Source organism: Bifidobacterium sp. LH_558 (assembly GCF_056356295.1).
In genome coordinates, this window is sequence record NZ_JBKETZ010000004.1 from 115344 (window position 1) to 288144 (window position 172801).

Consider the following 172801-nt stretch of genomic DNA (forward strand, 5'->3'; position numbering starts at 1 on the left):
CGGAGTCGCCGCGGTGCGCGCCGCCCTCGAATCCAATCGGAATCGCCGAACGGATGACGCGGACGCGGCCGAGCGGTATGGCGAAGGCACGTTGGCCGAACGCGCGCGCATGCTGGTATCCGACCCCGATCTGATGGCCAACCTGTTGGACGGCGAGGCGTTCGACAGGGAAAACAAAGCCAAAGCGTTGCGCATCAGCGCAGCAGGCCGCCAGAACGTCACCGGTCTGCAGGCGCGGGCCGGAGGCATGAGCGAACGCGAGGAACGCGCGTATTGGCGCGGCATCATCCGCCCGATTCCCCGCGTCGCCTCGCCCGCCGCCGAAGCGGGCACACGACTGCATGACTGGGCCGAACGCTTCGTGAACGCCGGACTCCCCGGTGCCGAGGAGGCGCTCGCCTTCCGCTCCGGTATCGGCGGTGCCGGAATCGGCGACGCGAGTCTCGGCGTATGCGATGTGATCGGAGGAAACGCGGCTGGTGGTGGAGAATCCCGCGAATCGCTGATCGCCGCCGCGGCTCGGGAATCCGACGAAAGAATCCGCGTATGGGCCGAACGATTGGCCTCGTCGCGTTGGGCGCAACGCACGCCAGCTTGGGCGGAACGACAGATCGTCGTGGACATTCCCGGCATCGGCATCGTCAACGGCAAACTCGACGCCGTGTTCCACGGCAAACTGGACGACGACGGCGATACGGCCCACGACCCGGACCGCCCGACCTATACGGTGGTCGACTGGAAAACCGGCAAACGCCCCACCAATCCGGAGGACATCGAACGCAAACTCGCGCAGTTGGACATGTATCGTCTGCTGCTCGCCGCCGTCGAAGGCATCGAGTTGGACAGTATCGACGCGTCTCTCTACTATGTGAGTGAGCCCGATGAGGGCCGGCGCGAGCTGCATGCCCGCGCGAAAACAGAACAGGACATCCTTGCCGAGTTGAGCTCCGGCATCCCCGAACAATCGGACAACGACTAGATCGGTCTATTGACGCCGATCCCGCGAGAGGAACGCATCGCGAACGTCGTGGGTCCGGGGAGCCGCTACCCTTGGTGCGACGTGTGGGCGGGCACACGCGCAACAGACGATAGTAAGGAGAATGCCGTGGCGACGACAAGCCCCACGACCAACCCGAGCGACCAGACCGCATCGACCATGCCGACCATGCCGGACACGGACACGGATACAGGAAACATGCGGGACGTGCCCGCGCACGACGGCGACGGCCGCGCCCCCGCTTCCAAGCAGTCGCCGTACGCCAGACTGTTCCGCATACCCGGAGCGAAGGCCTTCTGCGTATCCGGCGCGGTGGCGCGATTGCCGATCTCCATGATGAGCCTCGGCATCGTGCTCGCGCTCAACCATCTGTACGACAATTGGACCGTCGCCGGCACCATGAGCGCGGCCTACGTGTTCGCGCTCTCCTGCGTGACCCCGTTCTACGCGCGCGCCTTCGACCGTTTCGGCCAGGCTCGCGTGGGGCGGCTCGCGCTCGCCGTACAGGTCGTGGCCATGCTGAGCTTCGCGTTCGGCGCATTGGTGCGCGTGCCGATTCCGCTGCTGTTCGTGCTCGCCGTGATCATGGGCCTGACCCAGTTCTCCTTCGGCGCGTTGGTGCGCACCCGTTGGGCGTACGCGCTGCGCGGCGTCGACGGCGGCGAACAGCTGCTCAACACCGCCTATGCGATGGAGGCCGCTATCGACGAGGTCGTGTTCATTCTGGGGCCGATTCTTGCCGCATGGCTGGCCACTTCCGTGCATCCGGTCAGCCAGTTGTTCGTGCCGACGCTGGCCTGCGGCATCGGCGGCGCCATATTCTTCACGCTCAAATCCACGCAGCCCAAGCCGATGGTCGAACAGGTCCAGGCAACCGCGCTACCCGCCGCCGAATCCGCGCCCGTGCCCGCCGACGGCGCGACGGACACGCTGTCGCTGAACCAGCTGCGCCATCAGGGCACCAAGCCGAAGAACGTGCTGCTGTACGCCGGCGTGCTGCCGCTGCTGGTGGTGTTCATCGTGTTCAACATGAGCTTCACCTCCTTCGACGTGTCCATCACCGCCGCCATGCAGGAGGCCGGCGTCGAGAAGTTCCTTGGACTGCAGCTCGCCATGTTCGCGGTCGGCTCGTGCGTGGGTGCGGTGGTGTTCGGCTCCCGCCAGTTCAAAGGCTCGCATTGGTCGCATATGGTGGTCTTCCTTGGTCTGCTCACCATCGGATTCGTGCTGTTCCGCCTGACGATGGATAACTTCTTCCTGCTGGGCGCGATGGAGATTCTCGCGGGTCTGTGCGTCTCGCCGCTGTTCACCACCGGCAACCTCATCGTCAAAAGCCTGGTGCCGGCCGAATCCCTCACCGAAGGGCTGTCGTGGCTGTCCACCGCAGGCACGGTGGGCACCTCCATCGGCTCGTCGGTCGGCGGCATCGTGCTCGACGCCTCCGGCGTGCACTCCGGCATGATGCTGCCCTGGATTTTCACCGCCGCCGCCCTGCCCCTCGCCTTCCTCGGCTGGCGTCTTTCCCATCGCAGGGGATGACGGAGACTTCCCGCGACAAGCATGTGGACGCGGGGGTGTGTTCCGTCGCGGCTCGCGCTACGCTTTTGGGAAGACTGACAGGGCCTTATCCGTGGGGATGGGCCACGAACGCAAGGAGCGAATATGATCAAGGTTTCCGTGGTTGGCGCGAAGGGCCGTATGGGCCAGCATGTGGTGGATGCGGTGAACGGCGCGGCCGACATGCAGCTGGCGCTCACACTTGACGCGGGCGACGACCTGACCCAGATCACCCCGGACAACACCGACGTGGTGGTGGAGTTCACCGTGCCGTCCGTCACGCTCGACAATGTGCTCACGTTGATCGCGCAGGGCGTCGACGTGGTGGTGGGCACCACCGGCTGGACCGACGAAAGGCTTGACCAGGTGCGTGAGGCGCTCGCCAAGGCCCCGCGCGAAGGGCAGAAGGCGTTCATCGCGCCGAACTTCGCCATCTCCGCCGTGCTGGCCGACCACTTCTCCACGCAGGCTGCGAAGTATTTCGAATCCGTCGAGGTGATCGAACTGCATCACCCGAACAAGGTGGACGCCCCCTCCGGCACCGCGATCCACACGGCGCAGGGCATCGCCGCGGCCCGCAAGGCCGCCGGACTGCCGGCCGTGCCGGATGCCACCGAAACCGACGGCGGCTCGCGAGGCCAGTCGGTCGACGGCATCCGGGTGCACGCCGTGCGTCTGCGTGGCCTCAACGCCCACGAGGAGGTGCTGTTCGGCAACGCGGGTGAGCAACTGACGATCCGCGCCGACAGCTTCGACCGAGGCTCCTTCATGCCGGGCGTGCTGCTCGCCGCGCGCAAGCTCGCCTCCGATGCCCCCGCCGGCCTCACCATCGGCCTAGCCAACTTCCTCGACCTATAGCCCCAAGCGTCCATAACGAGAAGTACGGTGAATAGTATGAGTGAGCATGACATCCATCTTCTGAATCCAGCCCCGTTCGGCCGCATCCTCCCCGCGATGGTCACTCCGATGAAGGCCGACGGCAGCGTCGATTTCGATGCCGCGCAGAAGCTGGCCAAGGCGCTGGTCGCCGATGGCGCGGACGGCATCGTGGTCAACGGCACCACCGGCGAATCGCCCGTCACTCATATCGACGAGAAGGTCGACCTCGTGCGCGCGGTCAAGGATGTTGTGGATGTGCCCGTTATTTCGGGCGCCGGATCTAACGACACCGCGCATACCGTGCGTATGGTCGAGCAGACCCAGGAGGCGGGCGCCGACGCGGTGCTCGTCGTCATGCCCTACTATTCCCGTCCTTCCCAGGACGGCGTCGTCGGCCACTACAAGGCCGTCAACGATTCCACCGACAAGCCGATCATCGTCTACGACGTGCCCGGCCGCACCGGTCTGAAGGTCGCGGTCGACACGTATGACCGTCTGGCCGCACTCGACCATGTCGTGGCCGTCAAGGACGCCACCGGCGATCTCGCCGCGGCGGTCGAGAAGCAGCAGCGCACCGGACTCGCCTGGTATTCGGGCGATGACGGTCTGTTCCTGCCGTTCCTGTCCATCGGCGCGGTGGGCATCATCTCCGTGATCGCGCATGTCGCCTCAGCGCCGATGCGCGAACTGGCCGAGGCTTTCGACCGCGGCGACATCCACGAGGCGCAGCGCCTCGCCAACCAGCTCGCGCCGCTGGTGCACGCCCTGAACGGCGACGGCTATCAGGCCGTGATGGCCAAGGCCGCCTGCCGTGTCAACGGCACGCTTGAATCCACCGAAATGCGTCTGCCGAACATCGGCCCGGACGCGCTCCAGCTCGACAAGGCCGAGGAGGGCATGCGCGCCTCCGGCCTGCTCTGAGCGGGCATTCCACGTCGCCTTCGTGAGAGCACGAAGGCATAACCATAAGAAACCAACGAAAGTACATGGCACAAGAAAACAACACCAACGATTCCAACAACTCATCATCGACCCGCGGCACCCGCCGCCGCGGCTCCGCCAAAACCGCCAACACCAAGGCCGCGGCGAACACCGGCGCGAAATCCAACGCGAAAGCGAAGAACGCGCCCGCGAACAAGTCCGGCCAGCGCGGCGGCAGGGGCGGCAGCCGTCCCCGTCATCAGAACAACTCCACCCAGGCCACCGCACCCCAGCAGGGCGCGACCCTGATCGCACCTCCGAAGTACCGCAAGGGCTCGATGCGCATCACCCCGCTCGGCGGCCTCGGCGAAATCGGCCGCAATATGAACGTGGTCGAATACAACGGCCACCTGCTGCTCATCGACTGCGGCGTGCTCTTCCCCGAAGAGGAACAGCCGGGCGTGGACCTGATTCTGCCTGACTTCAGCTATATCAAGGACCGTCTCGACCAGGTCGACGCGCTCGTGCTCACCCACGGCCATGAGGACCATATCGGCGGCGTGCCCTACCTGCTCAAGCTGCGCCCGGACATCCCGCTGATCGGCTCCAAGCTCACCCTCGCCTTCGTGGAAGCCAAGTGCAAGGAGCACCGCATCAACCCCACCAAGGTGGAGGTCTCCGGCCGCGACAAGCTCAAGGTGGGGCCGTTCAACCTCGAATTCGTGAACGTGACCCATTCGATTCCGGACGCGCTCGCCGTCTACGTGAAGACCCCGGCCGGAAGCCTGATCGACACCGGCGACATCAAGCTGGACCAGCTGCCGCTCGACCACCGCGTCACCGATCTGGTGGAGTTCGGCAAGCTCGGCGAGCAGGGCGTGGATCTGCTCATGATGGATTCCACCAACGCCGAGGTGCCGGGCTTCGTCAAGCCCGAGACCACGATCGGCCCCGCGCTCGACCAGGCGTTCGCGCAGGCGACCCGCAAGATCATCGTCGCGAGCTTCTCCTCGCATGTGCACCGCGTGCAGCAGGTGGTGGACGCCGCCCACAAGTACGGCCGCAAGGTCGTGTTCGTCGGCCGCTCCATGGTGCGCAACATGTCCATCGCCGCCGATCTGGGCTTCCTGCACATCCCCGAAGGCACGGTCGTCGACCTGAAGAAGGCCAACGACATCGAAGACAAGAACCTGGTGTACATGTGCACCGGCTCCCAGGGCGAGCCGATGGCCGCGCTGGGCCGCATCGCCGACGGCAACCACCGCGACATCTCAATCAACGAGTTCGACACGGTGATTCTGGCCAGCTCCCTGATTCCCGGCAACGAGCACGGCGTGTACAAGATCATCAACAAGCTCGTGCAGATGGGCGCGCGCGTGGTCAACCGCGACAACGCGGCCGTGCACGTCTCCGGCCACTGCAACGAGGGCGAGCTGCTGTACATGTACAACATCGTCAAGCCCAAGTGCGCCATGCCGATCCACGGCGAGAACCGCCATCTGGTGGCCAACGGCCTGATCGCCGTGAAAACCGGCGTGGACCCGCAGAACGTGGTGCTCGCCGAGGACGGCGACGTGGTGGACCTCTACCACGGCAAGGCCGCGGTCGTCGGCTCCGTGCCGTGCGGCTACGTGTATGTGGATGGCGATTCGGTGGGCGAGCTGACCGAGGAGGAGCTGGAGAAGCGCCGCATCCTCGGCACCGAAGGCTTCGTCTCCGCGTTCGTGGTGGTCGACACCGAGGCGCGCGAGGTGGTCTCCGGTCCGAAGATCTACCTGAACGCCGTGGCCGAGGACGAAAGCGAATTCAACAAGGTGCGTCATCAGATCGTCGAACAGCTCAACGACGCGATGATGAGCGGCACGAAGGACACCTATAAGCTGCAGCAGCTCATGCGCCGCACGCTGGGTGGTTGGATCGCCCGTCAGCTCAGGCGCAAGCCGATGATCGTGCCCGTGGTGGCCGATCTGGCCACCGACGTGGACGAGCTGGTCGGCTAGGGGCGATAATTGGCCCAGCACCGGTAAAGGGTATACAGTTGTTCCTATCGGAATAGCAAAGCGGCGTAACCGAAAAGGTTGCGCCGTTTTCATATGGCGCGCAGAGAACGCGCCAGCTTGTGGCAAAGGAGTAGCATGCCCGGTTCTAACCTGACCCGAGTCGAGGCTGAGGAACGCAAAGGCGTCGTGGAGGCGCCGATCACCTATCATGTCGATCTGGATCTGACGCGAGGGGAGCGCACCTTCGGTTCGGTCTCCCACATCACGTTCGACGCCGTGGCCGGCGCGAGCACCTTCCTGGATCTCATCGCCGACGAGGTGACCGCGGTCACGCTCAACGGCGAGGCCCTGGATCCGGCCGAAGTGTTCGCCGACGACCGCATCGCGCTGAACGATCTGAAGGAAAGCAACGACGTGGTGGTGGAGGCGCTGTGCCGCTACTCCAACACCGGCGAGGGCCTGCACCGTTCGGTCGACCCCACCGACGGCAACGTCTACCTGTACTCCCAGTTCGAGGTGCCGGACGCCCGCCGCGTCTACGCCGTGTTTGACCAGCCCGATCTGAAGGCCGTGTTCAACTTCTCCGTGCTGGCGCCCCAAAGCTGGATCGTCACCTCGAATATGCCGGTCGCCTCCGTTGAGGAGAGCGAGATCGAAACCGCCGACGGTACCCTCGCCGACAAGCCGAACGAGACGACCAAGCGCTGGTCGTTCGAGCCCACCCCGGTGATGAGCTCCTATCTGACCGCCATCTGCGCCGGCCCGTACGCCGAGTGGCACACCGAATACCACAACGAGGACGGCCGCGTCGTGCCGATGGCGCAGTACTGCCGTCAGTCCCTGGCCGAAGCCTTCGCGAAGGACGTCGACTACCTGTTCGACATCACCAAGAAGGGCTTCGCCTTCTACGCCAAGACGTGGGGCGTGCCCTACCCGTACGCCAAGTATGATCAAATCTACGTGCCCGAATACAACGCGGGCGCCATGGAGAACATCGGCATGGTCACCATCCGCGACCAGTACGTGTTCGAATCGAAGGTCACCGACGCGCTCGCCGAGCGCCGCGTGGTGACCGTGCTGCACGAGCTGGCCCACATGTGGTTCGGCGACTACGTGACCATGAAGTGGTGGAACGACCTGTGGCTCAACGAATCCTTCGCCGAGTTCACCTCCACCCTCGCCACCGCCGAGGCCACCGAATGGCATGACGCCTGGGCCACGTTCTGCTCCGGCGAGAAGAGCTGGGCGCTGCGTCAGGACCAGCTGCCCACCACGCATCCGATCGTCGCGCCGATCAACGACCTCAACGACACCTACGTGAACTTCGACGGCATCACCTATGCCAAGGGCGCGTCCGTGCTGAAGCAGCTGGTGTTCTACGTGGGCCGCGAACGCTTCTTCGAGGGCATCCACAACTATCTCGACAAGCACGCCTACTCCAACGCCACCCTCGCCGATCTGCTGGGCGAGCTGGAGGCCACCTCCGGCCGCGACCTGAAGGCGTGGAGCGCGAAGTGGCTGGAGGAGTCCGGCATCAACACCATCACCCCGCAGGTCGAGACCGACGCGGATGGCACGCTGCGTTCGCTCACCCTGCGTCAGACCGCTCCGGCCGACCATGCCGTGCTGCGCCCGCACCGTCTGGCCCTTGGCTTCTACGACGAGGATCCCGCCAGCGGCAAGATCGTGCGCACCGAACGTCTGGAGCTGGATGTGGACGGCGAGACGACCGTGGCCGCCGAGGCCGCCGGCAAGACCCGCCCCGCGCTGATTCTGGTCAACGACGAGGACCTGGCCTACACGAAGATCCGTTTCGACGAGGAGTCCCTCGCCTTCGCCGAGGCCAATCTGCACCGTTTCGACGACGCGCTCGCCCGCGCCGTCATTTGGCTCGCCTTCTGGGATATGACCCGCGACGGCGAGTTCCCGGCCGCGCGTTTCGTCGACATGACGCTGCGTCTGCTGTCCACGGAAACCGAATCCACCACCTTCCGCTACGCGCTCAGCTGCATGACCACCGCCGTGCACCACTACGTGCCCGCCGCCTCCCGCGACGAGATGCTGCGCCATGTGGCCGCCGAGCTGTGGACGCTGGCCAATGCGGCCGACGCCGGCTCCGACAACCAGTTCCAGCTGGCCACCGCCTACCTGGGCTACGGCGAGGAGGGCGACGCCGCGTTCGCCGCGAACGCGCACGGTCTGCTCGACGGCACGGTCGCCCTGCCCGGTCTTGAGATCGACAACAACTTCCGTTGGACGATCATCACCGCGCTCACCTCGGTCAACGAGATGGACGAGGACGATGTGCAGGCCGAGCTGGCCAAGAAGGAGACCACGGAGAACCGCGAGTTCGCGCTGGGCGCCCGCGCCTCCCGCGCCACCGCCGACGCGAAGCGTTGGGCTTGGAACGAGGCGCTGCACAACAGCGAGCTGACGAATTCGCAGTTGGGAGCCGTGGTCCGCGGATTCGCAGGCACGCCGCGCGCCGACCTGGCCGAGCCGTACGCGAAGCAGTACTTCGACACGGTCGACTGGGTGTGGGCGAACAAAACCTACCACATGGCCGAAGCGCTGCTGACCGGCCTGTATCCCTCCTACGCCGATCCGGCCGATCTGACGGAGCTGGGCGACGCATGGCTCGAATCGCACGCGGACGCGGACAACGCGCTTAAGCGTCTGATCGTCGAGAATGTGGATTCCTCGCGCCGCACGCTGAAAGTCCGTCAGTACAACGAATCCCTCTGAGAATCTCTCTGATCGCACCGGCGGAGCCAACGCCGATAACGAGAATGGTGACCCATGAGCATCAACGATGAAGACAACGAACGGATCGACTTCGCGTCGGTGTTCCCATCCAAGGGGGACGCGCGCCGGCCTCCGGAATGGTTCGGACGCGCCCTGCTGTACACGGCCATAGCCGTGTTCCTGGCGTATTTCGTCTGGAGGTCGTGGGGCAAAATCGATTACATCGTGCTCGATGCGGTCATCTCCATCTTCATCGCGTTGGCGGTGGAGCCGATGGTCGTCGCTCTGGTGCGGCATGGGTGGAAGCGGGGCGTCGCCTCGGCTTCCGCCCTGCTGCTGCTGTGCGCGGCGATCGTCGGCTTGCTGGCCCTGTTCGGCAACATGTTCGTGCAGCAGGTCGTCGGCATGGTGCGGGGGATGCCCGCGCTCTACCAGCAGATCGCCGACCTGGTGGCCCAGTACACCACGTTCCGACTGCCGGAGATCGACAGCCTGGGCACGGAGATCATTAAGAACCTGCAGACCTCGTGGGTCACCGACTTCGCCGGACAGGCGCTCAACACCACGATGGGCGTGTTCAGCGTGCTGATCGACCTACTCACCGTGCTCATGGTGACCTTCTACGTGTCGGCAGCCGGCCCCAAAATGCGCCGTTCGCTGTGCCAGTGGATGGGCCCCTCCCAGCAGCGTCGTTTCCTGCTGGTGTGGACGATCGTGCAGGAGCAGATCTCCGGATTCCTGTTCTCCCGTTCGATTCTTGCGCTGATCAACGCCACCTGCACCGGCATCTTCCTCGAAGTCATCCACGTGCCGTACTGGCTGCCGCTGGCGCTCTTCTGCGGCTTGGTCTCGCAGTTCATCCCCGTGGTCGGCACCTATGTCGGCGGCGCGCTGCCGGTGCTGTTCGCATGGAGCAACAACGGCGTGCCCGCCGCTCTTGCCGTGCTGGCGTTCATCGTCATCTACCAGCAGATCGAGAACATGATTCTCTCTCCGAAGATCTCGCAGCGCACGATGGACCTCAACGAGGCCGTGGCCTTCCTGGCCGTGCTGCTGTTCGGCTCCCTGTTCGGCGCGCTCGGCGCGTTCCTGGCGCTGCCGGTCACCGCCAGCCTGCAGGCCGTGTTCCGCGCCTACACCAAACGCTACGAGCTGGTCGACTCTCCGCTGATGAACGATCCCGATCCGGTGAAGAAGTCCAAGGTGGTGGAAGCCAGCGAGGCGATCGCCGATCATGTGATCAAACCGGTCGCCGAGCATATGCCGCGCGCCGCCAAAAGCACGGCCGGCCGCGTGCCGATCAACGACGAGCTGCGCCGCCTGCAGGAGCAGATCTACAACATCAGGTCGTCCGACGACGGGGATGATGAGGATTCCGCCACGGTGGCGATTCCGAAGAACGTGCTCTCCGGGCAGAGCCGACGTCCGCTTGCGGGCGCGGGCGAGGACGAGAGCGAGAATAAGGACGGGAGCGGCGCGCCTTCGTCCGATGACAATCCTCGTGCGGGGTGGCGCTGATGATGCTGCTGAACGTGTTGGACATCCTGCTGGTCATTCTGGGCGCGGCGGGCATCCTCTACCAGGCCGCCTGCATCGTCATGTCGTTGCTGGCCAAGCCGGCGCGCTTTCCCGACGCGCCCGAAGACAAGCATTTCGCCGTGCTGATCTCCGCGCGCAACGAGGAGAACGTGATCGGCAACCTCATCGCCTCGATTCGTGAGCAGACCTATCCCGGAGAGCTCATCGACATCTGGCTGGTGGCCGACAACTGCACCGACACGACCGCCCAGGTGGGGCGCGATTTGGGCTGCCATGTGGTCGAACGGCACAACACCGAGCAGATCGGCAAAGGCTACGCGCTCAGCTACCTGCTCAACCATATGATTGACTCCGGCGCGGCCGAACGGTACGACGCGTATTTCGTGTTCGACGCGGACAACAAGCTCGACCGCCGGTACATCGCGGAGATGAACAAGGCCTACCAGTCGGGCTTCCGTATTCTGACCAGCTACCGCAATTCGGTGAACCTCGCCGACAATTGGGTGTCGTCCGGTTCGGCGCTGTGGTTCATCCGCGAATCGCGATTCCTCAACAGCTCGCGTATGATCTTCGGCTCCAGCTGCCACGTGGGCGGCACCGGATTCATGTTCTCGCGCGAGGTGATGCAGCGCAACAAGGGATGGAAATTCCATCTGCTCACCGAGGATCTCGAATTCACGATGGATTCGATTCTGCACGGCGACCGCATCGGATACTGCGGCACCGCCATTCTCTATGACGAGCAGCCGGTCACCTTCGCGCAGAGCTGGAGGCAGCGCCTGCGGTGGAGCAAGGGATTCCTGCAGGTGTTCCGCTACTACGGCGAGGCGCTGATCAAACGCGCCGTGCGGGAACGCGACTTCTCCTGCATCGACTTCACCCTGCTGCTGTGCCCGTTCACCGTGCTCGGCGTGATACGCGTGGTGATGGGATGTCTGTTCGCTGCGTTCGGTTTCGTGACCTGGCCCAGCCAGTTGCAGTCGCTGACCGGATGGTCGAGCGGCATCATCACCAGCATCCTCGGCATGATGGCGCTGGCTGCCCTGACGATTCTTGTGGAACGCGATCAGATCTGCGCCACCAACAAGGAGCTGTTCGCCTACGTGCTCAGCTTCCCGATCTACATGCTCAGCTACGTGCCGATCTCCTTCCAAGCCATCTTCGCCAAAGCCCAATGGAAACCCATACAGCATAAAGGCTGAGCCGTAATGAACGGCCCAGTGGGCCGTTCATAGGCTCAGCCTGAGCGAGGAGAGAGCCGAGCTCCCCTGCAACAGGTGTTGACAATTCCTTCTTATGCGACAAACCATGGTCTAGTGTGGGAGGCATGACATTCGACACTTTCGCCAATGCTGTTGGTTATGCTCCGATTCCGCCCGATCCCTCCGCCGCCGTGTCGATTCGCGGCCTGTTCAAACGCTTTGATGACAAGGTTGCCGTCAACGGTCTGGCGCTCGACATTCCGGTCGGTTCCTTCTACGGCCTGGTTGGCCCCAACGGCGCGGGCAAAACCACCACGCTGAACATGCTCACCGGCCTGTTGGTTCCGGATGCGGGCACGGCGATGATCCTCGGCAACGATGTGTGGAGCGACGTCAACCGCGTCAAACGCGAGATCGGCGTGATGCCGCAGGCCGGCCAGATTTTCGACCGGCTCACCGGCCTGCAGCTGCTGGTCTATTCGGGCATGTTGCGCGGCATGCGTCGCGAGGAGGTGCTGCGCCGCGCCAACGATCTGCTTAACGCCTTCGATTTGGCGCAGTCGGCGAACACGATGGTGGTCGACTATTCCTCCGGTATGACCAAGAAGATCTGTCTTGCTGCCGCGATGATCCACAGTCCGCGCATCCTCGTGCTTGACGAGCCGTTCGAATCGGTTGATCCGGTTTCCAGCGCGAATCTGCGCGATATCCTGATCGAATACGCGGCCACCGGCGGTACGGTGATCATCTCCTCGCATGTGATGGCGCTGGTCGAGAAGATGTGCACGCATGTGGCCGTCATCAACCGCGGCCAGGTGTGCGCGGCCGGCACCGTCGAACAGGTGGCGGCTGGCGGCGACCTGGAGGAGCGGTTCCTCGCGCTTGTCGGCGGACGCCACGGCGCGGCCAAACTCGACTGGCTCGACGGCGGCGCGAACGATGCTCCCACGCCCGTTCCCCAAGCCCCATTCGCTGGCGCGACGGACGGCAATGGAGGCGTGCGATGACCATCGCGTTGAATATCGTCCGCCTGCGTTGGGCGCTGACCTTCGCAGCCATGCGCAAATCCGTGTGGCAAACCGTCGGATACGTCGTCTGCTTGGCGATGGGTGCCTCGGGCATCATCGGCGTGGCGGTGGGCGCGTTCGTTCTCGGTTCCGGCCCTGATCTGATGGGTTTGCAGACCGGTCAGGCTTCGGCCGCGGCTCACGATTATGCGTCGGTGACCCGCTGCGTGGTCGTCATTGTCGCGGCCTGCCTGCTGCTGTTCGTCGCGGCCATCCAACTCATGCTGATCGGCGAGGGATCCTCGCTGAGCCCGAAGAAGTTCGAACTCTACGGCATCGAGGACCGCACGCTGCAATTCGGTCTGCTGCTCGCCGGGCTTTCCGGCGCGCCGGCCATCGGCGGCACGCTCGCCTTCACGTTGTGGGCCATGGCCTACCGTTGGATGGGGCCGGTGCCCGCGCTGGTGGCGGTGGTCGCCGCGCCGCTGGCCGTCATCACGATGATCAGCATCTCGCGCATGATCATCTCGTTGGCCACCTCGCTGGTCACCTCCGCCAGCGGCCGAGGCGTGTTCTATATCGTCACGATGGTGGTGTTCATTTTGTTGTGCCAGATGCCGAGCATCGTGCTCAACACCAGTGTGGGAAACGAAGGCTTCGATACGGCCGCGCTGATGGCCGGCGGCACGATACTCGCAGACGTTCTGGCCTGGACGCCGCTCTCGGCCGCCTTCCAACTGCCGTTCGACGCGTTCGCTGGCGCGTGGTTGCCATTGCTTGGCCGCCTCGCCGTGCTCGCGCTCACTTGGGTGGTGTGCTTCATGGTCTGCACGTGGTGTCTGCGTCGTGAGCGCTTGGTCGCCGGGCGTGACGTCGCGACGGCCAAAATCAAAGGCATCGGCGCGTTCTCCTGGATGCCCGACTCGCCCTCCGGCGCGATTTCCGCCCGCTTGCTTATTTCGATGCGCCGCGATCCGCGCCTGTCGGTGATGTTCCTCATGCCGCTGATCCTCGTGGTGATTTTCGGCTTGCAGTCGCATGGTCTTTCCGTAATGCTTTGGCAGTCGCTCACCTGGATGGGTCTGTTCATGATGATGATCGAAGGCAACGGTCTGGCTTATGATGGCGGCGGCTTCACCATGCAGGTGCTCGCCGGCGTGCGTGGCCGTGACGACCGTTTCGGCCGCGTGCGCGTCTATGCGACGTTTTCGGTGGCCTACATCATTCTCCTCGCCTTGGGTATTTTCGCGTTTACGGGGGATTGGCGCACCGGCGACGGGCTGGCGCTCGGACTGACCTGCACGAGCATTGGCATCAGCGTCGTTCTTGCCGGTCTTGGCTTGGCCGAAGTGCTGTCCTGCGTGCTCATGTACCCGGTTCCCTCGATCGAGAAGCCGTTCTCGTCCCCGCAGGGGCGTATGGCCGCGCAGGGATTCTTCCCCTTCGCCCACCTGTTCGGCTCCATCATCCTTATGCTGCCGACCGGCATCGTGGCGTTGGTGCTTGGCCTGACCGTGCATGACGCCATGATCGTGTTGACGGGCGTCGGTGTGGCCGCGTTGGTCAACGGCGTTGCGGCGTTGCTTGTGGGTTCATGGCTTGGCGGTAAGCTGATGGATGCGCGAATGGTCAAGATCGTCCAAACGCTCGAATCGTTCGCCAGCCTGCAGAAGTGACGCGCTTCGGTGGGCTTGAGGCCCATCGGTTGGAAGACAAGGAGTGCGGCAGTTGGTTTTCGAGACGGCGGATCAGCGGCCAGATCGACCTGAAGCCCAAACCGTGCGAGACGTGCGGCGGCGTCGGTGGACCGTTCTAGTTTCTGCGACGCTCACCGTGGCGCTATGCGTGGGATACGCCGTGGCCGACGTGTTCGACGTGGTTCCCGGCCTGCTGACGCTGCAGCCCGTCGTTGTGCGCGACTATCCCTCCCCATCCGTCGTGCGCGCCGGCGACGGCATCGTGAGCGACCTCGACACAGCCAAAGCCGTCGACCCGCAGGCGGCCGCCGAGCTTATCAACGCACTGGCCTCCACCGAGGGCATCGGCAATGGCTTTTCGGTGATCATCGTCGACGCCCAAGGCAACGCCGTGGCGCAATACGAAGCGGACACTCCGCGTGAGCCGGCCTCCACCATGAAGACGCTGACCGCGCTCGCCGCCTCCGCCACCCTCGACATGGCCTCGACGCTCGACACCGAAACCTATCTCATCCAACACGACGACGGCACCGCCACACTGGTGCTCACCGGCAACGGCGACATGCTGCTCGGCGAGGGCGAAAGCGATCCCGAACACGTCAACGGCCGCGCGGGATTGGGCACGTTGGCGAAGGCGACGGCCGCCGCGTTGGCGCAGCGCGGCATCACCGCCGTCACACTGGTCTACGACGATACCTTGTTCGGCGATCTGCGCTCGCCGGCAGGCATCGAAGAGAACAACGGCGACTACCTCTACTACACACCCGTCTCCTCCATGGCCGTGGATGGCGGCCGCCAATGGTCGGACGCCCTGCCCAAACCCTCCAATCCCGACGATTCCTCGGCGTATCCGCCCCTATCGCAGACCACCGCCGCCGACACGGCCGCCATCTTCGCCACACGATTGGCCGAGCAAGGCATCACCGTGAACGGCGAGCCCAGCGCGGGCACCACTCCGGAGAATCTTTCGCCTCTGGCCAGCGTCTCGTCGGCCACTTTGGCCGAAGTGCTCGCCTTCATGCTGCGCCATTCGGACAACACGCTCGCCGAGGAGTTCGGCAGACTGACCGCCATCGCGCGCGGATCCGAGAATTCACCCACCGGCGCCGCCACCGCGGTCGGGGAGGCGTTGCGGGAATTAGGCATCGACACCACCGGACTGACGATGGCCGACTGTTCGGGACTGACTCCCGGATCGAGACTGACCGTGCGCACCCTGGCCGCCGTGCAGACGCACAACCTCGCCGCGGGCAACGGAGCCGCCGCGGCCGAAGGACTGTCCATCGCGGGACTGGTCGGCACCGCGCGCACCCGATACACCGACGAATCGGCGGCCGGATTGCTGCGGGTGAAAACCGGCAGCCTCGGCACGGTCACCTCGATGGCAGGCAACGTCTCGCGCACGGAGGGCGGCGCGCTCTCCTTCGCCGTGGTCGTCAACGATCCCGCGGACTACGCGGCCGCGCGCTCCGCGATCGACGAATTCGTAACCGCTTTGGCGGGGTTGTGATCGCATGGTGTACTCGGCACGTCTGCGCGGCGCGATCGGCCTGCTGCGCTCATCGCTGGAACAGGCCGGACTAGGCATGCAATCGCCCCGCTTCGCCGAACACGGCGAACACGAGCCGGATCCGGACGCGCCCATGGTACTGGTCGCCTGCTCGGGAGGTCGGGATTCGATGGCCCTGGCCGCGGTGGCGCGGCAGGTGTGCGCCTCGCTCGGGCTGCGCTGCGGCGCTGTGATCGTCGACCATGGATTGCAGGACGATTCGACGCGGGTGGCGCGAGAGACGGCCGACCGCTGCCGCGCGTTGGGCATCGGCGAGATAGCCGTGCGCCAGGTCGAGGTGAGACCAGAAGGCGAAGGGGTGGAATCCGCGGCCCGAGAGGCTCGCTATGCCGCGCTGGTCGATGAGGCTCTGGCGCATGGCCCGCGCTGTGTGGTGCTGCTTGCCCACACGCGCGACGACCAGGGGGAAACCGTACTGATGGGATTGCTGCGTTCCGGTGGTGTGGACGCGCTCGCCGGCATGCCCCCGCGGTTCGAACGCGGCGGCGTCACCTTCCTGCGTCCGTGGCTGGGTCTGTCCCGTGCGGACACCACCGGCATCTGCGCGGATTTGGGACTGGAGTATTGGGATGATCCGACCAACGGCGACGCTGCGGCGGAACGGGGGAGCGGCGGCGAGGGGCTGCCGCGTGAGTTTCCGTTGCGTTCGCGCGTGCGTCACGACCTCATCCCCTATATCGAACACTTCGCCGACGCCGACATCGTAAGCCACTTGGCTGTGGGCGCGGATCAGGCGCGGCTGGACAAGGATTTTCTGGACGGACAGGCCGAGCTGTTGGCGGGCCGGAGCGTGCTGCACCATGCCGCAGAAGGCGAGGCGGTGCGCTTCGACGCGCGCGTGCTCGCCGAAGCGCATCCGGCGATCCGCAGACGTGTGATCGCGCACGCGTTGTCGCGGGCCGGCATCGTCTGCTCCATGAAACAGGTCGAGGCCATCGACGCGCTGATCGGCGACTGGCACGGCCAGAGGGGTGTGTCTCTTCCCAGAGGATATTCAGCGAACCGCAAGAAACACGTCATTCGTATATGCCAAGATGGAGCGCATGCGAATCGCTGATGTGGAGGAATGCATTGACCACGAACTGGTCAGTGCGGAGCAAATTGATACCATAATCCGACAGGCCGCGGCACGCGTGAGCGAAGACTACCGTGGCAAGGATCCGTTGCTGGTGGCGGTGTTGAAGGGGGCCGTGAACACGCTGGTCGCGTTCTCCCAAGCCATGACCATCCCGGCTGAGATGGACTTCATGAGTCTGTCGAGCTACGGTGCGGGGACCGTATCGAGCGGAACCGTCACCGTGCGTCAGGATCTGTCCGCCGATGTTCGCGGCCGGCACATTCTGATTGTCGAGGATATTGTGGATTCAGGACGCACGCTCGCCTGGCTGGTCGATGAGCTTAAATCGCGCGGCGCCGCCTCGGTTGAGGTGTTCGCGCTGCTGAGCAAGCCCTCGCGCCGCGAAGTGGACGTGGACGTGAAATACAGCGGCTATGAGATTCCGGATGAATTCGTGGTCGGATTCGGTCTCGACTATGACGAGCGATTCCGCAACCTCGACTCGATCGCGGTGCTCAAGCCGTCCGTATACCAAGGAGAATAAGCATGACCTTCCCTCAAGGACCCGGCCAGTCGGGTAACGGGAACTCGCCCGACGGCGGCAACAACCGCAATAACGGCAACCCGTTCACCAATCCGTTCAATCGTGGCGGCGACGGCAACAAGCGGGGCAATTCGAACGAGCCCAAGCCTTTCTGGCAGTCCCCGTGGCTGTGGGGCGTGGTGCTGGTGATGCTCAGCGTGCTCATGTTCCAGCTATTCGCCGGATCCAGCACCCGCACCATCGACACCAAGGACGGCTTCGAACTGATCCAAAGCGGGCAGGCAACCTACGCCGAGATCACCGACAACCGGCAGCAGGTGCGGTTGGAGCTGAGCGACGACTTCACCAAAACCGATCCCGACACCGGCCGTGTGGTGAACTACGGCAAGGAAGTGCAGTTCTACTACACCTTCGCGCAAGGCGGCCAGCTGGCGCAGATGGTGGAGGAGGCCAGCCTGTCGAAGGGCTGGACCTCGAATATCGCGCAGACCAGCATGCTCAGCTATCTGGCGTCCTCGCTGCTGCCGTTCCTCATCATCTTCGGCCTGTTCTGGTTCCTGATGAGCCGTATGGGCGGAGCCTCCGGCATGTTCGGCATGGGCGGCAAGAAGAACGCCGGCAAGCTGCTCGAAGGCCAGACCCCCACCACCAAGTTCGCCGACGTGGCCGGCGAGGACGAAGCCGTGGCCGAGGTCGAGGAGATCAAGGACTTTTTGAAGGACCCGTCCAAGTACAAGGCGCTGGGCGCACGCATCCCGCGCGGCGTGCTGCTGTACGGCCCTCCCGGCACCGGTAAGACGTTGCTCGCGCGAGCCATCGCCGGCGAGGCTGGCGTGCCGTTCTATTCGATGGCAGGCTCCGACTTCGTGGAGATGTTCGTCGGCCTGGGTGCCTCCCGTGTGCGCGACCTGTTCGAAGAGGCCAAGAAGAACGCTCCGGCCATCATCTTCATCGACGAGATCGACGCCGTCGGCCGCAAGCGCGGCTCCGGCATGGGCGGCGGCCACGACGAGCGCGAGCAGACGCTCAACCAGCTGCTCGTCGAGATGGACGGTTTCAACAACGACACCAACCTCATCATCATCGCCGCGACCAACCGCCCCGATGTGCTCGATCCCGCCCTGCTGCGTCCGGGCCGATTCGACCGCCAGGTGGGCGTCGCAGCCCCCGATCTGGAAGGCCGCGAGGCGATTCTGAAGGTGCATGCCAAGGGCAAGCCTTTCGTGCCGGACGTCGACCTGCATATGATCGCCGTGCGCACGCCGGGCTTCACCGGCGCCGATCTGGCCAACGTGCTCAACGAGGCCGCGCTGCTGTGCGCCCGCGCCGGCGCCCAGCTCATCGACAACCGCGCCATCGACGAGGCCATCGACCGCGTGCAGGCCGGCCCCAAGAAGCAGTCGAAGGGCATGGCGCTCGAGGAGCTGCGCAACACCGCCTACCATGAGGGCGGCCATGCGCTCGTCGCGGCGGCGCTTAACGACACCGATCCGGTGACCAAGGTGACGATTCTGCCGCGAGGCCGCGCGCTCGGCTACACGGCCGTGATGCCCACCGCCGACCGTTATTCGCAGTCGCGCAACCAGCTGCTCGACCAGATGGCCTACGCGATGGGCGGACGCACCGCCGAGGAGATCGTCTTCCACGATCCGACCACCGGCGCGTCGAACGACATCGAAAAGGCCACCAAAATCGCCCGCACCATGGTCGTCGAATACGGCTTCTCCGCGAAGCTCGGCGCGATCAAGTGGGCGGATGACGACGATCAGACCACGGTGATGGACGGACTCGCCCCGCGCAAGTACTCCGACCGCACCGCCGAGATCATCGACGACGAGGTGCTGAAGCTGGTGGAGACCGCGCACACCGAGGCATGGAACATCATCAACGAGAACCGCGACGTGCTCGATGAACTCGTGCGTCAGCTGCTCGTCAAGGAGACCCTGAACGAGAAGGAACTGGCCGAGATCTTCGCGAATATCAAGAAGGCTCCGAAGCGTGAGGTGTGGCTCTCCGACGAGCGCCGACCCGATTCGGACAAGCCGCCGGTCGAAATCCCTGAGTCCCTGAAGCGCTCGGTGGGTATGAAGCCGGGCGAGTGACCGCAAGCGACAAACCAAGGGGGCGTGCCGGAAGGCAGGCCCCCTGCCATATGGGAGAGAAGGCGGAGAAGACCGTGACGAATACCGAACATCAGGAGCTCGACGCCGAGGTGACGCTGCGTCTGACGCAGGATCAGGCGCAGCGTCTCGCCTCGGGCGCGCATGTGGACGTTATCGTGCGTGACGCCGACGGCGAATTCGTGGCCTTCGCGCATGACGTCGATGTGCGGGTCGACGTCGTCGACGGTGCTGACGGCATCGATGGTGTTGACGGACTCAACGATGCCGGCAGTGTCGGTCGTATCGATGGCGGTGACGCGGCCCGGAATGTGCGCAGCTTCGATACCCATGCCGCGGCTGCCCCCGCCGAAAGCGGCCTTCCGAACGATGGCGCGGCTGTCGTCTCCCGCAGGGCCGTCATCTCCTTGGACAGTGTGTCGCAACGGGCCGAGGCGATATTCTGCGCGGCGATCGTCGCGATCGACGGCATCCCCGGCAATCAGGTGGAGGGTATTTCGCCGCTCTACCATGTCAGCAGCGTCACCGGACCGGACGCGATGGCCGCCGTCATCCAAATCACCACCCGAATGAGCGCGCGCGAACTCATCAGCGTGCTTGGCGCGGTGGAAGCCTCCCATGAAGGGGCGGTGGACCTGGATCTGGTGGATATGGAAGGCGTGCGCGCCGACGAACCGGACTGCCGGGTGCCGTGGCCCTCGGCCCGCAAGCATGCGGGCGTGCTGGCACCGTGGCTCGATATGGATCCCGACGCCGAATTGGGAGGCGACCCGGTTTCGTTCCTGCTGGCGATGGCCCCCGATGCGGGATTCGTGGGCATGCTGAGCGACAATTGGATTCTCGGAGCGCAGGGACTGATCGACTGAACGCATGCCCGCGGGGCTCCCGCTCGGCAGCCCCTCTTCACGGACAGGCGAGGCGTTGAATTTTAAGGAGAACACATGAACGCACGACGCACCTCATGGTGGTATTACCTCATCGCCATCGTGCTCGGCCTGTTGGGCGGCGCAGGCATCGCCGTCTACGACGAGCGGAGCGGAACGTCGATGCTCGGCGCGCCCTGGTTCGTCTCCGTACTGCTGGCCATATTGGGGGTTATCGTGCTCGTGCTGGCCCTGCAGGTGCACAAATACGCCACCACCGACCCCCGCAAGCGCCCGAACACCTTCGTCAACCCCACCTTGGCCGTGTACACGCTGGTGCTGGCCAAGGCCTTGGGGCTTGCCGGCGCGGCGCTCGCCGGATGGTACGGCGGCCAGGCGCTGCTGTCCATCTCGCATATGGAGGCGGATTACTATTCGCAGGTCGTGCTCGAATGCGCGATCGCAGTGGTGGTCTGCCTGGCCGATATGGTGGTCGGCATCATAGGGGAGTGGCTGTGCCAACTGCCGCCCAGCGAAGGCGCGGAGCACCCCAAAATGAAGAAGGCCGCCAGAAGCCGCCAAATGGCCGGCGCCGTCTCCAAATCCGCCGAATAACCCCTCGCGTTACTTGTGCGGGACGCGGATCATGGCTTCTTGGGTCATCACCGCCACGAGTTCGCCGTCCTGCGAATAGACCTTCGCCGTGCCCAAGCCGCGGCCGTGCGCGGCGGTCGGCGTGTCCTGCACGTACAGATGCCACTGGTTGATGTCGATGTCGCGGTACCACCACATCGAATGGTCGATCGACGCGTAGGAGATGCCCGGCGTGGAGATGCTCAGTCCGGCGCGGCGCAGCACCGGCTCCATCATCACCTGGTCGCATTCCATCGCGAGGATCGCGCGGTGCATCACCTGCGGCGCGTCCACCGTGCCGTCCACCTTCATCCACACCATCTGCTTGCCGGAATCACGTTTGGCGGACTCATTATCAGCACCCAGCATAATCGTGGGCGTCACATGGCGAATATCGAATGGTGACTTCTGCGCGTAATAGTTCGCGAACGGGGAACGCTCGGCGTACGGGGTCATCAGCTCCTTGGCGCTGGTCAGGGTTTCGGGCGCGGGCACGTCATCGGGCATGGGGTCGGAGAATTCGACGCCGGACTGACCGCTCTCCTGGAAGCTGGCGATCGCGGTGAGGATGGGCCCCTCGGCCTGCGTCACATTCACCCGCCTCGCGGAGAACGAGCGGCCGTCGCGCAACGTTTCGACGTCGAACAGCAGATCCTGGCGGATGTCGCCGGCCGCGATGAAATAGCCGTGGATGGAATGCGGCAGGCGGCTGGGCGGGGCGGTTTTCGCCGCGGCCATCATCGCCTGCGCGATCACCTGCCCGCCGTAGACGCGTCCGGTGGGGAAGTAGAGGCTTTCGCCGTTGATATACGTGTGGTTGCGGTAATCGGAAGGCCTTCCCAACCGCAGCACGTTCACCAGATGATCCAGAGGGGTGGTCGCGGCGGCGTCGGTCATAATTCCTCGATTCTCGGCTCGCTTCGGGAGCGCCGGTGGTGTTCTGATCCTGCAGAGCAGTTTAGCGCCCGTAAGTAACCGTATTCGTCAGGGAATGTAACGAATTGTCATCATCCGTCATTTCTTCGCCTGCTGTGCGCTGCCGGTTCGGCGAGATTTTCTCGGCGTGCGTACTCGGCCGGGGAAGAGGATACGAAAAGGCCGTCGGAAGATGGTTCCGACGGCCTTCTCTAGCGTGTGATCGCCAGGCTTGGGGCCATCCGACTGTTGGGGCGGGCGGCCCGGTCAGCCGAACGCTCAGACGCGGGTCAGCTTGCGGTGCAGGCGGTGCGGGCGGGAGGCCTCCTCACCCAGACGCTCCACCTTGTTCTCCTGATAGGACTGGAAGTTGCCCTCGAACCAGTACCAACGGGCCGGGTTCTCGTCATCGCCCTCCCAAGCGAGAATATGCGTGGCGACGCGGTCGAGGAACCAACGGTCGTGGGAGACGACCACGGCGCAGCCGGGGAACTGCATCAGCGCGTTCTCCAGGCTTTCCAGCGTCTCGACGTCCAAATCGTTGGTGGGCTCGTCGAGCAGCAGCAGGTTGCCGCCCTGCTTCAGGGTGAGCGCCAGATTCAGACGGTTGCGCTCGCCGCCGGAGAGCACGCCCGTGAGCTTCTGCTGATCGGAACCCTTGAAGCCGAAGCTCGCCACATAGGCGCGGGTCGGCACTTCGACGCCGGCCACCTCGATGAAGTCAAGACCGTCGGAGACAGCCTCCCACAGGTTCTTGTTCGGGTCGAGGCCGGCGCGGTTCTGATCCACATAGCTGATCTTCACGGTTTCGCCGACCTTCAGCTCGCCGCCGGTCAGTGGCTCCAGGCCGACGATCGTCTTGAACAGCGTGGACTTGCCCACGCCGTTGGGGCCGATCACACCCACGATGCCGTTGCGCGGCAGCGTGAAGCTCAGATCGTCGATCAGCACGCGGTCGCCGAAGGCCTTGTGGATATGGTTGGCCTCGAGCACCATGGAGCCCAGACGCGGGCCAGCCGGAATCTGAATCTCGGAGAAGTCGAGCTTCTTGTTGTTGCGAGCCTCCTGCTCCATCTGGTCGTAACGCTCCAGACGGGCCTTGTTCTTGGCCTGACGGGCCTTGGGGGAGGAACGCACCCAGTCGAGCTCGTCCTTGAGGCGCTTGGCGAGCTTGGCGTCCTTGGCGCCCTGCACCTCCATACGCTTCGCCTTGGTCTCCAAATAAGTGGTGTAGTTGCCCTTATAGGGGTAGAGGTGGCCGCGGTCGACCTCGCAGATCCACTCGGCCACATTGTCCATGAAGTAGCGGTCGTGGGTGACGGCGATGACGGCGCCCTTGTACTGGTGCAGGAACTGCTCCAGCCACAGGATCGACTCGGCGTCGAGGTGGTTGGTGGGCTCGTCGAGCAGCAGCAGGTCGGGGGCTTCGAGCAGCAGCTTGCACAGGGCCACACGGCGGCGCTCGCCACCGGAGCACACGTTCACCGGAGTATCCGGGTCGGGGCACTGCAGCGCGTCCATCGCCTGCTCGAGCTGGGAGTCGAGATCCCAGCCGTCGGCCGCGTCGATATCGTTCTGCAGCTTGCCCATCTCGTCCATCAGCGCGTCGAAGTCGGCGTCAGGATTCGCCATCTCCTCGCCGATCTCGTTGAAACGCGCGACCTTCTGGGCGATCTCGCCGAAGGCCATCTTGATGTTCTCGCCCACGGTTTTGGTGTCGTCCAGCGGCGGCTCCTGCTGCAGGATGCCGACCGTGAAGCCGGGGGTGAGGGAGGCCTCGCCGTTGCTCACGGTTTCGATGCCGGCCATGATCTTGAGCAGGGTGGACTTGCCCATGCCGTTGGGGCCCACCACGCCGATCTTCGCGCCCGGCAGGAAGCTCAGGGTCACGTCGTCGAGGATCACGCGGTCGCCGAAGGCCTTGCGCGCCTTGATCATCTGATACACAAATTCAGCCAACGTTGTTCCGTTCTCTTGGAATGGGTTTCGGTCATAAAACATCACCCATTATTCCTTGAGGGGTCTACGTGCGCGGCCACGCTTCGCTCAGCGGCGAAGCGCGATGCGCAGGCAAGGGCGACACACCAATGTCGAGCGGTACTGAAAGAGTGAAGTGTCTGTTACGAAGCCGCAGGTGAAAAGAAGATACAAGTAATCGGCTTCGAAGTCTGAAAGGCTATTGTGCCGAATTACCAATCCAAATCCAAGTCGTTTTCGCATGCCGGTTCACGTTCCGGCTCACGGTACGGATCGCGCTCCAGGGGAGCGAATTCCCGTTCGTATTCCAAGGATTTCTCCCGCGACCGTTCGCGCTCGCCGAAGGTGCGTGAGGATTTCTCCGCCGACTTCTCCAACAATGCCGCGACCGTGTCCGGCAATCTGAACTCCGCCGACGCTCCCGCGAAGACCTTCGCCGAGCTGGGCGTTCCCCAGCCGCTGGTGCGCGTGCTCGCGACGGACGGCAAAACCACCGCGTTCCCGATTCAGGCCGACACTTTGGCCGATTCGCTGGCCGGCCGCGATCTGCTCGGCCGCGGCCGCACCGGCTCCGGCAAGACGCTCGCCTTCGCGATTCCGCTGGTCGCCCGCCTGAACGACGAGACCAGCGTGACCGAACTGGCCATGCAGGAGTTCGAACAGCTGCGCAATATCAAGGACAACGACGCGCGCCGCAAGGCGATGCTGCCGCATCCGCGCGGCCTGGTGCTGGCACCGACCCGCGAACTGGTCAACCAGATCGACGAGGTGATCCGCCCGCTCGCCGACGCCTACGGCATGAGCACCGCCACCATCTACGGCGGCGTCAAGTACAGCCGACAGATCGCCGACCTGCGCAACGGCGCCGACATCATCGTCGCCTGCCCCGGCCGACTCGAGGACCTGCTGCGCCAGAACGCGCTTTCGCTTGAGTCCGTGGAGATCACCGTGCTTGACGAGGCCGATGAGATGGCCGACATGGGCTTCCTGCCCGCGGTGACCCGCCTGCTCGAACAGGTGGACGCCGACGGCCAGCGCATGCTGTTCTCCGCCACGCTCGACCATGGCGTCGACAAGGTGGTCAAGCGCTTCCTTACCGACGCGCGCGTGCACGCGGTCGACGACGCCGACGCGCAGGTCGACACCATGACCCATCACGTGTTCGCCGTCTCCCAAGGCAACAAGCATGAGGTGATCCGCGAGCTCGCCTCCGGCAAGGGCAAGCGCATCCTGTTCACCCGCACCAAATTCCAGGCCAAGAACATGGCCAAGAAGCTCGTCGACCAGGGCATTCCCGCGGTCGACCTGCAGGGCAACCTCAACCAGAACCAGCGCGACCGCAATCTGGCTGCGTTCTCCAGCGGCGAGGTGCGCGTGCTGGTTGCCACCGACGTGGCCGCGCGCGGCATCGACGTGAGCGATGTGGAGATGGTCGTGCAGACCGAGCCGCCGGAGGATCCCAAGTCCTTCCTGCATCGTTCCGGCCGCACCGCGCGTGCGGGCGAGAAGGGCGATGTCGTCACGCTCGTGCTGCCGAACCAGGAGCGCGGCACCCGTTCGATGATGCGCCGCGCCGGCATCCAGGTGCAGTGCGAGACGATCACCCCGAATTCGCCGGCTCTTGAGGAGCTTGTCGGCGAGCATGCGCCGCTGGTGCATGGCTGGACGCTCAGCGTGCCGGTGGTCAATCCCTCCGCGGGGCGTTCGCGCCGCCGCAAGGGCTCCGGCTCGTACGGCAAGAACTCCGGCGGCCAGTACCGCAAAACGACTGGCTCCGAACACAAGCGTTCCGCCGAGGGCGTGAAGTCGCGTGACGAGCGCGCCACGGGCGGCAAGGTCGGCAAGTACGACAACCGCAAGTCCACCGCGAGCACCGAGCAGCGCCGTGAAGGCAAGCGTTCGCAGCAGTGGAACGATTGGAACACCGACTCGCGCGGATCGCGCGGCGAAAGCGGTCGTGGCGGGCGTCGTTCCGCCGCCGGATTCCGCTCGTCGCGTTCCGGCAAGCGCGCCGCGGCACCCTTCCGCGCCGGTCGCTGATTTCGTGCGCGCACCTGCGTGAACTGATACTCACGCAGGCATAAGTTGGCGGTCAGTGAACTGCCCGTGCGCATGTGTGAACCGATATCGATTCGAATGGCCGATGGCTTCCCGCCATCGGTCATTTGTCGTAGATGCGCCCCTCACGCTGGTGTGCATAACGGTGGAAAAGCAAAAGTTATCCACCGCTGTCCCCAGCTTTTCGGAAGCGCTTGCGCCGGTTGACAGGACCGCTTTATGGTTGCGGGCGAACGGACGGTGACGACGCCGTCCGCACGTTTGTGAAGGGAGAACCCATGACCATGCCCGTATGCGCCGATGCCATTGATTCCAGCCGTTCCGAGGAATCTCTGGAGGTGCTGCCCGCGACGATGACCCCACGCGCCATTGCTGTGCTGTTCCAACGCGCCGACCTTGCGCTATATGGCGACGCTTGGCGCGACTTCCTGTTGTGGGCGAATATCGGTACGACCCATGGGGCGGACGGTGACGCCGCGTCGCGTATGCAATGCGCGTTCGAGGAATGGTTCGCCTTCGATTGCGAGATCGACGAGCGGGGCGAGACGCCGTTCGATCTCGCCGCTCGGTACCGGTTCAACGTGACCTGCGACATCGACAAAAACGAATACGCGAATCTGCGTCGTGTCTCGGCCTCGAATCGCGCGTCGTGGTTCAGGGTATTGAACGCCGAGGCCGTCCGCGGCACGCTGCTGCTGGAGGATTTGGCCTCGGATCAGCTGTATGAGGTGAGGGACCGCCGGTTGGCAGGCGAACTCGACGGCGTGCGCGGCGGCGCATTGGTCGCGCGGATCGCCATGTCTTATGGAGTATGGCGCTTGGTGGGGGAGCCGCTGCATATATTGCGCCGAGGGGAGGCGAATCGAGCGCATGTGCGGTTCTGCCAGCTGTTGAATGTGCGGCAGCCGCAGTTCGCCGACCTGGTGCGGTTCTTCCATGGGCGGGACGCGGGCCGCCATGTGGCGTATGACGCGCTGCGCGACTACGAGCGCGCCCACGGCGTCGAAACCATCTGGACCAAGCTTTCCCGCGGTCTGATGTGAGGGCGCGAATCCCAATGATTGCAAGGCAACACGCGTGACACACGCGAGTAAATTAAATCATTTGACAAACTAAGTTAGCTCGTTTTATTATGTACCTGTAAGTTCCAGCAACCACTACTGCAAAGGAGCGCCCAAATGGGTCTGTGGGATATCGACAAGATTGAGTACGTCGGCCGCGAGCAGGGGCCGCAGGAAGGTCTCGCCTTCCACTACTACGACGCCGATAAGGTCGTCGCCGGCAAGAAGATGAAGGACTGGCTGCGCTTCGGCGTCGCTTGGTGGCACACCTTCGACCAGGAGCTGGTCGATCCGTTCGGCACCGGCACCTCGCACCGTCCGTGGTACGGCAAGTACTCCAACCCGATGGACGAAGCCCTCGCCAAGGTTGACTACGCCTTCGAGTTCTTCACCAAGCTCGGCGCCGAGTACTTCTGCTTCCATGATCGCGACATCGCTCCCGAAGGCGACACCCTGCGCGAGACCAACGCCAACCTCGACAAGGTTGTGGACAAGATCGAAGAGAACATGAAGGCCACCGGCGTCAAGCTGCTGTGGAACACCTCCTCCCTGTTCACCAACCCGCGCTTCGTCTCCGGCGCCTCCACCTCGCCGTTCGCCGACATCTACGCCTACTCCGGCGGCCAGCTGAAGCACTCCCTCGAAATCGCCAAGCGCCTGGGCGCCGAGAACTACGTGTTCTGGGGCGGCCGCGAAGGCTACGAGAACCTGTGGAACACGCAGATGCAGCGCGAGCAGGCCCACATGGCCCAGTTCTTCCACATGTGCCATGAGTACGCCAAGGAGATCGGCCTGGACGCCCAGTTCCTGATCGAGCCGAAGGCCAAGGAACCCACGATGCACCAGTACGACTTCGATGCCGCCACCGCCATCGCCTTCCTGAAGACCTACGACATCGACTTCATGAAGCTCAACCTCGAGGGCAACCACGCCAACCTGGCCGGCCACACCTACCAGCACGAGATCCGCACCGCCCGCGAGGCCGGCGTGCTCGGCTCGCTGGACGCCAACCAGGGCGACAAGCTCATCGGCTGGGATATGGATGAGTTCCCGACCGACCTGTACGAGACCACCACCGTGATGTGGGAGGTGCTCGACGAGGGCTCCATCGGTCCGAAGGGCGGCCTGAACTTCGACGCCAAGCCGCGTCGTACCTCCTTCTACGAGGAGGACCTGTTCCGCTCGCACATCGCCGGTATGGACACCTTCGCCGCCGGTCTGCTGATCGCCGAGAAGATGCACGAGGACAAGTTCATCCAGAACCTGCAGGCCGAGCGCTACAGCTCCTACGACTCCGGCATCGGCAAGGACATCGACGAGGGCAAGGTCACCCTGGCCGACCTCGAGACCTACAGCCTCGACAAGCCGCAGTCCGAGCTCATCGCCGCGACCAAGTCCGATCACCTCGAGTCCGTCAAGGCCACGATCAACAACTACATGCTCGAAACCCTGGCCAACGCGTGAGTCGAAAGCCCTGTGGGCTTTTGAGTAGCGTTGGGCGAGACTGAGGCGATAGCCGAAGTCGAGCAGACGCTGGGCGCGCGCAGCGCTCCGCAATTGCGGGGCAACGCGTGAGTTTTGAGCGATGATCACAGCGCAATGCTGTGATCGAGCCAATAACTAAATAGCCGGTCGACGAACAACAGGTAGTTCGCCGACCGGCGCACATTCTTCCATCTCCTTCTTTCCTTTCATTTCCGGAAAACCGCCCGCAGCACTCCGCTGCGGGCGGTTTTCCAGTATTAGGGCTTCGAAACTTTCAATCTGCCGCTTCGCACGATGCTGCGCGAAGAAACGGCCGCGTATATTGTCAAGGCGGGATTATGAGCGACGCGATAACATTTTCCAATCCGATTCTGACCGGTATGTATCCCGATCCCAGCTGGATATGGAGCGAGTCAAGAGGCGAGGCCCTTCTGGTCAATTCGTCGTTCGAACTCGTGCCCGGACTGCCGATCCATGCTTCATCCGATCTGGCGCACTGGCGTCTCGTCGCGCATGCGATTGATGAGGATATGGCCGATCGCCTGCTACTGAATTTCATGGAGGACTCCGGTGGCGTATATGCGCCCACTCTGCGGTATATCGGCGGCAAATACGTGATCGCATGCACCGTCGCCCGCCTGAACCGCGACGCCGCCGCAAAGGCTGGAGTCCCACAGGCTGTATTGGATGAGGTTCAGGCCGCGCAAGGCAACTTCATCATCACCGCGGATACGGTGGAAGGTCCGTGGGAGGGACCTTATTGGATCGCCGGCGCGGAAGGCATCGATCCGGATGTGTTTGAGGACGTCGATGGCACGGTATGGTGGGCGCAGACGCGCCCCGCATTGCAACCCCGGTGGGAGGGACAGACCGAGATCTGGACGCAGCGCATCAATCCTGAAACATGGCGGTTGGAGGAGAGTTCCGACTCGCAAGGCAACTACGGAAAAACCGTGATCTGGCGTGGTTACGGAATTGAGGCGGTATGGGCCGAAGGGCCGCATCTGTATCGCATCGGCGATTATCTGTATCTGATGACGGCCGAAGGCGGCACTAGTTTCGACCACAGCGAGATGATGATGCGCGTGCACGCGCCTGAAGGCTTCGCCTCCGCGCTGCGCGTGTTCCGCGACGATGTGAACGGGAGCGCGGTGTGGTCCGATGCTGGGCGCGACGACGAGCGTTCCGCGGTCGGCGAATACCACCGACTCTTCCATCCCGACAAGAAGAATCCCTTCCTCACCCATCGGCATTTGGGCCTGTCCGAGCCGGTGCAGTGCGTCGGACATGCCGATCTGCTGCATCATCCCACGCTCGGCTGGTGGCTCACCTGCTTGGGGGTGCGCCAGACCGCGGGAGAGAACGAGGGGGAGCTGCTGAGTTATTTCGGCCGTGAGACTTTCGTGGCTCCGGTGGCTTGGCGGCATGATCCGGCGAACTGGAAACTCTCCGCCGGAGGCGATCCGTCAGCGGGCCGCGATGCCAGTGATCCGGGATGGCCGGTGCTCGCTCATGGATCCGGCCGCCTGCCGCAGACCATGGAGATTCCCGGAAGCCATCCATCTCCAACAGAGGATGACAGTGCGGAGGAGAACCACGTGGTGCCCTTGGCAATCAGCGAGATGCTGACCATCGGCAAGGCTCCCGGCAAACGGTTCGTGCGTGTGAACGACTATGACTACACCGCGATGCGTCGCGTCTCGCGCGATGCCGACTCGTCGCTGATGCTGTTCCAGGATTCACGGAATCATGTTCTCATCCATGTTGAGAATGGGATGCTGCGTTGCGAGACGCTGACCGCCGGTGTAAGCACCGCGGCCTCGTATGAGATGCCGACGGATGCGGCGTGGATCGGCGTTCGGCTGTATAACAACATGGTGTCGTGCCTCGCTGCCGTGGAGGATTCCATCTCGGAGTTCGGCCTCGCCTGCCCATCGCTGCCGATGCGTGTGGGGCAGGGCCTGCCGCATAGCGCCACCGTGCTCGCCTCCTTCGATGCGAGATTCCTCAGCACCGAGTGGTCGGGCGGCTTCGTAGGCTGCATGGTCGGCGTATGAACGGGTCCGTCACGCAACAGCATGTCGAAACGAACGTCGGCCGGCCATCCGCACGGTTCACCGTCTCGCTGGTGATCGGCCCGGCCTGCTGGCTGATGCCTCATCAAGGGGCGATTACGACGCTGCTTCCGCAACGTGTGGGAGACATCGCTCCGGCCGACAAAGTGCCGCTGATGATGGTGTTCTCATCCACGGCGATGATTGTGGCGTTGCTGTCGAATATCGTGCTGGGCGCATGCTCCGACCGCACGCGCTCGCGGTTCGGCAAACGCCGGCCGTGGATTATTTCCTGTTCGGTGCTGTCTTGCTTGGTATTGCTCGCGTTCGCACGAAGTTCCACCATCGCCGGCATGTTGGTGACATGGTGTTTGTATGAGCTGGTGGTCAATGGGGTTGCGGCCGCGATGATCGCCCAGATGTCCGATCGGGTGCCTGAACGATGGCGCGGCACGGCCTCGTCGGCGTATGGCATCGGGCAGATGGCGGGATCCCAATTGGGTGTGCTGATGAGCGCGCAGTTCCTAGGCGATGTGCGGCTTGGGGTTGATCTTCTGGCTATGATCGCACTGGTTGGCGGGTTGTGCGCCGCATGGCTGGCGGGAGAGACGGGGAACGCGGATGAACCCCGTGAATCGTTGGGGTTGCGTGGTGTGCTGCGTGTGTTGATGTTCCCCACGTCCAATGCGTCGGATTTCTACAAGGTGCTTGCCGGACGTTTCGCGATGGTGATCGCTTCGAATATGGCCACCGGATACATGCTGTATGTGATGCAGGATTATCTGGGATTGGACCGTGCGGGGGCGGCCGCGTTGCTGTCGCTGAACTCGGCGTTGATGCTGGTGATCGGGCTGGTGTGCTGCGTGGCGGCTGGGCCCGTGGTGGACCGCTTGGGGCATACCCGCTCACTGACCGTTGCGACTATGGTGGTGGTCGCGGTCGGTATCATCGTGCCGTTCCTGATTCCCACGCCTGTTGGTTTGGTGGTTTTCGCATGCATCGTCGGCGTGGGACAGGGGACGAATTCGGCGCTGGTGCAGACCATAAGTCTGCAGGCTTTGCCGGATCCGAGCGCCGCCGCCAAGGACCTGGGTTTTTTGAACCTCGCCAACACCTTGGGAGGCGTTTGCGGGTCTCTGCTCGGTGCCGCCGTGATCGGCCGCTTTGGATACGCCTATGTGTTCGTGTTCGGTGCATTGTGCGCTCTGGTGTCAGCGGCGTGTTTCCGCTCTGTGCGGTGCGGCGCGTGATTGTGTCTCAGACGTTCGGTCTCTCAGCTGTGCAGCGCTCGCGTGCTGTTGCGGACGACCAGACTGGTGGGCAGAATCACGCTTGACGGCGTCTCGCCGCGTGTGGCTTGTATCAGCATGCGTGTGGCGGTGCTCGCCATCTCCTGCAAGGGCTGGCGTACGGTGGTGAGCGCCGGCCCCATGAACGCGGCAGTCTGTACATCGTCGAATCCGACGACGGAAAGATCTTCGGGGATGCGCAGCCCAAGCTGTCTGGCGGCTTCGTAGACGCCCATGGCTTGAAGGTCGTTGCCGGTGAAGATGGCGGTGGGGCGGGTGTCGGGGTGCTCAAGCATCGCCATGGCTTGCGCGTATCCGCAGGGAGTGGTGAAATCACCCTCGGTGACCAACACCGGATCCACGGGTATGCCTTTTTCCGCCAGTGCGGACGAGTAGCCGTCCAGACGGGCGCGCGAGCACATCATGTAATCCGGTCCGGTGATGATGCCGATGCGGGTATGCCCCAAGGAGAGCAGATGGCGCGTTGCGATGACGCCGCCGGTCCAATTGTCGGCCTGCACCGAAAGGCTGTCGGCCGAAGGGTCGCCGGAGGGGTCGAACACCACGAAGGGGATATTGCGGGCTTTGAGTTTGGTGCGTTCCGTTTTGGAGAGATTGGAGAACACGAGAATCGCGCCGAGCGGTTGGCGGCGGAGCATGCCGTCGAGCCATGACGGGTCGGGGTGTTGCTTGGTGCCCCCCTCGGTGACGGTAACGCTGAGGTCGTGCTGTTTGGCTTCGGCGATGACGCCGCGAAGCACCTCCAGAGCCCAGACCGTTTCGAAGTCCTCGAACACCACTTCGATCAGTCGCTGCTGCTTGGGCGTTGTGGGGCGACGAGTGTAGCCGCTGTCGCGTAGCGCAGCATCGATGGCCTGCCGAGTGGTTTCGGAGACATCCGCGCGTCCATTGAGGGCCTTCGATACCGTGGCCAGAGAATATCCCGTCTGCTTGGCGATGTCGCTAAGTCGGACCGATTGGCGACGGGCGTTATGGGATGCGTTGGCTGGCATGAGCGATCCTTCCTTGAGTGATAAGCATATCTTATATCGAAAGTTTCGATTTTTGCAAATAGGTGTTTTTCGTGTCGTATTTGTTGCGATGGTGTGCTTGAAAACGTTGGAATATCAGCATTTTCTTGTATCAGCTCTACTCTGATTAATTAATTTGACGATTGTACTAAAGGGGTATATTCTTAAAGGCATCGAAAACAAAGTAGAAGTTTTCGAAAGAAGTGAAATGAATTTCGGAGGTTGATGAGCGGAAGTCCGGCGGATCAATGATGGAAATCCTTCTGGGCATTCGTTGAATTCAGTTTTTCCCTGTATCTCTGCCTTCGAAAGTTTATGACACAGGACAAAAGGATTTCGTGACGAGATATAGTCGTCGCGAGACAAGGTAAGGAGTAGACGATGAAGTTGAAGTCTCTGGCAGCCGCCGCTCTTGTAGCCGCCACGGTGGTGGGCTTGGGCGCCTGCGGTAGCTCGAATGGCGCTAACGATGATCAGACCATCACGTTCTGGCATAATGCCACCGCCGGCGATGGCAAGCAGTATTGGGAGGATCTTGCCGCCGCTTTCGAAGAGGCGAATCCTGGCGTTACGGTCAATATCGAGGCGATTCAGAACGAGGATTTTGAAGGCAAGCTGACCACCGCCATGCAGGACCTTTCCTCCGGTCCAGACGTGTACATGGCACTTGGCGGCGCGAAGACCCAGGACATGGTCAACGCCGGCCAGGCGATGGATCTTACAGATAAGCTTTCGGACACCGTGACCACGCAGATGGCCTCGTCGTTGTCGTCCATCACGTATGACGGCAAGATTTATGGTGTACCGGTCACTGTTCAGCCCGGTGGTATCTGGTATTCGAAGGATTTGTTCGAACAGGCGGGCATCACGGAGGTCCCCACCACATTCGAAGAGCTTAAGGAAGCCTGCCTGAAGCTGAAGGAGGCGGGCATCGCCGCCATCGCGCTTGGCGCCAAGGATGCTTGGCCGGCCGCTCACTGGTATTACTGGCTGTCGCTGCGCGAGTGCTCGTCTGAGGCGTATGCCGCTGGCACCGTAAACCAGGACTTCTCCGATGAATGCTGGGTGAAGGCCGGTGAGGATTTCCAAGAGCTTGCCGATCTGGATGTGTTCAATGAGGGCTATCTGACCACCACCGCCCAGCAGGGTGCCAGCTCTTCCGCCGGCTTGCTGGCGAATCATCAGGCCGCTATGGAACTTATGGGTACGTGGGAGCCTGGTGTGGTCAGGGACCTGACCGAGGATGGCGAAGCGATGGAAGATCTGGGCTTCTTCGCCTTCCCCTCGGTTGACGGCGGCGAAGGTGAGGATGGCGCGCTGATGGGTGCCGCCACCGGATTCTCCGTCAATCCCGAGGCCAGCGATATCGCCGTCGATTTTGTGAACTTCATGGCTGAGAAGGAATGGCAGGAGAAGTATGCGACCGATTTCTCCACCATTCCCGCTTCCGAGGAAGCTCGTGGTGCCGCCACCGATGAGAACCTGCTGCAGATCATTGAGTATCTTAACGAGTCCTCCGAGATGCAGCTGTGGATGGATACCGCGCTCGGTAGCAACATCGGCAATGCTCTGAACACGGGAGTCGTCAACCTGCTGTCGGGACAAGGCTCCGCCGAAGACATCGTGACCGCGATGGAAGACGCCGCCGCGAAGGGCTGATCGCCCGTCTGAGGTCTGGGTTGTGGGGTGGTACGCAAACCGCCCCACAACCCAGCCGCCCAACCTTATATGTAACGATTGTCTGATGGAGCAACAATGACAAATACAGCTGCGACGAAAAAGCGGTGGGGGCTGTCTCGCAACACTTCAAAGCCAAGCGATGGCAAACTCCGTCGCTATGTGGAAATCACCGTTCTCTCAGCACCGGCGATTGCCTTATTCGTCTGTTTCGTGATCTTGCCTCTTCTTTTCGGTGCCTATTACGGCTTCTATAAGTGGAAGGGATTCGGTCAGCCTTCGGAAACCGGCGAATTCGTAGGACTGCAGAACTATATCACCGCTCTGTCTGACGCCAGCTTCCAGAAGGCGGTGCTGCATACCTTCGAAGTCGTTGTCGGTTCGTTGGTGATTCAGGCGCCGCTCGCCATCCTGTTCGCGCTTCTGCTGAATCAGAAATTCAAAGGGCGCGGTCTGATTCGTACGCTGATTTTCGTTCCTTATGTGGTGTCCGAGGTCATCGTGGGAACCGGTTGGAGCCTGTTGCTGCAAAAGACCGGCGCTGTGAATGAACTGCTGAGCTATCTGGGCATCGAAGGGCCTGATTGGCTGGCCAATCCCAATCTGGCGATGATCACGCTGCTGCTGCTTATTAGCTGGAAATATATCGGCTTCGCGGTCATCCTGATGCTGGCCGGCATGCAGTCGATTCCGGAGGAATTGTATGAGGCCGCGAAGGTCGACGGCGCGAGCTTCTGGCAGATGCAGTGGCGTATCACCTTGCCGCTGCTGGCTCCGACGCTGCGTATCTGGGTGTTCCTTTCCATGATTGGTTCGCTGCAGCTGTTCGATCTTGTGTACATCATTTGGGGCAGCTTCATCTCGGAGACCGCCGGTGTGTCCACCATGGCCACCTACATGGTGCGTCAGGGACGAGATTCCGGCAATTACGGGTATGGATCGGCCGTCGCAATCATCATCTTCCTGATTTCTCTGGTGATCGCGTTGGTGTACCAGCGTTTCGTTCTTAACCGTGACCTTGATGGAGCTCTTGAGCAAAAGCAGCAGAAGAAACGTGCCGCGAAGCGAGTGAAGGAAGAAGCTCGTCGCCAGGCCGTTGCGATCAATGAGGTGAGGTAACCATGTCCGTAAGTGTGACCGCGCGACGTAAAGCTCGCGGAGGTAAGTATTCAGCCGCCAATGGCTATCGTGTGTCCGTGAAAACCCCGTGGGGCAATCCCATCGTGTATTTCTTCGCGCTGATACTGGTGGCCGTCTGCGTGACGCCGGTGCTATACATTGTTCTTGGCGGTTTCCGCACGAATTCGCAGATCACGGTCAATCCGTCGGGTCTTCCCAATCCGTGGGTATGGGACAATTATCTGGCGGTGGTCGCCAGCGATGTGTTCTGGACTGAGCTTGGCAACTCGCTGATCGTGGCGATTTGCACCATGGTCGGCGTGGTTGTGCTGGGCATCATGGTGAGCTTCGTCATCGCCCGCTACCGTTTTAAGTATGCGCCGCTGATGTATGCGCTGTTTTCCGCCGGCCTGATGTTCCCGATGACGGTTGGCATCACGCCGCTGTATCTGATGATTCGCAACCTGGGATTGTCGAATTCCCTTGCGGGCATCATTCTGCCCCAAATCGCATTCGGTTTGCCTCAGACCATCATCATTCTGGTGCCGTTCCTGCAATCCATCCCGATGGAATTGGAAGAGGCGACGTTGCTGGATGGCTGTTCTCGACTGGGCTTTTTCTGGCGCATGGTCATCCCGCTGTCGATGCCCGGCGTCGCCACCGTCGGCATCCTCCAGTTCGTGGGCAGCTGGAATGGCTATATGCTGCCGCTGTTCGTGCTCAGCAGCTCCGATAACTACACCTTGCCGCTTGGTGTGTCGATGTTCAGTTCCGAACATTCCGTTGATACCGCCCGTGTGCTCGCATTCACCTCGTTGGCGATGCTGCCCGCCTTGATCTGCTTTACTATCTTCCAGAAGAAGATCGTCGGCGGTCTGACTGGCGCGGTCAAGGGCTGAGGCGCGTTTCAACCGTCTCACTGTGGTCCGGGGAGATTCCCTCTTCCGTCTCCCCGGATTCCTTTTCGTTCTGCAAGGAGTAAGAAGACATGAAGATCTCGAATCCGGTGCTGACCGGTTTCCACGCCGATCCCTCGATGATCCGCGTCGGCGACACCTATTACATCGCCAATTCCACATTCGACTGGTTCCCGGGCGTGCGTCTGCACGAATCCAAAGACATGGTGCACTGGAACACGCTGCCCGGCGCGTTGGACCGTACCATCCAGATCGATATGAAAGGCAATTGTTCGTCCGGCGGCGTATGGGCACCCGATCTCAGCTACGCCGACGGCAAGTTCTGGCTGGTGTACACCGACGTCAAAATGGTTGACGGCGCCTTCAAGGATTGCATCAACTATCTGGTCACCACCGAAGACATCCACGGTCCATGGAGCGAGCCGATCCGCCTCAACGGCGTGGGCTTCGACGCCAGCCTGTTCCATGACGATAACGGCCGCAAGTATTTGGTGCAACAGACCTGGGATTTCCGCGAATACCGTCATCCCTTCGACGGCATCACGCTGACCGAATTCGACGTCGACACGATGCGGCTCAAGCCCGAAACCGCCCGCACCATCTGGGCGGGTACCGAGGCCAAGCTTGTCGAAGGACCGCATCTGTACAAAATCAACGGCTATTACTATCTATTCGCGGCCGAGGGCGGCACCGTGTACGCGCATCAGGAGTCGGTCGCCCGATCCCGCACGCTGGACGCGCTCTCCTTCGAGGGCATGCCCGACAATCCGTTCATCACCAACTTCGACACCCCGCGCTCCTACCTGCAGAAACAGGGCCACGGTTCGCTGGTCGAGACGCCGTCGGGGGAGTGGTACTACGCCTCGTTGTGCGCCCGTCCGTGGCATCACGAGACCGAAGCCGCCAACGATCCGCGCGGCTGGTGCACGTTGGGGCGCGAAACCTCGATCCAAAAAGTCGAATGGGACGAGGACGGTTGGCCCCATATCGTCGGCGGCCATGGAGGAGAACGGTATGTCGACGCGCCCAAGGATGCGATCGAAACCATCGCTCCGGCCGACCATTCGCAGTGCGACGAGTTCGAATCCGACACTTTGGGGCATGATTGGAACACGCTGCGTGTGCCGTTCACCGAAGCCATGGGTCGGGTCGGCGGCGGCAAACTGACGCTGCGAGGGCAGGGATCGCTGCGCAACCTGCATGAGCTGTCGCTGGTGGCGCGCCGCTGGCAGGCTTTCGACTTCGATGCCGAAACCAAGGTCGAGTTCCGCCCGACCACTTACATGGCCATGGCTGGTCTGACCAACTACTATTCCGACGTGACTTGGTCGTGGGTGTACGTGACCTGGGATGAGAAGCGCGAAACCCGCGTGATCGAAGTGGCGCAGAACGACTTCGGCGTCTACACCTCGTTCCTCAAGGACGACGCCATCGTGGTGCCGGACGATGTGGATGCGGTGTGGCTGCGCACCAAGGTGCGTACGCGCTTCTACACATACGAATACTCCTTCGACGGTGAGCACTGGAATGAGATCCCGGTCAAGCTCGACGCGAAGCTGTTGTCGGACGACTACGTGAACCAGCGCTACGGAGGCTTCTTCACCGGAGCGTTCGTCGGCATGGCCTGCGTGGACGTGGCCGGTTACGGTGCCGAAGCGACGTTCGACCATTTCGATTACAAGGAGCTGCCGAGCCTCGGCTAAAGCGAGGTGGGCGTCGTTCGTTGATTCGACAAACGTGGAGGGGCGGTTGTGCGGCCGCCCCTCACATATAGATATTCACTGTGTCAATGTCCTACAAGGGAGTGGGTGGAATGGAACTCGCGCTTGCGAAACTGTTTGGCGATGGTTGCGTGCTGCAGTCCGACATGCCGTTGACGATTTGGGGTTGGGGCGTTCCGGGAAGCGAAGTGGTCGTCGAATTGCAACGGCGACGCTCAACCACACGCGTTGACGAAACCGGTTCATGGCAAGCCATAGTGGAACCGTTGGCGTCCGGCGGGCCGTTTGAACTATCGGTATCGGATAGCGCAGGCAACTCCCTGCGACGAACCTGCTACGTGGGAGAAGTGTTCCTGTGTGGCGGACAGTCCAATATGGAATTGCCGATGTCGTGGGTGCGCCAGGAATATCCGGAGGAATTCTCTCGATTGGAAGATCCCCTGCTACGCCAGTACAAAGTGACTCCGCACTACGATTTCCAAGGTCCGGTGACCGACCATGAAGAGGGGTCGTGGTCCGGCAGCGATCCCGACCATCTCGGAGGGTTCTCCGCGGTCGGCTATTTCTTCGGTCGTGAACTTCGTCGTCGTCTTAACGTTCCGATTGGGCTGATGAATGTGTCGCTCGGTGGGTCGCCCATCGAAAGTTGGATGGACCGTGACACCTTGTCATCGTTCCCTTCCGCGGTGGAGGCGCTGAACCCGTATCTGGGTGAGGGGGTCGCCGAAGCGAAAAGCGCGTGCAGTATCGCTCGAATCAAGCAATGGCATCGTGAACTCGCGCTTCGGGCACAGTCGGAAGATGAATTGTCTTGGAACAACATCGAATTGCCGAATAACTTCGATTGCGTGGGACTGACTCATTGGAGCGGCATAATCGAATTGCGTAAGACCATCTATCTGCGTCGGGATCAGGCTGGACTGCCGGCGATGCTGCGTCTGGGGACGATGGTTGATGCCGATGAGACCTGGCTGAATGGACATCATCTTGGCGGACGTGACAACCGGTACGACTTGCGTGATTACCGGATCGGCGAGAATGTGCTGCGGGAAGGTGCCAATGAGATTCGCATCAGATTGACCTGCGAACATGGCTTTGGCCGAGTGACGCCGGACAAACGTTTGGAACTGCGTGTGGGCGGCGAATGCGTGGATCTGTCCGGCGCATGGCGGTACGCCGTGGTGGCGCAGGCGGATGAGGAATGTCCGTACGAGGATTTCGTCCGCTGGAAACCAATCGGCCTATATAACGCGATGCTGTCCGTCTGCACAAGATACGCGCTCCGGGCGGTGCTGTGGTATCAAGGCGAGTCGAACACCGGCGATGGTGCGGCGGAATATCGACGCATGCTGACCGCCATGATCGGCCTATGGAGACGTCGTTGGAATCAGGAACGTTTGCCGTTCCTGATCGTCCAATTGCCCAATATCGATATCGATTGCGTCGAAGATGGCGGCTGGCCGGTGGTACGCGAAGCCCAATGGCAGGTGTCATGCGATGTGGACGATGTCGCCACGGTGGTGACCTTGGACGCTGGCGAGCACAATGATCTGCATCCGGTACGCAAGCGTCCGGTCGGAGAACGCCTGTGCGACGCCGCGATGCAGCTGGTGTACGAGAGAGACAGTGATTGCCCTCAACCCTGCCTGACCGGCGTACGCATGGAAGGCGATGATGTGGTGTTGTCGTTCGCGAATCAGCATATTTCACGGATGAAGGCGGATGGGGCGTTGCTTGATTCGATAACGCTTTCGACCATCGATGGCGAATCTCCGGGCGAATTCTCATTCCATTGGGCCGATGGCTTGGACGTGCCCGTGGAGGCGCGCATCGACGGTTGCCATATCCGATTGCGTCGGCCGGATCGCCGGCCGGATGAGATTCGGTACGCATGGCGCAACAATCCAGAACGCGGACTGCTGTGCAACGAGAAGGGCTCGTTGCTCACGCCGCTGCGTGTGGCGTTCCCTCGCGACTGACTGGGATAGACCGCGATGAGTAAGCGAATCCCGTTACTGTTGCATCGTCAATATCGTGTCATAGAAGTCAAAGGAGTCTGAGCGATGACCGAATACCATGTCTCTTCCGCAGGTGCGGATGCCGGCGACGGCAGCGTTGGCCGTCCCTTTGCCACCATCAACCGCGCGGCCCGCATCGCCCAGCCCGGCGATATCGTCACCGTGCATGAAGGCGTGTACCGCGAAGAGGTCGACCCGTGCAACGGGGGTCTCAGCGAGAATGAACGCATCGTCTACCGGGCGGCGCAAGGCGAAGGACGCCCCGTCATCAAAGGTTCGGAACGAATCCAAGGCTGGGAGCCGCTTGACGGATATCCCACGGTGTGGCGGGTCACGGTGGCGAACACGCTGTTCGGTGATTTCAATCCGTTCAAGGAGATCATCTTCGGCGACTGGCTGGAATCCCCCAAACGTGGCGAAGAGCCGGACAAGCATCTGGGCGACGTGTATCTCAACGGTCGCTCGTTCTATGAGGTGCCGGCTGTGGAAGACGTTTATGATCCACAGATACGTACCGAGGTCGAGGATTATGCGCTGAAAACCATCGGACCGGTGCTTGACCCTGATCAAACGCGATACGTATGGCATGCCGAAGTCGACGATATTGAGGGAGCCACCACCATCTGGGCGAATTTCCAAGATGCCGATCCCAATAATGAGCTTGTTGAAATCAGTGTGCGCCGCACCTGTTTTTTCCCATCCCGCAATCATGTCAACTACATCACCGTACGAGGTTTCGAGATGGCTCAGGCCACCGGAGACTGGGCGCCTCCCACCGCGCAGCAATGGGGCATGGTCGGTCCGAATTGGGCATACGGTTGGATTATCGAAGACAACGTACTTCACGACGCCAAGTTCTCTGCGGTGTCGTTGGGCAAGGAATTGTCGAGCGGCAACAACGAATGGGCCAAAACCGAGCGTAAGACCGGCTACCAATATCAGTTGGAATCCGTGTTCAAAGCGCTTCGCATCGGGTGGCGCAAAGGCATGGTCGGCTCGCATATCGTGCGGAACAACCATATCTATGACTGCGGGCAGAACGCCATCGTCGGCCATATGGGATGCGCGTTCAGCCGCATCGAACACAACCGCATCCGTCGTATCGCGCAAAAGCACGAATTCTTCGGCTGGGAGGTGGCGGGCATCAAATTCCATGCCGCCATTGACACCGTGATCGAATATAACGACATCGCCGACTGCTCTTTGGGACTGTGGATGGACTGGCAGACGCAGGGCACCAGAATCAGCCGCAATATCATGCATCGCAACGTGCGCGACGTGATGATCGAAGTGAGCCACGGTCCTTATCTGGTGGACAACAACATCTTCGCCTCGCCGGTGATGTTCCAAAACTGGTCGCAGGGCGGTGCCTTCGTCAACAACCTCGTCTGTGGCACCATCGACCTGTATACGGTGCCGGATCGTTCCACGCCCTACCACTTCCCTCACAGCACCGAGGTGGCTGGTTGCGCGGTCGTTTCCGGAGGCGACGACCGTTATCGCGGCAACGTGTTCGCTCCGCAATGGAACGAATCGGCTGTCGGATTGTTCGGGCTTGAATCCTATGCCGAGCATCCGACCGATATGACCGGCTATTTGGATGCACTGCACGCGATGTGGGCCGACCCGTCCCAGGGTGGGGGAGAGCGCAATCCGCTACAGCCGTTGTATGCCGCGCATAACGTGTATTGCGGCAGTGCGGGCGACAGCGGTCATGAGCAGGACGCCGTCCATATCGAATCGATGCCGGTACGACTTGAAGAGGACGGCGAGACGTTGCTCCTCGTATGCGACGTGCCCGATGGCTTGATGGAGACAAAGATTCCCGTGACGGTTTCGAAGGATCTGGGTGTGCCCCGCATCGTCGAAGAACGTTTTGAACAGCCGGATGGAACCGAAGTCGTACTGGATGTTGATCTGCTTGGGAGGTCCTGCGGAGAGACGCGTGTTCCCGGTCCAATCGAGTCATTGTCGGATGGGGAGAACCGCGTCGTGGTGTGGGCATGGTGAGCGACGATGAGGCTGCGATACAGTGCGTGTCCGATTGACGGCGAATCCTTACGATATCTGTCACTTGACAAGGCCGGCCTTGCCGTCGATGAAGTCCGTCGGAGCGGCGACGGTGGTGCCGACACCCCATGGCGTTATACCTTGACGTTTACGAACATTTCGAGTGTGACGTTTCGAGGCGTGGTTCGTGTCGATCTGCCTGTGGAAGGCGATGAGCCACGGTTCTTTCTACCGGGATTCATGTACGGGCGCAACCGCGGCAAGGCGCCGCTTTCGACGCCGGACCGTTTTCCGCGAATGCGTGAAGGTGAGGTGTCACTGCCGGCTTCGCCATGGTGGATGGTGCGCGCGGATCGTTTGGCGAATCCTTGCGCTCTGGCCGTAGCCGCCGGCAGAGTCCAGGGCGTTGCGACGGGCGCGTATTTGGTCCGGGGCGAAGACGGTTTAGTAATCAGCCACGAGACCGGTGATGACGGCGACTTCGTGCAATACACGGGGTATACCTGTTCATTGCCCACCGATGCCGAGGACGCGCCGGTGCGTGGGATCGCCTTGGTCGGCGTGACATTGGGATATGAGAATGCGCCCTGGCTGTTCGTCAGCTCCGCCAACATACAGTCCAGAGCGGGAATCGACGACCAATGTCTCGTATTGCCCGCAGGCGGCCGCGCCGTCGTATGCGTGGACGTGTTCGATTATGAGTCCCAAGACGAGCGCGGCATCATCCCGGCGTTGAAGACTGTGTATCGACGGTTCCATGAATCTCCCCGTGCTGTGGGAGACCCCCGACGCGCTGTGGTCGATCTTGCCGGAGCGGTGAGCCGCGACGCGTGGCTGTCCGATGACCACATGTATGCCGGATTCGTCTTCGACCGTCCCAGTGATCTGGGAACACGGCTCGACGATGGTCCGTATCTGTATCAGAAACTGGGCTCGAGCAGTTGGACGAACGGCATGGCCGCGGCCGCCCCTATGCTGGCCAGCGGTCTAAGGCTCCGCGACGAGCGGATGCGTGCGCAGGCGTTGGATTGCATCGACCATATCGTGCGTTATTGCGTCAACCCCGGCAATGGTCTGCCATTCGATGCTGTGCATGATGGCGTTTGGAGTAACCGCGGCTGGTGGCGGGACCGTATCCCCGAACCGGGACACAGCGCCTATCTGGTCGGTCAGATGTTGTACTACGTGCTGCAATCCTATGAGTGCGAACGTGATCTGGCGAATACGGAACACAACGACTGGTTGAATATGGTCGGAGATGTCGTTCCGAGGCTCGCCGCGCAGCGTAACAGTGACGGCGAATATCCCTTCATCTTCAGTGAAGCAACGGGGGCGGGACTGGATTATGGAGCGTTCGCGGGAGCTTGGTGCCTGGCTGCGAGCGTGTATTGGTCGAAAATCAGTGGCGATATGTCCGATTTGGACGGATTGAAGACGTCGGAACGGCATTATTATGACGCGTACGTGCGTCATATGGAATGCTATGGAGCTCCGTTGGACACCTCGAAAGCGGTGGATAGCGAAGGAGTGCTGTCCTACGTCAAGGCGACGCGCCTGCTTCATGAAATCACCGGCGAGGACCTCTACCTCGACCATCTCGCCGACGCGCTCGCCTACGAATCCACGTTCCGCTTCTGCTGGAACTCTCCCATCACGGTGCCGCCACTCAGCAAGGTTGGCTGGTCGAGTTGCGGCGGAAGTGTCACATCCACCTGCAATCCGCACATCCATCCGATGTCCAGTAACATCATCGGCGACATGCGCTACTACCTTGACCGCCGCGAGGACGGTTATGTTCGCTCCCGTATGGAGGATGCCGTGTTGTGGAGCTGCCAGACCTATAACACCTTCGACGGCGAATACGACTATGGCAAGGTGGGGTGGATGTCGGAGCGTTTCTGCCACAGCCAGGGACTGTTGGAAGAGCGATACGAAGACGGCTCGGTATCCAGCACATGGTTCGCGCTGATGCCATGGGCCATCGGGTCCATCCTTGATGGATTGACCGGCTTGTATTGGGATCGGCACATCACTCATGGAAAGGAGAACCAGGAATGATTGAACGGAACACAGGCGCATCGCTGTTAGAGCAGTGCGGTTATGAGCAGGAAGCGGTTGACCGTCGTGTGGCGCAGGTCTGGTACGAGATCTTTGAAGGCCCGAACCGGTTCTATTGGGAGAATGAGACCGGACTGGGCTATGTGATGGATACCGGAAACCATGACGTGCGCACCGAAGGCATGAGCTACGCGATGATGATCGCCGTGCAATACGACCGTCAGGACGTGTTCGACAAACTCTGGGGCTGGGTGATGCGGTATATGTATATGCCGCAAGGGCATCATGCGCATTATTTCGCATGGTCGGTGCGTCCCGACGGCGTACCCAATGTGGACGGCCCCGCCCCCGATGGTGAGGAATACTTCGCGATGGCGTTGTTCCTCGCATCACGACGCTGGGGCGAGGGGAGTGGCATCTTCGCGTATGCGGCGCAGGCGCGGGAGATTCTGCGCTACTGCGTGCACAAAGGCGAACCGGATCGCGGGGAGGATTTCGCAGGCGAGTCGATGTGGAACCCGGAGAACAAACTTATCAAGTTCATCCCCGAAACCGAATGGACGGATCCCTCGTACCATTTACCGCATTTCTACGAGGTGTTCGCTGAAGAGGCTGATGAAGAGGATCGCGCGTTCTGGAAGGCGGCGGCCCGCGCCAGCCGCGACTATCTGGTGAAGGCGTGCGATGAGCGTACCGGACTGAATCCCGAATATTCGAATTACGATGGGTCTCCTCATGTGTGCGAGCGCGGACATTGGAACTTCTATTCCGATGCCTATCGAACCGCTGGAAATATCGGATTGGACGCGGTGTGGTGTGATCCGGTTCCTGCGCTGAGCGATCGTGTCGCGGCATTGCAGCGATTCTTCCTGACCCATGACCGAACCAGCGTATATGCGGTCGACGGCACCGCCGTGGACGAGACGGTGCTGCATCCGGTGGGATTCATCGCCGCCACCGCCGAAGGCTCGCTGGCCTCGTGGCACTCGGATGCGCCGGATGCGCGCGACAACGCCCGCATTTGGGTGGACATGTTCTGGAACACTCCGATGCGCGTGGGGTCCCGTCGTTATTACGACAATTTCCTCTACGCCTTCGCCATGCTCGCCCTGAGCGGTGAATACCGTTATGCGTGGTGAAGATATCGTTTCGGTCCAGTAATGGTTCACTGTAATACGTAAGAACTGAGGAATCTATGGTTATCCGTCTTGTGCGTACAGGTTGCGGTCCGGTTGAAGGTCTATCCGAAGACGACCCATGCGTCACGGTGTTCCGCGGTATTCCCTTTGCCGCGCCGCCTGTGGAAAATCTGCGTTGGATGCCTCCGCAGCCAGTCTCTCCTTGGCAGGAAGTGCGCTGCGCTCATGCATTCGCGCCTATGGCGATGCAGCCAGTGGGATCGCCCGATGATTTCTATGGTAAAGAGTGGCAGATGGATTTGGAAACCCCGATGTCCGAAGACTGCCTCTACCTGAACATTTGGACCCCGGCCCTTTGCGGCGTCGGGGATCGAACTCGCATAATTTCTGATTCACATGTCAAGGGTCTACCGGTTATGGTGTGGATCCATGGTGGGGCTTATCAGTGCGGAAGCGTTGCGGAGAAGGAATTCGACGGCTACCAACTGGCTCGTCGGGGTGTTGTGGTTGTCAGTCTGACTTATCGGCTCAACGTATTTGGTTTCTTTGCCCACCCTGATTTGAACAATGGATACGGCGACGGTTGTGAATTGCCGTGTGCGAATTTTGGATTCCTTGATCAACGTATGGGGTTGCAGTGGGTGCGTGACAACATCGCGGCTTTCGGCGGGGATGCGAACAACATCACGGTGTTCGGACAGTCCGCAGGGGGTGCAAGCGTGCTTGCGCAGGTATGTTCGCCCATGAGTCGAGGCATGTTCAAGCGGGCCATTATGCAAAGCAGCGGCGGCGTTGGGGTGTTTAACACTCATATATGGTCGTTGAGCGAGGCCCAGCGCAACGGTGAACGATTCTTGCGCCATCTTGGCGTGGACTCATTGGACAAGGCTCGTGCGATACCAGCGCATGATTTGCTTGCGGCGGCGGAATCCTTTTCCCCTCCTGCGGAATCGAGTGGTGGCTGGTCCATGGTGGAAAATTGGATTCCATGCGTTGATGGCCGTTTTCTGACTGATCAGTATGCGAGGACTATCGAGTCCGGTGCATGCGGCGGCATTGATTTGCTATTCGGGAACACCACCAACGAATTTAATGAAGAGCGAGACGGGGTGCTGGTCGCCGCAGGCGAGGAAGGCAATCGAGAACTTGGGCGTCTATGGGTGGAAGCCGGCGGCAAAGCGCCGTTCTACTATCGGTTCGACGTCCCCATGCCTGGCGATGATGCCGGTGCTTTCCATTCGAGCGACTTGTGGTTCACATTCGGAACGCTTTCGAAGTGCTGGCGTCCATTTGTCGGCTGGCATTATGATCTGGCTCGCATGATGTGCTCATATTGGACGAATTTTGCTCTTTCGGGAGACCCTAATGGTTCAGATATGGATGGTAACCCGTTGCCTCAATGGGAAAGATTCAAAACCGATTCCGCAAGATCAATGGTGTTCTCGAAAACGTTGTCCGTTGGTTCCGGTCGACATGCTTGATGTGTTTGCGGTCGTCCGCAGCTTCTTCGAACTCGTGTCCGGACTGTCGATTCATGCTTCAGAGGAAGGCGCGATGGTCGTTATCGCAGTTCGGGAGGGATGAAGTTTGCCGGGACGCTCATGAGATTGCAATTTTCCTAAGGAAGATTTCAGCGTGTCGTGCAAAAAACCTGACGAATATTTCAGCGTGTCGTGCAAAAAACCTAAGGAAGTGGCACATCGCCATCAGCCGCGTCTACTTCGACGGGCCGATGGCGACATGCCGCTGCGTTCCGTATCGCATGACGGATGCGGTTCATCCCTCCAGCATGGTCTGGGCATCGACGAGGGTGAGCGAGGGGTCTCCATCGGCTTTCGCGCGGGTGCCTTCGGACGCGCGCTGCTTGCTGAACAGGTAGTAGGCCGTCTCACCTTTGAAATCGATAAGCGCGGTGCGCCGCTTGAGCTTGTCGATCGCTTCGGATTCGTCGAAGGTGTTGCGCCACTTGCATTCGCCCAACAGCATCTTATGGTCGAACGAATCGGTCATGACGATGTCGATATCCGTTTGCTCGCGCGCCACGGGATCATTGCCCCACCATTTGCCGAAAGCCGTGGGCTGGAAGTCCAATCGTCCCTCGCGGCATTCACGCAGCAACCATTGCATGCATAGGCTCTCGAACTGCGTGCCGACATAGGTTTCGAACACTCCTCCGGAGGTGGCGTATCGTACGGCACCGGAGGCGGTGCCGCTTTCGATCAGCGAAACGTAGGGGTTGACGAAGTGGTACCAGAAATCGAAGAACGGGTCCTTGAACGTCCACAGTCCTTTTCTGGATCGCGATGCATCCTCCCCGAAAGGCACCGTTCGCTGAATCACTCCAAGAGCGGAGAGCGTTTTCAGATACGCTCCGACGGTATTGGAGTCGACCCCGGCTTTTTCGGCGATCTCCTTGGGGCGGGTTTGCCCGGCGCCGATTGCATTGAGTATGGAATTGTAGAGAGCGGGCTCCCGTAATTCCTGACGCATCAGCATGGCCGGTTCCTCATAGAGGATTCCCGAGGTGCGGAAGCATAGCGCCGCGATGTTCTCGCTGAATGTTTTCGACTCGTCGAGTTGCTCAAGATAGTAGGGTGTGCCGCCAAGAGCCGCGTAGTAGTGGATGGCATCCTCCCACGTGCTGTGCGAGGGCATGAGCTTCACCGCGGTGAACAAATCGAACGGTTTGAGCCGTATCTGCGCGGTGCGGCGGCCATAGAGCGGGCTTTTCGCGCCGAGCACGTCGCTTTCCATAAACCCCTCGTTGCTGCCGCACAGAATCAGGGTGATGTTGGTCTGCTTGAACGAGTGATCTATGGCGATTTGCAGGATGGAGGGCAGGGCTTTCTCCGTCGCAGCCGCGTATGGGAACTCGTCGAAGACGAGAATGAAGGGGTGCTCCGCGTCCGCCTGCGCTTGTTCGGCGATGAAGGTGAAGGCGTCGAGCCAGTTGCCGATGGCTCCGGCTGAGGCGGGGATGCCGAAGAATTCGTATATGGCCTGGGAGAAATCGGCCAGATTGTTGGCCGAGCTTTGTTCTCGCGCGGTGAACATGAGCGCTCTCTGGGAGCTCATGGCACATACGTGTGAGATAAGGGCCGTCTTGCCCACGCGTCGCCGACCGTAGATGACCGCCATCTGGAAGCTGTTCTTATCGATGAGCTCGTTGAGGGCGGTGAGTTCCTCTTCTCGTCCGATGAATGTCATAGGTAGTGCCTCCGCCGTGGGCGTTGTGGTGTCGTGGGTATCGTTCAGAACGATTATAACTTGCTTACGATTAACTTGCTTATGAACAAGTTAATCGTAAGCAAGTTAATCGTAAGCACGATAGCTTCACCACGGCGAGGGCATAACGAAAGAGGTCCGCACGCCGTTGTGCGGACCTCTTCCATGGGGGTGTAAGTTTCAGCTTAAGAAGCGCCTCTTAGGAAACGCTTTTCGCCGATCAGTACTGGTTGGCGCCGGCACCCTCCCACTTGACGGTGAAACCGCGGTGGTAGTGCAGGAACATGTTGGCGCCGTAGCGGTCGACCTCGCGGTGGGTGAAGAGCATGCGGATCGCGAACGCGGTCTGCACATCCTCCGGCAGGGCGAGGAAGGCCTGGTGGGCGTCCCAGTACGGGGTCATGGTGATGGCGGCGTCCGGCACGTAGGCGTAGCCGTAGCCATCCTCATTCACGTAGCCCATGAACGGCAGACCCCATGCGTTGTGCTTGGTGAGTTCGGCCTTGAAGTCCTCGACCTGGGCGAGCGCCTCGTCGCTGATGCCGAATTCCTTGGCCACCTTGTTCGCGGCGGCGGTCTTGGCGGCGGCGTCCTTGCCGAACATCTCCAGATTCACGGTGATGGTCTTGTTGTCTGCCATGTCTGTCCCTCTCCATTGGATGGTGTAAACGAACATCCACTATGTTCTCTATGTGATGCATATGATGTTCGTTTTTGACTGATTGTTCTTTTGTTTTCCCGACGCCGTCGTGGCGTCTGCGTTACAGCCTACCACCGTCAAAGTGGTGAAAATGACGGAAATCAGGGATTTCTGGTTGGATTCTCGAAGTTGTTCGCAAACTGGGGCGTATTGTTGGTCTGTTTGGTATTCTGTTCGTTTTTCTGTTAAATCGAACAACACTTTTGTTATCTCTCGAGAAAAATCGAACATGAGTGTTCGTTTCTCGGCGTGTCGCGAAATGGGCGGCGCGGGACGCGGGTCGCCGGCCCGCGCTATGATAGTTAAATCATCTAACTATCAATCTCCGATGAAGGAGGGTTGCCGTCATGACCGATGATCTCGAGCGCCTGATCGATATGGACGAGGATATCCAGCGCCTGTTCTCAGGACGCCCCATGCAATACCGCAAGTCGAAAACGCTGCCTACGTACACCGCGCAGGCGATGCAGGCGTGTGCCGCCATCAATCGCGTCTACTTCGACGATCCCGACGAAGCGTACCGCCTGTTCCACGAGCTCATCCCGGGCGCGGGGGAGGGCGTGCAGTTCACCCCGCCATTCAATGTGGACTACGGCATCGGCCTAACCATCGGCAAAGGCACCTTCATCAACAAAGACTTCCTGATCGTCGGCGGTGGGTATATCGACATCGGCGAGAACTGTCTGATCGGTCCGCGCTGCTCCATCGCCACGCCCAACCACGCGCTCGACGCCGCCACCCGACTCGAAGGATGGGAGCACACCTCCCGCGTGGCCATCGGCAACAACGTATGGTTCGGCGTCAACGTCACCGTCTGCCCCGGCGTGACCATCGGCGACAACTCGATCATCGGTGCCGGCTCCGTCGTCACGCATGACATCCCCGCCGACTCCATCGCCGTTGGCAATCCGTGTCGCGTGGTCAAATCCATCCCCGACTACGATCCCGCGTTCGCCGAGGTGGAAGGCCCCGCGCCGTCCGACCTCGCATGGTCGGCTCAGCGTGGCTGATTTCATATGGCCGATCTTGTGTGGTCGATGTGGTGTCGGACCGCGCCCCCCGTTTCCGTTAAAGCTCGTGAGCGTGGCGTGTATGTCGGTATGTGGCAAGCGCGCCACGCTTGGCGGGGTGTCAGCGTGGTGTGGGCGCCGGTGTATGGCATCTATGCCACGCGTGCGGATATGGGAAGGCCGACGGGTGCGGAGTCTGCAGAGGTGGGCTCCGCACCCGTCGGCCTGATTGTTGGCTGTCTGAATTCTTGGGCGGCGGAATCAGCCGCGCGCAGCCGCGTAGGCCTCGTACACCGCGGGCGTGGGCTCGGCGGTGTCGGTGCCTTCGATGTTGAGCTGCCATGCCGGCGGTTCAACATCTCCGGAGAGCACCCATGCCGCCTGACGTGCGGCGCCGATGGCCACATATTCGTCGGTTTCGGGACGGGTCACGTCCATGCCGAGGATGGCCGGGGCGAGCGTGCGGATGGCCACGGACTTCGCGCCGCCGCCGATCAGCAGGATGCGGTTGATTTCGGCGCCGAGCGCGCGGATCAGCTCAAGGCAGTCGCGCTGCGAGCACAGCAGTCCCTCGACGAAAGCGCGGGCCAGATTCGCCTTGGTGGTGTTCTTCAGCGTCAGACCGGTGAAGGAGGCGGTCGCGTCGGGGCGGTTCGGCGTGCGCTCGCCGTCGAAATACGGCACCAGCGTGATGCCGCCGGCGCCCGGCTCGGACTGGAACGCCAGCTCGGCCAGCTCGTCGTAATCCACGCCAAGCGCGGCGCGGCCGGCGTCGAGGATGCGCGAGCCGTTGATGGTGCAGGCGAGCGGCAGATAGTGGCCGGTGCAGTCGGCGAAGCCGGAGATCGCGCCGGTCAGGTCATAGACGGGGTTCTGGGCGATGGCGGCGGCCACGCCGGAGGTGCCGAGCGAGACGGACACGTCTCCGACGGCCATGCCCAGGCCCAGCGCGGCCATGGCGTTGTCGCCGCCACCGGGGCCGAGGAGGCATCCGCCTTCGATATCCTTGCCTGCGATGGCGGATGCGGCCTTCACTTCGGCCGCGTCGCGCGGTCCCAGCACGGTCGGCAGCACGATCGCCTCGGCGGCGGCCTTCGCGGCGTCCGCGTCGCCCCAAGCCGCTTCGAGCACCATGGCGATCAGGTCGCGGCGGTAGGTGTCGCTGGCGGCATCATAGTAAATGGTGCCGGATGCATCGGAGCGGTCGGTGAACAGCGCCTCCAGATGCGCGTCCTCGCCTTCGGACACGGGGCCGTAGCCGGCGATACGCCAGCTCAGCCAGTCGTGGGGCAGGCAGACCGCGGCGATTTTCTTGGCATTTTCGGGCTCGTTCTCGGCCACCCAAGCCACCTTGGTCAGGGTGTAGGAGGCGACGGGGGATGAGCCGACGGCCTTGACCCAGCGCTGCTTGCCGCGCGCGGTCGCATCCTCGCTCTCACCGTCCTGGGCCGGGGCCTCGCCGAGCTTGTCGATCAGGGCGGCGGCCTGCGGGGCGGAGCTGACGTCGTTCCACAGCATGGCGTCGCGGATCACATTGCCCTGCTTGTCGAGCAGCACCATGCCGTGCTGCTGTCCGCCGACGGCCAGGGCGGCGACGTCGTCGAGACCGCCGGCCTGGGCCGCGGCCTCCTGGAATGCGGTCCACCAGAATTCGGGATTCACGCTGGTTCCGTCGGGGTGCTTGGCCTGTCCGAAACGGACCATCTCGCCGGTGGCGGCGTCGGTGACACGCACTTTTGTTGATTGAGTTGACGTATCGACGCCAGCCACAAGAATTCTCGCCATGTGTTCCTCCTCGGTGAGGGCCCGCCGCTGTGTTCGGCGCGCCGCGAGCAATATAGTTAGACGAATAAACTATACTGTATTCCAGCGGCAAAACGCAACTGAAACGCGGCGATGGAGCGCGTCGAATTGTCGAGGGAGCCGGACAAGGTGGTCGAATTGACCGCTGGAGGCGTTCACTGAGCGAAAGGAGGCCAGCGATATGGGAGCTTTACGTAGGATCAACCAGGACGATCTGCGCAATCACAATCTGTCCGTCACCCTGGATACGCTGCTGCGCGCTCAGGAGCCGATGAGCCGGGCGGATCTGGCCAAAGCCACGGGATTGACCAAGGCGACCATGTCGCTGCTGGTCTCCATGCTGCTTGAGCGCGGCGTCATCGAGGAGGGCACTCCCGCGGTATCGACCGCCTTCGGGCGCCCCAGCACTCCGCTGGTGGTGCGCGGCGGGCGGTTCTGCGGCATCGGCCTGCAGGTCAACACCGATGGATACGGCTGTCTGGCGTTGGACCTGAACGGCGACACCCTCGGGCAGGAATGGGTGAGCGCCGACATGACCGGCACCGATCCCTACGACATCTTCGCCAAACTCGACGCGATGACCTTTCCCCTCGAAAGCCGCCTGAAGAGACGCGGCTGCACGGTGGTCGGCTCCGGACTCGCCCTGCCCGGCCTCGTCACCGAGGATATGTGGCTGCTGGTGGCCCGCAACCTCGGCTGGGAGAACATCAACCTCACCCGCTTCAATGTGGTGCGCCGCCTCGACGCGGTGGCTGGCAACGAGGCGAAGATGGCCGCATTGGCGCAGATTCCCGGATACGCCACCGAATGCGCGAACTTCCTGAACGTCGTGGGCCGCACGGATTCCTTCATCTATCTCTCCACCGACATCGGCATCGGCGGCGCCGTGGTGCGCGACGGCGAGGTCGTGGCCGGAGTGCAGGGATTCGCCGGTGAGATCGGCCATATGTCGGTGTCGTTGGACGGCCCGGTGTGCAGTTGCGGACGCCATGGCTGCCTTGAATGCTTCGCCGGCCGCCGCGCCCTGATCGAGGCCGCGGGGCTGGCCGAAGGGGATGAGGCCACCTCAAGCGAGGCCCTCGAACGGTTCCTGCAGGGGTGGCGCAGCGGCGACCCCGTGGTGGCGGGCGTGGTGGACCGCGCCGTGGACGCGCTGGTCTCGGCCATCGCCTCGGCCATCAACCTGTGCGATATCGACACCGTGCTGTTGGGCGGATTGTGGACATACTTCGGCGATGAGCTCGCCAGCGTGCTCGGCGGCCGTCTGCGCTCCGAAGTGCTGGGCTCGCCCGAACGGCAGGTGCGCGTGTTCGTGCCGCCGGTCGCCGAACATCCCTCGCTGTACGGCGCCGCCGAAATGGGTTTGCGCCGCTTCATCGACGACCCGCTGCACTTCATGCCCGAAGCCTGACGTGGGCGTGAGAGGGAAGTATACGGAACCCATAATCCGCCGGTCCAGGGTCCGGGAGGCGTGTGTTGCGCCGTGTCTGTCTGGCTGGCTGATACACTAGGCGAGTTGGCTGTCCAAGACAGCTGGCGTGGGGCTGTAGCTCAGTCGGTTAGAGCATCGGACTCATAATCCGCCGGTCCAGGGTTCAAGCCCCTGCAGCCCCACTCTTCTCTTTCTTTTCTTGTGCGACTCGCATAAATCTTGAGGTGGGCGTACAATCCCATAGGTTCCGGTTCACGCCTGCCATAGGGGCATGGCGACCCGGGTCCCCCGTATCCCTTAGGAGACACACCATGAAGCAGGGTATTCATCCCGATTATCATGCCGTCGAGGTTCTGTGCTCGTGCGGCAACACCTTCGTCACCCGTTCCACCGCCAATGGCGATCATATGACGGCCGACGTGTGCTCGAAGTGCCACCCCTTCTACACCGGTAAGCAGAAGATTCTCGACACCGGCGGCCGCGTCGCCCGCTTCGAGAAGCGCTACGGCAAGAAGACCAAGTAGCATACTTCACGCCAGTCCGCTCGGCATGGCGCGCGTAAGCGCGTCCGAACAGCCGAACAACGGACTGGCGTTTTTGTATATTCGCGAGAACCCAACCAACCCATCAATCAGCCCCAAGCCCCGGCATTCGGGCGGAAAGAACAACGGCATGGCAAACGAACAGTTCCCGGCGGCGGTGAACGCGCTGGAGGAATACCGTTCCATCGAACAGCAGATGGCCGACCCGCAGATCGTGTCCAATCCGGACCAGCTGCGCAAACTCGGACGGCGCCACGCCGAACTCGGCTCCATCGTCGCTGCCTACACGGCCTATACGCAGGTGCGTGACGACCTTGAGGCGGCCCGCGAGATGGCCGCCGACGATCCCGACTTCGCCGAAGAGGCCAAGCGTTTGGAAGCCGAACTGCCCGGGGTGGAAGAGAAGCTGCGCACCGCGCTGATTCCCCGCGACCCGGACGACGCCCGCGACACGATTATGGAGATCAAGGCCGGCACCGGCGGTGAGGAAGCCGCGCTGTTCGCCGGCGATCTGCTGCGCATGTACACGCGTTATGCCGAAAAGCGCGGCTGGAGCGTGAACATCCAATCCGAGAACACCACCGAACTCGGCGGCGTCAAGGACGTGCAGGTGGCGATTCGCGCCAAGGGCGCGCCCGCGCCCGAAGACGGCGTGTGGGCGAGCCTGAAATACGAGGGCGGCGTGCACCGTGTGCAGCGTGTACCCGTCACCGAATCGCAGGGCCGCATCCAGACCTCCGCGGCCGGCGTGATCGTGTTCCCCGAAGCCGACGAGGACGACGATGAGATCGAAATCGACGCCAAAGACCTCAAAATCGATATCTTCATGAGCTCCGGCCCCGGCGGACAGTCCGTGAACACCACGTATTCCGCGGTGCGTATGACGCATATCCCCACCGGCATCGTGGTGAGCATGCAGGACGAGAAGTCGCAGATCCAGAACCGCGCCGCCGCCCTGCGCGTGCTCAAAAGCCGCCTGCTGGCCATGAAGCATGAGCAGGAGGCCGCCGAGGCCGCCGACATGCGCCACTCCCAGGTGCGTTCGCTCGACCGCTCCGAACGCATCCGCACCTACAACTTCCCGGAGAACCGCATCGTCGACCATCGCACGAACTACAAGGCGTACAACCTTGACGCCGTGCTCGACGGCGACCTGCAGGCCGTGATCGACTCCGACATCCAAGCCGACGAAGCCGAGCGTCTCGCCAGCCAGCAATGAGCGATCTGACCAATACGCCGCAGCCGGTCGCCGACATCATTCGCGCGGCCGCAAGCACGCTGAACGAAGCCGGAATCGAAACCGCCGAACACGACGCCAAACTCCTGCTGGCCGAAGCGTACGGGCGCGAGCTGAGCGACGTGGACAAGGCCAGGCTGATGGGGGAGTGCTGGGACGACGACTCCGCCGCGCGCCGGTTCGACGAGTTCGTCGCGCGGCGCGCCTCACGCGAGCCGCTGCAGCACATCACCGGGCATGCGCCGTTCCGCTACCTTGATCTGAAGGTCGGGCCGGGCGTGTTCATCCCGCGTCCGGAAACCGAAACCGTGGTGCAGGCCGGCCTCGACTGGATCACCCAGCAAGGACTGTACAGTCCCCGCGTGGTGGATCTGTGCGCGGGCAGCGGCGCCATCGGCCTGTCCGTCGTCACGGAAGTGCCCGGCAGCCAGGTGTGGGCGGTGGAACTGAGCGAGGCCACGGCCGAATGGACCCGGCGCAACCTCGCCGACACGGCGAAACAATACCCCTCCATCGCCTCCAACTATCAGCTGGAAGTCGCCGACGCCACCGACACGACCACCCTCGCGCATCTCGACGGCACCATCGACCTGGTGATCACCAATCCGCCGTACGTGCCGTTGGCGGCGATCCCCGAACAGCCCGAAGTGCGCGACTACGATCCGGATCTGGCGTTGTACGGCGGTTCGGCGGACGGCGCGCTGATTCCCGAACGCATCATCGAACGCGCTTGGCATCTGCTGCGCGACGGTGGCGTACTGGTGATGGAACACGACATCAGCCAAGGCGACCAACTGGCCGGATACGCCCGTTCCGTGGGCTTCGGCGAATCCCGCACCGAACGCGATTGGACCGGGCGGGACCGGTATCTTTTCGCGGTGCGCTGACGGTGTGGTAGCGGCGCACTAACGATGCGTTGGCGGCGCACTGATGGTGCGCACGGGCGGGAACGGACGGCATCGGCCCCGAGAAGCGGCCCGCTTTCGGGGAGTGTCGCACGCGTGTGCGCCTACACGCTGGTAGGTTGGAGAGATGGACCCGCCGTGCCGGGCGCGACCGACGACTGGGCGGCTGACACGCGACGGACGGATAGCAGACGGATAACAGATGGTAAGGAGCGAGTAGGAATGACGAGCGAACCCCGCATTCGAGGAATCGACGACGACTCGCTCGCCTTGGCGGCCGAACTGGTCCGCGCGGGCGAACTCATCGTAATGCCGACCGACACGGTATACGGCGTGGCCTGTGACCCGCGCAATCCGGACGCCATCGCGCGCATCTTCGCCATCAAACAGCGCCCCCGCTTCAAATCCCTGCAGGTGCTGCTGCACTCCATCGACCAGCTCGACGAGCTCGGACTGGAGCTGCCCGCACCGCTCAACCGACTGGCCGCGCAATTCCTGCCCGGCGCGTTCTCCCCGATCGCCCTGGCCCGCGAGGGCTGCGACCTGCGCACCTTGTCGCACACGTCCTCCGGCGCGTCCACGCAAGGCATCCGCATCCCCAACTCCACGGCGGCGCTCGCCATCCTGCAGGCGACCGGTCCGCTGGCGGCATCCAGCGCGAACCTATCCGGCCAAGACAGCGCGCAAAGCGTGGGAGAGGCCGCCGAGGCTCTGGGCGACCAGGTGGCGCTGTATTTGGACGGCGGCCCGACCCGAGGGCATGTGGCCAGTACGGTGGTCGCCGCCGACCCGCACGGGCGCGACGGCATCGAGATTCTGCGCGAGGGCGTGATCGCCTCGCATGTGATCCGCAAAGCGTTGCATATGAACGGCGGAGGATTGGGCGCATGAGAATCTACCTGCTGCTTGCGGCCATCGCCGGAGGCGTGACCTATCTGGTGACGCCGCTGATTCGCCATATCGCCATCGAAATCGGCGCGGTGGGGGAGGTGCGCGCCCGTGACGTGCACACCATCCCCACGCCCCGACTGGGCGGCTTGGGCATGCTGATCGGCTTCGCGGTGGCGATGGTGTTCGCCAGCCATCTGCCGTTCCTCTCCGGACTGTTCGTGAACAGTTACCAACCGTGGGTGATCCTCGCCGGCGCGGTGATGATCAGCCTGCTCGGCATGGCCGACGATCTGTGGGATCTCGATTGGATGCTCAAACTCGCGGGGCAGCTGCTCATCTCCGTGTTCGTGGCGTGGGGCGGCCTGCAGATCATCTCGCTGCCGTTGGGCTCGCTGGTCACCGCCTCGCCAAGCCTGTCCATGGCGATCACCGCGATTCTGATCGTCGCCTCGATCAACGCGGTGAACTTCGTCGACGGACTGGACGGCCTGTCGTCGGGCATCGTGGCCATCGGCGGCATCGCCTTCGCCATCTACTCGTACATCATCGCTCGCTCCTCGCCCAGCTACGCCTCGCTGGCCACGCTGATCGACGTGGCGTTGGTCGGCATCTGCGTGGGATTCCTGATGCACAACTGGCATCCGGCGAAACTGTTCATGGGGGACTCCGGCTCCATGCTGCTCGGCTACCTCATCACCTGCGCCTCGATTGTGATGACCGGCCGCCTCGACCCGGCCACCATCCACGCCAGCATCTACCTGCCGGCCTTCATGCCGATTCTGCTGCCGATCCTCGTGCTGTTCCTGCCGGTGCTCGACATGTGCCTAGCGATTGTGCGGCGCGTCAGCCACGGCCAGTCGCCGATGCATCCCGACCGCATGCATCTGCATCACCGCATGCTCAAAATCGGGCATAGCGTGCGCGGCGCCGTGCTCACCCTATGGGGGTGGGCAGCGCTGATCGCCTTCGGCTCGCTGATGATTCTGTTCTTCCCGATCGGCTATGTGGTGGTGGGCATGGTGATTGCGGTCGCGCTGCTCACCGCGGCCACCCTGTTCCCGTATCTCAAACGCCGTCTGCCCGACATTCGTGAGGAGAACGCGCAGTTCGCCGCCGCCAAACGGCAGGGCAAAGACGACACGAAGAGCGTGTGATTTTCGTGTGGTCCGCGCCCGTTCCGACGCCCGACGTGTGTCGCTCGTCAGGACGCATTCATATAGTGGGTACATGGCTACAACTGATATGAATAATCAATCCGCGTATGCTCCCCTCCCTCCGATTTTCGCCCAGCTGGGCCTCGCCTATGACGATGTGCTGCTGCTGCCCAACGAGACGGATGTGATTCCGTCCGAAGTGGACACCACCACGCATCTGACCCGCGAGATCACGATGAAGGTTCCGGCCATCTCCGCCGCCATGGACACCGTCACCGAATCCGAAATGGCCATCGCCATGGCCCGCAACGGCGGCATCGGCGTGCTGCACCGCAACCTCTCCATCGACGACCAGGCCGCCCAGGTCGACATCGTCAAGCGTTCCGAGTCCGGCATGATCACCGACCCGCTCACCGTGAACCCCGAGGTGTCGCTGGCCGACCTCGACAAGCTGTGCGGCCGCTTCCACATCTCCGGCCTGCCGGTGGTCGACAAGGACAACAAGCTCGTCGGCATCATCACCAACCGCGACATGCGTTTCATCGCCTCCGAAGACTACGACCATCTGAAGGTCAAGGACGTGATGACCCGCGAGAACCTCATCACCGGCCCCTCCAACATCTCCAAGGAGGACGCCCACGACCTGCTGGCCAAGCACAAGGTCGAGAAGCTGCCGCTGGTCGATAACGAAGGCCGACTGACCGGCCTGATCACCGTGAAGGACTTCGTCAAAACCGAGCAGTACCCGGACGCCACCAAGGACGAGCAGGGCCGTCTGCGCGTGGCCGCCGGCGTGGGCTTCCTCGGCGACGCCTGGCAGCGCGCCTCCGCTCTGATGGAGGCCGGCGTGGACGTGCTCGTGGTCGACACCGCCAACGGCGAGGCCCGACTGGCGCTCGACATGATCAGCCGCATCAAGCATGACTCCGCCTTCAAGGGCGTGCAGATCATCGGCGGCAACATCGCCACCCGTTCCGGCGCGCAGGCCATGATCGACGCCGGCGTCGACGCCGTCAAGGTCGGCGTGGGCCCCGGCTCCATCTGCACCACGCGTGTGGTCGCCGGCGTCGGCGTGCCGCAGCTCACCGCCGTGTACGAAGCCGCCCAGGCCTGCAAGGCAGCCGGCGTGCCGTGCATCGCCGACGGTGGCATCCACTACTCCGGCGATATCGCCAAGGCCCTCGTCGCCGGCGCCTCCTCCGTGATGCTCGGCGGCACGCTCGCTGGCTGCGAGGAAGCCCCGGGTGAGAAGGTGCTGCTGCACGGCAAGCAGTACAAGCTCTACCGCGGCATGGGCTCGCTGGGCGCGATGGCCCCGCGCGGCAAGAAGTCCTACTCCAAGGACCGCTACTTCCAGGCCGACGTGACCAGCAGCGACAAGGTCGTGCCGGAAGGCGTCGAGGGCGAAGTGCCGTACCGCGGACCGCTCAACGCCGTGCTCTACCAGATGATCGGCGGCCTGCACCAGTCGATGTTCTACATCGGCGCGCACAACATCCCCGAGATGAGCGAGAAGGGCCGCTTCATCCGCATCACCGACGCCGGCCTGCGTGAATCGCACCCGCACGACATCGTGATGACCTCGGAGGCCCCGAACTACTCCGGCTTCCACGGCAACTAAAGCGCGGCGAAGCTGAAGCGTTGAGAATACCCCACCGTATGCCTGCGGTGGGGTATTGTCATATCGGCGATATAGTCTGAACTGTTCATCCGGCAAAGGAAACGAGGCATACGATGGTGGATAGCCACGACGGGGAAACCTATACGGCGCAGGATTCGCGTCTGATCTGGATCGACTGCGAGATGACCGGACTCGACGTCTTCGGCGGCGACGAACTGGTGGAGATCTCGGTGGTGCCCACCGACTTCGACCTCAACGTGCTCGACGAAGGCATCGACTATGTGATCAAGCCCTCGGCCGCGGCGGTCGAGCATATGAACGACTTCGTGCGCGGCATGCACACCCGCTCCGGACTTATCAACGAGTGGGAGAACGGACTCGCTCTTGAGGAAGCGCAGGCCAAGGTGATCGACTACGTCAAGCGCTTCACCCCGGACGGCGTGCGGCCGCTGCTCGCCGGCAACTCCATCGGCTCCGACAAGAAGTTCCTCGACCACTACATGCCCGAACTGATGGAGCATCTGCACTACCGGGTGGTCGACGTGAGCACCTTCAAGGAACTCGCCCGACGCTGGTATCCGGCCGTCTACGAGCAGCGCCCCGCCAAGAACGGCGGCCATCGCGCGCTCGCCGACATCATCGAATCCCTGGACGAGCTGCGCTATTATCGCGCGGCCTTCATGGCCCCCGCCCCCGGCCCCGACGCGGACGCCGCCCGTGCGGTCGCCGAGCGTGTGACGGCGAGCAGTCTGCTGCGCACGAACTGATCGGAACCACCCGTCCGTGCGAACCCGGAAGGAGACGACATGCGTCAGTCGGAAGCCTTGGCGATTCTGAACGCCGGCGCGAACGTGTTCCTGACGGGCGCTCCCGGCGCGGGCAAGACGTACGTGCTCAACGAGTTCGTCCGTCAGGCGCGGGCGGATGGGGCGGATATCGCCGTCACCGCATCCACCGGCATCGCCTCCACGCATATCAACGGACAGACGATCCATTCATGGAGCGGCGTGGGCGTGTCCACCAGCCTGACCTCCAGTCTGCTGAAAACCATCAAAGCCCGACGCAAACGCCGCATCCAAGCCACCGACATCCTCATCATCGACGAGGTGTCGATGATGCACGCCTGGTTGTTCGACATGGTCGACCAGGTGTGCCGCGAGGTGCGCCGCGACCCACGTCCCTTCGGCGGCATCCAAGTGGTGCTGTCGGGCGATTTCTTCCAGCTGCCGCCCGTGAGCGTATCCGGGCGCAACAACGATATGATCGCGCCCACGCCGGAGTTTCTGGAGTCCCGCGAACGGTACGCGCGCGCCGGTAGGAATCCGGAAGGCTTCGTCACCGAATCCCTGGTGTGGGATCGGCTCAATCCGGCTGTGTGCTACCTGACCGAACAGCATCGTCAAGACACCGGCGAACTGCTTACCGTGCTCACCGACATCCGCGAAGGGGCCGTCACACAGCATGACCGCGACGTGCTCGTCACCCGGCTGGGGCGCATCCCCGAACCGGGGCAGGTGGCCGTGCATCTGTTCCCCGTGAACCGTCAGGCCGATAATCTCAACGACCAGCGCTTGGCCGCGATTATGGCCGAAACGCATGAATTCCACGCCGAAACCGCAGGTCAGGCGAATCTGGTGGACCGTCTTCGCCGCAATATGCTCGCCCCGGAACGTTTGGTGCTTAAAACCGGCGCCGCCGTGATGGCGCTGCGCAACGATCCCGACCGCCAGTACGTCAACGGTTCGCTCGGCACGGTGCGCGGCTTCGCGCAGGAGAACAAAGGCGGCTGGCCGATCGTCGAGTTCGAGAACGGCAATATCGTCACTATGAAGCCGGCTTCATGGGAGATGATGGATGGCGACGCCGTACTCGCTTCGGTCAAACAGGTGCCGCTGCGCTGCGCGTGGGGCATCACCATCCACAAATCCCAAGGCATGACGCTTGACCGTGCGGTGATGGATCTGAAACGCACTTTCGCGCCCGGTATGGGCTATGTGGCGCTCTCCCGCGTGGAATCCCTGGATGGACTGTATTTGGCGGGCGTCAACGAGCGGATGTTCCTCGTTTCGCCCGAAGCGGTGCAATTGGACGGCGATCTGCGGGCCGGGTCCGCCGCCGCGTCGGCTCGGCTCGCCGACGAAGGCGCGCAGGCCTTCGCGCGGTTCGCCCTGCCTCAAGATGTGCGGGGGAGCGCGGACGACGAGTTCGCGCAGGAGGCGCTGTTCTGACGTGTGGGCGGTGGCCGGGCGGCGGCCGCCCCGGTGATCGGTTCGTGGGATGCCGGCCGAGTCATGAAAGATGTCGGTCGGCTGGTTGCGGCAATCGGCGCGGGATGAGGCCGGAGCGCGGGCCGGAGGCGTAAGATGGTTCGCACACAGACGGATTCGCCGCACGCCCGCCAATGACGACGGCACGACGGGTCCTCACATCCGAAGGAGGATGCCATGAAGCACGTATGGTCGTATGTTGTCTCCGCGGTGGGACTGCTGGTGTTGTTCGTCTCGTTTCTTCTGTTCACCAACCCGGTCGTTCCGGCGTGGGGGACGCTCAAACTGACGGATGTGCTCGCCATCATCGGCGGCGTGCTGTTCATCGCGCCGATCTACCGTGATTCGGTGGCGCGCAAAACCGCCGACGAAGCGCCGCACCGCGTGATTTGGGCCACGCTTCCGCTGGTCGGCGTGGCCGTCGTATGCGTGGGCATCGTGATTCCCAACGCGGTCACCTTCTTTACCCTGTTCCCTCTGGCGGACGTGTTCTATCTGGTCGGATGCCTGATGATCCTGCCGGTGTTCGTCTACCCGCCCGCCTCGCTTCGCCGTGACATATTGGAGGAACTGGTCGAGGAACAGGTCGAGGAGCAATCCAAAGGCTGATCGCGGCGCGGGTATCCACGGAAGGGTCGCCTATAGGCCGGCTTGTCGATTGACGCGAATATCTTGGAGTCCATGAGTTCCAACACCCTTCGTATGTCAACACTGTTCCTGCGCACCCTGCGCGAAGACCCCGCCGACGCGGACGTCGACTCCGCCAAGCTGCTGCAGCGCGCCGGCTATATCCGCAAGGCCGCCCCCGGCATCTGGACCTGGCTGCCGCTGGGCCTGCGCGTGCTCAACAAAATCGAGACGATCATCCGCGAGGAGATGGCCTCCATCGGCGCGCAGGAGGTGCACTTCCCGGCCCTGCTGCCGCGCGAGCCCTATGAGGCCTCGCATCGCTGGGAAGAGTACGGCGACAACATCTTCCGCCTGAAGGACCGCCATCAGGCCGACTATCTGCTCGCGCCCACGCACGAGGAGATGTTCACCCTGCTGGTCAAGGACATGTACTCCTCGTACAAGGACCTGCCCGTCACGCTCTACCAGATCCAGACCAAGTACCGCGATGAGTTCCGCCCGCGCGCCGGCCTGATCCGCGGACGCGAGTTCATTATGAAGGACGCCTACTCGTTCACCCTCGACGAGGAGGGCATGCGCAAGGCCTATATGGACGAGCGCTCCGCCTACGAACGTATCTTCAACCGCTTGGATTTGAAGTACGTGCCGGTGTTCGCCATGTCCGGCCCGATGGGCGGCTCCGCCTCCGAGGAGTTCCTCGCGCCGATGCCCATCGGCGAGGACACCTTCGCGCTCGCCCCCTCCGGCAAGGCCTGGAACGTCGAGGCGCTGACCACTCCGGAAGTGCCCGAGATCGACTGCTCCGTCACTCCCGCCGCCACCAAGCGTCCCACGCCCGACGCGGGCACCATCGAGAAGATGGTCGACTTCGCGAACGCGACCTATCCTCGCGAGGACGGCCGCGCATGGGAGGCGTCCGACATTTTGAAGAACGTGGTGATTGCCGTCAAGCACGCCGAGGACGACACCCACGACAAGCCGTGGCGTGAGCTGATTGCCGTGGGCGTGCCCGGCGACCGCACGGTGGATATGAAGCGTTTGGAGGCGCAATTCGCCCCCGCCGAAATCGAAGAGGCCACTGAAGAAGATTTCAAGGCCCATCCCGAACTGGTCACGGGCTATATCGGCCCGATGGCGCTCGGCCCGCAGGCCCGCGGCGGCGCCGAAATCGGTTCTCCTGAGGATGGTGCGATCCGCTACTTCATCGACGCCCATGTGGCGAAGGGCTCCGCATGGTTCACCGGTGCCGACGAATTCGAAGTGGACTACTACGATCTCGTCTACGGCCGCGACTTCACCGCCGATGGTGTGGTGGAGGCCGTTGAGGTGCGCCACGGCGACATGAGCCCGGACGGATCCGGCCCGTTGAGCTTCGAGCGCGGTGTGGAGATCGGCCAGGTGTTCCAGTTGGGATTGAAGTATTCCAATGCGCTGGGATTGACCGTGCTCGACCAGAATGGCAAAACCGTTCCGGTGTGGATGGGCTCCTACGGCATCGGCGTGAGCCGCGTGCTCGCCTGCATCGCCGAAGCTCATCACGACGAGGCCGGTCTGGCGTGGCCGTCCGTGGTCGCTCCGGCGCAGGTGCATGTGGTCGCCACCGGCAAGGATGAGAAGGCCTTCGAAGGCGCTGAGCAGCTGATCGCCGAACTCGAGGCCGCCGGCATCGAAGTCATCTACGATGACCGCAAGAAGGTGTCTCCGGGCGTCAAGTTCAAGGACGCGGAGCTGGTCGGTGTGCCGGTGATCGCCGTGCTCGGACGCGACTTCGTGAACGACGGCACCATCGAAATCCGCGATCGCAACGGCGATAACAAGGTGACCGTGCCGGCCGCCGAGGCGCTCACCGAACTCGCCAAGCGCGTCGCCTGACGTGGTCTGACGGATTCTGATGCAATCTGACGGATTCGCAATCCGCCGGTTTTCACCTACCTCAGCGTGGTATGCATGCCAATATGTGGCATCCATGCCACGCTGATGTGTTTTCAGTGGGCATGAAAGGTATTTGTGCCTGGAAGGTTTACTAACGGTGGATAAGTGGAAGTCTGTCCACATGCTATCCACAACACGCCAAATTCCGTCTGTGGATGCACATTTCCCGATGACGCTTGTACGGCTCCGTTCGCATCGGGCACAGTGGTAATACCGTTGGATCCGTGCAGGCAGGCCGAGACGCCGCCTAAGCATTGACGCTGCCGCTTGGGGTTGTGCCGCTCCCTGCCGCACGGCGCTCCGGCGGGCCACCGTATCCGTTAGGAAAGGAGCCATCATGGCGCAGAACCAAGGCAGCATCACGGTCAGCGGCAATCTGGGTGCGGACCCGGTGATGTTCGGCAAGAATCCCGATCAACAGGCGTGCTCATTCCGTGTGGGATTCGCTCCCAGCTACTACAGCCAATCCTCAGGCGAATGGAAGACGCGAGATACCACATGGGTGGCGGTCCGCGCGTTCCGCAAATTGGGACTGAACGCGTTCCAATCGCTGAGAAAAGGCAATCCCGTGGTGGTGACCGGCACGCTGCGTACGGAGCGATGGAGCAAGGACGGCGTCGACCACATCACGCCGGTGATCGAGGCGACGAATATCGGGCATGATCTGAACTTCGGCACCACCATATTCCGTCGCGTCGTCAACCCGAATGGGCAGGGTGCGCAGAGCGGTGCGCCGCAGGAGCCGGGTATGCCGGCGTATCCGGCGGCAGGCGTCGATCCCTTCGCTCCACATCCCATGACCAAAGAGCCGGTGGGCATGGTCGATCTGGCGGTGGCACCGGATGAGCCATCCGATGCCACCGCCGTCAATTCGTCTAAGACGCCCGAGATGCAAACCGTCGGCCAATACGCGGATGGATTCGCGCAAGCTCCCGAGATAGGCGAAAGGGAGGCCGAATTCTAACGACCTCCCCTTCGCTTCGGATTCACACGTATCCGGCTTGGCTGACTACCAGATGCGTACGCGCTGATCCGGATCGAGCCACATGGCATCGCCCTCATGCACGTCGAACGCTTCAGCGAAGAGATCGACGTTGCGGGCGATGCCGTTGGTGCGGAATTCGGCCGGCGAATGCGGGTCGATCTGCAGATACTGCTCGGCCAGCTCGTCGCGGTTCTTCGTGCGCCAGATCGAGGCGTAGCTCAGGAAGAAGCGCTGCAGTCCGGTGAAGCCGTCGAGTTCGGGGGCCTGGCTCAGCGAGGCCCTGATGGCTTCGGCCGAACCGTCGCCGGAACGCCCTGCGGCCTTGTCGAGCGCCAAGGCGTACGCCTTGATCGCGATGTTCACGCCGCCCAAGTCGCCGATGTTCTCGCCGATGGTCAGCGCGCCGTTCACGTGCGGAGCCTTCTCGGGCTCGTCGGCGTACTTGTCGACCAACTGTTGGGGCGTGAAGGCGTTGTACTGTTCGATAAGCGCCTTGGTGCGCGCTTCGAAATTCGCCTTGTCCTCGGCGGTCCACCAGTCGTTGAGCTTGCCGTCGCCGTCGTACTGCGCACCTTGGTCGTCGAAGCCATGGCCGATCTCGTGGCCGATCACCGCGCCGATGCCGCCGTAGTTGGCCGCGTCCTCGGCGTTCGGGTCGAAGAACGGCGGTTGCAGAATGGCCGCGGGGAACACGATCACGTTCATGGTCGGCTCATAGTAGGCGTTCACGGTCTGCGGGTTCATCAGCCATTCCTCGCGGTCCACCGGCTTGCCGGCCTTGGCCAGCTGGTAGCCCGTCTCGTACAGGTTGGCGGCGGCCATATTGGCCACCAGTCCGGCCTCCTCGCGCACGTCGAGCGCCGCATAATCGCGCCAATGGTTGGTGTAGCCGATCATCGGCTTGAACTTCGAGAGCTTCTCCAAAGCCTTGGCTTTGGTCTCCTCTCCCAGCCAGTCGGAATGGGTGATCGACACGCGGTAGGCGTCGATGAGGTTGGCGACCAGCTCCTCCATACGCTGTTTCGAAGTCTCGGGGAAATGCAGTCGGACGTACTCCTGGCCGACCTCCTCGCCGCAGATGCCGTTGACCAGGCTGACGGCGCGCTTCCAACGGTCGCGCTGCTTCTTCGTGCCGGACAGCGTCTTGCCGTAGAAGTCGAAATTCGCCGTATCGAACTCCTCGCTCAGGATGCTGGCCGCGCCGATGATCACATGCACGCGAGCCCACAGTTTGAGGTCGTCGAGCGAGGCGGACTGCCAGAAGGCGTCAAGTCCGGTCAGGAAGCTCGGCTCATGCACGACCACGCGCGACAGCGCGCCCATCATATCGACCGGCTGGGCGGCCGCGGCGGGCGTCTCATCATAGGCCTGCTGCCAGGCGGCGGCCCAGGATGCGATGTCGAACTGGGCCAGTGAGGCGGCCAGCGCGCTGAAATCGGTGGGATTGTAGGTTTTCACCGAATCGCGGGTGGCGACGTTATCCCAATGGTTGGCGGCGATGCGCGTTTCGACGTCGAGGAAGCGCTTGGCCTGCTCGTCGGCGGCGTCCTCATCGTCCGCGAGTTTGGCGTTCATCAGCTGACGGGCCACCATCGCGGTGTAGGCCTCGCGAATCGGCGCGTAATGGTCCTCGCGGTAGTAGGCCTCGTCGGGAAGGCCCAGACCGCCCTGTTCGATATGCACGATATTCGTGTCGGGGTCGCCCGGATCGCCATAGACGCCCATGCCGAACAGGTCGGGGCCGCCATCCGGGTTCATCGCGCCCAGCGTGCGGGTGAGGGCGGCTTTATCGCCGGCTTGGTCGATGGCGTCGATCAGCGGGCGGATCGGCTCGAAACCGGCCTTGTTGATGGCTTCGGTGTCGAGGAAGGAACGGTACAGCGCATGCGCTTTGGCGGCCGGGCAGTCCTCTTCTTCGAGGATGTCGCGGATCTGGTTTTCCGCATTCTCGGCGAGCCGGTCGAAGGAGCCGTAGCGCGAACGGTCGTCGGGAAGGCGGTAGGTGTCGATCCATGGTCCGTTGACGTAGCGGAACAGGTCGGCGGTGGGGCCGGTGACGGAGGAGAAGGATGCCGGATCGATGCCGGATGTCAGGGAATCACTCATAGGCTCCAGCCTAATCGCATGAGGCGAGAATCGTTGGAGTTGCGGCGCTGGGTTGCGCCGGCGGCGGAAGTAGAGCCGCCCGGCGGGTGGCGAGTGGTCGACGCGATCGTCGGAGCGCAGCTGGCCTTGGACGGCACGATCGTGATGTTCTCCCCGCTGAGCGCCACTGCCTGGCTGATGATATTCGGAGCCTGCGCGCTTGTGGTCATCGGCATCAGCGCCATCATCAGGGCGTTCACCTTCGGCCGCCGCGCCAAGTGACGCATGGGGTTTGTTGAGCCGACGCGATAGGGTGGAGGCATGATTGAACTGAAAACACCTTCGGAAATTCAGGCGATGAAGCCCGCCGGCAAATTCGTCGGCGGCATCCTCAAAGACCTCAAAGCCATGACGCATGTCGGCACCAACCTGCTCGAAATCGACGAATTCGTGCATAAGAAGATCGTCGACCGCAAGGGCGCCGAATCCTGCTACGTGGATTACGCCCCCGACTTCGGCACCGGCCCGTTCGCCCACTACATCTGCACCTCCGTCAACGACGCGGTGCTGCACGGCGTGCCCTACGACTACAACCTCAAGGAAGGCGACCTCGTCAGCCTCGACCTGGCCATCAGCGTCGACGGATGGGTGGCGGACTCCGCCATCAGCTTCGTGGTCGGCAACAACCCCGACCCCGAGGACCTGCGCCTTATCACCTGCACCGAAGAGGCGCTCGCCGCCGCCATCGACGCGGCCCAGCCCGGCAACCGTCTCGGTGACATCTCCAACACCATCGGCGAGGTGGCCCGCTCCTACGGCTACCCGATCAATCTGGAATTCGGCGGCCACGGCGTGGGCCATATCATGCACGGCGACCCGCATGTTCCCAACGACGGCCGCGCCCGCCACGGCTACAAGCTGCGCCCGGGCCTGGTCATCGCCATCGAACCGTGGTTCCTTAAAACCACCGATGAGATCTACCAGGATTCCGGCGACGGCTGGACGCTGCGCTCCTCCGACGGTTCGCGTGGCGCGCACAGCGAGCACACCATCGCCATCACCGACAACGGTCCGATCATCCTGACCGATCGCGGCGAGTGATCGACTTCTCCGCTATGCCGCCCGCCGCTTCGCAACCGTGAGGCGGCGGGCGGCGCGCATATCCGGCCCGCAGAGCGAAACGGCGGGGCCAAGCGTTTGGTCGCGTCTGTTAGTATGGGCGCACTTCGGCACACGTGTATCGACGCGAAGCGCGGTAACACACGTGCCCTATGGTTTGTGGAGTAACCCGACAGGCGGGGCTCAAGGAGGTTGCATGGCAACGGCACAACTGAACGTTGACGAAAGCAAATACACGCTGCCCGTGGTCAAGGCCAGCAATGGCCCGGACGGCATCGTCGTCTCCAGCCTGCGCAACGACGGCTGGGTGACGCTGGATCCGGGCTTCCTCACCACCGCCCAGTGCGAGTCAAAAATCACCTTCATCGACGGCAACAATTCGGTGCTGCGCTACCGCGGCTATTCGATCGAGCAACTGTGCGAGCAGTCCGACTTCCTCGAGGTCGCCTGGCTGCTGCGGCACGGTGAGCTGCCGACCAAGGCCGAATACGACCAATTCTGCTCCGACGTGAACCGCAAAACCATGGTGGGGGAGGACTTCCGCACCCTTATGGGCTCGTTCCCGCGTTCCGCCCACCCGATGAGCGTGCTCGCCTCCGCGGTGAACGCGCTTGCCACATTCCATCCCAACACCACCGACCCGGATGATCCCGACCAGCTTGACGAGGCCGCCAAAATCATCATGGCCAAGGTACGTACGATCGTCAGCTACATTTTCCGTCGCCGCCGCGATGAGCCGATGCTGTACCCGGATTACGCGCGCGGCTACGTCGACGACTTCCTGCGCATGTGCTTCGCCGTGCCGTACGAGCCGTTCGAATCCGACCCGCTGTATGTGCACGCGCTCGGCCGACTGCTGATCATCCACGCCGACCATGAGCAGAACTGCTCCACCTCGGTGGTGCGTATCGCCGGCAGCGCCCACGCCAACCTGTATTCGACGGTGGCGGCCGGCATCAACGCGCTGTCCGGCCCGCTGCACGGCGGTGCGAACGAGGCGGTGCTGCGCCAGCTCGAGGCGATTCGCGACTCCGGCAAATCCGTGCGCGAGTTCGTCGACTGGGCCAAGGACGGCGGCCACCGCATCTCCGGACTGGGGCACCGCGTCTACAAGTCGTATGATCCGCGTGCGGCCATCGCCCGCCAGTATCTGGAGCGGATTATGGACCGTGAGGACACGCTTAAGCTGCCGGCCGACGAGCGCGCGCTGTTCGATGTGGCGATTGAGCTGGAGGATATCGCCCTGAACGACGAGTATTTCGTTTCGCGCCACCTGTATCCGAATGTCGACTTCTACACCGGCCTGATCTATCGTGCGATTGGCTTCGATCCGGCGATGTTCACCACGCTGTTCGCGCTGGGCCGCATTCCCGGTTGGATCGCCCAGTATCGTGAGATGCTCGCCGATCCGAACACAAAAATCGGCCGTCCGCGTCAGGTCTACACCGGCCCCGTCGAACGCGACTGGGTGCCGATGGCCGATCGGTAGTCATACGGGATTCCGAGGCCATACTTCCGTAAAAAGCGCCACTGACGAATCGTCAGTGGCGCTTTTTACGCGGCAATGCGAAGACCTCCGTAATTTGCGTCACTGACTGAATCTCAGTGACGCAAATTACGGAGGTCCCGCTTTTGCCGTGTAATTTCGTTCGCGCCGCGACGGCCGTGCGACGGCTGCATAAGAATTAAGAACTACAGTTCTTAGTTCTTATGCAGTTGCTCGTTGAGTTCGATGCCGGTTTTGCGGTGTCGGGCCTCGATACCGCCGGTCAGCGAATTGCGCAGGAACAGGATGTTGTTCTTGCCGCTCAGATCCGAACCCTTGACGACCTCAAGCGGCTCGCCGGCTTCGACCTTGGCCTTGTCGTAGATGGTGATCTTGGTGCCGGCGGTCACATACAGGCCGGCCTCCACCACGCAGTCGTCGCCCAGCGAGATGCCGATGCCGGCATTCGCGCCGAGCAGCGAACGCTCGCCGATCGTGTTGCGCAGCTTGCCGCCGCCGGAAAGCGTGCCCATAATCGAGGCGCCGCCGCCGATGTCGGAGCCGTTGCCCACGACCACGCCTTGGGAGATGCGTCCCTCCACCATGGAGACGCCCAGCGTGCCGGCGTTGAAGTTCACGAAGCCGGCGTGCATCACGGTGGTGCCTTCGGACAGGTAGGCGCCGAGTCGCACGCGGTCGGCGTCGGCGATGCGCACGCCGGTGGGCACCACGTAATCGGCCATGCGCGGGATCTTATCGATCGCCAGCACGCTCACATCCGCGCGGGGCATGAGGGAGGCGCTCTGCGCGGCGGCGGCCATCACATCGAGTCGGCGCAGCGTGAAGTCCGGCACGGCGAACGGGCCGAAGTTGGTCCACACCACATTAGTGAGCTTGCCGAAGATGCCGTCGAGGTTCATCGTGTTCGGCTTGACCAGACGCATGCTCAGCAGATGCAGACGCAGGTAGGCGTCGGCGGCATCCACGATCGGCTCGTCGAGAGCGCTGATGGTGAACACGGGGATGCGGCGCACGCCGCGCACGTCGGTTTCGACGTGGACCATCGCATCGAACTGATGGTTCGGACGTGAGCCTTCGGCCGGCGCTTCGCCGAGCGTCAGCTTCGGATACCAGACGTCCAGGGTGTTGCCGGCGGCGTCCACACTCGCCAGGCCCCAGCCCCATGCCATGCGTTCATTGCTCATATTCGCTCCTTGTGTGTGCAGGGCAATTTTCAACTCCACCTTAGCGGCAGGTACTCCGTAATGTCGCCGATGGCGGAAACGTCGCGTCGACCGGCCGCGGGCGCGTGGGGTGTTCGGGATGGTTCGGCTGTGGATTCCGCTCCGCTTGGGGCGAGGCCAAGAATCGCAATCGCCCCTCGTCCACGGTCACTGGCGTGGCTAAGATGGGGATTTCGGTATTCGTTTGCGGGCAAGGAGCCATATGGGCGGCATCACAGGAGTGTTCGGGCATGTGCCCGATGATCCCTTCGCCGACGACTCCGATAGGGGCAAGTCCCGTGGCAAGGGGCGTCAGGGCCGTTCCTGGCGTGCCGCCCATACCGACGATGACTTGGATGATCTGGGAGGTTTCGGCGGGTTCGACGATCTGGATGATGCATACCCCTACGATGACTCCGATGACGCCGACGACCTCGACGAAGCCGCTGACGCCGACAACCCCTTCGCCTACGTAACCGGAGCTCCCCGTGTGTTCGGCTCGGCCAGTGAGAGCTCTACGGACTTTGCTCGCGCCCTGTCGCGCCTGTCTCATCAGTCGGATCATGCCGCCGTGCCGATCGCAGCGTTGAAAGCCGATATGGAGATCTCCGTCTCCCAGGCCGTGCTGTCCCGCGCGCAAGGCATCGCGCGCCGCAGCGAAAGCATGCTGATCGATCCCTCGTACCATGAGAACACCGGATACGGCGAGCTTGACGCGTCCGTCCGCGGCACGACCAGCCCCTCCGACTGTTACGACACCAATGTGCAGTTCGATCTTAACGACGGCGAGATGTCCGGCGGCAGCTGCTCATGCCCCGCCTACCAGCGCGGTTACGGCATCTGCAAGCATATGGCCGCCGTGGTGCTTGTCTTCTGCGACGAGCCGCGACTGTTCGAAGGCTACACTGCTGGCCCGGCCCGCCCTTCCAGAGCGTTGATGGCGTATATGGAACGCGAGGACGACCGTGAGGTGCGCGCCCGGCGGGCCCGGCGCGAGGCTCTGTTCGCGCGTCTCGACTCGGCGTCGAGCGAGTCAGCGTCACGCCGCGCATCATCCGCCCGAAGCAACGCCGGCCGGGCCTATGGGGATTACGGCCGACCCTCCACGTCGCCGCGGGCCTTGATCTTCGAGTCGGACACCGTCGCGCCCGGCGGCGTGCATCTGCATCCGATTTTGAGTTTCATCGACGGCGTGTGGAGCGTGGAGTTCCTGATCGGCGCGCCAGCCAACGGTTCGTCGTATGTGCTCAAATCGATTCCCCGACTGGTGAACGACCTGCGCGACGGCGTGTACGTGAACTACGGCAAGAAACTCGCCTTCACCCATACCGAGAATATGTTCGACGCCGAATCGCGTGGAATCATGCGCTGGCTTTCCACGGCGATGGCCGCGCGCCAGGCCGCCGAACGGCAGGACCGGTATTACGGGCACATCCCCATCGACCGCCACCTGACGCTCGGCGAGCCGGAGGTCGCCGCCCTGCTGAACCTGTGCGAAGGCGGGGGAGTCGGCCTGGTATTGGACACATGGTTCCACAACCAGCCGTCCAGCGTGTGGGTGGACGGCTCGCAGGCGGAACTGTCGGTGACGATCCGCCGGCGCGATACGCGGGTGTACGGCGACGACGCCGGCTATCTGCTGACCGGCACGCCCGCGGTGGAGACGGTGATCCACGGCGATGACGACGACTGGCTGCTGCTCGCCTCCGAAGAGCCGGTGGGATACGCGGCCGCGTTGACGCTGAAGGACCGCCGTCTGATGGAGACCCGCCGCAAACCCGCGTCGGGATGCCGGTTCATGCGCTGCCCCAAACGCGCGCGTCCGCTGTCCTCGCTGATCGGCGAACTGTTCGAGCCCGACGGTGAGGGTCAGCCGATCGCCGGCGATGATATGGCGCTGTTCGCCCGCACGCTGCTGCCGCGGCTGATCGAAACGGGATTGGTCGACGAGGGTGAGATGCCCCATGAGCTCGCCGAGTTGCGCCCGGTCGAATGCGTGGGCGAATTCTATCTCGACCGCGACGAGCATGGCGTGCTGTGCGAGGTCAAAGCCCGCTACGGCGAGCATCGCATATCGGTGATGCCGATGATTCCCGGCGAATCCGTGCCCGTCGGGCGCGACTATGACACGGAACGGCTGCTGATGGACGTGATGCGGCAGTTCTTCGCCACGCCGTCCGCTGTAGGCGCGCGGGGAGGGGCAGGGCGAGCGAAGCAGCGTGAATTCGGCCAGCCCACGCCGTCCCGCACGCGCGAGCCGCGTACCGCGTATATCAACTACGACGACACGACGCAACTCATCCGCCTATTCGACGAAGGTCTCGCGGCCTTGCGGTCCGTGGGCACCGTCTACACCACACCGGCCTTCGACCGACTGCTCGCGCCCAAACCGCCAAGCGTCAAAGTCGGACTCTCCATCAAAGGTAACCTTGTGGAGATCTCGCCTATCGCCGACGAAGTGCCGCCCGATGAGGTGGGCTCGCTGCTCGCCTCCTACCGACGCCGCCAGCGCTACCACCAGTTGTCCGACGGCACGCTGGTCAGTCTGCAAGGCGCGCGGCTGGACGCCGTCGACCAACTCGCCAACGAGCTGGGGCTTGACGAGCAGCAACTCAACTCCGGCCTGATCGAACTGCCCGGGCATCAGGCGTTCCTATTGGACGGCGAACTGCCCGACGACGGTTCCGACGCGGTGAAGGACGCCGCCTTCCGCGAGTATGTGGACGACCTGCGCGTCATCGACCCCAGCCGATACGAGGTGCCGGAAACACTGGCCGCCGTGCTGCGGCCTTATCAGGCCGAAGGCTACCGCTGGCTGCGCACCCTGTGCGACAAAGGCTTCGGTGGCATCCTCGCCGACGAGATGGGCTTGGGCAAATCCGTGCAGCTGATCGCCTTGCTGGCGGCGCGCTCGCAGGAGAGTGGCGGGAGGGATCCCTCGACTGTGCTCGGGATGACGGGAGTGGTTTCGCTGATTGTTTGTCCGGCTTCGTTGGTGTATAACTGGGCTGCGGAATTCGCCAAATTCGCGCCCGGCATCGACGCGCGCACGGTGGCCGGCAGCAAAGCCGAACGTCGTGCCGCCATCGCCCGGGCCTTTGAAGAGCGCGATCAAGCCGCTTCGGGCGTGGTACTGATCACCTCATACGACCTGCTGCGCCGCGACGTGGAGGAATACACGAAGCCCGACCGTCGATTCGACGTGATGGCGCTTGACGAGGCGCAGTACATCAAAAACCACACCACGCAGGTCGCCAAAGCGGTGAAAGCCGTCGCGGCCGACCATCGCTTCGCGCTGACCGGCACGCCGATCGAGAACCGGCTGAGCGAGTTGTGGAGCATCTTCGATTTTCTGATGCCCGGCCTGCTCGGCTCCTACAAGCGCTTCCACGAACGCTACGAGCTGCCGATCGCCAACGGTCGCGCCGCCGATTCCGCCACCGCCGAAGGCCGTGCCGCGGCCCAGGTCAATCCCGAATCCGCGCGTGTGGCCCACCGTCTGCAATCGTTGGTGGGCGTGTTCATCAAACGCCGGCTCAAATCCCAAGTGCTCACCGACCTGCCCGACAAACTCGAATCCGTGGTCACCGTGCGGCTCTCCGGCGAACAGCGCAAACTCTACGCCGCCCACGAGCAGCGTCTGCGCATGCAGCTGGAGCACAGCGACACCGCCGATTTCAACACCTCCAAAATCCGCATCCTCGCCGAACTCACCAAACTGCGGCAGCTCTGCTGCGATCCGAGACTGCTGTACAGCGACGCCAAAGACCAGTCGGCCAAACTCGCCGCCATCGAGGAACTGGTGGCCAACTGCATGGACGAAGGCAAGAAGGTGCTGGTGTTCTCGCAGTTCACCAGCTTCCTGGAGATGATCGCCGAGCGTTTCGACGCGCACGGCATCCGCCATTACTCCATCACCGGCTCCACGCCGAAGAAGCGGCGCTTGGAATTGGTGGACCTGTTCAACGCGGACGATACGCCGGCGTTCCTGATCTCATTGAAGGCCGGCAATACGGGATTGAATCTGGTGGGTGCCAGTGTGGTGGTGCACGCCGACCCGTGGTGGAACGCCGCCGCGCAGGATCAGGCCACCGACCGCGCGCATCGCATCGGACAGACCCAAGACGTCAGCGTGTACCAAGTGGTGGCGGAAGACACCATCGAGGAGCGCATCCTGGAGCTGCAGCATACGAAAAGCGAGCTCGCACGCCAATTCACCGACGCCTCCGCGCTCGGCTCGGACGCGCCCGGCGTCGCCTCCATCGCCTCCCTCACCAAGGATGATCTGCTCGACCTGCTGGGCTGACGCTCACCGGGGAATCGCACGCCGGGCAATACCGCCGCGTTGCTCAACGGCAGGGCTGACGCTCACTCGGGAATCACAATGGAGGGCGCGAGCAGAATATGGTGGTTCTCCGCCTGACTGTTGCCGCGCTCGGCTCGGCTGCCTCGTGAATCGAGCCGCTCCTGAATGATGCGCACGATCTCCTTCGCGCTTTGCGCGAGGGGCTGGTCGACGGTGGGCAGTTTCAGCGATTGCGCGGAGACGGTGTTGTCGAATCCCGTCACCGTGATGTTCGCGCCGGCCGGCATCGCCATCACCGCGCCGGTGGCGAGCGTGTCGCTGACGCATACCACCGCGTCGATGTCCGGATTGCGCTCCAGCAGCTCCGCGCAGGCGGTTTGTCCGGCGGTGATATCGTCCTCGGCTTCGGCGCACAGGCCGCTCAGTTCCTCGGGGGATGCCATTTTGGCGTCCAGCATGGTCTCCTGCCAACCCATTCGGCGGTCCATGCCCGTTCCCGACAGGCCCGGCCATCCGATGAAGGCGATGCGTTTGTGCCCACGCAGAATCAGGTGGCTGGTCATCCGCGCGATGCCGTGCCTGCCGTCGACGTCGACCCACGGCACGTCGGGGTCGTACATGTCGTCAAGTCCCCACGGGCGTCCGAACAGCACAAAGGTCTGACGGTGCTCGATAAGCCAGTCGATGCGCGGATCGTTGTGGCCCGTGTCAGTCAGCACGAACGAATCCACGTCGCCGCCGGAGGTGAGCGCTTTGAACTGGCGGAGCTCATCCTGGTACGAATCGGTTTTGTAGAGGATGACGCGGATGTCGTTGGCGTCCGCTTCGGTGGCCAGCGCGTGCAGCAGTCGGTCGTAGACGCGCGAATAGCTGACGGGGGCGATGCCGATGGCGATGGTGTTGCTGCGTTGCGTGCGCAGCCTGCGCGCCGAGGCGTTGGGGGTGTAGCCGAGCCGGGCGATCGAATCGGTCACCAGCGTGCGTGTGGTGGGCTTGACGATGTCGGGATTGTTGATGCAGTTCGACACGGTCTGTGGTGAGACGCCTGCATCCCTTGCCACGTCTTTGATGCTGACCATGCCGCGTCCTTCCCCTTGATTCCTGCCCAAGCTTGCCAGTCGACGGCGACGGTGCGCGGCTCGACTTGACAGATGTGATTGTTATTGTATAACATAAGAATCACTTTTGGAACGTAAAAACCAAGGTGTCGACATTCAGTGATGAACAGTCAGGCGTGTTTCCGCAAGGAATGCATAATCAAGATTGTAATTACGAATGTTTTTATTTTGGTTAAAAATTAGAACGTTCTAAAAGAGGTTGTTGAGGTGGTGAACAATCAGCACCCAAGCTGAAAGGAACTCGAAGATGAGGCGTAAAACACAGGCCGCGCTGGCGGCTTCGGTAGCGATGATGACCATGCTGGCCGGCTGCGGCGGCGGTTTCGACGACGACGCGTCCAGCAGCGCCGACGGACTGACCAACGACAGCTCGCAGGAGCTGACGGTACTGATCGGCTCGTCCGGCGACGCCGAGACGGAGGCGGTGAAGGCCGCCGTGGCGGCATGGTGCGAGGAAAGCGGGCAGAAGGCGACGGTGCAGGTGGCCAACGACCTGACCCAGCAGCTTTCTCAAGGATTCGCGGGCGGAGACCCCGCCGACGTGTTCTATCTGGCACCCGAACAGCTGGCGGGATACGCGTCGAACGGCTCGCTGCTGGCGTACGGCGACTACATCGACACCGACGGCTTCTACGACAATCTGCTGCAGACGTTCACCTACGACGGCGAACTGTATGCCGCTCCCAAGGATGTGTCCACCCTGCAGCTGGTCATCAACACGGATATGTGGTCGGCGGCTGGCCTGACCGAAGCCGACTATCCCACCACATGGGACGAGCTGGCCGAGGTCGCTGCCAAACTCACCACGGACGACCACGTCGGACTAGCGTTCAGCGGCGAGTACGCGCGCATCGGCGTGTTCATGAAGCAGGCGGGCGGCGGTCTGGTCAGCGATGACGGCACGACCGCGATCGCGAACACCGACGAAACCGTCGAAGGCCTGCAGGAAGTCAAAACACTGCTGGAAAGCGGCAACGCCGCCTACGCGGCCGACCTCGGCACCGGCTGGGGCGGCGAGGCGTTCGGCACCGGTGCCGCCGCGATGGCCATCGAAGGCAACTGGATCACCGGCGGCATGTCCGCCGACTACCCCGACGTGAACTACACGGTTGTCGAACTGCCCGAAGGCCCCGCCGGCAAGGGCACCATGCACTTCACCAACGGCTGGGGCATCGCCGCCGACAGCCCGAACCAGGAAGGCGCCGTCAGCCTGGTCGAATATCTGACCAGTGATGATGTGGTGATGGACTTCGCCGAAGCCTTCGGCATCATGCCGGCCAGCACGACGCTGGCGGACACCTGGAAGTCCACGTTCCCCGAGCTCAGCGCCTTCATGGACGGACTGGACTACTCCGTCACCGTTCCCACGGCCAAGGGCGCCTCCGATGTGATCACCGAATTCAACGCCCAGATCGAAGGACTCAAGAGCGGCGACGTGCAGTCGATCCTCGACGACACCCAAACCAACCTCGAGGCCATTCTGTAAGCCATCCGCCCAAGTCGGCCGGCTAGGCCCTACCTCGCCGGCAACGCAGCCACCACGGTTGCGCTGCCGGCGGGCGCGGCCGCACGCGCCGAAGACGCGGAACTCACGGAAGACGTGATGCAAGGAGGGTTGCCAGACATGACATTCGCAACGCGCAACGGCGCGCATCCAAAGAACAAGCGGGAGTCCAAGCGCCAAGGCTCCGCCGCAAGCCAGCGTATCAACAGGCGCAACGAGGAGATCTCAGGATGGCTGTTCTGCCTGCCGATGATCGTCATCCTCGGTGTGTTCCTCGTCATCCCCATCATCATGGCGCTGTGGGTGAGCTTCTCGAATTGGAGCGGCCGCGGCACCCCATTCGGCAGCAACGTGGACTTCGTCGGACTGGAGAACTACCAGGACGTGCTCACGACGCCCGGACTGGCGCAGCGCGATTTCGGCACCGCCATCCGCAATAACCTGTGGTACACGCTGCTGGTCATCCCGCTGCAGACGATCATCTCCCTGCTGCTGGCGGTGATGCTCAACCGCAAAATCCTCAAGGCCCGAGGATTCTTCCGCACGGCCTTCTATTTCCCCTCCGTCACCAGCTCCGTGGCCATTACGGTGCTGTGGCTGTTCCTGTTCAACGCCTCCGGCACCATCAACGCGATTCTCGGATGGTTCGGCGTCGAAGGCCCGAATTGGTTCAACGATTCGCGCGGACTGCTCCATATCGCGTTGGATGCGATGGGCGTGACGCAGGGTCCCGCGGCGCTTACGGGCACCGAATTCCTCGGCGTGAGCCTGTGGGATTGGCTGGCCGGACCATCCGTGGCGATGTTCGCCATCATCCTGATGGTGGTGTTCACCACATCGGGAACCTTCATGCTGATGTTCATCGCCGCTTTGCAAAGCATCGGCGAGGCTACCGACGAGGCGGCCATCATGGATGGGGCCACCACATGGCAGCGCCTGTGGAAAGTCACCGTCCCGCAGCTCAAACCCACGATCTTCACCGTGGTGACCCTGGGCATCATCGGCACATGGCAGGTGTTCGACCAGATCTACACCGGCACCCAAGGCGGACCCGCGAAAACGACGCTCACCCCCGCCTACCTGTCGTACAGCGCCGCCTTCAACAGCCAGGAATGGGGTAGGGGCGCGGCCATCGCCTTCGTGCTGTTCCTCATCATCATCGCGATGACCTGGGCTCAGCGGCAGATTATGAAAGACAAAAAACTGTCCCGCCGCAAGCGGGCCGAATACGAGGCGATGAAGGCCGAGGCCCGTTCCATGAGCCGCGATGAGGTCATGTCGCTGGGCCGACGGCCGAACGCCGCCGCTCCGCAGGCCGTGAATAGGAAAGGGGTATAAGATGTCCCGCGCATCGTCCGCCGCCGTAAGGCATGGAAACCAGCCATGGCTCAAACGCCTGGTCCACAGCGGCATCCTGCTGTACATCCTGTTGATCGCGCTTGCGTTCATCTACATCATGCCGTTCGTGATCCAGGTGGTCACATCCTTCAAAACCGACGCCGACGCCACCTCGAATCCGGTGGCGCTGGTGCCCGAGGTATGGACCACCGCCGCATACAGCAAGCTGTTCCTCAACTCGGACTTTCCCGTGTGGTTCAAGAACTCCTTCGTCGTGACCATCGTGGTGACTTTGGGCAGGGTGTTCTTCGATTCCCTCGCCGGATACGCGTTGTCCCGACTGAACTTCCGCGGCCGCAATCTGGTGTTCGCCGCGTTGGTGGCGGTGATGAGCGTGCCCGGCGTGGTTCTGCTCATCCCGAAGTTCCTCATCATCAAAACCCTGGGCATCTACGATTCCTACGCGGGCATGATTCTGCCGCTGCTGATCGACGCATCCGGCGTGTTCATCATGAAGAACTTCTTCGAATCGGTTCCCCGATCCGTCGAAGAGCAGGCGATGATCGACCGTGCCGGCACGTTCCGCATCTTCTGGTCGATCGTGCTGCCGATGGCGCGTCCCGCGTTGGTGACGATCTCCATCCTCTCGTTCCAGGGATCGTGGAACGAACTGTCCCACTTCATCGTGTCCACGCAATCCTCCGCCCTTACCACCCTGACCAAGGGCGTCGCCTCGCTGGCCAGCGGGCAGTTGTCGTCGGGCAACCAATACCCGGTCAAACTGGCCGCGGCGGTGGTGATGACCATACCGGTGGCCGTGCTGTTCTTCATCTTCCAGAAACAGATCATGAACAGCTCGGAGGGGTCGGTCAAGGAATAAACGCCGCCCGACGGCATACGGCAATACGAACAACTCAAACTATGGAGAAGCGATAACGATGCAGAACAACGAGACGCGACGGATGCGCCAGCCTTGGATGCATGATATGAAGCCGTTGGTGTATGCGCCCGCCCAGCTATGGTGCGCGCCGGACGGTGTGGTCGACGCGGCCGTGGGCCATGCGGGGGCGGAATCGATAGCAGGATTCTATCTTGGAGACACGCGGATCGTCTCCGCCATCGGCCTGCGGGTGGACGGCGAGGAGCCGACCCCCATCAGCTGGAGTTCCCAAAGCAAGGGCGAGAGCCGGTCCACGCTGGTCGCGCGCAATATCGAAGGCCCCACGGTCGACCCGCAGATGCGTGTGCACGAATACCGTTGCGTGCGCGCCGACGGTTTCACCGAGCGTGTCGCTCTGCGAAGCGCGTTGGATGAGGACCGCACGGTCCGTCTTGAGATATCGATGAGATTCGATATGTCCACGATGCAGGAGGTGAAGGGCGGCATTGAATCCTTCGCGGCGCAAAGCGGCAAGGTGGCGCTTCGCCCGCTGGAGGCATGCGATGGCACGGGCGACTCGACGGTGGTTCCACGCTATGGCACGGCCGTCGAATGCGGCGAGATATCCGCGGTTATCGCGGCGTCCGCAGCTTCCGGAGCCTCGCCGGCCGGCGATGAGATTCCGCAGGTCCTCATATCGGGACTCGAATGCGTGTTCGTCTGGAATCTGACGGTGCCTGCGCGCGGCGGGCGCGAAGTGGCGCTGGACCTGCACGTCAGCACCCCGCGCAATGCCGTTATGGCGGCGGGTGGTCCCTGCCCGTGGGCTGGTGTGCGCGTGCATGCCGACGACAATCGTCTGGAACGCTGGGCGAATGTGTCGTTGCGTGACCTCGACGGCCTGCGCATGTCGGTTCCGGCCTTGCCCCACGATGAGTTCCTGGCAGCCGGAGCCCCTTGGTTCTTCACGCTGTTCGGTCGCGACTCGCTGTGGGCGGCCCGGTTCATGCTGCCTTTGACCACGCGTACGGCCATGGGCACGCTGCGCACGCTCGCCCACTTCCAATCCCGCACATCGGATCCGCAGACCAACGCAAGCCCCGGAAAGATCATGCATGAGCTGCGTGCCGAACCGCTGGTCTCCACCGGCGCGTTCGCCTCCGATGGGATGACGCTGCCGCCGCTGTATTACGGCACCATCGACGCGACCCCGCTGTGGATCATCCTGCTCGCGCAGGCCGCGCGCTGGGGCGCGCCCGAAGACGAGGTGCGCGCGCTGCTGCCGAATCTCGAAGCGGCGTTGGCCTGGCTGCGGGATTGGGGCGATTGCGACGGCGACGGCTTCCTGGAATACATCGACGAAACCGGTCACGGACTGAGCAATCAGGGCTGGAAGGATTCGGGCGACTCGGTGCGTTGGAACGACGGCACCATCGCGCAGGGGCCGATCGCCCTATGCGAAGTGCAGGGCTATGCCTATCAGGCCGCCATGCTGGGCGCCGACCTGCTGGAACGCTTCGGCTGCGACGGCGCGCAGGACTGGCGCGCGTGGGCGGCGGAACTCAAAGACCGGTTCAACAAGAGCTTCTGGGTTGAGGACGAGCGCGGCCGATATCCGGCGATCGCCTTGGATGCGAGCAAGCGTCCTGTCGACGCGCTGACCAGCAACATCGGGCATCTGCTGGGCACCGGCATCCTCGACGAGCAGGGCGTGCGCGACGTGGTCGCGCGTCTGGTCGGCGACGACATGATGAGCGGATACGGCGTGCGCACGATGAGCAGTTCGGCTGGCGGGTACTCTCCCGACAGCTATCATTGCGGATCGGTGTGGGCCCACGACAGCGCCATCGTCATGTGCGGACTGCAAGCCGAAGGATACGTCGAGGAAGCGGCAGCCATCGCCGAAGGATTGGTGCGCGCCGCGGAGCGATTCGACTACCAGATTCCAGAACTGTATTCGGGCGAGGCGGGGGAGAACGCTCCCGCGCCGTATCCGGCGGCCTGCCATCCCCAGGCGTGGTCGGCGGCCTCGTCGGTGGCGGTGCTTTCGGTACTGCTCGGTCTGAACCCCGACGGCGACTCCATCGCGGATAGTACTCCGTGCGAGGCCCCATTGGCCCGCGGACTGCGCATCGAGCGGTAGAGCGGCCGGTCGGGCGCGCATCGGACGCACAAGCGACGTGCCACCCTCATCAGTGGTATAGGCTGTGAGGGTGGCACGAGAGCGGAAAACGGAGAAATACGAGCGGGGCACGCGGTCGTACACGATGTCGCGCATCCGCGGCAAAGACACCTCCATCGAGGTGATGGTGCGCCGCTACCTGTTCTCACGCGGCCTTCGGTTCCGTAAGAACGACAAACGCCATCCGGGGCATCCCGACGTGGTGCTGCCGCGCTGGCGCACCATCGTGTTCGTCAACGGATGCTTCTGGCATATGCATGACGACTGCCCCAAAGGCGTGCGCAATCCCAAATCCAATGTGGAGTTCTGGAGTGCGAAACTGCTGCGCAACCGCGAACGCGACATGATGCAGCGGGCTCAACTCGAGGCGGACGGCTGGCATGTCATCACCGTATGGGAGTGCGAATTGACGAAAGCCGCTCGCGAGGAGCGGCTTGCACGTCTTTATGAGCAGATTGCCGGCCAGGCTTCCGACATGACCGCGGGAGGGACGGGCGATGCTGCGTCGGGGCCGGATACTGCGCCGGGGCCGGATACTGCCGGCGTCAGTCCTCGAACGGGAACTTCAGACCCCAGCGCACACGAATCGCATCCATAAGCTCCATAATGCGCACCGTGTCCTTATGCGGCATGGCCTCGCATTCGGTTTTGCCGTCCAGGAGCGCATTCGCCGCGTCCGCAACCTCATACTCGTAGCCGGTGAGCTGCGCGGGCACCTCCACATGGCGCGCCAGCTGATGGTCCGCGCCATACACGTCGATGCCTTCCGGATTGTTGATGTTGTGCACCACCAGATATCCCTTGGTGCCCCACACGTAGCCGCCGCGGTCGGAGGCGGCGACCATCGAGCTTGCGGAGATGGCCATCACGCCGTCGTCGTAATACAGTGTGGTGGAGTTCTGCGCGTCCACGCCGGTCTCATGCGCCACCATGGAGGTGTCCATATGGTCGATTGCGCGGCCGTGGTCGGCACCCACCGCCATATCGATGAAATTCAGCGGATACACGCCCACGTCGAGCAGCGCGCCGCCGGCCGTGTTCGGATCGGTCATACGCGCCTTGCCCGACACCGGATAGCATAGGTTCGCGCTTACGGACTTGACCTCGCCGATCTCACCCGATTCGATGATTTCGTTGATGATCTGGCGGCTGGGCATGTAGCGCGTCCAAATCGCCTCCGTGCACAGCATGCTGGTTTCGTCGGCCACGGCCAGCATCTCGCGGGCCTGGACGGCGTTCGCGGTGAAGGACTTCTCCACCAGCACGTTCTTGCCGGCCTTCATGCACAGAATCGCATGCTCGGCGTGCAGACTGTGCGGCGTGGCGACATACACCAAGTCCACGGCCGGATCGGCCACCAGATCCTCATACGAGCCATACGCCTGATCGAATCCCCACTGGTCGGCGAAAGCCTGCGCGCGGTCCAAATCACGGGCGGCCACCGCATACGGGTGGATCAGATCCGCATAACGGGGGTCGGCGGCCATTTTGACCAACGTGTCGGCCATGGTGTGCGCGATGCGTCCCGCGCCCAGAATGGCGACGTTCACCTTCTCATCATTGGTGTCGAATGCTGCGCGAGTGCCGTTCAGCCTGCTCATGGTTCTCCTTTGAACATCGGTGTGATTCGTTCCACCCCAGTATACGAGGGGAGGGCGGTCGATGAATGTCCCGAATCGCGGTTACAACGACATTATGGAAAGCGCAGCACAGCAGCAGTCACAGCCCTCCGATTCCGTCAAGACGCCCATCGGCGGCCCAGCGCCGATGCCCGCGATGTCGCGGCGCGCGGCGGAATCCAACCCCTTCCGCGCGATGGTGTTCGGCGAGAAAGCCGACCGTATGATCGCGGACGGCATCGACGTGATCAAACTCAGTCTCGGTGAACCCGACTTCGGCGCGCCGCCCGCCGTGCGTGACGCGATGCGCGAACAGTACGACGGCCGCGCCCTGCCTTACACCGCGGCCATGGGACTGCCCGAACTCAGGCGCGCCATCGCCGACTTCTACCGCGAACGGCATGCCCTCGACATCGATCCCAAACGCATCGTCATCACCGCGGGCGGTTCGGCCGCGCTGCTGCTCGCCACCGCGCTAACCGTCGACCCGGGCGACGACGTGATGGTCGCCGACCCCTCATATCCGTGCAACCGCGAACTCGTGCGCTCCTTCGAAGGCAACGTCGTGGATGTGCCGACCAGCGCCGCGACCCGTTTCCACCTGACGGACGAGCTCGTCGAACGGTATTGGACCGAACGCACCAAAGCCGTGATGATCACCTCGCCCTCGAATCCGACCGGCACCACCATCGACTTCGATATGCTCTCCCGCGTCTGCGCGCTGGCCGCCGGCCGCGGCGCATGGCGCATCGTGGACGAGACCTACCTCGACCTGGCCGACCGCGAGCCGGACGGTACGGAGGTGCGTTCCGTGCTTGCCTGCGATCCGGGCGCCATCGTATGCAACAGCTTCTCCAAATTCTTCGGCATGACCGGATGGCGGCTCGGCTGGGCCATCATGCCCGACGATGACGCCGTCCTCACCGCGGTCGACGACCTGGCCACCAACTATTACCTGTGCGCGCACACGCCCACCCAACATGCTGCGCTTGCCTGCTTCACCCCCGACAGTCTCGCCGAATGCGAGCGCCGCCGTCAGGAGCTGCTTGCCCGGCGCGCCATCGTGGTCGAAGGACTTAAGCGCATCGGCCTGCCCGTGGAGGTGGAGCCGAACGGCGCGTTCTACGCCTACTTCAACATCGCCTCGACCGGGATGGACGCGTGGACCTTCTGCGAGCGCGCGTTGACGGAGGCGCATGTGGCCCTGACTCCCGGTCGTGATTTCGGCGCGGCCACCGCCGACACGCATGTGCGTCTGTCGTACGCCGCCTCTCGCGAGGCGCTGACGGAAGGATTGGAGCGTCTGGGCAGGTTCGTGGGGTGATATCGCACGGTCACATCGGGCGGCAGCGCCCGTGCGACCCCGCGCGGTCACTCACCCAAATCGCGCCGTCCAAACGACGTGTACGCGACGGTCAATGCGACTGCGACCAGCGCCGCGGCCAATAACGCGAACGGGAGCGGGAAGGTGCCGTCCACCAGATCGGCGGGCGGCCAGTAGCGCATGAGGGAGCACAGGCGGGCGATCAGCGATACGCCGGCCTGGTCCGGGAACATGTCGTAGATGACCGCGCCCAGATAACACAGCACCACCGCGCCGCTGCCGGCCAGCGCCGCACGGTCCATGCGGCGGCAGCAGGCGGCCAGCATGGCACCCAGCGCGCAGAACACCAGCGCGATCAGACCCGTCCATGCGGCGAATGCCGACAGCAGTCGCCATGGAATAGTCTTGGCGGCTAAGGTGCCCATCAAAGCGTATCCGGCGGCGGACGACAGCAGATTCACCGCGCAGAACACGATGACGCACACCAATGCCGCCGCGAGTTTGGCGGTGAGGATCGACGCGCGCGAGCGGGGGCGTGTGAACAGGAATTCGCATGTGCCGTCGGTGATCTCGTGGGCCACGGCCCCGTGGCCCAATTGCACGCCGTATGCCGCCGCCATAATGCCGATATAGAACATAAGCACGGCGTAAAAGCCGGGGAATGTGGCCACATTCAAGCCGGACAGTCCCAATACGGCCAGCACGACGGGCGGAAAGGCGTCGATTACCTGTTGGGTGGCTTCGGCGCCGCCGGCGTCGAAGCCGGTGAACTTCATCACACCGACGATGTCGAAGAACACCAGCACGGCGGACCATACCGCCAGTGTTTTGGCGTTGGCTTTGCATTCGATAATGAACACGTTCATTGCGCGCGCACATCCTTTCGCACAAACAGCAGCCAGGATGCGGCGAGGCAGAGCGCGGCCAGCGCGGCGGCTGCGACCAGCCAGCCGGTTTCGAACCGTCCCTCGTTCAGCGCCGTGTCTTGGGAGAAATACAGGAACGGCGCGATCGCGCGCCAAGCGTCCTCGCCGGTGAGCCCGGGCAGCGAGGCCGTGGCGAATCCCATAATGCCCAATCCCGTGGCGATGCCGGCCACCGAACGGACGCGGCGTAGCGATACGCCGAGCAACGCGCCGAACGCGAGGAATACCACGGCCAGCGCGGGGATGGCGAGCGAGGCCACAGCGAGATGGCCGGCCTTGACGCCGGTCCCATCATCCGCGACCATCGCCACCAGCTGCACCGCGCCCACATACAGCGCTCCGACCGCAGCCACGCCGGTGAGGCAGGCGAGCAGCTTGGCCGTGAACATGCCGGTGCGGCTCACCGGCATGGTGAGCAGGAAATCCGCGGTTTTCGCGCGCCGCTCCCGTGAGAACGAACCCAATCCCCATGCGCTTGCCGCGATGGCGATGATCAGGGCGAGATACAGGTAACTGAACCGGTAGAAGCCGGCGAAAGTGAAGATGTCGTCGCTCACGCCGAAGGCCGCCGCGAATTGGGGCGGGAAATTGTCGAGTATCGCCATAACCTGCGGTTTGGCGTCACGGTAGATCGGATAGGCGCCGCCGACGAACAATGCCAGCACACCCAGCAGGGCGACGGCAGTCACGGCGAAACCGCGTACAAGCGAACGCAACTCGAAGAGGAACACATGGATCATCGCGCGGCCTCGGAGATTCCGTTGGTGTCCTCGGCCTCGGCTTGGTCGGGATCGGAGCGCTCGCCGGCGTAGTAGTGCATGAACACCTCTTCGAGCGTCGGCTCGGCGATCTCCACATCGGTCAGGTCGAACGACGCGAGATGGCCGATAAGACGGTTCGCCTCGCCCTCGAACAGGAACGTCGCCGTGGCGTTTCGCTGCGAGGAGGATTGTCCGTTGGTGTCTGGGGTGCTTCCTCCCCGGCTTTCGAGAATCTCAAACGAACGCACGCCGGGCAACGCGGAGAGACGGTCGATATCGGAGGAGCCCGCGGAGCCGGTGGGGAGCGGCATCGTCAGACGCACCTGTCTGACCGATGATCGCCGCATCTCGTCGATGGAGCGCACGGCGATGATCCGGCCATCTTTGATGATGGCCACGCGGTCGCAGATGCGCTGCACCTCACTGAGGATATGGCTGGAGAACAGGATGGTGGCGCCGCGGGCGGCCTCTTCGCGAATCAGGTCGAAGAACGTGCGCTGCATCAACGGATCGAGGCCGCTGGTCGGCTCGTCGAGCATAATGACTTCGGGGGAGTGCAGCAGGCCTTGGATGATGCCCACCTTTTTGCGGTTGCCAAGGCTCATGTCTTCGATTTTGCGGTTCAGGTCCACGTCGAGCCGTTCGGCGAGCTCGCGAATGCGCCTGTCGCAGTCGCGCCCCGGATGGAAGCTGGCCGCATAAGCCAGCAGATCCTTGGCCCGCATGCCGTCGTAGTAGAACACCTCGCTGGGCAGATAGCCTACACGGCGCATGATGTTGACATGGTCGCGTTCGATGTCCAAGCCGAGCACCCGCGCCTGTCCGGAGGTTTTGCGGATCAGCCCCAACAGGGTACGTATGGTGGTGGATTTGCCTGCGCCATTCGGTCCGATGAATCCGAAGATCTCGCCGGGGTGAACGCTGAAGCTGACGTCGTCGATGCCTCGCGCCGCGCCGTAGCGTTTGGTCAGATGGTCGATTTCGATGGCCGGAGGCTGGGAGGAGGGCGAGGTATGGGCGATGGATGCGGTCACGGTGGACTCCTTTGGCTGCCCGATGAGACGCTTCCAGTCTAGACGTACGGGTGTGAGGAATCCGTTTGGGCGGTTGCGCCGCGTGTGTTGCGTCGCGGGCCTATCGTGTGGGCCGCCTTGCCGCGCCGCCTATCGCGCTGCCCTACCGCACCCGCCTATCTCACCGCTCTACTGCACCGCGATGGTGACCAGCAGCGCCGCATGATCGGAGCCGGTGACCTCCGCCGTCTGGCATTGGCCGGCCGTCATGCCCTGGTCAAGCACCACATGATCGATGCCGGCGAACGCGGGCAGATACTTTCGGTCCATAGGCCAGCTGAAGGTGAATCCATGACCGGACTGGCGGGCCGCGTCCGTGAAGCGGGAGCCGAGGAAGTTGCGGAAGGGCGTGTGGTCGTAGGTGGCGTTGAAATCACCCATGAACACGTATCGCGTGTCGGTGTCGGCGCGCATCAGGGCGAGCTCGTCCAACGAACGCTTCCACTGGCTCCAATAGCCGGGAACCGGGGCGGTGGTGTGCACGGAGACGAATCGCACCCCGGTGCCGGCGAAGTCCACGGTGCTGCCCGGCATGAACGAGGCGCTGGAATTCACATCGTCGTCGGCCGGATCGGACTGTGGCGCGGCCGACCAGATGCCGTTGCCGTACACGCCGTCTGACGACGAGACATTGGCATACGGCAGATAATGCTCGATGCCGGCCTCGTTCAGCCGTTGCACGAAATCGTCGGTCGTCTCTTGCAAGGCCAGCACCTCGATACGCTGGTCGCGCACCAAATCAACGATCTCCTGCGCGTCGGCCTGTCCTTTATAGACGTTGAGCGTCATCACGCGCGCGTAGGCGTCCGACGTGTCGGCCGAGGCCGAGGCCACCGCCTGCTGCGCCTCGTCGGGCAGTGTGGCGGACGGTTGGAAGAACGGCAGCTGCCAATAGACGTTCAATCCGATGGCGGCGACGGCAATCAGCGCCATAACCACGCGGCGGGAGATGATGGCGAGCAGCAACGCGAGCAATGCCAACAACGTGAACCACGGCGTGGCGGAGACGACGATCGGCACATAGGGGAGCTCCTGCAGATCCGCGGGAAGCTCGCGCGCGGCCGTTCCCAGCAGCGCCGCGACGGCGAAGATCCCGGCGAACGCGCCGAGGATGCGGTGCCGTTTTCTGCCTTTGCCTGCCAATGCCGCCATAGTGCCTCCTGTATGTCGCCGAATCGCGTGCGTGATCCGCGAATTGCCACCTTAACGCATGGGGCTTGGCGTGCGCACTCGTTCGTCAGGCTGATTCGCCGGTTTGCACCAAACCGGCACGAACTGTTCGAAGGAAACGCGGGGAGAAAGAAGGAGAAAGAATAGGGGAAAGAATAATCGTGCCCCAGATAGGAATCGAACCTACGACACCATCTTTAGGAGAGATGTGCTCTATCCACTGAGCTACTGGGGCAACGAGTTGATATTGTACACGGATTGCGCGCCAAGCTCGACCAATGTCGCCGTCACGTCGCGCAGTCCGATGGATGCGGCGGAGGAGTCAGTGAATCACTGGGGTGGTTCGTGAATCGCGGGCTCCTGTGAGGCGTGTGTGGGCGAGGTGAGCGGCTTGCCGCGAGGGGCGGGGCTCAGTTGAGATTCGACTGGGTTCCCGCCGTGTCCGCGCCGGAGGACTGCGCGGTCTGCGCGGCGTCCAGCTTGGCGCGCACGTCGTTCAGCAGGCTTTGCGCGCGTTTGGCCAGCGCCTCGCCGATTTCCCACTGGCGCATCGACTGGTCAAGGTTGAGCCCGCCGGCCTCCAGCGCCTGCACGGCCTGGATGAGCTTGTCGCGTGCCTCCTCGTAGGGCATCTGCGCGATCGCCTCGCGCTCCTTGTCGGTCAGGGAGGATGCGGGGGTGGGCTGGGCGTCGGTGTTCTCGGTCATGTGACTGTGCTTTCTGTGAGATCCCTCGACTTCGCTCGGGATGACGGGTAGGTTGCTCGGGATGACGGATGGGTGGATTAGTCGGTGGATGAGGACGTGGCTTGGGCGGTGAGGACGCCGCGCTTCAGGGTCAGGGTGAGCTCGTCGCCGGGATGAGCGTGGGCAGCGTCGTCAAGCACGTGTCCGTCGGCGGTCTGCACGACGGCATAGCCGCGGTTCAGCGTGGACTGCGGGCTGAGCGCGGTGAGCGAGGCGTGCGCTTTCTCTATGGTGAGCGATGCGTCGTCGGCGATGCGTCGCAGACCGATGTCCAGTCGCTGCAGCGCCTCGGTGACGAAGCGCTGGTGCGGCTCGAGCATGGTCAGCGGCTGGGTCAGGCTCGGCCGGTTCGCATAGCCTTCGACCAGTCGGATCTCGTTCTCCACACGGGAGCGCACGCGCAGACGCATCTGGCCGATGGCGTTCTCGATAAGCTGCTGCTGCTCGCGCACGTCCGGCACCACGCGCTTGGCCGCGTCGGTCGGTGTGGAGGCGCGCATGTCGGCTACCAGATCCAGCAGCGTCCAATCGTCCTCGTGTCCGATGGCGGAGACCAGGGGAGTGGCGCAGGCGTAGGCGGCGCGCACCACGCGCTCGTCGGAGAATCCGATGAGATCCTCGAACGCGCCACCGCCGCGGGCCACGATGATCACGTCCACCTGAGGGTCGGCGTCCAACTGTTCGATGGCTTTGACCACATCCGCGGGGCACTGCTCGCCCTGCACGTGCACGTGCACGACCGAGAACTCCACGGCCGGCCAACGCAGATTCACATTGGTGATCACATCGCCTTCGGCGCGGGCCTGCGGCGCGCACACCAAACCGATGCGGCGCGGGAATTGGGGCAGGGGGAGTTTATGGTCCTCGTCGAACAGGCCTTCGCCTTTGAGTCTCTTGCGCAGTTCGTCGATCATGGCTTTCAGACTGCCGCCCGCGCCGACGCGCAGAATCGTGTCGCCGCGCAGCGACAGCGAGGTGCGCTTCATCCACAGGTTCGGCTTGCCATGGATCACCACACGGTCGCCCTGCGCGAATTGCGAGGCCGCGGCGGCGAACTGGCCGAAGCCGTTGACCTCCATCGCGATGTCTTCGAAGTCGTCGCGCAGGGTGATGTAGGCGGAGCCGGCGCGGCGCGTGTTGATCTGCGTGATCTGCCCGCAGACCCAGGCCGAGGGCCAGCGGTCCACAGCCGTGTAGAACTTCTGGCTGAGGATACTCACCGGCCACGGGTTGTCCGCGGTGGTGTCGCCGGCGCGTGCGGGCAGCTGGTCCAGCGGCCGCGGTTCGGCGGGGACATCCACAGCGGCGGGCGCGCCCGGATTCACGGTTCCCATAAACGATGTCATAGCCTTCAAGATTCCTCTATATAAAGGACATGCGCGTCATGGCGGTGTTGCTTCATGCGGGACTGGGATCCCTCGACTCCGCTCGGGATGACGAGAGGGAACACTCGGGATGACGAGAGGGGACACTCGGGATGACGAGAGGGTGCGGCTTTCTCTTTTCGTCATCCTGAGCGGAACGAAGTGGAGTCGAAGGATCTGTGCTCGCGATGCGTCCGCGAAGAGGCCGTGCGCGACACGCTGGGGCGAAATCGTTACCTTAATCACACACATGTAGTTTTGGCGGAAATACGCCAAAAACCACTATAAATAGTAGACACGCCGCATCGCGGTACTAGATATAGGGGTGCCCTTGCCGTACAGTTCATAAAGCTGATTGAATCACACGTGTGTAATTAAGGCAGCACGTACGACCGCCACAGGGGCGGTTCGAGGCACTAGGAAGGACGACCGATGGGCGCACATGTTCTGGAGAACACCGCGAAAACCGAGCAGGCAGCAAGGCATTCCGTGGTGCTGGTGGAGAAGCGCGACGGTCGTATCGTCGACTTCGATCCGCTGAACATCATCTCCGCGGTGAAGTCCGCGTTCGAGGATCTGGACAAGCGCATCGGCCCCGAGGAGGAGAAGCTCATCCGCGGCATCTCCGACCAGATCGAAGGCGAGATCAAGGAACGCTACGCCGGCCCTGCCAAAATCGAAGACATCCAGAACCTCGTCGAGCACGCGCTGATCGAACGCCACCTGTACGACGTGGCCCGCAACTACACGAACTACCGTCTCGACCGCGACATCGAACGCGCCAAGGCCACCGACGTGAACGAGGCGGTCTCCCGCTTCATCAACCATGACCCGACGCTGATCCACGAGAACGCGAACAAGGACTCCAACGTCTACGCCACCCAGCGCGACCTGCTGGCCGGCGCCGTCTCCAAGGCCGCCGCGTTCAACATGCTGCCCCCGGCCGTGTCCAACGCGCATATGAAGGGCGACATCCACTTCCACGACGCCGACTATTCCCCGTTCACCGCGCAGTCCAACTGCTCGCTGCCGAACTTCTGGGATATGCTGGCCAACGGCTTCACCCTCGGCAACGCGCCCATGGCCTCCCCGAAGTCCATCGCCATTGCCGCCACGCAGATCACCCAGATCATGAAGGATGTGGCCTCCAGCCAGTACGGCGGCCAGACCGCCAACCGTGCCGACGAGCATCTGGCCCGCTACGCCCGCAAGGATTACGAGAAGTTCCTTGAGGAGGCGCGTGAGACCATCCCCGACGGCATGCCGGTGGAATTCGCCCGCCGCCAGGTGGAGAACGCCAAGCGCAATGAGCCCTCCAAGCTGCATTTCGGCTCCCGTGAGCCGCTGCCGATGGACACGCCGTTCCATACGGATGTGGACGAGCTGGAGCAGGAGCGTGAGATCCTCGCCAAGATCCGCACCCGCAAGGCCATCTACGATGCCATGCAGACCATGGAGTACCAGATCAACTCCAACCGTGTGAGCAACGGCCAGACCCCGTTCGTCACCATCGGTTTTGGCCTGGGCACCGACTGGTTCGCCCGCGAGATCCAGCGCGCCATGCTGCTCAACCGCATTCGTGGCCTCGGCAAGGAGCATCACACCGCGATCTTCCCGAAGCTCGTGTTCACCGTCAAGCACGGCGTGAACGCCGATCCGGGCGACCCGAACTACGACCTGAAGCAGCTCGCCCTCGAATCCGCCACCAAGCGCATGTACCCGGACGTGGTGTTCTACGAGAACATCGTCAAGATCACCGGCAGCTTCAAGGCGCCGATGGGCTGCCGTTCCTTCCTGCAGGGCTGGATCAACCCCGAAACCGGCCAGGATGAGGAAGACGGCCGCATGAACCTCGGCGTGGTCACCGTCAACGTGCCGCGCATCGCCCTGGAATCCCACGGCGACAAGGAACGCTTCTGGAAGCTGTTCAACGAGCGTATGGAAATCGCGCACCAGGCCCTGCAGTTCCGCATCATGCGCTGCAAGCAGGCCACGCCGGTCAACGCGCCCACCCTGTTCCGCTACGGTGCCTTCGGCCGTCTCGGCGCGAACGACAACATCGACCAGCTGTTCCGCGGCGAGCGTGCCACCGTGTCGCTGGGCTACATCGGCCTGGCCGAGGCGACCGCCGTGTTCTACGGCGAGAACTGGATCCGCGACCATGGCTGGGATCCGGAAGGCAAGGAATTCGCGCTGTCCATCGTCAAGCGCATGAACGAACTGTGCAAGCAGTGGAGCCATGCGGAGGACTACCACTATTCCGTGTACTCCACGCCGGCCGAGTCTCTGACCGACCGCTTCAACCGCATGGACCGCGAGAAGTTCGGCAAGGTGCTTGGCGTGACCGACCACGACTTCTACACCAACTCCTTCCACTATCCCGTGTGGCTGCAGCCCACCCCGATGGAGAAGCTCAACTACGAGAAGGACTTCCCGTACTACGCTTCCGGCGGCTTCATCAACTACTGCGAGTACCCGTGCCTGCAGGACAATCCGAAGGCGCTCGAGGCCGTGTGGGATTACGCCTACAACATCGGCATCGGCTATCTGGGCACCAACACCCCGATCGACCACTGCTTCGAATGCGGCTTCCAGGGCGACTTCGAACCGACCGAAGAGGGCTTCAAGTGCCCGGAGTGCGGCAACTCCAACCCGGATAAGTGCAACGTCACCAAGCGCACCTGCGGCTATCTCGGCTCCCCGGTGCAGCGTCCGATGGTGCATGGCCGTCATGAGGAGATCGCCCATCGCGTCAAGCATATGAGCGGCTCCACCGGCAAGGTGGTGCTGGACGACGGCAACACCCGCGAATGGTTCGAGGACACCAAGTGACCGTTCGCCGCGACTTCGCGGCCGGCGAGACGGGCCGCGGCCCCTCCATTCCCAGCGGCGGATTCGCCAACGATCCGCGCGCTGGGCAATGGGATGGTCGGCGCATGTCCAAACGCATGATCGCCGACTACAAAACCTTCATCGTCACCGACGGCGAAGGCGTGCGCAATTCGCTGTACGTCTCCGGATGTCCGTTCCATTGCGTCGACTGCTTCAACGCCTCCATCTGGGATTTTCAGGCGGGGCATGAGTACACGCAGGCGCTTGAAGACAAAATCATCGCCGACCTGGCCCAACCGTGGGTGCAGGGCATCACGTTCCTGGGCGGCGAACCCATGCTCGCCACGCCGGTGCTGGTGCCGCTCGCGCAGCGCATCCGCCGTGAATTCGGTCATGACAAGGATATTTGGAGCTGGACCGGCTACACGTGGGAGGAGCTGATGCGCGAGGGGGAGACCCCTGATAAGCGCGAACTGCTCGAACTCATCGACATCCTCGTGGACGGCCGCTACTTAAAGCCCCAGCATGACTCGCTGTTGCAGTTCCGCGGCTCCGCGAACCAGCGCATCCTCGACGTGCCCAAGTCTCTGGTCGCGGGCGAGCCGGTGATCTGGGCCAAACTGCACGACCAGGAGCGCTTCATTCCCGAAATCTATGCCAAGGACCGCGCCGCCGGTGAGGGCCAGCAGGCCAGCTAGCCGCCAAGCCGCAGAATACGATTTCGCCGGCGCTCCACTGTGCAAAGCGGGGGAGCGCCGGCGAAATGATTGTTGGGGTTGTTGTTAGGCGATGGAAATCGTCTGGGAAAGGGTATGGGATTCGCCCGGTGCCAGCGTGACGCTTCTGTCGAGACGGGCGACCGCCTCGACGCAGACGAATCCGCGCCACTCGCCCGCCGCCATGTCGCCGATCGCATTGCCCGCCGTCTCGCCGGGATTCCACACCACGGCCTGCGGCGCGCCGGACTTCTCCACGATAAGAGTGCGCTCCATCACGGGATCGTCGATCGTGACCGTGCCGTCGGCCAGATAGGTCCGGTCCACCATGCCATCGAAGGTGATCGGCATTCCGGTCGCGTCGACATGGGGCACGCCGGCCTGGGTGTTGTCGAGATAGTCGGCCGACTCCAATCCCCGCACGGTGATGCGCTCCACATCACCCACCTGAAGATACGTGTGCAGCGCTGCCTCATAGGTGAGCGGCGCATCAGCCTCGTTCGTGACGGTTAACGCCATCGTCAGCTTCTCGCCGACGTTCACCTCATAAACGGCATGGAAACGCGGGGAATCCCCCGCGATCTGGTCGAGCAGTTCAGCGCCGAAATCGGCGGAATCAAGCGTGTAACGCGCGGTCCGGTCGTCGCTGCCCTCGCTGTCGAACCGCCAGAAGCCCACGCGGGCGAACCCGTGCTTCGGCGTCTTGCTCACGGGGCGGCCGCCGTCATAGCCGGTGTTGAACCACGGGAAGATGATGGGCACGCCGCCGCGTATGGCCGTGCCGTCGGCGAGTTGGACCGCCGCGGGATGCCAAATCACCGGCTGCTGGCCGGCGGGGGCGTAGGAGAGGACATGCGCGCCGTAATCGCTGATGGTCGCGGTGGCGTCGTCGTTGACAAGTTCACGAATGATGAAAGCGTTGCTCATGCGCTCCAGTATACGTCGCCGCCCGATGCAGCCGGAGCCTAGGCGCGGCAAGGCGATGGGCGATGCGTTCGACAGAAACGGGAAAAGTGTCGTGTTGTGCGCATTCTGTGAGCGAAAAGGCGCAAACCGCGACCTGTCTGACGAGACGACCGACTACATTACCTATATGAGTAGCTGGGCGTAGCCATGCCCAATCGGCCCCGCGGGGCCCGTATGGCATCCCAGAAACAGAACAGATGAGGACAAGTATGGTTGACGTCTCCGCGACGACTCGCAAGGTCAAGCCGCTGCGTGTGGGATTGGATATTGGTTCGACCACGGTGAAGGCCGTGGTGCTGGACCAGTCCGATGCGCTCGGCGATACCCTGTTCTCCGACTACCGCCGCCATCACGCCAACGTGCGCGCCACCGTGGCGGGATTGTTGGTCGACATCCGTAAAGCGCTGGCCGAGCTCGGCCGAGGCGACGAGCCCATCCGCCTGGCCATCACCGGCTCCGGCGGCCTCGCGCTCGCCGACAGTCTGCATGTGCCGTTCGTCCAGGAGGTCATCGCCGAAACCGAAGCGATCGATGCGGAGTATCCGCAGGCCGATGTGATCATCGAACTCGGCGGCGAGGACGCCAAAATCACCTATCTGAAGCCCACGCCGGAACAGCGCATGAACGGATCGTGCGCGGGCGGCACAGGCGCGTTCATCGACCAGATGTCCACCCTGCTCGACACCGACGCGGCCGGCCTTAACGAGATGGCGAAGGAATACCAGAATCTCTATCCGATCGCCTCGCGATGCGGCGTATTCGCCAAAACCGACTTGCAGCCGCTGATCAACGACGGCGCGGCCAAGCCCGATCTGGCGGCCTCGATCTTCACCGCCGTGGCCACGCAGACCATTGCGGGCCTCGCCTCCGGCCGCCCGATCCACGGCACCGTGATCTTCCTCGGCGGACCGCTGTTCTTTATGAGCGAACTGCGCGCCGCCTTCCAGCGCGCGCTCGAAGGCAAGGTCGACGAGTTCATCGTGCCCACCGACGCCCACCTGTATGTGGCGTACGGCGCGGCCCTGCTCGCCGAAGCCGACACCGACGACGAAGGCAACCACTTCGAATCCCGCCCCTGCAGCGATATTCTGGCCCGTTTGGACGAGCTGGAGAACCTGCCGAGCAACACTCCCACCATGCCGCCGCTGTTCCCCACCGAGGCCGACCGCGAGGCGTTCAACGCCCGCCATCACCGCGAGCATGTGCACGTCGGCACGCTTGAGGGCGCGCGCGGCCCGCACTTCCTCGGCATCGACGCGGGCTCGACCACCATCAAGGCCACGCTCGTCAACGACGACCGTGAGATCGTCTGGTCGTCGTATGCGAACAACGAAGGCAGCCCGCTGACCGCCGCCATCAACATCGTCAAGCAGATCCAATCCGAACTGCCGGCCGAAGCGTGGATCGCCCGCTCCTGCGCCACCGGCTACGGCGAAGGCCTCATCACCACCGGCCTGCATCTCGACGAGGGCGTGGTCGAAACCATGGCGCACTACCGCGGCGCAGAAATGACCAGCCCGGGCGTCACCGCCGTCATCGACATCGGCGGACAGGACATGAAGTATCTGGCCATCAGTGACGGCGTGATCGATTCGATCGCCGTCAACGAGGCCTGCTCATCCGGATGCGGCTCGTTCCTGCAGACCTTCGCCATGTCGATGGGCCTGACCATTCAGGAATTCACGCAGAAGGCCCTCAACTCCACGCATCCGGTGGATTTGGGCTCGCGTTGCACCGTGTTCATGAACTCCTCCGTCAAGCAGGCGCAGAAGGAGGGCGCGAGCATCGAAGACATCGCCGCCGGCCTGTGCTATTCGGTGGTGCGCAATGCCCTGTACAAGGTGATCAAACTGCGCGACTCGGGCGAACTCGGCGACACCGTCGTCGTTCAGGGCGGCACGTTCCTCAACGACGCCGTGCTGCGTGCCTTCGAACTGCTCACCGAACGCGAAGTGACCCGACCGAATATCGCCGGCCTGATGGGTGCGTTCGGCGCCGCCCTCACCGCGCGCATGCATTACACGGACGAGGCGGACGCGATGGACGGCCAGACCGCGGCCGCGGCGGAACCCCAGGCGGAAGCGCCTGTTGATGAACCCGCCAAGCAGCCGTCCGAAGGCTTCCGCGCCACCGGCGAGGTCTCCCATACGGTGGTCGTCGACGGCGTGACCCACACCTGTTCGTCGATTCTGACCGGCGAGGCGCTCGACAACCTGTCGATGACCTCCGAACGCGACATCTGCAAGCTGTGCCAGAACCACTGCAAGCTCACCATCACCACCTTCGCCGACGGTTCGCGCTATGTGACCGGCAACCGATGCGAGCGCGGCGGCGACGCCAAAAAGCAGCGCTCCGACCGTCCGAACCTGTACGACTACAAGTACAAGCGGTGCTTCGCCTACCGCAGGCTCACCGACAAGAACGCCGCCCGCGGCGAAATCGGCATTCCTCGCGGCCTGAACATGTACGAGAACTATCCGTTCTGGTTCACGCTGCTCACCACCCTGGGCTTCAAGGTGATGATCTCCGGCCGCAGCTCGCACGAACTGTTCGAAACCGGCATCGAATCGATCGCCTCCGAGAACATCTGCTACCCGGCCAAACTGGTGCACGGCCATATCAAATGGCTGCTGGGCAAGGGCGTCACCACGATCTTCTACCCGTGCGTGAGCTATGAGGACAACCTCGTCGAGAACGCCGACAACCACTACAACTGCCCGGTGGTGGCTAACTATCCGCTGGTCATCGGCGCGAACATGCCCGAACTGCGCGACGAGAACGTGCGGTACATGCACCCCTACTTCAATCTCGCCAACCACGAGCTGATGGTCGACCGCATCGTCGACGAGTTCGCGTGGGCGAACGTCACGCGCGAGGAGGCCGAAACCGCCGTCAAAGCCGCCTACGCGGAAGACAAGGTGTTCAAGCACGACGTGCAGCAGGAGGGCCTGAAGGCCCTGGCCTACATGAAGGAGCACGACTGCCGCGGCATCGTGCTCGCCGGCCGCCCCTACCACATCGATCCCGAAATCAACCACGGCATCCCCGAGACGATCTGCTCGCTGGGCATGGTGGTGCTGTCCGAGGATTCGGTGTGCGAACTGCAGCCGGGGGAGAAGCTCAACCTCACCGAATTCCTCGGCCAGGACGAAACCGACCCGCGCGCCAAGAACGCGAACGGATTCCGCCATGTCGGCGACCGCAAGGTCACCACGATGCCGCTGCGCGTCACCAACCAGTGGGCCTACCACGCGCGCCTGTACACGGCAGCCAACTTCGTCGCCTCCTACCCGGGATTGGAGCTTGTGCAGCTCAACTCCTTCGGCTGCGGCCTCGACGCCGTCACCACCGATCAGGTGGCCGAGATCCTCGCCGACAAGGCCGACGTGTACACGCTGCTGAAAATCGACGAGGTCTCCAACCTCGGCGCGGCGAAGATTCGTCTGCGCTCGCTGAAGGCCGCCATCGAAGAGCGCGAACGCAACAAGTCCGCCATCGACACCACCGAAGCGCCCATCTCCGTTGACTCCGTCGACCCGACCTCTTCCTCCGTCATCCCGAGCGAAGTCGAGGGATCCCCCGACGAATCCGCCATCCAAGCCCAGGCCGATCTCGCTGCCGCCAAGGCCGAGCTCGCCAAAGCCCAGGCCGCGGTCGACGCCGCCGAAGCCAAGCTCGCCGCCCGTACGGCCCCGAAATCCACGGGATTCCGCAAAACCGGCTCCGAAGCGCCGACTCCGGGCCGCCAGGTGCTGCTCGACGCCACGATGAAGGCCAATCCGAAGCTCACCCAAGCGGTCAAGGACGCTTCGAAGCGCGCCTCGGAGAACGCCGCCCAGAAGAAGTCCGGCTCCAGCCACAACAACGCGACGATGAGCCGCTACGCGAACCGTGTGCCCTTCGGCAAGTCCATGAAGAAGGACTACACGATCGTGGCGCCGCAGATGAGCCCGATCCACTTCTCGCTGGTCGAATCAGTGATCCGTTCCGGCGGCTACAAGTTCGACATCCTCGAGCATGCCAGCCATGAGGATGTGGAGACCGGCCTCAAATACGTGAACAACGACGCCTGCTATCCGGCCATTATGGTCATCGGACAGCTGGTGGACGCGATCATCGAAGGCAAATACGATCCGGACACCACGGCTCTGGCCATCACTCAGACGGGCGGCATGTGCCGTGCGACCAACTATTTCGGCCTGATCCGCAAGGCGTTGGTCGACGCGGGCTATCCCCAGATTCCGGTGATCGCCATCTCCACGCAGGGCATTGAAGACAATCCCGGCTTCACCGCCACGCCCACGCTGCTGCATCGCGCCGTCAAGGCGCTGATCATCGGCGATCTGCTGATGAAATGTCTGTACCGCGTGCGCCCCTACGAGGCCGAACCCGGTTCCGCGGACGCGCTGTACCGCCAGTGGGACACCATCGTGCGCGAAACGCTCGAGCATCATGGAACGTCCAAAACTGCGCGCAAGGTGCTGGGCATCGGCAAGGGCTATCTGCCGTACCCCAAGCTCGTCAAGGAGATCGTCAAGTCCTTCGACGCGCTGCCGCTGAAGGATATCCCGCGCAAGGTGCGCGTCGGCGTGGTGGGCGAGATTCTCGTCAAATACCAGCCGGACGCGAACAATCATGTGGTCGACGTCATCGAATCGCAGGATTGCGAGGCGGTGGTGCCCGGCATCATGGAGTTCATGACCACGCGTCCCTACATCTCCGACTGGAACGAGCGTAACCTCGGCACCGGCGGCAGCAAGCTGGGCTATGCGCTGATGCGCTGGGGCCTGGACCGGTATATGAATCCGGTGCGTGCCGCGATCGCCACGGCCAACGGCAAGTTCCAGCAGGACGAACCGATGCCCGAACTCGTCAAGAAGGCCTCCGAAGTCACGTCGATCGGCGTGCAGGCCGGCGAGGGTTGGCTGCTGACCGCCGAGATTCTGGAGCTCATCGAACAGGGATGCCCGAATGTGGTGTGCGCGCAGCCCTTCGCCTGCCTGCCCAACCATGTGACCGGACGCGGCATGTTCGGCAAAATCCGCCGACTGCATCCCGAGGCCAACATCGTGAGCATCGACTACGATCCGGGCGCCAGCGAGGCGAACCAGCTCAACCGCATCAAACTGATGATTGCCGCCGCCAAAAAAGCCGCCGCCAATCAAGTGGATGCCGCCGCTTCCTGACGTCGGAACGATGCCATTTCAGTGAGGATGCCGCCTGTGCGAAGGCGGCATCCTTCGTTTGGCGCGCATAAGGGTCGATGAGGGAGATATGCCAGCGTGCAACTGGTATCGCGTGCCGAGCGGTGGACGCGACGGCTCAGCGCGGCTGGACCGGCGCGTCAGGCCAGAGCGTAGCTGGTGCTGCGTGCCGAGCCGGAAGAGACGATGCTGCCTTCCTTCTCGAGTTTGCGCAACACGTAGGCGGCCCTGTTCTTATTGATGCCCAGCGACCGTTCTATCTCCAGTCGGCTCATAGGGCCATTGCGTTTGGCGATCAGCTCGAGCGTGAGCCGCTCCAACTCGCTGGATGTCGGACTCGGGGCAGCAGAGCTGGCCACTTCCTCTGACTGCGCTTTTTGGCGAGATGTACCCGCATGATGTTGCGGCTGCGCACCGTCGTATGTGATTTGGTTGACTGCACGCAACTCCATACGGTCAAGGACGGAACCATCCGGCATAACGATATGCGCATTGCCTTGCACCGGTGCCAGAATCACTGCGTCCGGAGCGTCGTTGCGAGGTGCGTCCGCAGACGTTTGCTGCGCGACCGTTTCGACGATGAGTTCGTCCGCTTCATCTGCGTGGGCGAGGTCCCCTCCCAATGTGGCGAATTGGGTGTAGGAATGCCGTTGTTCTCCGCGTTTCCTCGCGATGGCGGAGGGGCGCGAAGGAGAGCCCCCACCGTTGGGCTGGGAGGCGGTTTCTCCTCCGGAACTTGACGGTCCGCTTTGTTTGGGGAGCGTCAGCGAGAAGAACGCGGGAGATGTTTGGATCCAAGGTTGGTTGCCATATCCCTCGTATTGGCGTGTTATCGAAGGGATACCCATGCCGTAGCTTTCGATAAGCCGCAGACGGTAGAACACGTCGGCAAGCGTGCGGTTGCGGGGCATGGACATGCCGTTCAGGGCATCGGCGAGTGCGATATTCAGCGGGAGTCCGCCCGGTGAGATGAACTCCGCCCGGTCGGCGTAGATGTTGATGAAAGTGGTTCCCGTGGAATCGTAGTCGCGGTGCACGATGGCGTTCAGCAAGGCTTCGCGTAAGGCACTTGGAGGCCACGCGTGATGGTCGCTGCGGTAGAGTCCGTCGAATGTGGCCGATTGTGTGTTGTTCAGTTCCAAGAATCGGTAGGCGTCCTCCAGCTGCCGCAGTATCGAGCCAGTGAATTCCTGTCTGTCGATGAACGCGGATGCCTTGGTGGTTCCGGAGAACACCGCGCTTTTTATGGTGTGGTTGCATTGGTCCGAAAGCAACAATGCCGTGTTCGTGTACAGCTCGTTTTCGTTCACCAGTCCGAGTGTGCGCCGCTGCTTGTCTCCCCACTGCACGTCATGCTTGTGAAAATACGCGGCCGCATATTCGAAGGTGAGTTCCTGCCGCAGACAGGGCGACGAATCGAACGCCATATCGTCGCTTTCACGAAGCAGACGACGAATCTGATGTTCGCTTGCGGGCACCGAAGACACACCATGTCGGATGAACACTCCGGGAGACGTCAGTCCTTTGCTTCGCAGATAGTAGGGGCGTTGTGTGCCCCTCAACACAGTGACGTGCACGATTTCGTGAGGGCGTCCCTCCTCGTCGTTCACGCATTCGCGCGTGATGTCGGTATATGCCGTGAGATCGGGTCTGATGGCGTTGCGAATCATATCTCCGACCGCGCCCATAACGGAGTCTGGATCGTCAAGCCCGACGGGATTGCCGTCATCGTCGAATCCGATATAGAGGTCGCCGCCTTCACAGTTGGCGAATGCGATGATTTCCTTTTTCGTCCATTCGGTAAGCTGCCTTTTGAGCTCAACCGTGGAACTCTCCCGCAATAGGGTCATGGTGGCCTCCTTACCTTATTTATGTCTTCCACTGTAATTCATCGATAAGACATCGATGAATTCATCGATGACATAGCACTGGGTATGCGATAGGAGGCTATCGATTATTCGTATAGCGGATTGGGGTGCGTTCGGCCAGCCCGTATGCGCACTCGAATACGATGGTGAAGCATGGTTACTCCACGGATTAGTTACGCGCACCTGTTGGCCACGCCCAATCCGAAGCATGTCGACAGTCTGTTGGCGTTCTTCGAGAACGGCCGCGCCCAGCGCGGCACGGGCGGCTTCGGCGTCGAAATCGAGCATCTGCCCGTGCATAACGCCGACGACACCGCCGTGAGCTATTACGAGCCGAACGGCGTCGAGACGCTGCTGCAGCGGCTGCGCCCGTACTACGACGAATCCAAGGAATACTGGGAGAACGGCCATCTGGTGGGGCTTGCCCGCGAGGGCGTGTCCGTATCCCTCGAGCCCGGTGGCCAGGTGGAGACCTCCATCGGCGTACTGCATGCGCCTGAGGAACTCAACGCCCTGTACTCCCGGTTCCGCGCGGAGGCCGACCCCATCGTGGCCGAGTTGGGCTGGCGATTCGTCGCCTACGGGTACCAGCCGAAATCCAGCTTCGCCGACGTGCCGGTGAACCCCAAAGACCGCTATGATGCGATGACCGCGTATCTGGGCCGCGTGGGCCAGTTCGGCCCCTGCATGATGCGCTGCTCTGCCTCCACGCAGGTGAGCATCGACTTCGTGGACGAACGCGACGCCGTCGCCAAAATGCGCATCGGCACCGCCATCGGCCCGATCCTCGCCTGGTTCTTCCGCAATTCGCCGTATTTCGAGGGGCGAATCAACCCCTATCCGCTGCTGCGCCAGCGCATGTGGGATTATCTCGACTTCCAGCGCACGAATGTGATTCCCGGACTGTTCGACCAGCGTTTCGGTTGGGAGGACTACGCCATCGACGTGCTGTCCACGCCGCTGATGTTCGCCGACCTCACGCACACTCCGGAGGCGCTCGAATCCGGCGCGAGCGGCAAAGAGCTGCACCGCGCCGCCTTCCATGAGAACGCGGGCGACGTCTATCCGGACCGCGAGCTCAACGCCTACGAGATCAACCACATTATCTCCACGCATTTCAACGATGTGCGGCTGAAGAACTTCATCGAACTGCGCCACTGGGATTCGCTGCCCGTCGAACGCGCCGAACGGCTCACTGAAATCGTCGCCTCGCTGTTCTATGTGCCCGCCAACCGCATCCGCTTGGAAAGCTACTTCGACGGTCTGCGCGAGGTGGATGTGCTCGAAGCCAAAGCCAACATCCAGGCGCATGGCCGCGACGCCAACCCTTACGGCCAGCCGCTCGATTTCTGGCAGGAGTTCCTGAATCTCGAAGGCATTCTCGCCGACGTCCCCGGTGATCCCGCCCATCCGGACGTGTTCCAGTCGTAACCGTTACCGGTATCCGTCCCACGTGGGGGAGGGGAAGAGCACCCGCTCGGCCCGCTCCCACAGTTCGACCATCGTCTCGTTGGGATTGGTCAGCGACTGAATCTGCACGCCGTCCATCGCGAAGAACACGGTGACGATCAGGTCGTGCAGGCGTTCGGGATTGCGATACTCTTCGGGCAGATTCCATGAGCCGCTCATCATGTCGTGCAATACGGCTTGGTGGCGGTTGACGTAGAAATCATGCGCGGGATGGTGCGGGTCGGACGCCTCGATCGCCAGACGCATGAACAGCGACACCAGCTCGGGTCGCTGCGCGTTGGTGCGCACCACCTCGCGGATGGCGGAAGGATAATTCCGCAGCTGATGGTCGTTCGTCTCGGAGTCGCCATGTCCGTCAGGCTCGTCGGATTCGTCGGGCAAGTTGGGTTCGTCCGGCTCGTTGGACTGAGATTGCTTGTGCCCGTCGGGGCTTTTGAGAAAATCCGTGCTGGTGTCGTAGTAGGTTTCGATGATTTGCGCCAGCAGTTCCTCGCGGCTTTTGACATAATGCCCCAGCCCTGGGAGTGTGAGCCCCACCGCGTCGGCCAGCGACTGCATGGAGAATCCGTATGATCCATATCGGCTGATCAATGTGATGGCCGCCTCGATGATCTGCGCGCGCCGTTCCTCGGCGTTCATCCGCACCCGCTTGCCGATGGGGCGGAACTCGCTGCGCTGTTCGTTCATCAGATGAACCTCCTATGTCCCCTTCCGCTACCGAGGGTAGCAGAACGCGGTGCTGGATGCCGCTCGAGACACGACACGCCGAATCACTATCTTATATATCTAAGATATAAAATAAGACCGTGGCAAGCAAGGATCGCCTGCCACTAGGGGAGCGGCTGAGCTCCCGACGAACCGCCTCGCGAGAACGGCATGGTCGCCATCGCACACGGTTCGCAAGAAGTAGAAAGAAGCAAGGAGATTACCATGTCTCAAGTCGAACAAACCACTTCGGGTGCCGGCACGCTCTCGAAGGCGAACAAGATGCGCTTCTGCATCGCGTTCTTCGTCTTCTCGTTCTGCTGGATGCTGGCCCTTCAGGTCGTGGCGGCGGTGCTGCTGCCGCAGCGTCTGGCCGACATCGCCCCCGATTCCAAAGACGCGATCTTCGGTGTGCTCAACTCCGCCACCGCGCTCGCCTCACTGATCTCGAACCTCGTGGTCGGCAACCTCTCCGACCGCACCCGCTCCATCTTCGGCCGCCGCACCCCGTGGATCGCCTCCGGCGGCATCCTCGCCGGCGTCACCCTGTTCGGCGTGGGCGTGCTGCCCAACGGCTTCCTTATCGGCGTGAGCTACTGCCTGGCCATGGTGGGCCTGAACATGATGATCGCACCGATCATCGCCTCCCTCTCCGACCGCGTGCCCGAAAGCATGCGCGGCACCATGAGCGCGTTCATCTCCGCCGGCACTCTGTTCGGCTCCGCCCTCGGCCAGATCGTGGGCGCGCAGTTCATCACCATGCAGCTGCCCGGCTTCATCGTCTCCGGTGTGGTGATGGCGCTTTCTGGCGTGCTCGCCGTCATCTTCTGGCCCAAGGAGGCCTCCAGCAAGGACATGCCCAAGATGGAGGGCAGCCTCAAGGACCTGCTGGTCAGCTTCCGCCCGCCGACCAAGGGCGCGCGCGACTTCTGGCTCGCCTTCGCCGGCCGCTCCCTGCTGCTGTTCAGCTACTACATGATCCTCAACTACCAGCTCTACATCCTGCAGGACTACATCGGCCAAAGCGTCGAGGACTCCGCCGTCACCATCTCCACCATGAGCCTAGTGCTGATGGTCGTCTCCCTGATCTCCGCCCTCTCCGCCGGTCCGATCTCCGACAAGATCGGCCTGCGCAAGGTGCCGGTCGTGGTCGCCAGCATCCTGCTCGCCATCGGCTACGCCCTGCCCTGGCTGATGCACAGCCCGCTCGGCATGATCCTGTTCAGCGCCATCGGCGGCTTCGGCTACGGCATGTACGGCTCCGTCGACCAGGCCCTCAACGTCGACGTGCTGCCCAACGAGGAGGAAGCCGGCAAGGACCTCGGCATCCTGAACATCGCCACCACGCTCGGCCAGATGGTCGGCCCGATCGTCACCTCCGCCATCGTGGTCGCCACCGGCTCCTATCAGCTGGTGTTCCCGACCGCCATCGTGCTGGTCACCCTCGCCTGCGTCTTCATTATGATGATTAAGAAGGTCAAGTAGCCTCCCGCCTCATCAGCACAGTCGCGGCCGGAGTCGCCGACGCCATACCCAGGCGGATTCCGGCCGCGCAACCTCCGCAAGCCCGTCTTACCAGTCCCGCAACACACGCCCACACCCCACCCCAAGAAAGGACACGTCCATGACCACCTTCATCGACCCGAACCGCGAAATCGGACGCATCGACCCCAAGCTGCACGGCCAGTTCATCGAATTCCTCGGCGAATGCATCGACGAAGGCCTGTGGGTGGGGGAGGACTCGCCGATCGAGAACGAACAGGGCTACCGCAAAGGCACGCTCGACGCCCTGCGCGCCCTCGAACCCCCGCTGCTGCGCTGGCCCGGCGGATGCTACGCCGACACCTACCACTGGCGTGACGGCGTGGGGCCGCAGTCCGAACGCAAAACCACCTTCAACGAGAACTTCGCCACCTACGAGCTCGACGACCACAGCTTCGGCACCGACGAATTCCTGCGCCTGTGCGAGATGCTGGGAGCGGAGCCGTGGATCAACATCAACATGCTCTCCGGCACCGTGGCGGAGATGAAGGAATGGATGGAATACTGCAACCGCGAACAGCCCACCGACGTGGCGCTCGAACGCGCAAGCAACGGCCATGAGGCGCCGTACGGCGTCAAATACTGGGGTATCGGCAACGAGGTGTGGGCCGGCGGCGGCACCATGACCCCGTCCACCTACATGGACGAATACCGCCGCTTCGCCTCCGCGATGCCGAAGTTCACCACCGACGTTTTCGCCCCCTCGCCGATGTACGCCATCGCCTGCGGTCCCGACGGCAACAAGCCGCGCGAACGCGAGGCGTGGACGCAGGACTTCTTCCGTGCGCTCGCCGAATACCGCCAGCCGCCCATCAACGGCTACGACCTGCACTTCTACAACTGGAATGTGGACAATGACGCCGACACCCCGACCGAATTCGACGAGGCCGGCTGGAACACCGTGATTGACGGCTGCCTGGAGTTGGAAGATATTCTGCGCGACCAGTGGCGTCTTATGCAAGACGGCCTGGCGCTGATCCACGAGCCCGAAGTCGCCATGGACACCAAGCTCGAGCATGTCGACCTGATCATCGGCGAATGGGGCAACTGGCATAAGACCGCGTTCTTCGCCCGCCCGGCCCTGAAGCAGCAAGTGACCATGCGCGACGCGGTCACCACCGCGCTCACGCTCGACCTGCTGCAGCGCAACTGCGACAAGGTGTCGATGGCTTGCAACGCGCAGACCATCAACGTGCTCAACTCGCTGGTGCTCACCGAAGGCGAGGCCACCATCCTCACGCCGAACTACGACGTGTTCATGATGTACAAGGCCCACCGCGGTGCCGTCGCACTCGACGTGCCGCGTCAGGACGCCGCGGACGAGTCGGTCTACACTTTCGCCTCCAAGTCGGCGGATGGCAAGGAGCTGCTCGTGAACCTCACCAACGCGCATATGAACGATGCCGCCGAGGTCACCGTGGTGATTCCGGCCGCCGCGCGCGTCGAAGAGGCGACCGTGCTGACCGCCGCCGATCCGCACGACTGCAACACCGCGGAACAGTCCGATCTGGTCCGCGCCCATGCGGTGCCGGTTGAGGGCATGGTGAAGGCGACCGTCGCTGGTTCCGGCACCGAACTGGTCGTCTCGCTGGCTCCCGCTTCGGTGAACACGCTGCGCATCGCGCTCGCGTAACGCAGAGCCGTTCTTTATCGCTTATTGGTCATTCGCGCGTTTCGCACGTTCCCTATTTGGGGACGTGCGAAACGCGTATTGCGTGGTGGGCGGTTGCGCGCCCTCACGGGGCCAATCGTATGGGAATGCGGGGCATCAGAGACTGGAATGAGGTCGAATACGTTTGGAAAGGGGTTTGAAAGGGGGAGTATTTCGCGCGTATTTTTCTGACGAAGACTGTAGTTCTGGATGTCGGAAAGGTTTGCGGGGGATGGCACGTCGGGGGTTCAATCAGCAGCAATTGGCGTATTTACGGGCTTTACCCGTGGTGAAATCGGCTTCTGAGACTCGAATTGTGTATACCGATGAGTTTCGACGCGAATGTATGCGGCGGTATAAGAACGGCGAGTCCGCGATACAGATTTTCCGCGATGTGGGACTGGATCACCGCCTGATCGGACGTAAGAGGATTGAACGGTGCGTGGACCGATGGCGCAATCAGGAGCGTGATCGACAGGAGTCTCGCCGCGGCGAATTGTTGGCGTATGGGGACGGCGATGCCGTTGCGGAGGAGTCCGCGACGGTGAGGGATGCGCTGATTGTGAGGCAGCTGATGCGTATTCGCGAGCTGGAGGATCAGGTTCGCGAACTACAAGCCAAAGTGGCTGAATTATCTACGGGGGCAGGCTCTCGGCCTATGTGATTTCGGGGGAAACCCCAATCTTGCTTGTGCTCGGCATTGGTGGGAATGGTCGGTTTGGGGACTCCCGCAGCGCAACGAATGCCATGTTGGGGGGTATTCGTCACCAAGGGTGGTGACGTGATTTTTGGGGATGCGGGTGCATTTTATAGGGGGGGGGGGGCATTTGCAGCTAAAACTCTAAGGAGTAGTTGTCATAGGTGATGAAGGGATGAGCGATGCCTCAACACAATCGCGATAAAGGAAAGCGGTGGCTGTCTCGTCTGATGAGCGGCGTTGTGGCCGTGGCGACGGTGGCATGTTTGGGCGTAGGCGCCGGCATCGCATCCGCTCAGACCGCCGGCGAAGAAACCCTCTATGAAACGACTCAGTCGGAAACGACCGAGTCGGAGACGATGACACAAAGCGATTCTGACAAGTTGCTTGAATCAATCAACGATGCGTTGTCCGATGAAGATTTCGCTGATGATGATTTCGTCGATGAGGATGCGACGGTTGAAGCCGATGACACGAAAACTGACGAAGTGACTATCGAAACGCCATCCCAATCAGGACTTCTCGAAACGACATCCGATGATGGGGGTGAGAAGCTGATTCTGCCTTCTTGGAATTACCGAAGCGGTGAAGGTCAGCCGAATTTTCTCCAGATCACTTTCATGAACGACTATATGAATTATCTTCCGGATTATAATGTGACGCTTAAACTCACGCCGATAATGGGATTCTATAATGATGCGGCCGGCGGGGAGATTAGCGCAGAGGATGTTCCTATGCCGCGCAATGGCGAAGGCGCCACGGAATGCCCAATCTCGCAAGGCCTATCATGCGAAGTGACAACGACATATGCTGCTTCCAGTACGGCGGTGTTTGGAGGACGCGAGAGCTGGTTCGAGTTCGATAATCGTGAGGCCACGTATTACTACTTGGTCAGTGTAAAGAAATCGGATAGGGATGGCGTTACCAATTCTATGCGCGTCTTTCTTATCAAAGAAAAGGTTTACCTAGATGTTGTGCTCTGGAACTCCTGGGCTGATTACGAGATCATCACCAACGAAACGGGGTCATTGTTAACTTCTCGGGTGCTTGTGGATAAGGGCAATGATGAATACAGTTCGGCGTTTTCTCTGAACGCTTTGTCGGACGAAACTCTTTCAGGGACGGGCAGTTTTGGAACGGCAGACAGCTGGAATTTAACGTTTAATGCTTTCCCGTCATTAAATGTGGAAATTGGTGCCAAAAAACAAATTCAGGGCGAGGTTGCGCAAGAGGACTCAGATGGACGGTTTTCGCTTTTGCTGCAACGAGACGATTCCTCGAATCCAATGCCCGGAGGCACACGAGGGATTCCTTATACCGCAGACGGCTACTACGACGTTCAATATCGATACGATGAGGATAGAGAACTGTTGGTTTTTTCATTAGCCAGTCCATCAGATGAGTGGAATTCCTGCAAGGAAAATACCGTCTGTGGTACCGTGTCGGGCGCGTTCACGGACAAGAACAAGGATGATATCTCGAATACGTTATCGAGTGACTTTTCGATTCCGTTCTCATACCTCGACTGGTTCTACAAACAGTGGCATGATGAGCCGGTGACGTTTACATACACCTTATGTGAACAGGCGCCTGGTGATGTCGAGACGTGTGTGGCAGATGCTACGGACGTGTGGGACACGACGAGCACAAAGTCGTATGTGAAAGACGGTGTGGTATATGACGCATCGAAGTACACGGTCTCGGTGACCATTAGTCATTCCAAGGCTGATAGACAGATGGCCTCATCCGTCACATACACCCAGATTGTGGATGAGGATGGCAACAAAGTCAGCAACGGCACGGAGTCGGAGGACAAGCCGACGTTCGTGAACACCCGCCAAGGTGTGACCTGGTCCAAGGTCGCTGAAGGCACTGAGGAGTTGCTTGGAGGGTCGGAATGGACGATCACGTCGGAACAGACCAAGGAACAGCAGACCGTCGAAGACTGCGCCGCCGCGTCTGAGGATGAATGCACCGGTCTCGACAAGGATCCGGTAGCCGGCCAGTTCTTGGTCAGAAGCCTCAATCCCGGCACCTACCAGTTGCGCGAGACCAAAGCCCCCGACGGCTATCGGAAATATGCCAAGGATTACACCTTCACCATCACTGGCGAGGGTTCCGATAGTGAAGTGAAAGTGGGGCCGATCTCCAATCCATTGGGTTGCGTGAAGTGGCAAAAAGTCGACTCCTCGAGCAACAAGCCGATTGGTGAATCGGAATGGACCATCACCCGAGTGAAAAACGCGCAAGGTGAAGACGTCACCGAAGCCTCGATTGAGGTTGTGGACAACGGAACGAATGACCAAGATTCTGTTGCGGGACAAATCCATGTGACCGGCTTGAAGACCGGCACCTACCGTCTGGTGGAAACCAAAGCCCCTGATGGGTATCAGGATTCCTCGAAAGAATACGAATTCGTTATATCGGAGGACATCACAACTGAGACCGCCGACTGCGTGACTGTGAACTCTGGAGTCATCAGCAACGATCGCATTGTCATTGAATCTCTGCCGATGACCGGTGGTGATTTTGAAGCCACGCCATATATTGCGATGGGAATTCTGTTGGTCGCCGCCTTGGCGCTTGGGGTGGTTACCACACGATCGAAAGGCGGTCGTATCTGAGCTATGTCGTTCGCGGTCGCCTATGGCGATTGCAGCTGGAACCGATTGGAATATTGCAGCGTTCGCGAGAGAACAATCGGATTATTGATTGATTTTTCGGTCCACACCCATGTGCTCCGAAAGAGTAGGAAAGGGAAAATTCCAATGAAGATAAGAAAACTGTGGGCCAGCCTTGCTGCCGTGGCCATGACGGTTGCTGGTCTGGCGGTGGGGGCCACTACAGCCAACGCCGCCGACGAAATATTGAACGATTCGCAGACCGTGACGTTCACCGCTTCAAGCGCGGATCAGTTGTCGGGCCGTACGTTGAGCGCCTATAAGCTGGCCAATTACACGACGGGCTCGAACAAAATAAGCGTTTCGGACAATGCCAGAGCGGCCATCACGTTAGCTTTGTCGGAGATCTTCCCGGATGATGCCAAAACACTGCAGTCGGATGATGTCTCTGATCCGCTGCTGTGGGTATTGGTGAAGGGCAAGCTCGATGATGCGGCGATGCGTCAGCTTGCGAACGCGTTGGAAGAAGACGTCGAATTGTTGGGTACCGCCACAACGGTGACGTTATCCAACGTAACAGGAAGCGGTAACAGCTGGCAGTCGACGGTGACTCTGCCTGCTGGCTGGTACCTGTTCGTGGATAATAACAGCGATGCAGGTAAGACCCCGTCTCAGGCCATGATTGTGGGAACGCTGTGGGACAAGATGGCTGACAGCGGAACGGTGAATCTCAAGGCCGAGGACTTTGTGAAAACCGCCGATCGTCTGAACGTGAGCGTGGGCGACGAAGTCCACTACACGCTGAAGAACTTCAATGTACCGAATCTTGCCGGTGTGGCTGAGCAGGATTTCTTCTACCGCATCTACGACTACCCGTCTAAGGGCCTGACCGTGGATACTGCCACCGTCAAGGTGTTCATCGACGGTAAGGAGCTTCCCCGCACTGAGTACTGGGTGACCCCAGCCAACGTCGTGGGCACCCGTGAGGTCGGTGCCGAAGTCAAAGAGTCGGCGGACGCGTACTTCACCATCGATCTGACCACTTACTTGTTTAACAACTGGTCGAATAATCTGGAAGGCCAACCGATCGTCATCACGTACACCGGTACTGTGAATGATGAGATCAGCAGCAACCGTGGCGAGTACGCGGAGAACGAAGCGTGGCTCGACAACAGCGGACGTAAAACCCCTCATTACAAGTACAAGGTGTACACCGGCCACTTCAGCTTCACCAAGGTCGATGCCAACGGCAGGACCCTGAACGGTGCCAAGTTCACGGTGCAGTTCACCGATGCTGCGGATAACTCCACCGAGGCTGACAAGGCCAATGTCGGTAAGTGGCTGGGAGAGCAGGATGACAACGGCAACTGGACGTTCATTGACCGTGATGGTAAGCCCTACGAGTTCGAAAGCGAGGACGGTGTCTTCACCTTCGAAGGTCTGGCACCGGGCACCTATGTAGTGACCGAAACCCAGCAGCCGGAAGGTTTCTTGGGCATCATGGCTTCCTTCACCATCACGATCACCAACACGACTGAAGATTCGGACAATTCCACCTTCACCATGAAAGGCAACAACGACATCTGGGGTCTGGTCAATGGGACGGATCAAACGGTGAAGAACCTGACGGTTCCCAATCTGCCCAAGACCGGTGCGGGCGGCATCGCGATATTCTCCGTGATCGCACTGCTGGTCGCGGGCGCGGCATTGGCCGTGGGCTTCAAAGCCCGCGATGCCAAGCGCATGTTCAACCGGTGATTGAATGATTAATACGGATGGACGGAGTGGCGTATGCCATTCCGCCCATCCTTCTTTGTGCAGCGCGGAATACGCGGATGGATTAGCTAAAGGAAAGGACGTGTCCGATATGGGGAGGTTCACAATGGATGAGGTCGCTTACCTGAGCGCGTTGCCGGCCGTGGAGTCGGTGAGTGAATCCGGTCGCATCAAATATGCGGAATGGTTCAAAATTGAGTTCCTGCGCTGTTACTGGAGGGGAGAGTCGCCCTCGCGCATCTTCCGCAGGGCGGGGATGGATTCCGGACTGTTGGGATTGAAAAGAATCGAACGTTGCAGCGCCCGCTGGCGTGAGAATCCCGAATTGGTGGCGGCGTCGAAACAGAAAGTGGGGGAGGAGCTTGATTCCGTACGCGGCGGCATGCTGTCGAATACGGATCTGCGTATGCCGCCGGGCAAGTCGGTGAGAAATGTTCCCGATGCGCGTGACGCGGTGATTCGATGGCAGCTTATGCGCATCGTCGAACTGGAGCAGGAACTCGCCTTGGTACGTGGACGGAAAGGCGTCGATGGACGCAGAGTCTGAAAACATCGCCTCCGAACTATGTTTTGAGGAAGTCATCGATATCGCGGATGTCGCGGCTTCCCAGCGCCGGTGGCGGCGCCGGTATGCGCTGCTGCGCGCCATATCGACGATACTGCTGACCGTGGCGTTGTGCGTGGGGGTGTATCCGCTGGCCTTGCAATTCCAATCGGCCCGGCGATTGGAGAGCGAGTCGCAGACCAGTGAGCAGAGCGTGCTGCAATGGGTGTATCCGCGGGCCGAAGACGAATTGGCCGCGGCCAGATCGTACAACGAGCGGCTCGCGCAATCCGGGCAGCCGGTGTTGGGCGATGCCAAGGATCCGTTCTCTTCGTCGCAGGGCGCGTCCCAGGCCAGCGGCGAAGACACGATCGCTTCGAAAGACGAGGAATACCAATCCTTGCTCGATACCGGAGGCGGAGTGATGGGAACGATTCGCATTCCGCAGATCTCGGTGACGTTGCCGATCGGCCACGGCACCAGCGAAGAGACTCTGCTCGCCGGCGCCGGGCATCTGTACGGCACCTCGCTGCCGGTGGGAGGGGCGTCGACCCATGCCGTGATCACCGGGCATCGTGGCCTCACCCAAGCCGCGATGTTCACCCGACTGGACGAGCTGGAACTCGACGACTACTTCTACATCGAAGTGTTGGGGAAGACCCTGGCCTACCGGGTCGACAACATCAGCGTGATCGAGCCGGACGACACCAGTTCCCTGCGGGTGACGCAAGGCGAGGATCGTGTGACCCTGATGACCTGCACGCCGTACGGTGTGAACACGCATCGTCTGCTGGTGTCCGGAGTGCGCGTGAACATGCCCTACCCTGCCCCCGAACCCTCGAATGTGTATGACGCGCGCGCCATCGCCCTCACAACCGGCTTCGGCATCCTCGCCGCCGGCGTGACAATGGTGTTCATCGCTCGCCGCGTCAGACGTTCGCCCAGGATGCGCGCGGCGGGAAGCCCCGCGCATGCGTCGTGCTGAACTGACCTGAATATAATTACGCGGAAAATAGGCGACTTCCGTAATTCCGTTCACTGAGTTTTTCTCAGCGACCGGAATTACGGAAGTCGCCGTTTTCTCGTGTAATCCCGTTCACTGAGTTTCCGCCAGTGAACGAAATTACGGAAGTCGCCTATACACTGGTGCGTATGGTGAATGAAAAGCAGAAGCGGGTGCGCAAGAGTCCGCAGGAGCGGCGGGAGGAAATCGTCGAGGCCGCGACCCGTCTGGTGAGCGAGCGGGGGTTCAACGGCATTTCGCTCAAAGACGTGGCCGACGAGGTGGGGATGAGCCAGCCCGGACTGCTGCACTATATCGGCACCAAAGAGGGGTTGCTGTCAATGCTGGTCACGGACAGTTACGACACCACCGGCACTCCGGAGGATTTTCTGAAGTCCGGGTTGCCCGGCAGTGATCCCGAAGCCCTGTCGTTCCCGTCGTATCTGCGTTTTTTGGTGCGGCATAACGCGGCCCGCCGCATGATGGTGCAGATGTATATGATTCTGCAAACGGAGTCGCTGAACCCCGACCATCCGATGCATGAGTATTTCGGCAACCGCCCGGATGCGGTGTGGGACTATTACAGCCAGTTCCCCTGGAGGATCCCCGAGCAGTTGGGCTCATGGGATGAGTCGATGAGGCCGGTGGTGCGCCAGTGCATCGAGGCGATGGACGGCATCCAGCTGCGGTGGCTGCGCAGGCCGCCGATCGATATGTACGACGAATGGCTGGCGTTCGAGCGGATGATTTTCCCCTCACCGATGTGGGATAGGTACCGCTGATATATACCTTGCGTTCGGTAGGTAAGAAAGACGTTGTTGACTGGACTTGACAACGTCTTTTCTTTCCCTTATCCTTCTATTATCTAATGCCCATTAGATATAAAACAAAGGAGTTTATGATGAGCGCAGCAACGGTTGACCATATCCTCTTTGGCGCCGCCTACTACGACGAATACCTGATGATGAAGGATCTCGATCGCGTCGACACCGACATGCAGATGATGGTGGACGCCGGCATCAACGTGATCCGCATCGCCGAATCCACATGGAGCACTTGCGAGCCGCAGCCCGGCGTCTTCGACTTCTCCCATGTCGACCGCGCGCTCGACGCCGCCCACCGCCACGGCATCGACGTGATCGTGGGCACCCCGACCTACGCCGTGCCGACCTGGCTGGTCAAAATGCATCCGGACGTGCTGGCCGTCACCCCGAACGGCGAAGGCAAGTACGGCTCCCGCCAGATCATGGACATCGTCAACCCCGCCTACCGCTTCTACGGCGAGCGCGTGATCCGCGAACTCATCAGCCATGTCGCCGACCATCCGGCCGTCATCGGCTATCAGGTGGACAACGAGACCAAGTACTACGATTCCGTCTCCGCCGACATGCAGGCGCTGTTCGTCAAGTACCTGCGCGGCAAGTTCAACGACGACCTCGACGCGCTCAACGGGCATTTCGGCCTCGACTACTGGTCGAACCGCATCAACGCGTGGGAGGATTTCCCCGACGTGACCGCCTCCATCAACCAGTCGCTGCGCGGCGAATTCGACGTGTTCCGCCGCGCCCAGGTGGCCGAATTCCTCGCCTGGCAGGCCGATATCGTGCGCGAATACGCCAAGGAAGGCCAGTTCGTCACCCAGAACTTCGACTTCGAATGGCGCGGCTACTCCTACGGCGTGCAGCCCGCGGTCGACCACTTCAAGGCCTCCCGGGCCCTCGACATCACCGGCGTGGACATCTACCACCCCACCGAAGACGAACTCACCGGCAAGGAGATCGCCTTCGGCGGCGACATGACCCGCTCCACCAAGGATGGTGCCAACTATCTCGTGCTCGAAACCGAAGCCCAGGGGCAGCACGGCTGGCTGCCGTTCCCCGGCCAGCTGCGCCTGCAGGCCTACAGCCACCTCGCCTCCGGCGCCGACTCGGTGATGTACTGGCATTGGCATTCCATCCACAACTCCTTCGAAACCTACTGGAAGGGCCTCATCAGCCACGATCTGGAACCGAACCCCACCTACCGTGAGGCCGGCGTGTTCGGCAAGGAGATCGCGCAGGTGGGGGAGCGCCTCGTGCATTTGCGCAAGCGCAATCAGGTCGCCATCATGGTGAGCAACGAGGCGCTGAGCGCCCTCGAATGGTTCCGCCTTGAAACCGGCTTCCCCGACGGCGTGGGCATGAACTACAACGATGTGGTGCGCCGCGTGTATGACGCGCTGTTCGCGCTCAACATCGAATGCGACTTCGTGCCCGTCGACGCGCCGGCCGAACGCCTCGCCAAGTACGCGATGGTCGTGACCCCGGCCCTGTACTGCGCTCCGCAGGCCACCACCGACACCCTGCGCGACTACGTGGCGAACGGCGGCCACCTCGTCTCCACGCTGCGCTCCTTCGTCACCGACGAAGAGGTGACCGTGTGGCACGACCGCGCCCCGCACAACCTCACCGACGTGTTCGGCATGACCTACAACCAGTTCACCCGCCCGAAGGGCAACGTGCCCGTCGACTTCGCCGGCGCGCTCAGCGGCGCTGCCCAGGCAGACGCGGAAGCGCTGATCGAACTGCTCAACACGGACGCAGACACCCTCATGCTCGCCTCCTACGGCCACTATGCATGGAAGGATTATGCGGCCGTCACACGCCACGCCTTCGGCAAGGGCAGCGCCGAATGGATCGGCACCGTGCTCGACGCCGACGCCATGAAGGCCGTGCTGGCCGAAGCCGTGGCGAACGCCGGCATCGAATCGGATGGCGCCGCGCTCGCGGGCTCTGTTGTGGTGCGCCAGGGCGAGAACGCCAAGGGCGAAACCGTCACCTACCTGCTCAACTACTCCGCCGAACCGGTTACGGTCGCCAGCCCCGTCGCGGGCGAGGTGGTTGTCGCTCCGGTCGTCGTCGGCACGGAGGGCACGGTGGATGAGGCGGCCTCGGCGGATCTGCCCGCCAAGGCCGGAGCCAAGGTCGCGGTCGGCGACGAGCTGACCATCGGCCGCTGGAACCTGATGGTGATCGCCGGCTAGGGAATCAGCAGGTCGATCAGAGCCTTCCACTCGCCGACGAAATCGACCTCGCGCGCACCGTTGAGCCAGCGCAGCTGCAAGCCTTCCATGGCGGACAGCGCCTGCACGGCGGTGCGCTCGGGGTCGGCCACGCCATCGCGCTTGGCGGCGAAGGCGTACTCCTTGAGCAGATTGATCTCACGCGCCTCGAAATACTCATGTGCCGGATGGTCCTGGCTTAAGGCCTCGCTTTCCAGCAGGGTGTAGAGGCGCACCAGCTCAGGCCGCGCTGCGTTGGTCTCCACGGTGGCGTTGAGGATGGCCTTCAGTCCGTGGTCGCAGTGGTAGGCGATGCCGTCGGCGAGCACGTCGCCGGTCACGCCCTCGACTCCGAGATGTTCGGCGATGGCGATCTGGTTGATGCGGTCGGCGTGCTTCAGCGCCTCCACCAGCAGCTCCTCCTTGCCGGAGAAGTAGTACAGCAGACCGGCTTCGGTGATGCCCTCGGCGTCGGCCACGTCGCGGATGGTGAAGCCCCAGAACCCGAACTGGGAGATGCAGGAGATGGTGGTGTCCAGGATATGCCTGCGCCGGTCCTCTGCGCTCATGCGTTTGGTGGGGGAGGGTGTGCGTCGTCTCATCGGCGCTCCTTTCTGGAGTGCGCGCGTCGTGCGGCAGGTCTCATATCAGATGAATTTGTCTACTTACAAGGTACTAGGTAAATGAGAAGGAGGTGTCGATTCCTCGGCGCGACACGCCGAATTTCCAGCTTTAGTTAGATGGGATTATTATCTAACTAAGCAATTACTAAGTACTGGAAAACAAGAACGGTGATTGCCCTACAACTCAAAGAGGAGTAGATCACCGCCGATTGCGAAATACTCGATAACCACACGAATATTCCGTATACCGGTACGGACCATGACGTCCATGATTTGCAAGAAAAGAGGTTTCCCAATGAGCGATCCGTTTACCGCCGCGCCCTCCAAGGAAGAGCGTCTGGCCGCGTACAACGCGAACATCGCCGCCGCCAACGCCGACCCGGCCCTGTCCCCGGCGACCGGCAACCCGCTGGACAAGCTGTCCGTCGCGCGATACGGCGCCGGCTTCCTGATCTTCGGCATCCTGTGGATGAGCGGCCTGGGCATCGTGTCCGCCGTGCTGCTGCCGGAGCACTACAAGAGCATCGAGGGCATCCAGCCCGAGGCCCTGCTGGGCATCGTGAACGCCGCCACCGCGGTCGCGTCCCTCGTCTCCAACCTGCTGTTCGGCAACTTCTCCGACCGCTCCCGCTCGCGCTTCGGCCGCCGCACCCCGTTCATCCTCGGCGGCGCGGTCCTGGGCGGCGTGACCCTGTTCCTGACCGGCACCACCACGAACCCGGTCCTGCTGACCGTGTTCTACTGCGCCTGCATGTTCGGCCTCAACTGCATGATCGCCCCGATGGTCGCGATCCTCTCCGACCGCGTGCCCTCCGGCATCCGCGGCACCATGAGCGCCTTCTACGGCGCCGGTGCCACCATCGGCTCGCCCATCGGCACCATGATCGGCGCCCTGTTCATCACCAACCTGATCCCCGGCTTCGCCGTCGCCGGCGTGCTCATGTTCCTCGGTGGTCTGGTCTCCGTGCTCATCATGCCCAAGGAGGGCCCGGCCGACTTCCTGCCCAAGGACAAGGGCTCCTTCGCGGACGTGCTCATGAGCTTCCGCCCGCCGAAGTTCTCCACCGCGCACGACTTCTACAAGGCGTTCGCCGGCCGCTTCTGCATGCTGGTGAGCTACCAGATGATCTTCGCCTACCAGCTGTACATCATCCAGAACTACGTGGGCCAGACCGCCGAGGAGTCCGCCGTCACGATCTCCGTGATGTCCTCCATCATCATGGTCGTCTCCCTGATCGGCTCCTTCATCTCCGGACCGGTCTCCGACATCATCGGCCGCCGCAAGCTGCCCGTGATCGTCGCCTCCGTGCTGTTCGCCGTCGGCATCGCCATGCCGTGGATCATGCCCTCCACCACCGGCATGTACCTCTTCGCCGGCATCGCGGGCCTCGGCTACGCGGTCTACTCCGCCGTCGACCAGGCCCTGCTTGTGGACGTGCTGCCGAACAAGGAGGAGGCCGGCAAGGACCTCGGCATCCTCAACCTCGCCACCACCCTCGGCCAGATGGTCGGCCCGATCATCATGAGCGCCATCGTGCTGTCCCTGGGCTACGCCTTCGCGTTCCCCATCTCCATCGCCCTGGCAATCATCGGATGCTTCTTCATCATGGTCATCAAGAACGTCAAGTGATCCCTTCTCCCAGCGCCCCGCGTCAGGGCGGCTTCCAGTCGGCCGGACGCGGGGCGTTCCCTATTCCCAATACTTTTCCAATCCCATGCAAAGGAGCATGATATGACCACGTGGATCGCCACGACGCAAGAGAACAAACTTGAGGACCGCTCGGCCGACATCGCCGCCACCGGCGCCACCACCGCCCCCGACCTGCAGCTCACCGGCGAGGAATTCCAAGCCCTGCGCGGCTTCGGCGGCTGCTTCAACGAGCTCGGCTGGCTGCCCTTGCAGCAGGTGAGCGAAGAGGAGCGCGACCAGATCATCAAGGAGCTGTTCAGCCCCGACGAGATGAACTTCACCTTCAACCGCGCGCCCGTCGCCGCCAACGACTTCGCCGACCATTGGTACAGCTACGACGAGATCGAAGGCGACTATGAGATGGAGCATTTCTCCGTCGAAAACGACGAAAGCACGCTGATTCCGTACATCCACCGCGCCCAGGAGTGGCAGCCCGACATGCAGCTGTTCTCCAGCCCGTGGTCGCCGCCCACCTGGATGAAGCGCCCGAAGGCCTACAACTACGGCCGTCTGATCCAAACTCCGGAGAATCTCAAGGCCTACGCCAAGTATCTGGTCAAGTATGTGCAGGCCTATGCCGAGCATGGCATCACCGTCAACCAGCTGCATGTGCAGAACGAGGTGTTCGCCGACCAGAAGTTCCCCAGCGCCCTGTGGGACTCCGAGGCGATGAAGGTGTTCATCCGCGACTATCTCGGCCCCGCGTTCGAGGAGGCCGGGCTTGACACCGACATCTGGCTGGGCACGCTCAACGGCCCCGAAGACATGGCATGGACCGGCGGCGGTTACGGCATGCGTCTGAACAACTACAACCGTTACGTCGACAACATCCTCTTCGACGACGAGGCGCGCAAGTACATCAAGGGCATCGCCTACCAGTGGGCCGGGCAGAACTGCATCGCCCGCACGCACGAGTCGTGGCCCGAGATCGAGCTGATCCAGTCCGAATCAGAATGTGGTATGGGCGACAACAGCTGGGAGTATGCGGAATACATCTTCCACCTGATCAACCATTACCTGCGCAACGGCGCCACCGCCTACACCTACTGGAATATGATCCTCGACGACCAGGATTCCACATGGGGATGGTGGCAGAACTCCCTGTTCACCATCACCGCCGACACCCATGAGGTGCGCCGCAATCCCGAATACTACGTGATGCGCCACTTCTCGCAATTCGTGCGCCCCGGCGCGAAGGTGCTCGGCACCACCGGCCACTTCAACTCCATGGCCATCGCCTTCCGCAACCCCGATGGCACCATCGCCGTCGTGGCGCAGAACGCGCTCGAAACGGAGATGCCGTTCGAATTCGCGGACCCGGCCGACGCCTCGCGCGGCATCAAGGCCACCCTCGCCCCGCGCTCCTTCAACACCTTCGTGCTGGACTAGGGGAGCGGCTGAAGTCATAAGAAAACGTCTTGCGGCCCATCCGGAAAGGATGTGCCGCAAGACGTTTTCTTAGTCTTGTTTCCCCACATCGCGATGGGTATCCGAATCGTAGCTGGAATCCGTAGGCCGCTGCCAATCGAAACGTGGACGCTCCGTAAAATCATCATCGAGGGTGATGAGTCTTTATCCAGTGCGTCGCAATGGAAAGCAGCACTCCGACTGAGGAAAAAACGAAGCCGAGTATGAGGTAATCGAGCGGCGGAAAGTAGATATTCCATCCACGGAACATATTTAACGATGTGCCGATGATCATCGTCGCAATCAACGACAATATCCCTGAAAGCAGTATGGTCAGCAGGTTTGCGCATACGCCTCGATGAGATCTCCCCGATTTGAAGCCGATATAAAGAAGCTGGCATGGGAGAACAATCCATAGCACGCCATAAATCGACAGAACTGACGGGAACACCCATATGACCACAAGCGATATTATCCAGACAAGCGCCTGAATCAATATAGGGGCTCTCCTCCGGGAGTTTGCGCCTCCCGTTCCTTCTTTGTGACTCATTCCACACATTGCGGCACCCCATTCCTTATGACTTCTTCTGCCGGTTGGGGCGATGGGCGGTGTCCATGTCGAGATACTGGGTGATGTCTTCTTCGCCCTCGTCGAAGATTTGGTCGAATTCCAGGGGCGTCTTCTTTGATGGCGTTTTCATATGAAAAGGCTATCACTTTCGATATGTGCTCTGGAAAGATGCGCGGGTAATGTCTGTTTAATTGACTGCTGGATGTTAGACGTGTGGGATGAGATCGTTGTATCTGATTTTTACGCGCATGTAATATCGGAGAGCAGACGGGTATGGGCCGGACGGAAGGATGATGTGGTGCTTTCAGTGTCCGTTGTGGAGGATGACGACGATTGCCGCACGCAGATGTGCGACTTTCTGCAGCGCTACGGCCGCGAGTGCGGCGAGCGCGTCGAAGTGACGACCTATGAGGACGGCGACGGCATCGCCAAGCAGTACAAGCCCGGCTGCGACATCATCCTGATGGATATCGAGATGCGCTTCATGAACGGCATGGACGCGGCCGCCGAAATCCGCAGAACCGACGACGCCGTCACTATCATCTTCGTCACCAACGCACCCCAATACGCGATGAAGGGGTATGAGGTGGGCGCGTTCGACTACATCCTCAAACCCATGACCTACGGCACGTTCCGCCAGCATTTCGAGCGTGCGGTCCGCAGCCTGCGCAGGCGGCAGGGGAGTTTCGTGACGCTGCCCATGGCGGGCGGCTTCCAGCGCGTGCGCACCGACGCCATCCGATACGTCGAGGTGCGCGACCATACGCTGGTGCTGCACACGACCAACGGCGACATGGCCGCCCGCGTCACCATGCGCGAGCTGGAGGAGAAACTCGACAGGAGCGTGTTCTTCCGCTGCAACAAGATGTTCCTGATCAACCTCGACTATGTGGACGGGCTCAACGGATCCGACGTGCTGATCGGAGACGAGACGGTGATCGTCAGCCGCGCCCGCCGCAAGCCCTTGCTGGACGCGCTTAACGACCGCATGGGGGAGACGGCGTTATGAGTCCGGATAATCCCATGGATATGACGCTGGTCGAAACCCCCGGCAGCTACTACATGTTCGCCTACTGGTTGGCCGCGCTGGTGCTGTGCGTGGCGCGTATGCCGCGCCGCTTCGACTGGTGGCGCACCACCGCCCTGTCGCTGGGCGCGATCGGCCTGCTGGAGGGGTGGATGCGGCTGACCGACGGCATTCCCATGATGCTGTACGTGCCCAGCGTCGCGTTGTGCATGGCGGTGGTGTTCGTTTTCATCCTCGCGACGTGCCGGTTGAACGCCATGCAGGCCGGATACTACACGGTGCAGGTGGTGATGCTGGGGGAGTTCGCCGCCTCGCTTGAATACCAGATCTACTACTATCTGATCAGCCGCTGGTCGGTGCCCAGCGTGCAGGTGGCGAACGTGGCGTGTCTGGTGGTGATCCATGCCGCGGTATTCTCGGCGGCGTGGTTGCTCACCCGGCGCAGTCGCGGCTCCGGCCCGGAATTGCGCGTGCGTTGGAACGATCTGCTGACGGTGGTGTTCATCGGTCTGTTCGCTTATTCGCTGAGCAATATCAGCTATGTGCTTTCGGACACTCCGTTCAGCACCACGCTGTCGGGCGAGTTGTTCATCATCCGCACGATGACCGATTTCGCCGGTGTGGCCATGCTGTTCGTATTCGACCTGCAGATGCGCGAACGGAACCTCGAGGTGGAGCAGGCGGCGCTGCGCTCCATGCTGCAGATGCAGTACAACAGCTACCGCATCTCCAAAGAGAGCATGGATGTGGTGAACCGCAAATATCATGACCTCAAACATCAGATCGCGCTGCTGCGGGCCGAAGGCGGTGACGCGAACGCGCATCTCGACCGACTCGAGCGGGAGATCGGTGCGTATGAGGCCGCCTACCGCACCGGCAACGACGTGCTCGACACGATGCTCACCATGAAAACCGAACGATGCCGCACGCTCGGCATCCAACTGCAATGCGTGGCGCAGGGGGAGAGCCTGGAATTCATTGATCCGATGGATTTGAGCTCGCTGTTCGGCAACGCTTTGGACAACGCCATCGAAGCGGCCGGCCGCGTGCGCGACGCCGACCGCCGGCAGGTCCTCTGCTCGGTCGCGGAGCGCAAGGGCTTCGTGCAGATCTGCGTCGAGAACGGATGCGAGGGGCCGGTCTCTTTCGACAAAGGCGTGCCGCGCAGTACCAAAGGTGACGATGTCAATCACGGCTTCGGATTCAAAAGCATGCGTGAGATCGTGGAACGCTACGGCGGCTCCATCACCGCGCGGGTCGATGACGGTCGTTTCATCCTGCGTATGCTGATTCCCGTGCGCTCGGCCTAATCCGGCGAACTGCCCGATCGCGTCGCAGAATGACAGTTCACGGCATAATCGCCACCGATGGCGTTCGCCGGGCCCTTCTCCCATGCCGCGTTCGGTACGTTGGAACCATCACAACAACGTGACGAACGAGACGAGGAGGTTCTCCCATGGCAGCGCTTCAGGCCTTCAACCCGTATCTGCCGAGCTACGAGTATGTGCCCGACGGCGAACCGCACGTGTGGGGCGACCGCGTGTACCTGTACGGCTCCCACGACCGGTTCAACGGCTACAGCTTCTGCCTCAACGACTACGTGTGCTGGTCCGCTCCGCTGAACGACCTGGCCGACTGGCGCTACGAGGGCGTGATTTTTTCGCGAGATCAGGATCCGCACGGCAACCGCAACCGCATCCAGTACGGATTCGCCGCCCCCGACATGTGCCAAGGGCCGGACGGACGCTACTATTTCTTCTACTTCATGGGCGACCACTACATCAAGGTGGCCGTCTGCGACGAGCCCGCCGGACGCTATGAGTATCTTGGCGTGGTCAAATACGCCGACGGTGTGGCGTTGGGCATGCGCAACGAGCCGAAGATGTTCGACCCCGGCGTGTTCGTGGACGACGACGGCCGCATCTACCTGTATTCCGGATTCGCGCTGCAGTCCAATCCGATTCTGCTGCACGGCGAGAAACCCACCGTCAAGGGTGCCATGGTGTTCGAGCTCGAACCCGACATGCTCACCATCAAGCCCGGCTATGAGGATGTGCACTACATCGGCGTGCCCGGACCGGGCGCCGCCGAGGGCACGGGCTATGAGGGGCACGAGTTCCTGGAGGCCGCCTCGATGCGCAAATTCGGCGACACCTACTATTTCGTCTACAGCTCGCAGTTGAGCCACGAACTGTGCTATGCGACCAGCGACAATCCGGTGAGCGGATTCCGCTTCGGCGGCGTGCTGATCTCCAACGGAGACATCGGACTCGACGGACGCACCGCCCAGAAGGCGACCAACTTCACCGGCAACAACCACGGCAGCCTGATTGAACTCAACGGCAAATACTACGTCTTCTACCATCGCCAAACGAACCGGCACCAGTTCTCCCGGCAGGCCTGCGCCGAGGAAATCCGGTTCGAGGATGGCAGGTTCCTGCAGGTCGAAACGACGTCGTGCGGACTCAACGGGGGCCCGCTCACAGGGAAAGGAGTATATGAGGCAAGAATCGCCTGCAATCTGATGTCCGCCAAGGGCACCCGATTCTACGGAGCGTTCAGAGGACTCAAAGGCCACGAGCCCTATTTCACGCAAACCGGGAAAGACCGCGAAAGCAATCCGGACCAGTACATCGCGAATATGAGAAACGGCGCGACCGCCGGCTTCAAATACTTCGCGCTGGACGATACGCGACGGATCGCCATCAGCGGCAAGGGCAACGCGCGCGGACGGATGGTGGTGTCGACTCGTATGCACGGCGAACCGGTCGCCAGCATCGACGTCACGCCGTCCACACGCATCACCACGTTCCCCGCGGCGGCATTGAAGCCGCAGACGGGAGCGCAAGCGCTGTACTTCACTTTTGAAGGCACCGGCGCCTTTGATTTCCATCAATTTGAACTGAACTAGAACAAGGAGAGCAGCGGATGTCCCGCAAGACAAACGTATGGCGTGGATTCACGACCATCACCGCCTCGTTACTGGCATTATCCGTGGGAGTGGCCACGGTGTGCGAAAGCTGGAAGGAGTCTTTGGACCAGAACCTCGGCACCACCTCCAGCTCGATCCAAACCAGCGACAAAACGGCAAGCGACACCTACACCTACACTTCGGACTACACCACCACCGACGAATTGGTGCAGGCCCACAAAGACCTCAACGAGCAGCTGAGCGAGGAAGGCAGCGTACTGCTCAAGAACAACGGCACGTTGCCGCTGAGCAGCGGAGACAAGGTCACGCTGTTCGGAGCGACGAGCCACTACCCGTACTATGGTCCCGAATTCGGAGGCTCCGTCGACGAAGAGAACGCGGTGTCTTTGGAACAGGCGCTGACGGATGGTGGTTTCGAGGTCAATCCGACCATGACCGCCCTGTATGAGACGCTCGGCAATGTCACCGATGGTAAGGACGACCAAGGCAACGACATCTACCCCTATCGTCCGGGCGCATTGACCTCCACGTTCATCGGCCCGGTTCCGGGACAGTACGCGGTCGGAGAGCCGCCGTTGTCCGCATACGAAGAGCATGCGGCAGGCTACCAGGATTCCTTCGCCGAGTATTCGGACGCCGCGATCGTGGTCGTGGGGCGCTCCGCCTCCGAAGCAGCGGACTATCTGCCCGGCGATGACGGATTGGCCGAAGGCGAAAGCGGCGCGAACGCGTTGGCGTTGAACGACGAGGAACGCGCGATGATCGATCTCGCCTGCCAGAATTTCGATAAGGTCGTCGTACTGATCAACGCCGTGAACCAGCTTGAAATCGGCGATCTGGCGGATAACGACCAAATCGACGCGATTATGTGGGTCGGTCTGCCCGGCGTCTACGGTTTCAACGGCGTGGCCGACGTGCTCAACGGAGAGGAAAGCCCCTCCGGTCATCTGACGAGCACCTACGCGGCGAACTCGCAGTCGTCTCCCGCCATGGTGAACTTCGGCAACTACGAATACGCCAACAAGGGAGACCAGATGGAGTCGATGTATCTGGTCGAAGCCGAAGGCATCTACTCCGGATACAAGTATTACGAAACCCGCTACGCCGATGCCGTCGCCGACCAAGGCAACGCGGATTCCGCAACGGGATCCATCGACGGCGATGCGTGGAACTACGAGGATGAAATCGTCTACGGATTCGGCGAAGGCCTAAGCTACACCACCTTTGAGCAGCGACTCGACTCGGTCGAGGCCGACGACGAGAACCATACGATGACTGTGACCGCGACGGTGACCAACACTGGTAGCGTGGCGGGCAAGGACGTCGTGCAGGTTTACGCGCAGTCGCCGTACACCGACTACGACAAGCAGAACAATGTCGAGAAAGCCGGCGTGCAGCTGATGGACTACGTCAAAACCGATGAGCTGCAGCCCGGCGAATCCCAGACCGTTTCGACCACGTTTGAGTTGAAGTATCTCGCCAGCTACGACTACACCACCGCGAAAACCTACATTATGGACGCCGGCGACTACTATGTGGCCATCGGCAATGGTGCGCATGACGCATTGAACAATATCCTCGCCGCGCAGGGTTATGACACCGCCGACGGTATGACCGCCGATGGTGACAGCTCGTTGACCTACACCTGGCATCAGGATGAGTTCGACGACACCACCTATGCCACCAGCGAGAACGGCACCGAAATCACCAACCAGCTTGACGATATGGATCTCAACTATTGGCAGGAAGGCACGGTGACATATCTCAGCCGCTCCGATTGGGAGGGCACGTGGCCCAAGTCCTACACGGACATCGCAATCACCGACGAGATGCAGCCGTACATGCAGTCGGACTTCTACGAGATGAAAACCGATGAGGACACCAGCGACATCTTCCCCGAAGAGGAAAGCAGCGTCTCCTTCTTGGAGATGAAGGGTGCCGACTTCGATGACGAGCGCTGGGAAGAGATCATGGACGGCGTCACGCTTGAGGACGCGCTCTACGGCATTCGAGTTGGCGGCACCCAGCCCAAGAAGTACGAATCCGTCGACGAAATCGTCAATGCGCTCGAATCGGATGGCCCCGGCGGCATCAACGGAACCGACCTTGCCACCCGCAGCACCGATCCCGACTCCCCGACGTACGTGTCCGAAGACGATCCGAACGCGACCTACAAGCCCAACGACTATGTCTGCGAGCCCATCGTCGCCTCGACCTTCAACAAGGACCTCGCCACCGCGCAAGGCGCGCTGTTCGGCAACGACTCGCTGTGGACGAACACCACGATCTTCTTCGCTCCGGGTGTGAACAACCAGCGCACGCCGTATAACGGACGCAACGACGAATACTATTCGGAAGATCCGATGGTAACGAACTACTGCGCCAGCGCCGTGGTGGCCGCCGCCAGGGAGAAGGGCACGATCATCGTTCCCAAGCATCTGGCCTTCAACGACCAGGAATCCGGCCGCATGGGCATCAGCGTGTTCATGAACGAGCAGAAGGCCCGTGAAACTGAGCTTCGCGGCTTCGAAGGCATGGTGGACGCGGGCATGAACGGCCTGATGACCTCCATGAACCGCGTCGGCGTCACCTACTCGTCCGGACATGTCGGCCTGATGCAGAACATCCTGCGCGGAGAATGGGGATATCAGGGCTTCCTGATGACCGATATCGTGTTCTCGATGAAGGACGTCACGGATTACATGTCCGCCAAGGAATCCGTCATCGGCGGCACCACGCTGATGGGCATCAGCTCCGACAGCCAGATCGGCAGCTCCGGTTCCTGGCAGTACATGACCGTGGAGGGCGTCAGCGGCGATCGTCAGTTCGTGCAGGCCCTCCGAGACAACACGAAGTACCTGTTCTACGCCCTCGCGAATTCGAACGCCATGAACGGCCTGAACAGCACCTCTCGTGTGGTGACGAATATGACATGGTGGCGTTGGAGCTACGCGGCGTTCATTGCGGCCGCGCTGGCGCTGACGGTGCTGTCCCTGACGATGTATGCTCGCGCGCTGCGCAAGAGCGGAAAGGAAATCGAACGATGAGCAAGAAGAAAATCGGCGTGGGAAACATCCTGCTGGCACTGTCCGCGCTGTTCGCCTTGGCAGGGACCGTGGTCTACGTCATCAATGCGACCGGAAGCTATTACGGTGACTTCGCGTTGCTCGTGCCGGTGCTCGGTGTGGTGACCGTTGTGTTCATCGCCGCACCTATCGTACTGGAAGCGGTTATGGGCAACCGGCAGTGGATCGATGCAATCTATCCGATCGCGGGCGTGCTTGGCATCGTCACGATGGTGCAGTACATCGCCGCTCGTGCCGAATCCGTGGCCCTGATTCTCGGATCCTCGCTGGAAGCCGGAAACGTCGCCGCGCATCAGGCCCTGTACACGGCGTTCGCGGGTATCGCTTGCTACCTGCTTGCGGTCGTCGCGGTATGTGCGGCGGGATTCTTCAACCGCGTCGCACCAGCATCCGCGGAAACGGTCGTCCAGCCGGTGACGGCCTGACCGATTCCCCTCGTGGTCATATGGCCCGCCTCCGGTTTCATTCCTCTTTCCTGGCGGCGGGCCGTATGGCCTCCTCAATTCCCTCTGAAACATAGGACTTTGCGATCATGACCTCCAAACTGCAGCGCTTCTTCGACTCGCCTCTTGTCGCGACGCGCGTCACGTCCGCGGACGTGAAGATTCCCGAAGCCGTGTTGGGCTATCTCGTCGGCCCGTTCCTGGCCTTCATCTCCAACGCGATTTTCGGCTCCTACCTCAACCGTTACTACTCCGACGTGCTCGGCTGGACCGACGCCCAGCGCTTTGGCGTCTTCTCCGGCCTGCTGCCCATGGTCTCCGTGGTGTTCGTCATCGTCGGCAACCTGTGGGTCGGCCGCCTTATCGACAACACGCGCACCTCCCAGGGCAAGGCCCGCCCGTATCTGCTGATTTCTGCCCCGCTGCTGCTGGTGGCGATCGTTTTCCTGCTGTCCGACCCATACACGGCGAGCCCCGTCGTGCAGATGGTGTGGATCGCGCTGAGCTACAACATCTACTACGCGGTCGCCTACCCGTTGTTCTACGCCTCGCACAGTTCTTTTGTGGCGCTCTCCACCCGTGATTCCAAGCAGCGTGGTCTTCTCGGCACCTTCTCCAACGCATCGATGGTGGCCGCCGTGGGCGTGGGCGCGAGCATTCTGGTGCCGATGCTGCTGCAAAGCTGGCTGTTCGTGGAAACCGACGGGTCGATCGACACCGTCGCCAGCTACAACCATTGGCGTATTCTGATGATCGCCCTGTGCGTGGTCACTGTTGTCGGCATTCTGATCGAGTACTACTTCACCCGTGAACGCATTACCGAGGAGAACCTCAAGCTCGGTATCGTCGAGCAAAAGGTGCCGTTGGGCAAGCAGATCGCCAGCTGCGTGAGCGAGCCGTATTGGTGGTTGATCATCCTGTACTTCGTGTTCTTCCAGTTCTCCGGCATGCTCAAGAACGGTTCGATGAGCTACTATTCGCGCTGGATGTTCGACGGTGTGACCGATGAGGCCTCCGCCGGCACCGTGATGAGCCTGCTCGGTCTGATCGGCGGTGTGCCCACGGCCGTCGGCATGCTGATCGCGTGGCCGATCGCCAGCAAACTCGGCAAACGTAACGCCATCGTCGCGGGTCTCGTCATCTCCGTGATCGGTGGGTCGGTGAGCTTCCTTGACGTGCACAACCTCACCATCGTGTGCGCGGGCGTGGTGCTCAAAGGCATCGGTTCGATTCCCGCCATGTACGTCACGCTCGCTCTGCTTTCCGATGTGCTCGACCATTTGGAGGCCAAGAACGGCTTCCGTTCGGATGGGTTCACCATGTCGGTGTACGGCTCGATTATGGTCGGCATGACGGGCCTCGGCAACGGCATCATCAACGCGTTGCTCGTCGCCGGGGGGTACGACGCCTCGCTCGCCGAGCAAAGCGGAGCGGTGCAGGCCGTGCTCACCGGCACCTATCTCGGTGGAGAGATCGTCTGTTATGCGATCATCGCGGTGCTGATGGTTTTCCTCGGGGTTGAGAAGCATGTGAAGGCCGATCAGGAGAAGATCGTCGCCTCGCAGAAGGCCGCGGTGGAGGCGGCCGGCGGCGAGTGGATCTCCCCGGAGGAGCGTCTGCGGATGGAGGAGTCCAAGGGCTGATTCGACACGACGCTCCCGCAGGCGAAGTTGCGCTTTCTTAAGAATGTATTATCATATAACTAAGTGATTACTAGGTAATAGAAAAGTGGTCACACGAGTACGAAGGAGTGCACATGGACATCAAGTACATCAACGGCGTGAACCTCGGCAACTGGCTCGTCCTCGAGAAGTGGATGAACCCGGCTCTGTTCGACGGCACCACCGCGGATGACGAATACTATCTGCCTACCCAGCTCTCGCCGGAGGTCTATGAGGCCCGCATCAAGACCCACCGCGCGGAATACATCAACGAACGCGACTTCGCCACCATCAAGTCCTGGGGACTCGACTCGGTGCGCATCCCCGTGCCGTACTTCATCTTCGGCGACCGCGCGCCCTTCATCGGCTGCATCGAAGAGCTCGACAAGGCCTTCAACTGGGCCGAGAAGTACGGTCTGACCATCCTCATCGACCTGCACACCGCACCGATGAGCCAGAACGGATTCGACAACGGCGGCATCTCCGGCGTGTGCAAGTGGGCGCAACTGCCCGAAGAGGTGGAATTCGTACTCACCGTGCTCGAACGCCTCGCCCAGCGCTACGGCAACCGCGAATCCCTGATGGGCATCGAAATCATCAACGAACCGAACACCACCACATCCTGGCCGATGATGAACGTGACGGAACGCTACAAGGCGGTCGACCCCGAACTCGCCGAAGGCACCGGCCCGATCGAATTCGACTGGCTCAAGGACTTCTACGTCACCGCCTACCATCGCCTGCGCGACGCCGAGCATGGCGCGCTGCCTGAAGACAAGGCCGTGGTGTTCCACGACGGCTTCGATATCTGGCAGTGGAAGGACTTCATGCGCGGCGAGGACGGCAAGCTCGCGCCCGAGTTCGTCAACGTGATCCTCGACACCCACCAGTACCTGATGACCGCCGAGATGATGGGCTGCCCGCAGACCGTGGAAGGCTACGACGACTTCGTGCGTAACACCTACGCGCCGATGATCAAGGAGATGAGCGAATACTTCCCCGTCATCGTGGGGGAGTGGTGCCTGTTCAACTCGGTCGGCTGCGGCGTCGACACCCACGGCGGACAGAGCGTGCTCAACGGCGAGGAAGGTGCGCAGGTCGAAGCGCTCACCCCGGCCGAGAAGCGCGACCTCTACCAGGGCGTCGCCAAGAGCCAGCTCGAAGCGTGGAGCCACGGTTCCGGCTACTACTACTGGAACTACAAGCTGCTCACCGACACCGTCAACACCCCCGGCTGGATCGGCTGGGACTCGTGGGATCTCGGCCGCTGCATCGCCCAAGACTGGTTCCCCACCCCCTCCGGCCGCAACTAGTCGGGACGAATCCGGCTCGCAAAACGTAACGAGCCGGTGGTCGGGATGTTCTGTTTAGGACCGTAAAGACTTGGCCTGAGCGGCCCGGAGCGTGTCATAAATAGAACATCCCGGCCACCGGCGGACACCGCACCATCCTAAACAATCGCAACTGTCGCAACCACCAGCGGACACCAAAACCATCGCAACCAATCACACAACCCAAGGAGAAACGCAATGCTGCTCAATCCGATCTTCAAAGGTTTCAATCCCGACCCGGCGATCTGCCGCAAAGGCGACGACTACTATGTGGCCGTCTCCACCTTCGAATGGTTCCCCGGCATCCCTGTCTACCATTCCAAGGACATGAAGCACTGGGAGCTGCTCACCCACGTGCTCACCGACGACACCGAGCCGAACCTCACCAAGCTGCCGTCCGCCAAGGGCATCTGGGCACCGTGCCTCACCTACAACGAGGAAGAGGACATGTTCTACGTGATCTACGGCGTGATGAACTCCATGAACGCCCGCTACTTCGACGTGGACAACTACCTCATCAAGTCCAAGAGCATCGAAGGCCCGTGGAGCGAGCCGGTCTACCTCACCTCCTCCGGCTTCGACGCGTCCATTCTGCATGACGACGACGGCAAGAAGTACATCGTCTCGCTCGAATGGGAGACGCGCGAAGGCTACGAGAAGCCGGGCGTGATCTGCATGGTCGAATACGATCCCGAAACCCAGCATGTGGTCGGCTACCCCAAGCGTATCTGGCGTGGCGCCACCGACCGCGGCTGCATCGAAGCCCCGCATCTGACCAAGCGCGACGGTTGGTACTACATCATGTGCGCCGAGGGCGGCACCGGCTACAACCATGCCGTCACCATGGGCCGCTCGCGTAACGTGTGGGGTCCGTACGAGCCGGATCCGCAGGGTGCGATCGTCACCTCGCAGCCGGTCGAATCCAACGAGCGCGCGGATGACGACCACTTGAAGCCCCGCTATTACAACCCGGATTCCGTGCTGCAGAAGTCCGGCCATGGTTCCTACGTGGACCTGCCGAACGGCGAGACCTATCTGGTGCATCTGACCTCGCGTCCGTTCGCGCCCGAACTGCGCTGCACGCTCGGCCGTGAGACCGCCATCCAGAAGATGACGTGGACCGAGGACGGCTGGCTGCGTATGGCCGACGGCTCAAATCTCGCCAAGACGGAGGTCGAGGAGCCGAGTCTACCCGACGTGCCGATGCCCGAAATCCCCGCGTTCGACGACTTCGACGGTGGCGAGCTGGGCAACTGGTACTATTCGCCGCGCCTCATGCCCACCACCTTCGCGAATGTGACCGAGCGTCCGGGCTGGCTGCGCGTGCGAGGTCAGGAGTCGCTGGCCTCGCTCAACCGCACGAGCCTCGTGGCCCGCAAGCTCACCAGCGTGTACGCCACGGTGACCACGAAGATGGAGTTCTCTCCGGAGGTCTACCAGCATTCCGCTGGCCTGACCATCTACTACGACAACATGAACAACATCTTCCTGCGCAAGTACTATTCGGAGACGCTCGGCGGCGCCGCCATCTCGCTGGTGCGCCTGGAGAACGGCGAGAAGACCGAGATGCTCGACACCCGCGTGGCCGTCGAAGATCGCGCGATCTACATGCGCCTGAACATCGAAGGCCGCCGCACCTGGTTCGAGTGGGGCTACGACGGTGAGAACTGGACCAAGATCGGACCCGAGTTCGACACCACCACCTTCTCCGACGAGTACTGCAAGTTCGGCGAGTTCACCGGCACGATGGTCGGCGTGGCAGTCACCGACGCCTCGCTGCACGAGCGCACCGCCGACTTCGACTTCTTCGACTACAGGGCCGACGAGTCCAAGCCCGTCGCCTGACGTGGCTGTCAGCGTGCCCGTCTTCTGACCGGCCGCACCTAAGCGCCGCTCCCGACGATCAATCGTCGCGGGCGGCGCTTTCTTGTGGTTGTTCGACCAAACGAGTTTTCTTGATATATCTACTTGTCCGCGGCCAACCAATCGAGCGCATAGACCTGCTGGATGCCGTCATGCGAGGTGGGGCGTACGTCATCGAGGGTGATCAAGGTTTTGGGGTAGTTGTCGCGGATTGAGGAGAATGACGACAATTCGCGTTCAAGAGTCTCCGGATTGTTCACCGATTCGCAGACCTGCCAATACCGTCGTCCTTGCGGGCCATTGGTGACGAAATCGATTTCGCCTGTGGGTCCTTGCCCGACGAATACCTCTTTGTCGCGGCGAAGCAGTTCGAGGTATACGATGTTTTCGAGGATTCTGCCGGTGTCGCGAACATTGTTCGAACATAGGATGCGGCGCAATCCCATGTCGACCGCGTAATACTTCTTTTCCCGTTTGAGGATGCGCTTGCCTTTGACGTCGTAGCGATCCGCGGAATAGAGCACGAACGCCGATTCCAGCGCTTCCAGATAAGCGCTGACGGTAGGGGTGGAGACTTTGGTCCCCGACGAGGTCAACGTGTTTGCGATGTTGCGAGGCGTGGTTAGATTGCCGATATTGTCGTACAGATACACCACCAAGCTCCGCAACAATGATGCGTTCGCGTTGATGCGTTGCGAAACGTCTTTGATCAGAATGGTGTTGAGCACGCCATCGAGGTAATCGTGTATGAGATTGTCGTTGCCGTCCAGCTCATTGACCGCAGGAAACGAGCCATCGTGGATATAGTTCGACCACCGACGTTGTTGGGAAGTCTCGGTGTTTGTGGGCGTGGTGAGATATTCGGCGAACGATAGCGGCAGCATCGAGATCTCCGTATATCGGCCGGATAGGAGGGTGGCCAATGTGCCGCCGAGCAGATTGGCGTTCGACCCGGTGATATACAGGTCGATGTTGGGGCGCACGTACAGGCTGTCGACGGCTTTCTGGAAATCCGGTACATTCTGGATTTCGTCGATCAGCACATAATGCATTGCATCGTCGGCGCATCGGCTCAGAATCTCATTGTGGAGCGCGTGATACTCCAGAAGCGGCTCGTTTTCGAGCAATTCGAGATTGATATGAATGATGTGGCTTGCGTCGATGCCTGCCTGCTCCTGCAGATAACGCTTCCACAGTTCCATCAGTGTGGATTTGCCGCAGCGTCGCACGCCTGTGATGACTTTGATGACGTCCTTGTCTTTCCAAGGCTTCAGCATATCCAGGTAATGCGGCCGCTCGATCATCATGCACCTCTCAAAGTAAAATCTTTTTTCAATTATACTCTATAGGCGGCAGAATGAAAAAATGTTTTCATTCAACCCATATTTGCTGGGGAATGAAGATTTCTTTTCTGTCGTGCCGTCTGTTGATGTCGGTGGCAGTGTGACGAGTTGTGCCGGGAAGTGTGGCGGAAATGGCGTTTCTTGTTGTGACATGTGAACATGGCCGCACTGTATGTCCAAGAAAGTGCCACATCGCAGGGGCGCATTATAGAATCGGGACATTCCTGCGAAGAAAGAGGGATGAGCATGGTGCTGGGGTGTGACGAGAAAATCAACGGCGTGAACCTCGGCAACTGGCTGGTGTTGGAGCGGTGGATGTCCCCGTCCTTGTTCGAGGAAAGCGGCGAGGACGACGAAATCTGGATGCATCGCACCATGCCGGCCTCTCGTTTGGAAGAGGTGCTACGTGAGCATCGCGATACCTATGTGACGCTGGCGGACTTTCAGGCCATCGCCGCGCGCGGATACAATCTGGTCCGTCTGCCGGTGCCGTACTTCGTATTCGGTGATGTGTCCGGGCATCCGGGCTGCATCGAATATGTGGACAAGGCGTTCGCATGGGCGCGTGAGACCGGATTGAAAGTGCTGCTCGATCTGCATACGGTGCCCGGATCGCAGAACGGATACGACAACGGCGGACTGACGGGCGTGTGCCGGTGGAGTCGTAGCCCGCGCGCCGTGGAATTCGCGCTCAGTGTGTTGACTCGTCTTGCCGAGCGCTATCGCGATGATCCCGCGTTGTATGGCGTCGAAGTGCTCAACGAGCCGATCAGTTGGCTGGTCTACCGCACCGCGCCTTCGACGGGACGTGCGAAAAGCATGGGCGAGGCGTACGGTAGCGGCCATGTGTCGATGCGGTTCCTTAAACGGTTCTATCGGGAGGCATACCGACGGTTGCGTTCTGTGCTGCGCCCTGAGACGGTAATCGTATTCCATGACGGATTCCGTCTGAATCGTTGGGGGAACTGGTTCCGACGTGAAGGTATGCGGCGCGTCATGCTGGACACGCATATTTATATCGCCGCGATGGAGAGTTTCGTGCCCATCCATGAGATGTGGGCGTACCGGCTGTTCGTGAAACTCAACGAACTGATGATCCGCCGCGCGGCGAGATATGTGCCTGTGGTGGTCGGCGAATGGTGCATTGAAAACCGGTGGGCCGCGTCGTGTGGTGAGGCTGGTGTGGTTGTCGACGATTCGGTTGACGCAATCTCCGAACGCGAACGACGCATGCGCGACGCCTACCGTGAGGTTGCGGCGCTGCAATTGCGCGCATGGAACGTCTCCGCCGGGCAGATCTACTGGAATTATCAGTTGGTGCGCGACGTCTCCGGTGGCGACGACTGCACTCGTCGCAAACAGGTCGATTTCGAAGCTTGGGACCTCACCCGCGTCTGGCGCAATGGTTGGATGGCTGATCGTCGAGCTGGGATTTGTGATCGCTTGACTCTTTTTCGCGAGTAACCTTGAAATCGCAAAGTTCATCACCTGTGCCATGCGTTTGCGCCCGCTCAAATCTTATATGAAGACCCATTTAATCAACCTTGGCCGATGACTCGATTGTTCTCCGGCGAAATGATTCAGGAATTACTGATTTGTGTTGATCTGCTGAATTCCAATGCCGTGACGCCGGCGGCATGACTTTGTGTTGGCGATTGTCTCATCTGCGAAGGATTATGCGGCGGGCTCCCACGGGTTGATGAGGGGAACGCCGGTGTGCTGGAAATCCTTGGTGTTGCGTGTGGCCAAGGTGCAGTTGTTGGCTTGGGCGATGGCGGCGATCTGCGCATCGGCCAAGCCGACAGGATGGCCGTGTGCGTCCAGATCGGCTCGGATAAGAGAGCATCGTATGCCGGCTTCGCGGTCAAAAGTCAGAATACGGTTCTCATAGTTTCGTATGGTTCGTTTAATGGTTTCGGCCATGACGGAACGTCTTGCGCCTTGCGGCATGCGCCATAGTCCGTACATCATTTCCATAATGGTGATGGACGATATGTAGGCCCCATCGTTCTGCTTCAACCATGCAATCACCGTTGGATTGGGGGTTGGTTTGTAGAACTCCGAGATAACGTTCGTGTCGACCAGAATAGGTCGTGATTTGTTGTTCATTCGAAATCCACCGGCCTTGGTTGTTCGTTCTTGTCTCGAGGCATGGGCTGGAATTCGTCCTCGTCGATGCCGCCGTCAAGCAGTTCAGTGCGGATGTGTTCGAAGAATTCCCAATCCGAAGCTTTGTGGGCCACCCATGAGGCGGCGAACTCCTCGAGCACGGAACGCGCCTGCGCCTCGGTGGAGCGGCCGTTGGCTTTCGCCGCCTTGGCCAGAGTCTCTTTAACGTCTTCGGGAAGCTTGCGAATCAGCAGTGATGTGGTCATAATGCCCCTCCTTAGTCTTGATATCACAATGATATCAAAGGTGGGATTTCTTAGACGTTCACGACGTGCTTCACACTCAAAAAACGTGAAGCACGTCGTGGTGTGGAGGATTGGCTAGACTTGCGTAGTATGCCTACATCGGAGAATAGCGGAAAGCGGGTGCGCAAGTCGCCTGAGGAGCGCAAGCGTGAGATTCTGGACGCGTCGGTGCGGCTGATCAGCGAACGCGGTTTCAATGGCATTTCGATTCAGGACGTCGCCGACGAAGTGGGCATCTCGAAGCAAGGGCTGCTGCGGTATGTGGGCAGCAAGGACAATCTTCTGGCGATGACCTACGAGGAATACTACGCCTCGTCGGGCACGGTCGAGGAGTTCATGGAATCGGGGCTGCCGGGCAGTGCTGCGGATGATCTTCGGTTCCCCGCCTATCTGCGTTTTCTGGTGCGGCATAACGCGCGGCGTCGCATGATGGTCCAGTTGTTCGCGATGCTGCAGGCCGAGGCGTTGAATCCGGCGCATCCGTTGTATGAGCATTTCCGTGTGCGCCATACGCAGATTTGGGAGAGCTACTCGCAGTACGCGTGGTCGATTCCGCCGCAGCTGGGGGAGTGGAGTCGGGCCATGCGCCCCTATGTGCGCAAGGCGATGGAATCGATGGACGGCATCCAACTGCGCTGGCTCGGCGAGCCGCCCATCGACCTGTATGACGAATGGCTGGAATTCGAGCGCATGATTTTCCCTTCGCTGCTGTGGGATGAATATCGCTGAGTCCGCTGTCTGCGTCGGTATGACTTTTTGTCGCTGATGTGTGTCGCGCCGCGTGTGATGTATACTCTTAATTACCGAATGGTAGTTAAAAAGTTCATCTTCATCGAGGAAGGCGACATTAATGACCGAAACCGCAGCCACCCTGCCCTACAAGAACCCCGATCTGCCGGTCGAGGAGCGCATCGCGGACCTGCTGGGCCGTATGACCCTTGAAGAGAAGGTCGGACAGATGATGCAGCTCGACGCCCGCAGCGGCGATCTGGACGATCTGATCGTCGGCAAGCACGTCGGCTCCATCCTGCACACCAGCCCCGAGGACCTGCCGCGCGCCGTCGAGACGGTGAACACCAAAACACGCCTCGGCATCCCGCTAGTCATCGGCGACGACTGCATCCACGGCTACTCCTTCTGGCCGGGCGCGACCATCTTCCCCGAACAGCTCGGCATGGCCGTCAGCTGGGATACGGAGAAAATCGAGGCCATGGGCCGCGCCACCGCCGAAGAGGTCTCCACCACCGGCGTGCACTGGACCTTCTCCCCGGTGCTGTGCATCGGCCGCGACACCCGCTGGGGTCGTGTGGGCGAGACCTTCGGCGAGGATCCGATGCTGATCGGCGAACTCGCCTCCGCCATCGTCAAGGGCTACCAGGGCGGTGCCAAGGCCGGCGAGCCGCTCGCCAAGGACGCGATCCTCGCCTGCGCCAAGCATTTCGCCGGATACTCCGAAACCCAGGGCGGCCGCGACGCCTCCGAAGCTGATCTGAGCCACCGCAAGCTCGAATCCTGGTTCCTGCCGCCGTTCGAACGCGTCGCCAAAGAAGGCTGCGGCACGTTCATGCTCGGCTACGAATCCATCGAAGGCGTGCCGGTCACCTTCAACAAGTGGCTGCTGAGCGACAAGCTGCGCGGCGCATGGAACTATCAGGGCACGCTGATCACCGACTGGGACAACGTCGGCCGCGCTGTCTGGGAGCAGCACGTCAAGCCCGACTACACGCATGCGGCCGCCGACGCGGTCAAGGCCGGCAACGACCTGGTCATGACCACGCCGCAGTTCTACGAGGGTGCCATCGAAGCCGTCAAGAACGGCATGCTCGATGAATCGCTGATCGACGCCGCCGTGGAGCGCATCCTCGCGCTCAAATTCCGTCTTGGTCTTTTCGAGGATCCGCGCCTGCCCGACCCCGAACGCATCAAGGCCGTCATCGGCTCCGAGGAGCATCAGCGACTCAACCTCGAACTCACCCGCGAATCCGTGGCGCTCCTCAAGAACGATGGCGCGCTTCCGTTCTCTCTCCCTCGTCATGCTGAGCAGAGCGAAGCGGCGTCGAAGAATCTCCGCATCGCCGTGGTCGGCCCGCTCGCCGACGACGCGCAAACCCAGCTCGGCGACTGGGCCGGCAACTCCGGCCAGGTCAACTGGATGCCCGACGGCCATCCGCGCGAGATGATCACCACCGTGCTCGACGGCGTCAAAGCGATTGCCGACGAGGCCGGAGCCGAAGTCGTCTACTCCCGCGGCGCGAACATCATCGACCTGGTTCCCGACCCCGAAGGCGAGTTCTATCCCGACGGACAGCCCCGCCCGAAGATCGGCGTCGCGGCACCCGTCGACCAAGCGCTGCTCGACGAGGCCGTGGCCAACGCCCGCCAGTCCGACCTGATCGTGGCCGTGGTGGGCGATGTGATCCAGCTGATCGGCGAAGGCTGCTCCACCGGCACGCTGGAACTCGTGGGTGGACAGAACGCGCTGATCGACGCGCTCGCTGACGTGGCCAAGGAGACCGGCAAGCCCTTCGTGGTGGTGCTGGTCAGCTCCAAGCCTCAGGTGATGCCGGCCAGTGTGGTCGGCGGATACGGTGTGATCGACAAGCCTGCCGACTCCGGCGTGAGCGCCTTCCTGTGGGCGCCGAGCCCCGGCATGAAGGGCGGCCAGGCCATCGCCGAAATCATCTTCGGTCTGACCGAGCCTTCCGGCCGTCTGCCGATCACCTTCCCGCGCCATGCGGGCCAGCTGCCGGTCTACTACAACCAGATCCGCGGCCAGCACGGCAACCGCTACGCCGACCTCACCCAGGACCCGGCGTTCGCGTTCGGCGAGGGCCTGAGCTACACGACCTTCGAATACGGCGAGGTGGCGATCACCAACGCCAGCGAATCCAAGCCCTTCGCTGAAACCGACACGGTGCATGCCGAAGTCACCCTGACCAACACGGGCGAGCGGCCCGGCACCGAAGTCGTGCAGGCCTACATCGGCGACATCGTCACCTCCTACAGCTGGACCGACCGTGAGCTCAAGGCCTTCAAGCGCGTGACGCTCGCGCCGGGGGAGAGCGCGACCGTCGCCTTCGACATTCCGGTCGCGGACTGCACCATCGTCGATCCGCAGGCCAACCGCATCGTCGAAGCCGGCGAGTTCGAGTTGCTCATCGGCCATTCGTCGCGCCGCGAGGACCTGAAGCGCGCCACCTTCACCGTCGCCTAGCGCGCGGATTCGTCGGTTGAAGGTTGAGGGCCGCCTCCCAGCATCGTCACGATGCATGGGAGGCGGCCCTTTTCGTTTACGTGCCAGTGCAGTGCTGAGCGGTGGTGCTAGAACTCCTACACCGCGCAACGGTGCCGCGAATAGCGGATCGACACCCTACCTCGCGACGCGCGGCTTCCCCAAATCTCCGTCATGGTGGCGTGGGGCCATTGCTCGGGGTCGTCGCGCATCGTCATGGCAGCACCCTCGTCGAAACACTGCGAGAGGCGGTCGCGTTCGATCGCCATGCTTTGCGCCGGTCCTCCCGCGGGATTGAGCACGGTGATCGACTCGTCGAAACGGTAAGGTCCGTCATGTGCGCCCTGCGGGTCGAACTGATGGTATGCCCACGCGCGTTCGTGCAGATGGTCGATGAGGATGCCGCGGCGCAACAACGGCGTGGCATCGGCCTCGCGCATGGCGTTCCGCAGCTCCGCCATAGTGCGCAGATACCGTTTGATGGCGAACGGTTGGTTATAGGCCCACGGTTTGGCCGCCAGCCAAGTGGGCTGTAGATCCGAGGAGACCACGCCGTCTTCGGGGGTCTGCGCCTTGCGCACGATCTCCTCCAAATAGTCGTTAAGACTGGTCTGCTGCTTGCGCAGGCGCGCGATTTCGTCATCCACCCGGGCGCGGCTGGCGCGCAGCACCCCACGCCAATCCAACGTGCCATCCTCCAGACGATGGCGTTCCAATGAATCCAGCGGCATGCCGGTCGCCAGGCAGATGCGCACGACGTCAAGCTCCAACACCTGGTCGGGGGAGTAGTAGCGGTATCCGGTGCGCGGGTCCACGACCTCGGGTTTGAGGATGCCGTGCGCGTCGTAATAGCGCAGCGCCTTCGTGGTGACTCCGTCCAGCTTGGCGACCTCGCCGATCGTCAGCAGCTCGTCATCATCGGCCACGCGCACCTCCTTGACCTTGCCCTTGGGGCAAAGTCTAGCATTCCGGATGTTGCCCCAACCAACGACGGACGGGGCGTGACGCATATATACAAGGAGGTATCTGCCATGGAGGCGGAACAGAAGCGTGATTGGCTGGGCATCATGGGAGATGTCTGCGTGGTGACCGGCGCGGTGGGCGGTATGGGCACCGCCATCTGCGGGGAGCTGGCCAAGGCCGGCGCGCGGCTGGCCATGGTCGACGTGTCCGAGGATGCCACCCGGCAGTTCGCCGACGAAATCGGTTCGACCTACGGGGTGGAGGCCAAGGGGTACGGCTGCGACATCTCCGACGCCGACGACGTCGCCATTCTCAAAGACAAGATCCTCGCCGATTTCGGCACCGTGGACGTGCTGGTCAACACGGTCGGCATCCTGCGGTTCGCTCCCCTGGAGGACCTGCCGTTGAGCGACTGGCGCGATGTGGTCAACGTGAATCTGACCGGCGCGTTCATCCTTTCGCAGGCTTTCGGCAAGGTGATGCTGGAACACAAGTCCGGACGCATCGTCCATATCTCCACGGTCGCCTCGCATTCGCCGGAGACCTTCTCCGGAGCCTATTCCTGCGCGAAGGCAGGATTGGGCATGCTCTCCAAGATGCTCGCCGCCGAATGGGGTCCGTTCGGCATCCGCAGCAACTGCGTGTGCCCCTGCTTCGTGAAGACGCCCATGTCGGCCTCGTTCTACGCCGATCCGAAGGTGACCGAGGAGCGCGAACGGCTCATCGCCTCCCGCCGCATCGGCGAAGTGGAAGACATCGCCAACGCCGTGGCGTTCCTGGCGAGCCCGCGTTCCGACTTCGTCAACGGCGATGAAATCAGCGTCGACGGAGGCTTCCACCTGATGATGGGCGATCTGACGCCGAAACCGGGCGGCCGCCGCCAGTTCGCCGTCAACTCGCTGAAGCAGCGCGGACTGATCTAAAGCGTCCCCGCGATCCCGAGATTCCGTGATTTCGGGATTTCGGGATTACGGAACCGGCGGCGTCCAGTCGACGTGTGGTCTGTGGTCGCCGCCAGGCGTTCATATCATCAACAGTTTTCCAATATTCAAGGAGCAATACGTGTCTTCGACAACCGCAACCGCAGCCTCGCCCAAAGAGGCCAACCGTTACGGCGTGCTCGCCGCCGCTTTCGTGGTCATGTTCTTCGTGGCCTCCATCGCTCTGTTCAGCGTGTTCCTCACGCCGCTGAGCGAACAGCACGGCTGGAGCACCGCCGAGGTGAGCCTGTCGTATTCGATCTTCCAGACGGTGATGGCCGTCACCGGCATCTTCTCCGGGCGCATCTGCGACAAGTTCGGCCCGCGCAAGGTGATGCTGATCGGCGGATTCGTTTTCGGTCTCGGCTGGTTCCTGACCGGTATGGCCGGCAGCATCCCGATGCTGTATCTCTTCCACGGCCTGATCGCCGGCATGGGCAACGGCCTGGTCTACAATCCGGCGCTGACCACCGCGCAGCGTTGGTTCCCGGACATCCGCGGCAAAGCCTCGGGCATCCTGCTGGCCGCCGCGGCCATCGGTCCGGCCACGCTTTCGCCGATCGCGAGCTTCCTCTCCAGCACCTTCGGCGTCTCGACCGCATTGAAGATCCTCGGCGTGACCTTCTGGGCGGCCATCACCTTGGGCGCGCTGTTCGTTTCGCCCGCGCCGGCGAACTATCAGCCGAACGGCTGGACTCCGCCCGATGAGAGCAAGCCGGGCGTGGCGCAGGGTGCCGTGGATGGATTCGACTGGAAGGGCATGCTCTCCACGCCGCGCTTCTACGTGCTGCTGCTCGTCTACGCCGCGGCCGCGACCGCCGGCACCATGCTGGTCGGCGCGCTCTCCTCGATCGCGCAGGAGCAGGTCGGCTCCGTGGGCGCGATGACCGCCGCCGCGTTCGGCGCGATGGTCGTGTCCATCAACACGCTCTCCAACTTCGTGGGTCGTCTGGCGTTCGGCGCGTTCTACGACAAGTTCGGCGCGTTCCGCTGCCTGTCCGTCATGCTCGTCGTCACCGCCGTGGCCATGGTCGCCATGTCGTTCGCCACATCGGCGCCGTTCTTCATCGGCTGCGTGATCGTGCTGGGCTGCGCGTTTGGCGCGCTGCTGGTGATCTACCCGCCGTTGACCGGCGAAACCTTCGGAGCCACGCATCTGGGCATCAACTACGGCATCATGTTCCTCGGCTACGCGCTCGGCGCGTGGATCGGACCGCGCGTGGCGACCAGCCTGCACAGCGATGTGTTCGGCTACCGCAACGCCTTCTATGCGGCCGCCGTCATCACCGTAATCGGCCTGGTCGTGGCCCTGCTGCTCGCCGCCCGAGTCAAGCGCGCCGGCACCATGCGCGCTTCCTGTCGCTAAGAACCCACCCAACTCACGCAAAGGAATCATCATGACCGAACAACTTAAACTCGCCGTCGTCGGCGCTGGGGCCATGGGCCGCGACCATATCCGCTACATCCAGGACGATCCGGGTGCCACGCTCGCCGCCATCGCCGATCCCACGGACGAGGCGCACGCGCTCGCCGATTCGCTGGGCGTGCCATGGTTCGCCGACTGCGAGGAGATGGCACGTGAAGGCGGACTCGACGGTGTGGTCATCGCCTCGCCGAACCATCTGCATCTGGCGAACGCCCGCGCCGCCCTCGCCCACGGCATCCCCGCCCTGGTGGAGAAGCCGATCAGCGACGACCTCGACGATGCGCGCGCCTTCGCCGCCGAAGCCCGCGAATCCGGCGTGCCCGTGCTGGTGGGTCAGCATCGCCGGCACAATCCCAAGGCCCGCCGTGCCAAGGAAATCATCGACTCCGGCGCGCTCGGCACCATCGTCGCGGTGTCGGTGCACTACGGCATCTACAAGCCGGACGGCTACTTCGATATTCCGTGGCGTCGCCAGAAGGGTGCCGGCCCGATTCTCGTCAACATGGTGCACGACGTGGATATGCTGCGCTTCCTGTTCGGCGAACCGGTGGAGCTCCAGGGCATGGCGGCCAATCAGGCGCGCGGCTTCGAGGTGGAAGACACCGCCGTGGTCAACGTGCGCTTCGCCAACGGCACGCTCGGCTCGATCACCCTCTCCGACGCGGCGGCCAGCCCGTGGAACTGGGAGTCGACCGCCCGCGAGAATCCCTTCTTCGCGCCCTTCGACACCGACGCCTACTACATCATGGGCACCAAGGGATCGCTGTCGATGCCGCAGCTCAAGCTGTTCACCCACGACGGCGGCGTGAGCGACTGGACCAAGCCGTTCGTCTGCGAGATCCAAGGCGTGCGCGAAGGATTGCCGCACCGCCTGCAGCTCAAGCATTTCCTCGAAGTGATCCGCGGCGAGGCGAGCCCGCTGGTCACCCCAGAGGATGCCATCAAGTCGCTTGAGGTGCTGAACGCCATCAAGCGTGCCGCCGACGAAGGCGAGATGATTCGTCTGTAGGCCGGCGATAGGCGCATACGCGCGGAAGCGGCGGGCCGTCCATATGATATGGGCGGCCCGCCGCTTCGTATATTCCCTGTATATCTCGTGCGAGCCTGCGCTACCGCCGTGTGGAGGCTCGTCGGATCAGCGTGGGGTCAAGCATGGTGGAGCCGTGAATATGCGAGGGATTGTTGATTTCGTCGAGCATCGTCATCATGGCTTTACGTCCCATATCCGCGCCCGGGGCGGCGACGACGGTGATCGCCGTGTTTCCGACGCTTTCGTTGCGCACGTTCTCGGTGCCGATGACGCTGACATCCGCGGGGATTGAGCACAGGCCTTCGTCCGTCAATCCCAAGGACAATCCGATGGCGAGCTGATCGCTGCCTGCCACGATGCCGTCCGGCGGCAAGTCGCCGTTGTTGGGAAGGGTCGTGGGGTCGTCTGAGGTGTTGGATGACGTCTTGCCGCGGGCCTTGTTGATTTCGACGGCGAGCCTTTTGCCGACTTCCATGCCGTCATCGAATGTCAGGCCGCCGGAATCGATCACCGTAAGCGTGGCGTCTCCTCCGGTTCGCATCACAGCCTGTTGCATGCCGAGATATCGGTCTTGTATGGCCTCGTAATCGAAGGAATGTGCGACGAACGCCAGACGTCGGCATCCGGAGCGGATGAGTTCCTCGGCGGCGAGGCGTCCGCAGGTCGCATTGTTCTCCTGCACGCTGCAAGCTGTGTTCTCACCGATGGGGGAGGTGTGGTCGAGCAGGATGATGGGTTTGTCCGCCGCGTCGGCGATGGCGATGTCTTCGGTCGGATCCTGCACGGTGGCAAGCATGATGCCGACCACATCGGGCATCTGCGTGAACAGACGCACCAATTCGTGCTGTCGCTCAAGATCGGAGAAGGCGTTGACGCCGATCACCTGCATGCCGTTGTCCTCGCACACCTCTTGGATTCCCTCGAAAATCGAGGTGAACAAGGAATGTTCGATGTCGGTCATCACGTATCCGACCAGCGGCGTGGACGGCGATGAGGAGGCTGCGGAAACGGGCATGGCGCGGCGCGGCACATAGCCGAGTTCGGCGATGGAGGCGCTGATCTTCGCCTTCAACGTATCGGAGACGCGTTCGGGATAGTTGAGATAGTTCGACACGGTGCCGATGGACACTCCCGCATGCTTGGCGATGTCCGATACGCCGACTTTCTTCGTTGCTGGCATACGCGCGTCCTCCTGTTCCGTCGCCGCGCTGGCGGGATATTCGATATGCTCCACAATACGCCGAAATCACGCATGATGTTTTGAAAAATTTCAACACGCCGTGAAGTTTGATTTGAATATTTCAAAATAGGGGAATATAATCATAGTTATCAAGGTGGAGCGGGAAATGCATGGCGGCTCATGTATCTTTCCTGACGAAACCAAGAGAATTCAAGAATAACAATGGTGTTGTCGTGAAGATGTCTCATGAGAAAACCATTGAATATCTTGAACAGAATTGAAAATATCAATTCACGTTTCAAGCCACAGTGGGTTTGAAGCACGAGGTGCAAGGAAGAGATATGAATACTTCAACAAAGCAGGACAAGGGTCTCGGCGGATACATGCCGTTGGCCGTCGCCGCCGGCATCGGCTCGATGCTCGGCTCCGGCATCATCGTCGGCCTGTCCTCGACCATCACCGTCTGGCAGAACGGTTTGGGCCTGAGCACCGCCGAAGTCGGCGTGCTCTCCGGCGTGCTCACCTTCGCCATCGCCTTCGGCTCCCTGTTCGGCGGCCGTCTGGCCGACAAAATCGGTCGCGTCACCTTCTTCAACTGGATCAACCTGTTCTACGCCATCGGCGCGGGCATCTGCATCTTCGCCAACAACTTCACCGTATTGCTTATCGGCCTGATCATCGCGGGCATCGCCTCCGGCGCCGATCTGCCCGTGTCGATGACCGTCGTCTCCCATGACGCGCCCAACGACCAGATGGCCGCCCGCCTCGTCTCCACCACCCAGGTGTTCTGGCAGGTCGGCGTGTTCATCTCCTTCATCTGCGCCTTCCTCGTCTCCACGATGTCGGGCGCGACCGGCGGCCGCGTCGTCTTCGCCATCCTCGCCGTGTTCGCCGTGGTGGCATGGCTGTGGCGTCTGACCTCGCCGACCTTCCGTCGCTTCCACGAGGAGGCCGACGCCCGCGACGCGGCCAAGGGACGCGCCGCCTCCACCGAAAAGGTGTCCGTCGTCAAGGTGCTGTTCGGCGCCGACAAGAAGATGTTCCTCGGATTCTTCCTGGCCATCATGATCTTCTACCTCGGCTGGAACCTGCTGGCCAACACCTGGGGCCAGTTCCAGACCTACATGTTCGTGCAGGCCAACGCCTCGCAGACCCTCGCCACGGGCCTGGGCATCATCCTCAACTTCGTGACGCTGGTGCTCAACATCGCCTTCGCCTCCATCGCCGGCGGCAAATACCGCAACAAGATGTTCTTCGTCGGCATGGCCATCACGCTGGCCGCCATGGTCATGCTCTCCCTGGGCGGCACCAACCTGTGGGTGATCGTCGGCGCCACCGCCATCATGAACGTCGGCGGCCCCTTCGCCGGCGAGGCCCTCTACAAGGTGTGGACGCAGGAATCCTTCCCCATCGAGGTGCGCGCCTCCATCCAGGGCTTCATCAACGGATTCTCCCGCCTGTGCTGCGGCCTGTTCGCCCTCGTCACCCCGGCGCTTGTGGTGCCCGCCGTCATCAAAACCACCATGTGGGGCTTCGTGGGCGTCGTCATCATCGAACTCATCGCCGGCTCCGTGATGCTGGCGCTGCAGAAGAAGTACGGCACCGACGAGGAGCGTCAGGCGAAGGCCGCGGCGGCCGTCGAAGCCTGAACCTCGCAACCTCTCCGGTCGGGATCGAATCCTTGAACGGTTCCGATCCCGACCGGAGCGGCGGAACGCATACGCAACACGAATACCATGTGAGAAACGATCGCACCAGCGAGCCGACGAAGGAGTCATCATGAATGCCACCACACACGCACCGCAGGTCGTGCCGGCCGTAACCGCCGGAGAACTTGCCATCACCCGTTTCACCGTCGAGCATTACCCCGGCGACGCGCTCGGCATCGGCACCGCCGCCCCGCGCATGAGCTGGGTGTACGCGAAGCCGGTGCCGGCCGACGCGCAGATCCTGCTCAAGCTCACCCGACGTGTGCCCGGCGGCAAGCCGGTCGAGCTGGAGACCTATCTGCCGGTCGCCGACAGCGTGCTGGTGCCGTGGCAGTTCGAGCCGCTGGCCTCCCGCGAAGAGGTGTACGCCACCGTGCAGGTGGTGTCGGCCAGCCACCAGCCGCTGGGAGAGCCCAGCGAGACGCTGCATTTCGAGGCCGGTCTGTTGCTGGAGCATGACCATGTGGCCGATTTCGTCGGACCCTCATGGCCGGAGGCCCGCAGCGACCATCGCCATCTGCCGCTGGTGCGCACCGAAGTGGGACTGCGGGACAAGCCGGTCCGCGCCCGCCTGTACCTGTCCGCGCTGGGCTTGGTCGAGGCGGAGATCAACGGCGTGAAAGTCGGCAACGACGCGCTGATCCCCGGTTGGACGAACTACGAGAAGCGCGTGGAATGCTGGACCTACGATGTGGCCGACGCGCTCACCGCCGGTCGCAACGCGCTGGGATTCTGGCTGGGCGACGGCTGGTTCCGCGGCCGCATCGGCTTCGACGGCGGCTATGCGAACTACTACGGCGATAACATCGGCGTGTTCGCGCAGCTCGAGGTCGAATACGCCGACGGCGGCACCGAGGCGTTCTACTCCAACTCGTGGGACCGTACGTGGAAGGTCGCGCTCGGCCCCATCGTCTGCTCCGACCTGTGCGAGGGGGAGCGGTATGACGCCCGCCTCGAACGGGCCGGCTGGTCCGAACCCGGCTTCGACGACTCCGACTGGGAGCCCGTGTCCGAAGTGTTCTACAATCCGGCGAACATCGAAAACCCCGAAACCTCGCCGGTGCGCGCCCATGAGGAGCATAAGCCGCTCTCCATCGCCCGCGTCGGCGAAACTGCCCAAGGCCGCGGCGTATGGCTGGTCGACTTCGGGCAGAACTGCTCGCAGCGCATCCGCCTGCATATGCGCGGACTCGCCGCCGGTGAAACGGTGGAATTGCACCATGTCGAAGTGCTCGAACCCGACGGTTCGATCGCCACGCGCACCCTGCGCCGCGGCCAGCAGCACGATGTCTACACCTCCAACGGGCAGGACGCCTGGTGGGAGCCGCGTTTCGCCATGCATGGCTTCCGCTATGCGCAGATCGAAGGATTGCCGGGGGAGTTGACCGCCGACGACATCGAATGCCGCGTCTACCATTCGGTGATGGACCGCGCCGGCGAGCTGGAGACCTCCGACTCGCTGCTCAACAGGCTGCACGCCAACGCCGTATGGTCCATGCGATCCAACTTCGTCTCCATCCCCACCGACTGCCCGCAGCGCGACGAACGATTGGGCTGGACCGGCGACATCTGCCTGTTCGCGCCCACCGCCAGCTACCTGTATGACGTGCAGGGATTCCTCGGCAGCTGGCTCAAGGATGTGCGCGCCGACCAAATCAAATGGGGCACCGTGCCGTTCTATGTGCCGTTCGTGCCGCTCGGCGCGTGGGCGCATCCGCAGGCCATCTCCACATGGGGCGACTCCGCGGTGGAGGTGCCGTGGACGCTGTACATGGACAGCGGCGATGCGAAAGTGTTGGAGGACTCCTACGATCTGGTCCGCGCGTGGATCGACGAGGTCGCCGGCTACCTGTCGGATGACGGTGTGTGGGACCGCAGGCCGGATTTCGTGCTCGGGCAATTGGGCGACTGGCTCGACCCGGCCGCTCCGCCGGACGACCCCACCCAGGCGATGACCGAGAAGGAGCTCGTCGCCACTGCGTTCTACTACCGCAGCTGCGTGCAGGCCCAAGCCATCGCCGGAATCCTCGGCCGCGATGATGACGCCGAACGCTTCGCCGAATTGCGCGATCGCGTCTGCGCCGGATTCCTCGCCCGCTTCACGAACCTCGACGGCACCATGAGCTCCGATACGCAATGCGCCTACGCGCTGGCCATCGCCTTCGGCCTGCTCGACGGCGAGCCCGTGCGCCTCATCAAGGCCGGCAACCGTCTGGCCGAACTCGTGCGCCTGTCCGGCGGACGGGTGAGCACCGGATTCGCCGGCACGCCGTTCGTGCTGCCCGCACTGAGCATGACCGGCCACGACAAGGAGGCCTACGACCTGCTGACCTCGACCGAATGCCCCAGCTGGCTGTACCAAGTCAAGATGGGCGCCACCACCACATGGGAGCGCTGGGATTCGATGCGCGAAGACGGCACGCTCAATCCGGGCGGCATGACCTCGTTCAACCACTACGCGCTGGGCTCGGTCGCCGAATGGATGCACGCGCGCATCGGCGGACTCGAAGCCATCGAGCCGGGTTGGAAGCGATTCCGCGTCTCGCCGCGCGTCGGCGGCGGCATCGACCACGCCTCCACCTCGCACGTCACCCCCTACGGCAAGGCCGCGGTCGACTGGAAGGTCGCCGGCGACGTTCTTGAGCTGACCGTCACCGTGCCGGTCGGTACCACGGCGATTGTCGAAATCCCCGACTACGAGTCGCGCGAACTCGGCGCGGGCGAGCACCGACTCGAATTCCACCGGTGACGTTCCGGCTTCGGACGTGAGGTGCGGGCCGAGACGACACGTCTCCGCCCGCACCCCGCACCATCCCTTTCCTCGTATGCCTCTCGATATTCCGTGTTCACCATAATCAACGAAGGAAACGCTTATGACACTCAACGAAGAGTCGTCGACGACTCGAACCGCAACCGCTCCGACTGCCATCTCCAACCTCGCGCCCGACACGGGGCGTCCCCTAAGCGGCCGTGACAAAATCCGCTTCGGCGTGGGTTTCGCGCTGTTCTCCCTTATCTGGATGACCGCCGGAACCTCCGGCTCGGCCGTACTGCTGCCCCAGCGCTTCACCGAACTCGGCATCGGCGTGCCTGAGGTGATCCTCGGCACTATGAACTCCGTGGGCTGCGTGTTCGCGCTCGTGGCCAATGTCGTGTTCGGCGCGCTCTCGGACATCACGCGCTCGCGTTTCGGCAAGCGCACGCCATGGATCGTCGCCGGCGGCGTCGTCACCGCGGCCGGTTATGTGCTCGCCTCGCAAAGCGTGGGCCTGTTCGGCATCGTGGCCGGCTGGTCCGTCGTGCAGGTGGGCGTGAACATGATGATCGCCCCGGCCGTGGCCGTGCTCTCCGACCGCATTCCCGAGAACACTCGCGGCACGTTCTCCGCGTTCTACGGTGGCGCGCAGATCGTCGGCCAGTCTGCGGGCACCTTCCTGGGAGCGCAGTTCATCGAGAAGATGGGGCAGGGCTTCATGATCGGCGTCGCGCTGTTTGCCATCACCGGCGTCGTGACCGTGTTGGTCTGGCCGCGCGAACGTTCGTCGAAGACCGTCGCCGCCGGAGAGACGGCCGCCAAGCTGGACGCCAAAGCCATCCTCAAGTCGTTCGTGCCGCCCACGAAGAACTGCCGCGACTTCTACCTCGCGCTGGTCGGACGCCTGATGCTCATCCTCGGCTGGTCGATGATTCAGGGCTACCAGCTGTACATCCTGCAGAAGTACTGCGGGCAGACAACCGAAGACTCGGCCGCCACGATTTCCACGATGTCGGTCGTCTCCATGATCGTGCTCATCATCACCTCCGTGGTCTCCGGGCCGATTTCCGACCTGCTGCACCGCCGCAAGATCATCGTGGCCATCGGCTCGGTGATCATCGCGGTCGGCATCGCCATCCCATGGTTCATGCCCACCGGTTTCGGCATGATTCTGTTCGCCGGTGTGGGCGGTTTCGGATACGGCATCTACATCGCCGTCGACCAGGCGCTCAACGTCGACGTGCTGCCCAGCCAGGAGGAGGCCGGCAAGGACCTCGGCATCCTGAACCTCGCCAATACGGTCGGCCAGGTGCTCGCCCCGGTGATCGTCGGCGCGATCGTCGTGGCCACCGGCAGCTATGCGACCCTGTTCCCGATCGCCCTCGTCAGTGTGCTGCTCGGCGCCGTGGTGATCATGTTCATCCGCAAGGTGCGTTAAGTCAACGCGCGCGGGCCCATGGCTGATGGCGAGCGTCACAGCCATGGGCTTTGCCATATGCGTGCGATTCGAGGTGTGTCATCGGTTGCATATGATTCAATCGGCACTACAGTAGCTATCGGGATTCCAATGCCTCCCCGCGTTTTCCGACACGCACGCCGCAGTGCGTCCGACGAAAGGTAATCGCCATCATGGCCCCAATCGCACATGTCGAACGATACAGGATGTTCGAGCTCAATCTCACCGGAACCTCAGCGGGCAACCCGTACGCGGACGTGACGATTCAGGCGATGTTCACCAGCCAATCCACCGGCGAGACCGTCACAGTGAACGGCTTCTACCGCGGACAAGGGCGGTATTCCATCCGATTCATGCCGACCGAGGAAGGCGTGTGGACGTACGAGACGCGAAGCGACGCCCCCTCCATGGAAGAGCGGAAGGGCGAAATCGTCGTGGAACCTGCCGGCGAGGGCAATCACGGACGCGTGCTGAGAGCCTGCGACGTGGCCAAAGGCGCGTTGCGCGAGGCGTACGGCGCGCAATTGCCGTACTGCTTCTCCTACGAGGACGGCACGCCATACCAACCCTATGGCACGACATGCTACGCATGGACGAATCAGCCATCCGATGTGCAGGATCGTACCGTGGCCACGCTTGCCAAAGCGCCGTTCAACAAGATCCGCATGTGCGTGTTCCCCAAATATTATGACTTCAATACCACGGATCCCGAAATGTTCGCCTACGAGGGGTCCATGGCCGAGGGCTTCGACCACACCCGCTTCAATGAGCCGTTCTTCGAGAATCTCGACCGTCGTATCGAGCAGCTCGACGAGCTCGGCATCGAAGCGGACATCATTCTGCTGCATCCGTACGATAAGCCGGAATGGGTCTTCAGCGCGATGGGCGCGGAGGCGGACGGATTCTATCTGAGCTATATGGCCCGTCGATACGCGGCCTATAAGAACGTATGGTGGTCGCTGGCCAACGAATACGACATTCTGCTGCCGCAGAAACCCTTGGAGGACTGGCGTCGGTACGCCCGCATCGTGATGGCGAACGATCCCTTCAACCACCTGCGTTCCGTGCATAACTGCACGAGGATGTACGACTACAACGAAACGTGGTGCACCCACTGCTCGATCCAGCGCATCGACGTGACCCGCACCACCGAATGCATCGCAGACTGGCGGCGGGAATTCGGCAAGCCGGTCGTGTGCGACGAGCCCGGCTATGAGGGCAACATCTACTGGGGCTGGGGCAACCTGACCGGCGAGGAATTGATCCGCCGATTCTGGGAAGGGGTGATGCGACGCGGCTACGTGACCCATGGCGAGACGTTCATCGACCAAGGCGAGCAGGTGTGGTGGGCGCACGGCGGCGAATTGCATGGCGACGCTCCCGCACGTATCGCCTTCATGCGTGACGTGTTCGCGGATCTGCCGCTTGACGCCGCCCCTCTGGACGCCGACATGCCGTCTGAATTCGCATGGTCCACGCTTCTGCCGTCAGGAGAGAGGGTTCCTCATACGCCGCAGGGGGAGAAGGCGGGGCCGTATTGGGACGTGCCGGTGCTGCGCAGCAGCGATGACTACCAACTCGTGTATTTCGGCTGGTACCGCCCCGCCTACCGTGAGTTCTCGTTACCGGAAGGGAATCGGTACGCCGTGGATGTGATCGACACCTGGGGTATGACGATCGAGACGCTTCCCGGCACCTATGAGGGTTCGGTCCGCGTCGATTTGGGGCGTCAGTATATGGCTGTGCGCATCCGCAAAGCCTAGTCTGTCCGGTTTCGCGGGGCCACGGCACCGCGAAACCGTCAGCGATAGCCTTCCCACAGGGGTAGGGGGAAGAGCACGTTCTCGCATTCGGCCCACATGGCGTTCAGGTCCTGGCCGGGGGTGCGCAGCCATCGCAGCTGTATGCCATCCATCATGGCGAACCCGGCCTGCAGCATGCGTTCGGCATCCACGCCCTGGGGCACATGCCAGCGGATGTTGAGCGCCATATCGACGGTGTCGCGTTCGCGCGCCTCGAAATAGTCGTGGGCCGGGTGCGCCGGGTCGAGCGCTTCGGCGCTCAGGGTCGAGAACATATGCACCAGCTGCGGGCGCTCGGCGTTGATGGCCACGGTCCTGCGCCACAATTCGGCGATCAGCGGACGTTCCTCGCGCACCATGGACGAGGTGAGATCCACGGTTTCACGGTCGTACATCTCGCCGAGCACCAGATCGAGCAGTCCTTCTTTGGATCCGACGTGGTGGAGCACTCCGGCCTTGGTGAGTCCCACTTCGTTGGCGATGCGCTGCAGTGAGGTGCCGTAATAGCCCAGTGTGCCGAACGAGACGACGGCCGCGTTGAGGATCGCGGTGCGGCGGTCGGTGTCGACGGTGTTCTCGAATGTCATGGCTCTCCCTTCGCCGTCCTTCGTTGACGACATCCTCCGGTCCACGATGGGGTAGGAGGAAAGATGGGATAACCATACGGTTGGTAGGTAGTAATTTCAATATTCATCGGCGTGTTGAATGCTATGAATTGATAAAGTACCTACCAACCGGTTGGTAATAAACAGTCGCCGATGACCGACCGCTGGCCGGAACAACGAAGTGCAAGACAGAAACGAGGAATCCATGAGCGAGAACACCATCCCGTCCGTCAACGACCTCACCCTGGAGGAGAAGGCCTCCCTCACCTCGGGTGGCGACGCCTGGCATCTGCAGGGAGTCGAAGACAAGGGCATTCCGGGCTATATGATCACCGACGGCCCCCACGGCCTGCGCAAGTCGCTCGCCGTCGAAACCGGTGCCACCGACCTGAACGATTCGGTGCCCGCAACCTGCTTCCCGCCCGCCGCCGGACTCGCCAGCTCGTGGAACCCCGAACTCATCCACCAGGTCGGCGAAGCCATGGCCGAGGAGTGCATCCAGGAGAAGGTGGCCGTGATCCTCGGCCCCGGCGTCAACATCAAGCGCAACCCGCTCGGCGGCCGCTGCTTCGAATACTGGTCGGAGGACCCGTACTTGGCCGGACACACCGCCGTCGGCATCGTCTCCGGCGTGCAGTCCAAGGGCGTGGGCACCTCGCTCAAGCATTTCGCCGTCAACAACCAGGAGACCGACCGTCTGCGCATCTCCGCCAACGTCTCCCAGCGTGCCCTGCGCGAAATCTACTTCCCGGCCTTCGAGCACATCGTCAAAACCGCCCAGCCATGGACCATCATGTGCGCCTACAACCAAATCAATGGCGTGCATGCCTCACAGAACCATTGGCTGCTCACCGAGGTGCTGCGCGACGAATGGGGCTTCGAAGGCATCGTGATGAGCGACTGGGGCGCGGCACACGACCGCGTGGCCTCGCTCAACGCCGGCCTCAACCTTGAGATGCCACCGAGCTTCACCGACGACACGATCGTCTACGCCGCCCGCGAAGGCCGCATCGCTCCCGAGCAGCTCGACCGGATGGCCCAGGGCATGGTCGATCTGGCGAACAAGTCCCGCGCCGCCATGAGCATCGACGGCTACCGCTTCGATGTGGACGCCCACCACGAGGTTGCCCGCCAGGCCGCCATCGAATCCATGGTGCTGCTCAAGAACGATGATGCCATCCTGCCGCTGAACCCGGCCGCGAGCATCGCCGTGATCGGCGAATTCGCCCGCACCCCGCGCTACCAGGGCGGCGGCTCCTCGCACATCACCCCCACCAAGATGACCAGCTTCCTCGACACCCTCGCCGAGCGCGGCGTCTCCGCGAGCTTCGCCCCCGGCTTCGCGCTCGACCTGAGCGAGCAGGACCCCGCGCTGACAAGCGAAGCCGTCGAAACCGCCAAGGGCGCCGACGCGGTGCTGATGTTCCTGGGCCTGCCCGAAGCCGCCGAATCCGAAGGCTTCGACCGCGAAACCCTCGACATCCCCGCCAAGCAGGTCGCACTGCTCGAAGCCGTCGCCGCGGAGAACCCGAACGTGGTCGTCGTGCTCTCCAACGGCTCCGTCGTCACCGTGCATCCCTGGGCGGGCAACGCCAAGGGCATTCTCGAGGCTTGGCTGCTCGGCCAGGCCGGTGGCGGCGCGCTCGCCGACGTGATCTTCGGCGAGGTGAGCCCCTCCGGCAAGCTCGCGCAGAGCGTGCCGATGGACATCAACGACGACCCGAGCATGCTCAACTGGCCGGGTGAGGAAGGCCACGTCGACTACGGCGAGGGCGTGTTCGTCGGCTACCGCTACTACGACACCTACGGCAAGGCCGTCGACTACCCGTTCGGATTCGGCCTGAGCTACGCGAGCTTCGAACTGACCGACGCGGTCGTGTCCAAAACCGGCGCCAACACCGCGTCGGTGAGCGTGAAGGTGACCAACACCTCCGATGTGGACGCCGCCGAAACCGTGCAGGTCTATGTGGCGCCCGGCAAGGCCGAGGTCGCCCGCCCCAAGCATGAGCTCAAGGGCTTCAAGAAGGTGTTCCTCAAGGCCGGCGAATCCACCACCGCGACCATCGACCTCGACGAGCGCGCCTTCGCCTACTGGTCCGAGCGCTTCAACGACTGGCATGTGGAATCCGGCGAATACACGGTCGAGGTCGGCACCTCCAGCCGCGACATCGCCGCCACCGGCGTGGTCACGCTCGACGGCGACGGCAAGGCGCTGCCGCTGAACGAGTGGTCCACCTTCGGCGAATGGCGCACCGACCCGGTCGGCGCCCCGATCGTCGAGGCCATGCAGGCCAAGGGCGAAGCCGGCGAGCTGGTGAAGCTGCCCGACAACGACATGATGGCCATGTTCCTCAACTCCATGCCGATCAACAGCATGACCACCCTGCTCGGCGCGCCGGGCAAGGAGATCACCGCCTTCCTGCTCGACGAGTACGGCAAAGTGACGAAGTGATCGCTCGAACAAACGTCCTTCCCTAACTGTTAGGGGAGGGGAGTCGAAGCCGAGGAGGCCAGTCCGCGAATGAACCGGTGCGGACTAGTCTCCTCGGCTTCTTTGTGTGATACGCGACACGCCGATTGTTGTAGATGCAACTGTTGTATGTGCCACCTATTAAGGTGTGTGGAGCACACACCAAAAGGAGGTGCATACATGAATGACGATTGTGATCCGAACCGCATCCCGTTGGGGGTGGCGGTACGTTCGCTGAACAACATGATCGCGCGGTACGTCGCGGCCACCACAACGGAGGACCGATGCGAGGCCACCGGCGTCAACGCTGATATCATCGTCTTTTTGGTGCAACACCAGGACCGGGACATCTTCCCGCAGGATCTGGAACGGCGGTTCTGCACCACGCGCTCCACGGTATCCCGCGTGCTGGGACTGATGGAAAGCAAAGGATTGGTCGAACGCAGGCCGGTCGAACACGACGCCCGACTCAAGGCGATCGTGCTCACCGACAAGGCGAAGGCCATCGCCGAGTCGATGCGCCAACACGGGGATGCGATGGAGCGCACGCTCCTGCAGGGCATGGACGATGAGGAAGTGGCGGCGCTGCGGCGCAGTCTGCACACGATGCGGAACAATCTCCTGGCCACCGGCAAGGTCGGCAAGGACGACAAGGAATGTATGAACGACACGACAACGGAAGGAAAGAGCGAGGTATGACATCCACAACCGTGGACCGCGACGGCAACACCACGTCGCAAGCCCAGCAGCAGACCCCGCCGGCCAAGGTGCCGGTGGTGCGCACGCTGCTCAAATCACTACGCGAATATAAGAAGGCGAGTCTGCTCACCCCGGTGTTCGTCGCCGTCGAAGGCATTCTCGAAATCGTCATCCCCACCGTGATGGCGGAGCTTATCGACGAAGGCATCACCGGCGGTTCGATGCCCGTGGTCTGGAAGTTCGGCCTCATCCTGCTGTGCCTGGCGATGGTCTCCCTGGCATGCGGCTTCCTCTCCGGCAAGTACGCGGCCATCGCGTCCGCCGGCTTCGCGAAGAACCTGCGCCACGACCTGTTCGAGAAGGTGCAGGGCTTCAGCTTCACCAACATCGACCGCTTCTCCACCGGCTCCATCGTCACCCGATTGACCACGGACGTGACCAACCTGCAGAACGCCTACCAGATGATCGTCCGTCTGGGCGTGCGCGCCCCGATCATGGTGGTTATCGCTTGGCTGTTCTCCTTCCGCATCAGCCCGTCGATCTCGCTGGTGTTCCTCGCCTGCATCCCGATTCTGGGCATCGGTCTGATGGGACTGGCCGCGCTGGTGCATCCGGTGTTCGAGCGCGTCTTCCACACCTACGACGAGCTCAACAACACGGTGGACGAGAACCTGCAGGGCGTGCGCGTCGTCAAGTCCTTCAACCGTGAGGATCACGAGGTGAGCAAGTTCTCCCGCGTCTCCGAACGCATCTTCGTCGACTTCGTCAAGGCCGAGAAGATCATGAGCTTCAACATGCCGCTGCTGCAGTTCTGCATGTACGCCTCGCTGATCCTCATCGCATGGATCGGCGCGCAGCAGATCGTCGGCTCCGGCAACAACGCCGCCCTGGGACTGACCACCGGCGACCTGACCGCGCTGGTGACCTACGCCATGCAGATCATGATGAGCATGATGATGCTTTCGATGATTTTCGTGATGGTCATCATCTCGCGCGCCTCGTCCGAACGCATCTGTCAGGTGCTCGTCGAGCAGAGCACCGTCACCGACCCCGACCAGCCGGTCACCAAGGTCGCCGACGGCTCCATCGCCTTCGAAAACGTGAGCTTCCGCTACTCCGACAACGCGGAGAAGCCCGTGCTCGACCACATCGACCTGAAAATCGAATCCGGACAGACCATCGGCATCGTCGGCGGCACAGGCTCCGCCAAGTCGAGCCTTGTGCAGCTCATCCCGCGTCTGTACGACGTGACCGAAGGCTCGCTCAAGGTCGGCGGCCGCGACACCCGCGAATACGATCTGGAATCCCTGCGTGACGAGGTGGCCATGGTGCTGCAGAAGAACGTGCTGTTCTCCGGCACCATCGCCGAAAACCTGCGCTGGGGCAACCCGAACGCCACCGACGAGGAGCTGCGCCACGCCTGCCAGCTCGCCCAGGCCGACGGATTCATCCAGGAATTCCCCGACAAGTACGACACCTACATCGAACAGGGCGGCACCAACGTCTCCGGCGGCCAGCGCCAGCGTCTGTGCATTGCCCGCGCGCTGCTCAAGAAGCCGAAGATCCTCATCCTCGACGACTCCACCAGCGCGGTCGACACCAAAACGGACCAGCTCATCCGCGGCGCGTTCCATCACGAGATCCCGGACACCACGAAGATCATCATCGCCCAGCGAGTGGCCTCCGTGCAGGAATCCGACATGATCATCGTTATGGACAACGGCCGCGTGCTCGACAAGGGCACGCATGAGGAGCTGCTCGAATCCTGCGACGAATACCGCAGCATCTACGAATCGCAAACCAAGAACCAAGCCCAGCCCGACGAACTGGAAGGAGGCCAGGCATGAGCGCGCAGAACAAACCGCAGATGGCCAAGGCCGCGCCTGGCACCACCAAGCGCATCTTCGGCTACATCTTCAAATACAAATGGCAGGTCGCCCTCGTCGTCGTATGCATCCTGCTCTCCGCCGCGGCGCAGGCCGGCTCCTCGCTGTTCCTGCAGTCGCTGATCGACACCTACATTCTGCCGATGATCGGCGTGAGCGACCCCGACTGGGCGCCGCTGCTGCAGGCGCTCGTGTTCATGGGCTGCCTGTACGCGGTGGGCATCTTCAGCACCTGGTTGTACAACTGGATGCTCGTCGGCATCGAACAAGGCACCCTGAAGGACATCCGCGACGAGATGTTCGCCCACCAGCAGGAACTGCCGATCTGCTATTTCGACACCCACGAGCACGGCGACGTGATGAGCCACTACACCAACGACACCGATACGTTGCGTCAGGCCATCAGCCAGTCGTTCCCGCAGATGTTCTCATCGGCCATCACCGCGCTCGCCGCGCTGATCTCCATGCTGTGGCTGTCCGTGCCGTTCACCGTGTTCGTGCTTGTGTTCACCGTGCTGCTCATCGTTGTGGTGCGCGGCATCGTGAGCCGCTCCGGCCGCTACTTCGTGCGCCAGCAGCATGAGCTCGGCGACGTGAACGCCTTCGTGGAGGAATCCGTCAACGGCCAGAAGGTCATCAAGGTCTTCAACCACGAGGACGCCACGCAGCGCGACTTCGACGAGCGCAACGAACGCCTGTTCCACGCCAGCTCCGAAGCCAACATCTACGGCAACATCACCATGCCGGTGGTGGGCAACATGGGTTACATCCTCTACGTGCTGCTCGCCATCGTGGGCGGATCCGTCGCGCTGTCGGGCATCGGCAACTTCGGCCTGTCCGGCGCCGGCCCGCTCACACTCGGCACGCTGATCTCGCTGCTCACCCTCTCGCGCTCCTTCGTCAACCCGATTGGCCAGGTCTCCATGCAGTTCAACATGGTGATGATGGCCCTCGCCGGCGCGTCGCGTATCTTCGCGCTGATGGACGAGCCTGTCGAGGACGACGGCGGCACCGTGACCCTGGTGAACGTCGAACTCGACGAGGACGGCCGCACCATGCGTGAGGTCGACCACGTGACCGGCAACTGGGCGTGGAAGCGCGAGGAAGGCGACGACGGCACGCGCTCGCTGGCCGCCGCCCACCTGCTCAGCCCCAAGGCCGCCGAAGTGGCGACCAAGGCCCGCGAGCAGGCCGTCACCTCGCCGGACGGGCGTCTGACCCTGCTGCGCGGCGATGTGCGCTTCACCGACGTGACCTTCGGTTACACCGAAGACAAGCCCGTGCTGCACAATATCACCTGGTTCGCCAAGCCGGGCCAGAAAATCGCGCTTGTGGGCGCGACCGGCGCCGGCAAGACCACGGTGACCAACCTCATCAACCGCTTCTACGATGTGCAGGAAGGGCAGATCCTTTACGACGGCATCTCCGTCAAGGGCATCCGCAAGCCGGACCTGCGCCGCTCGCTCGGCATCGTGCTGCAGGACGTGAACCTGTTCACCGGCACCGTGATGGACAATATTCGTTACGGCAAGCTCGACGCCACTGATGAGGAATGCATCGCCGCGGCGAAGCTGACGAATGCCGACGGATTCATCCGCATGCTGCCCAACGGCTACCACACCGTGCTCGAAGGCGACGGATCCGGCCTTTCCCAGGGGCAGCGCCAGCTGATCTCCATCGCACGCGCCGCCGTGGCCGATCCGCCCGCGCTGATCCTCGACGAGGCGACATCATCCATCGATACGCGCACCGAGGAGGTCGTGCAGGCCGGCATGGACGCGCTGATGAAGGGCCGCACCGTGTTCGTCATCGCGCACCGCCTGTCCACCGTACGCAACTCCGACGTAATCATGGTGCTCGACCACGGCCGCATCATCGAGCGCGGCTCGCACGACGAGCTCATCGCGTTGAAGGGCGAGTACTACCAGCTCTACACCGGCGCGGTCGAGCTGGAGTAGGACAAAAGCTCGGAAGCATCCGACAAGCAACCCCTCACGGTGGAATTTGAGTCGTCGACTCCTTTTCCACCTTGAGGGGTTTCTTTTTATGTAGGCCCAGCGAGATAACGAGGTTCTTTGGTTTGATGTGTTTTCCTAGCGTGACTGGATGGACGCTTAATGGCAGACAGAGTTGTGCAATGTTGCTCGGAAACACGCCCATACATACCGTTGGGCTCCTGATAGCCTAACTGTTATGACACAGTCTTCTGCTCCTGCCGGTGCCGCTGCCGAGCCGAACTACAACCGCACGATGATCGCGTGTTTCGTGGGCTACATCACTCAGGCGGTGATCAACAACTACATGCCGCTATTGTTCGTCACCTTCGCGGCGACGCTGGGCATCGATATGGCGCGCCTGTCCGCGCTGATCACGGTGAATTTCGTCACGCAGCTGGTGGTGGATGTGTTGGCCGGGCGGTTTGTGGATAGGATCGGCTACAAACCCTGCATTATTGCGGCTCACGTGTCGGCCGCCGCGGGACTTCTGGTACTGGGACTGGTGCCAACGCGTGTATCTGACCCATATTGGGCCATTTTGGTGGCAATTTTGTTGTATGCCTTGGGTGGCGGACTAATCGAAGTGATGGTCTCGCCGATTGTGGAGGCCTGCCCCTCCGAGCACAAAGCCAAGGCGATGAGTCTGTTGCATTCGTTCTACTGCTGGGGTCAACTGGGCACTGTGGTGATCTCCACGCTGTTTTTGTGGGCGTTCGGTATGGGAACGTGGCCGGTGCTGGCTTGCCTGTGGGCGATTGTGCCGCTGGTCGGCATTGTGATGTTCTGGAGCGCGCCGATGCCGCGCGTCGTGCCCGAAGGTGTGGCGACGATGCGGCTGCGCGATTTGGCGGCCAAGCCGGTGTTCTATCTGCTGTTCGTGATGATGCTGTGCGCGGGCGCGGCCGAACAAGGCATGAGCCAGTGGGCGAGCACCTTTGCGGAGACCGGTTTGGGCGTGACCAAAGTGGTGGGCGATCTCGCCGGTCCTGCCGCGTTCGCGTTGATGATGGGTCTGTCTCGCACCATCTACGGCATGATGGGGCACAAGCTCAACCTCCGGGCGTTCATCGCCGGCAGTTCGATGCTGTGCGTGGCTACCTACCTGACCGCGGCGTTGACGACCTCGCCGGTGTTGGGGTTGGTAGCCTGCGCGTTGACCGGATTCTCGGTCGGCATCATGTGGCCCGGCACCTTCTCGTTAGGCGCGGATGCGATGCCCGGCGGCGGAACGCTGATGTTCGCACTGTTCGCGGTGGCCGGCGACCTGGGATGCGCCGGAGGGCCGGCCGTGGTGGGATTCATCGCCGCAGCCAACGGCAATAATCTCAAGGCCGGATTACTGTTCGGCTCGATTTTCGCTGTGATTCTGCTGGTGTGCGTCCTCATCGTGCGGCGCGTCGATGTTGTTGCTCCGTCTTCTCGTGGCTGAATTATGAAGTGTGTTTCTCGCGCATGCGGAGAGGAATAAAGTAACGGCTCGAATGTCACCTCAAGGTGTCAATCGGCCGTTACAAGTCCTAATCTTATCCAAGGGCTGTATCCTTATCCCGCCTGCCCCACATAGGTAACATCCTCGAGAACGGTGCAGGTTGCGTGGGATTCGCGCTCATAGCGTATCGTAAGCATTGAGGTCCCTCGCCATCCCCAATCCGCATGTACACTGGAGATTGGTAAATAATTTACTAGTTTTGACGAAAGAGTGTTCATGGCCACCATCAAGGACATCGCGCGGCATACCGGATTCTCTCAGGCGACGGTGTCGCGTCTGCTCAACGGCGATCCGACGCTGTCGGTCAAAGATGAGACCAAGCGCGCGATCATCCAGGCCAGCGAGGAGCTCGGTTATACGATGCAGGCCAAGCGCATCGTGCTGCCGCGCGAAGTGGCCGTGCTGAACAACGTCGATTCCGACGAGGAGCTGCAGGACGCCTACTTCGACGCGCTACGCGAAGTGCTGGAGACGAACGCGCGCGACCAGCATATGAACCTCACCTTCGTCGACGGCATCGACCATCTCGTGACCGACGCGAAGCGCTTCGACGGCTTCCTCTCCATCGGACCCGTGGCCTTGAACGGCGACGAGCTGCGCCGCCTGCACCGCGTGCTGCCCTACGGCGTGTTCATCGACATCAATCCGGCCCCCAACCTGTTCGATTCCGTGCAGCCCGACCTGTCCCAAACCGTGCTGGACGCGTTGGATGCCTGTCTGGCCGCGGATAAGCGTTCCGTCGCCTTCATCGGAGGTTTGGGGCGTGTGATGGGCATGCATGAGTATCCGGAGGATGTGCGCACGCTGGCCTACCGCAACTGGACTGAACGTCTGGGAGTGCCCGCGGATGGGCTGATTTACGCCGATGGTCCGTTCACCGTGGACAACGGCCGTAGGCAGGGCGAGCGGCTGATCCGTGACCATGCCGACACCCTGCCCGATGCGGTGATTGTCGCGGCCGACACGATTGCGGTGGGCGTGCTGCAGGCTTTCACTGCGGCCGGGCTGCTGGTGCCGCGCGACATCAGCGTCATCAGCATCAACAACCAGCAGATCGCCCGATACACGTCGCCCACGCTGAGCTCCTATGACATCGACCAAGGCGAACTGGCGCGAACCGCGATCTTCATGCTGGCCGAAGCGATCTCCAACAAACGCCGCACCCGCCAGCACACCTATATCTCCACCGAACTGGTCGTCAGGGACAGTTTCACGCCGGCGCAGGGCGCATAAGTCGCGCGCCGGCGTCGCCGTCAATTAGATGAGCGTGAGCTTCAGATCCAATTCGAGCGACCGGTCGGCGGGGACCTGATAGCGCGCATGGACCGGCGCACCCCAGGAATCGTCGCCGCCGACGCCCATTTGCGCCGCGAGCAGCCGCAGGAACATATGCCGCGGCTGCGGCAATTCGTCCTGATGCGTGGCCTCCTCCAGCATCATCGTGCTGTAGGGGAGCAGGCTGGCGCAGAACTGCTCCGATCCGGCCCTTTCGACCCGCATGCCGTGTCCCTCGTCGTCCGTGATCTGCGCCCAGCGGACGCCTTCATGATTGCCGGTCTCCTGCGGAACCAGATACGGAGCGCAATCCTTGAACGCGTCGGTGCTGTGGATGCCCAGCTTCGCGCCGTCACGCCGGTCGGCATAGGTCTCTTCGGGGCCGAGCCCGTAGAACCGCAGATTCGCATACCGCACGGGCAGCATCCATTCCAAGCCGAAAGCCGGCAAGGTGGGCGCGCCAGGCTCTCCCGGATACCGCACGTTCAAACGCAGTCCGCCATCGACGAGCGTCTGATAACGCACGCTGACCCGCGTGCGCTGCGGCGTGGCCAATTCGTAGACGTAAGTGGCGGTCACGCCGTCGCCGTCGCGCTCGAAACGTGAATCCACCACGCGGGCGTATCGGCCGGCCGCAAACCATTGCGCGCGGTCGAAGCCGCTGGACGCTCCGCGGTCGTTGTCGGTCAGAGGTCGCCAACACAGCAGATTCGGCCGACGGATCATCATCTCACGTCCGTCGCGACGCCAAGAGACCACGCCGCCCTGCGTATGCGACAGCAACGTCTCGCAATCGCCGTCCCGCACGCCGACGTTCCAACGGCCCATGGTGACCGTCGTCGTCGCAGCGCTCGCCGATGCGCCGTTATCCGCAATGACATCGTTCGCAGCCACGGTATCGTCGGCGGGCTCGACATCGTCGACGGAGGTGCGCCGTACAGTGACGGTATGCTGGCCGAACGCCAGTTCGTAGCCTTCCGGTGCCCAGAGGGTCGCCGAACCCAGATGCTGCGTGACTTCATAGGTCAGCTCGATTTCGTCGATTTCGTCGGCCGCGTTGGAAAGCCCATCGAACACGACGTCGGGGGAGGGGAAGTCGATGGGGAATCTGCGGTTTTCGCCGGCGGGCACGTCGAAGCGCAGTTCGCGGCTCCACACGGGCTCGCCGTCGACCAACAGCCGTGCGGTGAAACGGCTGCTGGCGGTGGAGACGAACAGATTGCCGTTCTCGACCGTCACCGACTCGCCGTCGGGGGTCAGCCGGACGTTCGCATACTGGTGTTTGACTTCCTGCAGTTTGGGCGAGGGCGTGCGGTCGGCGAACAGCAGTCCGTCGCCGGCGAACTCGTAGTCGCACGGACGCTCGTCGAAATCGCCGCCATAGGCGAGGCGTTCCGTGCCGTCCGGCAACCGCTGCCACAACGCCTGGTCCACGAAATCCCAGATGAATCCGCCCTGATAGTGCGGGTAGCGTTCCAACGCCGTGTACTCGTGCAGATTGCCTACGGAATTGCCCATCGCATGCGCGTATTCGCAGGAGATGTACGGCTTGTCCGGATTCTCGGTCAGGTAGCGTTCGATCTCGTCCGGTTTGGCGTACATGCGGCTTTCGATGTCGGTGACGTCGTCGTAGTCGCGATTCCACGTCACGCCCTCGTAATGCACTGGACGGGAGGGATCCAGCCGATGCGCGTGGTCGCTCATCGCGCGGAACACGTCGCCCGCGTAGGATTCGTTGCCCAACGACCAGATCAGCACCGAGGGATGGTTGCGGTCGCGGCGGATCATGCTGTTGACCCGATCCAAACATGCGGCCCGCCATTGGGGGTCGCTGCCCGGCACGCTGGTGTCGGCGACCACCACGTCGCCGGGGCTGGACCAGGTGCCATGCGTTTCGATGTTGGCCTCGTCGATCACATAAAGGCCGTATTCGTCGCACAATTCGTACCAGCGCGTCTGGTTGGGATAGTGGGAGGTGCGCACCGCGTTGATGTTGTTGCGTTTCATCAGGGTGATGTCGGCGATCATGCTCTCCTCGGTGAGCGCGCGGCCATGGCGGGCGTCGAATTCGTGGCGGTTGACGCCTTTGAAGACGATGCGTTTGCCGTTGAGCGTCATCACGCCGTCCTCGATGGCGAAGCGGCGGAATCCGACGCGCTGCTGGGCGGTTTCGATGAGACCGCCGTGGTCGTCCAGTATGCGCAACTGCACGGTATACAGATTCGGTTCCTCCGCGCTCCACGGATGGATGCCCGGAATGCGTGCGTGGAATGTATGCGTGCTCGTTGCGGGGTGTTCGTCGGTGGAGGCGGATGCTGTGTCGGAAGTGACGTGGATGGCTGTCACGTCCGTTGCAGCGGCGCATGATTGGGCGGATTGCCAGACGATCGTACCGTTCGGATCGCGTACGATGGCGGCGATGGTGTCGGCATCGCGTGTGTTGCGGATGTCGGCCTGCACGCCCAGTTCGGCGACGGCGTCGTTCGTGTCGTAATCCGTGGACAGCCGCAGGTCCTCCACATGCACATGGGGGTGAACGGCGAGCTCCACGTCGCGGAAGATGCCGTGCAATCGCCAGAAATCCTGGTCTTCGAGCCAGCTGGCGCTGCTGAATTCATAGCAGGCGACGGCCAGCGTGTTGACGTCGTCGCGCAGCAGGTCGGTCACGTCGAATTCGCTGGGGGTGAAGGAGTCCTCCGCATAGCCGACGAAATCGCCGTTAAGCCATACCATGATCGCCGTGGACGCGCCGTGGAAGGTGATGGTGACGCGCTCCTCTCCGGCGGTGTCACGAGTGGACAGCGCGTGGAGCGCACGCGGGGCGAGGGTGAATTCACGGCGGTACAGCGCCACATGGTTGCGTTGCGGAATGTTCGGGGCGACCGGGTCGTCGTGCCCATCCCAAGGATATTGCTGATTGACGTATTGGGGTGTCAGCAAACCTTCGGTCTCCAATGTCGAGGGCACCGTGATGCGCGTGTGGGCGGCGTCGTCGAAATCCGGCATGGCGAATGCGGGTGTGGCCTCGGCATCGAGGTCCAGGGCGTCCGCTTGGTCGATACGTACCGTCCACACGCCGTTGAGGCTTTGGATCAGGTTGGAGGGTACGCGTCCATCGTCAGCGACGTCGGTGTCGATGGCGGTATACGTGTGGCTGGTGTGCGCAGGCAGGCGATTGACCGCGAAGACGGTCGGATCGGTGATCCAGCGGGACTGGGAAGAGTGAAGTGAGGACATGGTTCCTGCTTTCGAGATACATCACGACGTTGTTCTGCACAAGAGAAGTAAATCTCTTTACATATACAAGTAAATCATATTATTCATCATGGTGAAGCCTTGCGTGTCGAATGATGTGTCTTATTGTCGGATGTCGTTGAGATGTGTGGTCCTTTGGTTGTCGGGAAGAGGGGAGGGCGTGTCGGTGGCATCTTGCTTGATGAGGTTATCTGTTTGTTGGGGGAGGAGGTATTTGGTGGGGAGCAAAGACTGTGTCGCGTTGTTGTCTCGTCCATGTGTGCGGGTCGCGACACGCTGGTAGTAATTATTTTCAGTAATGAATTTTACTAAAAATAAGTAATGACATATACTATCTTCTGAGATCAACGGATGATCTTTTCCATCTCTTAAGGAGAACAAGCAATGAGCGATCACCAAGAACAGTCGTCCGTCCCGGCATCGACGCGGGGCAATCTCGGACGGCGCGTCGCCTACGCATTCGGCAACCTCGGCCAGGCCGCGTTCTATAACGCGCTCAGCACCTACTTCGTGGTCTACGTGACCAGCGTGCTGTTCGTCAACGTCGACAAAGGCACCGCCACCAAACTCATCGGCCTCATCACCGGACTGATCGTGGTGATCCGTATCGCGGAGATCTTCCTCGATCCGTTGCTGGGCAACATCATCGACAACACCACCACACGATTCGGCCGCTTCAGGCCATGGCAGTTCATCGGAGGCCTCGTCTCCGCCGTGCTGCTGGTCATGGTCTACACCGGCCTGTTCGGTCTGGTCAACGTGAACCAGACCTGGTTCATCGTGCTGTTCGTCATCGTGTTCATCGTGCTCGACGTGTTCTACTCGATGCGCGACATCTCCTACTGGGGCATGATCCCCGCCATCGCGTCGGATTCCAACGAACGCAGCGTCTACACCGCGCTCGGCACCTTCACCGGCTCCATCGGATACAACGGCATCACCGTCGTGGTCGTACCCATCGTCTCGTACTTCAGCTTCAAATTCACCGGCTCGCATACGGAAAGCCAAAGCGGCTGGACCGCCTTCGCCATCATCACCGCGCTGCTTGGCGTGCTCACCGCATGGACCGTCGCGTTCGGCACCAAAGAGAACGAAAGCGCGCTGCGATCCAAAGCGCAGAAGAACGGCAACCCGTTGCAGGCCTTCGCCGCCCTAGCGAAGAACGACCAGTTGCTGTGGGTCGCGCTGTCCTACCTGCTGTACGCCGTGGCGAACGTCGCCACCAACGGCGTGATGTTCTACCTGTTCAAATTCGTGCTCGGTATGCCCGACTCGTTCTCGATCGCCGGCGTCATCCCCGTGATCACCGGTCTGATCATGGCCCCCGCCTTCCCCGTGCTCAATCGGTGGATTCCACGCCGCTTCCTCTTCATCGTCGGCATGGCGCTGATGATCGCGGGCTACCTACTGTTCAGCGTCGCCGCCACCAGCCTGCCGGTGGTCATCATCGCGCTCATCCTGTTCTACCTGCCGGCCACGTTCATCCAGATGACCGCCATCCTGTGCCTGACCGACTCCATCGAATACGGACAGCTGAAAACCGGCCGCCGCAACGAGGCCGTGACCCTGTCGGTGCGTCCGATGCTCGACAAGATCGCCGGCGCGCTGTCCAACGGCATCGTCGGATTCATCGCCGTGGCCGCCGGCATGACCGGGACCGCCACCGCAGCCGACATGACCGCGTCCAACATCAGCACGTTCAAAACCTTCGCGTTCTACGTGCCGCTCGCCTTCATCGTGCTGAGCCTGCTGGTGTTCCTCTTCACCGTGAAGATCGACGAGAAGATGCACGCGCAGATCGTCACCGAACTCGAAGAGAAGCTGGGCACCGAAAGCATCGAAGCCGACGAATAGTCCGCGACCGGGATGTCGTCTGTCCTCTCGAATCCGGAGAGCGAGCCGACGAGTCTGACCACCTTGCCGATGTGGGGAAGTCCATATCTCGGTGAACCAGTGGTTTGCGAGATTTCAATCGTGTCCTCACTGCGCGGAACCCAGATGCCCGAGCGTCGCTGGATTCGGCGTGTTATATTGGAAATGCTAATTCTCAGTAAAGACGGACTCGATAGCCGTCTTGAATGCTAAGCAGAATTCTGCAGGGGCGGATTTCCGCCCCGTTTTTCTTTTCCTGTTTTTGAGCGATAATAGATGCAATTATTTGTTGAACGAAGGGGCTCAAATGACGAATCGTCGTTATCGTATTGGAATTGACGTCGGTCTGGGGTTAAGTGACAAAATGTGGGTCTTATTCGGGCGTGTTGGTGTTGGTCATGATCGTCCGGCCCATCCTTTTCTGATGCCGAACCCGCTTTCGTAGGCGTCGACGCCGGTCGTGGGCAGCTGCACCGCGGTCTCGGTCCCGGGCGCGGGCCCGTCCGGCTCCTCCCGCCTCGTTCGTTTCGCCCGCCAGCATTCCGGCGTGACGAACGATTCGGGGTCGGGGTCCCGGCTCTTCATGTACACCACCCATTCGCAGCAGCGCCTCATGTGCTCACCGGTCAGGCCGCGGTGCGCGTCGAGCACGCGTTTGACGTCGGCGTTGACGCCGCCCTCGATCCGGTTCGTGGTGGACGGCACCGGACCGCCGGCCACGAGGTCCGGATCGCAGAACGCGAACAGCTCGCCCCTCCGGTTGAGACGGACGAGGCGGAAGTACGCGCGGCGCAGCCGCTCGTGCGTCCACCACCACCTCCTGCCCGCCCTCGCCCTGGGATCGGACGGATCCGACGACGCCATGGTCCGCTGCCTGATGAACGCGCCGTGATCGTTGTGCCACCGGTTCAGCCCGGCCAGCCATACGGCGGCCCCGCCGGCGTCCCCCACCTTGGCGAGCCGTCCGGCCAGGGCGAGCAGCTCCCTGCCGGCCGGGGTCCCGGGCCTGCCGGTCAGGTCCCTCCTCGTGTTCCTGACCACGTGCACCAGACTGTCTTTTGTCAAGTTCGTGTCGGCTGGATGGTCGTGTTGTTTTCCGCAGGATGTGCAGCGGGTTTTCCGCAGGATGATCGTCCTGTGGGTTCGCCCGCTGCCTTGGTTTGTTTTGGTTATTTGGTCATGAGGGCGTTGCGGCTGCGGTAGCTTTCGCCCTTGAAGCGGATGAGCCTGCCGTGGTGGACGGTGCGGTCCACGACCGCGGCGGCCATGTTCGGGT

120 protein-coding genes, 2 tRNA genes and 2 pseudogenes (1 of these 124 running past the window's edge) are annotated in these 172801 nt (G+C 62.2%); 93 read left to right on the forward strand and 31 right to left on the reverse strand.

Annotation, left to right across the window (positions count from 1 at the left end; all coding sequences use genetic code 11):
* The 16 genes and pseudogenes from AC1AV0_RS06720 to AC1AV0_RS06795 all read left to right on the forward strand — a co-directional run.
* Positions 1-979, forward strand: partial view of an ATP-dependent DNA helicase gene (locus AC1AV0_RS06720; RefSeq protein WP_476572400.1) — the final stretch only. It extends 3023 nt beyond the left edge of the window; the window shows 979 of its 4002 coding nt (coding positions 3024-4002); its start codon lies beyond the left edge, outside the window; its stop codon occupies positions 977-979.
* Between the two features lie 216 nt (positions 980-1195).
* Positions 1196-2536 carry an MFS transporter gene (locus tag AC1AV0_RS06725; protein WP_476572591.1) on the forward strand — a complete coding sequence of 447 codons (1341 nt, stop codon included), beginning with the start codon at positions 1196-1198 and terminating at the stop codon, positions 2534-2536.
* 123 nt (positions 2537-2659) lie between these two features.
* Positions 2660-3412, forward strand: coding sequence for a 4-hydroxy-tetrahydrodipicolinate reductase (gene dapB / locus AC1AV0_RS06730; RefSeq protein ID WP_476572402.1), 753 nt, complete (start codon positions 2660-2662; stop codon positions 3410-3412).
* Positions 3413-3448: 36 nt separating this feature from the next.
* Complete coding sequence (dapA, locus tag AC1AV0_RS06735) at positions 3449-4354, forward strand: 4-hydroxy-tetrahydrodipicolinate synthase (protein WP_476572406.1); 906 nt, start codon at positions 3449-3451, stop codon at positions 4352-4354.
* Positions 4355-4419: 65 nt separating this feature from the next.
* Positions 4420-6354 carry a ribonuclease J gene (locus AC1AV0_RS06740; protein ID WP_476572409.1) on the forward strand — a complete coding sequence of 645 codons (1935 nt, stop codon included), beginning with the start codon at positions 4420-4422 and terminating at the stop codon, positions 6352-6354.
* A gap of 135 nt (positions 6355-6489) precedes the next feature.
* Entirely contained in the window at positions 6490-9099 is a 2610-nt protein-coding gene (pepN, locus tag AC1AV0_RS06745) for an aminopeptidase N (RefSeq protein ID WP_476572411.1), read from the forward strand.
* Positions 9100-9153: 54 nt separating this feature from the next.
* Positions 9154-10617 (forward strand): AI-2E family transporter, encoded by a 1464-nt coding sequence (locus AC1AV0_RS06750; RefSeq protein WP_476572413.1) that lies wholly within the window; start codon positions 9154-9156, stop codon positions 10615-10617.
* Positions 10617-11840 carry a glycosyltransferase family 2 protein gene (locus tag AC1AV0_RS06755; protein ID WP_476572416.1) on the forward strand — a complete coding sequence of 408 codons (1224 nt, stop codon included), beginning with the start codon at positions 10617-10619 and terminating at the stop codon, positions 11838-11840. The genes AC1AV0_RS06750 and AC1AV0_RS06755 overlap by 1 nt, the downstream gene beginning before the upstream one ends.
* 125 nt (positions 11841-11965) lie before the next feature.
* Positions 11966-12847 (forward strand): ABC transporter ATP-binding protein, encoded by an 882-nt coding sequence (locus tag AC1AV0_RS06760; RefSeq protein WP_476572419.1) that lies wholly within the window; start codon positions 11966-11968, stop codon positions 12845-12847.
* Complete coding sequence (locus AC1AV0_RS06765; protein WP_476572421.1) at positions 12844-14523, forward strand: ABC transporter permease; 1680 nt, start codon at positions 12844-12846, stop codon at positions 14521-14523. The genes AC1AV0_RS06760 and AC1AV0_RS06765 overlap by 4 nt, the downstream gene beginning before the upstream one ends.
* A gap of 103 nt (positions 14524-14626) precedes the next feature.
* Complete coding sequence (dacB, locus tag AC1AV0_RS06770) at positions 14627-16054, forward strand: D-alanyl-D-alanine carboxypeptidase/D-alanyl-D-alanine endopeptidase (RefSeq protein ID WP_476572592.1); 1428 nt, start codon at positions 14627-14629, stop codon at positions 16052-16054.
* 4 nt (positions 16055-16058) lie between these two features.
* On the forward strand, positions 16059-17171 hold the full coding sequence (gene tilS / locus AC1AV0_RS06775) for a tRNA lysidine(34) synthetase TilS (protein WP_476572423.1): 1113 nt from the start codon (positions 16059-16061) through the stop codon (positions 17169-17171).
* Positions 17158-17715 (forward strand): hypoxanthine phosphoribosyltransferase, encoded by a 558-nt coding sequence (hpt, locus tag AC1AV0_RS06780; RefSeq protein WP_476572425.1) that lies wholly within the window; start codon positions 17158-17160, stop codon positions 17713-17715. The genes tilS and hpt overlap by 14 nt, the downstream gene beginning before the upstream one ends.
* A 2-nt stretch (positions 17716-17717) precedes the next feature.
* Entirely contained in the window at positions 17718-19817 is a 2100-nt protein-coding gene (gene ftsH, locus AC1AV0_RS06785) for an ATP-dependent zinc metalloprotease FtsH (RefSeq protein ID WP_476572427.1), read from the forward strand.
* A 392-nt stretch (positions 19818-20209) separates the two neighbouring features.
* Positions 20210-20701, forward strand: a pseudogene (locus tag AC1AV0_RS06790) (2-amino-4-hydroxy-6-hydroxymethyldihydropteridine diphosphokinase); the annotation flags it as partial.
* A gap of 75 nt (positions 20702-20776) precedes the next feature.
* A complete protein-coding gene (locus tag AC1AV0_RS06795) occupies positions 20777-21313 on the forward strand; it encodes a DUF3180 domain-containing protein (RefSeq protein WP_476572429.1) in 537 nt (178 codons plus the stop codon).
* A 9-nt stretch (positions 21314-21322) separates the two neighbouring features.
* Here the strand turns inward: AC1AV0_RS06795 and AC1AV0_RS06800 are convergent, their stop codons facing one another.
* Positions 21323-22228, reverse strand: a complete 906-nt coding sequence (locus tag AC1AV0_RS06800) for an acyl-CoA thioesterase (RefSeq protein ID WP_476572431.1) — start codon at positions 22226-22228, stop codon at positions 21323-21325.
* Between the two features lie 297 nt (positions 22229-22525).
* Positions 22526-24205, reverse strand: a complete 1680-nt coding sequence (ettA, locus tag AC1AV0_RS06805) for an energy-dependent translational throttle protein EttA (protein WP_476572433.1) — start codon at positions 24203-24205, stop codon at positions 22526-22528.
* A 408-nt stretch (positions 24206-24613) separates the two neighbouring features.
* Here ettA and AC1AV0_RS06810 point away from each other — a divergent pair, with 408 nt between their 5' ends.
* The 5 genes from AC1AV0_RS06810 to AC1AV0_RS06830 all read left to right on the forward strand — a co-directional run bounded on the left by AC1AV0_RS06810 (position 24614) and on the right by AC1AV0_RS06830 (position 32131).
* Complete coding sequence (locus tag AC1AV0_RS06810) at positions 24614-26263, forward strand: DEAD/DEAH box helicase (protein ID WP_476572593.1); 1650 nt, start codon at positions 24614-24616, stop codon at positions 26261-26263.
* Positions 26264-26559: 296 nt separating this feature from the next.
* The gene (locus AC1AV0_RS06815) at positions 26560-27324 is read left to right on the forward strand and encodes a hypothetical protein (RefSeq protein WP_476572436.1); all 765 of its coding nucleotides are present in this window, start codon (positions 26560-26562) and stop codon (positions 27322-27324) included.
* A 135-nt stretch (positions 27325-27459) separates the two neighbouring features.
* The gene (xylA, locus tag AC1AV0_RS06820) at positions 27460-28806 is read left to right on the forward strand and encodes a xylose isomerase (protein ID WP_476572438.1); all 1347 of its coding nucleotides are present in this window, start codon (positions 27460-27462) and stop codon (positions 28804-28806) included.
* Positions 28807-29165: 359 nt separating this feature from the next.
* Positions 29166-30884, forward strand: a complete 1719-nt coding sequence (locus AC1AV0_RS06825) for a glycoside hydrolase family 43 protein (protein WP_476572440.1) — start codon at positions 29166-29168, stop codon at positions 30882-30884.
* The gene (locus AC1AV0_RS06830) at positions 30881-32131 is read left to right on the forward strand and encodes an MFS transporter (RefSeq protein ID WP_476572442.1); all 1251 of its coding nucleotides are present in this window, start codon (positions 30881-30883) and stop codon (positions 32129-32131) included. Before AC1AV0_RS06825 ends, AC1AV0_RS06830 begins: the two co-directional genes overlap by 4 nt.
* A gap of 23 nt (positions 32132-32154) precedes the next feature.
* On the opposite strand, the gene AC1AV0_RS06835 is transcribed toward AC1AV0_RS06830, so the two are convergent.
* A complete protein-coding gene (locus AC1AV0_RS06835) occupies positions 32155-33183 on the reverse strand; it encodes a LacI family DNA-binding transcriptional regulator (protein WP_476572444.1) in 1029 nt (342 codons plus the stop codon).
* 399 nt (positions 33184-33582) lie between these two features.
* Here AC1AV0_RS06835 and AC1AV0_RS06840 point away from each other — a divergent pair, with 399 nt between their 5' ends.
* The 9 genes from AC1AV0_RS06840 to AC1AV0_RS06880 all read left to right on the forward strand — a co-directional run bounded on the left by AC1AV0_RS06840 (position 33583) and on the right by AC1AV0_RS06880 (position 47341).
* Positions 33583-34860 carry an ABC transporter substrate-binding protein gene (locus AC1AV0_RS06840; RefSeq protein WP_476572446.1) on the forward strand — a complete coding sequence of 426 codons (1278 nt, stop codon included), beginning with the start codon at positions 33583-33585 and terminating at the stop codon, positions 34858-34860.
* A 96-nt stretch (positions 34861-34956) separates the two neighbouring features.
* Positions 34957-35997 (forward strand): carbohydrate ABC transporter permease, encoded by a 1041-nt coding sequence (locus AC1AV0_RS06845; protein WP_476572448.1) that lies wholly within the window; start codon positions 34957-34959, stop codon positions 35995-35997.
* A 2-nt stretch (positions 35998-35999) separates the two neighbouring features.
* Positions 36000-36896 (forward strand): carbohydrate ABC transporter permease, encoded by an 897-nt coding sequence (locus tag AC1AV0_RS06850; RefSeq protein WP_476572450.1) that lies wholly within the window; start codon positions 36000-36002, stop codon positions 36894-36896.
* An 89-nt stretch (positions 36897-36985) separates the two neighbouring features.
* A complete protein-coding gene (locus tag AC1AV0_RS06855) occupies positions 36986-38617 on the forward strand; it encodes a glycoside hydrolase family 43 protein (RefSeq protein WP_476572452.1) in 1632 nt (543 codons plus the stop codon).
* Between the two features lie 404 nt (positions 38618-39021).
* Positions 39022-40614, forward strand: coding sequence for a sialate O-acetylesterase (locus AC1AV0_RS06860; RefSeq protein ID WP_476572454.1), 1593 nt, complete (start codon positions 39022-39024; stop codon positions 40612-40614).
* An 84-nt stretch (positions 40615-40698) separates the two neighbouring features.
* Positions 40699-42663: a right-handed parallel beta-helix repeat-containing protein gene (locus AC1AV0_RS06865; protein ID WP_476572456.1), complete on the forward strand. Its 1965-nt coding sequence runs from the start codon at positions 40699-40701 to the stop codon at positions 42661-42663.
* 312 nt (positions 42664-42975) lie between these two features.
* Complete coding sequence (locus tag AC1AV0_RS06870; RefSeq protein ID WP_476572458.1) at positions 42976-44721, forward strand: hypothetical protein; 1746 nt, start codon at positions 42976-42978, stop codon at positions 44719-44721.
* Positions 44718-45860, forward strand: a complete 1143-nt coding sequence (locus tag AC1AV0_RS06875) for a family 8 glycosyl hydrolase (RefSeq protein WP_476572460.1) — start codon at positions 44718-44720, stop codon at positions 45858-45860. Before AC1AV0_RS06870 ends, AC1AV0_RS06875 begins: the two co-directional genes overlap by 4 nt.
* Before the next feature lie 56 nt (positions 45861-45916).
* A complete protein-coding gene (locus tag AC1AV0_RS06880; protein ID WP_476572462.1) occupies positions 45917-47341 on the forward strand; it encodes a carboxylesterase/lipase family protein in 1425 nt (474 codons plus the stop codon).
* Between the two features lie 295 nt (positions 47342-47636).
* On the opposite strand, the gene AC1AV0_RS06885 is transcribed toward AC1AV0_RS06880, so the two are convergent.
* Positions 47637-49067 carry an ATP-binding protein gene (locus tag AC1AV0_RS06885; RefSeq protein ID WP_476572464.1) on the reverse strand — a complete coding sequence of 477 codons (1431 nt, stop codon included), beginning with the start codon at positions 49065-49067 and terminating at the stop codon, positions 47637-47639.
* 238 nt (positions 49068-49305) lie between these two features.
* The gene (locus AC1AV0_RS06890) at positions 49306-49725 is read right to left on the reverse strand and encodes a glycerophosphodiester phosphodiesterase (RefSeq protein ID WP_476572466.1); all 420 of its coding nucleotides are present in this window, start codon (positions 49723-49725) and stop codon (positions 49306-49308) included.
* A gap of 407 nt (positions 49726-50132) precedes the next feature.
* Here AC1AV0_RS06890 and AC1AV0_RS06895 point away from each other — a divergent pair, with 407 nt between their 5' ends.
* A complete protein-coding gene (locus tag AC1AV0_RS06895) occupies positions 50133-50795 on the forward strand; it encodes a sugar O-acetyltransferase (protein WP_476572468.1) in 663 nt (220 codons plus the stop codon).
* Between the two features lie 261 nt (positions 50796-51056).
* Here the strand turns inward: AC1AV0_RS06895 and AC1AV0_RS06900 are convergent, their stop codons facing one another.
* Positions 51057-52580, reverse strand: coding sequence for a xylulokinase (locus tag AC1AV0_RS06900; protein ID WP_476572470.1), 1524 nt, complete (start codon positions 52578-52580; stop codon positions 51057-51059).
* Positions 52581-52779: 199 nt separating this feature from the next.
* On the opposite strand from AC1AV0_RS06900, the gene AC1AV0_RS06905 reads away from it, so the two are divergent.
* From AC1AV0_RS06905 to AC1AV0_RS06965, 13 genes are all read left to right on the forward strand, one after another.
* Positions 52780-54009, forward strand: coding sequence for an ROK family protein (locus tag AC1AV0_RS06905; RefSeq protein WP_476572472.1), 1230 nt, complete (start codon positions 52780-52782; stop codon positions 54007-54009).
* Positions 54010-54138: 129 nt separating this feature from the next.
* Positions 54139-54212, forward strand: a tRNA-Ile gene (locus tag AC1AV0_RS06910).
* A gap of 129 nt (positions 54213-54341) precedes the next feature.
* A complete protein-coding gene (rpmE, locus tag AC1AV0_RS06915; protein ID WP_072725782.1) occupies positions 54342-54554 on the forward strand; it encodes a 50S ribosomal protein L31 in 213 nt (70 codons plus the stop codon).
* A 148-nt stretch (positions 54555-54702) separates the two neighbouring features.
* Positions 54703-55791: a peptide chain release factor 1 gene (gene prfA, locus AC1AV0_RS06920; RefSeq protein WP_476572474.1), complete on the forward strand. Its 1089-nt coding sequence runs from the start codon at positions 54703-54705 to the stop codon at positions 55789-55791.
* The gene (gene prmC / locus AC1AV0_RS06925; RefSeq protein WP_476572476.1) at positions 55788-56696 is read left to right on the forward strand and encodes a peptide chain release factor N(5)-glutamine methyltransferase; all 909 of its coding nucleotides are present in this window, start codon (positions 55788-55790) and stop codon (positions 56694-56696) included. Before prfA ends, prmC begins: the two co-directional genes overlap by 4 nt.
* Positions 56697-56936: 240 nt before the next feature.
* Positions 56937-57605 carry an L-threonylcarbamoyladenylate synthase gene (locus AC1AV0_RS06930; RefSeq protein ID WP_476572478.1) on the forward strand — a complete coding sequence of 223 codons (669 nt, stop codon included), beginning with the start codon at positions 56937-56939 and terminating at the stop codon, positions 57603-57605.
* The gene (locus AC1AV0_RS06935; RefSeq protein WP_476572480.1) at positions 57602-58759 is read left to right on the forward strand and encodes an MraY family glycosyltransferase; all 1158 of its coding nucleotides are present in this window, start codon (positions 57602-57604) and stop codon (positions 58757-58759) included. Before AC1AV0_RS06930 ends, AC1AV0_RS06935 begins: the two co-directional genes overlap by 4 nt.
* A 73-nt stretch (positions 58760-58832) precedes the next feature.
* Positions 58833-60380: an IMP dehydrogenase gene (guaB, locus tag AC1AV0_RS06940; protein WP_476572482.1), complete on the forward strand. Its 1548-nt coding sequence runs from the start codon at positions 58833-58835 to the stop codon at positions 60378-60380.
* A gap of 113 nt (positions 60381-60493) precedes the next feature.
* Positions 60494-61147 carry an oligoribonuclease gene (orn, locus tag AC1AV0_RS06945; protein ID WP_476572484.1) on the forward strand — a complete coding sequence of 218 codons (654 nt, stop codon included), beginning with the start codon at positions 60494-60496 and terminating at the stop codon, positions 61145-61147.
* 39 nt (positions 61148-61186) lie between these two features.
* Positions 61187-62608, forward strand: a complete 1422-nt coding sequence (locus AC1AV0_RS06950) for a DEAD/DEAH box helicase (RefSeq protein WP_476572486.1) — start codon at positions 61187-61189, stop codon at positions 62606-62608.
* Positions 62609-62824: 216 nt separating this feature from the next.
* Positions 62825-63256 carry a permease gene (locus AC1AV0_RS06955; RefSeq protein WP_476572488.1) on the forward strand — a complete coding sequence of 144 codons (432 nt, stop codon included), beginning with the start codon at positions 62825-62827 and terminating at the stop codon, positions 63254-63256.
* A 72-nt stretch (positions 63257-63328) separates the two neighbouring features.
* Positions 63329-65149: a proline--tRNA ligase gene (locus tag AC1AV0_RS06960; protein WP_476572490.1), complete on the forward strand. Its 1821-nt coding sequence runs from the start codon at positions 63329-63331 to the stop codon at positions 65147-65149.
* A 397-nt stretch (positions 65150-65546) separates the two neighbouring features.
* Positions 65547-66173 carry a single-stranded DNA-binding protein gene (locus AC1AV0_RS06965; RefSeq protein WP_476572492.1) on the forward strand — a complete coding sequence of 209 codons (627 nt, stop codon included), beginning with the start codon at positions 65547-65549 and terminating at the stop codon, positions 66171-66173.
* A 45-nt stretch (positions 66174-66218) separates the two neighbouring features.
* Here the strand turns inward: AC1AV0_RS06965 and AC1AV0_RS06970 are convergent, their stop codons facing one another.
* Positions 66219-68300 carry a M13 family metallopeptidase gene (locus tag AC1AV0_RS06970; protein WP_476572495.1) on the reverse strand — a complete coding sequence of 694 codons (2082 nt, stop codon included), beginning with the start codon at positions 68298-68300 and terminating at the stop codon, positions 66219-66221.
* Positions 68301-68393: 93 nt separating this feature from the next.
* Between AC1AV0_RS06970 and AC1AV0_RS06975 the strand changes: the two genes are divergently transcribed.
* From AC1AV0_RS06975 to AC1AV0_RS06985, 3 genes are all read left to right on the forward strand, one after another.
* Positions 68394-68561, forward strand: a complete 168-nt coding sequence (locus tag AC1AV0_RS06975; RefSeq protein ID WP_476572497.1) for a hypothetical protein — start codon at positions 68394-68396, stop codon at positions 68559-68561.
* 39 nt (positions 68562-68600) lie between these two features.
* Positions 68601-69380, forward strand: a complete 780-nt coding sequence (gene map / locus AC1AV0_RS06980; RefSeq protein WP_476572499.1) for a type I methionyl aminopeptidase — start codon at positions 68601-68603, stop codon at positions 69378-69380.
* A gap of 214 nt (positions 69381-69594) precedes the next feature.
* Positions 69595-70887, forward strand: coding sequence for a citrate synthase (locus AC1AV0_RS06985; protein WP_476572501.1), 1293 nt, complete (start codon positions 69595-69597; stop codon positions 70885-70887).
* Between the two features lie 212 nt (positions 70888-71099).
* On the opposite strand, the gene dapD is transcribed toward AC1AV0_RS06985, so the two are convergent.
* Entirely contained in the window at positions 71100-72089 is a 990-nt protein-coding gene (dapD, locus tag AC1AV0_RS06990; RefSeq protein WP_476572503.1) for a 2,3,4,5-tetrahydropyridine-2,6-dicarboxylate N-succinyltransferase, read from the reverse strand.
* A gap of 241 nt (positions 72090-72330) precedes the next feature.
* Between dapD and AC1AV0_RS06995 the strand changes: the two genes are divergently transcribed.
* Positions 72331-76413: a DEAD/DEAH box helicase gene (locus AC1AV0_RS06995; protein ID WP_476572505.1), complete on the forward strand. Its 4083-nt coding sequence runs from the start codon at positions 72331-72333 to the stop codon at positions 76411-76413.
* Between the two features lie 62 nt (positions 76414-76475).
* Here the strand turns inward: AC1AV0_RS06995 and AC1AV0_RS07000 are convergent, their stop codons facing one another.
* Complete coding sequence (locus AC1AV0_RS07000; RefSeq protein WP_476572507.1) at positions 76476-77492, reverse strand: LacI family DNA-binding transcriptional regulator; 1017 nt, start codon at positions 77490-77492, stop codon at positions 76476-76478.
* A gap of 286 nt (positions 77493-77778) precedes the next feature.
* Here AC1AV0_RS07000 and AC1AV0_RS07005 point away from each other — a divergent pair, with 286 nt between their 5' ends.
* The 5 genes and pseudogenes from AC1AV0_RS07005 to AC1AV0_RS07025 all read left to right on the forward strand — a co-directional run.
* Complete coding sequence (locus AC1AV0_RS07005) at positions 77779-79017, forward strand: sugar ABC transporter substrate-binding protein (RefSeq protein ID WP_476572509.1); 1239 nt, start codon at positions 77779-77781, stop codon at positions 79015-79017.
* A 138-nt stretch (positions 79018-79155) separates the two neighbouring features.
* Positions 79156-80373 carry a carbohydrate ABC transporter permease gene (locus AC1AV0_RS07010; RefSeq protein ID WP_476572511.1) on the forward strand — a complete coding sequence of 406 codons (1218 nt, stop codon included), beginning with the start codon at positions 79156-79158 and terminating at the stop codon, positions 80371-80373.
* A 1-nt stretch (position 80374) separates the two neighbouring features.
* Positions 80375-81253, forward strand: a complete 879-nt coding sequence (locus tag AC1AV0_RS07015; protein ID WP_476572513.1) for a carbohydrate ABC transporter permease — start codon at positions 80375-80377, stop codon at positions 81251-81253.
* A gap of 58 nt (positions 81254-81311) precedes the next feature.
* Complete coding sequence (locus AC1AV0_RS07020) at positions 81312-83396, forward strand: glycogen debranching N-terminal domain-containing protein (protein WP_476572515.1); 2085 nt, start codon at positions 81312-81314, stop codon at positions 83394-83396.
* A gap of 70 nt (positions 83397-83466) precedes the next feature.
* Positions 83467-83910 (forward strand): annotated as a pseudogene (locus AC1AV0_RS07025) (very short patch repair endonuclease); the annotation flags it as partial.
* A 70-nt stretch (positions 83911-83980) separates the two neighbouring features.
* Here AC1AV0_RS07025 and AC1AV0_RS07030 read toward each other — a convergent pair.
* Positions 83981-85036 carry a Gfo/Idh/MocA family protein gene (locus tag AC1AV0_RS07030; protein ID WP_476572517.1) on the reverse strand — a complete coding sequence of 352 codons (1056 nt, stop codon included), beginning with the start codon at positions 85034-85036 and terminating at the stop codon, positions 83981-83983.
* A 175-nt stretch (positions 85037-85211) separates the two neighbouring features.
* Here AC1AV0_RS07030 and AC1AV0_RS07035 point away from each other — a divergent pair, with 175 nt between their 5' ends.
* Positions 85212-86378, forward strand: coding sequence for an aminotransferase class I/II-fold pyridoxal phosphate-dependent enzyme (locus AC1AV0_RS07035; RefSeq protein ID WP_476572595.1), 1167 nt, complete (start codon positions 85212-85214; stop codon positions 86376-86378).
* A 47-nt stretch (positions 86379-86425) separates the two neighbouring features.
* Here the strand turns inward: AC1AV0_RS07035 and AC1AV0_RS07040 are convergent, their stop codons facing one another.
* The 7 genes from AC1AV0_RS07040 to xseA all read right to left on the reverse strand — a co-directional run bounded on the left by AC1AV0_RS07040 (position 86426) and on the right by xseA (position 92400).
* Entirely contained in the window at positions 86426-87244 is an 819-nt protein-coding gene (locus AC1AV0_RS07040) for an ABC transporter permease subunit (protein WP_476572519.1), read from the reverse strand.
* A complete protein-coding gene (locus AC1AV0_RS07045; RefSeq protein ID WP_476572521.1) occupies positions 87241-88044 on the reverse strand; it encodes an ABC transporter permease in 804 nt (267 codons plus the stop codon). Before AC1AV0_RS07045 ends, AC1AV0_RS07040 begins: the two co-directional genes overlap by 4 nt.
* Positions 88041-89099, reverse strand: a complete 1059-nt coding sequence (locus AC1AV0_RS07050) for an ABC transporter ATP-binding protein (protein ID WP_476572523.1) — start codon at positions 89097-89099, stop codon at positions 88041-88043. The genes AC1AV0_RS07045 and AC1AV0_RS07050 overlap by 4 nt, the downstream gene beginning before the upstream one ends.
* Before the next feature lie 168 nt (positions 89100-89267).
* Complete coding sequence (locus tag AC1AV0_RS07055) at positions 89268-90290, reverse strand: endonuclease/exonuclease/phosphatase family protein (RefSeq protein WP_476572526.1); 1023 nt, start codon at positions 90288-90290, stop codon at positions 89268-89270.
* A 180-nt stretch (positions 90291-90470) separates the two neighbouring features.
* Positions 90471-90543 (reverse strand) — tRNA-Arg (locus AC1AV0_RS07060).
* Between the two features lie 175 nt (positions 90544-90718).
* Entirely contained in the window at positions 90719-91015 is a 297-nt protein-coding gene (locus tag AC1AV0_RS07065; protein ID WP_476572528.1) for an exodeoxyribonuclease VII small subunit, read from the reverse strand.
* Between the two features lie 77 nt (positions 91016-91092).
* Complete coding sequence (gene xseA, locus AC1AV0_RS07070) at positions 91093-92400, reverse strand: exodeoxyribonuclease VII large subunit (RefSeq protein WP_476572530.1); 1308 nt, start codon at positions 92398-92400, stop codon at positions 91093-91095.
* Between the two features lie 450 nt (positions 92401-92850).
* Here xseA and nrdD point away from each other — a divergent pair, with 450 nt between their 5' ends.
* Both nrdD and nrdG read left to right on the forward strand, forming a co-directional pair.
* Positions 92851-95250 carry an anaerobic ribonucleoside-triphosphate reductase gene (gene nrdD / locus AC1AV0_RS07075; protein WP_476572532.1) on the forward strand — a complete coding sequence of 800 codons (2400 nt, stop codon included), beginning with the start codon at positions 92851-92853 and terminating at the stop codon, positions 95248-95250.
* Entirely contained in the window at positions 95247-95948 is a 702-nt protein-coding gene (nrdG, locus tag AC1AV0_RS07080) for an anaerobic ribonucleoside-triphosphate reductase activating protein (protein WP_476572534.1), read from the forward strand. Before nrdD ends, nrdG begins: the two co-directional genes overlap by 4 nt.
* 84 nt (positions 95949-96032) lie before the next feature.
* On the opposite strand, the gene AC1AV0_RS07085 is transcribed toward nrdG, so the two are convergent.
* Positions 96033-96893, reverse strand: coding sequence for a D-hexose-6-phosphate mutarotase (locus tag AC1AV0_RS07085; RefSeq protein WP_476572536.1), 861 nt, complete (start codon positions 96891-96893; stop codon positions 96033-96035).
* Between the two features lie 248 nt (positions 96894-97141).
* Between AC1AV0_RS07085 and AC1AV0_RS07090 the strand changes: the two genes are divergently transcribed.
* The gene (locus tag AC1AV0_RS07090; protein ID WP_476572538.1) at positions 97142-102118 is read left to right on the forward strand and encodes an acyl-CoA dehydratase activase-related protein; all 4977 of its coding nucleotides are present in this window, start codon (positions 97142-97144) and stop codon (positions 102116-102118) included.
* Positions 102119-102276: 158 nt separating this feature from the next.
* Here AC1AV0_RS07090 and AC1AV0_RS07095 read toward each other — a convergent pair whose 3' ends face one another.
* Positions 102277-103986 carry an ATP-binding protein gene (locus AC1AV0_RS07095; protein ID WP_476572540.1) on the reverse strand — a complete coding sequence of 570 codons (1710 nt, stop codon included), beginning with the start codon at positions 103984-103986 and terminating at the stop codon, positions 102277-102279.
* A gap of 171 nt (positions 103987-104157) precedes the next feature.
* Between AC1AV0_RS07095 and AC1AV0_RS07100 the strand changes: the two genes are divergently transcribed.
* Positions 104158-105435, forward strand: a complete 1278-nt coding sequence (locus AC1AV0_RS07100; RefSeq protein WP_476572542.1) for a glutamate-cysteine ligase family protein — start codon at positions 104158-104160, stop codon at positions 105433-105435.
* A gap of 3 nt (positions 105436-105438) precedes the next feature.
* Here AC1AV0_RS07100 and AC1AV0_RS07105 read toward each other — a convergent pair whose 3' ends face one another.
* Positions 105439-106161 (reverse strand): TetR/AcrR family transcriptional regulator, encoded by a 723-nt coding sequence (locus AC1AV0_RS07105; RefSeq protein WP_476572544.1) that lies wholly within the window; start codon positions 106159-106161, stop codon positions 105439-105441.
* 243 nt (positions 106162-106404) lie between these two features.
* Here AC1AV0_RS07105 and AC1AV0_RS07110 point away from each other — a divergent pair, with 243 nt between their 5' ends.
* From AC1AV0_RS07110 to AC1AV0_RS07145, 8 genes are all read left to right on the forward strand, one after another.
* Positions 106405-107664 (forward strand): MFS transporter, encoded by a 1260-nt coding sequence (locus AC1AV0_RS07110; protein ID WP_476572546.1) that lies wholly within the window; start codon positions 106405-106407, stop codon positions 107662-107664.
* A gap of 139 nt (positions 107665-107803) precedes the next feature.
* Positions 107804-109354, forward strand: a complete 1551-nt coding sequence (locus tag AC1AV0_RS07115) for an alpha-N-arabinofuranosidase (protein WP_476572548.1) — start codon at positions 107804-107806, stop codon at positions 109352-109354.
* An 897-nt stretch (positions 109355-110251) separates the two neighbouring features.
* Positions 110252-112693, forward strand: coding sequence for an MSCRAMM family protein (locus AC1AV0_RS07120; protein ID WP_476572550.1), 2442 nt, complete (start codon positions 110252-110254; stop codon positions 112691-112693).
* 3 nt (positions 112694-112696) lie between these two features.
* The gene (locus tag AC1AV0_RS07125; RefSeq protein ID WP_476572552.1) at positions 112697-114448 is read left to right on the forward strand and encodes a SpaA isopeptide-forming pilin-related protein; all 1752 of its coding nucleotides are present in this window, start codon (positions 112697-112699) and stop codon (positions 114446-114448) included.
* A gap of 109 nt (positions 114449-114557) precedes the next feature.
* On the forward strand, positions 114558-115013 hold the full coding sequence (locus tag AC1AV0_RS07130; protein ID WP_476572554.1) for a hypothetical protein: 456 nt from the start codon (positions 114558-114560) through the stop codon (positions 115011-115013).
* Positions 114997-115995: a class C sortase gene (locus tag AC1AV0_RS07135; RefSeq protein ID WP_476572556.1), complete on the forward strand. Its 999-nt coding sequence runs from the start codon at positions 114997-114999 to the stop codon at positions 115993-115995. Before AC1AV0_RS07130 ends, AC1AV0_RS07135 begins: the two co-directional genes overlap by 17 nt.
* A gap of 167 nt (positions 115996-116162) precedes the next feature.
* Positions 116163-116795: a TetR/AcrR family transcriptional regulator gene (locus AC1AV0_RS07140; RefSeq protein ID WP_476572597.1), complete on the forward strand. Its 633-nt coding sequence runs from the start codon at positions 116163-116165 to the stop codon at positions 116793-116795.
* A gap of 119 nt (positions 116796-116914) precedes the next feature.
* Positions 116915-119035: a beta-galactosidase gene (locus AC1AV0_RS07145; RefSeq protein WP_476572558.1), complete on the forward strand. Its 2121-nt coding sequence runs from the start codon at positions 116915-116917 to the stop codon at positions 119033-119035.
* On the opposite strand, the gene AC1AV0_RS07150 is transcribed toward AC1AV0_RS07145, so the two are convergent.
* Complete coding sequence (locus AC1AV0_RS07150) at positions 119032-119655, reverse strand: TetR/AcrR family transcriptional regulator (RefSeq protein ID WP_072725860.1); 624 nt, start codon at positions 119653-119655, stop codon at positions 119032-119034. The genes AC1AV0_RS07145 and AC1AV0_RS07150 overlap by 4 nt on opposite strands.
* 316 nt (positions 119656-119971) lie before the next feature.
* Here AC1AV0_RS07150 and AC1AV0_RS07155 point away from each other — a divergent pair, with 316 nt between their 5' ends.
* Entirely contained in the window at positions 119972-121306 is a 1335-nt protein-coding gene (locus AC1AV0_RS07155; RefSeq protein WP_072725862.1) for an MFS transporter, read from the forward strand.
* 102 nt (positions 121307-121408) lie between these two features.
* On the forward strand, positions 121409-122755 hold the full coding sequence (locus tag AC1AV0_RS07160; protein ID WP_072725864.1) for a glycoside hydrolase family 30 protein: 1347 nt from the start codon (positions 121409-121411) through the stop codon (positions 122753-122755).
* Positions 122756-123348: 593 nt separating this feature from the next.
* On the opposite strand, the gene AC1AV0_RS07165 is transcribed toward AC1AV0_RS07160, so the two are convergent.
* Positions 123349-123474 (reverse strand): hypothetical protein, encoded by a 126-nt coding sequence (locus AC1AV0_RS07165; RefSeq protein ID WP_264298322.1) that lies wholly within the window; start codon positions 123472-123474, stop codon positions 123349-123351.
* A gap of 168 nt (positions 123475-123642) precedes the next feature.
* Between AC1AV0_RS07165 and AC1AV0_RS07170 the strand changes: the two genes are divergently transcribed.
* The 8 genes from AC1AV0_RS07170 to AC1AV0_RS07205 all read left to right on the forward strand — a co-directional run bounded on the left by AC1AV0_RS07170 (position 123643) and on the right by AC1AV0_RS07205 (position 135669).
* On the forward strand, positions 123643-124353 hold the full coding sequence (locus AC1AV0_RS07170) for a LytR/AlgR family response regulator transcription factor (RefSeq protein ID WP_072725868.1): 711 nt from the start codon (positions 123643-123645) through the stop codon (positions 124351-124353).
* Positions 124350-125681 carry an ATP-binding protein gene (locus tag AC1AV0_RS07175; RefSeq protein ID WP_083570220.1) on the forward strand — a complete coding sequence of 444 codons (1332 nt, stop codon included), beginning with the start codon at positions 124350-124352 and terminating at the stop codon, positions 125679-125681. Before AC1AV0_RS07170 ends, AC1AV0_RS07175 begins: the two co-directional genes overlap by 4 nt.
* A gap of 146 nt (positions 125682-125827) precedes the next feature.
* Positions 125828-127282: a family 43 glycosylhydrolase gene (locus AC1AV0_RS07180; protein ID WP_072725871.1), complete on the forward strand. Its 1455-nt coding sequence runs from the start codon at positions 125828-125830 to the stop codon at positions 127280-127282.
* 17 nt (positions 127283-127299) lie between these two features.
* Entirely contained in the window at positions 127300-130350 is a 3051-nt protein-coding gene (locus AC1AV0_RS07185) for a glycoside hydrolase family 3 protein (RefSeq protein ID WP_072725873.1), read from the forward strand.
* Positions 130347-130814 (forward strand): hypothetical protein, encoded by a 468-nt coding sequence (locus AC1AV0_RS07190; RefSeq protein WP_072725875.1) that lies wholly within the window; start codon positions 130347-130349, stop codon positions 130812-130814. The genes AC1AV0_RS07185 and AC1AV0_RS07190 overlap by 4 nt, the downstream gene beginning before the upstream one ends.
* Positions 130815-130921: 107 nt before the next feature.
* Positions 130922-132475, forward strand: coding sequence for an MFS transporter (locus tag AC1AV0_RS07195; RefSeq protein ID WP_072725877.1), 1554 nt, complete (start codon positions 130922-130924; stop codon positions 132473-132475).
* Positions 132476-132588: 113 nt separating this feature from the next.
* The gene (locus AC1AV0_RS07200; protein WP_476572565.1) at positions 132589-133806 is read left to right on the forward strand and encodes a glycoside hydrolase family 5 protein; all 1218 of its coding nucleotides are present in this window, start codon (positions 132589-132591) and stop codon (positions 133804-133806) included.
* A gap of 216 nt (positions 133807-134022) precedes the next feature.
* On the forward strand, positions 134023-135669 hold the full coding sequence (locus tag AC1AV0_RS07205; protein WP_072725881.1) for a glycoside hydrolase family 43 protein: 1647 nt from the start codon (positions 134023-134025) through the stop codon (positions 135667-135669).
* A 119-nt stretch (positions 135670-135788) separates the two neighbouring features.
* Here AC1AV0_RS07205 and AC1AV0_RS07210 read toward each other — a convergent pair whose 3' ends face one another.
* Entirely contained in the window at positions 135789-136994 is a 1206-nt protein-coding gene (locus tag AC1AV0_RS07210) for an ATP-binding protein (protein WP_083570221.1), read from the reverse strand.
* A 276-nt stretch (positions 136995-137270) separates the two neighbouring features.
* Between AC1AV0_RS07210 and AC1AV0_RS07215 the strand changes: the two genes are divergently transcribed.
* Complete coding sequence (locus AC1AV0_RS07215) at positions 137271-138494, forward strand: glycoside hydrolase family 5 protein (RefSeq protein ID WP_193057477.1); 1224 nt, start codon at positions 137271-137273, stop codon at positions 138492-138494.
* 210 nt (positions 138495-138704) lie between these two features.
* Here AC1AV0_RS07215 and AC1AV0_RS07220 read toward each other — a convergent pair whose 3' ends face one another.
* Together AC1AV0_RS07220 and AC1AV0_RS07225 are read right to left on the reverse strand one after the other, a co-directional pair.
* Entirely contained in the window at positions 138705-139139 is a 435-nt protein-coding gene (locus AC1AV0_RS07220; RefSeq protein WP_072725883.1) for a type II toxin-antitoxin system VapC family toxin, read from the reverse strand.
* Positions 139136-139405 (reverse strand): FitA-like ribbon-helix-helix domain-containing protein, encoded by a 270-nt coding sequence (locus AC1AV0_RS07225; protein WP_083570222.1) that lies wholly within the window; start codon positions 139403-139405, stop codon positions 139136-139138. The genes AC1AV0_RS07220 and AC1AV0_RS07225 overlap by 4 nt, the downstream gene beginning before the upstream one ends.
* A gap of 129 nt (positions 139406-139534) precedes the next feature.
* Here AC1AV0_RS07225 and AC1AV0_RS07230 point away from each other — a divergent pair, with 129 nt between their 5' ends.
* Together AC1AV0_RS07230 and AC1AV0_RS07235 are read left to right on the forward strand one after the other, a co-directional pair.
* Entirely contained in the window at positions 139535-140173 is a 639-nt protein-coding gene (locus tag AC1AV0_RS07230; protein ID WP_476572570.1) for a TetR/AcrR family transcriptional regulator, read from the forward strand.
* Between the two features lie 121 nt (positions 140174-140294).
* Entirely contained in the window at positions 140295-142658 is a 2364-nt protein-coding gene (locus AC1AV0_RS07235; RefSeq protein WP_072725887.1) for a glycoside hydrolase family 3 N-terminal domain-containing protein, read from the forward strand.
* A gap of 116 nt (positions 142659-142774) precedes the next feature.
* On the opposite strand, the gene AC1AV0_RS07240 is transcribed toward AC1AV0_RS07235, so the two are convergent.
* Entirely contained in the window at positions 142775-143602 is an 828-nt protein-coding gene (locus AC1AV0_RS07240) for a MerR family transcriptional regulator (RefSeq protein ID WP_072725889.1), read from the reverse strand.
* Between the two features lie 105 nt (positions 143603-143707).
* Between AC1AV0_RS07240 and AC1AV0_RS07245 the strand changes: the two genes are divergently transcribed.
* The 3 genes from AC1AV0_RS07245 (at position 143708) to AC1AV0_RS07255 (ending at position 147054) form a co-directional block, all read left to right on the forward strand.
* Positions 143708-144562, forward strand: a complete 855-nt coding sequence (locus tag AC1AV0_RS07245; RefSeq protein WP_094725235.1) for an SDR family NAD(P)-dependent oxidoreductase — start codon at positions 143708-143710, stop codon at positions 144560-144562.
* Positions 144563-144701: 139 nt separating this feature from the next.
* On the forward strand, positions 144702-145985 hold the full coding sequence (locus AC1AV0_RS07250; protein ID WP_226847394.1) for an L-lactate MFS transporter: 1284 nt from the start codon (positions 144702-144704) through the stop codon (positions 145983-145985).
* A 31-nt stretch (positions 145986-146016) separates the two neighbouring features.
* Entirely contained in the window at positions 146017-147054 is a 1038-nt protein-coding gene (locus tag AC1AV0_RS07255; RefSeq protein ID WP_072725891.1) for a Gfo/Idh/MocA family protein, read from the forward strand.
* A 100-nt stretch (positions 147055-147154) separates the two neighbouring features.
* On the opposite strand, the gene AC1AV0_RS07260 is transcribed toward AC1AV0_RS07255, so the two are convergent.
* Positions 147155-148255: a LacI family DNA-binding transcriptional regulator gene (locus AC1AV0_RS07260; protein WP_072725957.1), complete on the reverse strand. Its 1101-nt coding sequence runs from the start codon at positions 148253-148255 to the stop codon at positions 147155-147157.
* A gap of 341 nt (positions 148256-148596) precedes the next feature.
* Here AC1AV0_RS07260 and AC1AV0_RS07265 point away from each other — a divergent pair, with 341 nt between their 5' ends.
* The 4 genes from AC1AV0_RS07265 (at position 148597) to AC1AV0_RS07280 (ending at position 155938) form a co-directional block, all read left to right on the forward strand.
* Positions 148597-149904, forward strand: coding sequence for an MFS transporter (locus tag AC1AV0_RS07265; RefSeq protein ID WP_072725893.1), 1308 nt, complete (start codon positions 148597-148599; stop codon positions 149902-149904).
* A gap of 130 nt (positions 149905-150034) precedes the next feature.
* Positions 150035-152713 carry a glycoside hydrolase family 78 protein gene (locus tag AC1AV0_RS07270; protein WP_072725896.1) on the forward strand — a complete coding sequence of 893 codons (2679 nt, stop codon included), beginning with the start codon at positions 150035-150037 and terminating at the stop codon, positions 152711-152713.
* 124 nt (positions 152714-152837) lie between these two features.
* Complete coding sequence (locus tag AC1AV0_RS07275; RefSeq protein ID WP_072725905.1) at positions 152838-154157, forward strand: MFS transporter; 1320 nt, start codon at positions 152838-152840, stop codon at positions 154155-154157.
* Positions 154158-154348: 191 nt separating this feature from the next.
* Positions 154349-155938: a DUF5605 domain-containing protein gene (locus AC1AV0_RS07280; protein ID WP_072725907.1), complete on the forward strand. Its 1590-nt coding sequence runs from the start codon at positions 154349-154351 to the stop codon at positions 155936-155938.
* A gap of 38 nt (positions 155939-155976) precedes the next feature.
* Here the strand turns inward: AC1AV0_RS07280 and AC1AV0_RS07285 are convergent, their stop codons facing one another.
* Positions 155977-156564: a TetR/AcrR family transcriptional regulator gene (locus AC1AV0_RS07285; protein WP_072725910.1), complete on the reverse strand. Its 588-nt coding sequence runs from the start codon at positions 156562-156564 to the stop codon at positions 155977-155979.
* Positions 156565-156787: 223 nt separating this feature from the next.
* Here AC1AV0_RS07285 and AC1AV0_RS07290 point away from each other — a divergent pair, with 223 nt between their 5' ends.
* The 6 genes from AC1AV0_RS07290 (at position 156788) to AC1AV0_RS07315 (ending at position 166356) form a co-directional block, all read left to right on the forward strand.
* The gene (locus tag AC1AV0_RS07290; protein ID WP_072725913.1) at positions 156788-159034 is read left to right on the forward strand and encodes an exo-alpha-(1->6)-L-arabinopyranosidase; all 2247 of its coding nucleotides are present in this window, start codon (positions 156788-156790) and stop codon (positions 159032-159034) included.
* A 198-nt stretch (positions 159035-159232) separates the two neighbouring features.
* Positions 159233-159751, forward strand: a complete 519-nt coding sequence (locus tag AC1AV0_RS07295; protein ID WP_072725916.1) for a MarR family winged helix-turn-helix transcriptional regulator — start codon at positions 159233-159235, stop codon at positions 159749-159751.
* A complete protein-coding gene (locus AC1AV0_RS07300) occupies positions 159748-161598 on the forward strand; it encodes an ABC transporter ATP-binding protein (protein ID WP_072725919.1) in 1851 nt (616 codons plus the stop codon). The genes AC1AV0_RS07295 and AC1AV0_RS07300 overlap by 4 nt, the downstream gene beginning before the upstream one ends.
* Entirely contained in the window at positions 161595-163595 is a 2001-nt protein-coding gene (locus AC1AV0_RS07305; protein WP_476572579.1) for an ABC transporter ATP-binding protein, read from the forward strand. Before AC1AV0_RS07300 ends, AC1AV0_RS07305 begins: the two co-directional genes overlap by 4 nt.
* Before the next feature lie 235 nt (positions 163596-163830).
* Positions 163831-165063 (forward strand): MFS transporter, encoded by a 1233-nt coding sequence (locus AC1AV0_RS07310; protein ID WP_072725923.1) that lies wholly within the window; start codon positions 163831-163833, stop codon positions 165061-165063.
* Positions 165064-165339: 276 nt separating this feature from the next.
* Positions 165340-166356, forward strand: a complete 1017-nt coding sequence (locus AC1AV0_RS07315; protein ID WP_072725925.1) for a LacI family DNA-binding transcriptional regulator — start codon at positions 165340-165342, stop codon at positions 166354-166356.
* A 24-nt stretch (positions 166357-166380) separates the two neighbouring features.
* On the opposite strand, the gene lacZ is transcribed toward AC1AV0_RS07315, so the two are convergent.
* A complete protein-coding gene (gene lacZ / locus AC1AV0_RS07320) occupies positions 166381-169635 on the reverse strand; it encodes a beta-galactosidase, LacZ type (protein ID WP_072725928.1) in 3255 nt (1084 codons plus the stop codon).
* Between the two features lie 402 nt (positions 169636-170037).
* Here lacZ and AC1AV0_RS07325 point away from each other — a divergent pair, with 402 nt between their 5' ends.
* Positions 170038-171507 carry a glycoside-pentoside-hexuronide (GPH):cation symporter gene (locus AC1AV0_RS07325; protein ID WP_072725930.1) on the forward strand — a complete coding sequence of 490 codons (1470 nt, stop codon included), beginning with the start codon at positions 170038-170040 and terminating at the stop codon, positions 171505-171507.
* Positions 171508-171921: 414 nt separating this feature from the next.
* On the opposite strand, the gene AC1AV0_RS07330 is transcribed toward AC1AV0_RS07325, so the two are convergent.
* Complete coding sequence (locus tag AC1AV0_RS07330; RefSeq protein ID WP_193057476.1) at positions 171922-172566, reverse strand: hypothetical protein; 645 nt, start codon at positions 172564-172566, stop codon at positions 171922-171924.
* A gap of 128 nt (positions 172567-172694) precedes the next feature.
* A partial coding sequence (locus AC1AV0_RS07335) for an ATP-binding protein (protein WP_476572599.1) occupies positions 172695-172801 on the reverse strand: 107 nt, incomplete at its 5' end.

What these genes read in the sequence shown, in the direction of transcription:
- AC1AV0_RS06725 (WP_476572591.1), top strand. Translation starts at nt 1,196, where the DNA reads ATGCGGGACGTGCCCGCGCACGACGGCGACGGCCGCGCCCCCGCTTCC.
- dapB (WP_476572402.1), top strand. Translation starts at nt 2,660, where the DNA reads ATGATCAAGGTTTCCGTGGTTGGCGCGAAGGGCCGTATGGGCCAGCAT.
- dapA (WP_476572406.1), top strand. Translation starts at nt 3,449, where the DNA reads ATGAGTGAGCATGACATCCATCTTCTGAATCCAGCCCCGTTCGGCCGC.
- AC1AV0_RS06740 (WP_476572409.1), top strand. Translation starts at nt 4,420, where the DNA reads ATGGCACAAGAAAACAACACCAACGATTCCAACAACTCATCATCGACC.
- pepN (WP_476572411.1), top strand. Translation starts at nt 6,490, where the DNA reads ATGCCCGGTTCTAACCTGACCCGAGTCGAGGCTGAGGAACGCAAAGGC.
- AC1AV0_RS06750 (WP_476572413.1), top strand. Translation starts at nt 9,154, where the DNA reads ATGAGCATCAACGATGAAGACAACGAACGGATCGACTTCGCGTCGGTG.
- AC1AV0_RS06755 (WP_476572416.1), top strand. Translation starts at nt 10,617, where the DNA reads ATGATGCTGCTGAACGTGTTGGACATCCTGCTGGTCATTCTGGGCGCG.
- AC1AV0_RS06760 (WP_476572419.1), top strand. Translation starts at nt 11,966, where the DNA reads ATGACATTCGACACTTTCGCCAATGCTGTTGGTTATGCTCCGATTCCG.
- AC1AV0_RS06765 (WP_476572421.1), top strand. Translation starts at nt 12,844, where the DNA reads ATGACCATCGCGTTGAATATCGTCCGCCTGCGTTGGGCGCTGACCTTC.
- tilS (WP_476572423.1), top strand. Translation starts at nt 16,059, where the DNA reads ATGGTGTACTCGGCACGTCTGCGCGGCGCGATCGGCCTGCTGCGCTCA.
- hpt (WP_476572425.1), top strand. Translation starts at nt 17,158, where the DNA reads ATGCGAATCGCTGATGTGGAGGAATGCATTGACCACGAACTGGTCAGT.
- ftsH (WP_476572427.1), top strand. Translation starts at nt 17,718, where the DNA reads ATGACCTTCCCTCAAGGACCCGGCCAGTCGGGTAACGGGAACTCGCCC.
- AC1AV0_RS06795 (WP_476572429.1), top strand. Translation starts at nt 20,777, where the DNA reads ATGAACGCACGACGCACCTCATGGTGGTATTACCTCATCGCCATCGTG.
- AC1AV0_RS06800 (WP_476572431.1), bottom strand. Translation starts at nt 22,228, where the DNA reads ATGACCGACGCCGCCGCGACCACCCCTCTGGATCATCTGGTGAACGTG.
- AC1AV0_RS06815 (WP_476572436.1), top strand. Translation starts at nt 26,560, where the DNA reads ATGACCATGCCCGTATGCGCCGATGCCATTGATTCCAGCCGTTCCGAG.
- xylA (WP_476572438.1), top strand. Translation starts at nt 27,460, where the DNA reads ATGGGTCTGTGGGATATCGACAAGATTGAGTACGTCGGCCGCGAGCAG.
- AC1AV0_RS06825 (WP_476572440.1), top strand. Translation starts at nt 29,166, where the DNA reads ATGAGCGACGCGATAACATTTTCCAATCCGATTCTGACCGGTATGTAT.
- AC1AV0_RS06830 (WP_476572442.1), top strand. Translation starts at nt 30,881, where the DNA reads ATGAACGGGTCCGTCACGCAACAGCATGTCGAAACGAACGTCGGCCGG.
- AC1AV0_RS06835 (WP_476572444.1), bottom strand. Translation starts at nt 33,183, where the DNA reads ATGCCAGCCAACGCATCCCATAACGCCCGTCGCCAATCGGTCCGACTT.
- AC1AV0_RS06840 (WP_476572446.1), top strand. Translation starts at nt 33,583, where the DNA reads ATGAAGTTGAAGTCTCTGGCAGCCGCCGCTCTTGTAGCCGCCACGGTG.
- AC1AV0_RS06845 (WP_476572448.1), top strand. Translation starts at nt 34,957, where the DNA reads ATGACAAATACAGCTGCGACGAAAAAGCGGTGGGGGCTGTCTCGCAAC.
- AC1AV0_RS06850 (WP_476572450.1), top strand. Translation starts at nt 36,000, where the DNA reads ATGTCCGTAAGTGTGACCGCGCGACGTAAAGCTCGCGGAGGTAAGTAT.
- AC1AV0_RS06855 (WP_476572452.1), top strand. Translation starts at nt 36,986, where the DNA reads ATGAAGATCTCGAATCCGGTGCTGACCGGTTTCCACGCCGATCCCTCG.
- AC1AV0_RS06860 (WP_476572454.1), top strand. Translation starts at nt 39,022, where the DNA reads ATGTCGTGGGTGCGCCAGGAATATCCGGAGGAATTCTCTCGATTGGAA.
- AC1AV0_RS06865 (WP_476572456.1), top strand. Translation starts at nt 40,699, where the DNA reads ATGACCGAATACCATGTCTCTTCCGCAGGTGCGGATGCCGGCGACGGC.
- AC1AV0_RS06875 (WP_476572460.1), top strand. Translation starts at nt 44,718, where the DNA reads ATGATTGAACGGAACACAGGCGCATCGCTGTTAGAGCAGTGCGGTTAT.
- AC1AV0_RS06880 (WP_476572462.1), top strand. Translation starts at nt 45,917, where the DNA reads ATGGTTATCCGTCTTGTGCGTACAGGTTGCGGTCCGGTTGAAGGTCTA.
- AC1AV0_RS06885 (WP_476572464.1), bottom strand. Translation starts at nt 49,067, where the DNA reads ATGACATTCATCGGACGAGAAGAGGAACTCACCGCCCTCAACGAGCTC.
- AC1AV0_RS06890 (WP_476572466.1), bottom strand. Translation starts at nt 49,725, where the DNA reads ATGGCAGACAACAAGACCATCACCGTGAATCTGGAGATGTTCGGCAAG.
- AC1AV0_RS06895 (WP_476572468.1), top strand. Translation starts at nt 50,133, where the DNA reads ATGACCGATGATCTCGAGCGCCTGATCGATATGGACGAGGATATCCAG.
- AC1AV0_RS06900 (WP_476572470.1), bottom strand. Translation starts at nt 52,580, where the DNA reads ATGGCGAGAATTCTTGTGGCTGGCGTCGATACGTCAACTCAATCAACA.
- AC1AV0_RS06905 (WP_476572472.1), top strand. Translation starts at nt 52,780, where the DNA reads ATGGGAGCTTTACGTAGGATCAACCAGGACGATCTGCGCAATCACAAT.
- rpmE (WP_072725782.1), top strand. Translation starts at nt 54,342, where the DNA reads ATGAAGCAGGGTATTCATCCCGATTATCATGCCGTCGAGGTTCTGTGC.
- prfA (WP_476572474.1), top strand. Translation starts at nt 54,703, where the DNA reads ATGGCAAACGAACAGTTCCCGGCGGCGGTGAACGCGCTGGAGGAATAC.
- prmC (WP_476572476.1), top strand. Translation starts at nt 55,788, where the DNA reads ATGAGCGATCTGACCAATACGCCGCAGCCGGTCGCCGACATCATTCGC.
- AC1AV0_RS06930 (WP_476572478.1), top strand. Translation starts at nt 56,937, where the DNA reads ATGACGAGCGAACCCCGCATTCGAGGAATCGACGACGACTCGCTCGCC.
- AC1AV0_RS06935 (WP_476572480.1), top strand. Translation starts at nt 57,602, where the DNA reads ATGAGAATCTACCTGCTGCTTGCGGCCATCGCCGGAGGCGTGACCTAT.
- guaB (WP_476572482.1), top strand. Translation starts at nt 58,833, where the DNA reads ATGGCTACAACTGATATGAATAATCAATCCGCGTATGCTCCCCTCCCT.
- orn (WP_476572484.1), top strand. Translation starts at nt 60,494, where the DNA reads ATGGTGGATAGCCACGACGGGGAAACCTATACGGCGCAGGATTCGCGT.
- AC1AV0_RS06950 (WP_476572486.1), top strand. Translation starts at nt 61,187, where the DNA reads ATGCGTCAGTCGGAAGCCTTGGCGATTCTGAACGCCGGCGCGAACGTG.
- AC1AV0_RS06955 (WP_476572488.1), top strand. Translation starts at nt 62,825, where the DNA reads ATGAAGCACGTATGGTCGTATGTTGTCTCCGCGGTGGGACTGCTGGTG.
- AC1AV0_RS06960 (WP_476572490.1), top strand. Translation starts at nt 63,329, where the DNA reads ATGAGTTCCAACACCCTTCGTATGTCAACACTGTTCCTGCGCACCCTG.
- AC1AV0_RS06965 (WP_476572492.1), top strand. Translation starts at nt 65,547, where the DNA reads ATGGCGCAGAACCAAGGCAGCATCACGGTCAGCGGCAATCTGGGTGCG.
- AC1AV0_RS06970 (WP_476572495.1), bottom strand. Translation starts at nt 68,300, where the DNA reads ATGAGTGATTCCCTGACATCCGGCATCGATCCGGCATCCTTCTCCTCC.
- map (WP_476572499.1), top strand. Translation starts at nt 68,601, where the DNA reads ATGATTGAACTGAAAACACCTTCGGAAATTCAGGCGATGAAGCCCGCC.
- AC1AV0_RS06985 (WP_476572501.1), top strand. Translation starts at nt 69,595, where the DNA reads ATGGCAACGGCACAACTGAACGTTGACGAAAGCAAATACACGCTGCCC.
- dapD (WP_476572503.1), bottom strand. Translation starts at nt 72,089, where the DNA reads ATGAGCAATGAACGCATGGCATGGGGCTGGGGCCTGGCGAGTGTGGAC.
- AC1AV0_RS06995 (WP_476572505.1), top strand. Translation starts at nt 72,331, where the DNA reads ATGGGCGGCATCACAGGAGTGTTCGGGCATGTGCCCGATGATCCCTTC.
- AC1AV0_RS07000 (WP_476572507.1), bottom strand. Translation starts at nt 77,492, where the DNA reads ATGGTCAGCATCAAAGACGTGGCAAGGGATGCAGGCGTCTCACCACAG.
- AC1AV0_RS07005 (WP_476572509.1), top strand. Translation starts at nt 77,779, where the DNA reads ATGAGGCGTAAAACACAGGCCGCGCTGGCGGCTTCGGTAGCGATGATG.
- AC1AV0_RS07010 (WP_476572511.1), top strand. Translation starts at nt 79,156, where the DNA reads ATGACATTCGCAACGCGCAACGGCGCGCATCCAAAGAACAAGCGGGAG.
- AC1AV0_RS07015 (WP_476572513.1), top strand. Translation starts at nt 80,375, where the DNA reads ATGTCCCGCGCATCGTCCGCCGCCGTAAGGCATGGAAACCAGCCATGG.
- AC1AV0_RS07020 (WP_476572515.1), top strand. Translation starts at nt 81,312, where the DNA reads ATGCAGAACAACGAGACGCGACGGATGCGCCAGCCTTGGATGCATGAT.
- AC1AV0_RS07030 (WP_476572517.1), bottom strand. Translation starts at nt 85,036, where the DNA reads ATGAGCAGGCTGAACGGCACTCGCGCAGCATTCGACACCAATGATGAG.
- AC1AV0_RS07035 (WP_476572595.1), top strand. Translation starts at nt 85,212, where the DNA reads ATGTCGCGGCGCGCGGCGGAATCCAACCCCTTCCGCGCGATGGTGTTC.
- AC1AV0_RS07040 (WP_476572519.1), bottom strand. Translation starts at nt 87,244, where the DNA reads ATGAACGTGTTCATTATCGAATGCAAAGCCAACGCCAAAACACTGGCG.
- AC1AV0_RS07045 (WP_476572521.1), bottom strand. Translation starts at nt 88,044, where the DNA reads ATGATCCATGTGTTCCTCTTCGAGTTGCGTTCGCTTGTACGCGGTTTC.
- AC1AV0_RS07055 (WP_476572526.1), bottom strand. Translation starts at nt 90,290, where the DNA reads ATGGCGGCATTGGCAGGCAAAGGCAGAAAACGGCACCGCATCCTCGGC.
- AC1AV0_RS07065 (WP_476572528.1), bottom strand. Translation starts at nt 91,015, where the DNA reads ATGACCGAGAACACCGACGCCCAGCCCACCCCCGCATCCTCCCTGACC.
- xseA (WP_476572530.1), bottom strand. Translation starts at nt 92,400, where the DNA reads ATGACATCGTTTATGGGAACCGTGAATCCGGGCGCGCCCGCCGCTGTG.
- nrdD (WP_476572532.1), top strand. Translation starts at nt 92,851, where the DNA reads ATGGGCGCACATGTTCTGGAGAACACCGCGAAAACCGAGCAGGCAGCA.
- AC1AV0_RS07085 (WP_476572536.1), bottom strand. Translation starts at nt 96,893, where the DNA reads ATGAGCAACGCTTTCATCATTCGTGAACTTGTCAACGACGACGCCACC.
- AC1AV0_RS07090 (WP_476572538.1), top strand. Translation starts at nt 97,142, where the DNA reads ATGGTTGACGTCTCCGCGACGACTCGCAAGGTCAAGCCGCTGCGTGTG.
- AC1AV0_RS07095 (WP_476572540.1), bottom strand. Translation starts at nt 103,986, where the DNA reads ATGACCCTATTGCGGGAGAGTTCCACGGTTGAGCTCAAAAGGCAGCTT.
- AC1AV0_RS07100 (WP_476572542.1), top strand. Translation starts at nt 104,158, where the DNA reads ATGGTTACTCCACGGATTAGTTACGCGCACCTGTTGGCCACGCCCAAT.
- AC1AV0_RS07105 (WP_476572544.1), bottom strand. Translation starts at nt 106,161, where the DNA reads ATGAACGAACAGCGCAGCGAGTTCCGCCCCATCGGCAAGCGGGTGCGG.
- AC1AV0_RS07110 (WP_476572546.1), top strand. Translation starts at nt 106,405, where the DNA reads ATGTCTCAAGTCGAACAAACCACTTCGGGTGCCGGCACGCTCTCGAAG.
- AC1AV0_RS07115 (WP_476572548.1), top strand. Translation starts at nt 107,804, where the DNA reads ATGACCACCTTCATCGACCCGAACCGCGAAATCGGACGCATCGACCCC.
- AC1AV0_RS07120 (WP_476572550.1), top strand. Translation starts at nt 110,252, where the DNA reads ATGCCTCAACACAATCGCGATAAAGGAAAGCGGTGGCTGTCTCGTCTG.
- AC1AV0_RS07125 (WP_476572552.1), top strand. Translation starts at nt 112,697, where the DNA reads ATGTCGTTCGCGGTCGCCTATGGCGATTGCAGCTGGAACCGATTGGAA.
- AC1AV0_RS07130 (WP_476572554.1), top strand. Translation starts at nt 114,558, where the DNA reads ATGGGGAGGTTCACAATGGATGAGGTCGCTTACCTGAGCGCGTTGCCG.
- AC1AV0_RS07135 (WP_476572556.1), top strand. Translation starts at nt 114,997, where the DNA reads ATGGACGCAGAGTCTGAAAACATCGCCTCCGAACTATGTTTTGAGGAA.
- AC1AV0_RS07140 (WP_476572597.1), top strand. Translation starts at nt 116,163, where the DNA reads ATGGTGAATGAAAAGCAGAAGCGGGTGCGCAAGAGTCCGCAGGAGCGG.
- AC1AV0_RS07145 (WP_476572558.1), top strand. Translation starts at nt 116,915, where the DNA reads ATGAGCGCAGCAACGGTTGACCATATCCTCTTTGGCGCCGCCTACTAC.
- AC1AV0_RS07150 (WP_072725860.1), bottom strand. Translation starts at nt 119,655, where the DNA reads ATGAGACGACGCACACCCTCCCCCACCAAACGCATGAGCGCAGAGGAC.
- AC1AV0_RS07155 (WP_072725862.1), top strand. Translation starts at nt 119,972, where the DNA reads ATGAGCGATCCGTTTACCGCCGCGCCCTCCAAGGAAGAGCGTCTGGCC.
- AC1AV0_RS07160 (WP_072725864.1), top strand. Translation starts at nt 121,409, where the DNA reads ATGACCACGTGGATCGCCACGACGCAAGAGAACAAACTTGAGGACCGC.
- AC1AV0_RS07165 (WP_264298322.1), bottom strand. Translation starts at nt 123,474, where the DNA reads ATGAAAACGCCATCAAAGAAGACGCCCCTGGAATTCGACCAAATCTTC.
- AC1AV0_RS07175 (WP_083570220.1), top strand. Translation starts at nt 124,350, where the DNA reads ATGAGTCCGGATAATCCCATGGATATGACGCTGGTCGAAACCCCCGGC.
- AC1AV0_RS07180 (WP_072725871.1), top strand. Translation starts at nt 125,828, where the DNA reads ATGGCAGCGCTTCAGGCCTTCAACCCGTATCTGCCGAGCTACGAGTAT.
- AC1AV0_RS07185 (WP_072725873.1), top strand. Translation starts at nt 127,300, where the DNA reads ATGTCCCGCAAGACAAACGTATGGCGTGGATTCACGACCATCACCGCC.
- AC1AV0_RS07190 (WP_072725875.1), top strand. Translation starts at nt 130,347, where the DNA reads ATGAGCAAGAAGAAAATCGGCGTGGGAAACATCCTGCTGGCACTGTCC.
- AC1AV0_RS07195 (WP_072725877.1), top strand. Translation starts at nt 130,922, where the DNA reads ATGACCTCCAAACTGCAGCGCTTCTTCGACTCGCCTCTTGTCGCGACG.
- AC1AV0_RS07200 (WP_476572565.1), top strand. Translation starts at nt 132,589, where the DNA reads ATGGACATCAAGTACATCAACGGCGTGAACCTCGGCAACTGGCTCGTC.
- AC1AV0_RS07205 (WP_072725881.1), top strand. Translation starts at nt 134,023, where the DNA reads ATGCTGCTCAATCCGATCTTCAAAGGTTTCAATCCCGACCCGGCGATC.
- AC1AV0_RS07210 (WP_083570221.1), bottom strand. Translation starts at nt 136,994, where the DNA reads ATGATGATCGAGCGGCCGCATTACCTGGATATGCTGAAGCCTTGGAAA.
- AC1AV0_RS07215 (WP_193057477.1), top strand. Translation starts at nt 137,271, where the DNA reads ATGAGCATGGTGCTGGGGTGTGACGAGAAAATCAACGGCGTGAACCTC.
- AC1AV0_RS07220 (WP_072725883.1), bottom strand. Translation starts at nt 139,139, where the DNA reads ATGAACAACAAATCACGACCTATTCTGGTCGACACGAACGTTATCTCG.
- AC1AV0_RS07225 (WP_083570222.1), bottom strand. Translation starts at nt 139,405, where the DNA reads ATGACCACATCACTGCTGATTCGCAAGCTTCCCGAAGACGTTAAAGAG.
- AC1AV0_RS07230 (WP_476572570.1), top strand. Translation starts at nt 139,535, where the DNA reads ATGCCTACATCGGAGAATAGCGGAAAGCGGGTGCGCAAGTCGCCTGAG.
- AC1AV0_RS07235 (WP_072725887.1), top strand. Translation starts at nt 140,295, where the DNA reads ATGACCGAAACCGCAGCCACCCTGCCCTACAAGAACCCCGATCTGCCG.
- AC1AV0_RS07245 (WP_094725235.1), top strand. Translation starts at nt 143,708, where the DNA reads ATGGAGGCGGAACAGAAGCGTGATTGGCTGGGCATCATGGGAGATGTC.
- AC1AV0_RS07255 (WP_072725891.1), top strand. Translation starts at nt 146,017, where the DNA reads ATGACCGAACAACTTAAACTCGCCGTCGTCGGCGCTGGGGCCATGGGC.
- AC1AV0_RS07260 (WP_072725957.1), bottom strand. Translation starts at nt 148,255, where the DNA reads ATGCCAGCAACGAAGAAAGTCGGCGTATCGGACATCGCCAAGCATGCG.
- AC1AV0_RS07265 (WP_072725893.1), top strand. Translation starts at nt 148,597, where the DNA reads ATGAATACTTCAACAAAGCAGGACAAGGGTCTCGGCGGATACATGCCG.
- AC1AV0_RS07270 (WP_072725896.1), top strand. Translation starts at nt 150,035, where the DNA reads ATGAATGCCACCACACACGCACCGCAGGTCGTGCCGGCCGTAACCGCC.
- AC1AV0_RS07275 (WP_072725905.1), top strand. Translation starts at nt 152,838, where the DNA reads ATGACACTCAACGAAGAGTCGTCGACGACTCGAACCGCAACCGCTCCG.
- AC1AV0_RS07280 (WP_072725907.1), top strand. Translation starts at nt 154,349, where the DNA reads ATGGCCCCAATCGCACATGTCGAACGATACAGGATGTTCGAGCTCAAT.
- AC1AV0_RS07285 (WP_072725910.1), bottom strand. Translation starts at nt 156,564, where the DNA reads ATGACATTCGAGAACACCGTCGACACCGACCGCCGCACCGCGATCCTC.
- AC1AV0_RS07290 (WP_072725913.1), top strand. Translation starts at nt 156,788, where the DNA reads ATGAGCGAGAACACCATCCCGTCCGTCAACGACCTCACCCTGGAGGAG.
- AC1AV0_RS07295 (WP_072725916.1), top strand. Translation starts at nt 159,233, where the DNA reads ATGAATGACGATTGTGATCCGAACCGCATCCCGTTGGGGGTGGCGGTA.
- AC1AV0_RS07300 (WP_072725919.1), top strand. Translation starts at nt 159,748, where the DNA reads ATGACATCCACAACCGTGGACCGCGACGGCAACACCACGTCGCAAGCC.
- AC1AV0_RS07305 (WP_476572579.1), top strand. Translation starts at nt 161,595, where the DNA reads ATGAGCGCGCAGAACAAACCGCAGATGGCCAAGGCCGCGCCTGGCACC.
- AC1AV0_RS07310 (WP_072725923.1), top strand. Translation starts at nt 163,831, where the DNA reads ATGACACAGTCTTCTGCTCCTGCCGGTGCCGCTGCCGAGCCGAACTAC.
- AC1AV0_RS07315 (WP_072725925.1), top strand. Translation starts at nt 165,340, where the DNA reads ATGGCCACCATCAAGGACATCGCGCGGCATACCGGATTCTCTCAGGCG.
- lacZ (WP_072725928.1), bottom strand. Translation starts at nt 169,635, where the DNA reads ATGTCCTCACTTCACTCTTCCCAGTCCCGCTGGATCACCGATCCGACC.
- AC1AV0_RS07325 (WP_072725930.1), top strand. Translation starts at nt 170,038, where the DNA reads ATGAGCGATCACCAAGAACAGTCGTCCGTCCCGGCATCGACGCGGGGC.